Raw genomic sequence first — 227,801 nt, forward strand, 5'->3', positions numbered from 1 at the left:
CGATTCCGGCTGATGGCAAACCGATCTCGCTGGGTGTGATCCCGGCAGGCGGTAAAGGCAAGGTTGAATTGAGCGCTGCGCAGAAAGCGTTGATCGGCAAGCCGATTGCCTTGGCAGTCAGTCTTGAGCCGAAGGTTGGATCGCCGACCGGGCAGCCGACGGGGCTGGTGCTTTATCAAGGGGCGTTGGCGGCGTTGTAATTCCAATCAGTATTAAGAAAAAGCAGAACCATATTGAAGTAACATAAACAACTGTCACTTATGACAGGTGTCAAAATAACTACCGAGTCATAGCATGGGCACTTCAATTACTAAACAAGGAGCTTCCCATGCAAATTTCCAACAAAAAAACCAGCGCATTGAAAGTCATATCGCTAAGCGTCTTCACCATGTTCACAATGATGGCTGGCACTTATACACTTGCGGAGAATTGCCCCCCATTAAGCTCGGTATCATCACAGGATATTAATGGTACCTTTCACTACTCTGCTGGTGCATTCAAGGGCTCCAATGCGGATACAGGTGTGGAACCAGAGAATGTCGACTACTCAAAGAAAAGTGGAGTCAAGTTCACAACTGCGACCCTCGCACAGCGTAAAGTAGGATCAGAGGGTGAAGATCCAGCAGATAAGCCTGGCAGCATTATCAGCTATGTAAAATGTGATTACGAAGGTTCGGGGGCCGATGACCGCGTGCGTCTTTCCCAAAGAACGAAAGCATTTGCTACCGAAGGCAAAGGCACTTGGGAAAAAGACACAAATGAAAACAGTGCTAAAACTCATAACAAGAAGTGCAGTGCATCCAATGTAACCGACTGCGAGTTCAATCTTCCTTAATCACCACTAGAAATAAAAGCGGCGCCTTACCAGGCGCCGCTTTTTTAGTTTTGAGGCTTACGCCGCACTGAACAACTTGTGCGGATCAATCACAAACTTCTTCGGCACACCCGCATCGAACTCGCCGTAACCTTCCGGCGCCTGATCAAGACTGATGACCTGCACGCCCACCACTTCGGCGATGTTGATGCGGTCCCACATGATCGCCTGCATCAGTTGGCGGTTGTACTTCATTACCGGGGTTTGCCCTGTGTGGAAGCTGTGGGATTTGGCCCAGCCGAGGCCGAAGCGGATGCTCAGGCTGCCCATTTTTGCGGCAGCGTCCACGGCACCCGGATCTTCGGTCACGTACAGGCCCGGGATACCGATCTTGCCGGCGACGCGCACCACACCCATCAGTGAGTTGAGCACAGTGGCCGGGGCTTCGGATTTGACGCCGTCGTGACCATGACCACGGGCTTCGAAGCCCACGCAGTCCACTGCGCAATCCACTTCAGGCTCGCCCAGCAGCGCGGCGATCTGTTCGTGCAGCGGGGTGTCTTTCGACAGGTCGACGATTTCGAAACCCTGAGCCTTGGCGTGGGCCAGGCGGATGGTGTTGACGTCGCCGACGATCACCACCGCGGCGCCGAGCAAACGGGCGGAGGCGGCAGCTGCCAGACCGACCGGACCTGCGCCGGCAATGTACACGGTGCTGCCCGGACCGACGCCAGCGGTAACGGCGCCGTGGTAACCGGTCGGCAGGATGTCGGAGAGGCAGGTCAGGTCACGGATTTTCTCCATGGCCTTGTCGCGGTCCGGCAGTTTCAGCAGGTTGAAGTCGGCGTACGGCACCAGCACGTATTCGGCCTGGCCGCCGGTCCAGTCGCCCATGTCGACGTAACCGTAGGCTCCGCCGGCGCGAGCCGGGTTGACGGTCAGGCAGACGCCGGTGTGTTGCTCCTTGCAGGAACGGCAGCGCCCGCAAGCCACGTTGAACGGAACGGACACCAGGTCGCCGATTTTCAGGCTTTCGACGTCGCTGCCCTTCTCGATCACTTCACCGGTGATCTCGTGCCCCAGCACCAGACCGACCTGGGCGGTGGTACGGCCGCGCACCATGTGCTGGTCGGAGCCGCAAATGTTGGTTGAAACCACACGCAGGATGACACCGTGCTCGATCTTCCTACCGCGCGGATCCTGCATTTTCGGATAGTCGATTTTCTGTACTTCGACCTTGCCAGCGCCGAGATACACCACACCACGATTGCCAGACATGCTTTCACCTCGCTGTTGTTTTTATGGAACCGCGCCGCCCAGGCAGGCAGCGCGTTAAGTGCTCGGGTACAGATGCTGATTCTTGTGTTGCCTGTTATGGCCTTATCGCCAGCAGGCTGGCTCCCACGGTTGATTTCTGGTGTCACTGAGATCTGTGATCAGCACAAAACCCTGTGGGAGCGAGCCTGCTCGCGATGGCGATCTAAAGAACGACGGTGCGATTGGCGTTCAAAAACACCCTCCGCTCAATGTGATACCCGACGGCCCGGGCCAGGGTCAGGCCTTCGATATCACGGCCCTTGGCAATCAGGTCTTCGGGGTAATGACTGTGATCCACTGCCTCGACGCCCTGGGCGATGATCGGTCCCTCGTCGAGGTCGTTGTTGATGTAGTGCGCCGTCGCGCCCACCAGTTTCACGCCCTTGTTGTAGGCCTGGTGATACGGCTTGGCGCCCTTGAAGCCCGGCAGCAGCGAGTGGTGAATGTTGATCGCCTTGCCATCGAGCTTGCGGCACAGTTCCGGCGACAGCACCTGCATGTAGCGGGCGAGGATCACCAGTTCGGCACCGGCCTCCTCGATCACCTGCCACACCTGCCGCTCCTGGGCCGGTTTGTCGTTGGGGTCGAGGGGGAAATGGTAGTAGGGAATCTGGTGCCAGTCGGCCAGCGGCTTGAGGTCCGGATGGTTGGACACCACCGCCGCCACGTCCATCGACAACTGGCCGATTCGCTGGCGGTAGAGCAAGTCGTTGAGGCAGTGATCGGCCTTGGAGACCATGATCACCACTTTTGGCCGGTAGTTCGGCGCGGTCAGCTCGAAGATCATGCCGAACGCCTGACCACGCTCGGCGAGGCCGGCGCGGAAGGACTGCTCGTCAAAACCGTCGGGCTGACGGAATTCCACACGAATGAAAAAGCGGCCCGAGAGCCGGTCATCGAACGAGTGGTGCTCGGTGACGTAACAGCCCTGCTCGAACAGAAAACGCGTCACCGCGTCCACGGTGCCGAGAACGCTGGGGCAGTCGGCGGTCAGAATCCATGTGTCTGGGGCGCGGCTCATGGTGCGGTGACTCCTGTTCTTTGTGCGGAGTGTCAGGGAGTTTCCCCTCACCCTAGCCCTCTCCCGGAGGGAGAGGGGACTGACCGAAGTGTCTGCAGAGCTACATCGACCTGAAAGTTCGCGGTTGAATATAGATCGCAAGAACAACCGAGATCGGCTCCCTTTCCCCCTCTCCCCCCTGGGGGAGAGGGTTGGGGTGAGGGGGTGGCTTTTGATCTTTCAGGCCTGAACGCTAAGCCCGTACTCAGCCGAAGCATCCTGCAACCACAACCACCAGTAATCCGAGAAGCTGCGACGGATCAGCAGTTCCCAGGTGTCTTCGGCGGTGTGGCGGATCATCAGCTGCGACTTGGCGAACACCGTGCCGACGGCCTTGCCGACCGGGAAGTTGTTCGGGTGCACGTCGTAGCTGGTGGATTTCATCAGCACCTGACGCACGTTCGGGCCGCTCAGTTCGAGCACCTGCTGGCCGCCGCTGACGTTGACGATTGCGATGTGCAGATCGCCCAGCGCTTCGCGCAGTTTCTGCTCGGCGGCGAACTCTTCGCCGCTCGGCACGATCAGCAGCCACTCGTCCGGGCCCATCCATTGCAGGCTGGTTTCGCCCTTGACGATCACGCTCAGGGCACCCGGCAACTCGATGCCCAGAGCCTTGTGCACGCCGGCAGCGAACGCGGCATCGTGGCCGTCGCCACGAATGGTCAGATGGCCGAGAAGTTTCTTTTCACGCACGATCACGCCGGCGTTCTTGCGGCCCTTGCCGACCAGGCTGGCGAGGTCGGCATGATGCAGAGACGACTCGGCCTTGGCCCCGGTGGTCGGGCGTTGTTGGTAAACGTTGGCTGCGGTCATAAAACACCTTCCTGAATTCTGTTGGTTCCTGCGGTGGCTGATCTGCCGCCTTCGCGAGCAGGCTCGCTCCCACAGGGAAACGCGATCGAATGTGGGAGCGAGCCTGCTCGCGAATAGCCGCCCGACCCACAGTTCTTGAGGCCGTCAGATGTTCTGGCGATCGCCTTTCGGATCGAAGAACACCGAAGAAACGATTTCCGCCTCGATCACGCTGCCATCCGCCAGCGGCGCGAACACCCGCTCGCCCATGCGCTTGAGACCACCCTTCACCACGCCCATGGCAAACGAATAGCCAAGGGAGTTGTGCGCGTAGCTGGAGGTCACGTGGCCGACCATGGTCATCGGGATCGACTGCTTGGTGTTGAACACCAGCTGCGCACCTTCCGGCAGCCATTTGGTCGGATCGATCGGCTTCAGGCCCACCAGTTGCTTGCGCTGATCACGCACGCAGTCTTCACGGTTCATGCCGCGCTGGCCGATCCACGAGAACGGTTTGGTGCGACCGACGCACCAGCCCATGTTCAGGTCGTCCGGGGTCATCGAGCCGTCGGTGTCCTGGCCGACGATGATGAAGCCCTTCTCGGCCCGCAGCACGTGCATGGTTTCGGTGCCATATGGCGTCAGGTTGAACGCCTTCCCCGCCTCGACAATCTTCTCCAAAACACCCATCGCATAGTCGGCCTGGACGTTGACTTCGTACGACAGCTCACCGGTGAACGAGATGCGGAACACCCGCGCCGGCACACCGCCGACCAGACCTTCTTTCCAGGTCATGAACGGGAACGCTTCGTTGGCCAGATCGATGTCAGTCACGGCGCTGAGCAGCTTGCGGCTGTTCGGGCCGGACAGGGTCATGGTCGCCCAGTGGTCGGTGACGGAGGTGAAGTACACCTTCAGGTCCGGCCATTCGGTCTGGTGGTACAGCTCCAGCCACTGCAGGACGCGAGCCGCGCCGCCGGTGGTGGTGGTCATGACGAAATGGTTGTCGGCCAGACACGCCGTCACACCGTCGTCGAAGACCATGCCGTCTTCCTTGCACATCAGGCCGTAACGGGCCTTGCCCACGTCGAGCTTGGTCCAGGCGTTGGTGTACACGCGGTTGAGGAACTCGCGGGCATCCGGGCCCTGGATGTCGATCTTGCCCAGGGTCGAAGCGTCCAGCAGGCCGACGCTGTCACGCACAGCCTTGCATTCGCGTTTGACGGCGGCGTGCATGTCTTCACCGTTTTTCGGGAAGTACCACGGACGTTTCCACTGACCGACGTCTTCGAACTCGGCGCCGTTTTTCAGGTGCCATTGATGCAGTGCGGTGTAACGCACAGGTTCGAAGATGTGCCCGCAGTGGCGACCGGCTACCGCACCGAAAGTGACCGGCGTGTAGTTCGGACGGAACATCGTGGTGCCCATCTGCGGGATGGTCACGTTCAGCGAACGGGCGGCAATCGCCAGGCCGTTGACGTTGCCGAGCTTGCCCTGATCGGTGCCGAAGCCCAGCGCGGTGTAGCGTTTGACGTGCTCGACCGACTCGAAACCTTCGCGGGTCGCCAGTTCGATGGCGGCGGCGGTGACGTCGTTCTGCAGGTCGACGAATTGTTTCGGCGCCCGGGAAGTGCCCTTCTCGTGCGGCACCTGGAACAGCGCCAGCGTCGGCTCTTCGTGGCGGCTCAGGGCCTTCGGCAGCACGCCTTCAACGGTCTGGAAACCGGCTTCGGCCGCGGCGCGCACGCCGCCTTCAAAACCGTCGGCCAGGGAATCGCCGAGACCGTAGACGCCGTTGATGCCACCGACGCACACGCGTTTCTGCGGTGCTTCGCCCGGTACGAAACCGAGGATGTCTTCGCGCCAGATCGGCTTGCCGCCCAGGTGCGACGCCAGGTGCACCACCGGGCTGTAGCCGCCGGAGCTGGCGATCACATCGCATTCCAGCCACTCGCCGGGACTGGTCACGGCATGGCCTTTCACATCGATGGCGGCCACACGGGCAGCGGTCACACGCTTGCTGCCACGGGCCTCGATCACGGCGCTGCCGGTGAGGATACGAATGCCTTTGGCGCGGGCTTCTTCCACCAGTGCCCCGCGCGGATTGCTGCGAGCGTCGGCGATGGCCACCACTTGCAGGCTGGCGTCCAACCAGTCCAGCGCCACGCGGTAGGCGTGATCGTTGTTGGTCGACAGCACCAGCTTCTTGCCCGGTGCCACGCCGTAACGGCGCACGTAAGTCGAGACGGCACCGGCGAGCATGTTGCCCGGCACGTCGTTGTTGCCGTAGACCAGCGGACGCTCGTGAGCACCGGTCGCCAGCACCACACGCTTGGCGCGGACGCGGTGGATGCGCTGACGCACCTGGCCGATCGGAGCACGGTCGCCGAGGTGATCGGTGAGGCGTTCGTGAATGGTCAGGAAGTTGTGGTCGTGGTAACCGTTGACCGTGGCGCGTGGCAACAGCAACACGTCCGGGGTGTTCTTCAATTCGGCGACGACACTGGCGACCCACTCCATCGCAGGCTTGCCATCGAGGCTTTCGCGGGAATCGAGCAGGCTGCCACCGAACTCTTCCTGTTCATCGGCGATGATCACCCGGGCACCGCTGCGCGCAGCCGCCAGGGCAGCGGCCAGACCGGCCGGGCCGGCGCCGACGATCAGCACGTCGCAATGCTGGTTCATGTAGTCGTAGGTGTCCGGATCGACCTCGGTCGGCGAACGCCCCAGCCCGGCAGCCTTGCGAATGTACTTCTCGTAGGTCATCCAGAACGATTGCGGGTACATGAAGGTTTTGTAGTAGAAGCCCGGCGGCATCAGCTTGCCGCCGACCTTGCCGAGAATCCCCATCATGTCGTTGTTGACGCTCGGCCAGCCGTTGGTGCTGGTGGCGACCAGGCCTTGATACAGCGCCTGTTGCGTGGCGCGCACGTTCGGGATCTGGGTAGCTTCGGTCGCACCGATCTGCAGCACCGCGTTCGGCTCTTCGGCGCCGGCGGCGAAGATGCCGCGAGGGCGCGAATACTTGAAGCTGCGGCCGATGATGTCGACGCCGTTGGCGATCAGCGCCGACGCCAGCGAGTCACCCTCGAAGCCTTTGTAGCTCTGACCGTTGAAGGTGAAGCTCAGCACTTTGTTGCGGTCGATCCGTCCACCGTTGGACAGGCGATTGGTCTGGCTCATACCTTCTCTCCCAGCGCCGTCGTGGCTGTTTTCGCAGGGTCAGCCTTGTCGGTGAATTGCGGCTTGGTGCCGATCTTGTAGGTTTCGAGAATCTCGTAGGTCACGGTGTCGCGGGTGACGTTGAAGTACTGGCGGCAACCGGCGACGTGATCCCACAACTCGTGGTGCAGACCGCGAGGGTTGTCGCGGAAGAACATGTAGTCGCCCCACTCCTCGTCGGTGCAGTTGTTCGGATCCAGCGGACGCGGAATGTGCGCCTGGCCGGATGCGTGGAATTCCTCTTCGGAGCGCAGTTCGCCGCAGTGAGGACAGAAGATATGCAACATGGGGATTTCTCCTGTTAGTGGGCGACAGCCGCAGCGCCGTGTTCGTCGATCAACGCACCGTTGTGGAAACGGTCGATGGAGAAAGGTGCGGCCAGCGGGTGCATTTCACCCTTGGCCAGACTCGCGGCAAACACGTTGCCCGAGCCAGGTGTCGCCTTGAAGCCACCGGTGCCCCAACCGCAGTTGAAGAACATGTTCGGGACCGGGGTTTTCGAAATGATCGGGCAGGCGTCCGGCGTGGTGTCGACGATGCCGCCCCACTGACGGTTCATGCGCACCCGCGACAGCACCGGGAACATCTCGACGATGGCCTGGATGGTGTGCTCGATCACCGGGTACGAGCCGCGCTGGCCGTAGCCGTTGTAGCCGTCGATGCCGGCGCCGATCACCAGGTCGCCCTTGTCGGACTGGCTGATGTAACCGTGCACGGCGTTGGACATGATCACGCTGTCGATAATCGGTTTGATCGGCTCGGACACCAGCGCTTGCAGCGGGTGGGATTCGATCGGCAGACGGAAACCGGCAAGCTTGGCCATGTGCCCGGAGTTACCGGCGGTCACCACACCGACGCGTTTGGCGCCGATGAAGCCCTTGTTGGTTTCAACACCGATGCACACGCCGTTTTCCTTGCGGAAACCGATCACTTCGGTCTGCTGGATCAAGTCCACGCCCAGAGCGTCGGCGGCACGGGCAAAGCCCCACGCCACGGCATCGTGACGGGCCACGCCACCGCGACGCTGAACGGTTGCGCCCATCACCGGGTAGCGGGTGTTTTTCGAGCAATCGAGGTACGGAATTTCGTCAGCCACTTGTTTGGCGTTGAGCAGTTCGCCGTCGACGCCGTTGAGGCGGTTGGCGCTGACCCGACGCTCGGAATCACGGATGTCCTGCAGGGTGTGGCACAGGTTGTAGACGCCGCGCTGGGAGAACATCACGTTGTAGTTCAGGTCCTGAGACAGGCCTTCCCACAGTTTCATCGCGTGTTCGTACAGGTGCGCCGACTCGTCCCACAGGTAGTTGGAGCGAACGATGGTGGTGTTGCGCGCGGTGTTACCGCCGCCCAGCCAGCCCTTCTCGACCACGGCCACGTTGGTGATGCCATGTTCTTTGGCCAGATAGTAGGCCGTCGCCAGACCGTGTCCGCCGCCGCCGACGATGACCACGTCGTAGACCTTTTTCGGGGTCGGCGTGCGCCACATGCGCTGCCAGTTTTCGTGGTGGCTGAGGGAGTGTTTGAAGAGGCCGAAGCCCGAATAGCGTTGCATAGTCATGTACTCCAGAACGCTCAGCGATAAACCGGGAAGTCAGCGCACAGGGCCGAAACCTGCTGGGCGACGTTGGCCTCGACATCGGCATCGCCGAGGTTGTCGAGGATGTCGCAGATCCAGCCGGCCAGCGTCACGCACTGGGTCACCTTGAAGCCGCGGGTGGTCACCGCCGGGGTGCCGATGCGCAGGCCGGAAGTGACGAACGGCGACTGCGGGTCGTTCGGTACGGCGTTCTTGTTGACGGTGATGTGAGCGCGACCGAGGGCAGCATCCGCGTCCTTACCGGTGAGGCCCTGACGGATCAGGCTGACCAGGAACAGGTGGTTGTCGGTGCCGCCGGACACTACATCGTAGCCACGTTTGATAAATACGCTCGCCATCGCCTGGGCGTTGTCGATCACTTGTTGCTGATAGGCCTTGAAGCCAGGCTCCAGCGCTTCCTTGAAACACACGGCTTTACCGGCGATGACGTGCATCAGCGGGCCGCCCTGGGCGCCGGGGAATACTGCGGCGTTGAGCTTTTTCTCGATCTCTTCGTTGGCCTTGGCCAGGATCAGGCCGCCACGGGGACCGCGCAGGGTCTTGTGGGTGGTGGTGGTGACCACGTCGGCGTACGGCAGCGGGTTCGGGTACAGACCGGCAGCCACCAGACCGGCGACGTGGGCCATGTCGACGAACAGCAGCGCACCGACCTCGTCGGCGATCTGACGGAAGCGCGGGAAGTCGAGGGTTTTCGAGTAGGCCGAGAAACCGGCAACGATCATTTTCGGTTTGCACTCGACGGCCAGACGCTCGACTTCGTCGTAATCGATCAGACCGGTCTTGGTGTCGATGCCGTACTGCACGGCGTTGTACAGCTTGCCCGAGGACGAGACCTTGGCGCCGTGGGTCAAGTGACCGCCGTGGGCCAGGCTCATGCCCAGAATGGTGTCGCCCGCCTGCAGCAGCGCCAGATACACGGCGCTGTTGGCCGAGGAGCCGGAGTGCGGCTGGACGTTGGCGTAATCGGCACCGAACAGTTGCTTGGCGCGCTCGATGGCCAGGGCTTCAACCTTGTCAACGTGCTCGCAGCCACCGTAGTAGCGCTTGCCCGGATAGCCTTCGGCGTACTTGTTGGTCAGGCCGCTGCCTTGCGCTTCCATGACGCGTTTGCTGGTGTAGTTCTCCGACGCGATCAGCTCGATGTGATCTTCCTGACGTTGCTCCTCGGCATTCATCGCCGCCAGCAGTGCATCGTCGTAACCCTGGATCCGGTCTTGCTTGCTGAACATCGCGTCTCTCCCAGCGGCATCTGTGCGCCATTCGTCTCGGTAAGGCACTGGTAATGACGGCAGTGCCCTTTGATGCCGATGGTATGGCCGGCGCAGGGAGGTCAAATGCCTACGGACGCCACGCAAAGGTGCGTTTACGACATGGCGGGCGCGGTGAGATCAAACAAGGGCCTGGCGCAAGGCCAGAAGAACGAGGAAATGCGCGGGATAGAGCGCATACGCCCAGCGACGCAGGGCTGGCGCACGGAGGAAAGTGGCATGTCGCAACAGGAACATTCCGAGCAGTGGCGCAATCAGGCATGTCGCAATACCGAGGACAGCCACACGGTTGCCGAACTGCGCGGATTCGTAGAGTACCTGCCACTGATTCGCCGCCAGACACACCAGCCCCGGCAAAAGGCTGAAATACCAGGGTTTGCGAAACACCAGCAACATCGCCAGCGGCAGCAGGACGCCGAACAGACCGAACATCAGTACCTGCGCGAACAACGCGGCCACCAGCAAGGCGCTGACGCCCAACAATTGCGAAATCGCCGTTCGATTCTGCCAACCCCGCGCCACCAGCAAGCCCAGCGCCAAAGTGGGCATCACATTCAAAGTGTCGGGATCGGGAATGTACAAACGGTAGGGAATCTCGCTGAACAGACTGAACAGCAGCAACCAGCCCAGATAGCGCCATTCAGTCTTGCGCGCGCCGTCCCGCGCCAGATTCGCCGCCATCGCCAGACAGAACCAGGGGAACGCCAGCCGTCCCGGCACATACAGCCAGTCGGCGCTGATTCCGACATATTGAAGGTGATCGAGGAGCATGCTCAGCAGCGCCAGCCACTTGAGCAGATCGAGTGCGCCGTCGCGCCGGCTCAGGTGCATAATCGGCTCGCATCCTTGTAAAGTTCTGACAGCGACATCCCGTGTGCTCCCCGGATGATCTTCGGTACAGTGCGCACCATCATTGACCCCACGAAGCGCCACAAGCGCCTCGATCACGGAAGCCGGCCATGACCGACAAGAGCCAACAATTCGCCAGCGACAACTACTCCGGTATCTGCCCCGAAGCCTGGGCTGCCATGGAACAGGCCAACCACGGCCACCAGCGCGCCTATGGCGACGATGAGTGGACAGCACGCGCCTCCGATTATTTCCGCAAGCTGTTCGAGACCGACTGCGAAGTGTTCTTCGCCTTCAACGGCACCGCCGCCAACTCCCTCGCGCTGTCGTCGCTGTGCCAGAGTTACCACAGCGTGATCTGCTCGGAAACCGCCCACGTCGAAACCGACGAATGCGGCGCACCGGAGTTCTTCTCCAACGGCTCGAAACTGCTGATCGCCGGCACCGAAAACGGCAAGATCACTCCGGCCTCGATCCGCGAAGTCGCGCTCAAGCGCCAGGACATTCACTACCCGAAACCGCGCGTCGTGACCCTGACCCAGGCCACCGAAGTCGGCAGCGTCTACACCCCCGAAGAAGTCCGCGCCATCAGCGACACCTGCAAGGAACTGGGCCTGAACCTGCACATGGACGGGGCGCGCTTCTCCAACGCCTGCGCGTTCCTCGGCTGCTCGCCAGCAGACCTGACCTGGAAGGCCGGCGTCGACGTGCTGTGCTTCGGCGGCACGAAAAACGGCATGGCGGTGGGTGAAGCGATCCTGTTCTTCAACCACAAACTGGCCGAAGACTTCGATTACCGTTGCAAACAGGCCGGGCAACTGGCTTCGAAGATGCGCTTCCTGTCGGCGCCGTGGGTCGGCATCCTGGAAAACGACGCCTGGCTCAAATACGCCCGCCACGCCAACCACTGCGCACAACTGTTGGCCGAACTGGTCAGCGACATTCCGGGCGTGGAACTGATGTTCCCGGTCCAGGCCAACGGCGTGTTCCTGCAACTCTCGGAACCGGCCATCGCCGCCCTGACCGCGCGCGGCTGGCGCTTCTACACCTTCATCGGCAAGGGCGGCGCCCGCTTCATGTGCTCGTGGGACACCGAAGAAGAACGCGTACGCGAACTGGCGGCGGACATTCGGCAGGTGATGAGTTGATGTGATTTATTTTTATAACGCTGATGTTTTTCACACCTATCGAACATAAGCAGCCCCTCTGGAAATACTTCATGATCCAAACAGATCGTGAAGTATTTCAATGATTTAATACTCCCCCCGTCTCCGTTAAAAAACTCAAATTCACAATTAGAACAAAAGCACAAGCTGACAGAAATGACAGGTCCTTTCGCAAATTAAACTTGCTAGATTTAAAGGCAGCAACAAAGAAGCAGTTCTTAATTTACGAAAAAGGAAAACAGAGATGAACGATAAAGTAACAATTCTCGAAAAAAACGGCGAAATTTTATTCGAGCTATCCGTTACCGAGGCCATTGCCTATTTAAACACCGGCGACATACTCAGATTTGATGGCAAACCCCGTTCAGTAGCTTATAAAACACTTATCGTAGAAGTGGGCGAGGAACCCAGATTCACTATTACCGTAGAACCTCAATAATAATTTACAACTCTGCATTTCAAAATATCAATGCAATTAACGATGGCATGAAAATTCGCAGCACGCAGCAGTCATGCCATCTATTCCAACTAACTTTATAGTTTAACTTTCAGTAGAACGGCTCTTCCGTCATAGCAAGCAAGTACCCCTCCATAAATTCAGCTCGAATCAATCCAGCAATCCCTGCTGGGCGTTAACGGCGATCATTCGCGCCAAAGACTTGGTCTACATTGACTGGCGAGCCCTTTCGATCCGCTCGGATCACACCTATCAGGAGCGTACGCATGTCACTGCAAGGCAAAACCCTGTTCATCACTGGCGCCAGTCGTGGTATCGGGCGCGAAATTGCGCTGCGGGCGGCGCGGGACGGGGCCAATATCGTGATCGCGGCCAAGAGCGCCGAGCCGCACGCCAAGTTGCCCGGCACCATCCACAGCGTCGCCGCTGAAGTCGAAGCGGCCGGCGGCAAGGCCCTGGCGCTGCAACTGGATGTGCGTGATGAAGACGCGGTGCGTCAGGCGCTGGCCCAGGCCAATGAACATTTCGGTGGGATCGATGCATTGGTGAACAACGCCGGGGCGATCAAGTTGACCGGTGTGCAGCACATCGAGCTCAAGCGTTTCGACCTGATGCACCAGATCAATACCCGCGCGGTTTTGCTGTGCAGCCAGGCAGCCCTGCCCTACCTGAAGAAATCCTCCGGGCACATTCTCAACCTGTCACCGCCATTGAACCTCGCCAGCAAATGGTTCGCCCAGTACAGCCCCTACACCGTGACCAAGTACGGCATGAGCATGCTGACGGTCGGGATGAGCGAGGAATTCGCCCACTACGGGATCAGCGTCAATTCACTATGGCCGCAGACCATGATCGCCACGGCGGCGATCGAGTTTCAGCTGGGCAATCGCGAGTCGTTCAAGCATGCGCGTACGCCAGCGATCATGGCGGATGCGGCGCATGTGATTTTGAGCAGCAGCGGACGGCGGATTACCGGGCGGTTGTTGATTGATGAGGAGATTTTGCGCGAGAGCGGCGTGACCGGGTTTGATCATTACCGCTTTGAGCCGGGGAGCGATGCGAAGCTGATGACGGATTTGTTTGTGGATTGATCAGTGTGTCTGTGAGCCCCTCCCCTCACCCTAGCCCTCTCCCCAAAGGGAGAGGGAACTGAACGGGGGATGCTCCTAAATTACGCCGGCCTGAATGTGCTTTGCCGAATCCATAATCGCCACGCTTAATCAGGTCGATGTATAGCGCAAAACACCTCGGTCAGCTCCCTCTCCCTGGGGAGAGGGCTGGGGTGAGGGGTGAGCCTGGCGCAAGGGGCCGCCCCACCGCCGATCAATATTCGATCCGCACATCCCCCTTCGGCACACTGCAGCAGGAAAGAATGTACCCCTCCGCCTCGTCGTCCTCGGTGATCCCGCCGTTGTGATCCATCTCCACTTCGCCGCCCAGCTTGAGTACCTTGCACGTCCCGCAGATCCCCATGCCGCAGGCTTTCGGAATCATCAGGCCGACCTTGGCCGCCGCCGCATGCACGGTCTCACCCGGGGCCACGCGGATGCTCTTGTCCGAAGAGGTGAATTCCACCAGGTGCAGATCCGCCGCCGGGACTTCCGGTGCTTCCGCCGCCTGCTCGGCCTGTTCAACTGCATCGGCGCGGGCTTCCGGTGGCGTGGCGCCGAAGGACTCCTCGTGATAGCGCTTCATGTCGTAGCCTGCGTTTTCCAGCAGGCGCTTGACCGCGTTCATGTAGGGCGTCGGGCCGCAGCAGAACACTTCGCGCTCGAGGAAGTCCGGCACCATCAGTTCCAGCATCTTGTGGTTGAGGTAGCCGCGATAGCCGGCCCACGGCTCGCCCAGCCCGTGCTTCTCGCAGATCAGGTGCAGGCTGAAGTTGTCGATTCGCGACGCCATGTGTTCCAGCTCGCGGTGGTAAATGATGTCTTTCGGCGAGCGGGCGCTGTGGATGAACGTCATGTCGACGTTGCCGTTGGTGTCGTAGAACCAGCGGGCCATGGACATCACTGGGGTGATACCGACGCCACCGCTCAGGTACAGCACTTTCGGGCTCGGGAAATCAATGGCGTTGAACAGCCCGACCGGGCCGTGCACCGCCAGCTCCTGGCCTTCATGCAGGGTGTCGTGCAACCAGTTGGAGACTTTGCCCCCCGGCACGCGCTTGATGGTCACCGAAAAGCTGTACGGCACCGACGGCGAGCTGGAGATGGTGTACGAACGCATGATCGGCTGGCCTTCGATCTCCAGCTCCAGGGTGACGAACTGCCCGGGCTTGAAGAAGAACAGGATCGGCTGGTCGGCCATGAAGCAGAAGGTGCGCACGTCCCAGGTTTCCTGGATGACTTTGACGCAACGGACGATGTGTCGGCCATTGGCCCAGGTCTGGGTGGTGACCGGATTCAGGAAGCTGTTCGACATGCTGTTCTCCACGGCCGACTGTCGGCCTTCATGTGGCGATTCTGCGTATAGCGCGCACGCCCCGTTTACCTATCCGCGACATTGACATACTTATCGCGACCAGCCCCCAACCACCGGGGGTTGCGCGTCGGGAACAGATTGCACCATGTCGCCCATGGATAAGGTTCTCGCCTGCGCCGGCCCCACACTCGCCCCAACACAAACAGATTCTTTACACCTTGCGCTGCAACCCTGATCAGCCACTTTCGCGGCCACGCAGATGGCCTTGAGGAATTCATCGATGGACACCGCAAAAATCAGCCTGGGCGACCTGCTGGAACCCGCACGCAAGGCCACCGCACAAATGCTGCAGGAGCGCGAGCGCACCTATTCGCTGCCGCAACCGTTCTACAGTGACGAGCGCCTGTTCGATATCGACATGCAGGAGATCTTCCAGAAAGAGTGGTTGATCGCCGGCATGACCTGCGAGATCCCGGCCAAGGGCAACTACATGACCCTGCAGATCGGCAAGAACCCGATCATCGTGATCCGCGGCGCCGAAGGCGTGGTGCACGCGTTCCACAACGTCTGCCGTCACCGTGGCTCGCGCCTGTGCACCAGCGACAAGGGCAAGGTCGCCAAACTGGTCTGCCACTACCACCAGTGGACGTATGAGCTGGACGGCCGTCTGCTGTTCGCCGGCACCGAGATGGGCGCCGACTTCGACATGAAGCAGTACGGTCTGAAACCGGTGAACGTGAAGACTGCCGGCGGCTACATCTTCATCAGCCTGGCGGAGAACCCGCCGGCCATCGATGACTTCCTGTCGACCCTGAGCCACTACATGGAACCCTACGACATGGAAAACACCAAGGTGGCGGTGCAAACCACCTTGATGGAAAAGGCCAACTGGAAACTGGTGCTGGAAAACAACCGCGAGTGCTACCACTGCAACGGTTCGCACCCGGAACTGCTGAAAACCCTGCTGGAATGGGACGACGTCACCGACCCGCGTGCCGATCAGGCGTTCAAGGACCACGTCGCCGCCTCCGCTGCCGCGTGGGAAGCCGAAAAGATCCCTTACGCCCACGCCAGTTTCGGCCTGCGCAATCGCATCGTGCGCATGCCGCTGCTCAAGGGCACCGTGTCGATGACCATGGACGGCAAACAGGGCTGCGCCAAGCTGATGGGCCGGATCAAGAACCCGGACCTGGGCTCGATGCGCATCCTGCACCTGCCGCACTCGTGGAACCACTGCATGGGCGACCACATCATCGTGTTCACCGTGTGGCCGATCAGCGCCCAGGAAACCATGGTCACCACCAAATGGCTGGTGCACAAGGATGCGGTCGAAGGCGTGGATTACGACGTCGAACGCATGCGCCAGGTATGGGACGCGACCAACGATCAGGACCGTCGTCTGGCCGAAGAGAACCAGCGCGGGATCAACTCCACCGCCTACCAGCCGGGCCCGTACTCCAAGACTTATGAGTTCGGCGTGGTCAACTTCGTGGACTGGTACAGCGAGCGGATGCTGAGCAACCTCGGGGCCGAACCTGCGCCGTACCTCAAAGGCGTACCGGTCCAAGGCTAAAAGCAAAAGCATCGCCAGCAGGCTGGCTCCCACACGAGATATCTGTTCACCAGAGATCCAGTGTGGGAGCCAGCCTGCTGGCGATGGCGTCAGAACAATCAGCACATCACTTTGATGACCACCTCACCGATCCATCCTCCCCGATAAACTCCTCGAAAATCTCCTCCCCCACCAACCTGATCTTCGCGTAGCCATTCATCACCCGCAGCGGATAGTCCGGATCGTTCGCATCCTTGGTCTCCGAAAACAGCACCCGCGAATGCCCGTTCAGTTCGCTGGTGGTGCCGTAAGGAATCGCCCCGTGCCCGGCACAGCGCGCATGCAGTCCACCCTGCGGCGCATAGACGATGCCGTTGTGCAGATGCCCCCAGTACCAATAATCCGGCTCGCGCCCCAGTGCATCGCACACCGGCTGATACAGCGCGGTCTTGTTGTGCCCGGTGATGTCGAAGCCCTGATGATGACTGAGCACCATCAGTTTCTTGCGTTTGGGCAAGCTCTTCATCCAGGCGATTTGCGGTTCGTTCAGGGTGCCGTCCATGTACAGGTTCATGACGTCCGAGGCGTACGCGGTGTCCAGCCCGACAATCAGCCAGTCGTCGTTGATCAGGGCAAAGTAGCTGGTGCCCTGCTGCCCCGGAAAACGCGCGGCCAGTTCCTTGAAGTAACCGTGGGCGCCGCTGTACATCTCATGGTTGGAGTTGAGGGTGAACGAGCCGTGGGTGCCCATCGGCCAGCCCGCCATGTCGGTGTCCTCCTGGGAGTGAGTACCGGCGTAATAAACATCCCCCAGGTGAATGGTGAAGTCAGCGTTGGCCAGTTGCATCTGCTTGGCCACCGACACCGCCGGCGCATGGCTGTTGAACGGCCCGGTGCCCCAGTCGCCGGCAATCGCCAGGGTCACTTCGCGCTCCATGGTCACCAGCGCCGGATCGGTGCCGAAAGTCGCGTGATGGCGCAGGTTCTCGATCCACTTGAGCAGCGCCTCGCTCCACAGCAGATCCAGCAGCTCCCATTTGCGACAGCCCAGCAGCGTGCCGTCCTTGAGCACTTTGGTCTGCAGTTGATCGGGCGATTGCGGCAGCGGCGTCGCGTTGCCGATGCGCAGGATCGACAGTCCGTGGGACAACTCCCACGGCACCGCCGGTTCGTCGTCCGGCAACTCGCCGTGCTTGAGTACGTACTGCGCCTGATCGTGACCACGCTGGAGCAATTTGATGATGGCCTCGAATTCCTTGGGTTCGAGTTCACTGATGAGCTTCATCCAGGCCATTTCGATGCGCGTGAACAACCCGTGCAGGCGCACCTTGACCTTGTCGTATTCGTGTTTCAGATGACCGACCGCTGACATGGCGTAATCCTCTATCCGTAGGGGTTCACAGGGTTTTCATGAATTCGATCAGCGCACGCTTGTCGTCGTCCGACAGCGTCGTGCCGTACAGGTGACCGCTGTTGTGGTTGCCCTCAAGACGCGTGTCGTAGGTGAAATCCGCCGAGGCTTTGGCCTGTGCGCCACTGGTCACGAAGCCGACGTTGACCGGGTCGTAGACATCGGAGCCGGTGATGAATACCTGCGGACGTTTTTCCGGCGGTTGCAGCAAGTCCCACAGGGTCGGCACCGAGCCGTTGTGCAGGTACGGCGCGCGCAGCCAAATGCCGTCGGTGGGCGTGTTGCTGTAGCTCTGGGTCTTGCGGTAGGCGCCGAAATCGAACGGCGGTTTCTTGAAGGTGTGGAACGCCGCCACCAGCCCGGTGGTGAACGAGTTCAGCCGGTGGGGATCGGTGCCGAGCTGGTCGATGTGGGTGGTGACCTGCCCGGTGTCGACGCGACCGAAGTCGTGGCAACCGGCGCAATTGGTTTCCCAGATCGGTTTGCCCTGGGCGACCTTGGCCTGATCCAGTGCCCATGGCCACGCCGGCGCCTTGTGCCCGAGCAGCCAGTTGGTCACGCGGTTGAAGCTCGGTGGCAGCACCGATTGCGGCGTCGCGCCCACGGCCATCGCGGCGGCGTAGTTGCGCTCGTGGATCTTGTTGTTATTGCCGTCCCAGTGCAGGTACATCGATTCCCGGGGTTTCTGGTTCCACACCTGCGGCAGGTCGACGGTGCCGATGGTCGAGTCATCCGGGAAGCCGAACACCACCATCTTCGTCGGGTTGAACGTGTCGGTGCGGCCCGGCCCCTGTTGCGGCCGCAGTTTCTGCCAGGCGTAGGCCTGCTTCTGTTTGAGCAGCGCGGTCTTGGCCATTGGGATGATCAGGTAGCGGTTGTAGAGCTTCTCGAAAAAGCCGAGCTGGAACTTGCTGTTGATCGCCGCCATCACCGCGTCGGTGGTGAATTTCGGATCGCTGGCGCAATCGTAGGCGAACCACTGAAAGGCTTGCAGTTGCAAGGTGTTGGCCGGTGCGCTCGGCACATTCACCGCGACATCGCTGGCATTCGCCCGGTAGGAACCGGTGTGGCACAGCGCGCAGTTCGGCTCGACGGTCGGGTAGCCGATCTGCCGCCTGGCCATGCCGATCGGCAGGTCCTTGCCGTTCTCGAACAGGAAACCGAACACTTCCCAGCCGCCGGGTTTCGGCAGTTTTTCCGGACACATCTGTGGCAGCACGGAGAACAGGTAGTACGGAATCCGCGCTTCGATCCCCAGGCCAATCGCGGCGTATTTGTAATGGTCCTCGTCGGAGGCGTAATCCTGCTCCGGCACCACGCGCAGCATCTGATACCAGGTCTGGTAACCGATGAACGCCAGCAACGCCACCACGACCAGCGTGCCGACCTTGAACGCGTGACTCTGCCACTGCCGCGCCCACGCCGCCCGCCATTCGCGCCAGCCGTCACAAAGCAGCGCCAGCGGTCGGTTTTCAGGGGTGGTGCCGAGGTACAGCAGGATGCCGAGGATCAGGAAAAAGCTCAGGTCGCCCATCAGCATCGGCACGAACACCGAGCCCTGGCTGCTGGTGTTGATCAGGTAGATCCAGAACGCCACCGCGATCAGCCGCGTCAGCACACACAGCCAGGAATGCACCACGTAGCGCGGCGCGTTGAAGCCCGACGGCATGTAGAACACGCTGATGCCCACCAGCAGCATCCCGGCGTTTTCCAGCCACGGGTCGGAGAGTTGCGGCGGCAGGCCGACCACCGATGTCAGCAACCCCGGCGCGAACAGCGCCGGGATCGCGAACACCATGTTCATCGCAATGCCGAGCCAGATAAAGCGTTGAAACCAGCGGATGTAGCTGTCCATGTCATCCATTTCCTTGTGCAGACCCGAGAGATGTATTGCCTGACCTACCGCCTTCGCGAGCAAGCCCGCTCCCACATTGGACTGGGGTGTCTGCTGATTTTGTGTCTGGCACAAAACCCTGTGGGAGCAGGCTTGCCCGCGAAGCGGACGACTCGGTCTGAGATCAACCGAGGGCCGTTTTCTCCAGGTGCTCAAGGATGATCGGATACACATCGACCACCGCGTTCTTGCCGAACATGCAATCGATGTGGCCGTAACCCGGCACCACATGCCGGCTGTAGCGTTCCGGCCCATGCTTCTCGCAAACCCGCTGGTAAGTCTTGAGCGTGCTTTCCGGCAGATAACACTGGTTGTCGGCACCGCTGATGAAGCAGATCGGCATGGTCAGCCGATCAAAGTGCGGCATGTACACGTCGTGCCCTTTGAAATCCACCAGATGCCCTTTGCGCACGATCAGCGCCAGGTGCTCGAAGGTCTCGATGTTCGACTCGCCGAACAGCTCGTGCAGGTTGTCGTGCAGGGTCTCGTTGAGGGTGTCGTGGCGATACAGCGAGGCGTACATGAAGGTGATGCGGTGGCACACCGGGTTGGTGCAATAGCCCTGGGCTTCGATCCGCGCGTAGCCGTTGAGCGCCTTGTCGTAGAGTCGGTTGAACCAGTTCTCCTTGCTGTCGGCGTAGGCGGTCATCGACTTGATGCCGATCGCATCGAGCATCCCCGGCAGGTGCAGACCGGCCTTCAGCCCAGTAGCAGTCGCGACCACCGTGTCGGCGGCAATCTGCGAGCAGACCACCGAACGCACGCCCTGCAAACCGGCGAGCAACGACATGAAGAACGTGGTCGCGCCGTAGCAATGCACCACGCACTGCACGTCTTTGGCCTGGGTTTCCTGCTGGATCTGCGCAATGGCGGCCTTGAAGTCGTACTGGGCGATCTGGTCGCCGTTCCATTCCTTCTTGCTCGCCGGCAGCAGGATGCTCACGCGGAAATCCAGCAGCCACACGTCATAGTCGTGCTTGCACAGAAACTCGAGCAGGTTGGTCTGGATCGTATCGGTCGAGAAGATATTGGAGCCCACACCCAAACCATGCACCAGCATCACCGGCCCTTTGCTGCCGGCCTGATAGCGGGTCAGGCGCAACTGCACGCCGTCTTCGGTGGAGAAGAAATGCACAGCCGGCGTCGGCGCATCCAGCGGCCGTTTCAGCCGTGGCGGCGCGTCGGGGTTGAAGTATTTGTCGCCGGCGAACACCCCGCCATAACTCTCCCAGAGAATCCCGGCGAAGAACTTGCCGAACCGCGCCAGCCCTTCGATGCGCTCACGTTCGTTGCGCGCATTGAGGACTTTCATGGTGGTCATCTGCTTGGCGAAGTCGGTCGGTTTGATGTGCATCACCCCGGAGCCGATCACCTCGCCCGTCTTGTCCGGCCCGCGATACAGGGTCACGTAGAGGGTGCTGGTGTCGTGCCAGATATTCAGCACGCCGTTGTCTTCCGGCACGGTCTTGAAGGCGCTGAAGAAGTAGTCGTTGCCGTCCTCGGCGGTCAGCTTCATGTCGTACTTCATGTGGCGCGTGTCGACCTGTTGCTCGAATTGCTCGAACAAGTTGAACACACCGTTGCTCGCGGTCAGCGGTTCCGGCGACAGCGCCGGGGCAATCACCGTGCCGACGATGGTCGCGGCGTGTTCCGGCTCCTTGATCATCCGGTTGAGGTCGTTGGCGGTGATGGTCAGGGTGAAGTCGATCGGCGAGTTGTCCGCCTCGCCGCGTTTGGCGGCCGCCTCATAAACTTTCAGGTCGGTGCTTTGTGCGGCGGTGAAGGCGCGGGAGAAGTAGCCTTTCATGGTTTCGGTGAACTGCACGCCGAGGGTTGGCGGCGCGGTCTGTTTGCGCGGCGCCGACGGTAGCGTGTAGTCGATCGTCCAGCCCCGGTCGGCCGCCAGCAGGCCCATGTTGCGCTCGCTCACGGCGGAGATGGTCAGCAGCGGATTGACCGCCAGTGACGTCGGGATCACCGCGCCGTCGGTCACGTAGAGGTTGGCGTAGACATCGGTGCCGGTCGCACCACTGAACACCTGGCCCTTGTGGTTGACCACGCCTTGCGCGGCGTCTTCGCCCATCACGCAACCGCCCAGCGGATGCACCGAGACGATGCTGTGCTTGAGCAGCTTGGTCCAGATCGGATTCTCGACCCAGATCCCGCCCAGGGCCTTGGTGCTCTGGTACAGCCGTTGGTTGCCGATCTTGAAGTTTTCCTGCTCGCCGACGCCCGGCCAGTCGATGCGCAGTTGATCCTTGCTGTCGAGGACCATGCGCCCCTGGCCGCTGTCGTGGCTCATGATCAGGTAGGTCTGCATGTTGTGCAGCGCGCCGTGGTACGGGCCGCGCAGGAAGCTTTCGGCTTCGCGCTCCTTGTACTTCACTTTGCCGCTGAAGGTGTCGTCGGTGGGCTTGCCGATCATCTCGGCGAACCCGGCCATCGCCGGCACCATCGGCCGGCCGAGCGCGCCGGGGATCGAACCCTCCTCGATGACCATGCGACTGCTGCGGTCACCCTCGGTGCGCATGTCGATGATCGAGGTGATGCACGGGCCGACCGGTTGCAGTTCCTTGGCCGAATGCGCGCCGAAACCGATGCCGTTGATGGTCTGCTCGCAGTTATGGCCGAAGCCGAGGATGTCGCCGTTGCCGCTCATGTTCTCGCCGAGTTGGCCGGACATCACCAGGCCTTTGTCCCGCGAGCGCAGCAGAATTTCAGTGGAGCCGAGGGTGCCGGCAGACACCACGACGATATCGGCCTTCACGAACAAGGTCGGTGCGTCGAACTTCTCGCGGCCGCTGTCCAGGTACTGGAAGTGCACGATCCAGCCGTTGCCGTCGCGCTCCAGATGCCGCACCTGGGCCTGGCAGAAAATCTCCGCGCCGTGGTTAGTGGCGTCCGGCAGGTAGTTCATCAGCGTGGTGTTCTTGGCCTTGTTGTTACAGCCCGAAACGCAGTCGCCGCAGTGGTTGCACGGCAGTTGCTCGACGCCGACGTGGTTGAGGTTGTTGGGCAGTTTGTCGAAGGTCACGTTGATCGGCGGCTTGTAGAAGTGCGCGCCTTGCTTGAGGAAATCCGCGGATTTTTTGTTGGCATCGAGTTTCGGCAGGTTCGGCGCGGTGCTCGGGTAGGGATTGGGTTTGAGCATCTCCCGGGCCTTGGCGTAACCCGCCTTGAGCAAACCGTCGTGGTCCTCGCGCACCGCCAGTGGCCAGCGCGGATCCTGAAACACATCAACGGTCGGCTCCAGGGAAACGTTGGCATTGATCAGCGACGTGCCGCCGAGGCCGCAACCGACCACGACGTTCTGCTGCGCGTTGACGTGCAGATCGAACAGCCCGGTGCGCGAGCCGATGTGGCCGTCCGGATCGTGTACCTGCAATTCCTCGGTCGCGGCGATCATGGTGTTGGGGTATTCGCCGGGCTGGATTTCCCGACCGCGTTCCAGCAGACAGACCTTTTTACCGGCCCGGGACAGGCGCGACGCGGCGATGCCACCGCCGTACCCGGAGCCGATGACGATCACGTCGTAGTGTTCCTTGATTTCGCTGATGGGCGTTGCGATCCGTGTCATGAGGGGAGTCCTCTCTCAGGCAGATGGGGCAACTCTGCGGTTGCCTGCAATCAATGGGCGAACGGGCACCTGGCCTCCGGGAAATCCCGACGGCAGTACAACTGTTTGGGGCAGGATCAGGCGCTACAGACGGGCATGCTGATTGGCAGCACGACGCAACGTGCGCTTTCGCGGCGAAGGTGCCGGCAGCGCGCGGGGCGTGCAGGGATTGAGGGCCAGGCGGTGTGGCTGGGTATCCATCACGCGTTCTCCCTGAACCAGATGTGGATAAGTGACGGCTGTCCTTGTGCCATTGCAGTGAAGACAGGCACCGGATCGAAGTCAAGGCAGCCTCTTAGAACTGTATGAAATCTGATCAATTGCCCTTTGGACTAAGCCCGCCGGGGGTGGCAGGGTTTGGCGAACAAGTTATCCACATAGCCACCCACAGCTAATGGGGACAACTGTGGATGAAGTAGAAAAATAATCGAGGTTTTGTGAAGAAAAACCGTGACTTATTCAGAAGCCGTGTTTGCCTGAGCGATTGAGTGTTTTTTGATCAAAACCTTGCAGATCACGGATTACGTGGCTTGCAGAGGATGGCGAACACCTTATCCACAGAAGCGCCAACAGAGTTCGGGGGTAACTTGGCGGGTGCTGTGGAAAAGCGCTGGAGGCGTTGATAAATCTGGGCTTGTGTAGAGTTTGGTGGGTAAAAAGGATGAATTGAACGTTTTTTGATCAAATCCTTGTAAGCCACGGTTTATAGGGCTCTTGGCGGATAGCGAACATCTTATCCACAGAAGCGCCAACAGAGATTGGGGGCAAGTCTGGAAGTGATGCTGGGGAAAAACTCAGAAAAAACCGCGAGTTAGGCTGGTTGTTTTTTGATCTGAGGGCTGCAGGGCTTGATTGGTATGGGGTTCGGAGAGGGGCGAACATGTTATCCACAGAGTGGTTAACAGGGATTGTGTGTAATTTCCAGTGAGTGGATGACTTATGACCGCTGCCCTCACCCCAGCCCTCCCGAAACGTCGGACCGCCCGAAGGGAGAGGGCGCCTACGGTGGTGATCTCGCGAAGTACATCGACCTGAGCGCTCATCGTGACCTTAGGTTTGCTCGAACCAAGGTCAGAGAGTGGTTGATGCCTGGCAAACCAAGGTCACCGCCGGAGTCGCAGGTCGATGTAAATGGCCTATACACCCCGGTCAGTCCCCTCTCCCTCGGGGCGGTCCGACGTTTCGGGAGGGCTAGGGTGAGGGGCTTCTAGCGGACAACACCTTCTTCGATCAGCAGCTTGAGAATGGCTTCCGCACCAGCCTGCGCCGTCACGCCCTTGAGCACCTGCCCCCCACCCCCACTGGCCTTGGCCGTCGCCGCCTTCATCCGGTCAGCCCCGCTCTTGGCCTTGATCACCTTCAACCGTTTCGGTCGGGGCTTGGCCGGTTGCAGGGTCGCAACGGCCAGCAATTCGTCGTCCACCACTTCCACGTCTTTCGCCTGAAGAACGCCACGCCGCGCCGGGCCGTAAGCACTCTGCCGAGGCTTGGGCGCGGCGTTATCCACAGTCGCCAGAAACGGCAGGCGCACCTTCAGCCGGCGCCGCTGCCCACGGGGCAACGCTTGCAGCACCAGCGCAGAACCGTCGTTGATCGATTCGACTTGGGCCAAACCGACGACCAATGGCCAGCCCAGACCTTCGGCCAGCAGAAACGGCAGCATCCCCGAACCTTCGCCGGTTTCCGCCTGGCTGCCGGTCAACACCATCTGGGCACCGGCATCTCGCAGATACTCGGTCAATGCAGGCAGCGCGTCGGCGCCAGCCGGTTGTTCCAGCACGTGCATCTGCGCAAGTCCCATGCCCAGATAGGCGCGCAGCGCCGGTTCCGCGATGTCACCGGCGTGCAGCACTTGCAGGTTGTCCCCCGCCAGTTGCAGGCCGAGTTCTACCGCGCGTGCGTCCTGATCGGCGCGGCGCGGGCGGCCGGAAGTCGGGTGGGCGCCGATTGAAACCAGACTGATGATCTTTGTGCTCATAACCGTTCCTTAAGCCGCATCGCGCTTGGCTTCGTTGCGGTAAGCCTCTACCGCCGCGATCAAGGCCTGAAGAATTTCCGCGCTCTCGCCGATCACCGACAGGTCGGCACGCTTGATCATGTCGCAGCCCGGATCGAGGTTGATCGCCACCACCTTGTCGCAGGCGCCGATGCCTTGCAGATGCTGGATCGCCCCGGAAATCCCCACGGCCACGTAAACCCGCGCGGTGACCCAGGTGCCGGACGCGCCGACCTGACGGTCGCGGGCCATGAAACCGTCGTCCACCGCCACCCGCGAGGCGCCTTCGGTGGCGCCGAGAGCGGCGGCGGTCTTGTGGAAAAGCGCCCAATCCTTGACCCCGTTGCCGCCGGAGAAGATGAACTCGGCCTCGGCCATCGGGATCGCTGCCGGGTCCACCGCTACGGCGCCCAGATCCTCGATCCGCGACAGGCTGCGCGCCACAGGTGTGGATAACTCCACCGGCAACGCTTCGTGACGGGTTTCGCTGACTGGTTCGGCACATTCGGCGGACGCCAGAATCAACCGCGCCACCGGGCGGGCGAGATCCTGCAACCCCGCACCGGCGCGGCCGATGCACTCCTGATCCTTGACCTGCCACACCCGTGTCGCCGGGCGCTCGCCCAGTGCAGCGGCAAAGCGCCGACCGAGTTCGCCGCCCCCGCTGCGGCTGTCCGGCAGCAGCCAGTGACGCGGGTTGAACTGGTTATCCACAGCCCGCAGGCCCTGGATGCGTTGTTCCGGTGCATAACCGCTGAACTGTTCGCCTTCGAGCACCAGCAAGCGGTCAACGCCCGCCGTGGCGAAAGCGTTTTCCTTGTGCTCGCCGAACACCACGGCCAGCACCGCGCCGTCGCTGCCGGCCAGTTGATGAGCCAGACCAAGCAGGTCGCGGTCGTGGCTGCTCAAGCGGCCGCCCACCATGTCCGGCACCACGCTGATGTAGAACGCCGGGGCCGGCACCTGATGCAGCGGCAATTGCACTTCAACCGCTGCCGAACGTTTGACCGCCCCGCCCTGCTGGGCGCCACTGCGGTCGATGCGCTTGATGCCGTTCGGCCCGATGAAACCGATGCCGTGCAGGTTCTTGCGGATGATCCCGTTGGGGCCCATCCAGCTGTGTTGCGCCGGCTGCATGGCCGCGTGCAGCGGGTGCAGGCGGTTGCGCGCAATCCATTCGGCGCGGGGGTCGCGGCGGATAATGTCGCTCATCAGTGGGCCTCCGCAGGTTCACGTTTGGCCGGGGTGGCAGGCTTGTTCGGCGCGGCGTCTTCGAGCAGCGCGTCGGCCACCAGCTCGGCGATGTCCTTGATCAGCGGACGCGGTTCGACCACGCCTTCGAGCATCGCCGTGCACTGTGGACAACCTACCGCTACCAACTCGGCGCCGGTCTCGCGGATGTCTTCCATGCGCATGTCGGGGATCCGCTGTTTGCCCGGAATATCGGTGATCGGCGCCCCGCCACCGCCACCGCAGCAGCGCGAACGGAAGCCGGAACGTTGCATTTCCTTGATCTCGATGCCGAGGGCGCGCAGCACTTCGCGCGGCGCCTCGTACTCGCCGTTGTAGCGGCCGAGGTAGCACGGATCGTGATAGGTCACGCTGTTGCCTTTGTGCTGACCGAGGTTCAGCGCGCCAGCCTGAATGATTTCCGCCAGGTAAGTGCTGTGGTGCTGCACGAGGTAGTTGCCATCGAACGCGCCGTACTCGTTTTTCAGCACATGGAAGCTGTGCGGATCGCAGGTAACGATGCGGTTGAAGCTGTACTTGGCCAGGGTCTGGATGTTGCGCTTGGCGAGCAACTGGAAGGTCGCTTCGTCACCCAGACGTCGGGCCACGTCGCCGCTGTCGCGTTCCTCCAGCCCGAGCACCGCGAAGTCGACCTTGGCCGCCTTCAGCACTTTGACGAACGCACGCAGAGTGCGCTGGTTGCGCATGTCGAAGGCGCCATCGCCGACCCAGAACAGCACGTCGGTGGATTTCTTCTCGCTGAGCAGGTTGAGGTTCAGGTCCGCCGCCCAGTTCATCCGACCGCCAGGGGCGAAACCGCCAGGGTTGTCGGTGGCAATCAGGTTCTCCAAGACTTCGGCGCCCTTGTTCGGGGTCGCGCCTTTTTCCAGGGTGAGGTGCCGGCGCATGTCGACGATGGCATCGACGTGCTCGATCATCATCGGGCATTCCTCGACACAGGCGCGGCAGGTGGTGCACGACCACAGGGTTTCGGCATCGACCAGACCGTTGACGATCGGTTGATGCGGATTACCGCCGTGTTCGCCCACCGGTTTGCCCGGATACGGGCTGCCGGCGAACTGGGCATCGGTGCCGCCGGCGAGGCCGACGACCATGTCCTGAATCAGCTTCTTCGGGTTCAGCGGCTGACCCGCAGCGAACGCCGGGCAGGCTGCTTCGCACTTGCCGCACTGCACGCAGGCGTCGAAACCGAGCAACTGGTTCCAGGTGAAATCCTTGGGTTTCTCCACGCCCAGCGGCGCGGTCGGATCATTCAGGTCCAGCGGTTTCAAACCGGTGGAACGACCGCCGCCAAAGCGCTCGGCGCGACGGTGCCAGGCCAGGTGCAGGGCACCGGCGAAGGCGTGTTTCATCGGGCCGCCCCAGGTCATGCCGAAGAACAGCTCGGACACGCCCCACAACACGCCGATCCCGAGAATCGCTGCCAGCACCCAGCCGCCGAAGTTCTCCGGCAGGATCCCGGCCACCGGCAAGGTCACCAGGAAGAACGAGGCCGAGAACGCCAGCAGGCTTTTCGGCAGGCGCATCCACGGGCCTTTCGACAGCCGCGACGGCGGATTGAGCCGACGCCGATAAACGAAGATCGCCCCGACGAACATCACCGCCGTCATCAGCAGCAATGCGTAGCCAAGAATGCGGTTATGCAGGCCGAAACCGTGCACCAGAATCGCCAGCACGATCGACGCCACCGCTCCGCCCGCCGTGGCGACGTGGGTGTTGGCGATGTATTTGTCCCGCGCCACCACGTGGTGCAGATCGACCATGTAACGCTTGGGCATGGCGAACAGGCCGCCGATCAGATCGACCTTCGAGGCCCGGCCCCGACGCCACATGGCCACCCGCCGCAACGCCCCCAGCACCGCAAGGGCCAGGGCTGCGAACAACAGGATTGGAAGAAGGGTGTTCAACATGGTGAAGCTCCCACCAGTACAGCCTGGAGAAACACGTTCGGCGTGTTCCTGTGGGAGCGAGCTTGCTCGCGAAAGCGCCGGGTCAGTCGATGCAGCGGTGACTGACAGCATGCATTCGCGGGCAAGCCCGCTCCCACAGGGTCATGTGCAAACCTTTAGAAGTCTTTGCACAACCGCAGGGCGTCATAGATCGCAGCGTGGGTATTACGCTGCGCCACGCAGTCACCGATGCGGAACAGCAAGTAACCGTCGCCGTTACTGCTCAACGAAGGTTGCGGCTGGATCGCGAACAGCGCCTCGACATCGATCTGGCCCTTGTTGCGCGAGCCGTCCTTGAGGGCGTAGTAGATTTCTTCATCCGGGCGCACGCCGTTCTCGACGACCACCTGATCCACCACCCGCTCCTCTTTGGCGCCGGTGTATTCGTTCTCCAGCACGGCGACCAGCTTGTCGCCTTCGCGGTAGACCTTCTCCAGCATCATGTCGCCGGTCATGATCACTTCTTTCGGGTACATGCTGCGGTAGTAGGTCGGGAACGACGTACCGCCGATGGCCACGCCCGGCTTGATGTCGTCGGTGACGATCTCGACCTGGCTGCCCTTGTCGGCAAGGAAGTCCGCCACCGACATCCCGGTGAACTCGCAGATGGTGTCGTAGACCAGCACGTTCTTGCCCGGCGCGACCTTGCCGTCGAGCACGTCCCAGCTGCTGACCACCAGCCCTTCGGCGGCGCCCCAGTGTTCGTTCTGTTCCAGGTACGGGTGACCGCCGACCGCCAGCACCACGATGTCCGGACGCAGGTCCATGATGGTGTCGGCATCGGCAGCAGTGCCCAGGCGCAGGTCGACTTTCAGGCGTGCCAGCTCCAGCTGGAACCAGCGGGTGATACCGGCGATCTGGTCGCGCTGCGGCGCTTTCGAAGCCGTAGTGATCTGCCCGCCGATGAATTCTTTCTTCTCGAACAGGGTCACGTCGTGGCCACGTTCGGCCGCCACGCGAGCCGCTTCCATCCCCGCTGGGCCCGCACCGACGATCACCACCTTGCGTTTCGGCCCGGTGGATTTTTCGATGATGTGCGGCACGCCCATGTATTCGCGGGAAGTCGCGGCGTTCTGGATGCACAGCACGTCCAGCCCCTGGTACTGACGGTCGATGCAGTAGTTGGCGCCGACGCATTGTTTGATCTGGTCGATCTGGCCCATCTTGATCTTGGCGATCAGGTGCGGGTCAGCGATGTGGGCGCGGGTCATGCCGACCATGTCGACGTAACCGCCCTCCAGAATCCGCGTGGCCTGGTTCGGGTCCTTGATGTTCTGCGCGTGCAGCACCGGAACCTTGACCACTTCCTTGATCCCGGCCGCCAGGTGCAGGAACGGCTCCGGCGGGTAACTCATGTTCGGAATCACGTTGGCCAGGGTGTTGTGGGTGTCGCAACCCGAGCCGACGACGCCGATGAAATCGAGCATGCCGGTGTCGTCGTAATACTTGGCGATCTGTTTCATGTCTTCGTGGGACAGACCGTCCGGGTGGAACTCGTCACCGCAGATGCGCATGCCGACGCAGAAGTCGTCACCGACTTCGGCGCGTACGGCTTTCAGGACTTCCAGACCGAACTTCATCCGGCCTTCGAAGGTGCCGCCCCATTCGTCGGTACGCTTGTTGACGCGCGGGCTCCAGAACTGGTCGATCATGTGCTGATGCACGGCCGACAGTTCGACGCCGTCCAGACCACCGGCCTTGGCGCGGCGCGCGGCTTGCGCGTAGTTGCCGATCACCCGCCAGATTTCTTCCGGCTCGATGGTCTTGCAGGTAGCGCGGTGCACCGGTTCGCGGATGCCCGACGGCGACATCAGGGTCGGCCAGTGGAAACCGTCCCAACGGGAGCGACGGCCCATGTGGGTAATCTGGATCATGATCTTGGCGCCATGCTTGTGCATGGCGTCGGCGAGATTCTGGAAGTGCGGGATGATCCGGTCGGTGGACAGGTTCACCGAACTCCACCATTGCTGCGGGCTGTCGATCGCCACCACGGACGAACCGCCACAGATCGCCAGGCCGATGCCGCCCTTGGCTTTCTCTTCGTAATATTTGACGTACCGTTCGGTGGTCATGCCGCCGTCGGTCGCGTAGACCTCGGCGTGCGCGGTGCTGAGCACGCGGTTGCGGATGGTCAGTTTGCCAATTTGAATTGGCTGGAACATTGCTTCGAAAGCCATGGCGGGTTCCTCGACTTACAACGGCTTGACGGTGAACAGGCCGTCGTCGTGGCCTTCTTCGGAGCCACCGTAGACCTGCTCGGCCACGGTGCGGATCTTGCTGCCGCGAGCGGCGAGGATCTGATCCATGGCCCCGGCAAACCAGCCGGTGAACATGTAGTCGACCTTGCGCCCGACCTTGCCGTAGACGTAGACGAATGCGGAGTGTTCGAGCTTGACGCTGGCAGTGCCTTTGTCGAGGTCGATGTCCTGGATCTTGAACAGGCCCCAGCCGCGCTGCGACAGACGCTTCATGTAGTGTTCGAACACCGCTACGCCTTCCAGGCCATGGCACTCGGCTTCTTTTTCACACCAGTGCCAGGCGGACTTGTAGCCGGCCTTGTAGAGGATTTCGGCATAGGCGTCGGCGCCCAGCACTTCCTCGATGCCCATGTGGTTGTTGACGAAGAAATGCCGCGGCACGTACAGCATCGGCAGGGCGTCGGAGGTCCAGACACCGGTCTCGCTGTCGACTTCGATTGGCAATTGCGGGGCGATCTTGGCCATGGAAACTTAACTCCAGAAAAATTTTGGTGTTGCCCCCGGCGCGGACGGCCGGGGGAAAGTATTCAGAGAAGCGGCTTACTCGCCCCAGACGTCCTTGAGGACGTTCACCCAGTTTTCACCCATGATCTTGCGCACGACCCGTTCGGAGTGGCCACGCTTGAGCAGGGTTTCGGTCAGGTTCGGGAACTCGCCGACGGTGCGGATGCCCAGCGGGTTGATGATCTTGCCGAAGTTGGTCAGACGGCGGGCGTAGCCCTTGTCGTGGGTCAGGTATTCGAAGAAGTCCTGACCGTGCCCCTGGGTGAAGTCGGTGCCGATGCCGATGGCGTCTTCGCCGACGATGTTCATGGTGTATTCGATGGCTTCGGCGTAGTCGTCGATGGTCGAATCGATGCCCTTGGCCAGGAACGGCGCGAACATGGTCACGCCGACGAAACCGCCATGGTCAGCGATGAACTTAAGCTCTTCGTCGGACTTGTTGCGCGGGTGTTCTTTCAGCCCCGATGGCAGGCAGTGGGAATAGCAGACCGGTTTTTTCGATTCGAGGATGACTTCTTCGGAAGTCTTGGAGCCGACGTGGGACAGGTCGCACATGACGCCGACACGGTTCATCTCGGCGACGATCTCGCGACCGAAGCCCGACAGGCCGCCGTCACGTTCGTAGCAACCGGTGCCCACCAGGTTCTGGGTGTTGTAGCACATCTGCACGATGCCGACGCCGAGCTGCTTGAACACTTCGACGTAGCCGATCTGGTCTTCAAACGCGTGGGCGTTCTGGAAGCCGAAGAGGATGCCGGTCTTGCCCTGCTCCTTGGCCTTGCGGATGTCGGCAGTGGTGCGTACGGGGATCACCAGGTCACTGTTCTCGCGGATCAGTTTCTGGCTGGCGGCGATGTTGTTGACCGTGGCCTGAAAGCCCTCCCACACCGACACAGTGCAGTTGGCCGCCGTCAGACCGCCCTTGCGCATGTCTTCGAACAGCTCGCGGTTCCATTTGGCAATGATCAGACCGTCGATAACGATGCTGTCGGCGTGTAATTCGGCTGGGCTCATCAGGCGTCCCCTTATTGGCGATTCATGCGCCGAATCGTCTGCCGGCGCTTTGGGGCCAGCATATGCCTCGGTGCGCGACCAGCCGGGTGCAAAAACGACAGGGGAATTGCCGAAAGCGTCAATCCGCGACAAAGGGTCGCCAACCGGTCCGACCAGCCACCTGTTCAAGCCCGCGAGCTTGAGCCAGAATCTTGCGCATCTTGGATACACCACTGGATTAGAGCGGCGACAACCATGAAATCGATCTTCCTGGCCCTGGCACTGATTGCGACCGGCGTACACGCCGCCGAAGAGTCCGACAACAACCCGTGCGACGCGGTGGAAAACGACATCCAGACCCTGGAATGCTCGGTCTACAGCCGCACCACCGCCGAGGACCTGCTCAAGGACAACTACGCCAGCCTGAACGAGCGCATGCAGACGACCTACGGCAAGAACCCGGCGCAACTGGCCGACATCACCGCCAAAATCAAGGCCGCCCAGCAACAATGGCTGAAAACCCGCGACGCCGACTGCGCCGTCGAAGCCTTCCCGGCGACGGACGGCAGCAAGGCGTTCAAGATTGCGCAGAACGATTGCGTGGCGCGGATGAGTGACGAGCGGTCGGAGTTTTTGGAGTCGATTGGGCAGGAGTAATCGATTATTGACTGAAGAAAGCTGGAAGTATTTTTCAGCTTTCTGATGCAAAAGAACCTTTTCCCACAAAACGTTCAGATCTGCCCCACATCACCTGTCCGAAGCCGCTGTTCTAGAGGCTTTGCGCGCAACATGCCGTCAAATGTTGTTTATTGGCCACCTGAAAAATATAAGCAAAGATTCGCAAATCTTATAAAAGACTTATATTCTGCCATGAACAGCATCCACTGGACTCGAAAGGCCGTTAAGCAACTCCTGAAATTGCATTCCGCTCATCAGTGTCAGGTCAGAGATGCCATCACGGTGCTTGCTGACATGCCTGATGTGGGCAATGTGAAAGCACTGGTTGGTCATGACTACGCTTATCGGCTGCGTGTCGGTAATTACCGAGTCATGTTCGACTGGGATGGCGCGATCAAAGTGGTCAGTATTCAAGAGGTAAAAAAACGCGATGAACGCACTTACTGACATCCAAATCATCAATGATTCCGAGGGTAAACCCGCTTTCGTAGTCATTCCGTATGCGCAATATGTGGCGCAGAAAATGGAGCCTGACCTGATTCCCCATGAGGTGGTCAGTCGCATTGTCGACGGGGCAACTCCGATCAGGGCCTGGCGCGAACATCTCAACCTGACCCAGGAAGAAGTGGCGAAACGCATGGGTATTTCGCAGCCGGCTTTTGCCCAACAGGAAACCGTTGCAAAGCCGCGCAAGGCCACTCGCGAGAAGATTGCAGCGGCATTTGGCATCACCGCCAACCAGCTTGAGCTGTAAGCTGCACCTCTTCAGCCAATCAAGGGATTCACATGAACATCTGCGGTATCGAAATCAAAGGCAGTGAAGCGATCATCGCCGTGGCGTCCCTCGACGGTTCGGTGCTGAGCCATGTGGCGCTGAGCACCAAAAAAATCGCTTTGGAGGATAACGACGAGGCGGCCAACGTCAAACTGTTCGCCGCTCAGGTGGCGTCATTCGTACGCGAGAACTCCATCGATCGCATCGCGATCAAGAAGCGCAGCAAAAAGGGTGAGTTTGCCGGTGGGCCGACCACGTTCAAGATCGAGGGCGTGTTTCAGCTGCTGGACGGTTGCGAGGTGACGCTGCTGTCGCCGCAGACGATCAACGCCCAGGCCAAGAAGCACAACTTCGAACTGCCGGGCACGCTGAACAAGTATCAGCATGAAGCCTACAAGGCTGCGTGCTCGGCATTGGTGAAGAAATAACTAGCGCGCCTTGCGCGCGCTCAGCCAGTCACCGAAGGACTTGTCCTCCAGTGCGTAGCCTCCACGGCTCGACTTCCACACCAGCTCCTTGTCGCGCAGGGCATCGATGCAGGCCTGAATGGTCTGGGTGCCCGGCACCACGTCGCTGCCCATGTTCTCCAGTGCCTTGCCGACTGCCATGAGCGTGCTGTCAGTGAACGGAGCAAAAGGCTCGTTGTTCTGTGAGCGCTCCACCATCACCTCCAGCACGGCGCGCTGAGGGATGGTCAGAGCGTTCCAGGCGCTCTCGAACTCGGTCCACACGCCTGCGCGCAACAATTCGGCTCGGCTGTGCAGCAGCTGCCCCAGATTGCTGGCCTCGCCCAGCTCCAGTGCCACTTCACCAATGATGGTGCGCAACATTTCCGGGCGCCGCCCCACCAACTCGAAGGCCTCATCGATATCGGCAGCGCTGAACTGATTGGTCTCGGCCAGATGGGCGTTGAGGTGCAAGGTGTACGCTTGGGTGAACTCTTTCCCCAGCAATGGAAAGGGCGTGATGCTGGAGCCGAAGAACGGTTGGCTCTTGCCCAGCACCAGGTGCGCGAGTTTGTCGCGATTGGAACCGGTGAACACCAGGTGCAAACCGCTGCCCTCACCTTCACGTCCCTGGTTGAGCTGATCCCGCGCTGCCTTCAGGGCAAACATCGCGTTGATGCCGGCGGCGGTGGTGAGTGCGTGCTGGGCCTCATCGATTACCAGCACTACGGATTTTTCCGCGGCACTGTGGAGCAGTTCCAGCGCTTGTGTCAGGGTCGCGCCGGCCGGCAGTTGCGGCTTGGTGAAATCCCAGGACAAGGTGCGCAGAAAGCTGAGTTTTTCGATGCCGATATTCTTCGCCAGTTTGCGGATGCCCTTTTCAAAGGGGACCAACGCGCCTGCAATGGCACTGGCGATCAAGTCAGCAGGGTCTTTTTCCTTGTCGGCCCACAGGTCGACATAAACCGTCAGCCAGCCACGGGCCTGGCATTCCGGAATCAGGTCCTCGCGCAAAAAGGTACTTTTGCCCGTGCGACGCGGCGCTGCCAGAAAAAGGCCGGAGGTGAAATCCTGCAGACCTGCACCCACCAGACCATCGGCAACGCTGCGGGCCAGAGCGGGACGGCGAAAAACGAAGCCATTGTTTCTGGACATGGTTTTACACTCAATTATTCAAACGACTGTAATTTATACCTGAAAGTATAATTAACTATAATCGTCCGTCAAACGGTCTCCCGTCGCCGGTCCTCCCGTGGACACCGGGCAAACTTCGCCCGGTAGCTGCGGGTGAAATACGACGGTGATTCAAACCCGCAGGCGATGCTCACTTCGAGCACGCTCATGTCGGTCTGGCGCAACAGCTGCCGGGCTTTCTCCAGCCGCAAGCGCAGATAGAAATTGCTCGGCGTGTCGTTCAGGTGCAGGCGAAACAGGCGCTCAAGTTGCCGGCGGGTCACCTTGATCGATTCCGCCAGTTCCAGCGTGGTCAGCGGTGGTTCGCTGTGCTGCTCCATCTCGCCGATCACATGCACCAGCTTCTTGTTGCTGATGCCGTAGCGCGTGGCGACTTCCATGCGCTGGTGGTCTTTGCGCGGACGAATTCGCCCCAATACGAACTGCTCGCTGACCTGGATCGCCAGTTGCGGGCCGTGGGCCTGGGCGATCAGGTCGAGCATCAAGTCGATGGAAGCAGTGCCGCCGGCAGACGTGATGCGCCGACGGTCGATCTCGAACAGCTCCTGGGTGACGCTGAGCTGTGGATAAGATTCCTTGAAGGCGTCGATGGCCTCCCAGTGCAGAGTCAGGCGATGACCATCGAGCAGGCCCGCCTCGGCAAGGACGAAGCTGCCGGTGTCGATGGCGCCGAGGGTCACGCCTTCGTTGTCCAGCCGTCGCAGCCAGTGCTCCAGCGCCGGGGTAGCGAACTTCAGCGGTTCGAACCCGGCGATCACCAGCAGCGTCGCCCCTTTCTTCAGCGGTTCCAGCGCCGCATCGGCGTTGACCGACATTCCATTACTCGCCAGCACCGCTCCACCATCGGCGCTCAAGACGTGCCAGCGGTACAGCTCGCCGCGAAAGCGGTTGGCCACCCGCAGCGGTTCGATCGCAGAGATGAAACCGATGGCGGAAAAACCCGGCATCAACAGAAAGTAGAAATCCTGGGACATGGCGCGCACTCGGTTAGCGGGTAGCGTGCAACGTTGATACGCCAGTTGTCGGCGGCATTCAAGAGCACAGGTCGCTGCAGTGCAAGAGCTGGTCGCCGCAGTGCGTTTTTACAGGGGCATAGCTGCGTAATTTGGCATCACCGGCACGACAGATGCCGGAACCCACAATAACGACCTGCCGAGGAACCCGACATGAAACGACTGATCAGCAGCTGTGTTCTCGCACTCAGTGGTACCGCGTTTTTAAGCGCCAGTGTCATGGCGGCCGAACCTGCCTCGTGCCAGAACGTGCGCATGGGCGTCGTGAACTGGACCGACGTGATCGCCACCAGCGCCATGGCCCAGGTTCTGCTCGACGGCCTCGGCTACAGCACCAAACAGACCAGCGCCTCTCAGCAAATCGTCTTCGCCGGCATCCGCGACCAGCGTCTGGACCTGTTCCTCGGCTACTGGAACCCGCTGATGACCCAGACCATCACCCCGTTCGTCGATGCCAACCAGGTCAAGGTGCTTGAAGCACCGAGCCTCAAGGACGCCCGCGCCACCCTCGCCGTGCCGACCTATCTGGCGGACAAGGGCCTGAAAACCTTCGCCGACATCGCCAAATTCGAGAAAGAACTCGGCGGCAAGATCTACGGCATCGAGCCAGGCTCGGGCGCCAACACCCAGATCAAGGCGATGATCGCCAAGAATCAATTTGGCCTCGGCAAGTTCCAGCTCGTGGAATCCAGCGAGGCCGGCATGCTCGCCGCCGTTGATCGCGCCGTGCGCCGCAAGGAGGCCGTGGTGTTCTTCGGCTGGGCGCCGCACCCGATGAACGTCAACGTGCAGATGACCTATCTGACCGGCAGCGACGACGCCCTCGGCCCGAACGAAGGCATGGCCACCGTGTGGACCGTCACCGCGCCTAAATACGCCGAACAATGCCCGAACGTCAGCCGCCTGCTGAGCAACCTGACGTTCACCGCCGAAGACGAGAGCCGGATGATGCAGCCGCTGCTCGATCACAAGGACGCTTTCGAATCGGCCAAACAATGGCTCAAAGATCACCCGCAGGACAAACAGCGCTGGCTCGAAGGCGTGACCACCTTCGATGGCAAACCGGCGGCTGAAAACCTCCAGCTCACCAGCAAATAAACCTCGATTTAAAAGCCCCTCACCCTAGCCCTCTCCCGGAGGGAGAGGGAACTGACCGACGTTTCGCAGCCCGCCAAGGGCTGCGAACAGACCCATCACGCCTGAAGGAAAACGCACCATGAACCACGACGTCATCATCACCTGCGCACTCACCGGTGCTGGCGACACGACCGCCAAGAGCCCTCACGTGCCGGTCACCCCGAAACAGATCGCCGCTGCTGCAGTAGAAGCGGCCAAGGCCGGCGCCACGGTCGTGCACTGCCACGTCCGTGACCCGCAGACCGGCAAGTTCAGCCGCGACGTGGCGCTGTACCGCGAAGTCATGGAGCGCATCCGCGAAGCCGACGTCGACATCATCGTCAACCTCACCGCCGGCATGGGTGGCGACCTGGAAATCGGCCCGGGCGAGAACCCGATGGAGTTCGGCCCGAACACTGATCTGGTCGGCCCGCTGACCCGCCTGGCCCACGTCGAAGAACTGCTGCCGGAAATCTGCACCCTGGATTGCGGCACCCTGAACTTCGGCGACGGCGACACCATTTACGTCTCCACCCCGGCCCAACTGCGGGCTGGTGCCAAGCGCATCACCGAGCTGGGCGTGAAGGCGGAGCTGGAGATTTTCGACACCGGTCACCTGTGGTTCGCCAAACAGATGATCAAGGAAGGCCTGCTCGACAATCCGCTGTTCCAGCTGTGCCTGGGCATCCCGTGGGGCGCCCCGGCCGACACCACCACCATGAAAGCCATGGTCGACAACCTGCCCGCCGATGCGGTGTGGGCCGGGTTCGGCATCGGCCGGATGCAGATGCCGATGGCCGCGCAAGCGGTGCTGCTCGGCGGCAACGTGCGGGTCGGTCTGGAAGACAACCTGTGGCTGGACAAAGGCGTGCTGGCGACCAATGGCCAACTGGTCGAACGCGCCAGCGAAATCCTCAGCCGCCTCGGCGCCCGCGTGCTGACCCCGGCTGAAGGCCGCAAGAAGATGGGCCTGACCCAGCGCGGCTAATTCGAATTCACCTCTGATCCTGTGGGAGCGGGCTTGCTCGCGAAGAGGCTGGTACATCCGAAGCATCTTCATCAGCAGTGCCGCCGCATTCGCGAGCAAGCCCGCTCACACAGGGAATCACCGAATTTTCCTAGGAAATCACCATGAGCTTTATCACCGAAATCAAAACCTTCGCAGCACTGGGCAGCGGCGTCATCGGCAGCGGCTGGGTCGCCCGCGCCCTCGCCCATGGCCTCGACGTGGTGGCCTGGGACCCGGCGCCGGGTGCCGAAGCGGCGTTGCGCAAACGCGTGGCCAATGCCTGGGGCGCGCTGGAGAAAAACGGTCTGGCGCCGGGTGCTTCGCAAGATCGCTTGCGGTTTGTCGCGACCATTGAAGAGTGCGTGCGCGATGCGGACTTCATCCAGGAAAGCGCCCCGGAACGCCTCGAACTGAAACTGGAGCTGCACAGCAAGATCAGCGCAGCGGCCAAGCCCAATGCCCTGATCGGTTCCAGCACTTCCGGCCTGTTGCCAAGCGAGTTCTACGAGAGCTCGACCCATCCGGAACGTTGCGTGGTCGGTCACCCGTTCAACCCGGTCTACCTGCTGCCGCTGGTGGAAGTGGTCGGCGGCAAGAACACCGCGCCGGAAGCGGTTCAAGCGGCGATGAAAGTCTACGAATCCCTCGGCATGCGCCCGCTGCATGTGCGCAAGGAAGTGCCGGGCTTCATCGCCGACCGCCTGCTCGAAGCGCTGTGGCGCGAGGCGCTGCACCTGGTCAACGACGGTGTGGCGACCACCGGAGAGATCGATGATGCGATCCGCTTTGGTGCCGGTCTGCGCTGGTCGTTCATGGGCACGTTCTTGACTTACACCCTGGCCGGTGGCGATGCCGGCATGCGTCACTTCATGTCGCAGTTCGGCCCGGCGTTGCAGTTGCCGTGGACGTACCTGCCGGCACCGGAACTGACCGACAAGTTGATCGACGATGTGGTGGATGGCACCAGCGATCAACTGGGCCGACACAGTATTTCGGCGCTGGAGCGCTATCGTGATGATTGCTTGCTGGCGGTGCTTGAGGCGGTGAAGACCACCAAAGAAAAGCACGGGATGAGTTTCAGCGAGTGATGTGTCTGGCTTGAAACCGCAGCCCTCACCCTAACCCTCTCCCTGAGGGAGAGGGGACTGACCGAGTTGTGCTTTCGAGTTACGCCGACCTGAAATACCGAGCCGAACTCAGGCTTTGAAAAGCCCCCGATCTGCTCCCTTTCCCCCTCTCCCCTATGGGGAGAGGGCTGGGGTGAGGGGTGGCTTTTGATTTTGACGACCAACCTTCTGCCGGAACCCGACCATGCCCACCCTCACCACCTACCAAACCCGCATCATCCCCGACTGGGTCGATTACAACGGCCACCTGCGCGACGCCTTCTATCTGCTGATTTTCAGCTACGCCACCGACGCCCTGATGGATCGCCTCGGCATGGACAGCAACAACCGCGAAGCCAGCGGTCACTCGTTGTTCACCCTCGAACTGCACCTCAACTACCTGCACGAAGTGAAGCTCGACGCCGAAGTCGAAGTGCGCACGCAGATCATCGGTCACGACCAGAAACGCCTGCACCTCTATCACAGCCTGCACCTGGCCGGCGGCGACAAGGAGCTGGCCGGTAACGAACAGATGCTGCTGCACGTCGACCTCGCCGGGCCACGTTCCGCACCGTTCACCCCGGACACCCTGGGCCGTCTGCAAGCCATCGTCGCCGAGCAGGCCGACCTGCCCGCCCCTGCTTACATCGGCCGGGTCATCGCCCTGCCCCCAGCCCGGTAAATCCATCCATCGCAAGGAGCCGCCATGCAAACCGCCGCTGCTGTTGCCGATTTCCGTACCTTTCCGTTGATCAGCGCGCTGAACGGCGTGCAGAGCCTGGCGGATCGCGTCTTGATTGAATGGGCCGACGGGCGTGTCAGCCCGTTCCACCACGTGTGGCTACGCGACAACTGTCCGTGTCCGCACTGCGTCTACAGCGTCACCCGCGAGCAAGTGTTCGAGATCGTCGATGCGGCTCCCGACCTGTCGCCCTCCGCCGCGCATATCGACACCGATGGCTGCCTGCGTATCGACTGGCAGGACGGCCACCTCAGCCGCTTCGATGCCGGATGGCTGCGGGCCCACGCCTACGACGACGAATCCCGCGCCGAACGCCTCGCCGCCAGGCCGAAACCCTTCCTGTGGCGCAGCGATTTGCAGTTGCCGGTGTTCGACTATGCAGCCCTGATGAACGACAACGCCGCACTGCTGCAATGGTTGCTGGCGGTACGCGACATCGGCTTGACCCAGGTGCGCGGCGTACCCACCGAACCCGGCTCGCTGAAGCTGATCGCCCAGCGCATTTCGTTCATCCGCGAGAGCAACTTTGGCGTGCTGTTCAACGTGCAATCCAAGGCCGATGCCGACAGCAATGCCTACACCGCTTTCAACCTGCCATTGCACACGGATCTGCCGACCCGCGAGCTGCAACCGGGGCTGCAATTTCTGCATTGCCTGGTGAACGACGCCGAGGGTGGCGAGAGCATTTTCGTCGACGGTTTTGCGATTGCCGAAGCGTTGCGCCAGGAGGATCCCGCGTCGTTTCAGGCGCTGTGCGAGATCCCGGTGGAGTTTCGCAACAAGGACCGCCACAGCGACTACCGCTGCCTCGCGCCGATCATCGCTCTGGATGCCTTGGGCCGGGTTGCGGAAATCCGCATGGCCAATTTTCTGCGCGGCGCGTTCGACACGTCAGTGGCGCAAATGCCCCTGCTGTATCGCGCTTACCGGCGCTTCATCGCCATGACCCGCGAACCACGTTTCCGGCTGATGCAGCGGCTCAATCCGGGCGAGTTGTGGTGCTTCGACAACCGCCGCACCCTGCATGCGCGCAATGCGTTCGACCCGTCCACCGGGGCCCGGCACTTTCAAGGCTGCTACATCGATCGGGATGAATTGCTGTCGCGGATTCTGGTGTTGCAACGCTAAACCGCGTCATCGTTCATCGCCAGCAGGCTGGCTCCCACAAAGAGCGCATTTCAATGTGGGAGCCAGTCTGCTGGCGATGAATGCACCTCGATTTACCTGACACACAGGCAAAAAAAACCCCGATACAAGCCGTGACAGGATCGGGGCGAGGGTACTGTTGAGGAGCTGCCGTGCCGAGGGTGACCAAACCTTCGTGAAGCGAGCTGAGGCCAGTGTGCCCACTCCCCGGTACCACGAGTTAGCCGAAAACGACCTGTTCATAGCCGTCGCGGCCACTGCGACAAATCGCCCTTGCCGTGCCTGTGCAGGCCTACCAGAATCGAGTCACGACCTCCGTTGCCGAAGAAGGATTCGCGTCATGATGTATGCCGATTTGATCGATCAGGAAGACCTGTTGGGCCAGCTCAAGTCGTTGGGATTCGAAGTGCCGTCGGGCTCAACTGCCCTGCAGGCCTGCGAGTGCGCGGTGCGGGGTCTGGACGATGTGCGGGCCAACACGCTGCGCACCATGGTCAAGCAGATGTACACCAGCAGCGCGAGCATTCAGCCGACCGTGCGCGAAGCCATCGACAAGCAGTTGCTGCCGGCCCTGGCGCAGTATCAGCAAACCCGCGCCTGACATCTGACCGAAAAAAGATCGCAGCCTGCGACAGTGCCTTTCCTGAAGGCGCTGTCGCAGGCTGCGATCTTTCGTTTCAGAGACGTACGCTGGCGAAGGTCGACTCGTTGCGCGCCTGGCTCAGCGCCGACATCGGCCCGGACAGCGGCGACATCACGATGGCCTGCGGCAGCGGCAGCATCGCCACCTGCTGGGTGGTGTTGGAACCGACGCGCTCGTCACGCGGTGGAATGCCGAAATATTCGCGGTAGCACTTGGAGAAGTGCGGCGTCGACACGAAGCCGCAGACCGACGCCACTTCGATGATCGACATCGGCGTCTGTTTGAGCAGTTGCCGGGCACGGATCAGGCGCAGCTTGAGGTAGTAGCGCGACGGCGAGCAATGCAGGTATTTCTGGAACAGGCGCTCGAGCTGGCGACGGGACACGGCGACGTACACCGCCAGTTCGTCGAGGTCGATCGGCTCTTCCAGGTTGGCTTCCATCAGCGCGACGATTTCCTGCAGCTTCGGCTGGTTGGTGCCGAGCATGTGCTTGAGCGGCACACGCTGGTGATCCTGTTCGTTGCGGATGCGTTCGTAGACAAACATCTCGGAGATCGCGGCGGACAGTTCACGGCCGTGATCGCGGCTGATCAGGTGCAGCATCATGTCCAGCGGCGCGGTGCCCCCGGAGCTGGTGAAACGGTTGCGGTCGAGGGTGAACAGACGGGTGCTCATCGCCACGCGAGGGAAAGCTTCCTGCATCGCCGCCAGACATTCCCAGTGCACGCTGCAATCGAAGCCATCGAGCAGGCCGGCGCAGGCCAGGGCCCAACTGCCGGTGCACACGGCACCGAGGCGACGGGACTGGCGCGCCTGGCTTTGCAGCCACGAGACATGTTCACGGGTAACGGTGCGTTGAATACCGATCCCGCCGCACACGATGATGGTGTCGAGGGCCGGGGCTTTGTGCATGGAGGCGTCGGGAGTGATCTGCAGACCGTCACTGGCCCAGACCTGACCACCGTCGACGGTGAGGGTCGTCCAGCGATACAGCTCGCGACCGGACAACTGGTTGGCCATGCGCAGTGGTTCGACTGCGGAAGCCAGGGAAATCAGCGTGAAATTGTCCAGCAGCAGAAAGCCGATGGATTGAGGCGCACGGTTCTGGGGTTGAGCCCCGGAGTTGAACGACGTCATCGCGGTATCTCCTCACACAAAGCGGGTGATGGCCTCAGGCGGAGGCTCTTGTTATTGCCATCGTTCTCTTGCGTGAGACGGGCTTTGTTATGACAGAGCAATTGCCATGCCTAAAATTGAATGGCCGTTCAATAACTCCTGAAAACGACGTCGCGACGTGTCTACACAAGCGCTCCGATGAGAGCTGATTCGAAGTGCCATCAGCGGCGGTGAAAGCCCTGCCCCGGCGTGCGTGAGCAGATCGGTAGCACTTGTGGGAACAGGGCTGCGGCGGATTGTCCTACAGTGTCACCGCTGGCACAGGTGACGGACGGTAGCACCTGTGAATCAGGCGCTGTACGTGGGAAAGACTCTTATCTGATTGCGACGCGCCAAAAGGTGGCGCGTTTTATTGTCGATGCTCACTTGGTGCGCAGTTTTGACTGGTCTGGTGCTATCGGGAAATCAGCACTCCACCGCGCTGACCGCCAACCCGCCGCGCGAAGTCTCTTTATATTTGTCATGCATGTCGGCACCGGTATCTCGCATGGTACGAATCACCCGATCCAGCGAGATAAAGTGCTGGCCATCGCCGCGCAAGGCCATCTGCGCCGCGTTGATCGCCTTCACCGCCGCAATCGCGTTGCGCTCGATACACGGTACCTGGACCAGGCCACCCACCGGATCGCAGGTCAGACCGAGGTTGTGCTCCAGACCGATTTCCGCTGCGTTGCACAATTGCTCCGGGCTCGCGCCGAGGATTTCCGCCAGCCCCGCTGCTGCCATTGCGCAGGCCGAACCGACCTCCCCCTGGCAACCGACTTCGGCGCCGGAGATCGAGGCGTTCTTCTTGCACAGAATCCCCACGGCCGCCGCCCCGAGGAAATAGTCGACTACGTTGGCGTCGGTCACCGCTTCGCTGAATTTCATGAAGTAGTGCAGCACCGCCGGAATGATCCCGGCCGCGCCGTTGGTCGGCGCCGTGACCATGCGCCCGCCGGCAGCGTTTTCTTCATTTACCGCCAGGGCGAACAGGTTGACCCACTCCATGGCGCTGAGGGTCGAGCCGATCACATTGGGCTTGTTCAGTTCCTGCAGACTGCGGTGCAGTTTCGCCGCACGCCGGCGCACGTTGAGTCCGCCGGGCAGAATGCCTTCGTGCCTCAGACCCTGCTCGACGCAATCCTGCATCGCCCGCCAGAGCTTCATCAGCCCGGCGCGGATTTCCTCTTCGCTGCGCCAGACTTTCTCGTTGGCCATCATCAGCTCGGCGACGCGCAGGTTGTTCTGCTTGCACAGCTCCAGCAGTTCGACCGCGCTGGAAAAGTCATAAGGCAATTCGGTGCGATCCAGATCCACCACACCGCTGGACGCCTGTGCCTCATCGACGACAAAACCGCCGCCGACCGAATAGTAGGTGTCGCGATGAATCTCGCCGTGATCGCCTTCGGCGACCAGGGTCATGGCGTTGGGATGGAATGGCAGGTTCTCGTCGATCAGGCGCATGTCGCGGGCCCATATAAAAGGCACCGACAAACGACCATCGAGCAAAAGGGTGTGGGTTTCACGCAGGGCCTGGATCCGCGGGCCGATCTGCGACGGATCGATCGCGTCCGGCCACTCGCCCATCAGGCCCATGATCACCGCGTTGTCGCTGCCGTGACCGACACCGGTGGCCGACAGCGAACCGAACAGTTGCACTTCGACCCGGCGCACTTGCTCCAGCAGGAATTTGTCGCGCAACGACTCGACGAACAGCGCCGCGGCGCGCATCGGCCCGACGGTGTGAGAACTGGAGGGACCAATGCCGATTTTGAACAGGTCGAAAACGCTGATAGCCATTGATGCAGAGCTCCTGAGAGTGCCGGTCCGGGGCGTGAAGCGCCCGCTGGCGGAGCTGCTACGCTCTAGCTGCGATCCGCCGGAATGCCCGCATCATCAGGCTTTTCCCGGGTCGTCCGGCGTCTGACACCGACGCACTCATGCCCACGAACGCCGTGCCGGTTTTCGCCCGTGTTTTCGCCGTTTTTATGCGGTTCAGATGGCCAAACGGGGCTGAAAAAAGCTGTAAACGACGTCACCGACACTGGATGCGACCATCCCTGTACTGGATACGACGCACCCTGTAGGCGTCAGATTTTCACTGGTACATGATCGTATCGACTCGATTGCAAGGCGCCGTGACAGAGCTGTCTCCAGAACGCCATCCAACCGCAACCTATAAGTGCGGTGGTCCAGTCGGAACACTGCCAAAAAAAACACCAAGGAGTCCATCCATGAAAGGTTCCCCATCGTTGTTGTTGGCCGCCATGCTGAGTCTGCCGTTACTGGCTCAAGCCGCAGAACCGGCGCAGTGCAGTACCGTTAACTTCTCCGATGTCGGCTGGACCGACATCACCGCAACAACCGCGACCACCAGCGTGGTGCTCGACGCCCTCGGCTACAAGACCAAGACCACCATGATCTCCGTGCCCGTGACCTACAAGTCGCTGGCCGACGGCAAGAACATGGACGTGTTCCTCGGCAACTGGATGCCGACCATGGAAAACGACATCAAGGCCTACCGCGACGCCGGCACCGTGGAAGTCGTGCGCACCAACCTCAAGGGCGCCAAATACACCCTCGCCGTGCCGCAGGCGCTGTACGACAAGGGCCTGCATGACTTCGCCGACATCGCCAAATTCAAGAAAGAGCTCGACGGCAAGATCTACGGCATCGAGCCAGGCAACGACGGCAACCGCCTGATCCAGAGCATGATCGACAAGAACGCCTTCGGCCTGAAAGACGCCGGCTTCAAGGTCGTCGAATCCTCCGAGGCGGGCATGCTCTCGCAGGTCGACCGCGCGCAGAAGCGCGACACCGCCGTGGTCTTCCTCGGCTGGGCACCGCACCCGATGAACAAGCGCTTCAAGATTCAATACCTGACCGGCGGCGACGACTTCTTCGGCCCGGATTTCGGCGCCGCTACTGTCGCGACCAACACCCGCAAGGGCTACGTCGAGGAATGCAGCAACGTCGGTCAGTTGCTGAAAAATCTGGAGTTCACCGTCGACATGGAAAGCACCCTGATGGGCAACATCCTCGACGACAAGATGAAGCCTGACGCGGCCGCCAAGGCCTGGCTGAAAAAGAATCCACAGGTGCTCGATACCTGGCTCGCTGGCGTGACCACCATTGACGGTAAACCTGGCCTGGAGGCCGTGAAAGCCAAGCTCGCGCAGTAATCGCTTATGCCGGGCGGGTCAGTCCCGCCCGGGCTGTTATTTCCTTGCATGCGGACGTTCACTACCATGCTGATTGATCAGAAAATCCCTTTAGGCCAGTACATCGCGGGCTTCGTTGAATGGTTGACGCAACACGGCGCCAGCACCTTCGACGCAATCGCCGTGACCCTGGAAACGATGATCCACGGCGTGACGTTTGCGCTGACCTGGTTCAACCCGCTGGTGTTGATCGGCCTCATCGCTCTGCTCGCGCACTTCATTCAACGCAAATGGGGCCTCACCGCCTTTGTGATCGCCTCCTTTCTGCTGATCCTCAACCTGGGGTACTGGCAGGAAACCATGGAAACCCTCGCCCAGGTCATGTTCGCGACCCTGGTCTGCGTGGTCATCGGCGTGCCGCTGGGCATCGTCGCCGCGCACAAACCGATGTTCTACACTTTGATGAGGCCGGTGCTCGATCTGATGCAGACCGTACCGACCTTCGTTTACCTCATTCCTACCCTGACCCTCTTCGGGCTGGGCGTGGTTCCGGGCCTGATCTCCACGGTGGTGTTCGCCATCGCTGCGCCGATCCGCCTGACCTACCTGGGCATCCGCGATGTCCCGGAAGAACTGATGGACGCCGGCAAGGCCTTCGGCTGCTCGCGTCGCCAACTGCTTTCACGGATCGAACTGCCCCACGCCATGCCGAGCATCGCAGCCGGCATCACCCAGTGCATCATGCTGTCGCTGTCGATGGTGGTGATCGCGGCACTGGTGGGCGCCGACGGACTCGGCAAACCGGTGGTCAACGCACTGAACACTGCTGATATCGCTCTGGGCTTCGAAGCGGGCCTGGCGATCGTACTGCTGGCGATCATGCTCGACCGTATCTGCAAACAACCCGACGCCAAAGTAGGGGGTGACGCATGAGCATAATCCGCTTCGATAACGTAGACGTTATCTTCGCCAAGGATCCACGCGAGGCACTCAAGCTGCTGGATCAGGGCATGACCCGCAACGAGATCCTGAAAAAGACCGGACAGATTGTCGGCGTTGAAAAAGCCAGCCTGGACATCGAGAAAGGTGAAATCTGTGTACTGATGGGTTTGTCCGGCTCCGGCAAATCCAGCCTGCTGCGCTGCATCAACGGCCTCAACACCGTAAGCCGCGGCAAGCTGTTCGTCGAGCACGAAGGCAAGCAGATCGACATCGCTTCCTGCAGCCCGGCCGAACTGAAAATGATGCGCACCAAGCGCATCGCCATGGTGTTCCAGAAGTTCGCCCTGATGCCTTGGCTGACCGTTCGCGAGAACATCAGCTTCGGTCTGGAAATGCAGGGTCGTCCCGAAAAAGAACGCCGCAAACTGGTGGACGACAAGCTTGAGCTGGTGGGCCTGACCCAGTGGCGCAACAAGAAACCCAACGAGCTGTCCGGCGGCATGCAGCAGCGTGTGGGCCTGGCCCGCGCACTGGCGATGGACGCCGACATTCTGCTGATGGACGAACCCTTCTCGGCCCTTGATCCGCTGATCCGTCAGGGTCTGCAGGATGAACTGCTGGAGCTGCAACGCAAGCTGAGCAAGACCATCGTGTTCGTGAGCCACGACCTCGACGAGGCGCTCAAACTGGGTAGCCGCATCGCGATCATGAAAGACGGCCGGATCATCCAGTACAGCGTGCCGGAAGAGATCGTGCTCAACCCTGCGGACGACTACGTGCGCACCTTCGTTGCCCACACCAATCCGCTGAACGTACTCTGCGGTCGCAGCCTGATGCGCACCCTGGACAACTGCAAACGCATCAACGGTTCGGTGTGCCTGGACCCGGGTGGCGACTCGTGGCTGGACCTGGCCGAGGGCAACACCATCAAGGGTGCACGGCAGAACGGTTCGGTGCTGAATCTGCAGAACTGGGCACCGGGGCAAGCCGTGGAAGGGCTGGAGCGTAAACCGACGCTGGTGGACTCGAACATCGGCATGCGCGACGCGTTGCAGATCCGTTACCAGACCGGCAACAAACTGGTGCTGCACGACAACAACCATGTGGTGGGGATTCTTGGGGACAGCGAGCTGTATCACGCGCTGCTCGGGAAGAACCTGGGGTAAGGCGGGATAAAAAAAAGGGATCGCGGTGAGCGATCCCTTTTTTTTGGGTCAGGAAAAGCCCCCTCACCCTAACCCTCTCCCAGAGGGAGAGGGAACTGATTGGGGGATGCTGCAGATATACGTCGACCTGATCTTGCTTCACCGAATCCATAATCGACTCGATTTTTCAGGTCGATGTACAACGCAAGACACCTCGGTCGGCTCCCTCTCCCCCCGGGAGAGGGCGGGGGTGAGGGAGCTTTTGACTTTAGCTATACACCCGGCCAAGGAGCTGCCGATGGCTTTCAAACTGATCGAGCACATCGCGTGTGATCTGATCCTGTGTGAAGCCCATCAGGTCGTAATCCTGGCTGCCGTTGTGCAGATACACCTCGGCGCGGTAGTAACGCTGGCGCGCTTCATCGGACTGAGCCGACTCGGTCGGGGTCGCCAGATAGCCGTCCAGGCTCACTTCGTAGACGAAAGGGTTGCCCTCTTCCATCTCGACGCGCACGCCCATGCAACGCTTGGATTTACCCAGCAGCGTCTGCACTTCCAGACCCTGAATACGCAGCTGGGCAGCCGCATCGTCCAGCGCCGGGGTAACGTGTTTGTCCATGAAGCGTTGCACCACCGACTGGCTCGGTTGCAGATCCAGTTGAGTCAGACGCTCGCTGAAACCACGACGACCGCGTTCCGCCAGTTGCGCTTGCTCCTGTTCGATCTGCATGTCCTGGCGCATCGCCTTGTGCAGGCCGAACATGAAGCACACCAGCACCACCGAGAACGGCAGACCGGCCAGCACCACCATGGTCTGCATGGCTTCGAAGTTACCGGCGAACAGCAGGCCGATGGTCACCAGAGTGATTACGACCGACCAGAAGATACGCAGCCAGTGCGGCGCATCTTCGTCAACGGTGCCCCCCTTGCAGGAAAGGTTGGCCATCATCACCGCGCCGGAGTCGGCGGGGGTCAGGAACAGCACGAAACCTACGAAAATCGAAACACCGATGACGACTTTCGACGCCGGGTAGTGTTCCAGCAACTGATAGATCGCCATCGACGGCTGTTCCAGCGCCGTCTTGCCGAGTTCCACCGCACCGTGGTTCATCACCAGATCCAGTGCCGAGTTACCGAAGATCGACAGCCACGCCAGGGTGAAGCCCAGCGGAATCAGCAGCACGCCGGCCACCAGCTCACGCACGGTACGACCACGGGAAATCCGCGCGATGAACATGCCTACGAATGGGGCCCAGGAAATCCACCAGGCCCAGTAGAACAGAGTCCACAGACCCAGCCAGCGGTCGGACTTGGCACTGTCGCCTTCATAGACGTACAAGTCGAAGGTCTTCATGACCACGCCGTTGAGGTAGTCGCCGATGTTCTGTACGAAGCCGTTGAGCAGGTGCAGGGTCGGGCCAAACAGCAGCACGAAAATCAGCAGGCCGCTGAACAGAATGATGTTGAGGTTGGACAGACGACGGATGCCGTTTTCCACACCGGACACGGCGGCGATGGTCGCCACGGTGCTCATCACGATGATCACGATCAGCAGGTTGGTGTTGCTGTGCTCCATGCCGAACAGGTTTTCCAGGCCCGAGGACACTTGCAGCGAGCCAATCCCCAGGTTGGTCACCAGACCCAGCAGCGTCACGAACATGCCGAAGCCGTCCACCGCATGACCGGCAGCGCCCTTGACCCAACGCTCGCCCACCAGCGGGTACAGCGCCGAACGCAGAGCCAGCGGCTGGTTATGACGGTAAGCAAAATAGGCCACGGCCAGACCGACCAGTGCGTAGATCGCCCAGCCATGCAGGCCCCAGTGCAGGAAGGTCAGCTGAACAGCCTGACGTGCCGCCATGTTGGTAGCGGACGCGCCTTCCGGCGGATTGAAGTAGTGATCCAGCGGCTCGGAGGCGCCGAAGTACAGCAGCGAAATACCGATACCCGACGAGAACAGCATCCCCGCCCAGGCGCCGTAACTGAAATCAGGGGTGTCGTCCTTGCTGCCCAGTTTGAGTTTGCCGTAGGAGGAAAACGCCAGGCCCACCACAAATACCAGGTAAGCGGCGATCACCACCATGTAGTACCAGCCGAAGCTGCGGGACAACCAGGCCTGAGCCACTCCCAGCATTCTGCCGGCCTCTTGCGGGGCGATGATCAGAATGGCGGTCAACAACAGAATCAGCGCGGTAGAGGTGTAGAACACCCAACCGTTGACCGTCACCTTCTCGGGCGGGGTCTTTATAAGCGAGGCAGAACTCATGGCACAAATGCTCCAGGCAGTGCGAGAGAAGAACACAAGGCAACACGGAACCCGACCAATCGGTTAGTTGGCAGCCGACCGGCGGGTGATATAAAGACACCCCGAAAAAAGCCCGAACCTGCAGAGATGGCACCGCGAATCGCCGTCGTGGCCGAGGCATGGACGTTCATCCGAAACCTGGCCTTGAGCGTCTTGCCCATTCAACACGTCCATCGAACGTCGAACCGCGCCTTGCCCCGCGCAGGTTTCGAGCATTTTCGGATGTCGGTTTATCGCCACTTACTCGTAGGAAAAAGCTGTAGGCAGCGACGATTTGTCGCAGATCTTATTCTTTGTTGATTGAACGTTCAATCAAAACAAAATAGACTGGCCCTCAATCCGATAGGCGTTTGTCGTCCGTCGGAAGGCCTAAGGAGATGTGCAAGATGCCCAAGGTCGGTATGCAACCCATCCGCCGCCAACAACTGATCGAAGCCACTTTGCAGGCTGTCGATCAGGTCGGAATGGGGGACGCCAGCATTGCGCTGATCGCCCGTCTGGCCGGTGTCTCGAATGGCATCATCAGTCACTATTTTCAGGACAAGAACGGCCTGATTGCCGCCACGATGCGGTATCTGATGAGCGTCCTCAGCGAGAACGTCACCGCGCGCCGTCAGGCGCTGGCAGACAGCAGCCCCCGGGCGCATCTGCAGGTGATCATCGAAGGCAACTTCGACGCCAGCCAGGTCAATGGCCCGGCAATGAAAACCTGGCTGGCCTTCTGGGCCACCAGCATGCACCAGCCGTCTTTGCACAGGTTGCAGCGGATCAACGATCACCGTCTGTATTCCAACCTGTGCTGCGAGTTCCGCCGTGTGTTGCCGCTCGAAGATGCGCGCACCGCTGCCCGTGGACTGGCAGCTCTGATCGACGGCTTGTGGTTGCGCGGCGCCCTGTCGGGAGACGCTTTCGACACCGCGCAGGCGCAACAGATCGCTTACGAATACATGGATTTCCAATTGGCCAAGCAGGTGAGCTAGAGCACAGAGAAAACGCTCGGCCCCTGAACGCCACCGCAGCCTGATCGCGGTGGTCAACGCCAACCACTTATGCACTTGCGAGGACACTATGGCCCGTTTCGAACTGCAAAAACTCTACATCGATGGCGCGTACTCCGACGCCGGCAGCGATGCCACCTTCGAAGCCATCAACCCGGCTAACGGTGAAGTCCTCGCACAAGTGCAACGTGCGACCAAGGAAGACGTCGAGCGTGCTGTAGTCAGCGCCGAAAAGGGCCAGAAGATCTGGGCCGCGATGACCGCCATGGAGCGTTCGCGCATCCTGCGTCGCGCCGTCGACATCCTGCGCGAGCGCAACGATGAACTGGCTGCACTGGAAACCCTGGACACCGGTAAAGCCTTCTCCGAAACCAAATACGTCGACATCGTCACCGGCGCCGACGTGCTGGAATACTACGCAGGCCTGGTACCCGCCATCGAAGGCGAGCAGATCCCGCTGCGTGACACTTCCTTCGTCTACACCCGTCGCGAGCCGCTGGGCGTTGTCGCTGGTATCGGTGCGTGGAACTACCCGATCCAGATCGCGCTGTGGAAATCCGCTCCAGCCCTGGCGGCCGGTAACGCGATGATCTTCAAGCCAAGCGAAGTCACCTCGCTGACCACCCTGAAACTGGCCGAGATCTACACCGAAGCCGGCGTTCCAAACGGCGTGTTCAACGTCCTGACCGGCAGCGGCCGTGAAGTCGGCACCTGGCTGACCGAGCACCCGCGCATCGAGAAAATATCCTTCACCGGCGGCACCGACACCGGCAAGAAGGTCATGGCCAGCGCTTCGGCTTCGTCGCTCAAAGACGTGACCATGGAACTGGGCGGCAAGTCCCCGCTGATCATCTGCGACGACGCCGACCTGGATCGCGCCGCCGACACCGCCATGATGGCCAACTTCTACAGCTCCGGTCAGGTCTGCACCAACGGCACTCGCGTGTTCGTGCCAAGCCACCTGAAAGCCGCTTTCGAAGCCAAGATCGTCGAGCGCGTTGCCCGCATCCGCGTTGGCAACCCGGAAGACGAAAACACCAACTTCGGCCCGCTGGTCAGCTTCGCGCACATGGAAAACGTGCTGGGCTACATCGCCAAGGGTAAAGAAGAAGGTGCCCGCGTTCTGTGCGGCGGCGAGCGCATGACCGACGGCGAATTCGCCAAAGGCGCGTTCGTGGCACCAACCGTGTTCACCGACTGCACCGACGACATGACCATCGTTCGTGAAGAAATCTTCGGCCCGGTGATGGCGATCCTGACCTACGAAACCGAAGAAGAAGTGATCCGCCGCGCCAACGACACCGACTTCGGCCTGGCCGCCGGTATCGTCACCCGCGACCTGAACCGCGCTCACCGCGTGATTCACCAACTGGAAGCCGGTATCTGCTGGATCAACGCTTGGGGCGAGTCCGACGCAAAAATGCCGGTTGGCGGTTACAAGCAGTCGGGTGTCGGTCGTGAGAACGGCATCAGCTCGCTGAACAACTTCACTCGCATCAAATCGGTACAGGTCGAGCTGGGCGATTACGTCTCGGTGTTCTAAGACCCGAGTCTCGTATTGCCTGCGAGGGCCTCTTCGCGGGCAAGCCCGCTCCCACAGGTTTGGGGTCGTCCTTCAAATCCGTGGCAACTCCCAATCCCTGTGGGAGCTGGCTTGCCAGCGATTCGAGTGCATAGCACTCGCCGAGGCCCGATCTGACCACATCTAAAGAGGGTGCATTCAATGTCCCAGGAATTCGATTACATCATTGTGGGTGCCGGTTCTGCCGGTAACACCCTGGCGACCCGTCTGACTGAAGACGAAGGCGTCACCGTCCTGCTGCTCGAAGCGGGCGGCCCGGACTACCGTTTTGACTTCCGCACGCAGATGCCGGCCGCACTGGCCTTCCCGCTGCAAGGTCGTCGCTACAACTGGGCGTACGAAACCGATCCGGAGCCACACATGGACGGCCGTCGCATGGAGTGCGGTCGCGGCAAGGGCCTCGGCGGCTCCTCGCTGATCAACGGCATGTGCTACATCCGCGGCAACGCGATGGACTACGACGGCTGGGCAAAACTGCCAGGCCTGGAAGACTGGACTTACCTCGACTGCCTGCCGTATTTCCGTAAAGCGGAAACGCGCGACATCGGCCCGAACGACTACCACGGTGGCGACGGCCCGGTCAGCGTGACCACGCCGAAGGCAGGCAACAACCCGCTGTTCCACGCCATGGTTGAAGCCGGCGTACAGGCCGGTTACCCGCGCACCGAAGACTTGAACGGCTACCAGCAGGAAGGCTTCGGCCCGATGGACCGCACCGTGACGCCGAAAGGTCGTCGTGCTTCCACCGCCCGTGGTTACCTGGACGTGGCCAAGAAGCGTTCGACCCTGACCATCGTCACTCACGCCCTGACTGACAAGGTTCTGTTCGAAGGCAAACGTGCCATTGGCGTACGTTATCTGGTCGGTGCTGCCGAAGAGCGCGTTGAAGCCCGCGCCCGCAAAGAAGTCATCGTCTGCTCCGGCGCGATCGCTTCGCCGCAACTGCTGCAACGCTCCGGCGTCGGCCCGGCGAAACTGCTGGAAAGCCTCGACATCCCGGTCGTTCACGATCTGCCGGGCGTTGGCGAAAACCTGCAGGATCACCTTGAGCTGTACCTGCAATATGCCTGCACCCAACCGGTCTCGCTCTACCCGTCGCTGCTCTGGTACAACCAGCCGGCCATCGGTGCCGAGTGGCTGTTCAACGGCACCGGTATCGGCGCCAGCAACCAGTTCGAAGCCGGCGGTTTCATCCGTACCCGTCCGGAATTCGAGTGGCCGAACATCCAGTATCACTTCCTGCCAGTGGCGATTAACTACAACGGCAGCAACGGTGTGAAAGAGCACGGCTTCCAGGCGCACATGGGTTCCATGCGCTCGCCGAGCCGCGGTCGCATCCAGGTCAAATCCAAGGATCCGCGCCAGCACCCGAGCATTCTGTTCAACTACATGGCCACCGAGCAGGACTGGCAGGAGTTCCGCGACGGCATCCGCCTGACCCGTGAGATCATGCAACAGCCTGCACTGGACGCCTTCCGTGGCCGTGAAATCAGCCCGGGCATCGAAGTGCAAACCGATGAGCAGCTGGACAAGTTCATCCGCGAGCACGCCGAAACCGCGTTTCACCCGTCCTGCTCGTGCAAGATGGGCACCGACGAGATGGCGGTCGTGGACGGTCAGGGCCGCGTGCATGGCATGCAGGGTCTGCGCGTGGTCGATGCCTCGATCATGCCGATCATCACCACCGGCAACCTCAACGCCCCGACGATCATGATGGCCGAGAAAATCGCCGACAAGATCCGTGGCCGCCAGCCACTGCCGCGCAGCAACGCGCCGTACTATGTCGCTGGCGATGCGCCGGTGAAAGGCAAGGCGCTGCGTGATGTAACGCCTGCCGCTCACTGACAACCAACTGGCGCCGCCACAAAAAACCGCCACCTCTTTCAGAGGCTGGCGGTTTTTTTATTTAACCCTCCCTACTATTTAAAAGTGCAACTTCGACCGAACAAAACTCGCAATACTTACCAACTTTACCTCTCGATCAAACACACTAGAATGCGCGCCTCCAAAGTACGAACCAAGGAAGAACAATGCCATTCAACTACGCAAATGAGAATATGTCCGCCAGCTTCTTTCGGCATGCATTATCTAAAGAAAAAACCATCACGTTGGACTTCGGCTATTTAAGCGGCGTTATCGAGTCGTGGTGGCAAAAGAACAAGAATCAAAACCTGCACACCCTAAAAATACAACTTACAAATTTATTCATTAATTATCTCCACCCAGAAGACACCCTCTACTTTGACCAGGTCGGCACCCACAAAGGCATTGCCGCGGTGTGTATCAGAAATATTTTCAGCATTGACTGCCCTGCATTGGCCCTCACCGTCCATGAGGCGCTGGCCGACCTGTTCCACTTGACTGATATCAAGTACGAATACGAAGACCATAAAGCGTTGTACATGAAACCCTCCGCTGAAAAGTATCGGGAATGGGGTAATGGTTACGGTGACATCACTCCGCATTCAGATGACTTGTATGAAAGCCTGGACGTTGACTATCTTGCACTCACGGTGTGTCGGGACACGACTCGCACGCCGACCGCCTATTACTTTCCAGCCGACTTGCTGTTATCACTTGATGATGAAGAAATTCAAACCTTACTTGGCATGCAGGCGATTTTCATTTCAGGTAAAAACGTCAGCGGCTCGAAAGAGCGCGTTCGAAATGTCGTTGAATACAGTGAACTGTATGGCTACCGGTTTTCACTTGATTTCCGTATCGACATTCACAGCGGCGAGCGAATGCGTGCACTCAACGGCGGTCAAGAGGTGTTGGACAAGATCCGCGCAGGGCTACCCAATGCCAAGTGCAATGTCTCCACAGCGCAGACCGGCACGTTCCTGATCGTTGCCAATAACAAGATATTGCATGCTCGCCCCACTCTGAATATCAGCGCCGATGAGGTTCGCTCGCAAGCCGCAACTTCGACGTTGACCACTACGCCACGCTTGTTGTTTCGCAGCAAAGGGCCTCGCAAGCAGTATTACTCGCTGGACGAAAAGCACGCAGTCCGAGGAGCGGCTTGATGAAGGGCTGCCAGTCGTCATCCGACTCGACCTTCGCGCAGACACTAAAGGCGGGAGGTCGCGACGCTATCACCTTCGGCATCGCGTTCATTTTTCTGTATTTATCAATCGGAATGGTGGGCGCTGCTCAAGCGCTGACATTGAGTCAGACGATGGCAACGACCCTGTTGATTTTTTCGACACCGTTACAGTTTCTACTCATACAAAACTACAACGACGGATGGTTACTGCTCCCGATCATTCTGGCACTCAACGCCCGATTCGTTTTGCTTTCAGCGACGTTGGCACCGTACCTCAAGCAGACGTCGACGCGTAAGACTCTCGCGTCATTGATACTGCTGACACCCTCGATCTTCACGGCCTGCATAACGCGCTTCAAGCACAAGACGAGTTTCCCGTTCGCGTATTTTGTTGGCGTAGGCGCACCCATCTTCGCCTTGTCGATCATCTGCACGTACGTCGGCTTTATCGCCGGCGCAGATTTTGCGTCACCGACCGTTGCAGCCGCCATGACGATGCTCTTGCCACTTCAGTTCACTGCGCTGGCCGGCAAACACTGGCCGCACTACATGGAGGTCTCCAGCTACTGGCTGGGCTTCATCGGTGCCCCTTTGCTGGTGTTGCTTTTCAAGGACTACAGCTTGCTGATTACGCCCTTTGTGATCGGCGGCATGCTCGTAATGATTGAAAATATCCGTATTCGCCAAGGAACGGCTTCGCAATGACTCTCTGGATGCTGATCGGCTTTGCCGCAATCACGGCTTTTGCATTTCGTGCATTACCGTTTGCTTTCAAAAACACCACGGCGCTGGCGCGCACCGACGGTTCTTTTTACCGCTTCGTCAGCTACAGCGCCCAGGCGATGTTGGGAGTGATCATTTATGACACGGCATTTGCCAGGCTCGACGGTCCGAGCCTGGTGCAACAGTTTCAGATTCTGGACGCACTGAAACTGCTGCTCTTGGTCGGAACATTTGCCGTAGTGGCCAGAACCCGAAAAATTCTGCCGGGTTTCTTTGCCAGCCTGCTGATTTACGTACTTGCATTCGCCTATTTGAATAACTGAAGTTTTACCGCAGAACCGGCCAGGGGCCCTTGGACACACTTGCTCAAGCACGCCCCTTTTGCCTGACGGGATGACTGCCACTCACAGAATAGTTTTCCCTCCCGGGCGCCACCCTTGATACTCCCCCCCGCGCAGGCCTACTCTAGTCCTCGTCTGATTGCTTCATCCCCTCCCGCCGAATCCGCTGCGCCGCTACTCCCATAACAAGGAGGTTCCCTGATGTTCGATTTCCACCCCCAGCTCAAGCAGCGCTTCGCTGCCTTGCGCACGGGCGCCGAGTTTTTTTCCTTGCGGTATGTACGCGAGTCCGGCCAGTACCTGTCGGTGCGCAAGAATGTCGCCGAACCGCCGAGCCTGAGCCGCGACGAGGGCGCGATGCTCACCGTCCGCGTCAATGGCGTCGAAGCCTACGCCGCGACCAATGACCTGTCGCAACAAGGCCTGCAAGCCGCCCTCGAGCGCGCCGAACAGCAGGCCCGACGGATCAAGCCCCACGCCCTGCTCGACCTGAGCCGGCAGCCGGTCTCCAGCGACCGCGCCGACTACTTTTCACCCAATCTCGAACAACCCTTCCCGTCCCTGAGCGAATGCTTCGAGCTGCTCGGCGCGGAATCCGCCTCGGTGCCAAGGGATGAGCGCCTGGTGAATTGGGAAGTGAGCATCGGCATTACCCACGTCGAACAGATCTACCTGAGCAGCGCCGGGGCCCAATTGCGCCAGGCCCAGCGCTTCGTCTACCCGAGCCTGGACGTCACCGCCTACGACGGCAGCGACAGCCAGACCCGCAGCCTCGGCCGCGAGAACTTCGGCCAGCAAGGCGGCGCCGACGTGATCAGCCGCTGCGGCCTGATCGGCGCCGGCCCGCAAATCGCCGATCAGGCACTGCAATTGCTGCTCGCGCCCAATACGCCGCAAGGTCCGCGCGATCTGCTGCTGATGCCCGACCAGATGATGCTGCAGATCCACGAATCCATCGGCCACCCGCTGGAGCTCGACCGTATCCTCGGTGACGAGCGCAATTACGCCGGCACCAGTTTCGTCAAAGCCTCGGATTTCGGAAGCCTGCAATACGGCTCGAAACTGCTCAACGTGACCTTCGATCCGGACATTCCCGAAGAACTGGCGAGTTACGGCCACGATGACGACGGCACAGCGGCGAGCAAGCAATTCCTGATTCGCGAAGGTCTGCTGGTCCGTCCGTTGGGCGGTGCGCTGTCGCAGTTCCGCGCGGGCCTGGACGGCGTTGCGAACAGCCGCGCCTGCGGCTGGAACCGACCACCGATCGACCGCATGGCCAACCTCAACATCGAGCCGGGAGACCAGTCGCTGGAGCAACTGATCGGCGGCATCGAAAACGGCATCCTGATGAGCACCAACCGTTCGTGGTCGATCGACGACGCGCGGAATAAATTCCAGTTCGGCTGCGAGTGGGGCCAACTGATTGAAAACGGCGAACTCAAGGGCGTGGTCAAAAACCCCAACTACCGGGGCATTTCCGCGCACTTCTGGAAGAGCCTGCGCGCGGTCGGCAACGCCGGTACCACCAGGGTGCTGGGCACCCCGAACTGCGGCAAGGGCGAACCGAACCAGGTGATCCGCGTCGGCCACGCTTCACCGGCCTGCGTGTTCAGCAATGTTGATGTGTTTGGGGGAGACGCCTGATGAGTATTTCCAAGAGCCAGGTCGAGGCCTTCAAGGTTCTGGTCAACTGGCTGCGCGATGCCGTGCGCGAGCCGGAACAGTTCACCCTGAGTTACGACGCCGAATCGTCGGCCTTCGTACGCTTCAACCACGCCAAGGTGCGTCAGGCCGGGCAAGTGCAACAAGCCGGTATCGGTCTGAAACTGATTGACGACGGGCGACATGCCGACTTGCACATCACCCTGTCCGGCGAGCAATCGACCGACCTGCAACGTCTCGCCGAAGGCCTGCAACAACTGCGCGAAACCCTGCCGCTGCTGCCGCAGGATCCGTATCTGCTGCTCAACCACAACGGCTGGCAGAGCCAGAACGTGCAGGAACATCCGCTGCCGGACACCGAGCAGGTTGTCGCTGAAATCGCTCAGGCTGCCGAAGGTCTGGATCTGGTCGGTTTCTATGCCGCAGGTCCGATCAGTCGTGGCTTCGCCAGTTCTTCAGGGGCGTTCGGCTGGCATCAGGCCAACAGTTTCAATTTCGACTTCAGCCTGTTCCACGAGAACGGCGAAGCGGTAAAAGCCAGCTACGCCGGGCACGAGTGGAGCAGCGAAGGTTTCGCCAGACGTTTCCAGCAGGCCCGCGAGCAGCTCGAATTGCTCGGTCGACCGTTGCGCACCTTGCCACCGGGCCAATACCGAGCCTATCTGGCGCCGGCAGCGCTGGAAGAAATCATGGGCATGTTGTGCTGGGGCGGATTCTCCGCCCAGTCGATTGCCAGCAAGAGCAGCCCGTTGCAGAAACTGTATGCCGGCGATCAAGCGTTCAGTCCGCTGGTGTCCCTCGACGAAAAAATCAGCGGCTCGCTGAGCCCGGCGTTCTCCGGTGAAGGTTACCCGCGCAGTGACCTGCGGTTGATCATCGAAGGCAAGGCCGGCGAGCAACTGGTGGGTTCGCGCAGTGCTGCCGAATACGGTTTGGCGGCCAACGGTGCCGGTGGCGGCGAATCGCCGAGCGCACTGAACATGGGCGCCGGTGATCTGCCGCAGGCCGAAATCCTCAAACAATTGGGCACCGGCTTGTACATCAGCAACCTGTGGTACCTGAACTTCTCCGATCAACCGGCGGCGCGACTGACCGGCATGACCCGGTTTGCCACGTTCTGGGTCGAGAATGGCGAGATTCAGGCGCCGGTCAGCACCATGCGTTTCGACGACAGCGCCTACAGTCTGCTGGGTTCGCAGCTGGAAGCGTTGACCGCCGAGCGTGAGTTGTTGCTGTCGGCGAGCACCTACAGCCAGCGCAATACCTCCTCGGCGCTGTTGCCGGGGGCGCTGGTGAGCCGTTTGACCCTGACCCTCTGATACAAATCGTTCCCGCGCCTTGCGCGGGAACGATCACTCACTGCCCCACACCACAAGAGGTTCCATGCCCAACCGCCCGCCTCTCGACGCCATCACCGCCCGCTGGTTGCCATGGGTCGTCGCCATCGCTTTCTTCATGCAGTCCCTCGACGGGACCATCCTCAACACTGCCCTGCCAGCCATGGCTCGGGATCTGGCCGAAGACCCACTGCGAATGCAGGGTGTGGTCATCGCCTACATGCTCACCGTGGCTTTGTTGATTCCGGCATCGGGCTGGATCGCCGACCGCTTCGGCACCAAGAAGATCTTCTTCGGCGCGATCCTGCTGTTCAGCATCGGCTCGCTGCTCTGCGCCCTGTCGAGCAGCCTGACCATGCTGGTCGGCGCCCGGGTCATCCAGGGCCTCGGTGGTGCGCTGATGCTGCCGGTCGGACGCCTGGTGGTGCTGCGCGCCTACCCGCGTTCCGAACTCGTACGAATCATGGGCTTCATCACCATTCCCGGCCTGCTCGGTCCGCTGATCGGCCCGACCATGGGCGGCTGGATGGTGCAGTACCTGACATGGCACTGGATTTTTCTGATCAACCTGCCGGTCGGCGTCATCGGCTGCTATGCGGTGTGGAAGTTCATTCCCGACCTGCGCGGAAGCGAGCGCACACGCTTCGATAGCCTCGGTTTCCTGCTGTTCGGCGCGGCGATGATTCTGATCACCATCGCCATGGAAGGGCTTGGCGAATTGCACCTGCCGCAATTGCGCGTGATGTTGCTGCTGTTCGGTGGCATGGCGTGTCTGGCGGCGTACTGGTTGCGTGCCGGACGTATCGAGAATCCGCTGTTCGCACCTTCGCTGTTCAAGACACGGACGTTTGCGGTCGGAATCATCGGCAACCTGTTCGCCCGCCTGGGCAGCGGCGCGTTGCCGTTTCTGGTGCCGCTGCTGCTGCAGGTGGCGCTGGGCTATTCACCGTCGCAGGCCGGGATGAGCATGCTGCCGCTGGCGGCGGCCGCGATGTTTGCCAAGTGGATGGCGCGACCGCTGATCGAACGCCTCGGTTATCGCATCGTACTCACCGGCAACACGCTGGCGTTGGGGATCATGCTGGCGAGCATGGGCCTGGTCAGCGAGCAGACACCGTATTGGCTGTTGTTGTGCCTGCTGGCGATTCTCGGCGCGATCAACTCGCTGCAATTCACCGCGATGAACACCGTGACCCTGATCGATCTCGACGATGCCAGCGCCAGCAGCGGCAACAGTCTGCTGTCGGTGGTCGCACAGCTGTCGCTGAGTCTCGGGGTGGCCTGCGCCGGTGCCTTGCTCGGCGGCTTCACGGCGGAAATCGGTCATGATGGCGTGGAAACCGTGCTGGGCGCATTCCAGCTGACATTCGTGACGGTGGGTGTCATGGCCATGCTGGCCGCGACGATCTTCTCGCAACTCTCGAAAGAGGACGGCCGGCGCGTCAAACGTCGCGATGAACATCCGGACGAACACATCGAACATTAATCGCTGTTCGTCCAGAACTTTCGAGGAAAGTGGCACGGGGCTGCTACACTGCGCGACATTTTGTTTTGCAGGCCAGTCCCGTGACCACCATCGCCACCGCTTTTAATACTTTGCCGCTGTCCGCCGCCATGCTGGCTAACCTCGACTCCCTCGGTTATGCCCAGATGACGCCGATTCAGGCGCAGAGCTTGCCGGTGATCCTCAAGGGGATGGACCTGATCGCCCAGGCCAAGACCGGCAGCGGCAAGACTGCCGCGTTCGGCATCGGCCTGCTGAACCCGATCAATCCGCGCTACTTCGGTTGCCAGGCGCTGGTCATCTGCCCGACCCGCGAGCTGGCCGACCAGGTCGCCAAGGAAATCCGTCGCCTGGCCCGCGCCGAAGACAACATCAAGGTCCTGACCCTGTGCGGTGGCGTGTCGTTCGGCCCGCAGATCGCCTCGCTGGAGCACGGCGCGCACATCATCGTCGGCACCCCGGGGCGTATCCAGCAGCACCTGCGCAAGGGTTCGCTGGTCCTCGACGGCCTGAACACGCTGATCCTCGACGAAGCCGACCGCATGCTCGACATGGGTTTCTACGACGCCATCGAAGACATCATCGAGCAGACCCCGGCCCGTCGTCAGACCCTGCTGTTCTCGGCGACCTACCCGGTGGGCATCAAGCAACTGGCGTCGAAGTTCATGCGCGATCCGCAAACGGTGAAAGCCGAAGCGTTCCACGACGACACCCAGATCGAACAGCGCTTCTACGAAATTTCCCCGGAAGAGCGCATGAGTGCGGTGACCAAGGTCCTGCACCACTTCCGCCCGGCCTCCACCGTGGCCTTCTGCTTCACCAAGCAGCAAGTGCAGGAAACCGTCGATCACCTGACCTCCAAGGGCATTTCCGCCGTCGGCCTGCACGGCGATCTTGAACAGCGTGACCGCGACCAGGTACTGGCGATGTTCGCCAACCGCAGCACTTCGGTACTGGTTGCCACTGACGTTGCCGCACGCGGCCTGGACATCGACTCGCTGGACATGGTGATCAACGTCGAACTGGCCCGCGACTCGGAAATCCACATTCACCGCGTCGGCCGTACCGGTCGTGCCGGCGAGAAAGGCATCGCGGTCAGCCTGGTGGCGCCGTCCGAAGCGCACCGCGCCCAGGCCATCGAACAACTGCAGAAAACCCCGCTGAACTGGGATCAGGTGGACAACCTCAAGTCCCAGGGCGGTGCCCCGCTGCAACCGCCGATGAGCACGCTGTGCATCGCTGGCGGGCGCAAGGACAAGGTGCGTCCGGGCGACATTCTCGGCGCACTGACAGGCGAAGCCGGCATTCCGGGCGCCCAGGTCGGCAAGATCGCGATCTTCGACTTCCAGTCCTATGTGGCCGTTGAACGCACCGTGGTCATGCAGGCGCTGCAGCGTTTGAACAACGGCAAGATCAAGGGTCGCTCGCTGCGCGTTCGGGTCTTGTAAGAACAACGCACGCCCCTGTGGGAGCGAGCCTGCTCGCGATTGCAATCTGTCAGTTGATATCTTTGTGACTGACACACCGCCATCGCGAGCAGGCTCGCTCCCACATTGGTTTCCGGTGAATTTGAATTTTGTGTGAGGACACCGTTTTGCGCTCTACCGAAGTCGTGATCATTGGCGCTGGCGCCGCAGGGTTGATGTGTGCACTGACCGCCGCCGGGCGCGGGCGTCAGGTGATGCTGCTCGACCACGCGAACAAGGCCGGCAAGAAAATCCTGATGTCCGGCGGTGGGCGCTGCAACTTCACCAACCTGTACACCGAGCCGAGCAATTTCCTCTCGCAGAATCCGCACTTCTGCAAATCCGCACTGGCCCGCTACACCCAGTGGGATTTCATCGGCATGGTCGCCAAACACGGCGTGCCGTATCACGAGAAAAAACTCGGCCAGTTGTTCTGCGATAACAAATCCAGCGACATCCTCGGCATGCTGCTGGACGAGTGCGATCAGGTCGGCGTCAACCTGCACCTGGACACTTCGATCCAGACCATCGAAAAGGTCGAGGGCGGTTACCTGCTCGACACCACCCTCGGCCAGATCCAGTGCCAGTCGCTAGTGATCGCCACCGGCGGTCTGTCGATCCCGACGCTGGGCGCGACCGGTTTCGGTTACCAGGTCGCCAAGCAATTCGGCCACGACCTGCTGCCGACCCGCGCCGGCCTGGTGCCGTTCACCATCACCGATCAGCTCAAGGATTTATGCACCGAACTGTCGGGTACATCGGTGGACTGTCTGGTGAGCTGCAACGATCAGAGCTTTCGCGAGAACATCCTGTTCACTCACCGCGGTCTCAGCGGCCCGGCGATTCTGCAGATTTCCTCGTTCTGGGAGCCGGGCGACACGGTCGAAATCAACCTGCTGCCCGATCACGACGCCGCGAGCTGGCTGCAACAGCAAACTGCCGAGCGTCCGAACAGCGAACTGAAAACCCTGCTCGGCGAAATCTTCACCAAGAAGATGGCCAACCTGCTGGCGGACAACTGGTTCGTCTCCAAACCGATGAAGCAGTACACCCACGCCGAACTGGCAGACATCGCCGAGAAGCTCGGCAGCTGGAAAGTCGTGCCGGCCGGCACCGAAGGCTACCGCACCGCCGAAGTCACCCTTGGTGGCGTCGACACCCGCGAAGTGTCGTCCAAGACCATGGAGTCGCTGAAAAGCCCGGGCCTCTACTTCGTCGGCGAAGTGCTCGACGTCACCGGGCATCTGGGCGGTTTCAACTTCCAGTGGGCCTGGGCCTCGGGTTACGCAGCCGCGCAATACGTCTGACGAATATCAAACTGTGGGACCGAGCCTGCTCCCACATTTGTTATCGGTGAAGCTGTAGGGAACACTTTTTGCTGCCAGATGTGATCGGCGCCATTGCGTCGGCGTCATTACTGGCTCAATTTAGCGGCATCGCCTCGGAAGGCCTTCGCACTTCATGTCCTCGACCTCGTTTCGTCAGTCTTTGCGGCGCCTGTGGGCGCTGGATAAATTCAGCTACAGCGTGCGGGTGTTCATCGCCCTGACCGGCAGCATGGCGCTGTGTTGGTATCAGGATGAAATGGGGCTGCTGATTCCGCTGTTCCTCGGGATCATCGCCAGCGCCCTGGCCGAGACCGACGACAGTTGGCAGGGCCGCCTCAACGCACTGGCGGTGACGCTGGTGTGTTTCAGTGTTGCAGCGCTGTCGGTGGAATTGCTGTTCCCCTACCCCATCGTTTTCGTCATCGCCCTGGCACTGGCCAGTTTCGGGCTGACCATGCTCGGTGCGCTTGGCGAGCGTTATGGCGCGATTGCCTCGGCAACCCTGATTCTCTCCGTCTACACCATGATCGGCGTGGACCAGCGCGGTGGCGCGGTCACGGATTTCTGGCACGAACCGATGCTGCTGGTGGCCGGCGCCGCGTGGTACGGCTTGCTGTCAGTGTTGTGGCAGGCGATGTTTTCCAATCAACCGGTGCAGCAGAGCCTGGCGCGGCTGTTCCGTGAGCTGGGTTATTACCTGAAGCTCAAAGCCTCGCTGTTCGAGCCGATCCGTCAGCTGGACGTCGAAGCGCGTCGACTGGAACTGGCCCAACAAAACGGCCGCGTCGTGGCGGCACTGAACAGCGCCAAGGAAATCATTCTCCATCGGGTCGGCAACGGGCGCCCCGGCTCGAAAGTCAGCCGCTACCTGAAGCTGTACTTCCTGGCGCAAGACATCCACGAACGCGCCAGTTCTTCGCACTACCCTTACAACGCCCTGGCCGATGCGTTTTTCCACAGCGACGTGCTGTTCCGCTGCCAACGCCTGCTGCGCCAGCAAGGCAAGGCCTGCCGGGCGCTGGCCGAATCGATCCAGATGCGCCAGCCGTTCATCTACGACGCGAGTTTCGCCGAGGCCCTGAGCGACCTGCACGCCTCCCTCGAACACCTGCGCATCCAGAGCAACCCGGCCTGGCGCGGGTTGCTGCGTTCGCTGCGGGCGCTGGCGGCCAACCTCGGCACCCTCGACCGTTTGCTCAGCGATGCCAGCAACCCCGACGCATTGGCCGATGCCACCGACAGCAGCCTGCTCGACCGCTCGCCACGCAACTTCAAGGATGTCCTGACTCGTCTGCGCACCCAGCTGACGCCAACGTCATTGCTGTTTCGCCATGCCCTGCGCCTGCCGCTGGCGCTGAGCATCGGTTACGGCATGGTGCATCTGATTCACCCGTCGCAGGGTTACTGGATCATCCTCACCACGCTGTTCGTCTGCCAGCCGAACTACGGCGCCACCCGGCGCAAACTCGGCCAGCGGATTCTCGGCACCGCCATCGGCCTGACCATCGCCTGGGCGTTGTTCGATCTGTTCCCGAGCCCGCTGGTGCAGTCGTGCTTCGCCATCGCCGCCGGCGTGGTGTTCTTTACCAACCGCACCACCCGCTACACCGTAGCGACCGCCGCGATCACAATCATGGTGCTGTTCTGCTTCAACCAGGTCGGCGACGGCTACGGGCTGTTCGTGCCGCGCCTGTTCGATACCCTGCTCGGCAGCCTGATCGCAGGCCTGACGGTGATCCTGTTCCTGCCGGACTGGCAGGGTCGGCGCCTGAACAAAGTGCTGGCCAACACCCTGACCTGCAACAGCATCTACCTGCGCCAGATCATGCAGCAATACGCTGCCGGCAAGAGCGACGACCTCGCCTATCGCCTCGCCCGACGCAACGCGCACAACGCCGACGCGGCACTGTCGACCACGCTGGCGAACATGCTGATGGAGCCGGGGCATTTCCGAAAGGAAGCCGACGTCGGCTTCCGCTTCCTGGTGCTGTCGCACACGCTGCTCAGTTATCTGTCGGGCCTTGGCGCGCACCGGGAAACCCAGTTGCCGGCCGACGTGCGTGAGCACCTGATCGATGGGGCCGGGGTGAAACTGGCCAGCAGCATTGACGAGATCGCCCAGGGTCTGGCGAGCAAACAGCCGATTGCGATCCAGAGCGATGAGGAAGAAGCGCTGGCCAACGAGCTTGAGCAGATGCCGGACGAAATCGATGAAGGCCAGCGACTGGTGCAGACACAGCTGGCGCTGATCTGCCGTCAGCTCGGCCCGCTGCGCACGCTGGCGGCGCATCTGATCAAGGACACCGCCGAGGATTGAGGTGGCCGGACAGGCCTCTTCGTCGGAACGCCACCCGGAGCAAGCCCGCGAAGAGGCCAGTTCGTGCACTAAAAATCTTTCAGGCTACATCCCGTGCTGCCTGAGCAGCTTGTCATAGCTGCCATCTGCCTTCATCGATGCAATCGCCTTGTCGAACCCGGCCACGATCTGTTCGTGCTCCGGGTTCTTCAGGCTGACCAGAATGTGCAGGCTGTTTTCGCTCAGCGGCTTGGGCAGAAATTCCACCGCGTTGCGCACTTTCGGTGATTCACGGGCCAGGTAATAACGGGCGACGTATTCATCTTCCAGGGTCAGCTTGACCCGATCCGCCGCCAGCATGCGCACGGCCATGGCGAAGTTATGCACAGGGACTTTCTGCAACGCGGTGTCGGCATCGAACGACGCCGAATAGGCATAACCGCGCACCACCGCAATCGGATAGGTGTGCAGTTCCTGCAGGTTGTTGTATTCGATGGGCGTGTCTTTGCGTTTGAGAAAACGCACGCGGTTGAGCAGGTACTCGTCAGAAAACTGCCCCAGCTTCCTGCGCTCGTCGTTGTACCAGGCGTTGACCAGCACGTCGTAACGCCCCTCGCCAACCCCGAGCAGCGCCCGCGCCCACGGCACCTGTTCGTAATCGCTGGCATAGCCGGCCCGGGCCAGGGCCGTGCTGACGATGTCTGTGGCCAGCCCACCGTTGACCAGCGTGTCATCGGTAAAGGGCGGCCAGACGTCGAACACCAGACGCAGTTTCTCCGCTGCAGCACTTTGAGCCAGCAACAGCAATCCGATCAAAGCGAACGCTCGATGCAATCGCGGCATGCTTGAAAATCCTTAGCGGGCGGGCTGCCCGGCGTGTTTTCAGTCAAAACCCCAAGGCCCCTTACCGGCGAATCCCAGGCCCTAACATTAGCTCATTGAAGCCATTGCACAGCGCTTCCCAGCAGATTACACAAAGATGTCGATGCCGCCAGAAGGGAATGATGGCATTTTGGCCTTTGTCACAGATTTCTCAGCCATACAGACATATTTCGACGCTGCGCTTAGTATCGGGCGACGTAGTTCAAGGAATCGGAAGATGACAATCGAGTGGGTCTGCAAACATCACAGCGATCTGGGACTGGAGCAGTTGTACGCCATTTTGAAATTGCGCTCGGAGGTGTTCGTGGTCGAACAGCGCTGCGCGTATCTGGATCCGGACGGTCAGGATCTGGACGGCGACACCTGCCATTTGATGGGTTGGGAAGGTGATCAGTTGGTGGCGTACCTGCGCCTGCTGGACCCGGAATCCCAGGGTGGCGACGTGGTGATCGGCCGCGTACTGACAGCGCCGGCCGGGCGTGGCAAGGGGTTGGGCCATCAAATGATGGAACAGGCGCTGAAACAGGCCGAGAAGCGTTGGCCTGAAGTGCCGATCTATCTGTCGGCCCAGGCGCATTTGCAGGGGTATTACGGTCGGTACGGGTTTGTCGTGGCGGGTGAGGAGTATCTGGAGGATGACATTCCGCACATCGGGATGCGGCGTTCCTGAAGTCCCCATCGCGAGCAGGCTCGCTCCCACATTTGATTGCATTCCGACTGAAAGAATCGTGTCTTTTGTGGGAGCGAGCCTGCTCGCGATGGCGCCAGCCAAAGCACTGCAAGACTTAGGGATACTCAAGCACCGCTTTTATCTGCCGCAAATTCCGCTCGATCCACCCCCGGTCAATCGCCCCCCACTCGCGAATCCGATAGCGCCCCGCATGATTGCGTGCGCCCTCTTCCTGTTCGAACTCGCAGACAATGTCCAGATCCGCCAGCGCCGCAATGGTGTCCTGCGCCGTGCGCCGGGGCATGCCGGTGACCTCGGTCAGCGCCGGCACGCTGCTGGCCAGGCCGCTGTCGATCAGGTACGCCACGTACAAGCGCCGGTAGAAACTGCTCTTGGTCTTGCTCACGTCCATGCATGCACTCCGTTTTTTTGATTTTTTATTGCATGTCCCGCCACGTCAGGTACACCCGCAGATCGAACTCGATCTGGTGATAGCCCGGCAGCATGTGCTCACATAATTTATAGAACGCCTTGTTGTGATCCGACTCCTTGAAGTGCGCCAGTTCGTGCACGACGATCATCTTCAAAAACTCAGGCGCGGCCTCCTTGAACAGCGAGGCGATACGAATCTCTTTCTTGGCCTTGAGCTTGCCGCCCTGCACCCGCGAGACCGTGGTGTGCAGGCCGAGGGCGCGGTGGGTCAGGTCGAGGCGGTTGTCGAACAGGACCTTGTCGATGGCAGGGGCGTTGCGCAGGTATTCCTGTTTCAGGTCCAGCGCGTAGCCGTACAAGGCTTTGTCGCTCTGCACATCGTGGCGGCCCGGATAGCGTTGGCTCAGGTAATCACCGAGGCGATCCTCGGCAATCAATTGGCGCACCTGATCCTGCAATTGCGCGGGATAGGCCTGGAGGTATTTCAACGCAGTCATGGGCGGCACGGGTCATGAAAAGGCCGCCAGTGTAGCGAATTCAACCGGCCAGCGCGCTCCAGTCGAAGGGCTCGGCAAAGCGCGTGGCGTCCTCGGCGACCAACGGCCGCGCCACCAGGAATCCTTGCACGTATTCGCAACCATGGGCTTGCAGCCATTGGTATTGCTCGATGGTTTCAACGCCTTCGGCAATCACCAGCAACCCGTACTCCTTGCTCAGCGCAATGACGTTGCGTACCAGCGAAGCGTCCCGGGTCGAGTGGGGCAATCGGGCGATCAAGTGGCGATCGAGCTTGAGCGTATCCAGCTCCAGATCCCGCAAATGCGAAACCGAACAGGAGCCGGAGCCGAAATCGTCCAGCGCCACCCGCACCCCGAGATTGCGCAGCAACTTCAGCTGCTTGCGGGTCTCGTCAGGATTGACCGTCAGCGCCTCTTCGGTCACTTCCACTTCCATCTGGCGTGGCTGCAATCCATGGCGTTCCAGCACCTGACGCAATTCGGTCACCAGATTCGGCAGGCCGAACTGGGTGTTGCTCAGGCTGACGCCGATGACCAGATCCTTGGAGAATTCAGCCTCCCAGGCCTTACGTTGTCCGGCACTGCGATGATAGATCCAGCTGCCGAGCCGGCTGATCAGCGTCGCCTCTTCCAGCAACGGCAGGAACAGCCCCGGCGGCACATCGCCGACACTCGGATGCTGCCAGCGCAGCAACGCCTCGAAACCGCGAATTCTGCCGTCACCCACCGCCACCTGCGGTTGATAGACCAGATTGAAATCACGGTTCTCGATAGCGGTTCGCACACTCTCTTCCAGCATCAGCCGCGAGCGGGCGCGGCCGTTCATTTCGTGATCGTAGAAGCGATATTGCTGACGCCCGGCGCGCTTGGCTTCGTACATGGCGATGTCCGAAGCACGCATCAAGCCGTCGAGGTTGTTGCCGCAGTCCGGATACGTGGCGATGCCAATGCTCGCACCCAGAGCGATATCCAGCCCTTCAATCTGCTGACAGATCGACACCCGCTCGATGAGTTTCTCGGCAATCTTCGCCGCCTGCTCGGGAAACTCCAGATCCAGCAGCGCGGTGAACTCATCGCCGCCCATCCGGGCCAGAATATCGAACGGCCGCAGGCAGGCTTTCAATTGTTCGGAGACCCAGCGCAACACTCGGTCCCCGGCATCATGGCCGAGGGAATCGTTAACCCTTTTGAAGCCGTCGAGATCGAGGTACATCAGCACCCAACTGCTGTCCGTGCGTTCGCCGCGCAGCAGCAGGTTTTCCACGGTCTGGTAGAAACCCCGGCGGTTGAGCAACCCGGTCAGCGGATCGGTGACGGCCTGGAATTCGAGCTGTTGATGCAGATGACGCACCACCGACATGTCCAGCACCGTCACCACCATCGCGTGCTGTTCACTCGGCAGCGGCGCGCAGGACAGGGCCACAGGCACTTGCTGGCCCGGCGCGGTGCGCAGCAAGGCGTCGTGTAAACGCAGCGTCTCACCGCGTTTGTAACTGGCGTAGAACTCGGAATCGGCCCACAGCGGAATGTGCGGTTTCTGCAGGAAATCGAGAAACTCCTGCCCTTCCAGCTCCTTCACCGGCGCATTGAGCAACCGGGAAATCGCCGGGTTGGCGAAACGGATCAAACCATCCTCGGCCAGCACCAGAATGCCTTCGGCGGCGTTATCCAGCACCGACGCATTGAAGGCCCGCGCCGATTCCAGATCCTGGCTCAGGCGCTGCAACGCCCGGCGGTTGCGCTGGTGCTCCAGCAACGCCTGGACCTTGGGCTTTAGAATCTGTGGGTCGAAGGGTTTGAACAGGTAATCCACCGCACCGCTGGCATAGCCCTTGATCACGGCGTCCTGGGACTGTTCGTTGGCGGTGAGGAATATGATCGGCGTCAGCCGCGTGCGCTGGCTGCCACGCATCAGGCGTGCGACTTCGAAACCGTCCATGCCCGGCATCTGTACATCCAGCAGCACCAGATCGACGTCGTGTTCGAGCAACAGGCTGAGGGCTTCGAAGCCGGAAGCCGCGGTCATGACCTGCCAGTCCTGGCGCTGCAGCAACGCGCGCATGCTGATCAGATTTTCAGGGTAATCATCAACGATCAAAAGGACTGAGCTGCCTTCACCTGGCGTGGGTTGCGCGCATTCCATGCTGCTTCTCTTGTCGGGACATCCAATCGGGACGCGGCCGGTTCTCGTGAAAACCGTACAGTTACTGAGCCTTCACTCTAGTCCTGGATCCGAAAAAGCAGTAGCTGTCATCAGGCCATCATTTAACCAAACCGGTGAGTAGCCGACTAACGGTCATCGCTGCAGCCCCCGAAAACCGGGAAACATGGCATTTCGACAGGATGTTGACGCCAATCATCCGCCAGACGGCCGTTAACAAAAAATCCCTCTACGCTTATAAAGGCCGCCCCCAAGAGGCGCGGGCTAGAGCTTCTGGCACGCGCGTGCAAGAGAAATAGAGTGGAAGAACCGACATGATCGACCTCGCAACCTGGAACCTCAGCGTTCCCGTTGGCAGCCCGCCCTACACCGTCGAAACCTCCAAACTGGTGAACGGCTTCAAGGATCAGTACTTCCATTCCGACACCGGCACCCTGTTCTTCTGGTCCCCGGTGACCGGCTCGAAAACCGAAAACGCCATCTACCCGCGCACCGAACTGCGCGAGACCTACAGCAATGGAACGCTGCGCAACTGGTATTACCCCGACGCCGACAACCTGCTGCGCGCGACCCTTTCGGTCAACAAGGTGCCCAGCTCGGGCAAGATCGTCATCGGGCAGATTCATGCGTATGAAAGTCAGAAACCGCTGGTGAAGCTTGAGTATCAGTACAAGAGCAACCTGGACTCCGGCAACCTGGTGATCAAGGTGCGGATGCATCCGGATGATGACGAAAGCCGGGTGATTACCCTGGCGACCGGAATCAAACTCGATCGCGAGTTCAATTACCTGATTCACCTGAGCCCCGGTGGTGCACTGGGTATCAGTGCGGCGGGGTATCAGTGGGATTCGCAGATCAGCGCGACCTGGCGCAACAAGCCGCTGTATTTCAAGGCGGGCGTGTACGTGCAGGACAACACCGGGTACACCAGCGAGGGTGGGCAGGTGACGTTCTCAAAACTGGACATTGACCACGACAAATAACCTGTAGGAGCTGCGGTGCGTCGATTCGACTTGCTAGCGATGGCGCCAGTAGCAGCTCCTGCATTAAACGGTCATGTTTAAACCAGCCCGGCGTAACTTCCCGAAGCCTACAACGTCTTGCGTCGCTGCCTACCGGTACGCCAGAATCCGCCGGCTTGTGCGCCTGGAGGGCCGTCGGTAACTTGATTCGGGTCACTGATTCGCAGTGATCGGGTTTAGTAGCCTGTGGTTTCAAGCTTGGTGCATAAGCATCTGTCAGTCAGGAATTTCAATTCCTGCACTCGATGGCGACTGTGCGCAGGGCACCCTCGGGTGCGCCGGCTTGCTCGAAACCCCGGTCTACTAACCTGCGTACAGTTGCCTCCACTTTGATTAGTAGCCAGAGCGGGGGCACTCCAATCAGGTTTCGAGCAAATGACTAAATCAACGCCTCATCCGCCAGAATCCGATCTGGCCTCCCCCTACGATTCCCTCGACCCCAAAAAACTCAACGAAGCCGCCGAACGCGCCCTCGACCACTACCTCTGCCCCGGCGCCCGCATCATGGCCACGGCCAATGAACCCGACCGCATGTACTTCGCCAACCCCGCCTACAGCACCGAATCCCTGCTGGTCAACGCCAGCGAAACCCTCGGCTGCGCCAGCGAAATGCTCAACAACTTCGCCGCAATACTGCCGGCATCCCACCGCAAAACCGCGCTGGGTATCGCGCAAGTGGTGATGCTCGGGGAACTGGCGGTGAATCAGGCGCTGGATCATGTTGAGCCAAAGTAATACGTGCAAAGGGCGACTTCATTGAGTCGCCCCCTTCATAACACTCAGCCATTTCTCGTGCATCTGCGCCCTAAACTTTATCTCTTCAAAAAAATAAATCCGTCACCTTTTCCAAGTCTTGAGGAACCCGGAGACTTATTCGAATGACTCCATGTTTCTGAATATCGGCTCCGCCGACTCACGTCTCCTGAAACCTTGCGTAAATCCAAGCGGACATATCCGACATTTTTTACGCATATAACCACATCATCAAAAAACGACCTAAGCAATTCAATAAAAATATAAAAAACTGTCAAAAGTAACAGGTTGTTAATTTTTAATAGGGCGGTAGCATCTCTTCTCCGCATGAAAACCTCATTTCTCTGGAGAATAAAATGAGCAGCAATGTACTCTTAAAAAAATACTATTTTGAAGGTGATCCTATAGCGTTCATGAAAGGCAAAATGACTGCCGAAGGCAGAATCAAGGCAATTAAAAGCTATACATTCATATTTCAGGAAGCATCCGGCGGCGAGGAGGAGATCGGTATCAGTTCACTCATTGAAATTGTTGATACATCCCCCAGCCTTAGTCGATTCGAACGTAATGGAAAACAGTATTATGTGAGGGAATTCCAGCCACTGCTGGGAGGAGAAGCCATTATTAAGCCTGCATTACAAAAATGGCCCGTTCAACGATCCGAAATCATTCCGCAAGCAAGATTTAAATGTGACTGTATCGTCCACTACCAAAGGCCAGACCCAAACTCGTTTCCGCCTATGAGCGATCCAAATTGTGTATTCCCCTCTGAACGCCCGAACTATTCACGACCAGCGATAGTTCTTGATCTATTAGCTCGTCCTATGTACGAGGATGAATTTTTTGATTTAAAACTATCCAAGGTCAGCTACATACCTGTAAGCTAGACCATAAAATGAAAGGGGACAGATTTATTTATCTGCTGATCGATTAAATTAATCTGCCCCGTTTTACTTTAGTTTCAACTCAACCGATAAACATCAACTACCGGCGGTGCCGACTGGCTTTCGCTTCATTCCTGAGCCGACGGAGTCATTCAGCGCCACTACCCGCCCCGTATGGAAAAAGGGGACAGATTTATTTCCCGCAGAAATAAAAAAATAAATCTGTCACCTTTTTTGCATTTCTCCGACGGATCTCCTGCAAACCCAAGAATCCATAATCCTGGGGTTCCACTTCTACCGCTCTCGCTCACTCAGGTGATCACATAAGTATTGAGGAAACTCACGGCAGTATTTCGAGTTGGAAGCGTTGTAATCTGTGGAGACGGAGAAGGTGGCGTTGGAATTGCTCCACCATATTGAACGGCCTCTAGATCGTACGTCCCCGGTGTGATACCGCGAGCGGTCAGTACGTTCACACTTATTTCACCTCTAATGAATACTCCTTGCTGCTTTCGTAAAGCCCAGAAAATAGAGTAATCATCGAGTGTATACGTCAATACAAGGACAGGAAAAGGAATGTTGACATCCACCAAATAGAACTCCAGCACATCACCAACCCTCGTGCAGTCTGGCAACAGATATTGAATTTGAAAGTACTGCTGACCAACAGGCCCCGCATTCTGAGTTATTTTAGGCGCGACACTTCTCATCCTTGGAAAGGGGTAAGCATTAAAGTCAAAAGCGACCATCATTAATACGCCAGGAGGCGACAATGGTGTATTCAAGAAAAAAGGGGACAGATTTATTTATCTGCTGTTCGATTAATTTAATCTGCCCCTCTAATTTGAAGGGGGCGGATTTATTTATTGATTAACAGGAGGATGTCTTCGTTGCAGCTTACCCATCGGGTCCAACCAGTCCGCCAAGGATTTGATATCTATCAAAACATATAAATCCGTCCCCATTTTTGAAAAAAGTGGCAGCTGCGCAGACGATGAAAATGTCACCCATATCGGGCTTATCGCCAAGCGAATCTTCATTTTGTCCGTTATAGGTGACATTTCACCCAGCAGAAATATGAGTTCGCCATAAAAATTCAGGCAAAAAAAAACCGCCTCACGGCGGGTTTCTTTCAAATCAGCTCAACACCCAGTCTCAATTGACCTTGGCGTTCAACTCACCCTTCAGATAACGCTGATACATGCTTTCCAGCGAGATCGGCTTGATCTTCGAAGCGTTGCCGGCAGTACCGAAAGCTTCGTAGCGAGCGATACATACATCGCGCATCGCCTTGACGGTTTCGCCGAAGAATTTACGTGGGTCGAATTCGCTCGGATTGGTGGCCATCAGACGACGCATGGCGCCAGTGGATGCCAGACGCAGGTCGGTGTCGATGTTGACCTTGCGCACGCCGTGCTTGATGCCTTCGACGATTTCTTCAACCGGTACGCCGTAGGTTTCTTTGATGTCGCCGCCGTACTGGTTAATGATCGCCAGCCACTCTTGTGGCACCGACGAGGAACCGTGCATCACCAGGTGGGTGTTCGGGAATTTGAATTGCCTTGATGCGATCATTGCCACACGTCTGCGGTAGGCCTACGAAACACCACCTTCCACAATGTTGTGCTAACGTAACATTCATATATTTATGTTCCGGTAGCAGCACATGGATTATTTTTTGTTGATCGCTCGCCTTGGCGACCAGTTGCGCGAAAAGCGTATTCGCCGAGGCCTGACCCAAGCTCAGCTTGCCGACCTCGCAGGGCTGACACGATACAAGGTCATCGCCGTAGAAAAAGGCACCCTTTCTGTCGGCATGATCGCCTATGCGCGTGTCCTCGGTGCACTGGATTGCGAACTCGCTGTCGTCCCAGCCGCAATGCCAACCCTTGAGGAGCTTGGGGATTTATTCGAATGAAAATGACCTCTCTCAAAGTCAGTACGCCTGAGGGGCATAGTGGCAGGCTTTTCAGCGATGGCGAGGACTTCACGTTCCGTTATCACGACGATGCATTGCCAGATGTGGCTATCAGCCTGTCGATGCCTGTGCGGCATGACGAGTTTCGCCGACGCGAGCTCCACCCTGTTTTTCAGATGAACCTGCCGGAAGGCTACGTGCTGGAGCAACTGCGTAATCGCCTGGCCAAGACCGTGAATGTCGACCCGATGCTGTTGCTGGCGCTCTCCGGTAGCACCTCTCCCATTGGCAGGGTTCAAGTGCGCTCTGAAACGGTTGATGCCTTGCTGGAAGAACAACAATTTCCAGGAGAAAAACTTGAGGAGATTCTGACGTGGGACGGCACGGAAGATATTTTCGCCGGCCTGATGGATCGCTACATTCTGCGAGCAGGCATTTCGGGTGTTCAGCCAAAATTGCTGGTTCCGGAACAACAGGAAGCCGCGTTACCCCGCGTGACCTCGAAAACCTCGGACTTGATTATCAAAAGTGGCCGAGACGAATTTCCCGGTCTGGCAGTCAACGAATTCCTTTGTATGTCCATGGCGAAAGAAGCGGGTATTCCCGTTCCGCCGTTTTACATTTCCGATAATGCCAAGCTGTTCGTCATGCGCCGCTTTGACCGCAACGATCAGCTCAACCCGATCGGTTTTGAAGACATGGCGGTGTTGATGGGGTTGTCGGCCAGCCAGAAGTACAGCAAAAGCTATGCGGCAATTGCCAAGGCCATCCGTGTGTACTGCCCGGCCGAGCATGTACGCGCATCACTTGATCAACTTTTCGATAGCGTTGCCTTGAGCTGCATTGTCGGGAATGGCGACGCTCATTTGAAAAACTTTGGATTGCTTTACTCCGAACCCACTCAGCGCGACGCGCGCCTGGCGCCGGCTTATGACATCGTCAACACCACGGCTTATATTCCGGAGGATGTGCTGGCTCTGGATCTGGCGGGCAACAAGTCGATGTTTGCCTCGCGACAGGGATTGCTGGAGTTTGCCCACACCTGTGAGATCGAGCAGCCGAGGGCGCGCATTCAGCGATTGCTTGCCTCGGTTGAAGCGGTACTTGCGCGCTATCCACAATATCGGGAACAGGCGCCTCATGTGGTCAGTGCCATTGAGCGAGCAGCAGCGCCGTTTACTCTGACTTTTGGATAGCCTCATGACCCGAGGATATCGTCGCTCATAAAAAATCCGCCTCTCGGCGGATTTTTATTCAGTCAGCTAAATACCCAGTCTCAATTGACCTTGGCGTTCAACTCACCCTTCAGATAACGCTGATACATGCTTTCCAGCGAGATCGGCTTGATCTTCGAAGCGTTGCCGGCAGTACCGAAAGCTTCGTAGCGAGCGATACATACATCGCGCATGGCCTTGACGGTTTCGCCGAAGAACTTACGAGGGTCGAATTCGCTCGGGTTGGTGGCCATCAGGCGACGCATGGCGCCGGTGGATGCCAGGCGCAGGTCGGTGTCGATGTTGACCTTGCGCACGCCGTGCTTGATGCCTTCGACGATTTCTTCAACCGGTACGCCGTAGGTTTCTTTGATGTCGCCGCCGTACTGGTTGATGATCGCCAGCCACTCTTGTGGTACCGACGAGGAACCGTGCATCACCAGGTGGGTGTTCGGGATGCGTTTGTGGATTTCCTTGATGCGGTCGATGGCCAGCACGTCGCCGGTAGGCGGCTTGGTGAACTTGTAGGCGCCGTGGCTGGTGCCGATGGCGATGGCCAGGGCGTCGACCTGAGTCTTCTTGACGAAGTCAGCGGCTTCTTCCGGGTCGGTCAGCATCTGGCTGTGGTCCAGAACGCCTTCGGCGCCGATGCCGTCTTCTTCACCGGCCATGCCGGTTTCCAGCGAACCCAGGCAGCCCAGCTCGCCTTCTACCGAAACGCCGCAGGCGTGAGCCATGGCGACGGTTTGTTGGGTCACGCGGACGTTGTATTCGTAGTCGGTCGGGGTCTTGCCGTCTTCGCCGAGGGAGCCGTCCATCATCACCGAGCTGAAGCCCAGTTGGATCGAGCGCTGGCAGACGTCAGGGCTGGTGCCGTGGTCCTGGTGCATGCACACCGGGATGTGCGGGAACTCTTCGATCGCCGCCAGGATCAGGTGACGCAGGAACGGGGCGCCGGCGTATTTGCGGGCACCGGCCGAAGCCTGAACGATCACCGGGGAGTCAGTCTTGTCAGCGGCTTCCATGATGGCGCGCATCTGCTCAAGGTTGTTGACGTTGAAGGCTGGAACGCCGTAGCCGAACTCGGCTGCGTGGTCCAGCATCTGGCGCATGCTGATAAGTGCCATTGTGTGTGTCTCTCCCGGTTTGGGTCGTTAATCGTGCCAGCCTGCCGGAGCGGCGGCGGCTATTCAAGTGATTGCAGATCGGGGGTTGAGGCCCGGCCTGGTGATTCGATAAAGCAGATTCTGTTTTATTCGGCTTTGCAGCCCCGGCCGATCAGATCATTGGTAGCGACCCAGTAGACCAGGCCTTCATTACCTTTGATGTGAAACGCCAGCATGTCGTCGCTGTACAACGCGCCCGAGGCACCCGGCTCTTCTTTCAGGTGATAGACCTGATCGCCACCGCCCAGTCGCACATCGACTTCCTTCTGGCCGGCGTCGGTGAAGCGCCACAGCACCTTGGCCTGGCTGTCGCAGGTCCAGGTAGTCCAGTTATCCACAGGGGCGGACGACTGGAACGGGTTCCACTGCGCGCAACCACCCAACAATCCCAGTGCCGCAACGGCGATCAGGCCTTTCATCCGTGTTCCTCGACCGGCAGCGCACGCCGCCGGACTTGAGTAAAGAGTCAGACCGGTCAAGGACAACCATGTTCCTTGGCCGGGGTTTGCGTCTCGTACTTGTCCAGGCCTTCCGGCCCCGAGCGCTTGTTCAGCACCGGGTTGGTTTCGGCCTGCCAGTCGGCCTGGTAGCAGCCTTTCTGTGCCTCGCCCGGTGCCGGTGTCGCCTCGGCCTTCGGGTTACTCCCGCAGGCCGCCAACGTACCGGTCAGCAACAACAGCGCTAACGACTTGACCATCTGAACACTCCTTTGCCTGGCCAATCGGGCGGCCTCAGGCCTTGGCCCGGCTTTCCAGGACTTCAACGGCCGGCAGCACCTTGCCTTCGACGAATTCGAGGAACGCGCCACCGCCGGTGGAAATGTAGGAGATCTTTTCAGCCACGCCATATTTATCGATGGCCGCCAGGGTGTCGCCACCGCCGGCAATCGAGAACGCCGCGCTTTCGGCGATGGCTTCGGCCAGCACTTTGGTGCCGTTGCCGAACTGGTCGAATTCGAACACGCCGACCGGACCGTTCCACAGGATGGTTTTCGACGACTTCAGCAGTTCAGCGAAGTTGGCCGCGGTTTGCGGGCCGATGTCGAGGATCATGTCGTCGGCAGCAACGTCAGCGATCAGCTTCACGGTCGCTTCGGCGCTTTCAGCGAATTCCTTGGCAACTACCACGTCCACCGGCAGCGGCACGCTGACCTTGGCGGCGATGGCGCGCGCGGTGTCCAGCAGATCCGGCTCGTAGAGGGACTTGCCGACCGGGTGACCGGCCGCCGCGAGGAAGGTGTTGGCGATGCCGCCGCCGACGATCAGTTGATCGCAGATCTGGCTGAGGCTGTTCAGGACGTCGAGTTTGGTCGAGACCTTGGAACCGGCAACGATGGCCGCCATCGGCTTGGCCGGTGCGCCCAGGGCTTTGCCCAGTGCTTCGAGCTCAGCAGCCAGCAGCGGGCCGGCAGCGGCGACTTTGGCGAACTTCGCAACGCCGTGGGTCGAACCTTCAGCACGGTGAGCGGTGCCGAAAGCGTCCATCACGAACACGTCGCACAGGGCGGCGTATTGCTGGGCCAGTTCGTCGGCGTTCTTTTTCTCGCCCTTGTTGAAGCGCACGTTTTCGAACAGCACGATGTCGCCGGCCTTGACGTCAACGCCGCCCAGGTAGTCGGCCACCAGCGGCACTTCGCGGCCCAGGGCCTTGCTCAGGTAGTCGGCGACTGGCTTGAGGCTGTTCTCGGCGGAGAACTCGCCTTCGGTCGGACGCCCCAGGTGCGAGCAGACCATCACGGCCGCGCCTTTTTCCAGGGCCAGCTTGATGGTCGGCAGCGAAGCCAGGATACGCGCATCGCTGGTGACAACACCGTCCTTGACTGGGACGTTGAGGTCTTCGCGGATCAATACGCGCTTACCTTGCAGATCGAGGTCGGACATCTTCAACACGGTCATGGGTCGCACTTCCTACGGTTTTTTTGAAGTCGCTGTCTGCAGATAATGCTCTGCAACATCCAGCATTCGGTTGGCAAAACCCCATTCGTTGTCGAACCAGGCCAGGATGTTCACCAGCCGAGGGCCGGAAACGCGGGTCTGACTGGCATCGACGATGGCCGAATGTGGGTCATGATTAAAATCACAGCTAGCATGGGGAAGCTCGGTGTAGGCCAGCAGACCTTTGAGCGGGCCGCTGGTGGCGGCGTCGCGCAGGATCCGGTTGACCTCGCCGGCGTCGGTGTCGCTGGCGGTCTGCATCGTGATGTCGAGGCAGGACACGTTGACCGTCGGCACGCGTACGGCTTTGGCCTGAATTCGCCCGGCAAGTTCCGGCAGCAGGCGCTCGATACCACGCGCCAGACCAGTGGACACCGGGATCACCGACTGAAACGCCGAACGGGTGCGGCGCAGGTCTTCGTGGTGATAGGCGTCGATCACCGGCTGATCGTTCATCGCCGAGTGGATCGTGGTGATCGACACGAATTCCAGGCCGATCGCCTTGTCCAGCAGACGCAACAGCGGCACGCCGCAGTTGGTGGTGCAGGAAGCGTTGGACACCAGCAGTTCGTCGCCGGTCAGGCAATCCTGATTGACGCCGTAGACGATGGTGGCGTCGACATCCGCCTCGCTGGCCATCGGCTGCGAAAACAGCACACGCGGCGCGCCGGCGTCGAGGAAACGCTGGCCGTCTGCGCGGGTGTGCCAGGCGCCGGAGCATTCGAGCACCAGATCGACGCCCAGCGACGCCCAATCGATGCCTTCGGGAGTGGCACTGCGCAGGACCTTCACGCAATTGCCATTGATATGCAGACAATCGCCGTCGACCTTCACTTCGCCGGGGAACCGGCCGTGAGTGGAGTCGAAGCGTGTCAGGTATTCGATGCTGGCCATGTCGGCCAGGTCGTTGATCGCGACAATTTCAAACCCTGCCGCCGAGCCTCGCTCGAACAACGCACGCAAGACGCAACGACCAATCCGGCCGTAGCCGTTGAGTGCAACTTTGTAGAGACGCGGTTGAGGCATGGGGTTCTCGATTACCGTGGTGAATCAGGCAGTGCGATGTTGCCCGAACCACCGCTTTCGCGGGCAAGCCCGCTCCCACAGGTTCTTTGGTGTACACAAAATGTGTGGTCAACCTAAATCACTGTGGGAGCGGGCTTGCCCGCGAAGGCGTCAGTCCAGGCGACACATTTTCTGGATCAGTCTTCCAGCAGCTCTTCAGCCTGACCCAGGATGTTTTCCAGGGTGAAGCCGAACTCTTCGAACAGTGCCGAAGCCGGAGCCGATTCGCCGTAGGTGGTCATGCCGATCACGCGACCTTCCAGACCCACGTACTTGAACCAGAAGTCGGCGTGGGCCGCTTCGATCGCGATACGCGCGCCAACCTGCAACGGCAGGACCGATTGCTTGTAGCTGGCGTCCTGAGCGTCGAACGCGCTGGTGCACGGCATGGAAACCACGCGCACCTTGCGGCCCTGCTCGGTCAGCTTGTCGTAGGCCTGAACGGCCAGACCGACTTCCGAACCGGTGGCGATCAGGATCAGCTCAGGCTCGCCTGCGCAGTCCTTCAACACATAGCCACCACGGCGGATGTCGGCGATCTGGCCGGCATCGCGGGTTTGGTGCTGCAGGTTCTGACGCGAGAAGATCAGCGCCGACGGGCCGTCCTTGCGCTCCAGAGCGTTTTTCCAGGCCACGGCCGATTCAACGGCATCGGCTGGACGCCAGGTGTCGAGGTTCGGCGTGCTGCGCAGGCTGGTCAGTTGCTCGATCGGCTGGTGCGTCGGGCCGTCTTCACCCAGACCGATGGAGTCGTGGGTGTAGACGTGAATCACACGCTGCTTCATCAGCGCGGACATGCGCACTGCGTTGCGGGCGTATTCCATGAACATCAGGAAGGTCGCGCCGTAAGGGACCAGACCGCCGTGCAGGGCAACGCCGTTCATGATGGCGGTCATGCCGAATTCGCGCACGCCGTAGTACATGTAGTTGCCGCTGGCGTCTTCGGCGCTGACGCCTTTGCAGCCTTTCCACAGGGTCAGGTTGGAACCGGCCAGGTCAGCCGAACCGCCCAGCACTTCCGGCAGCAGCGGGCCGAACGCATTCAGGGCGTTCTGGCTGGCTTTACGGCTGGCGATGGTTTCGCCTTTGGCCGCAACTTCGGCGATGTAGGCGTCAGCCTTCTCGGAGAAGTCGGCCGGCAGCTCGCCGCTCAGGCGACGGATCAGCTCGTTGGCTTCGGTCGGGAAAGCGGCGGAGTAGGCAGCGAAACGCTGGTCCCACTCGGCTTCTACAGCGCGGCCTTTTTCCTTCGCATCCCATTCGGCATAGATGTCGGCCGGGATTTCGAACGGGCCGTGGTTCCAGTTCAGCGCCTGACGGGTCAGGGCGATTTCCGCGTCACCCAGCGGGGCGCCGTGGCAATCTTCCTTGCCTTGCTTGTTCGGCGAACCGAAACCGATGGTGGTCTTGCAGCAGATCAGGGTCGGCAGCGGGCTCTTGCGCGCGGTCTCGATGGCGGTCTTGATCTCTTCCGGATCGTGACCGTCGACGTTGCGGATCACTTGCCAGTTGTAGGACTCGAAACGCTTCGGCGTGTCGTCGGTGAACCAGCCTTCGACTTCGCCGTCGATGGAGATGCCGTTGTCATCGTAGAAGGCGATCAGCTTGCCCAGGCCCAGGGTACCGGCCAGGGAAGCGACTTCGTGGGAAATGCCTTCCATCATGCAGCCATCACCCAGGAACACGTAGGTGTGGTGGTCGACGATGTTGTGGCCGGGACGGTTGAACTGCGCCCCCAGTACCTTTTCAGCCAGGGCGAAGCCCACGGCGTTGGCCAGACCCTGACCCAGCGGGCCGGTGGTGGTCTCGACGCCCGGGGTGTAACCGAATTCCGGGTGGCCTGGAGTGCGGCTGTGCAGTTGACGGAATTGTTTCAGGTCGTCGATCGACAGGTCGTAACCGGTCAGGTGCAGCAGCGAGTAGATCAACATCGAACCGTGACCGTTGGACAGCACGAAGCGGTCACGGTCGGCGAACGATGGATTGCTCGGGTTGTGCTTGAGGTAGTCGCGCCAAAGCACTTCGGCGATATCTGCCATACCCATGGGGGCACCGGGATGGCCGCTGTTGGCTTTTTGCACGGCATCCATGCTGAGGGCACGAATGGCGTTGGCACGCTCACGACGGCTAGGCATCGCTGATCTCCTGGGTGTGAATAGATTGAAACGGAAAAAAGGAGGGCATTTTCCCTCACCCGAGCGCCTCGGGGCAATGACAGATAGTCATCCGGAGGCGTTTTTCCCATGGATAACATCGGATTCGGTTGGTGAAACCTTTCCGCTGTTCGTTTGTAGAGTTGGCGGGTTGTCGAGAAGTGCCATCTATCGAGCAATATCAAAACTTTTTGATATTGCTCTTGCGGTGTTTTTCGGCCGTCACTAGACTGCGGCCCTATGAATTTACGTGTGCCTTCCATTCGCCATGACGATTGCGACGAGCTGGCGGCCCTGTGCAAGGCCGGCGGCGATCCGCTGCGGCTGAATGTATTGCGTGCCCTGGCCAACGATTCGTTCGGCGTATTGGAACTGGCGCAGATTTTCGGTATCGGTCAGTCCGGCATGAGCCACCACCTCAAAGTGCTGGCACAGGCGGATCTGGTGGCGACCCGCCGCGAAGGCAACGCGATTTTCTATCGCCGCGCCCTGCCCCATACCGAACTTCCGGGCGGCAAGTTGCACAGCGCTTTGTTAGAAGAAGTCGACAATCTGGACCTGCCGGACGATGTGCAGGCACGCATTGGCCAGGTCCACGGACAGCGGGCCGCTGCCAGCCAGGACTTTTTCGCCCGGGTCGCGGAAAAATTCCGTGCCCAGCAAGACTTGATTGCCGGCCTGCCGCAGTACCGTGACAGCGTGCTGGCCCTGCTCGACAAACTGAATTTCGATGGGGCAGCCTCGGCCATCGAAGTCGGCCCCGGCGATGGAGCATTCCTCCCGGAACTGGCACGCCGCTTCGGCACCGTAACCGCTCTGGACAACAGTGCGGCGATGCTCGAACTGGCGCGTCAGGTATGCGTTCGTGAACGGCTGGCTAACGTCAGCCTGCAATTGGCCGATGCATTGAATGGCACAAGCCTTCAGGCCGATTGCGTGGTATTGAACATGGTGTTGCACCATTTCGCCGCGCCGGCCGAAGCGCTCAAGCACATGGCCAGCCTGCTGCAACCGGGCGGTAGCCTGCTCGTGACAGAGTTATGTAGCCACAACCAGAGTTGGGCCAGGGAGGCCTGCGGTGATCTGTGGTTGGGGTTTGAACAGGACGATCTGGCCCGTTGGGCCACCGCTGCGGGACTCGTTCCCGGGGAAAGCCTCTATGTAGGCTTACGTAATGGTTTCCAGATCCAGGTCCGCCACTTTCAGCGGCCGGCTGGCGACACTCACCATCGGTAAATTCAGGAAAACATCGAGATGAGCGAATACTCCCTCTTCACCTCCGAGTCCGTGTCTGAAGGACATCCGGACAAAATCGCCGACCAGATTTCCGATGCAGTGCTGGACGCCATCATCGCCCAGGACAAGCACGCACGCGTTGCGGTGGAAACCCTGGTCAAGACTGGCGTGGCCATCGTTGCCGGTGAAGTGACCACCAGCGCCTGGGTCGACCTGGAGCAGATCGTTCGTGACGTGATCTGCGACATCGGCTACACCAGCTCCGAAGTCGGCTTCGACGGTGCCACCTGCGGCGTGATGAACATCATCGGCAAGCAGTCCCCTGACATCAACCAGGGTGTCGACCGCGCCAAGCCTGAAGATCAGGGCGCCGGCGACCAGGGCCTGATGTTCGGCTACGCCAGCAACGAAACCGACGTGCTGATGCCGGCACCGATCACCTTCTCGCACCAACTGGTGCAGCGTCAGGCCGAAGCCCGTAAATCGGGTCTGCTGCCTTGGCTGCGTCCGGATGCCAAGTCGCAAGTGACCTGCCGTTACGAAGGCGGCAAGGTTGTGGGTATCGACGCCGTGGTTCTGTCGACCCAGCACAACCCTGAAGTGTCGTACAAAGACCTGCGCGAAGGCGTGATGGAGCTGATCGTCAAGCACGTGCTGCCTGCCGAACTGCTGAGCAAGGACACCCAGTTCCACATCAACCCGACCGGCCAGTTCATCATTGGCGGCCCGGTGGGCGACTGCGGTCTGACCGGTCGCAAGATCATCGTCGACAGCTACGGCGGCATGGCCCGTCACGGCGGTGGCGCGTTCTCCGGCAAGGATCCATCGAAGGTTGACCGTTCGGCTGCCTACGCTGGCCGTTACGTTGCCAAGAACATCGTGGCTGCCGGCCTGGCCGAGCGTTGCGAGATCCAGGTTTCCTACGCGATCGGTGTTGCCCAGCCTACCTCGATCTCGCTGAACACCTTCGGCACCGGCAAGATCAGCGATGACAAGATCATCAAACTGGTCCGCGAAGTGTTCGACCTGCGTCCATACGCGATCACCACCATGCTCGACCTGCTGCACCCGATGTACCAGGAAACCGCAGCCTACGGCCACTTCGGCCGTGCTCCGCAGACCAAGACTGTTGGCGAAGACACCTTCTCCACCTTCACCTGGGAAAAAACCGACCGCGCCGACGCCCTGCGCTCCGCTGCCGGTCTGTAAAACTTCCCTGGCAATACAGGAAGCCCCGCACGGTTCACCGTGCGGGGCTTTTTCATGGCCGCGAAACACCCGGAAAAACAGCCGAACGGTCCGCTGGAAAATCCCGTCTAGCCTTCAGGTATCTCCCTGAGCAAGGACGCTCACGATGCTTGCCACACTGCGCCTGTTTTTCCTTTTCCTGCTGTTTTCCATCCACCTCGGCACCTTCGCCGGCGATTGCCCGGACTGGGCTGCCGACCGGGCCCGAACCCAGATCACCACCCTGCAACAACAGATCGATCAGTGGGACGACGCCTATCACCGCAAAGGCCGGTCGATCATTGCCGACGAACTTTATGACCAGTCCCGTATCCGGCTCGGCGAATGGCGCGAGTGTTTCAAGCTTCCATCACCGTCCAAGCCGTTACGGACCGCATCGGGGCCGGTCGCGCATCCGATCGCCCATACCGGTCTCGACAAACTTCACGATGCAGCGGACATCGAAGCCTGGTTGCGCGACCGCAAAGAGGTCTGGGTACAACCCAAGGTCGACGGCGTGGCCGTCACGCTGATCTATCGCTCCGGGCGGTTGCAGCAGGCGATCAGTCGCGGCGACGGCATTCGCGGACAGGACTGGACCGCATCGGCACAGAAAATCAGCGCCATTCCCCAGCAACTGACACAACCTCTGGACCTGTCAGTGCAGGGCGAACTGTATTGGCGACTGAACGACCATATCCAGTCCCGCATCGGTAGCGCCAACGCCCGCGCGACAGTCGCCGGCCTGATGGGACGCAAGGACTTGAGTGCCGAACAGGCAGCGGGCATCGGGCTTTTTGTCTGGGACTGGCCGTTGGGGCCGAGCAGCCTGAGAGATCGCATCGCGGGATTGGCCGCATTGGGTTTCGTAACCACGGAATCTTACAGCCACCCCGTCAGCGGTCTTGCCGATGCGCAGCAGTGGCGCGATCACTGGTATCGCTCGCCACTGCCTTTCGCCAGCGACGGTGTCGTATTGCGTCAGAGTCAGCGTCCCCCTGCCGAACGCTGGCAGGCGCGCTCGCCTTACTGGGCCGTGGCCTGGAAGTATCCGTTCGCCCAGGCACTGGCCGATGTGCGCAAGGTCAATTTCAAGATCGGCCGAACCGGGCGCATCACCCCCGTGCTGGAGCTGGCGCCGGTCAGGCTCGATGACCGCCAGATCAAACGAGTCAGCGTCAGCTCACTCAAACGCTGGCAGGAACTGGATATTCGCCCCGGCGACCAAGTCGCGATCAGTCTGGCCGGGCTGACAATTCCGCGACTGGACAGCGTTGTGCTGCGCAGCACGGAGCGCGTCGAGTTGAACGTTCCTCTCGCCAGCGACTTTCACCCCCTGAGCTGCTGGCAACCGACGCCCGGATGCGAGAGCCAGTTCCTCGCGCGTCTGACCTGGCTTGGTGGCAAACAGGGGCTGGCACTGCCCCATGTCGGACGCGGCACGTGGGAGAAACTTCTGGATACAGGCCGACTGAACAGCCTGCTGGATTGGTTGACCCTCGAGGAGCCAGAGCTTGCTAAGATTGCCGGCCTCGGCGAGCGCAGCAGCGCCCGCCTGCTCCACAGTTTTCACAGCGCTCGCCAGCGGCCGTTCACCCAATGGCTCAAAGCCCTGGGGTTGCCGCCGACCGGCCAGGCCTCTTTGGCTGATTCATGGCAAGCGCTGGCACAACGGAATACCGAACAATGGCAGGCAGAACCCGGAATCGGCCCGGGTCGCGCAGCGCAATTGAGCGCTTTTTTCCGCGACCCGCAGGTGCTGGCCCTGAGTGAAACCTTACGCGCCGCCGGAATCGACGGCTTCTGAACATGCATCCCGGCAAGCCGGGAACCCAACGGTCGCCGAAGCGCTCCAACAGCGCAGTGCCTTCCCGACCCGATTGCCTTCGCACATGGAGCTTTTATGAAATTTCTCGCACCGCTCGCCATGCTGACTCTTTGCGGCGTAATGGCCGCACCCGCGATGGCTGGCGAAGACGCCCCGGGCCTGACCGGTTGTGCTGCCAAGAAGCAAGGCATCATCAATCAGATCGAACAGGCCAAATCCCGCGGCAACGCCGACCAGCAGGCCGGTCTCGAAACCGCCCTGCGCGAAGTCACCGAACACTGCACCGACGCCGGCCTGAAAAAGGAGCGTGAAAACAAGGTGCTCGACGCCAAGCACGAAGTGAGCAAGCGTCAGGCCGATCTCGACAAGGCCATGAAGAAAGGCGACCCGGAGAAAATCGACAAGCGCAAGAACAAGCTCGCCGAGTCGCGCAAGGAATTGCAGGACGCGCTGGACGAACTGGACAAGTAAGAAAGCCAGGGATCACAGCCAAAGACTGTGATCCCTTGAACATCAGTGGTCGCGAAACTCTTTATGACAGGCACTGCAGGCATCTTCGACCTTCTGCACCGCCGGCCCCAGGTTGCTGGCCTTGTACGGCTGGACCTTGCTGGCGATCACCAGTTCACCGGTGGCGGTCTCAAGGGTGCGGGCCATTTCCTGGAAACGTGCCTGCCTCTTCCAGACATCGTCCTTGGCACTGGTGTGATCTTCTTCGCGCACCGAAGGGAAATGCTTCCACGGTTCATGGGACAGTGCATCGAGCTTGATCGCGCCTTCCGTGAATTTCGGTCCGTCGAAGGCAATGCGCCCGCGCAGCATGCCGCCCAGGTCTTCGCCGGTCTTGAGCATCTGCTTGAAGATCGCCTTGCGCTGGCCCAGCGGAGAATTGGGGTCGACACCACCGCAGGCGGACAAGGTCAGACAGGCCAGCAATACAACGGAAAGTCTTTTAAGAGTCATGGTGGCTTCAGGTCACGGAATTCGGCGGCCAGTATCCTCGCGTCACCGCCAAACACCAATAGCCCTATTAATAATACGGGTTGCAGGCGCGCATGGAGCACGCCTGCAACCGACACAGGAAATTCTCCATGAACAGCCGTTCCAAGGCCTGGCGTCACCCACTCATCGCAACCCTGCCGCTGCTGGCCATCCTCGCCGGCTGCACCGGGGGCGACAGTGCCAAGCCGAAAACCCACGCACTGGCCACTTACTCCAGCGCCACCTGGGAAGCCCTGCCTGCGGTTTCCGACAACGATCTGGTGGCCGGTTTCGGTTCGTGGCGCAGTGCCTGCACCCGGCTCAAGGCTGACCCGATCTGGGGCGCTACCTGCGCAGCGGCGGCCAACGTGCCGCAAAGCGCCGGCGACATCCGCAGCTTCCTCAAGCAACACCTCGACGTCTTCGGTCTGCGCGCCGAGCACGACAATCCCAACGGCCTGATCACCGGTTACTACGAACCGGTCTACCCCGGCAGCCTGACGCAAACCGCAACCGCCAATGTGCCGGTGTATGGCGTGCCTGAAGACATGATCATCGTCTCTCTGGACAGCATTTACCCGGAGTTGAAAGGCAAGCGCCTGCGCGGACGCCTCGAAGGTCGTGTACTCAAACCTTACGACGACGCCGCGACCATCGAGAGCAAAGGGGTCAAGGCGCCAGTGGTGGCGTGGCTGACCGATCCGATGAACCTGCAATTCCTGCAGATCCAGGGTTCAGGGAGGATTCAGACCGAGGACGGCCGGCAACTGCGCATCGCCTACGCCGACCAGAACGGTCATCCGTACCGACCGATCGGCCGCTGGCTGGTGGAGCAGGGCGAGCTGAAGAAAGAAGACGTGACCATGGGCGCGATCAGCAACTGGGCCAAGGCCAACCCGTCGCGCATTCCGGAGTTGCTGGGCAGTAACCCGAGCTACGTGTTCTTCACCCGAAATCCGGACAGTAACGAAGGCCCGCGCGGCTCGTTGAATGTGCCGCTGACCGCCGGTTACAGCGCGGCGGTCGATCGCAAGGTGATCCCGCTGGGCAGCCTGTTATGGCTGTCGACCACCCGCCCTGACGGCACGCCACTGGTACGCCCCGTCGCTGCGCAGGACACCGGCGGCGCCATTGCCGGCGAGGTTCGTGCGGATCTGTTCTGGGGTACCGGTGATGCCGCCGGACAACTGGCCGGTGACATGAAGCAGCAAGGGCAGATCTGGATGCTCTGGCCAAAAGGCGCGGCATTGCCGCAAGTGCCGCAGGTGGCCGACAAGCAGTAAGCGAAACGCAAAAGATCGCAGGCCTCATCAGCCTGCGATCTTTTCAGTTTCAGACCGAAACGAAGAAGAAACTGGCGATCAGCCCCATTCCGATAAACCACACCAGCGACCGCAGAATCGCCCAGTCCGCCAGATAGCAGATGATGTACAGCAAGCGACTGGTGATGAACAACACCGCCAGCACATTCACTGTTACCAACTCTGCCGTGCCCACCAGATGCGCAACGATCACCGCCGCCGCAAAGGCTGGCGTTACTTCAAAACTGTTCAGTTGCGCCGCATGGGCCCGCCGCGCTACGCCATTCAGGCTTTCGAGAAAATCCCGGGGATCGTGATTGTCGCTCAGCCGATAACCACCGACAGCCTTGGCCACGCCCGTGCACACATAGGGCAGAAAGATCGCAATGAAAACGCACCACAAAGCCACCGTCATAACGCCGTCCTTCTTCAGTTTTTAGAGTGTTGGCGGGTCAGAACTTCATCACCAGCATGCCGATCAGCACCAGCCCACAGGCTAAGAGCCGTGGCCGGCCGAAAGGTTCTTTCAGGTAGCGCATGCCGAACAGCACCACCAGAATCACGCTGATTTCACGCAATGCCGCCGCTTCGGCAATTGATCCCAGTTGCATCGCCCACAGCACCAGAGCGTAGCTGAACAACACGCAGAACCCGACCGCCAGTCCCAGTTTCCATTGTTCACGCCAGAACAACAGGAACGCCGGCCGCCTGGCGACCCATGCCAGCATCGGGAACGGCCAGGCACTGAGCAGCGTGACCCAGACCAGGTAATCCAGTGGATGCGACCAGCGCCGCAAAGCCTGGCCATCGATGTAGGTGTAGCAGCCGATGCACAACCCGATCAGCGCCACCACCGGCAGCATCGACCATGGCAAATGTTTCCCGCCGCCACCCTGCCAGAGCAGGCAGGCCATGCCCAGCGGGATCAGCATGATTCCGAAGATCTGCTGCGTGGTCAGCACTTCGCCGGCGAAGATCAGGGTCAGCGCCAGCACCACCAGCGGTGACAGTCCGCGCATCAACGGATAGACCAATCCCAGGTCGCCGACCCGATAGGCTTGAATCAACAGATAGCGATAAAGCAGTTCGAACGCTGCCGACGCCAGAATCCACGGCCAGATTTCCGGCGGCGGCAGGCTGATGAAAGGAAACGCCAGCGCCACGAACAGCAGCGCCACGGTGTCCATGCAGGCCACCACCAGCAACCGCTCGGCGCTGAACTTGATCAAGGTATTCCACGCGGCGTGCAACAGTGCCGCCACCAACACCAGAGCTGTCGCCAGCACGTGTCACTCCTTCATTCTTGTTTTTGAACCCGAGCCATTTGTTCAGGTCTTTGATTCGCGATGTGTCAGGCGCTGCTTATACGTCAAGCGACCTCGCCACACCCGGTTGCGCACAGACAAATGCCATAAAAATCCTGCCCGGGACACACAATTGTGCCCCCACCCGGGGTCTACCCATCCAACCCTTGCACCCATGAACAGGTGCGCTGTCTTTTCACTCCCCATCCAAAGGACCCCGGATGCTTGAACTTGTCGCCGCTTTCATCTGCCTCACCACCCTCCTCACCTTCGTGAATTTCCGCTTCATCGGCTTGCCGCCCACCATCGGCGTGATGGTCACCGCGCTGATGTTTTCCCTGTTGCTGCAAGGCCTGAGCCTGCTCGGTTATCCCGGTCTCGAAGAACGCGTGCAGCAACTGATCGGCCAGATCGACTTCGGCGATCTGCTGATGAACTGGATGTTGTCGTTCCTGCTGTTCGCCGGCGCCCTGCACGTCAACCTGAATGACTTGCGCAGCTATCGCTGGCCCATCGGCCTGCTGGCGACCTTCGGCGTGCTGATCGCCACCGCCGTGATCGGCAGCCTCGCCTACTACATCTTCGCCCTGTTCGGCTGGCACGTGAGCTTCCTCTACTGCCTGTTGTTCGGCGCACTGATTTCCCCGACCGACCCGATTGCGGTGCTCGGCGTGCTGCGTACCGCCAACGCCTCGAAGCCGTTGAAAACCACTATTGTCGGCGAGTCGCTGTTCAACGACGGTACTGCCGTGGTGGTGTTCACCGTGTTGCTGGGTATCGCGCAACTGGGTGAGACCCCGACCGTCGGCGCCACCGCCATGCTGTTTGCCCATGAAGCCATCGGCGGCGTGCTGTTCGGCGGGTTGATCGGTTATCTGGTGTACCTGATGATCAAGAGCATCGAGCAGCACCAGATCGAAGTCATGCTGACCCTGGCGCTGGTCATCGGCGGCTCGGCGATGGCCACCGAGCTGCACGTTTCGGCGCCCATTGCGATGGTGGTCGCCGGTCTGATCATCGGTAACCTGGGGCGTAACCTGGCGATGAACGACATGACGCGCAAATACCTGGACGGTTTCTGGGAGTTGCTTGACGACATGCTCAACGCCCTGCTGTTCGCGTTGATCGGCATGGAACTGTTGCTGCTGCCGTTCAATTGGCTGCACGTGGCGGCGGCGAGCCTGTTGGCGCTGGCGATTCTGCTATCGCGCCTGCTCACCGTGGCCCCGGCGATTGTTCTGTTGCGCCGCTGGCGCACGGTGCCGCGTGGCACCATCCGGATCCTGACCTGGGGCGGTTTGCGCGGCGGGGTCTCGGTGGCATTGGCCCTGGCCCTGCCGCTGGGTCCGGAGCGCGACCTGCTGCTGAGCATCACCTACATCGTGGTGCTGTCGTCGATCCTGTTGCAGGGCCTGACCATCGGCAAACTGGTCAAGCACGCCACCCGTGATGAACCGGTAACCACTGCCGAACCTGCGCACCACTGATCATTGCTTGATCCGCTGCGGATCGGGCTTTTCAGCCTGATCCGCAGACGCTTTCGGTTTTCCGCTTTCGCTGCGAATCTGCGCGTGACTGATCAGGGCGAAGATGAAACTGCCGCCGATGATATTCCCCGCCAACGTCGGCCCGGCAAACACCATCCAGAAATCACTCCACGGCAACTCGCCGGCAAACACCAGATACGACACTTCAGCCGAACCCACCACGATGTGGGTGAAATCGCCGAGCGCCATGAGATAAGTGATGAGAATGATGATCCACATCTTCGCGCTCTCCATGGACGGAATCATCCAGACCATGGTGGCGATCATCCAGCCGGAAACGATGCCTTTTGCGAACATCTGGCTCGCATGGTTCTCCATGACCTTGCGGCCGATCTCGAGGAAGGCGATGTCGGTCTTGCTGTCAAAGATCGGCAGTTCCAGCATCACGTAGGCCACCAGAATCGTGCCGCAAAGGTTGCCGAACAGCACGACCGTCCAGAGCCGGATCAGGCGGCCGAAATTGGCCAGGGTCGGTTTAGTCATCACCGGCAGCACGGCGGTCAGGGTGTTTTCGGTGAACAGTTGCTGGCGGGCGAGAATCACCGCAAGAAAGCCTGCGCAGTAGCCGAAACTGGCGATCACCTTGAACTCGTCGCCCTCGGGCAATCGCGAATTCAGCAGGCCCATGCCCATCAGCGACAGGCCCATGGTCAGCCCGGCTGCAAGCGCCGACCACCAGAGCGCGGCAATACTGCGCTCCAGCTCCTGGTCGCCCTGGGTGCGGATGATTTCATGCAGAACCGCCGCCCGGGGCGGCTGGCTTTTCTCGACTTCGTGCTGCTCTTTGGCCGAGAGGTCGGGGGTCTTGCCGTCGGTTGGCGTGGTCATGGCGTGGGAACCGTAGAGGGGCTTTTAGCTACGACCCCGACGGCTCAAGGCTGTTCAGTAGGCAAGTAAATCATTCGGTGAATGAAAAATCGCTATCGCGAGCAGGCTCGCTCCCACAGTTAAACCGCATTCCAATGTGGGAGCGAGCCTGCTCGCGATGGGGGCACCGCCGATATCATTCGGTAACGGGCACGTCATCCTTGAACTGGTCTTTGACGTACTTGATCTCGGTCCGCCCGTGCGGCGCCGGCAAGCCGTCTTCGCCAAGGTTGACGAAGACCATCTTCTCGACCGTCAGGATGCTCTTGCGGGTGATCTTGTTGCGCACTTCGCACGTCAGGGTGATCGAGGTGCGGCCGAACTCGGTGGCAGTGATGCCCAGTTCGATGATGTCGCCCTGGCGCGAGGCGCTGACGAAGTTGATCTCGGAAATGTACTTGGTCACCACGCGCTGGTTGCCAAGTTGCACGATGGCGTAGATCGCCGCTTCTTCGTCGATCCAGCGCAGCAGGCTGCCGCCGAACAGGGTGCCATTGGGGTTGAGGTCTTCGGGTTTTACCCACTTGCGGGTGTGGAAATTCATCTTCACTCCTGAGCGTCTTGCCGAATGATGGGCACATCTTGGCAGACTGAGCGGTCATGCTCCATGAGGCTTCTACTATGGTCGCGATTGGCGATCTTCATCTGGCCGACAGAAACCCTTTGGAAGATCAGTCCAGACGGCTATAATCGCCCCCGTTTCAAAACGGTAACCTTCACTTGATACCGTTTTCCCGCCACCTGTCCGAGGGGCGCTGCAGCAGGTTCAACCTGTCAGGCTCGGATGGGGCGTTGACTGGCTCAGGCCGGACACTAAACGCACAACGGCGCCCATTCGCATACATTACGAATGGAGACTCTTCATGAGCGCTGTTATCACGCCTGCCGATTTTAACGATTACAAAGTCGCCGACATGTCCCTGGCTGCCTGGGGCCGTCGCGAAACCATCATCGCCGAATCGGAAATGCCGGCCCTGATGGGTCTGCGCCGCAAGTACGCTTCCGAGCAGCCGCTCAAGGGCGCGAAAATCCTCGGCTGCATCCACATGACCATTCAGACCGCCGTGCTGATCGAAACCCTGGTTGCCCTGGGTGCCGAAGTGCGCTGGTCGTCCTGCAACATCTTCTCGACTCAGGACCAGGCCGCCGCTTCCATCGCTGCTGCCGGCATCCCGGTTTTCGCCTGGAAAGGCGAGACTGAAGAAGAGTACGAGTGGTGCCTGGAGCAGACCATCCTGAAGGATGGCCAGCCATGGGACGCCAACATGATCCTCGACGACGGCGGCGACCTGACCGAGCTGCTGCACAAGAAATACCCACAGGTTCTGGACCGCGTTCACGGCGTGACTGAAGAAACCACTACCGGCGTACACCGTCTGCTGGACATGCTGGCCAAGGGCGAACTGCGCATCCCGGCCATCAACGTCAACGACTCGGTGACCAAGTCCAAGAACGACAACAAGTACGGCTGCCGTCACAGCCTGAACGACGCCATCAAGCGCGGCACCGACCACCTGCTGTCCGGCAAGCAAGCGCTGGTCATCGGCTACGGTGACGTGGGCAAGGGTTCGGCCCAGTCCCTGCGTCAGGAAGGCATGATCGTTAAGGTCTCCGAAGTTGACCCGATCTGCGCCATGCAAGGCTGCATGGACGGTTTCGAACTGGTTTCGCCGTTCATCGACGGTATCAACGACGGCACCGAAGCGAGCATCGACAAAGCGCTGCTGGGCAAGATCGACCTGATCGTGACCACCACCGGCAACGTCAATGTTTGCGACGCCAACATGCTCAAAGCCCTGAAGAAGCGCGCCGTTGTCTGCAACATCGGTCACTTCGACAACGAAATCGACACCGCTTTCATGCGCAAGAACTGGGCATGGGAAGAAGTGAAGCCACAGGTACACAAGATCCACCGTACCGGTGCTGGCTCGTTCGACCCACAGAACGACGACTACCTGATCCTGCTGGCCGAAGGCCGCCTGGTGAACCTGGGCAACGCCACCGGTCACCCGAGCCGCATCATGGACGGTTCGTTCGCCAACCAGGTTCTGGCCCAGATCTTCCTGTTCGGCCAGAAGTACGCCGACCTGTCGCCAGCCCAGAAAGCCGAGCGCCTGACCGTTGAAGTACTGCCAAAGAAACTCGACGAAGAAGTGGCCCTGGAAATGGTTCGCGGCTTCGGCGGCGTGGTCACTCAACTGACCAAGCAACAGGCTGACTACATCGGCGTGACCGTCGAAGGCCCGTTCAAGCCGCACGCTTACCGCTACTGATTGACGCGGCGGCCTGCTCTCCCTGTGGGAGCGGGCTTGCTCGCGAAAGCGGAATGTCATTCAACATTGATGTTGCCTGACCCACTGCTTTCGCGAGCAAGCCCGCTCCCACATCGGCGGTGCAAGCCTCACAGGCTTCGTGTTTCCAAGGGTATTTCCCATGTCCCAAGAACGTCGCTACAGCTTCGAGTTCTTCCCGACCAAGACCGATGCTGGGCATGAAAAACTGCTCGCCACTGCTCGTCAGCTGGCCACCTACAACCCTGACTTCTTTTCCTGCACCTACGGCGCGGGCGGTTCGACCCGTGACCGCACGCTGAACACCGTGCTGCAGCTGGAGAGCGAAGTCAAAGTACCCGCGGCCCCGCACCTGTCGTGCGTCGGCGACAGCAAGGACGACCTGCGCGGCCTGTTGAACGAGTACAAGGCTGCCGGCATCAAGCGCATCGTTGCCCTGCGTGGCGACCTGCCGTCCGGCATGGGCATGACCAGCGGTGAGCTGCGTCACGCCAATGAGCTGGTTGAATTCATTCGTGAAGAGACCGGCAATCATTTCCACATCGAAGTCGCCGCCTACCCGGAGATGCATCCGCAAGCGCGCAACTACGAAGACGATCTCGCCAACTTCGTGCGCAAGGCCCGTGCCGGCGCCGACAGCGCGATCACCCAGTACTTCTTCAACGCCGACAGCTACTTCTACTTCGTCGACCGTTTGCAGGCGCTGGGCGTGGACATTCCGGTTGTGCCGGGGATCATGCCGATCACCAACTACAGCAAACTCGCGCGTTTCTCCGATGCCTGCGGTGCGGAAATCCCGCGCTGGATCCGCAAGCAGCTGGAAGCCTACGGCGATGACAGCCAAAGCATTCAGCGCTTTGGCGAACAGGTCGTCACCGAAATGTGCGAACGCCTGCTGCAAGGCGGTGCGCCTGGCCTGCACTTCTATTCCATGAACCAGGCCGAACCGAGCCTGGCGATCTGGAACAACCTGAAGCTGCCGCGCTGATACCGCTGTACGTCTCAAGCTGAACGCTTCATGCAACAACAGAAGATCGCAAGTTTCGACAGCTCCTGCGCAATTGTCGTCACTGCGATCTTTTGCTTCCAAGGCCCGAAACAGAGCTTCTGCAGCCGGTTTCTGGCTCTTTGGCGTTTCTCGTCGTAATCTCAAGTCATGCCTTTGATCACGCAGTTATTCGCCGTGCTGGTTTTTGCTTGCCTGAGCTTTGCGGCTCGAGGTGAGAAGCTGCGTATCGTCACCGAACCCTGGGCGCCGTACGTGTACGAAGCCGACGGCAAGAAGCTTGGCCTGGACTTCGAAACCACTGCCATTGTGTTCAAGCGTCTGGGCATCGACGTCGAGTGGCAGTTCCTGCCCTGGAAACGCTGCCTGTCAATGCTCGAAACCGGTCAGGCGGACGGTGCGCTGGACATCTTTCACAGCGACGAACGCGATGCCACTCTGCTCTATCCCAGCGAACCCCTGTCGGACGTGGAGTTCGTGATGTTCTACGCCAACGAGCGGCCGCATCCGTTCCGCACCCTGGAGGACCTCAAGGGTCTGACCGTCGGCACCTCGCCGGGTTATCTGTACAGTCCGGACTTCAGCGAATCGCCTCTGTTCAACCGGGAACCGGCACCGACCCATGAAGCCAACTTCGGCAAACTGGTGCGCGGGCGCATCGATCTGTTGATCACCGACCGCCGTGTGGGGCAGCACTTGCTCGACGAATTGAACATCCGCAACCAGATCACCGAGAACCCCACGGTCATCAGTCGCCAGAGTCAGTTTCTGGCCGTGCGGCGCAATGCCGGGATGGATTTGCTGGTGCAGCGCTTCGGCGCCGAACTCAAGCGTTTCAAGCGCGAACCGGCCTACGCCGAACTGAGCGCGCGCTATGGCGCGGCGCCGGTTTCGGGCAAACCCTTGAGCAGCGCTACCGCCAGCGGCAAAACCGTTGAGCAGCAGGAAAGCGGCGCGCAGTGATTGCTCTGTTATACTCCGGCGTTCCCGCCAGGCTCACGCCCGGACGCCCGGAACCGTTACAGGCCTCCCGACCCGCTACAGCGCAGCTTTTCAGCCCGCGCGAGCGCTCCGGACGTGCCTTCGGTACCGCAGCAGGACCGGACGGGATTGCGTCCTCTTAAACGCCATTCGCGCCAGGCAAGACTCCCATTGGGCCAAGCCCTAACTAAAACAGGATTACTCATGTCCTTTGCTTCCCTCGGTCTCTCCGAGGCTTTGGTCCGCGCTATCGAAGACGCGGGCTATACCGAGCCTACTCCGGTGCAACAGCGGGCCATTCCCGCCGTGTTGCAAGGTCGCGACCTGATGGTTGCGGCACAGACAGGTACCGGTAAAACCGGCGGTTTCGCCCTTCCGATCCTGGAGCGGCTGTTCCCCAACGGTCACCCGGACAAATCCCAGCGCCACGGCCCGCGCCAGCCGCGCGTACTGGTCCTGACCCCGACCCGCGAACTCGCGGCCCAGGTACACGACAGCTTCAAGATCTACGCCCGTGACCTGAAATTCGTCAGCGCCTGCATCTTCGGCGGCGTCGGCATGAACCCGCAGGTTCAGGCCATGTCCCGTGGGGTGGACGTTCTGGTTGCCTGCCCGGGTCGTCTGCTCGACCTGTGCGGCCAGGGCAGCGTCGATCTGTCCCACGTCGAAATCCTCGTGCTGGACGAAGCCGACCGCATGCTCGACATGGGCTTCGTCCATGACGTGAAGAAAGTCCTCGCGCGTCTGCCGGCCAAGCGCCAGAACCTGCTGTTCTCGGCGACCTTCTCCAAAGACATCACCGACCTCGCCGGCAAGCTGCTGCACAACCCGGAACGCATCGAAGTGACGCCGCCGAACACCACGGTCGAGCGCATCGAACAACGCGTCTTCCGTCTGCCGGCCAGCCACAAGCGTGCGCTGCTGGCTCACCTGATCACCGCCGGCGCGTGGGAACAGGTGCTGGTGTTCACCCGCACCAAGCACGGCGCCAACCGTCTGGCCGAGTACCTGGACAAACACGGCCTGCCGGCTGTGGCGATCCACGGCAACAAGAGCCAGAACGCCCGCACCAAAGCCCTGGCCGACTTCAAGGCCGGTGAAGTGCGCATTCTGGTAGCGACCGACATCGCGGCTCGCGGCCTGGACATCGACCAGTTGCCACACGTGGTCAACTTCGAACTGCCGAACGTCGATGAAGACTACGTGCACCGTATCGGCCGTACCGGCCGTGCCGGTCGCTCGGGTGAGGCGATCTCGCTGGTGGCGCCGGACGAAGAAAAACTGCTGAAAAGCATCGAACGCATGACCAAGCAGAAAATCGCCGACGGCGACCTGATGGGCTTCGATGCCAGCACCATCGAGGCCGAGAAGCCTGAAGTGCGCGAGCGTCCGGACATGCGCAACCCGCGTAACGGTCGTGGCCCGCGTGGCGACGGCCCGAATGGTGGTGGCGGTGGTGGCGGTCGCAAGGACAAAGGGAAGGACAAGGGCAAGGAAAAACCGGCCGGTGAGCGTGGCGAGCGTCCAGCCCGTCAGCAGAAACCACGCGAAGGCACCCCCGCCCGCGAACAGCGCCAGCCGAGCCAGCCGCCACGCGCCGCTGCTGCTGACCGTGCTCCGGACGAGTTCCTCGACGACGATATCGATAACTTCGGTAACCGCGTTGACTACGTGCCGAAGCAGGCACCTGCCGGCGGTCGTGGCCGTCGCCCTGGCGCTCCGGCGCAAGGCGCAGGGTCCGGCGCTCCACGCGGCGGTCAGTCGCAAGGTCGTCAGAACGGCCCGCGCAACAGCAACGGTTCGAGCACCGGCACCCCGCCGGGCAAGCGCAACGGCCCGCGCAACGGAGCCCCGCGTGACGGTCAGGGTCGTCGCGACGAAAACTCGCGCAACCGCCGCCCGGCCCGTGACGATCAGCAACGCGCCGAGCCTGCCGTGCAGAACCCTCGCAGCAGTGGCCCGAAGATCATGCACAAGGAATCGAAAGCCGACCGCTTCCCGACGCCTGAGCAGCTGGATCAACTGCCAAGCCGCCCACGCGGTGAGAAACCGGCCTTGCTGACCCGCAATCGCTGAGTTTCAACAAGGCAATAAAAAACGCCCCCGGTCGCAAGACCGGGGGCGTTTTTGTAGGGCTGGCGAAAATTACTTCGCTTTCACACCTTCAAACGAGATGTACAGGTCGACTTTGTCAGACTGTGGACCCAGGTCCATCATCTTGCCGAAATCAGAACGCTTGATGCTGGTAGTGCCTTCGAAGCCGGCACGGTAGCCGCCCCATGGATCCTTGCCTTCACCCAGGAAAGTGGCCTTGACCACGATCGGCTTGGTCACGCCGTGCAGGGTCAGGTCACCGGTCACGTCGGCAGTGTCTTTGCCATCGGCGTTCTTGCCGGTGGACTTGACGCTGGTGGAGACGAACTTGGCGTCAGCGTATTTGCCCACGTCCAGGAAGTCTTTGCTGGAGATGTGCTTGTCACGCTCGGCGTGGTTGGTGAACACGCTGGCGGTCTTCACGTCGAACTCGATCTTGCTGTCTTCAGGCTTGGCAGCATCGAAGCTGAACTTGCCGCTGATGTCCTTGAAGGTACCGGTGATGTAGCTGTAGCCCAGGTGGCTGATCTTGAAATCGACGAAGGCGTGCTGGCCTTCCTTGTCGACGGTGTAGTCAGCAGCCATTACGTTGGCGGACAGCACGGCAGAACCGATTGCCAGAGCGGCCAGAGTCTTTTTCAACATGCTTTCTTTTCCTTTGAGTCGAGGTTGAGCTTCAGGCTTTGCGACCGAGCATTCGAGTGAGGGTCGCATCACGATCGATAAAGTGGTGCTTCAATGCTGCCAACGCATGGAGGCCGGAAAAAATTACCAGCGCCCACGCCAGGTACAAATGAATCACACCGGCGGTATCTGCCTGATCCGGTAGTCCGGAAACCAGTGCAGGAACTTCAAACAGGCCAAACACCGGAATCCCGACACCGTCTGCGGTGGAAATCAGGTAACCGGCAATCATCACGGCGAACAGCGCGAGGTACAGAAACCCGTGGCCAAACTTTGCGCCGATGCGGGTCATGCGGCTGTAGCTCTGCAGCGTTGGCGGCGGTGGGCTGACAAAACGCCACAGCACCCGCAACACCATCACAGCCAGCAGCACCAGACCGATGCTCTTGTGCAGATCCGGCGCCTCTTTACGCCAGGTGCTGTAGTAATCCAGCCCCACCATCCACAGACCGAGCGCGAACAGTCCGAAGACCGCCAACGCCACACCCCAGTGCATGAAGATACTGACCCAACCGTAGCGCGAAGAAGAATTACGTAGCTGCATTGCCCAAATCCTGTGAGAACTGCGAACCAAGACTAGCGAGTTATCTATCGAATTAAAGCGGAAAATTTCGCTTTGAAATATCGAGAAATACGATCAAGAGTCTTGGACAGGGGAGTTAAGGAAAGATTAAAGGTGAAAAGTGTGACGGGAGATTAGCTGGCGAACGAGCAAACACAGGATGCTTGCTGTTTCACAGGCAATAAAAAAGCGCGGCATGAAAGCCGCGCTTTTTTCATTCACCGCAAAGCCTTACTGCGCTTTGGTATCGGTGCTTGCCGCCGGAGTCGCCGCCGGTTTGGCCGCTGGCTTCTTCGCCGGTTCAGTCTTTTTCGTTGCAGGTTTGGCCGGGGCTTTTTTCGCCTCGGTCTTGGCCGCAGGTTTCTTCGCTGCTGGCTTGGCTGGCGCTTTCTTGGCTGGCTCGGCTTTCACCGGAGTCGCTGGCTTCGGCGCTTCAACCGGGGCTGGCGCAGGTGCCGGAGTCGGTGCAGGCGCTGGAGCGGCTGGAGCAGGTGCCGGTTCGGGGGCTTTCACAGGCGCTGGTTTCTTCTCGTCATCCGAACCACCGAACAGGTTGGTGAAGAAGTTACCTTTCTTCGCCGCCGTGGCCGCACCCGCTGCGCCTGCCGCCGCTGCTGCAGTGGCCGCCGCCGGGCCGACCTTGATCGGTTCGAAGGATTTGCCCGCCGCCAGGTCTTCAACCTGACTGGCCGCGCGCTGACCGGTGCGCAGCGCGCCTTCCAGGGTGCCCGGATACAGGGTGTCGGTGTGCTCGCCAGCAAACGCTACGCGCTGCAGCGGACGCTCCCACAGGCGCCAGTACTTGCTGATCTGGCCAGGACCGAAGGCCAGGTACGAACCACCAGTCGATGGATCGGTGCTGTAGCGACGGATTTCATAACCGGTGAACGCACCACGGGCCTGTGGATAAAACGCGTGCAGACGGATCAGCACCTGATCGACCATCTGCTTGTCGCCGAACGCCTGCATCACCCGGGCATTGTCGCCGGACAGGTTGATCACCACGTTCGCGCCGCCCTTCAGGGCCGGCTCGATCCACAGCATGCCCAGACCGGTGTTGCTGTAGATCTCGCCGGACATCCGCGCCTTGCTTTCCCACACTGGCGTCTTGAACTTCAGCATGATCTGGTCACGCCAGCCGTAGTTGGTGCCTTTGATCGCGGCCAGATGCTGTGCATCCAGGGCCGGGGTCAGCTGAATCTTGTCGAGGGCACGCAATGGCACCGCCAGTACGACGTAGTCTGCCTGATAGCCCACGCTGCCGACCTTGACGGTCACGCCGTCCTTGTCCTGGACAATCGCGGACACCGGCGAACTGGTCTTGATGGTTTTCAGTTGCTTGACGAAGGCCTGGGCCAGCACCGGGCTGCCACCCACCAGACGCGAAGCGCGCATGTCACGGTCGGACACGCCGCGATAAACACGGCTCTGCTGTGCGTAGTACAGCAGCGACAGACGCGAAGGTTCGTCGTAATGGGTGCGGATATCCTGGTTGATCAGCTGACGCGCAGTGGCAGGCAGGTTCTGCTTGTCGAGCCAGCTCGACACGTTGATCTGGTCCAGCGCGTGCAACGTGTTGGTCGCCGCCGGGTTCTGCGGATCGTCGATCGAGCGCGCCAGATCGTCACGGGTTTTCTCGAAGGTTTTCAACGCCTGCGCGGTAGCCGGTTGCTTGGTGGCCAGATCGGCGGCAGAGAAATACTCGCCATCGATCAGATAACCCGGGGTACGCACGAATTCAGGGGCCGGCGTAGTGCTCAGCTTGAAAGTCGAGACGTACTTGTTCAGCACCGGCTGCGCCTTGTCGTTGCCGATCCACTCGCTGGTGGCCATGCCCGAGCGACCGCCCAGGCTCGGCTTGGCTTCCAGCAACGTGACCTGCCAGCCCTTGTTCTGCAGTTCGTAAGCCGCGGTCAGGCCCGACAGGCCGCCGCCGATCACGATCGCGGTTTTTTCCTTGGCCAGCGCCGTAACGCTGAAAAGCCCCAACACCACAAGCGCACAGGCGCGCAGCCAACCGACAGACATTCAGCGAACTCCGGAAAAACACGTAGGAAAAAGCAGTTTTGCGGGTCAGTCGACCCAAAGAACCGCGAAGAATACGTCAGCCATCAAAACGCCGCCAGCGACGTCTATCGGCCCATACAAAGTAGCTCAATCAACGCAATGGGTTGTCCCGGCGCGACGCATTGCATAGGCTTGCGCGATTGTTAGCCCGCGCCTGACGCGAGCCGCCTCGAGGAGACTGAACATGGGCCTGAACAACCAGTGGATGCAACGCGATCTCGCGGTGCTGTGGCATCCCTGCACCCAGATGAAAGACCACGAACAGCTGCCGCTGATCCCGATCAAGCGCGGTGAAGGCGTCTGGCTGGAAGACTTCGAAGGCAAGCGTTATCTGGATGCGGTCAGCTCCTGGTGGGTCAACGTGTTCGGCCACGCCAACCCGCGCATCAACCAGCGCATCAAGGATCAGGTCGATCAGCTGGAACACGTGATTCTGGCCGGTTTCAGCCATCAGCCGGTGATCGAACTGTCCGAGCGGCTGGTGAAGATGACGCCGGAAGGCTTGAACCGGGTGTTCTACGCCGATAACGGTTCGTCCTGCATCGAAGTCGCGCTGAAAATGAGCTTTCACTACTGGCTCAACCGCGGCCAGCCGAACAAGAAGCGCTTCGTCACCCTGACCAACAGCTACCACGGCGAAACCATGGCGGCGATGGCGGTCGGTGATGTGCCGTTGTTCACCGAAACCTACAAAGCGCTGCTGATGGACACCATCAAGGTGCCGAGCCCGGATTGCTACCTGCGCCCGCAGGGCATGAGCTGGGAAGAGCATTCGCGCAATATGTTCGCGGCCATGGAGCAGACGCTGGCGGAAAATCATGACAGCGTCGCCGCGGTGATCGTCGAGCCGCTGATTCAGGGCGCGGGTGGCATGCGCATGTATCACCCGGTGTACCTCAAGCTGTTGCGCGAAGCCTGCGACCGTTACGGCGTGCACCTGATCCACGACGAAATCGCCGTCGGTTTCGGCCGCACCGGGACGATGTTCGCCTGCGAACAGGCCGGCATCCGTCCGGACTTCCTGTGCCTGTCGAAAGCCCTGACCGGCGGTTATCTGCCATTGGCCGCGTGCCTGACCACCGACGAGGTGTACAGCGCGTTCTACGACGATTACCCGACCCTGCGCGCCTTCCTGCATTCGCACAGCTACACCGGCAACCCGTTGGCCTGTGCAGCAGCCCTGGCGACCCTGGATATCTTCGAGCAGGACAACGTGATCGAAAACAACCGGGTGCTGGCTCAACGCATGGCGTCGGCGACGGCGCATCTGGTGGATCATCCGAATGTTTCGGAAGTCCGTCAGACCGGCATGGTGCTGGCGATCGAGATGGTCAAGGACAAGGCCACGAAAGAGGCTTATCCGTGGCAGGAACGTCGCGGCCTGAAAGTGTTCCAGCATGCCCTTGAGCGTGGCGCGTTGCTGCGTCCGCTGGGCAGCGTGGTGTATTTCCTGCCGCCCTACGTGATCACCCCGGAGCAGATCGACTTCCTCGCCGAAGTCGCCAGCGAAGGCATCGACATCGCCACCCGAGACAGCGTCAGCGTGGCAGTGCCGAAGGATTTTCATCCGGGTTTTCGCGATCCGGGCTGATCCAGATTATTCAAGATCTGTGGTGCCTGGACTTCCGCTTTCGCGAGCAAGCCCGCTCCCACATTTGGAATGCATTTCCCTGTGGAAGCGGGCTTGCTCGCGAATGAAGTCGACACCGTTTTAACTGATTCACATCTTTCCAGAGACTCCGAATGAGACTGTCCCGCTTCTTTATCGACGCCCCGCTGAGCACCGGCGAACACGAATTGCCGGAAGCCCAGGCGCATTACATCAGCCGCGTGCTGCGCATGGCCGAGGGCGATGCGGTGCAGTTGTTCGACGGCTCCGGCCATGAGTTTCGCGGTTCCCTGGTGGAAGTCGGCAAGAAACGCGTGGTGGTGCAGATCGACGAGCAGTTCGCAGGTCAAGTCGAATCACCGCTGCGCATCCACCTCGGCCAAGGCCTGTCCCGGGGCGAGCGGATGGACTGGGCGATCCAGAAAGCCACCGAACTGGGCGTGACTGAAATCACCCCGATCTTCAGCGAACGCTGCGAAGTCCGCCTCAAGGACGAACGCGCCGACAAACGCCTGCTGCACTGGCGTCAGGTGGCGATCAGCGCTTGCGAGCAATGCGGTCGCTCGCGGGTGCCGGTGATTCATCCACCGGTGTTGCTGGCCGACTGGCTGAAACAGACCGAAGCCGAACTGAAACTGGTCCTGCACCCGGTGGCCGAGCCCTTGGTCAGCCACGCCAAACCATCGACCCTGGCCTTCTTGATCGGCCCTGAAGGCGGCTTGTCCGACGCCGAAGTCGAGCAGGCCAGGGGCAACGGCTACCACGCCGCCCGCCTCGGCCCGCGCGTGCTGCGCACCGAGACTGCGCCGGTTGTGGCGCTGGCAGTCGCGCAGCAACTGTGGGGTGATTTCTAACCTGTCACTGCACCGGATCACTGATCGGTCTGGCGATGATTGCCTTGAGTTCGCTGGTCATCGGGAACTCAAGGTTCAGGCCCTTCGGCGGGATCGGCTGTTCGAACCACTTGCGGTAGATCCCGTTGATCTCCCCCGAGCTGTACAGGTCAGCCAGCACACCGTTGACCAGCGCGAGGAACTGCGGATCATCCTTGCGCACCATGCAGCTGTAGATTTCCCGGGATTGCTCCTCCCCCACCACGACCCAGTTGTGCGGATCACGCGCCTTGGCCCGCTCGCCGTAAAGCAGCGCATCGTCCATGTAGAACGCTGCCGCACGGCCTGATTGCAGCATCTGGAACGCCTCGCCGTGATCCTTGGCACTGATCACGAACATGTTCAGTTTGTGGTCGAGGTTGTAGCTCTTCAGATAACGCTCGTTGGTGGTGCCGGCGGTCGTCACCACGTTCTTGCCGCGCAGATCGTCGAAGCGGTTGATGCCGCTGTCCTTGGCGGTCAGCAGCTGACCTTTGACGTAGATGAAACCGTAGGAGAACGCGACCTGCTTCTGCCGCTCGGCCGTCACCCCGGTGGAGCCGCATTCGAGGTCGACCGTGCCGTTCTGCACCAGCGGAATCCGCGTCTGCGAGGTCACCAGGTTGTACTTCACCTTCAGCTCCGGCAACGCCAGTTGCTGCCTGATGCGCTCGACGATCTTGTCCGCCAGCTCCACTGAATAGCCCATCGGCTGCCCGGTGTGATCGCCCACATACGAGAACGGCACCGACGCATCGCGATACCCCAGGGTGATGCTGTTGGCGCTGGCGATCTTGCCGAGCGTACCGGTCAGCGGCACTTCACTGGCCTGGGCCTGAGCACCGAAAACCAGCGCCAGAGTGCAGCCGAGCAACGTGATTTTTTGCATTGTTATTCTCCGTTGTGGGTGGGGTGTTTTAGCAGAAACCGTCACGCCGCACGGGGATTGAACCCATGCAGATCAATGGATGTGCGCTGCTGGCCGATCAGTTCACTGAGCAACTGCCCGCTGCCGCAGGCCAGGGTGAAACCGAGCGCGCCGTGGCCGAGGTTGAGCCACAGATTGCGATACGCCGTGGCGCCCAGCAGCGGAACGCCGGTGGGGGTGGCCGGGCGCATGCCGGCCCACTCCACGGCCGCGTCGTAGTCGCCGGCGTCGGGAAAGGTGTCGCGGGCCTGACGCTTGATCAGCGCCAGCCGCTCGGGGTCGACCGCCGGGTCAAAACCGACGATGTCGACCATCGCCGCCACCCGCAGTTGTTCGCCGATACGGGCGTAGACGATCTTGCGGTCGTAGTCGGTGATGCTCACGTCCGGCGCTCGATGCTCGTTGCCGATCGGTACGGTCAGGCTGTAGCCCTTCAGGGGATACAGTGGCAGGCGCAGGCCGGGCAGCGCCAGCAACGGGCTGCGATGGCCGGCGGCGATTACCAGTTGTTCGACCGGCAGGGTTTCTTCGCCAAGTTCAATGGCCGTGACGGCGCCGTGACTGTGGCGAATGCCGGTGACTGCCTGACCGAGGCGAAACTCGCAGCGACCGGACGCCTTCAATCGCGCCGCCAGCTGCAGGCAAAAACCGTGACAGTCGCCGACTTCTTCATCCGGCGTGTAGATCGCGCCCACGAACGGCGCATCGGTCAGTGCCGGTTCCAGTTGCGCACATTCGGCGGCGGACAACACCTGCTGTTGCTGCGGATCGACGAGTCCCTTGCGCGCATGGTCGAAGCTGGCGGCGTTGCGAAAGGTCACCAGTTTGCCGTTGCGCCGCCAGTTGAAGCCGGCGAGTCCGTCGTCCTCGCGCCAGCGTTTCAGCGTGCGCTGGCTGAACAGCGCCAGACGCAACAGATGCGCGGCGTTTTCACGGTTGACCGAAGTGCGGCACGCAGCGAGAAACGAGGCCATCCAGCGCCACTGCGCCGGGTCCAGGCGCGGGCGAAGTTTCAGCGGTGAGTCGCCGCGCAGCATCCAGCCGATTGCCTGCAATGGCACGCCGGCGTCGGCCAGCGGCGCAACGTAGCGATAGGACAACTGGCCGCCGTTGGCGAAACTGGTTTCGCTGCCCGGCGACTGCCGCGCCTCGACCACCGTCACCTCGAAGCCGTCGCGCACCAGCGCCCAGGCCGTTGCCAACCCGATCACGCCGCCGCCGATGATGCACACACGCTGAGCCATGTCCGTCCTTAATCGTTCTTGAAGACGAGGCCGAGGTTAGGGTGAGGTGACAGGCGCCGAACAATGAATAAAGATGCCAAACCTATAAACAAAGGTTATGGGATCGTCATGCGCCTTCGTCATATCGAGATTTTCCAGGCCATTCGCCAGACCGGCTCGATCAGCGCCGCTGCGCAGTTGCTGCACGTCTCGCAACCGGCGGTGACCAAGGTGTTGCAGCACGCCGAGCAGCAGCTGGGTTTCCCTCTGTTTTTGCGGGTGCGCGGCAAGTTGCAGGCAACTCCCGAAGCGCTGGAGCTGGAGCGCGAAGTCGACAAGGTCACGGAAAGCCTGCAAGGCGTGCGGCGCCTGGCCCAGAGCCTGCGCCGCGAGCCCGGCCACAGCCTGCGGATCGGCGCGACTCCGGCGCTGGCGCTGTCGTTGCTGCCGCCGGCGATCCGGCAATGGACGGCGCAATTCCCGGACATCGCCTGCGAACTGTCGAGCGCCCACAGCCGCGAGCTGATGCAGAACCTGCTGATGCGCGAAGTGGACGTGGCCCTGACGTTGCAGTTGCCGGACCATCCGGGGCTGAAGGCCGAAGCGCTGGCCTCGGGGGTTCTGGTGGCGCTGGCGCCGAAGGGTTATTGGCCGGAGGAAGATGCCGGCCAGCCGTTGCCACTGATGGCACTGGCCGGGGCGCCGCTGATCGGGCTGTCCAGCGCCGATCCGCTGGCCGCGCGGCTCGACAGTTATCTGGAGGCGGTCGAGCCGCCACCCCGGGTGCGGATTGCGGTACAGACCTATTCGCTGGCGCGTGCGATGGTGGAGTCCGGCGCCGGGGTGGCGGTGATCGATCCGTTCACCGCGCTGGGGGCTTCGCCGACCAGCACCGTAATCCGCCCGTTGGCGCCGCCCTTGCCGATCACGCTGTACGCCGTGACCCGCGCCACCGAACCATCACCCCATACGCTGAATGATTTGCTGGAGATTTTCAGTCAGCGCGCCGGCGAACAACTCGGCCGCCTGATGGGCATTTAAAGGACGTAAAACAGAATCGCCACAAAGTGCAGCAGGCTCCCGGCGATCACAAACAGATGCCAGATCCCGTGGGCATGCCGCAACCGGTGATCAAGGGCAAAAAAGATGATCCCCACGGTGTACAGCACGCCACCCGACGCCAGCCAGGCAAACCCCGCCGTCCCCAGCGCGGCGATCAGCGGCTTGACCGCCACCAGCACGATCCAGCCCATCACCGCGTAGATCACGATCGACAGGATCCGCGCCTCCGAGCGCGGCTTGATTTCTTGCAGGATACCGATCAGCGCCAGGCCCCAGACAATCCCGAACAGCGTCCAGCCCCACGGCCCACGCAGGGTCACCAGGCAGAACGGCGTGTAACTGCCGGCGATCAACAGGTAGATCGAAAAGTGATCGACCTTCTTCATGATCGCCTTTTTACGCCCGCGCACGCTGTGGTACACGGTGGATGCGCTGTAGAGCACCAGCAAGGTAAAGGCATAAATCGCCACGCTGACGATCTTCCACGGGCTGCCGTCGAGGCTGGCAATCACCAGCATCCACACGCCCCCGACAAACGCCGCTACCGCCCCGACCAGATGCGTCCAGGCGTTCAGTTTTTCTCCGTGATACATGTGTCACACACCTCGATTTCATTACCGCAGCGCGCAAGGCTCGGGCCTTGAGCGTAAAAGCGCAATGTTTCCGTTCAACGCGGGCCTGTACCTGTCCTGATATTTGGGCACAATCGAGCGATACCAAGAAGAGTCCGCGCCATGCTGATCGACGAAGAATTGACCCTGAAGAAACTCGAGGTGTTCCTCGCCTTCATGCGCACCGGCAACCTCGCCCGCGCCGCCGCCGAGTTGCAGACCAGCAACGTCAGCGTGCACCGTGCGATCCATTCGCTGGAAAGCGCCCTGCGCTGCCCGCTGTTCAAGCACGAAGGCCGCAACCTGACACCGCTGGAAAGCGCTTATGTGCTCGAAGAGCGAGCGCAGAAGCTGATTCAGGACGTGGTCGAAAGCGTGCGCCTGACCCGCGAAGCCGCCGGATTCTCCGCCGAGCGCTTCAAGCTCGGCTCGCTGTATTCGCTCACGGTGAAGACCGTGCCACAGCTGATCATGGGCCTGAAGATCCGCCGCAGCGAACTCAACATCGACCTGATCCTCGGCTCGAACATCGACCTGCTCTACAAGCTGAAGAACATGGAAGTCGACGCGATCCTGGTGTCACTGGACGACACTGTCAACGACCCGGACTGCGAGCAGATCCCGCTGTTTTCCGACGACATCTTCCTCGCCACCCCGGCCGATTCGCGCTTCGCCCAACGCAGCGAAGTGGATCTGGCCGAGGTGCGCGACGAAACCTTCATTACCCTCACCCAAGGCTTCGCCACCCATCAGGACGGCATCCGGGTGTTCAGACAGGCAGGGTTCGAGCCGAAGGTGGCGATGCAGGTCAACGACATCTTCACCCTGCTGAGCATGGTCAGCTCCGGGGTCGGTTATGCGTTGCTGCCGGGGAGGATTGCGGCGGTGTACGAGAACCGGGTGAAGCTGATTCCGTTGCAGGAGAAGTACCGGTTGCAGCAGCACATCGGGGTGGTGTTTTTGAAGGCCAAGGAGCGGGATCCGAATTTGCTGGCGTTGCTGGCGGAATGTCGGATGTATGCGAATCGCCAGTCGGCGGTGTGATTAAAAGCAGATCAAAAGCTACCCCCTCATCGGAACGCCGCCCGCCCAGCCCTCTCCCCCAAGGGGGCGAGGGGGAAAGGGAGCAGATCGGGGGCTTTTCAAGACCTGAGTTCGAAATAAGAATTTCAGGTCGATGTATAGCGCATAAACAACTCGGTCAGTCCCCTCTCCCTCCGGGAGAGGGTTAGGCGGGCGGCGTTCCGATGAGGGCGCTTTTGACGTTCAGCCCACAATCCCGCGAACAATGAAGAACAGCAGCGAAGGCCCAAGCAGGCAGCCAAGCCCAGTGTGGAAGGTCGCGGTCAACGCCCCATAAGGCACCAACCGCCGATCCGTCGCCGCCAGCCCCGCCGTCACGCCGCTCACGGTCCCGGCCAGCCCGCCAAACACCATCGCCGAGCGCGGGTTATCCAGACCCATCCAGCGCGCCGCCACCGGGGTGCCGACCATCACCAGAATCGCCTTGATCAACCCGGTGGCAATCGACAGCGCCATCACATCCGAAGTCGCGCCAATCGCTGCGCCGGTCACCGGCCCGACGATGTAAGTCACCGCCCCCGCGCCGATGGTGGTCATGCTCACCGCATCGCGATAACCGAACGCGTAAGCCATGCACGCGCCGACAATGAACGGCAGGATCGTGCCCAGCAGCAGCGCAATCACCCCGATCATCCCGGCTTTCTTCGCCTCGGTTGCCTGCACTTCAAACGCCGTGGCAACGATGGCGAAATCCCGCAGCATCGCGCCGCCCATCAGGCCGATGCCGGAGAACAGCGTCAGGTCCGCCAGGCCCTTCTGCCCGCCCGTCATCGTCCCGCCGACCCAGGCCAGCACCAGACCGATGACAATGGCAATGGCCGAGCCGTGAATCCGCCCGAACGTCAAGCGTTTGGAGAGGATCACCGAAACCCACATGATCACGCCGACGAAGGCGAAGGCGGTGATCAGACCGTTGTGTTCCAGACCTTTTTCAATGAGATCCCACATGTCAGCGACCTCCTACCGGTGTGCCGACCGGGGAAATTTCCGCCGGCTCGTCGGGCAAGGGCTCGCCCTTGTGGGTGCGGCTGATCAGGGCAATCGTGCAGCCACAGACCACCACCGAACCAATCGCCGCCAACACCGCCACCGGGCCGCCGTGCAGGGCGGTGACGACGTTCTGCTGCGCGGCCATCGCCACCACCACCGGAATGTACATGGCGCCCCAGAAGCCGACGCCCATCTCGCAATCCTTGGTCATGCCGCCGCGTTTCTGCATCCACAACCGCGCGCAGATCAACAGGATCATGGCGATGCCGACCCCGCCGACGTTGGATTTGACCCCCAGCAGCACGCCGAGCAGGTCACCCATGATCACCCCTGCCAGCGTACAGATCGCCAGCAGCGCCACACCGTAAATAATCATTGTTGTAGTCCTCAAAGTGCATCGTCGAATTGTTTTTGTTGTTCGAAGCCTGAGTCGCGGCGGTCTAGAGTCGGCGGCTACCCTCCTCACGCAACAGCGCCTGCAAGGTGTCGAGCCGGGCACTGTCGAAGGCAGTGACGGTCCCCTGTTCGAACACCCGGCGCGCCAGCCCGGTCAGCACCGCACCGGGCGGCAGTTCGATCTGTAGACGTACGCCGCGCTCGTAAGCGCTTTGCACGGTGCCACGCCAGTCCACCACGCGGCACATGTTGAAGGCGAGATCGTCGCGCAGCGCCTCTACCTGGGTCACAGGCCTTGCGCGACTGCCGCTCAGGTAAGCGATTTTCGGTGTTTTCAGCTCTACCTTGGCGAAAGCTTCGGCGAGGGTTTGCGCAGGCTCATCCAGCAACGGGCAGTGCGACGGCACGCTGACCGCCAGCCGTTTTGCCAGACCGGCGCCACGAGCGCGTGCCAGCTCGGCGACCGCTTGCATCGCCTTGTCACTGCCGGCAATCACCACCTGGTTATCGGCATTGATATTGGCCAGGTACACCGGTGTTTCTGCGCCGTGCACCTGCGCCAGCAGCGTTTCGACGGTGGATAATTGCAGGCCGATGATCGCGGTCATGCCGAAGCCCTGTGGATAAGCCTGCTGCATCAACTCGCCGCGCAGGCTGACCAGATGCAGCGCATCGCTGAAGCTCAACGCCCCGGCGACCACCGCTGCCGGGTAGGCACCGATGGACAGACCGGCGACGTAATCTGCGGTGAGTCCGTCCTGCAACAACTGCCGCGAGGCCGCGACTCCGGCGATCAGCAGGCAGAGCTGAACCGCCCGAGTGCTGCGCAAGGCTTCGCTGGAATCCAGCCGCAAGACATCTTCAGCGAGGCTATCGCTGGCCTCGATCAGCGTTTCCCGAGGCAAACGCTGGAGCATGCCGGGCTGCTGCGCGCCCTGGCCGGGAAACACCAGCAGACTGCTCACGCTGCCTGCTCCTGCGGGTTCCATGGGTCGCTGACCAGACAGGCTTCATGGGCGTTTTTCAGCAGCACCCGCGAAGCGTTCCCGGCCCACTCGCGCAGGGCCACCGCGCCGAACGGTGTCTGCAATTGCAGGTCGACCCGGCAGATCGCCTGATCGAAAACCGCGACCAGTTTGCGTGCCTGATTGCGGGTGATGAGTTGCGGTGTACGCAGGATCAGATCGAGATCACTGGCCTGGTGCATGGCTGCAAAACCACTCGCCAGTTCAAACCCGACACTGCCACTGACGCCCCAGATCCAACCGCAATCATCGAGCACCGGCCGCAGCTGCCGCAGCGCCTGCATGACCGGCAGATCGCGCTCGCTCTCAACATCACAAAGCGCTTCAGGACTGACCCGACAGGCAATCGAGTCGATCGCCATGAACGCCGCCAACCGCTGCTCGCGCAACACTCCGCGCACGCCCACCGCCACGAATCCGTCTTCACTCAACGCCCGCCGCACCACCACCGGTTGCCCGGCAGCCAGCGAATCAATCGCCCACGGCGGCGCATCCGCTGGCAACTGTGCCGGCGTCATGCCCCACAGCAGGTCGTGGGCCAGAGGCGTGTTCACCACTGCGCCCTCAGCAGTTCACGTACACGACTGGAGGCTTCGCGATTTTTCGCGCCGAGACGATTGCTCAAATCCGTCGCGCCAATATCACCGATGGCCTGCTTCAGACATTCGCCGACCCGCGCCAGATCCTCCGCCGTCGGCTGTTCGATCTGCTGCACCGACAGGGTTTCCCAAAGCAATCCAAGGCTGGCGTAGCTGTCGATGTCATAGGCCATCGGCGGCACGCTGGAAGCCAGGGCTTCCAGCTCTTCAACGCTGCGCAAGGTCACCCGCGCTGCCGACGCCTTGCCCATCGCGTGCACCATCACCCCCGGATCACGCAGGGCGATCAAGCGGTTGGCCTGATAACCGTGGGCCAGAAACGCCCCGGACATGGCCTTGCCCACCAGCAACGCAATCACCGGATGCCCGGCCAGACGCGCGCGGGCATAAGCATCCGCCGCACCGGCCAGGGCCTGGTGAATGCCGAGGGCTTCTTCGCGGCGACCGTAAGCCTGGCTCGGCACATCGACGATGGCGATCAAGGCACGTTTTTGCGTCTTGTCGCGGTCGGCGGTGATCGCGTCATCCACCGCCTTGGCCAGCCCCCAGCCTTCGAGCAAACCGACTTCGCCGTTGCGAGCGCGTGGGAAACGGTTTTGCGGATCGGCGACCACCGCAATAAAGCGCCCAAGTGGGCCGTCAGCGACCTTCAGCGATGGCGGCAAACCTTCAACGGCATCCGCACCAGCGCTCAAGGCGTTGAACCAGTTCAAACCGCGCACGGAATAACCACTCATGAGCGCTCTCCTTGATACAGATCGCGAACCACCGAAGGCTCGATTTGCTTGTCAGTGTCCAGGCTCGTCAGGCGTTGCAGGAACCACTCGGCCCGTTGACTGCGCGGTTGCCTCGGCAGGCCTTGTTGCAGCAACTCGCCGACCTGCTGGCGAATCTGCGCCACGTCATCGGCGACATAACGATCCACCAGACCACTGGCAAACCGTTGCTCGCCACCGGTCAGGCTCCAGATGAAGGGCCGGTCGCGGGAGTCGTATTCCTCGATCCCGGCTTCCTGCTCGATCACCTGCGGGCCGTTCAGGCCGAGGCGTGCTTCCTGGGTCACCAGCAAGTAGCTGCACAGGGCGGCGGCAATCGACATCCCGCCAAAACAACCGACGCTGCCAGCCACCACGCCGACCACCGGTTGGTATTGCTGCAGATCGACAATCGCCGCGTGAATGTCGGCAATCGCCGCCAGCCCGAGGTTGGCTTCCTGCAAGCGCACGCCACCGGTTTCCAGCAGCAGGATGGCGCGGGTCGGGATGCCTTTGCGGTTGTCTTCGGCGGCCAGTTCCAGCGCGCCGGCTATTTTGGCGCCACCGACTTCACCGAGGCTGCCGCCCTGAAACGCGCCTTCGATGGCAGCGATCACCACCGGTAAACCGTCGAGGCTGCCCTTGGCGATCACCACACCGTCATCGGCCTGGGGCACCACGCCCTGACGTTCGAGCCATGGCGACATGACGCGTTGAAACGGATCGAGCAGTTCGCGGAAAGTGCCGGCGTCGAGCAAGGCTTTTGCCCGCTGCCGCGCGCCGAGTTCGACGAAGCTGTGTTTGTGCAGAAGTGCCGAGGTGTCAGTCATGGCCGATCTCCTCGAAGCCTTGTTCCAGGCGCAGGCGCACCACGCCCGGGGTCGCGCCGAAGTCGTGGATATCGATGGCCATCGCCGGTGGCGTGGTGCCGTCGAACATCCGCGCAAACAGATGCTGCCAGCGCAGCTGCGCGCCGTTGACCGAAGTCTGGACGTTGATCGTCAGCTTGCCGGCCAGGCCCGGTTCGATAAGCACTTCCAGATCGCCCGAGCCGACACAACCGACCAGCGCCCGACCGCGTGGCGGCTGCCCGGCGGGGAATTCAAAGGATAAGGTTTCCATCAAAACGCTCCCTGAAGGATGCCGTCGCGCTCGACCCGGTCGAGCAGCAGCGTGGCGGCGAGCAAGTCGGCGGCGCCACCGGGCGAGGCATTCAATGCGATGAGTTGTTGATCCAGTTCGTGCAGGCGGCGGCGACCGGTGAGGCTGGCGCTGCCCCCGGCGTCGAGCACTGCCTGGGCGCCGTGTTGCATGGCGTGCAAACCCTGTTCACCGGCGCGATACAGCACGCAGGTGTCGGCGAGGTCGGTCATGATCGCCAGCAAGCCATCGAGCCGGGCGTTCTGTTCGCCATGGCCGGCGGCGCGGCTGCGTTTAAGCTGCGGCAGGCCACGCTGCACCACGGACGGGAAGCCGAGCTGCGCTTCTTCCCGGGCACCGCGAGCGCCGTAGCGCTGGGCGACTTGAGCGCCATGGCTCAGCGGACGCGGCGCATAACGATCATCGAGCAACGCCAGACGCGCAGCGCGCAGAGTGACGGCGCCGGCGCTGGTGGACTTCGTCTCCAGCGCAGCAGCCGTGACCAGCAGGCCCAACGCCCAGATCGCCCCGCGATGGGTGTTCACGCCGTGGGTGGTGGCGAGCATCGCTTGCTCGCCTTCCCGTCCGATGCGGCCAATGGCTTCGCGCAACGGCAAGCCGATCTCGCCGAACTCGAGCGCGGCCTCGGCCATTTCCTTGAACGCCGGCCACAACGCCAGCGCCGAGGCGTGCATCAATCCCAGGTGCAGATCGGTGTGCGCGCCATTGCCGCGACGGTCGACCAGCGCCGGTTTCGGCGACAGATCGGCTTCGTCGATCAGCGCGTCCACGGCCAGATCCGCCAGCCGTTCCGCGAGGGTGATGGTTTTCGGTTGCAGGTTGAGTGCGTGCATTACCAGCTCCTGAACTTGGCGGGCGGGTTGTAGAGGCCGCCGGACCACTCGACCAGATCGGCCACGCTCTTCGCCGCGAGCAGTTCGCGAGTGGCGTCGGTGCGGCGGATACCGAGGTCTTCGGGCAAGGCGATCAAACCTTCGCGGCGCATGCGTTCGGTGTCTTTCGGGTTGTGGCGCAGGCCGATGGCAGTGACGCCGGCGACTGCGGCGATCATCGCCTGGCGCTCTTCCAGCGAGCGCGCCTTGTACAGGTAGGCGATGCCTTCTTCGGTGAGCAGGTGAGTGACGTCGTCGCCGTAAATCATGATCGGCGCCAGCGGCATGCCGCTTTTCTTTGCCACCTCAACCGCATCGAGGGTTTCGACGAAGGTCGGTTTGCCGCCCTCCTGGAAGGTCTCGACCATCTGCACCACGAGTTTCTTGCCGCGTTCGAGCATCGGTTGCTGCGAGTCGTCATGGCGCATGTCAAGCCAGGCCGGAGTACCGTGACGACGGCCGCGCGGGTCGTGGCCCATGTTTGGTGCGCCGCCGAAACCGGCGAGACGGCCACGGGTGACGGTGGAGGAATGGCCATCGCCATCGACTTGCAGGGTTGCGCCGATGAACAGGTCCACCGCGTATTGCCCGGCCAGTTGGCAGAACATCCGGTTGGAACGCAGCGAGCCGTCGCGCCCGGTGAAGAACACATCGGGCCGGGCGGCGATGTAGTTTTCCATGCCCAGTTCGGTGCCGAAGCAATGCACGCTTTCGACCCAGCCGCTTTCAATCGCCGGGATCAGGGTCGGGTGCGGATTGAGCGTCCAGTTGCGGCAGATCTTGCCTTTGAGGCCGAGTGATTCGCCGTAGGTCGGCAGGATCAGTTCGATGGCGGCGGTGTTGAAACCGATGCCGTGGTTCAGCGACTGCACGTTGTGTTTTTCGTAGATCCCGCGGATTGCCATCATCGCCATCAGCACGTGCACAGGCTTGATGTGGCGAGGGTCGCGAGTGAACAGCGGCTCGATGTAGAACGGCTTGTCCGCCACCACCACGAAATCGACCCACGATGCGGGAATATCCACCCGGGGCAGTTCGCTGACGTCGTCCACCAGTTGATTGACCTGGACGATGACGATGCCGTCGCTGAAGGCGGCCGGTTCGATCAGTGCCGGGGTGTCTTCGGTGCTGGGGCCGGTGTAGATGTTGCCGGCGCGGTCGGCCATGAAACCGGCCGAGAGCACGACGTTGGGGATCAGGTCCACCACCAGCCGGGCGTAGAGTTCGATGTAGGTGTGGATCGCGCCGATTTCCAGCAGTCCGTCTTCGAGCAACTGGCTGATGCGCAGGCTCTGGGTGCCGGCGAAGGAGAAATCGAGCTTGCGGGCGATGCCGCGTTCGAACAGGTCCAGATGCTCGGAGCGACCGACGCTGGGCATGATCATGTGCAGATCGTGGAGTTTTTCAGGATCGGCCTTGGCCAGCGCACGAGAAAGGAAATCCGCCTGCTTCTGGTTGTTGCCCTCCAGCACCACACGGTCGCCCGGATGAATCAGCGCTTCCAGTGCCGCGACAATTTTGTCGGTGGGCAACACCGCACCGTCGGCCAGCCCGCGCACCTTGTCGAGGCGCCGCTGCTTCTCGTCGCGCCGCCGCGTCCAGCGCGAGTCGGGGGAAATTGTTGTTGTCATGCTCACTCCACGGGGTTCGCTGTCGTGGAGCTACCTTAGGAGTGTCGGGTGGGGGCATCAATCAAGCGCGATGTTGAATCATTACGGTCAGCGTAATGATCAAGAGCTGCCCCTCACCCTAGCCCTCTCCCGGAGGGAGAGGGGACCGATTGGGGGATGTTCGATAGATTCACCGACCTGAACGTGTTGCAGTGAATCCATAATCGACTGGTTATTTCAGGTCGATGGATAGCGCCAGACACCTCGGTCGGCCCCCTCTCCCTCCGGGAGAGGGCTGGGGTGAGGGGGAAACCGGGCAACCCAAAATTCAAGCGAACTCAAACCAGCCCCGCATCCAACAACAACTTCTCCAGTGCCAACAAATCCGGCACCTTCGCCACCTGTTCCCCGACCTGCACCGCCGCCTGCTCCAGCGCACACAGAGGCACGTCGACATAGCTCAACTGGCTGTCGAGCTTGTACGAGCGCGGAATCCCCTGCACCAGCAAGGCGATGAAGCGCAGCGTCGGCAATCCGCCCAGAGCGTTGAGGATGACGATCCGTGCCCGTTCGCCGATGACGATCTTGTTGCCGCACGCCGACTCGAAACTCAGCAGCGGAATCTGCCGCTCGCGCCAGGTCACCCGGCCCAGATACCACGGCGGGGTATCGAGGTCGAAGGCGCTGGACTGGTAGTCGATCAGCTCGGCGACGGCGACGTTGGGCAGGATCAGGTTGCGATCGGCCAGCGGCAACAACAGCCCGGTGAGCTGACTGCTGCGTTGATTGTGGCGCCGCTCATGCATGTTTTTTGCTCCACAGGGCAATGCTTTCGAGCAGCACCGATTCCTGGTACGGCTTGCCGAGGTAGTCGTTGACGCCGATGGCCATCGCCCGGTCGCGGTGTTTCTGCCCGGTACGCGAGGTGATCATGATGATCGGCAAGTGTCGCAGGCGCTCGTCGTGGCGCACCTGGGTCGCCACTTCAAAGCCGTCCATGCGCGGCATTTCGATGTCGAGCAGCATCAGGTCCGGCATGTGTTCTTCCAGCAGCAGCATCGCATCGACCCCGTCCTTGGCGGTCAGCACGTTCATGCCGTGGCGTTCGAGCAGACGGCTGGTGACCTTGCGCACGGTGACCGAATCGTCGACCACCATCACCAGCAGCGGCTTCTGCGGCTCGCTATCGATCTCGTGACTGGCCGGACGCTGCGGCAATCGCGCCTGCATGGCGCGGATCGGCGCCAGCAGATCGAGGATCAGCACCACCCGGCCATCGCCCAGGATCGTCGCCCCGGACACGCCCTGCACCGATGCGAACTGCGGGCCGAGGCTTTTGACCACGATCTCCCGGGTGCCGGCCATGGCATCGACCTGCACCGCAATGTGCCGCTCGTTGCACTGCACCAGCAGCACCGGCAGCGGCAGGCTCTGGCCAATGAGTTTCGGGCGCGGCGCGGTTTTCAGCAGCTCGCCCAGATAACACAGTTCATATCGCTGGCCACCGTACTCGTAGCGCGGCGGATCGTGACGGAAATGCCCGTCCAGTTCGTTCGGCAGCACGCGGACGATGCCGTCGATGGTGTTCAGCGGAATCGCGTATTGATCCTCACCGCACTGCACCATCAGCGCACGGTTGACCGATACGGTGAACGGCAGGCGAATCCGGAAATGCACGCCCTGCCCCGGCACCGAGTCGATGCTCATGGTACCGCCCAGTTGCCGCACTTCTTCGTGAACCACGTCCATGCCCACGCCACGACCGGAAATCTGGGTGATTTTCTCGGCGGTGGAGAAGCCCGGCTGAAGGATGAACTGCAACACTTCGCGGTCGCTGATTTCCGCGTTCGGCGCCAGCAGGCCGCGCTTGATCGCCTTGCGTCGAACGGCATCCAGCGGCACGCCAGCGCCGTCATCGCGGATGTCGAAAACGATGTCGCTGCCCTCGCGGGACAGGTCGAGGCTGATCTGGCCCTGGGCGGGTTTGCCCGCTGCCAGTCGCACGTCGGCCGGTTCCAGGCCATGGTCGACGGCATTGCGCAGCATGTGTTCCAGCGGCGCGGCCATGCGTTCGAGGACATTGCGATCCATCTCCCCTTCGGCGTTGCCGACGGTGAACGCCACGTCCTTGCCCAGCTCTTCGGCGACCTGCCGGACGATGCGTTTCAAACGCGGCAACATGCGTTCGAACGGCACCATGCGCGTGCGCATCAGGCCTTCCTGCAACTCGGTGTTGATTCGGCCCTGCTGCTGCAACAGGTTCTCGGCGTCATGGGTGCGTCGGTCGAGGGTTTCCTTCAGGTCCAGCAAGTCGGAAGCGGACTCGAACAGCGCCCGTGACAGTTGCTGCAACTGCGAGTGACGGTCCATTTCCAGCGGGTCGAAATCTTCGTAACCGAGGCGTTCGGCATCCACTTGCTGACGGCTGAGAATCCGCCCCTGGGTTTCGGTATCGAGCCGGCGCAACTGATCGCGCATACGCTCGATGGTGGTTTCCATCTCGTTCAGGGCGGTCTGTGCATCGCTGACCTGCTGCTCGATACGGCCACGGAAAATCGACGTTTCGCCCGCGAGGTTGACCAGGTCATCGAGCAGTTCGGCGGAGACCTTGACCATGTCCGCGCCGGCCTCGGCAGCGGTCGCGGCGGGCTCGGCCTTCACCGGTGCCGGCAGCATCGGCGCAGGGGCTTCCACCGTCACCGGATGGCTGAAATTCTGGATCGCACTGATCAGCCGATCCGCTGGCGGGCACGGCTGGCCGGCGCGCACCGCATCGAGCATCTGCGCCAACCGGTCATGGCCGCGCTGCAACAGGGCAAACAGTTCGGCGCTGCCCTGCAGGGTGCCGGAGGACAGGCTTTCGTAAAGGTATTCCAACTCATGGGCGAGGTCGCCGATCGGGCCGATCTCCACCATCCGCGCGCCGCCCTTGAGGGTGTGCAGGTCGCGCAGCAGGGTTTCCACTTCCTGGCGGTTGCCGGGTTCGGCCTGCCAGCGCAGCAACGCGGCACCGGAGTTTTCGATGATGTCGAAACCTTCTTCGAGGAAGATCTCCAACAGCTCCGGATCGTGTCCGGTGCCGTCATGGCTGGCGACGGCGGGCGGTGTTGCGGGGCTGCCGGCCTGGCCCTGACGGAACTGGCGGATCGCGTCGATCAGGTCCTGCGCCGGTTTCAGTGGCTGAGGGTCATGCAGCTCGTCGAGGAACAACGCCAGGCGGTCATGGCATTGCAGCAACAGTCGACCCAAGGCGTCGCTGTGGTTGTAGCGGCGATCCACCAGGCCTTCGTAAAGGCTCTCCAGCTCCTGGGCCAGGTCGCCAACGGCCTCGACCTCGGCCATTCGTGCCCCCCCCTTGAGGGTGTGCAGATCCCGTTGCAGCGACGACAGCGGCGCAGCGTTTTCCGGGTCGTTCAACCAGCGCTGCAAGGCTTGTCCGGCGCTGTCGAGAATGTCCACCGCCTCTTCGAGGAAGATCTCGACGATCTCCTCATCCGGGGCGATCCCGGTGGTGCTTTTTTGCAGTTCGGCGGTGGCGCTGCCCAGCTCTGAAATACTCAGGGTACGACTGCCATCGCTGCGAATCAGGCCCATGGCCGATGGGTCGAGGCCTTCGTCGAGCAGTTCGTGCAGTGCACGGATGCGCTGCGGTTGCGGGGTGATTTCCTGGCCGGCGGCCAGTTCGTCGAGCATGTTGATCAACGCTTCGTGGGCCTGCTGCGCCTCATGGAAAAACCGTTCGCTGACCGCCAGGCTGCTTTCTTCCACCGCGCCATACAAATCGAGCAAGGCTTCGCACAACACATCCACCGGCAGCAGGTCTGCCAGGTGCGCGCCCTCGCCGAGGGTCGTCAGTTCATCCAGCAACGCGCTGAGTTCCTGGCGTTCTCCGGGGTGCTGCTGCCAGCGCTGCAGGAGGTTTTCGGCGTCGAGCAGGATGTCCATGCCCTGGGCCAGGAAGTTGTTGATCAGCTGTGGATCACGCTTGACCCGCAAGCTGCTGCTCGGCGTGTTGAGGATGGATTCCAGCCGCTCACTCAGCAGGGTTTCGGTGCGTTTGATCAGCGACTGCGCACCGACAATCGGCGCCAGCGGATCGTGCTTGAGCTGGCGCAGACCGACGCGGAACAAGCCTTCGGCTTCCAGCAACAACTCCACTTCGTCCAGGTCCAGCGCCAGTTGATGGGCCTTGAACTCCCGGGCCAGTTTGTCCAGCGGCGCCGCCAGTTCGGCAATCGGTAATACGCCGGCCATCGACGCACTGCCCTTGAGGGTGTGCAACGCTCGCTGCAACTCGTCGCTGGCCTGCAACGGCACATGCTCGGCGGCCTGATCGAGAAAACGATTGAGGCTGGCGAGGTGAGTTTCGGCTTCGTTGCGGAAAATTTCCAGCAACAGCGGATCGAGCGCCGCGACGTCTTCCACGTCTTCGGCCGGTAGCGGTGTATCACCCTTGGCCAATGCGTGAGCGCGAGCCGCCAGTTGATCGACATCCTGACGCTGGCGCTGGTGGTTGATGGCGAATTCGGCAATCAGGTCCGGCAGCAACAGCAACGTATCGGCCAGCAATTGCTGCACCGCCGGCCCAGGTTCAATGCTGTGCTCCAGCACGCGGTTGAGCAGGTTTTCCACGGCCCAGGCCAGTTCGCCGAGAACCAGTGCACGGACCATTCGCCCGCTGCCTTTCAAGGTGTGAAAGGCCCGGCGCAGTTCACTCAGGGCTGCGCTGTCCTGCGGATCGGCGTTCCAGCGCGGCAGGTAGTCGCGCAGTACATCGAGCACTTCCTCGGTCTCTTCGAGGAACACTTCACGCAACTCATCGTCCACCGGTTCTTCATCGGCCGGTGGCGGCAGCAGACTGCCGGGTGTGGTCAGCGCGGGCGGGTTGACCGCCGACACCGGGCTGGCCAGCACATCGGCCAGCGACTGGGCGATTTGCGGGTCATCCAGCGCTTGCAAGTCCTGCATCACCAGCGCTTCGCCGGGGCTGAGAACGTCGTCGAGCAGTGGCACATGCTGTTCGCTGGGCGGTTCGTCAGGAAAGTAGCCGAGGCTGGCCAGGCTTTTCTGCGCGACATCCAGCAGTTGCTCGCTCGGTGCCTGTGGGTCATCGGTCAGACGTTCGAGGTAATACTCGATACTGGTGATGACATCCGCGAGGTGGTCCAGTTGCTGCCAGCCCGGCTCGTGCGGGTCGAGCAGCAGATGCTCGCGGATAAAACCGTTGCAGGCTTCCAGCAGGCTCGCCGCACGCGTCAGCGGAATCATTGCCAGCGCACCTCGCACCTGGGTCAGCAGCGCCGGCAATGGTTGCAGTTGCTGGCGATCCCAGTCGGCGTCGATGTAGTCGACGATCATGTCCTTGGCCTGTTGCAGGCAGATGCGTGCTTCCTTGATCACGATTTGATGGATCTGCGTCAGGTCGGTGGTTGGCAGCCGCGAGTCTTCCGGGCTCTCCGGTTCCACCGTGCCGACCATCCCGGCCAGGGTCGCTTCGACGTAAAGCAAGGCGCCGGCGACGTCCATCAGCGTGGCGTCATTCGGTTCGCGCTGGCCCTGAACGAGGCTGAGCACCACCGCCAATTGATCGATGATGACTTTGCGCGGCTGGCCGAAACCAAGCACCGCCAGGGTGTCGGCGATCTGCCGCAGCGGCGCCAGCAGGCTGTCCAGATCCGAGGTGTGCTGGCGGTCGCTGCGCACGAACAGATCGAGGCGTTCCTTGACCCGCACCAGCTCTTCGCACAGCGCCGCGAGCACCGAGCGCATGGCATCGCGGTCGGGGCCGGCCAGGCGCGCGCGTTCTTCGTCGACCATCGCGCTGTCGGGCAACGCGTCGTCCAGGGAGTAGCGATCTTTCATGGTCAGCATCTGCCCGGTGGGATGTTCGGCTTTGGCAATGTAGAACAGCAGGCTTTTGAACAGCTCGGGTGGCGGTGGCTGGTTGAGGCCGGCCATGCCTTGTTCGAGCAGGCGCTTGAGCTCCTTGTCGGCGTCCTTGAACAGGCTGCGCAGGGCCGGGCTGTTGGCGATCCGGCCTTCACGCATGCCCTCGACCAGCGCCGAGGCGACTTGCCACAACGGACTCAAGGGTGCATCGCCGCTCAGGGCTTCGAGGCGGGTGAAGACTTTGCTCAGGTAACCGAGGTGCGTCTGGTCGTCCTGTTCGCGGAGCAAGCCCACCAGCGCCATCTGCAACATTTGCCGCAACTTGCGCAGCACATTGGGCAGATCCGCCGGTTCCAGCAGGGCCAGCGCTTGCGGGCTCAAGGGCGGCAGTTCGGGCAATTGCGGGCTGAACAGGCTGGTCTCCGACAACAGGCTTTCGCCCCGGGCGCTGCGCAGATCGTTGATCAGCGGCAGCACCACCAGCGGCAAATCACGGCGGGCGCCTTGTACGCGATCAAGGTAAGTCGGCAATTGACCAAAGGCCTGCAACAGCAGGTGCAAGGCTTCGTCGCGGTGACTGACGCGGTCGTTCAGCAAGGCTTCGACCAGATGCTCCATTTCTTCGGCGAGCAGTGCCGCGCCGTAAAACTCGACCATCTGCAGACTTCCGTGCACCTGATGGATGCATGTCAGGCACTCATCGAGGCCGGGCACCGACTGCGGATCGTCGAGCACGGCTTCGATGGCCTGATGCGCCTGCCTCAGCGTTTCGGCAATTTCACCCTTGACCCATTCGAGGGCCACGTAGTCGTGCCGGTCACTCATAACCACTCCGCTCGACATGAACTCGCCCGCAGGCCTCACGCCTTGTCCGTGGCGGGCGCTGGCGCCGCCGGCAAGGTGAACCCGGACACCGAACGCCGCAACTGGCTGGCCATTTTCGCCAGGTTGCCGATGCTTTCAGCGGTAGCCGTGGAGCCGGACGAGGTCTGCGAGGTGATCTGCTGGATCACGTTCATCGTCAGGGAAATCTGCCCGGCCGAAGACGTCTGCTGCTGCGCCGCGTTGGAAATGCTCTGGATCAGCGCTGCGAGGGTCTTGGACACGCCTTCGATTTCTTCCAGGGCCACTCCGGCATCCTGCGCCAGCCGCGCGCCGCGCACCACTTCGGTGGTGGTCTGCTCCATGGAGATCACGGCTTCGTTGGTGTCGGTCTGGATCGCCCGCACCAGCGTCTCGATCTGCCGGGTCGCGGCGGACGAACGTTCTGCGAGCCGCTGTACTTCGTCGGCAACCACCGCGAAACCGCGCCCGGCGTCACCGGCCATCGAGGCCTGAATGGCCGCGTTGAGGGCGAGGATGTTGGTCTGGTCGGCAATATCGTCGATCAGGCTGACGATGTCGCCGATCTCCTGGGACGACTCGCCCAGGCGTTTGATGCGTTTGGCGGTGTCCTGGATCTGTTCACGAATGTTGTCCATGCCATGGATGGTGTTGTGCACCACCTCGTTGCCCTTGTTGGCGATCTCCACCGAGCGCTCGGCCACCGCCGAGGATTCGGCGGCGTTGGCCGACACCTGATCGATGGACTGGGCCATGTCGTTGATCGCAGTCGAGGCCTCGGAAATCTGCTGGGCCTGATGCTCCGAAGCCTGGGCCAGGTGCATGGCGGTGGCCTGGGTTTCCTGTACCGCTGCGGCGACCTGGCCGGCGGTGAGGTTGATGGTCGCCACCAGGTCGCGCAACTGGTCGACGGAATAGTTGATCGAGTCGGCGATGGTCCCGGTGAAGTCTTCGGTCACCGACGCAGTCACGGTCAGGTCGCCGTCGGCGAGGTCTTCGATTTCGTCGAGCAGGCGCATGATCGCGTTCTGATTGCGTTCATTCTTCTCGGCGGTCTCGCGCAACTGACGGTTGGTTTCCCGAACCATGACCATACCGATCAGGATGATCGATGCCAGCGCCAGCAGGCCCAGCACGTAGCCGCCGATGGTGTCGGTGCTGCGCCCCCCGGCGAGGTTCTCGAAACCGCTGGCCAGGTGCGAGGCTTCGTCGAGCAGGGTCTGCGACAGGCTGAAGATATTGGTGGCCGATTCACGGACCTTGAACAATTCCGGCGAGGTTTCGAGGATTTCATCCACCGAACCCGAGACGAACTGGAACAGCTCGGAAATCTCGCTCAAACGCGCACGGGCGTCGCGGTCTTCGACCTGGCTGACTTTCAGCGTCGGGTTGCCTTGCAGCATGCCGTTGAGCACCTGACCGAAACGCGCGGCATCACGACCGAAGGCATCGGCCGCCTGTTGCGAGTTTTCGTCGCCGGAAAGCACAGTGTTGACCGCGCCGAGGATCCGCTCGGCCAGCAGCGACTGCCGCTGGGCCATGGCGACCTGCGCCGCCGGAGCGCCGCGCTGCAGCAGGATCTCGACGACTTTTTCGTATTCGATCTGCAACTGCGGCACGGTTTCGGCCAGGGTCGCGGCGACCTGATGCAGGGACAGTACGGTCTGTTCGCTGGACAGGATGGCATCCGTGTTTTTCAGCAGGCGTTCCCAGTCCAGCTGCACGGCGCGCATTTCCGGGCGCACGGTGGACGGCGCCGGCGGCAGGCCGGTGGCAGGGTCGCCTTTCTTCAGGTAGCCCCAGCGCTGGGCGAAATCGTTGCGCGCATCGCTGAGCAGCTTGAACGCGGCAGCCTTTCCGGCCGCCGCCTCGGTGGCGTTCTTGGCGATCCGCTGTGACAGCACCCGCAACTCGCCGGCGTGGCCGATGTACTGCTTGTCGTAATTGGCCTGGGTGTTGAGGTAAGCGAAGTTGGCGAACAGCAGCATGATGAACACGATCAGCGCGATGAACAGCACGATGATCTGCGAGCGGCTGCGCGAGCCTTCTGCGGGCTTGCTGGTTTTTGCTTTGATCATCGGTCCTCGCCTGTTAAACCGCGACGTGCATGAAACTCGGTGACTGCGCCAGTGCAAACAGGCTGAACACTCGCCAGTTCTGCTCGCGCCGGAAATACCCTTTGACGAACTCGCCCTTGGAGCCTTGCCGTTTACGGATCGACACGGGTTCGAAGCTGTCCTGCTCGAAGTGCTGCAGACCGAAGACCTCATCGACCAGCACACCGGCAAAAACGTCCTGATGCTCCACTACCAATACCCGCCGCTGCTTGCGCATGGGTGACAGTTCATGGCCGAAAAATCCGCACAGGTCCATGATCGGCAACAACCGCCCGCGCAGATTGGCCACGCCCTTGACCCAGGGTTTAACCCCCGGCAATTGGGTGAACCGCGGCTCGGGCAGCACTTCGCTGACCTCGCCCATCGGCGCGACGTACCAGTGCTCGCCGAGGCGAAAGCCAATGCCGCTCCAGCGATCCTGGCGCGCCGGTTGCGACGGCAGGTCCGCCGCCAGCAGGCGACAGCGTTGGTCGATCTGCCACAACAGTTCGAACGCGGTCAGCGACTCGCTCATGACGGCGCGATCAACCGGCCAGCACGTTGTTCAGGGTCTTGATCAGCGTGTCTTCGTCGACCGGTTTGGTCAGGTAATCCCTGGCGCCCTGGCGAGTGCCCCAGACCTTGTCGGTTTCCTGATCCTTGGTGGTGATGATGATGACCGGGATGTGGCTGGTTTCAGCGTCCTTGGTCAGCTGACGGGTGGCCTGAAAACCGTTGAGGCCGGGCATGACAATGTCCATCAGCACGGCATCGGGCTTTTCCTGACGGGCCAGGGCCACGCCGTCGGCGCCGTTTTCAGCTTTCAACACTTCGTGGCCGTGCTTTTCCAGCATGCCGGTGAGTTTGTACATTTCGGTCGGCGAATCATCGACGATCAGAATACGTGCCATGGTTTTCCCCATTTTTCTTGTCGACACCGGGCCCGCTGGCCGAGCGTCACGGTGCGTGTCTTACTGCGGCAAATCAGCGGCAAAGCCCGGAACGTGGGCCGCAATCGCGTCGAGCAGTTCTTCCTTGCTGAAAGGCTTGGTCAAAAATTGATCGGAACCGACAATCCGCCCCTTGGCCTTGTCGAACAGCCCGTCGCGGGACGACAGCATGATCACCGGCGTTGCCTTGAAAGCACTGTTGTTCTTGATTAAAGCGCAGGTCTGATAACCATCCAGACGCGGCATCATGATGTCGACAAAAATGATCCCGGGGTGGTGGTCGGCGATCTTCGCCAGGGCGTCGAAACCGTCGATTGCGGTGATGACTTCGCACCCTGCATTTTTCAACAGGGTCTCGGCGGTGCGACGAATCGTTTTCGAGTCATCGATCACCATGACCTTCAAGGCGCTGGACTGCTGTTCCATAAGGGGGCTCTACCGTCGCCTTTGCGAATCAATTTGTCCGTTTTGCGATGACTGATGGCTGGAAACCCTTGATGTTCAAGGGCCAACACGGCTGGGAGCCTTTTTAGCACAGTCTCCTGACGCAATCTATCGACGGGTTTTTCCTTGACCGAAAACCCGCCCGGCGCCACTCTGGCGGCACTTTTTTCATACCGATCCGGTAGCCAATTTTCGAGGAAAACCCAATGAGCGTTCGCGTCGGGATTGTCATGGACCCTATCGCCAGCATTTCCTATAAAAAGGATAGCTCGCTGGCCATGCTGCTGGCGGCGCAGAAGCGCGGCTGGGAACTGTTCTACATGGAACAGAAAGACCTTTATCAGGCCGAAGGTCAGGCACGGGCGCGGATGAAGCCGCTGAAAGTCTTCGCCAACCCGGAAAAATGGTTCGAACTGGGCGCCGAACAGGATTCCCTGCTCAGCGACCTGAACGTGATCCTGATGCGCAAGGATCCGCCGTTCGACATGGAATTCGTCTACTCCACCTACCTGCTCGAACAGGCCGAAACGGCTGGCGTACTGGTGGTCAACAAGCCGCAGAGCCTGCGCGACTGCAACGAGAAATTGTTCGCCACGCTGTTCCCGCAGTGCACGCCGCCGACCATCGTCAGCCGTCGCCCGGACGTGTTGCGCGAATTCGCCGACCATCACGGTGACGTGATCCTCAAGCCGCTGGACGGCATGGGCGGCTCGTCGATTTTCCGTCACACCGCCGGTCATCCGAACCTGTCGGTGATTCTGGAAACCCTGACCTTGCACGGCAAGCAGCAGATCATGATCCAGGGTTACCTGCCGGCCATCGTCGATGGCGACAAGCGCATCCTGATGATCGACGGCGAGCCGGTGGATTACTGCCTGGCGCGGATTCCGGCCCAGGGCGAAACCCGTGGCAACCTCGCGGCCGGCGGCCGTGGCGAAGCCCGTCCGTTGACCGACAAGGATCGCTGGATCGCCGCCCAGGTCGGCCCGACCTTGCGCGAGAAAGGCCTGCTGTTCGTCGGCCTGGACGTGATCGGCGAGCACCTGACCGAAATCAACGTCACCAGCCCGACCTGCATCCGCGAGATCGACAATGCCTTTGGCACCGACATCGGCGGGATGCTGATGGATGCGATCGAGAAAAAGCTGCAAGCTTGATGTGTGTCACATGCAGCCTGTCGCTTGATGCTTGAAGCCCAAGGCGTGAAACCAACATTGCGTTATCATGCGCGGCCTGTGAAAAACGCGATGTTGGTTTTCTTGTCATGACACTTCCGTCCGATCTGCCCGCTGAACTCGCCCATAAAGGCGTGCGCCCGGTCGATCGCCTCGGATTTACCCTGTTTCTCGCGGCCCTGATCCATTTGGCGCTGCTGCTCGGCGTGGGTTTCACCATGGTCGAGCCCAAGCAGATCAGCAAAACCCTGGAAATCACCCTCGCCACCTTCAAGAGCGAAAAGAAGCCGGCGAAGGCCGACTTCCTCGCCCAGGAAAACCAGGAAGGCAGCGGCACCCTCGACAAGAAGGCGATTCCCAAGACCACCGAGGTCGCGCCGTTCCAGGACAACCAGGTCAAGAAGGTCACTCCGCCACCGGCCGCCAAGCCGCAGGTGCAGGAAGCCGCGCCCAAGGCGGCGGTGACCACCGTCGCGCCGAAACCGAAAAAGGCGCCGACCAAGAAAGAAGAAGCGAAGACCGAGACCAAACCAACGGTCGACGCCCCGACTTTCGACAGTTCGCAGCTCTCCAGCGACATCGCCAGCCTCGAAGCCGAACTGGCCAACGAACAACAGTTGTACGCCAAGCGCCCGCGCATCCACCGCCTGAGCGCGGCCTCGACCATGCGCGACAAGGGGGCCTGGTACAAGGACGAGTGGCGCAGGAAGGTCGAGCGCATCGGCAACCTCAATTACCCGGAAGAGGCCCGGCGCCAGCAGATTTACGGCAATTTGCGTCTGATGGTGTCGATCAACCGCGACGGCTCGCTGTATGAAGTGCTGGTGCTGGAATCATCCGGCCAGCCGCTGCTGGATCAGGCGGCGCAGCGCATCGTGCGACTGGCAGCCCCGTTTGCACCGTTTACCGGGGACCTGTCGGACATCGACCGGCTGGAAATCATCCGCACCTGGAAATTCGCCCGGGGCGACCGGTTGTCCAGTAACTGAGTCGATCTTTTGCCCGCTCCAGCTTGTCAGTTCGCCCCCCGAACGCCACACTAGCGCACATGAAAAACGTCAGCCCCAGCTACCTCAAGCATCACTTCCTGATCGCCATGCCACACATGGCCGACCCGAACTTTGCCCATACCTTGACCTACATCGTCGAGCACACGGCCAATGGCGCCATGGGGCTGGTGGTCAACCGACCGCAAGAGCTGAATCTGGCCGACATCCTCGAACAACTGCGCCCCGACATCGATCCGCCAGCACTGTGCCAGCATGTGCCGATTTTCATCGGCGGCCCGGTGCAGACCGATCGCGGTTTTGTCCTGCACCCGGCGGGCCAGACCTTCCAGGCCACCGTCGAGCTGGAGGGCGATCTGGCCCTGTCCACCTCGCAGGACGTGCTGTTCGCCATCGCCGACGGCGTGGGCCCGGCCAAGAGCGTCATCACTCTCGGTTACGCCGGTTGGGAAGCCGGGCAACTGGAGGCTGAGCTGGCCGACAACGCCTGGCTGACCTGCCCGTACGACGCCGACATCCTGTTCAACACCAGCAGTGAACTGCGCCTGGAAGCGGCGGCCAAGCACCTGGGGATCAACCTCAGCCTGCTGACCAGCCAGGCAGGACACGCCTGATGGCCCTGCGCCTGATCCTCGGCTTCGACTACGGCACCAAACAGATCGGCGTGGCGGTCGGCCAGGTGATTACCGGCCAGGCTCGCGAACTGTGCACCTTGAAGGCGCAAAACGGTGTACCGGACTGGAATCAGGTCGAAGCCCTGATAAAGGAATGGAAACCCGACGCCGTGGTGGTCGGCCTGCCGCTGAACATGGACGGTACGCCCAGCGAAATGTGCGCCCGCGCCGAGAAATTCGCCCGCCGCCTCAATGGCCGCTTCAACCTGCCTTTCTATACCCACGACGAACGCCTGACGACCTTCGAAGCCAAGGGCGAACGACTGGTGCGCGGCGGACAGAAAGGCAGTTACCGCGACAACCCGGTGGACGCCATCGCCGCCGCCCTGCTGTTGCAGGGCTGGCTCGACGAAAACACCGCACTGTTTGAATCCTGACAAGCGCTACGGCGCTTTTCTTTTGGTTACAACCCGAGCCCCGGTTCGCGAGAACCGGCTCGACCCCGAGAAGGAGCAACCATGAGCCTGCCCAATCCCGCCGATCTGATCAGCCAGATGGCGACCCGCCTCAAGGCGCACCTTGCCCAGCGCAATATCAGCGAACCGCGTTACATCGGCATCCGCACCGGCGGCGTCTGGGTCGCCCAGGCCCTGCTCAAAGAACTGGGCAGCGACGCGCCATTGGGCACGCTGGATGTTTCCTTCTACCGCGACGACTTCAGCCAGAACGGCCTGCACCCGCAAGTGCGTCCGTCCGCCCTGCCCTTCGAAATCGAAGGCCAGCATCTGGTGCTGATCGACGACGTATTGATGAGCGGCCGGACCATCCGCGCCGCCATGAACGAACTGTTCGACTACGGCCGCCCGGCCAGCGTGACGCTGGTCTGCCTGCTGGACCTGGACGCCGGCGAACTGCCGATCCGCCCGAACGTGGTCGGCGCGACGCTGTCGCTGGCCGCCCATGAGCGGGTCAAGCTGTCCGGGCCGGAGCTGGCCCTCGAACTGCAAGACCTTGCCCTTTAATCCGCCCTATTGAGAGTCCCCTTCGCGATGACGCCTCTAGATACCAAGCGCCCGCTGCAGCTCAATGATCAGGGCCAGCTGCGCCACTTCCTCTCCCTCGACGGCCTGCGCCGCGAGTTGCTGACGGAAATCCTCGACACCGCCGACTCGTTCCTCGAAGTCGGCGCCCGGGCCGTGAAGAAAGTCCCGTTGCTGCGCGGCAAAACCGTGTGCAACGTGTTCTTCGAAAACTCCACCCGCACCCGCACCACCTTCGAACTGGCGGCCCAGCGGCTGTCGGCGGACGTGATCACCCTGAACGTGTCGACCTCGTCGGCCAGCAAGGGCGAAACCCTGCTCGACACCCTGCGCAACCTGGAAGCCATGGCCGCCGACATGTTCGTCGTGCGCCACGGTGACTCGGGCGCTGCGCACTTCATCGCCGAACATGTCTGCCCGCAGGTGGCGATCATCAACGGCGGCGACGGCCGACACGCGCACCCGACCCAGGGCATGCTCGACATGCTGACCATCCGCCGTCACAAGGGCGGTTTCGAGAACCTCTCGGTGGCCATCGTCGGCGACATCCTGCACTCGCGGGTGGCGCGTTCGAACATGCTGGCCCTGAAGACCCTCGGTTGCCAGGACATCCGCGTGATCGCGCCCAAAACCCTGCTGCCGATCGGCATTGAGCAGTACGGCGTGAAGGTCTACACCGACATGACCGAAGGTCTGAAAGACGTCGACGTGGTAATCATGCTGCGCCTGCAGCGCGAGCGCATGACCGGCGGCCTGCTGCCGAGCGAAGGCGAGTTCTACCGCCTGTTCGGTCTGACCACCGCGCGCCTGGCCGGCGCCAAGCCCGATTGCATCGTCATGCACCCGGGGCCGATCAACCGCGGCGTGGAGATCGAGTCGGCGGTGGCCGACGGCCCGCACTCGGTGATCCTCAATCAAGTCACCTACGGCATCGCGATCCGTATGGCCGTGCTGTCGATGGCCATGAGCGGACAAACAGCGCAGCGTCAATTCGAGCAGGAGAACGCCCAGTGAAGCTCAGCATTCTCGGCGCCCGCGTCATCGATCCAAGCAGCGGCCTGGATCAAATCACCGATATTCACGTTGAAGCCTGCAAGATCGTCGCCCTCGGCGCCGCACCGGCCGGTTTCACCGCCGTCGAAACCATCGACGCCAAAGGCCTCGTCGCCGCTCCGGGGCTGGTCGACCTGAACGTCGCCCTGCGCGAGCCGGGCTACAGCCGCAAAGGCACCATCGCCAGCGAAACCCGCGCTGCGGCGGCCGGTGGCGTGACCAGCCTGTGCTGCCCGCCGAAGACCAAACCGGTGCTCGACACTTCCGCCGTGGCCGAACTGATCCTCGACCGCGCCCGCGAAGCCGGCAACACCAAGGTGTTCCCGATCGGCGCCCTGAGCAAAGGTCTGGATGGCGAACAGCTGGCAGAACTCGTTGCCCTGCGCGACGCCGGATGCGTGGCCTTCGGCAACGGTCTGGAAAGCTTCCGCAACACCCGCACCCTGTGCCGGGCGCTGGATTACGCAGCGACCTTCGACCTGACGGTGATTTTCAACTCGCAGGATCACGACCTCGCCGACGGCGGCCTGGCCCACGAAGGGGCCACCGCCAGCTTCCTCGGCCTGCCGGGCATCCCGGAAACCGCTGAAACCGTGGCTTTGGCCCGGGATCTGCTGCTGGTGGAGCAGACTGGCGTGCGCGCGCACTTCAGCCAGCTCACCAGCGCTCGCGGCGTGGCCCTGATCGCTCAGGCCCAGGCCCGTGGTTTGAAAGTCACGGCAGATGTTGCCCTGTATCAGCTGATCCTGACGGACGAAGCGCTGATCGACTTCAGCAGCCTGTATCACGTGCAACCGCCGCTACGCACCCGCGCCGACCGCGATGGTCTGCGTGACGCGGTGAAGTCCGGGGTGATTTCGGCGATTTCCAGCCATCACCAGCCCCATGAGCGCGATGCGAAACTGGCACCGTTCGGCGCGACCGAGCCGGGCATCAGCAGCGTCGAACTGCTACTGCCGCTGGCGATGACGCTGGTCGAAGACGGTCTGCTTGATCTGCCGACCCTGCTGGCGCGCCTGAGCGCCGGCCCGGCCGAGGCCCTGCGCCTGCCGGCGGGCAAACTGGCGGTGGGTGGTGCAGCGGATATCGTGCTGTTCGATCCGAAGGCTTCGACAGTAGCCGGCGAAAGCTGGCTGTCGAAGGGCGAGAACTGCCCGTTCCTCGGCCACAGCCTGCCGGGTGTGGTGCGTTACACCCTGGTGGATGGCCGGATCAGCCATCAGGCATGAAGACAAGAGATAGCAGGCTGTAATGGCCTGCTATCTCCTGAATTCTATTTAATAGCGACAAACATCCTTGCTGGTGAAGTCACGCTCAAAGTCATTTCTCGCAACACCATCGCGTCCTCTCCGCTGTTAGATCTACACCGATTGTCGTAGGAAAGCGGCCGCCCGCCATAAAGAAATATCCGACGCTTTACAATCTCGTAAAAACAGCCTCGACACAATCAGAAACAGCTTACAAAGTTCTAATAGGCGACACTTACGCGCAGCCATTAATATAAAACCGTCAAAAGGATAACCAACACCCACAAGGATGAGTATATGAAAAATGGACTTACACTCCCCCCTATTGTTACCAGAGGAACAACAGGAAACTCTGGCGGATTTACAGTCGACTCCGGCTTCAGATGGGGAACCTACGCAACAGCAGACTGGCAGGGTGCAGGAGAGGCTGTTATCACCAATGATGGTCAAACCTATTCATTACCACTGAGTAGTGGCCCTGTAATAACCTCAGCAGAAATGGACATGTTCCATGCCTGGCTTGAAATGAAATCCGGAATTAAAGCTTTCACCTATGAACTGCAAATGGTGAACAAGGCAATTAACAATGACGCCCTGGGTGGAATTCGCGACCTCTGGAGAATTACCGAAAGCGACAATTATTTACTCAGCAACTCCACCATCATCAGCCATGGTTATTTCAAGAATAAAGTCATCAATTTCAGCTTGGCTGATGCATTTGCGGCGCAGCAAAAATTAAGCCCCATAGAAGCTTTGATCAAAGTCTCCGCCACTGCTCCGTACAATCTGAATTACGAAACACTCACAACCGAGCTATCTGGTGGCACCTTCAGCCCGATCAAAGCCTTTGCTCATTACCTCTGGGGAAATGGTGAGAGGATGAAGGTCAACATCAACAATATTGACCTGAATGTCAGAGCCAACGAACTGCCATTACTGGCAAGCTCTATCGCGAGCACCCGAGAACCCGGCACTTATTACTTATCTGACCCGAAAATCCCTTACGCCACCATTAATGACAGCACTATCACCGGGGCTTATTTGGGAAGAATAACGTTAAAGATGGAAGGAAACTTTTCACGCGATAAAGCAGGAACCTGGGTTTTCGATGGCGTTATCAGAGCCTATACTGACACTTACGACTTCGACGCAAGCAACAGATCAACTGCCCTTGAATTATTAACAACAGCAGGCAGAGTATTTTCTGGAACACATTACGAGATCGACATTTTCGGCGAGCATAAAATAAGGCTGAGCGGAGCTGGATTTCACCCTACCCCGTGAGCATCAATAATTTACAGACACCTGCATAACGGAAAGCGAATGAGCAGAACTTACAAACTATTGAGTTATTTGTACCCAACCGCTCTCGCACTTACATCCGGCGCAGGAGCACTTACATTAATAAAAAATCTCAAAGCAGGGACATATGACATAAATCAGGATTCAATCGGCCTGCCCATTGGCGTAACGCTGATTATTTTCCTGACACTTGCACTAATGCACCTACTGCAGATTCTCTTATTACGCTGGGCACGCGCCAATTCGTGTGCAGGTCTGCTACTGAAAATATCAGCCTACCTGATTGCAACAATATCCTTGGTGATTTTGGTGGACAGGATTGTGTATTGGTCGATACCCCATCACGCCATCATTGCAATACTTTATGGTGTGACTGGCATTACTTTTGCCGTTTTCCAAATACACACCGTGGTGCGATTGAAATAACGCGCAAGACCCAGTGTCGAGGGGGGGGCCTGCCAGCGCACGAACGGCACCGGCGGTCCTCCCCCTCGACATCACTTACTGAAAGGCGCCCCGCCCTTCGGCGTTACGCATCGATACCTGATCGTTCAGCGTCCAGAAGTCATACAGCACGCCAATAAAGAACAACCCACCCGTCAGCAGGTACAGCAGGCCGCTGATCCACTTGCCCTGATACATTCGGTGCACACCGAACACCCCGAGGAATGTCAGCAGAATCCACGCCACGTTGTATTCGATCGGTCCCGCCGCAAAGCGCAGGTCCGCTTCCCGGTCCATCGCCGGGATCAGGAACACGTCGATCAGCCAGCCGATCCCCAGCAACCCGAAGGTGAAAAACCAGATCGTGCCGGTCACCGGCTTGCCGTAATAGAAGCGGTGAGAACCTGTGAAACCGAATATCCACAACAGGTAACCGATCACCTTGCTATGGGTGTCTTTTTCCTTCACACGGGGCAGCTGATAGCCGTTCATTAAGACCTCGATACACGCGATAGATAAATATTCTTTAATTCTTTGTGACTTTTTTACAGGTAGCCGACGTACGGCAAATGCTACCTTGTGGTCCGTCAAAGCCTTATAGCACCGGACTTCTGTCCGACAATTGCGTTTTTTTGCCGCTTGTTTGGTTCCGTTGGCACCTGATTGAATCGACCAACGGCCTCGGAAGGGACAAAAAAGCTGTTATAAAGTTGCGCGCTAACACACAAGAGCCCTGCCTAATGCGTCCATTTTTCAAGACATGGCTAACTATTTGCCTATTAATGCCACTGGCCGCCCACGCCACCAATCGTGAGCAACGTCTTCCCAACGTTAACGGTTTCACTCCCAAATCCCATGCCTCTGCTCCTACGAACAAAGGCAAGCAAACGAAACACACCACGCTCGCCAGCAAGAGTCACGGCAAGCTGGTTCCACCGATGGCGAACAAGGAAAGCAGTAACGTCCTCAGTCGTGCGGTGAACGTCCTCGGTACACCTTACCGTTGGGGCGGCAGCAGCCCGAGCAAAGGCTTCGACTGCAGCGGTCTGGTCAAATACGCGTTCAACGACGCCACGTTCGACCTGCCGCGTACCTCGAATGCCATGGCCAGTGGTCACGGCGAGAAAGTCGAGCGCAAGGACCTCAAGCCTGGCGACCTGATTTTCTTCAATATCAAAAGCCGTCGGGTCAATCACGTTGCCATCTACCTGGGCAACGACCGCTTCATCCACGCACCACGCCGTGGCAAAGCGGTGAGTATCGATACGCTGAACAAACCGTATTGGGAACAGCATTACGTGGTTGCCAAGCGCGTGCTGCCGAAAGAACCAGGTGGCAAGCAGATGCGCGTGGTTCAGCGCTGATCTGTACAGATCATAAAAAACGCAGCCTTCGGGCTGCGTTTTTTTTCGTCCCTAGAAATTATCCGGTGTCCGCGCCTTCTCCCGCGCATGTTCACGACTGATCAGGCCCTTGGTCACCAGATCCTTCAGGCACATGTCGAGCGTCTGCATCCCCAGCGACCCGCCGGTCTGGATCGCCGAATACATCTGCGCCACCTTGTCCTCGCGGATCAAGTTACGGATCGCCGACGTCCCCAGCATGATCTCGTGTGCCGCCACCCGGCCGCCGCCGATCTTCTTGATCAATGTCTGCGACACCACGGCCAGCAATGACTCGGACAACATCGAGCGCACCATGGACTTCTCATCCCCCGGAAACACATCCACCACCCGGTCGATAGTCTTGGCCGCCGACGTGGTGTGCAGCGTGCCGAACACCAAGTGCCCGGTCTCGGCCGCCGTCAGCGCCAGGCGGATGGTTTCCAGATCACGCATCTCGCCGACCAGGATCACGTCCGGGTCTTCGCGCAGCGCTGAACGCAATGCCGTGGCGAAACTGCGGGTATCGCGGTGGACTTCACGCTGATTGATCAGGCATTTACGCGATTCGTGGACGAATTCGATGGGGTCTTCGATGGTCAGGATGTGGTGATGACGGTGGGTATTGAGGTAATCGATCATCGCCGCAAGCGTCGTGGACTTGCCGGAGCCGGTTGGTCCGGTGACCAGCACGAGCCCCCGCGGAGCATCGGTGATTTTGCGAAAGACGTCGCCCATGGCGAGGTCTTCCATGCTCAGCACTTTCGACGGGATGGTACGGAACACAGCGCCGGCGCCACGGTTCTGGTTGAAGGCATTGACCCGAAACCGCGCCACACCGGGCACTTCGAAGGAAAAGTCGGTTTCCAGATGTTTCTCGAACTCCACTCGCTGGGTGTCGTTCATGATGTCGTAGATCAGCTCGTGCACCTGCTTGTGATCCAGCGCCGGCAGATTGATCCGTCGCACATCGCCATCCACGCGGATCATCGGTGGCAGACCGGCCGACAGGTGCAGGTCGGAAGCGCCCTGTTTGGCGCTGAAGGCCAGCAGTTCAGTGATATCCATAGCGTCCCTCAATTCCAGTAGAATGCCGCGAACCTTCAGACCGCTGGCGCCTCTTGATGTCCACGATAGCAGACAACATTCTCCAGGTTAGTTCGCGTATTCATGCCGCCACCGCTGCCGCCGGACGCGATGAAAACAGCGTCCAGCTACTGGCCGTGAGCAAGACCAAACCGTCCGAAGCCCTGCGTGAAGCGTATGCCGCCGGCCTGCGCGACTTTGGCGAGAACTACCTGCAGGAAGCCCTGGCCAAACAGCTCGAACTGGCCGACCTGCCCTTGATCTGGCACTTCATCGGCCCCATTCAGTCGAACAAGACCCGCTCGATTGCCGAGCATTTCGCCTGGGTGCACTCCGTGGATCGTCTGAAAATCGCCCAACGCCTGTCCGAACAACGCCCGGCGGAGCTGCCGCCGCTGAACATCTGCATTCAGGTCAACGTCAGTGGTGAAGCCAGCAAGTCCGGCTGCACCCCGGCCGACCTGCCGGCCCTGGCCCAGGCCATCAGCGTGCTGCCGCGCCTGAAGCTGCGCGGCTTGATGGCAATCCCCGAGCCAACCGAAGATCGCGCCGAACAAGACGCTGCATTCGCCGCCGTTCAGAAGTTGCAAGCCGACCTCGACCTGCCGCTCGACACGCTTTCCATGGGCATGAGCCACGACCTCGAGTCGGCCATTGCCCAAGGCGCGACCTGGGTCCGTATCGGTACGGCCCTGTTTGGCGCCCGCGACTATTCCCCATCTTGATGATTTCCAGATAAGGACCTGACATGAGCAACACACGTATTGCCTTTATCGGTGCCGGCAACATGGCCGCCAGCCTGATCGGCGGCCTGCGGGCCAAGGGTCTGGAAGCCGCACACATCCGCGCCAGTGATCCGGGTGAAGAGACCCGCAACCGGGTCAGCGCCGAACACGGCATCGAAACCTTCGCCGACAATGCCCAGGCCATCGACGGCGCTGACGTGGTGGTACTGGCGGTCAAGCCACAGGCCATGAAAGCCGTGTGCGAAGCGATCCGCCCGAGCCTGAAGCCGAATCAACTGGTGGTGTCCATCGCCGCCGGCATTACTTGCGCCAGCATGACTGCGTGGCTCGGTGAACAGCCAATCGTGCGCTGCATGCCCAACACCCCGGCGCTGCTGCGTCAGGGCGTGAGCGGTCTGTACGCCACCGGCGAAGTCAGCGCCGAACAGCGCCAGCAGGCCGAAGAGCTGCTGTCTGCCGTGGGCATCGCCCTGTGGCTGAACGAAGAGCAGCAACTGGACGCGGTCACCGCCGTCTCCGGTTCCGGCCCCGCGTATTTTTTCCTGCTGATCGAAGCCATGACCGCCGCTGGCGTCAAACTCGGCCTGCCGAAGGAAACCGCCGAACAACTGACCCTGCAAACCGCGCTGGGCGCGGCGCACATGGCCGTGTCCAGCGACGTCGACGCCGCCGAACTGCGCCGCCGCGTGACCTCGCCGGCCGGCACCACGGAAGCTGCAATCAAATCGTTCCAGGCCGGTGGCTTCGAAGCCCTGGTGGAAAAAGCACTCGGCGCCGCCGCGCACCGCTCGGCCGAAATGGCCGAACAACTGGGCAAATAAGGAGCCTTACATGATTGGATTGAACACCGCAGCGGTCTACGTGCTGCAAACCCTCGGCAGCCTGTACCTGCTGATCGTGCTGCTGCGCTTCGTCCTGCAACTGGTGCGGGCGAACTTCTACAACCCGCTGTGCCAGTTCGTGGTCAAGGCTACCCAGCCGCTGCTCAAGCCACTGCGCCGGATCATCCCGAGCCTGTTCGGCCTGGACATGTCGTCGCTGGTGCTGGCGATCCTTGTGCAACTGGCTCTGATGGCGCTGACCCTGCTGCTGACCTACGGCACCACCGGCAACCCGCTGCAACTGTTCATCTGGTCGATCATCGGCGTGACCGCGCTGTTCCTGAAGATCTTCTTCTTCGCCCTGATCATCAGCGTGATCCTGTCCTGGGTCGCTCCGGGCAGCCACAACCCGGGCGCCGAGCTGGTCAACCAGATCTGTGAACCGGCCCTGGCGCCGTTCCGCCGCTTCCTGCCGAGCATGGGCGGCCTGGACCTGTCGCCGATCTTCGCCTTCCTCGCGCTGAAGCTGATCGACATGCTGGTGATCAACAACCTCGCGGCGATGACGATGATGCCGGAAATCCTGCGCCTGTTGATGTGAGCTGGTTTCGTTGGGACGGTGACGACCTGATCCTCGAGTGTCACCTGCAACCGGCAGCCCGCAGCGATGACTTCGCCGGGCTGCACGGCGACCGCCTGAAGATCCGCCTGACCGCGCCGCCGGTAGAGGGCAAGGCCAATGCGTACCTGATGGGGTTTCTGGCCAAGGCTTTCGGGGTTTCCAAGAGCCAGGTCAGTTTGCTCAGCGGTGAGTTGAACCGGCAGAAGCGCGTGAAGATCTGCTCGCCGAAGAAGCTGCCGGATTTGCCGGGGCTCTGCCGCCCCTGATCGTTGCTTGCCGCTAACCCCACCGGTCTTTAGACTTACGCCTCATTTCAACGAGAGCAGGGTCGATGCCAGCTGCCTTTCCCCCCGATTCTGTTGGTCTGGTGACGCCACAAACGGCGCACTTCAGCGAACCGCTGGCCCTGGCCTGCGGCCGTTCGCTGGCCGCTTATGACCTGATCTACGAAACCTACGGCACGCTCAACGCGCAGGCGAGCAACGCCGTGTTGATCTGCCACGCCTTGTCCGGCCACCACCACGCCGCCGGCTACCACAGCGTCGACGACCGCAAGCCCGGCTGGTGGGACAGCTGCATCGGCCCCGGCAAACCGATCGACACCAACAAGTTCTTCGTGGTCAGCCTGAACAACCTCGGCGGCTGCAACGGTTCTACCGGCCCGAGCAGCCTCAATCCGGAAACCGGCAAGCCGTTCGGCGCCGACTTCCCGGTGCTGACCGTGGAAGACTGGGTGCACAGCCAGGCACGCCTGGCCGACCGGCTCGGCATCGGCCAGTGGGCGGCAGTGATCGGCGGCAGCCTCGGCGGCATGCAGGCGCTGCAATGGACCATCACGTATCCGGACCGCGTACGCCACTGTCTGGCCATCGCCTCGGCCCCCAAGCTGTCGGCGCAGAACATCGCCTTCAACGAAGTGGCGCGCCAGGCGATCCTCACCGACCCGGAATTCCACGGCGGCTCATTCCAGGAACACGGCGTGATCCCCAAACGCGGGCTGATGCTGGCGCGGATGGTGGGGCACATCACCTACCTGTCCGACGACTCCATGGGCGAAAAATTCGGCCGCGGCCTGAAGAGCGAAAAGCTCAACTACGACTTCCACAGCGTCGAGTTCCAGGTCGAAAGCTACCTGCGTTATCAGGGCGAAGAGTTCTCCGGGCGCTTCGACGCCAACACCTATCTGTTGATGACCAAGGCGCTGGACTACTTCGATCCGGCGGCCAACTTCGACGATAACCTGGCGAAAACCTTCGAAGGTGCGAAAGCCAAATTCTGCGTGATGTCGTTCACCACCGATTGGCGCTTCTCCCCGGCCCGCTCGCGGGAACTGGTGGACGCGCTGATGGCCGCGCGCAAGGACGTCAGCTACCTGGAGATCGACGCGCCGCAGGGCCACGACGCCTTCCTGATTCCGATCCCGCGTTATTTGCAGGCGTTCGGCAATTACATGAACCGCATTACGTTGTGAGAAAGCCATGAGAGCTGATCTGGAAATCATCCAGGAATGGATCCCCGCCGGCAGCCGCGTACTCGACCTCGGTTGCGGTGACGGCGAGTTGCTGACCTGGCTGCGCGACCACAAGCAGGTCACCGGTTATGGCCTGGAAAACGACCCGGACAACATCGCCGAGTGCGTGGCCAAGGGCATCAACGTCATCGAGCAGGACCTGGACAAGGGCCTGGGCAACTTCGCCAGCAACAGCTTCGACGTGGTGGTGATGACCCAGGCCCTGCAAGCCGTGCATTACCCGGACAAGATCCTCGACGAAATGCTGCGGGTCGGCCGCCAGTGCATCATCACCTTCCCCAACTTCGGTCACTGGCGCTGCCGCTGGTATCTGGCGAGCAAGGGCCGGATGCCGGTATCCGAATTCCTGCCGTACACCTGGTACAACACGCCGAACATTCACTTCTGCACCTTCGAAGACTTTGAAGAACTTTGTCGCGAACGTGAGGCGAAGGTCATTGATCGGCTTGCCGTGGATCAACAGCACCGCCACGGGTGGGCCAGTAAGCTATGGCCTAATCTGTTAGGTGAGATCGGTATCTACCGCGTCAGCAGCCCGGGGCTGCAGGATCACAGAATCGCGGTCTGAACCACGACATTGCGAGGAGAACGAACATGGGACGCCTGATTACCGCGTTATTGGCCGCCTGCCTGAGCCTGTCGGCCGTGGCCGCCGATGCCATCAAGAGCGAGCGCCAGGAAACCTTCGGCGACGTGACGGTGCACTACAACACCTTCAACTCGACCTACCTGCAACCGGACATCGCCAAGGCTGCCGAGCTGATCCGCAGCAAGAACCAGGGCGTGATCAATGTCTCGGTGATCAAGGATGGCAAGCCGTTGATCGCCAACGTCACGGGCACGGTGAAAGATCTGACCAGCCAGAGCGTGACCCTGAATTTCCGTCAGGTCACCGAACAGGGCGCGATCTATTACATCGCCCAGTACCCGGTGGAACAGCAGGAAACCCGCACCTTCGAAATCAAGGTGCAGACCGGCGACAAGATCAACACCATCAATTTCAACCAAGAGCTTTTCCCTGGCCAATGATCAATCTCAAGCAACTCGTACTGGCCAGCCATAACGCCGGCAAACTCAAGGAACTCCAGGCCATGCTCGGCGAATCGGTGCACCTGCGCTCGATCGGCGAATTCAGCAGCGTGGAACCGGAAGAAACCGGTCTGTCGTTCGTCGAGAACGCAATCCTCAAGGCCCGCAACGCGGCGCGTATTTCCGGACTGCCGGCGCTGGCTGACGATTCGGGTCTGGCGGTGGATTTCCTCGGCGGTGCGCCGGGCATCTACTCGGCGCGCTACGCCGACGGCAAGGGCGATGCGGCGAACAACGCCAAGCTGCTCGACGCCTTGAAGGATGTGCCTGAAGCCGAACGCGGCGCACAGTTCGTCTGCGTGCTGGCGCTGGTGCGTCACGCTGACGATCCGCTGCCGATCCTGTGCGAAGGCCTGTGGCACGGACGCATCCTGACCGCCGCCAGCGGCGAGCACGGTTTTGGTTACGATCCGCTGTTCTGGGTGCCGGAGCGTAACGTGTCCAGCGCCGAGCTGAGCCCGAGCGACAAGAACCAGATCAGCCACCGCGCCCGTGCAATGGATCTGCTGCGCCAGCGTCTGGGCTTGAAATGACCGATAGCTCCTGCGCGTCGTCGCTGATTATCGGCGGCGCCGCCTCCTCGCCTCGGGCACCGTTGCCGACGCTGCCGCCCCTGGCGCTGTACATCCACATTCCGTGGTGTGTGCGCAAATGCCCGTATTGCGACTTCAACTCCCACACCGCCAGCCCCGTGCTGCCGGAGCAAGAGTACGTCGACGCGATGCTGGCCGACCTCGACCAGGATCTGCACGCGGTGTATGGCCGTGAGTTGAGTTCGATCTTCTTTGGCGGCGGTACACCGAGTCTGTTCAGCGCACAAGCCCTTGGTCGCTTGCTGGAAGGCGTCAAACAGCGCATCCCATTTGCCGATGACATCGAAATCACCCTGGAAGCCAACCCCGGGACCTTCGAACAGGAGAAGTTCGTCGCCTACCGCAAACTGGGGATCAATCGCCTGTCGATCGGTATCCAGAGCTTCCAGCAGGAAAAACTCAAGGCCCTCGGCCGCATCCACAACGGCGATGAAGCGGTACGCGCCGCCGGCATGGCGCGCCAGGCCGGGTTCGATAACTTCAACCTCGACTTGATGCACGGCTTGCCGGACCAGTCGCTGGACGATGCCTTGAGCGACCTGCGTCAGGCCATCGCACTGAAGCCGACGCACATTTCCTGGTATCAGCTGACGCTGGAGCCGAACACCGTGTTCTGGAACCAGCCGCCAGTGCTGCCGGAAGACGATACGTTGTGGGACATTCAAGAGGCCGGACAGGCGCTGCTGGCCGAGCACGGTTACGCGCAGTACGAAGTTTCCGCCTATGCGCAACCGGGTCGACCGGCGCGGCATAACCTCAATTACTGGAGCTTCGGCGACTTCATCGGCATCGGCGCCGGCGCCCACGGCAAGCTCAGTCACCCGGACGGGCGCATCGTGCGCACCTGGAAGACGCGCCTGCCAAAGGACTACCTCAACCCGGCCAAAAGCTTCCAGGCCGGCGAGAAAGCCCTGACCAACGACGAGATGCCGTTCGAGTTCCTGATGAACGCCCTGCGCCTGACTGCCGGCGTGGAATCACGCCTGTATCCCGAGCGCACCGGCCTGCCGCTGGAGAGCCTCGACGAACACCGCCGCGAGGCCGAACAAAGCGGCCTGTTGCAGGTCGAACCGTCACGTCTGGCGGCCACCGAGCGCGGACAACTCTTTCTCAATGACTTGCTGCAAAAATTTCTGAGCTGATTAGCTCCCGGGGAAACCGCATGGATTTGATACTCGACCTGCTCGCCACCGTGTCCCGCTGGAGCCGCAGCAACCTCTCGGAAATCGCCCTGGCCCTGGTGGGCTGCCTGCTGGTGCTGTTCGGTGCCGACTTCAAAGGCTGGGTCGAGCAACGCCTGGGCAGCATCGCCGGCGCCCTGCGTGTGCCGCTGATGGCCCTGCTGTGCATGATCGGCAGCGGCGCCGCGCTGATCTACGCCACGCCTTGGGTGGTGAAGGGGCTGAGCCAGTTCAACAACTACAGCCTGGCGCCGGTGTTGTTGGTGGTGCTGGTGCTGATTGGCGTGGTCGCTGACCGCCGCTGATTTTCAGCACACACAAAATAACTGTGGGAGCGAGCCTGCTCGCGATAGCGACTTAACATTCAACATCATCGTTGACTGTCAGACCGTTATCGCGAGCAAGCTCGCTCCCACATGGGGTTCTGCGTAAGGCTTAAGCGAGTTTCTCGAACTTCAGATCCCACACGCCATGCCCAAGACGCTCGCCGCGGCGTTCGAACTTGGTGATCGGGCGCTCGGCCGGGCGTGGTACGCACTTGCCGTCTTCGGCGAGGTTGCGATAGCCCGGGGCGACGTTCATCACTTCCAGCATGTATTCGGCGTACGGCTCCCAGTCGGTGGCCATGTGCAGAATGCCGCCAACCTTCAGCTTGCTGCGCACCAGTTCAGCGAAGGACGCCTGAACGATGCGGCGCTTGTGGTGGCGGCTCTTGTGCCACGGATCCGGGAAGAACAGCATCAGGCGATCGAGGCTGTTGTCGGCGATGCAGCGATTGAGCACTTCGATCGCGTCGCAATCGTAGACCCGCAGGTTGTTCAGGCCTTGAGTCAGCACGCCGTTGAGCAGCGCGCCGACACCCGGACGGTGAACCTCGACACCGATGAAATCCTGTTCCGGCGCAGCGGCGGCCATTTCCAGCAGCGAGTGGCCCATGCCGAAACCGATTTCCAGCGAACGCGGCGCGGAGCGGCCGAACACCTGGTCGTAATCCACCGGCGCATCGGCCAGCGGCAGGACGAACTTCGGCGCGCCCTGATCCAGGCCGCGCTGCTGGCCTTCGGTCATGCGCCCGGCGCGCATCACGAAACTCTTGATGCGGCGGTGTTGGCGCTCGTCGCCTTCTTCCGTCTGGATTGGCGTGTCGTTCGATTCAGTCATCAATAGCTCTTACTTGATCAGACCATCCAGCGGCGAAGAGGCGCTGGCATAGAGTTTTTTCGGCATGCGGCCGGCGAGGTAGGCCAGACGGCCCGCGACGATCGCGTGTTTCATGGCTTCGGCCATCATGATCGGCTGCTGGGCGTGGGCGATGGCCGAGTTCATCAGCACCGCGTCACAGCCCAGCTCCATCGAGATGGTGGCGTCGGAAGCGGTGCCGACACCGGCATCCACCAGCACCGGGATCTTGGCTTCTTCGAGGATGATCTGCAGGTTGTAAGGGTTGCAGATCCCCAGGCCCGAACCGATCAGACCGGCCAGCGGCATCACCGCGATGCAGCCGATTTCCGCCAGTTGCCGGGCGATGATCGGATCATCACTGGTGTAGACCATCACGTCAAAACCTTCCTTGACCAGCACTTCGGCGGCCTTGAGGGTTTCGATCACGTTGGGGAACAGGGTTTTCTGGTCGGCCAGCACTTCCAGCTTCACCAGGTTGTGGCCGTCGAGCAGCTCACGGGCCAGGCGGCAGGTGCGCACGGCTTCGACCGCGTCGTAGCAGCCGGCGGTGTTCGGCAGGAAGGTGTAGCGATCCGGCGACAGCACTTCGAGCAGGTTCGGCTCGCCTTCGATCTGGCCCAGGTTGGTGCGGCGCACCGCGAAGGTGACGATCTCGGCACCCGAGGCTTCGATGGCCAAGCGGGTTTCTTCCATGTCACGGTACTTGCCGGTACCGACCAGCAAACGCGACTGGTAAGTACGACCGGCCAGAACGAAAGGCTTGTCGCTACGAACGATGCTCATGGGGAATCCTCTGTTGGGGTGAGGGTCTTGCAGAATTCTCGGCCCGTGCAGGCCTGGCGACTAGCCGCCGCCGATGGCGTGCACCACTTCGACGTTGTCGCCGTCGTTCAAAGTGGTGTCGGCATGCTGGCTGCGCGGGACGATATCCAGATTGAGTTCGACCGCGACGCGGCGTCCGGTCAGATCCAGACGGGTCAGCAGGGCCGCAACGGTTTCACCGTCGGGCAGTTCAAAGGATTCACCGTTCAACTGAATGCGCATGCGCAACGCCGCCATCACTTTTTAGGGGGTGGCATTCTAGCCCGATCATGACCTAAAGGTCAGCACCAAGCGTCAAGCGGTTGGCTGCAGGCGCCAGGCGGCGAGTCCGAGGCACAGCCAGCCGATCAGGAATGCCAGGCCACCGAACGGGGTGATGATGCCGAGCTTGCCGATGCCGAGGGTGGTCAGCAGGTACAGGCTGCCGGAGAACAGCAGGATGCCGACGGTGAACGAGATGCCGGCCCAGGCGACCAGCCGCCCCTGAAGCTGGGTGGCCAGCAGCGCCACGCCGAACAGCGCCAGCGCGTGCACCAGTTGATAGGTGACGCCGGTGTGGAAGATCGCCAGGTACTCCGGGGTCAGACGGTTTTTCAGGCCGTGGGCGGCGAATGCGCCGAGGCCGACACCGGTGAAACCAAAGAAGGCAGCCAGCATCAGAAAGCTACGCAGCATGTAGAACTCCAGTCAGACTCGATCGGCAGGGTCTGTATAATGGCCCGCTCAACCGGTTCGGCCAAGCCATCTCTATGCTGCGTTTATTTCTCCGTCGTTTCACGAAGGCCCTGCTCTGGTTCGCGGGCGGCAGCGTATTGCTGGTGTTGGTGTTTCGCTTTGTGCCGCCACCGTTCACGGCGCTGATGGTCGAGCGCAAGATCGAATCCTGGGTCGACGGCGAGCCGATCGATCTGCAACGCACCTGGAAGCCATGGGACGAGATTTCCGATGACCTGAAGGTCGCGGTGATTGCCGGCGAAGACCAGAAATTCCCCGAGCACTGGGGTTTTGACCTGAGTGCAATCAAGGCCGCACTGGCCCACAACGAACTCGGCGGCTCGATCCGCGGTGCCAGCACCTTGAGCCAACAAGTGTCGAAGAACCTGTTTTTGTGGTCGGGCCGCAGTTATCTGCGCAAAGGCCTGGAAGCATGGTTTACCGCGCTGATCGAAGTGTTCTGGCCCAAGCAGCGGATTCTCGAGGTGTACCTGAACAGTGTCGAATGGGATGACGGCGTGTTTGGTGCCGAAGCAGCGGCAAGGCATCACTTTGGCGTAGGTGCCAGGTCGCTGTCCCGACAGCAGGCGAGTTACCTGGCGGCGGTGCTGCCGAATCCCCGAGTCTGGAGCGCCAGCCATCCGACCGCTTACGTGTCGCGCCGAGCCGGCTGGATTCGCCAGCAGATGAGCCAGCTGGGTGGCGACAGCTATCTGCTGACACTCAATGATTCTCGCCGAGCCCCTTGGGCACAATGACTTTGTGACAGGCAAACAAAAACGCCCCGATCATCACTGATCGGGGCGTTTTTTATTGCCGGACTACCGGTTATGCGGCAATCGACAACTTGAGCTTGTTCATCGCGCTCTTCTCGAGCTGACGGATCCGCTCGGCCGACACGTTGTACTTCTGCGCCAGGTCGTGCAGCGTGGCTTTCTCTTCTGCCAGCCAGCGCTGGTAGAGGATGTCGCGGCTGCGTTCGTCCAGCACTTCCAGCGCTTCGTGCAGGTTGTGATTGGAGTTGTCGCTCCAGTCGGCATCTTCCAGTTGACGCGCCGGGTCGTACCGGTGGTCTTCCAGGTAATTGGCCGGCGACTGGAAAGCACTGTCGTCGTCGGCTTCGGCAGCCGGGTCGAAGGCCATGTCATGGCCGGTCAGGCGACTTTCCATCTCACGCACTTCACGCGGCTCGACACCGAGGCTTTCCGCCACACGGTGGACTTCCTCGTTGTTCAGCCAGGCCAGACGCTTCTTCTGGCTGCGCAGATTGAAGAACAGCTTGCGCTGGGCCTTGGTGGTCGCGACTTTCACGATCCGCCAGTTGCGCAGGATGAACTCGTGAATCTCGGCCTTGATCCAGTGCACCGCGAAGGACACCAGACGCACGCCCATTTCCGGGTTGAAACGCTTCACGGCCTTCATCAGACCGACGTTGCCTTCCTGGATCAGGTCAGCCTGAGCCAGACCGTAGCCGGAATAGCTACGGGCGATGTGTACGACAAACCGCAGGTGGGCGAGCACCATCTGCCGAGCCGCCCCCAAATCCTGCTCATAGTAGAGACTCTCGGCCAGTTCACGCTCCTGCTCCGGCGTCAGCAATGGAATGCTGTTGACGGTGTGTACATAAGCTTCCAGGTTTGCGCCCGGAACCAATGCATACGCAGGTTGCAAAGAATTGGTCATACGAAAAAACCTCCGACTTACATACTCGCGCCTTTCGGCACTGCGAAAAATTGACCGGGAACTCAAGTACAAGTTCCCAAAAAACCGCAAGGCCAATCACGCGCAAAAAAGATTCTACTTCGGCGCCAGCTCCCTGAGATGACGTGCGACTGCAATCCATGCACCGATATAACCCAACAGCACCGCGCCAAGCAAGAGCGACAGACCGTCGGCAACTGGCACTCCGGCCAGTGCGAAATCACTGCCGTACAAGCCGGCCAGCCCAACCACCGCGTCGTTCAGCCAGTTCAAGCCGAACGCCAGCACACCCCAGGACAGCAGCCCTGCACCGAAGCCATACAACGCGCCCATATAAAGGAAGGGACGACGCACATAGCTGTCGGTGCCGCCGACGAGTTTAATCACTTCTATCTCTGTGCGGCGGTTTTCAATATGAAGACGAATGGTATTGCCTATCACCAAAAGTAATGCGGAAACCAGCAACACCGTCAGACCGAAGACAAAGCGGTCGCCGAGCTTGAGGATGGCGGCCAGACGCTCGACCCAGACTAGATCAAGTTGCGCCTGTTGTACCTTGGGCAACTCGGAAAGTTTTTGTCTTAATGCTTCCAGGGTCGACTTGTCGACCTCCTTCGGCGTCACCAGCACCACGCCCGGCAGCGGGTTTTCCGGCAGCTCGCGCAGGGCTTCGCCCAATCCGGACTGCTGCTGGAACTCTTCCAGCGCCTGGTCGCGGCCGACATATTCAGCATCAGCTACGCCGGGCATGCCTTTGATCTGATCACGCAATGCTTCGCCCTGGGCCGGGCTGGCCTCAAGCTCCAGGTACAGCGAGATCTGCGCCGCGCGCTGCCATGAACCACCCAGACGCTCGACATTGTTCAGCAACAGTGACAGGCCCATCGGCAGACTCAGCGCAACCGCCATCACCATGCAGGTGAAGAAGCTGCCGATCGGCTGCTTGCCGAGACGGCGCAGGCTGTCGATCCAGCTGGCGCGGTGACTTTCGATCCAGGCACGGAACAACGTGGCAAAGTCTGGCCCGTCGTCATCGTCGTGCTTTTTCTTCTTTGGCGGTTGCGGATCGGCGGCCTTCGGAGCCACGCGCTCGGAAACCTTCGGACTGCGTGTCGCACTCATACGCCGGCCTCCCCGTCGCCGATCAATCGGCCGCGTTGCAGGGTCAGCATGCGATGGCGCATGCGCGCAATCAGCGCCAGGTCGTGACTGGCGATCAGCACGCTGGTGCCCAGACGGTTGATGTCTTCGAACACGCCCATGATCTCGGCCGCCAGACGCGGGTCGAGGTTACCGGTCGGTTCGTCCGCCAGCAGCAAGGCCGGACGGTGAACGATGGCGCGGGCAATGCCGACGCGCTGTTGCTGACCGGTGGACAGGTCGCCGGGATACAAATCGGCCTTGTCCGACAGCGCCACCCGCTCCAGCGCCGAATCGACGCGCTTGGCGATCTCGACCTTGGACAGCCCGAGAATCTGCAACGGCAGCGCGACGTTGTTGAACACCGTGCGATCAAACAACAGTTGATGGTTCTGGAACACCACACCGATCTGCCGACGCAGGAACGGAATCTGCGCATTGCTGATGGTGCTCAGGTCTTGCCCGGCCAGCAACAGTTTGCCACTGGTCGGACGTTCCATCGCCAGCAGCAGGCGCAACAACGTGGATTTACCGGCACCGGAGTGGCCGGTGACAAACAGGAACTCGCCGCGACGGACTCGAAAGCTCAGCTCATGCAAGCCGACGTGACCGTTCGGGTAGCGCTTACCGACCTGTTCGAAACGAATCATGAACGCTCCCGCTCGGCAAACAGTGCCTGGACAAAGGGTTCGGCTTCAAAGGTACGCAGATCGTCGATGCCTTCACCGACGCCGATGTAGCGGATCGGCAGGCCAAACTGCTTGGCCAGGGCAAAAATCACCCCGCCCTTGGCCGTGCCGTCGAGCTTGGTCAGCGCCAGGCCGGTCAGTTCGACAGTCTGGTTGAATTGCTTGGCCTGATTGATGGCGTTCTGGCCGGTACCGGCGTCGAGCACCAGCAGCACTTCGTGCGGCGCATCGGCGTCGAGCTTGCCGATTACCCGGCGAACCTTTTTCAGTTCTTCCATCAGGTTGTCTTTGGTGTGCAGACGACCGGCGGTGTCGGCGATCAGCACGTCGATGCCACGGGCCTTGGCGGCCTGGACGGCGTCGAAGATCACCGAGGCCGAGTCCGCGCCAGTGTGCTGGGCGATCACCGGGATCTTGTTGCGCTCACCCCAGACCTGTAACTGCTCGACAGCCGCAGCACGGAACGTGTCACCCGCGGCGAGCATGACCTTCTTGCCCTCCAGTTGCAGCTTCTTCGCCAGTTTGCCGATGGTGGTGGTCTTGCCGGCGCCGTTGACACCGACCACAAGGATCACGAACGGCTTGTTCTGCGAAACGATCTTCAGCGGCTGCTCGACCGGTTTGAGCATCGCGGCCAGCTCGGCCTGCAGGGATTTGTACAGGGCGTCGGAATCGGCCAGTTCCTTGCGGGCGACCTTCTGGGTCAGGCGCTGGATGATGACCGACGTCGCCTCGACGCCAACGTCGGCGGTCAGCAGACGGGTTTCAAGATCGTCGAGCAGATCGTCATCGATGGCTTTCTTGCCGAGGAACAGGCTGGCCATGCCCTCGCCGATGCTGGCGCTGGTCTTGGACAGGCCTTGCTTGAGCCGGGCGAAGAAGCCGGCCTTGGTTTCCTCGGTGCGCGGGGCCTGGACCGGGGTTTCGACGACAGCGACAGGCGCAGCGACGATCGGTGCAGGTGCAGGTGCAGGTGCAGGTGCAGGTGCAGGTGCAGGTGCAGGTGCAGGCTCGGGTGCAGCGACTATCGGCGCAACCGGGGCAGCGACCACAGGCTCGGGAATGACAGGAGCAGGTTCGACCACCGACGGCTGAACAAGCTCAGGAGTGAATGCAACCGGTGCCGGAATCGGCGGCGTAATGTGCGGCGCAGCCTCTTCAACCAGTGCCACCGGCTCTTCGGCCACCGGCAAGGTCAGCCACGGCTGGGCGGCCGGGGTCAGGGGCAGTTCAGCGGCGGTCGGCGCTACAGGCTCGGCCCCGGCCACCGGTTGCAGCACCGGCTCGGCAATCGGCAGCACAACCGGTGCCGGCACTTCTTCTATGACAGGTGCTGGCGCCGGGGCTGGCTCAGGAATGGCAGTCGGCTGTTCGACGACGGGTTCCTGCGGCTTTTTGCGCAGCCATCCGAACAGGCTTTTTTTCTCGCCAGCCGCAGCTGGGGTCTTCTTGTCGTCGTTGGAACCAAACATGGAGGACGGCTATCTCACGGTAGCGACGCGCCACAGGGGCGCCCCGGCAAATAAATATTCGATGCAGAACAGACTGTGTTTCATCCAGCTTGTTCACGCGCAACATTTTGTCGAGGTGCAAGCGGCACCTCAAAAGATTGATCAACACGAAGGACTGGTAGGCCATCGTCGGGGAAAAAGCAGAGTCTAGCGGACAAAATCCAGATTAAATCCGCAAATAGCATCACCTGCCTGCCGATCAAAGGCCTTATAGGCGTGGCCCCCAGTAAAACGGATCAGTATCCTAGCACCCTCTCGCCCGCCGACGCTAAGACCAAGCGGGCAGCCCAACAGGTTTAAAAACGAATGAATGCTCTAGCCCGCCGCGCCGCAGGCCTGTTGCTCAGCACAGTCTGCCTGCCCCTTTCGGCCCTGGCGGCCGACCCGCAACCGACTCACGAATTCACCCTCGACAACGGCTTGAAGATCGTCGTGCGCGAAGACCATCGCGCACCGGTGGTGGTGTCGCAGGTCTGGTACAAGGTCGGTTCCAGCTACGAAACCCCGGGCCAGACCGGTCTGTCCCACGCCCTCGAACACATGATGTTCAAGGGCAGCGAAAAAGTCGGCCCCGGCGAAGCCTCGCTGATCCTGCGCGACCTCGGCGCCGAAGAGAATGCCTTCACCAGCGACGACTTCACCGCTTATTACCAAGTGCTGGCCCGCGACCGTCTGGGCGTGGCCTTCGAACTGGAAGCCGACCGCATGGCCAACCTGCGCCTGCCGGCCGACGAGTTCGCCAAGGAAATCGAAGTCATCAAGGAAGAGCGCCGCCTGCGCACCGACGACAAGCCGATGTCCAAGGCCTACGAGCGCTACAAGGCCATGGCCTACCCGGCCAGCGGCTATCACACGCCGACCATCGGCTGGATGGCTGACCTGGAGCGGATGAAGGTCGAAGAGCTGCGTCACTGGTATCAGTCCTGGTACGTGCCGAACAACGCCACGCTGGTGGTGGTCGGCGACGTGACCCCGGACGAGGTGATGACCCTTGCTCAGCGCTACTTCGGGCCGATCCCGAAGCGTGACGTACCGCCAGCGAAAAAACCGCTGGAACTGGCCGAGCCCGGCGAGCGCCAGATCACCCTGCACGTGCAGACCCAGCTGCCGAGCCTGATGCTCGGCTTCAACGTCCCGAGCATTGCCACCGCCGAAGACAAACGTTCGGTCAACGCCTTGCGCCTGATTTCGGCATTGCTGGACGGCGGCTACAGCGGCCGCATCCCGACCCAACTGGAGCGCGGCGAAGAGTTGGTGTCCGGCGGTTCATCGAGCTACGACGCCTACACCCGCGGTGACAGCCTGTTCACCCTGTCGGCCACGCCGAACACCCAGAAGAAAAAGACCATGGCCCAGGCTGAAGCCGGCCTGTGGAAACTGCTGGAACAGCTGAAAACCACCGCGCCGTCCGCCGAAGAGCTGGAACGTGTGCGTGCCCAGGTCATCGCCGGCCTGGTCTTCGAGCGCGATTCGATCACCAGCCAGGCCACCGCCATCGGCCAGCTGGAGACCGTGGGTCTGTCGTGGAAGCTGATGGACACCGAACTGGCGGATCTGGAGAGCGTCACCCCGCAAGACATCCAGAACGCCGCCAAGCTGTATTTCACCCGCGAACGTCTCAGCGTCGCCCATGTCCTGCCACTGGAGACGACTCATGAGTGAGCGCAAAACCCCACGCCTGCTGCTCGGCCTGATCGCCGTGGCCATCATCGGCTCCGCCGCGCTCTATCTGGCGCCGAGCGACGACAGCAAGGCCAGCGAAGCGCTGGATAACGCCAAGTCCAGCCAGAAGCTGCAATCGCTGGCCGAACTCGACGGCAAGGCCCCGGCCAGCCGCAAGCTCGACGTACAGACCTGGAACACCGCCGAAGGCGCCAAGGTGCTGTTCGTCGAGGCTCGCGAACTGCCGATGTTCGACATGCGCCTGATCTTTTCCGCCGGCAGCAGCCAGGACGGCAACGCACCGGGCCTGGCCCTGTTGACCAACGCCATGCTCAACGAAGGTGTGGCGGGCAAGGACGTCGGCGCCATCGCTCAAGGCTTCGAAGGCCTGGGCGCGGATTTCGGCAACGGCGCCTACAAGGACATGGCCATCGCGTCGCTGCGCAGTCTGAGTGCCGCCGACAAACGCGAGCCGGCGCTGAAGCTGTTCTCGGAAGTGGTGGGCAAACCGACCTTCCCGGCCGACTCCTTCGCGCGCATCAAGAACCAGATGCTCGCCGGCTTCGAGTACCAGAAACAGAACCCCGGCAAACTCGCCAGCCTGGAACTGATGAAGCGTCTGTACGGCGATCATCCGTATGCCCATTCCAGCGACGGCAATGCGCAAAGCGTGCCGAAGATCACGCTGGCGCAACTGCGTGAGTTCCACGCCAGGGCCTATGCGGCCGGCAACGTGGTGATTGCGCTGGTGGGCGATCTGTCCCGCAGCGAAGCCGAGGCGATTGCCAACCAGGTGTCCGCTGCGCTGCCAAAAGGCCCGGCGCTGGCGAAAGTCGAGCAACCGACCGAGCCGAAAGCCGGCATCGGCCACATCGAGTTTCCGTCGAAGCAGACCAACCTGATGCTCGCGCAACTGGGCATCGACCGTGATGACCCGGACTATGCCGCACTGTCGATGGGCAACCAGATCCTCGGGGGCGGTGGCTTCGGCACCCGTTTGATGAGCGAAGTCCGCGAGAAACGCGGCCTGGCCTACGGCGTGTATTCGGCGTTCAGCCCGATGCAGGCGCGCGGCCCGTTCATGATCAATCTGCAGACCCGCGCGGAAATGAGCGAAGGCACCCTGAAACTGGTGCAGGACGTGCTCGCCGACTACCTGAAGACCGGCCCGACCCAGAAAGAACTCGATGACGCCAAGCGCGAACTGGCCGGCAGCTTCCCGCTGTCCACCGCGAGCAACGCCGATATCGTCGGCCAGCTCGGCGCCATGGGTTTCTACAACCTGCCGCTGAATTATCTGGACGACTTCATGCGTCAGTCCCAGAGCCTGACGGTCGAGCAGGTTCGCGACGTCCTGAACAAACACTTGAGCACGGATAAACTGGTCATCGTCAGCGCTGGCCCGACCGTGCCGCAAAAGCCGTTACCGGCCCCATCTGATAAACCTGCCGAGCAGCCGCTCGGGGTTCCGGAGCATTAATGGCCAGTCCAAAGAAACCTGTACAAAAACTGCACAACGGTGTGAACCAGTTGCGCATCATCGGCGGCGAATGGCGCAGCCGCAAACTGAGCTTCCCGGATGCGCCGGGCCTGCGTCCGACGCCGGACCGGGTACGCGAAACCCTGTTCAACTGGCTCGCGCCATACGTTGCCGGGGCCAAGGTGCTCGATCCGTTCGCCGGCAGCGGCGCGCTGTTTCTGGAAGCGCTGTCCCGTGGCGCGTCCATGGGCCAGGCACTGGATGCCAGCCATGTCGCGGTCTCCAGCCTGAAAGAACACCTCGGCACGCTGCGCTGCACCAACGGCCACGTGCAGACCGCCGACGCCCTGCGCTATCTGGAAACCCAGACCGCGACCGCGTTCGACCTGGTGTTCCTCGACCCGCCCTTCAACCAGAACCTGTTGCCTGCCGTGTGCACGCTGCTGGAAGAACGCCAATGGCTGGCGGATGATTCGTGGATCTACACTGAAAGTGAAACCGCGCCATCGACCCTCGGCCTGCCAGGCAACTGGCGCCTGCACCGCGAACAGAAGTCCGGGCGGGTGTACTACGCGTTGTGGCAACGCAGCGTGCCCTCTCCTGACGCCTGATGAACGCAGTATTCGGCGTGCGGTAGATAACTACCGCACGCCGCCCGCGCAAAATCTCCACAGTGGATTACGCATTTCAGTAATCCATTGAGGACGAATCATTTATGGACACTTTGTGCAGCAGGATGCTGCCTTGTCTGGCCTTTGCCCCGCTGCTGGCGCTGGCCGACCCACTACCGACTACCCACGAGTTTCTGCTGGACAACGGCTTGAAGGTCATCGTCCGCGAAGATCACCGGGCCCCGCTGGTCACCTCCCAGCTGTGGTTCAACGTCGGATCGGCCGACGAAGCGCCAGGCCAGACAGGGCTGTCGCATGCACTGGAACACATGCTTTACAAGGGCAGCAGCAAGACTTGCCCGGGCGAGGCGTCCGCGATCCTGGAGTCGTTGGGGGCATCGGAAAATGCCTTTACCAGCAAAGACGTCACTGCCTACCATCAGACGCTGCCCAAGCCTTATCTGGGGGTTGCGTTCGAATTGATGGCCGACATGATGTCGACTGCTCACCTCAAACCCGAAGACTTCGCCTCCGAGATCAGTGTCATTCAAGAAGAGCGCCGCTTGAATGTGGAAGACAGTTCTCTGGACACCGCCATGGAACGTCTGGAAACCCTGGCCTACCCATCCAGCAGCTACCGAACGCCCGTCATCGGCTGGATGAATGACCTGCACGGCTTGAACACCACTCAGTTGCGGGACTGGTATGAGTCACGCTATGCCCCCGGCAATGCCACGCTGGTAGTCGTCGGTGACGTCACGCTCGATTACGTTCAGCCCCTGGCTCAGCGCTACTTCGGCGGCCTCGCCAGTCGCCCTTTTCCCCAAGCCGTGAAACCGCGAGAACTGTCGGAACCGGGAGAGCGCCGAATCACACTGAACCAACCGGTTCCTGCCCCCGAACTGATCATGGCATTCAACGTTCCCAGCCTGGCTACTGCAGAGACATATCAGACCGCGCATGCATTGCGCCTGATCGAAATGTTGCTGGCAGGCTCCCAGAGCGCACGTCTGCAAAAACGCCTGCTGCACCATGAACATATGCTCAGTCACGTCGACGCCAGCTATGACCTTTACAGTCGTGGCGACACCCTCCTGATATTGCGCACCCGACTCGACAACTCGCACTCGGCCAGTCCTGACGAGGCGCAATCAAGAGTCTGGGATCTGCTCGAGGAGCTGCGTACCACGCCTCCTCCCATCGACGAACTGGAACGCGCGCGAACCCAATTGATCGCCCGAAGTTTTTTTGCACGAGATTCGATCGATAGCACTGCCCAACATCTGGCCGCACTCGAGAGCATTGGCCTGTCGTGGCAATTGCTCGATCAGGAGATTGCCGAGTTAAAGAGCGTGACGCCTGAGGACATCCGTCAGACCGCTGAAAAATATCTGATCCGCGAACGCCTCAGTACCGCCCATGTGCTCATGGAGAAAAAACATGGATAAATCTGCGCACATCTTTGGGCCTGCCCTGGCCTGTTTCGCATTCATCGGTTGGCTGTCAGCCAGCCCGGCTGCTGCCCTTACCGCGCCAGTCGCCTTTCCCGAGTCCCGATTGCAATCATTGTCGGAAACAGACACGACCCGACAGAGCCCACGCCCATTGACCATCCAGGGCTGGAAAACCACGACAGGCATCAAAACGTTATTCATCCGCACGACGGAGCTGCCGATGTTCGATGTTCACGTCAGCTTCGCCTCCGGCAGCGCACACGATGGCGACACCCCCGGCCTGGCAGCGGTGACCTTCAGCCTGTTCAACGAAGGTGTGAGCGGCAAGCGTGATCATGCAGCGATCGCCGAAGTCTTTGACGGGCTGGGTGCGAAGCTCGGCATGGATCTGGATCAGGAGCGTGCTACCTTCACTTTGCGCAGCCTCAGCGATCCAGACAAAAGCAGCCCGGCCCTGCAATTGTTCACGCAAATGCTGGGGCAGCCTTCTCTTACCGAAGAAGCTCTGCTCAGGGTCAAGAGCGAGCTTCGCGGGTTGCAGCTGGCACAACAGCAACAACCTGCGGAAATTGCTGCGCAACGCCTTCAGGAGCTGCTGGCCCCGGACACGCCATACGCCCGTCCGCTCTACGGAACCGATGCCGGCCTGACCTCGATCACACGCCAGGCCGTACAAGCGTTCCACCGCCAAACCCACTCGGCAAGCCAAACACAAATTACGTTGGTGGGAGATCTTTCCGTCGAACAGGCGCAGGCCATCAGCCTGCAAATCACCAACGCACTCCCCGCGCCCCTCGTCGCACTCCCCGCAGTCGAACCGCCCAAATCGTTCGGCATTGAAATGCATCGCCATGTCGAGCGTGCACAGGAACAGACTCACGTATTGCTTGGGCAACCGAGCCTGTCGCGCCAACACGACGACTTCGTCGCGCTGTATGCCGCGACGCAGATTTTCGGCAGGGGTGCGAACTCCCGTCTGATGACCGAACTGCGGCACAAACGCGGTCTCGTGTACGACGCCAGCATTCGCACCAAAGACTGGGCGGGCAGCGGACTGACATCAATCGCTCTGCAGACCAGCCCCCAATTCGCGAATGAAACGGTGGCACTGGTGAAATCGATGCTCAGCAATTTCCAGCGTGAAGGCCCCTCGCAGGAGGAACTCGATCACTTCAAGCGCGGACTGGCCAACACCAATATCATTGGCAGCGCCAGCAACGAGCAGATTCTCGGGCGCCTGGCCGAGATCAACCGTCATCACTTGCCACTGGACCTGGATTTCTTCGCGCAACAGGTGCAGCGCCTGACGCTTGAGCAGATCAGAATGGCAGTGGACAAACATTTGTCAGACGATCAGTGGCGGGTAGTGACCATAGGTCCCACGGTCCAGCAACTGCCGCTCCCGCAACCGGCCATTGTCCCGACCGTCGAGCCGTCAGGGCATTCGTGTCGCGCTGATGCAGGCTTTGTGGCAAGTTAGACCTCCATTGAAGTGACAGCGCTTTGCATGACTGTCACTTCATGCATGACACCGTCGAGATTTACCGTGCGCGCACTTCTTTCTCCTTCCGAACCCGGATTTCGTTTCACGCCCGCCTTCGGCCTCGGCAATCCGCACCTGCAAACCTTGTGGGGGCCGCTGTGGCGCAAAACCGTACACCTTGATCGCCAGCGCGAACGGCTGTGGCTGGAGGACGGTGACTTCCTCGACCTCGACTGGCATGGCCCACACAGCGCCGACGCGCCACTGGTGCTGGTATTGCACGGGCTGACCGGTTCTTCCAACTCGCCTTACGTCGCCGGGATCCAGGCAGCGCTCGCAGCACAGGGCTGGGCCAGTGTCGCGCTGAACTGGCGTGGCTGCTCGGGCGAGCCGAATCTGTTGCCGCGAAGCTACCATTCCGGCGCCAGCGAAGACCTCGCCGAAGCCATCCGTCATCTGAAAGCCAAGCGACCACTGGCGCCGCTGTATGCGGTCGGCTACTCCCTCGGCGGCAACGTGTTGCTCAAGCATCTGGGGGAAACCGGCAGCGCCAGCGGCGTGCTCGGCGCAGTGGCGGTGTCGGTGCCGTTTCGACTGGATCAATGCGCCGACCGTATCGGCCAGGGCTTTTCGAAGGTCTATCAAGCGCACTTCATGCGCGAAATGGTCGCCTACATCAAGAACAAGCAGCGCCAGTTCCAGCACGACGGACGCGAGGACGGTCTGGCCGCACTGGCAGCCCTCGGCTCGCTGGAAAACATGCGCACCTTCTGGGATTTCGACGGCCGGGTGACCGCGCCGCTGCACGGTTTTGTCGATGCCGAGGATTACTATCGCCGTGCGTCGAGCCGCTACTTTCTTGGGGAAATCCGCACGCCGACCCTGATCATTCAAGCGGCGGATGATCCGTTCGTGTTTCCCCACAGCCTGCCGCAGGCCAGCGAGCTGTCGACCTCGACGCAGTTCGAATTGCAGAGCAAGGGTGGCCATGTCGGTTTCGTCGACGGCTCATTCCGCCAACCGGGTTATTACCTGGAACGGCGCATTCCCCAATGGCTGGCCGAATCGGGGCGCGGGTGAGGTCATGAGCGATCAGGGCGAGTCGATCCGTTTCTGGCAAACCGCGCCATTGGCCGGCGTCGAACTGCTCTCGGCGCGCTACATCGAGCATCGTTTCGCCCCGCATGTCCATGACGGCTACGTGATCGGCATGATCATGGCCGGCGCCCAGCGCTACCGCTATCGCGGCGCCGAACACCTGGCGGGCAGTGGCACGCTGGTGCTGATCAATCCGGACGAATTGCACACCGGCCACAAAGGCACCGAGGACGGCTGGCTGTACCGTGCGTTCTATCCGGACACCGGCAAAATTGTCTCGTTGCTCGAAGAACTGGAACTGCCGACCACGCCAATGCCAGCCTTTGGCGCGACGCTGTACCGCGATCCGGATCTGGTCAACGGCTTCAGCCAGTTGCACCGTTTACTGGAAAGCCCCGCCACCGCGCTGCAACAACAGACGGTATGGCGCGAAATGATGATGCGGCTGTTGCAACGCCACGCGGCGGTGCAGATCAACGGCAAGCCCGGCAAAGAGCACCGCGCAGTGGCGATGGCCAAGGAGTTGCTGCACGCGCAACTGGCGGCGCCGCCCTCGCTGGAAGAACTGGCGGCGGCGGTGAACCTGTCGCCCTTCCACTTCGCCCGGGTGTTCCGCCGCGCCACCGGCATGCCGCCCCACAGCTGGCTGATGCAGCAGCGGATCGCCTGCGCCCGGGGCTTGTTGCAGAGCGGCTGCCTGCCGGTGGAAGTCGCCACCCGGCTGGGCTTTGCCGACCAGAGCCATCTGAGCCGGCAGTTCAAACAGGTTTACGGCGTGGGGCCGGCGGCCTATCGCAGCGCGCGGCTGGATCGCTGAACGCGTTTACTCGCCCGTAGCGATACCGCGCGAAGGCTCGTTGATCCATTCGCTCCACGATCCGGCATACAGCGCACCCAACGGATAACCCGCCAGACACAGGGCGAACAGGTTATGACACGCCGTCACCCCGGAGCCGCAATACGCCACCAGATCGTTCGGCGAACGCTCGCCGAGTTTCGCGGCGAAACGCTGCTTGAGCTGATCGGCCGGCAGGAAACGCCCGTCGCTGCCCAGGTTGTCGGTGAACGCCGCGCATTGCGCGCCGGGAATGTGCCCCGCTATTGGATCAATCGGCTCCACTTCGCCTTTGAACCGCGGCAAGGCGCGGGCATCGAGCAGGGTCAGGGCCGGCTGGCCCAGGCGCTGCTGCAATTGCTCGGCGCTGAGCAGCAGGCTCATGTCCGGCTGGCCGCTGAAGTTGCCCCGGGCCGCTGACGGTGGATCAAGACTCAACGGCAGCCCCGCCGCATGCCAGGCCTTGAGCCCGCCATCGAGAATGAACACGCCGTCACGCTTGCCCAGCCACGCCAGCAACCACCAGGCCCGCGCCGCATAGGCGCCCGGGCCGTCGTCATACAGAACCACATCGCTGTCGTTGTCGATGCCGAACGCTTGCAGGCGTTCGATCAGCGCCGCCGGCTCCGGCAGTGGATGGCGACCGGTCACACCCTTGGTCACCGGGCCGCTGAGGTCGCGCTCAAGATCGGCGAAGTGTGCCCCGGCAATATGCCCCTCGGCGTAGCTGCGCTGGCCGTAATCCGGGTCTTCGAGGGCAAAACGGCAATCGAGAATCACCAGCCCCGGCCGCGCCTTGCGGGCATCCAGTGCGGTCGGGCTGATCAGTTGCGCAATCGGCATAGCGAACGACTCCAGTGAGGAAGTGGGCTTACGGTCTTTCTTCGAGGGCCTGGGCCAGCGGCACGTAGAACTCTTCGAACAAGGCGTTGACCTCATCGCGGGCCTGCTCGGTGACGAACCCTGCTTCCAGCACCAGCACCTGATACACGCCGCGTTTAATGGCCTGCTCGCTGAGGTGGTTGGAGTTTTCCCGGGTGGTGCACAGGAAGCGCACCCAAGAGGTGAGGATGATCCACGCGTTGAGGGTCAGGGATTCGATCTGCACCCGGTCCATTTTCAGGATGCCGGCGGCGACGAAACCTTCATAGATGGCCGCGCCCTGAATCACGCAGCGCTGGGAAAAGCGCCGGTAACGCCCGGCCAGATCCGGATCGCTGTCGAGCAGATGCTCGAGATCGCGATGCAGGAAACGGTAGCGCCACATCGCCGACAGCAGTTCCTTGAGGTAGAAACGCTTGTCTTCGACCGTCGCCGGCCGCCCCTGAGGCGGGCGCAGGAAGCTGTCGACCAGGCTTTCGTACTCACTGAACAGCACAGCGATGATCGCCTGCTTGTTGGGGAAGTGGTAGTACAGATTGCCCGGAGAAATCTCCATGTGGGCGGCGATGTGATTGGTGCTGATGCTGCGCTCGCCCTGCTGATTGAACAGCTCAAGGCTGTTCTGCACGATGCGCTCGCTGGTTTTGATCCGTGGGGCCATGGCTTGAGCTTTAATTCAGAGTGCGTTGGGGGGCATCTTACGACCTAACCGGAATTGGATAAAACCGTGACGCACCAGGAAGTCATTTGACTTTCTAGAGCATAGACTCTAGAAAGTTCCTCACGACAACAAATCCGGAGCCGACAATGACCGCCGATATTGCCTACCTGCAATCGTTGAAACAGCCGTTGGAGGCGCTCAACCGGTTATTCGAAGCCCAGCGCGCCGCCTACGCCGCCAACCCGATGCCGCCTGCCGCCCAGCGCCAGCAATGGCTCAAGGCCCTGCGCGATCTGCTGAGCAGCGAACGTCAGGCGCTGGTCGAGGCGATCAGTTCTGACTTCAGCCATCGCAGCGCCGATGAAACCCTGCTCGCCGAGCTGATGCCGAGCCTGCACGGCATTCATTACGCCAGCCGGCATATCAGCCAATGGATGAAGCCTTCTCGGCGCAAGGTCGGCGTCGCCTTCCAGCCGGCATCGGCAAAAGTCGTGTATCAGCCGCTGGGCGTAGTGGGCGTTATCGTGCCGTGGAACTACCCGCTGTTCCTGGCCATGGGCCCGTTGACCGGCGCGCTCGCGGCAGGCAACCGGGTGATGCTCAAACTCAGCGAATCGACCCCGGCCACCGGACTGCTGCTCAAGGAATTGCTGGCGCGGATCTTCCCCGAAGATCTGGTGTGCGTGGTGCTCGGCGAGGCCGATGTCGGTGTAGCGTTTTCGAAACTGCGCTTCGATCACCTGCTGTTCACCGGCGCCACCAGTATCGGCAAGCACGTGATGCGCGCGGCGGCGGAAAACCTCACGCCAGTGACTCTGGAGCTGGGCGGCAAGTCGCCGGCCATCGTTTCCCACGACGTGCCGCTCAAGGACGCCGCCGAACGCATCGCCTTCGGCAAGACCCTCAACGCCGGCCAGACCTGCGTGGCCCCGGACTACGTGCTGGTGCCGGAAGAGCGCGTCGGCGGTTTCGTCGAAGCCTATCGCCAGGCCGTGCGCGGGTTTTATCCGACACTCGCCGACAACCCGGACTACACCGCCATCATCAATGAACGCCAACTGGCGCGTCTCAACGGCTACCTCAGCGACGCCACCAGCAAGGGTGCGCTGCTGATTCCGTTGTTCGACCAGGGCCAGGGCCGACGCATGCCTCACAGCCTGCTGCTGAATGTCAGCGACGAAATGACAGTGATGCAGGACGAAATCTTCGGCCCGCTGCTGCCGATCGTGCCGTACCAGAATCTGGATCAGGCATTTGCTTACATCAATCAGCGACCACGTCCTCTGGCTCTTTACTACTTCGGCTACGACAAACGCGAACAGAACCGCGTGCTCCATGAAACCCATTCCGGAGGAGTTTGCCTGAACGACACCTTGTTGCATGTGGCCCAGGACGACATGCCGTTCGGCGGTATCGGACCGTCGGGGATGGGCCATTACCACGGGCACGAAGGTTTTCTGACCTTCAGCAAGGCCAAGGGCGTGCTGGTCAAACAGCGCTTCAACGCGGCGAAGCTGATCTACCCGCCGTACGGCAAAACCATTCAGAAACTGATCCAGAAACTGTTCATTCGCTAACGTCACCGCCGGGTAATAACAACAATGCACCCAAGCCTGACCGAAACACCCGCCCTCTCGCGCCGTGGCCTGCTGAAATTCAGCCTGGGCGCCACGGCTTTCCTCGCCACCGCCGGCCTTGGTGCCAGCCTCAGCGGCTGTTCGTCGAGCGTATCGGTCAACGGATTCGCCACGTTGCGCAGCGGTGATCTGCTGTTTCTGCGCGCACTGATTCCAGTAATGCTGGATGGCGCCGTTGCTATGGAAAAGATGCCCGCCGCTGTCGATGGAACCCTGAAGTCCCTGGACTACAGCCTCGATCACCTGTCACCGGAAATGCTCAAGCTCACCCGGCAACTGTTCGATGTACTGGGCATGGCGGTGACGCGCGGGCCATTGACCGGAATCTGGGGCAGTTGGGAAAACGCCAGCCCCGAGGCGATCCGCCACTTCCTCGAACGCTGGGAAAACAGCTCGCTGAGCCTGCTGCGCATGGGCCACAGCTCCCTGCAGCAAATGGTGATGATGGCCTGGTACACCCGCGCCGAATCCTGGGCCCATTGCGGTTACCCCGGCCCGCCCGCCGTTTGAGCCTGGCGACCCACGCAAAAAAATAATAAGAGAACCTGATCGATGCCCGTACCCGACCCGTTTCGCGAAGGCCTTGCCCGTGGCTGGAAAACCTACAACGGCGCACAACTGAACGATGACCTGACCCTGGAAGCCGACGTGGCGATCATCGGCAGCGGCGCCGGCGGCGGCACCACGGCGGAAATCCTCAGCGCCGCCGGCTACAAGGTGCTGCTGATCGAAGAAGGCCCGCTCAAGACCAGCAGCGACTTCAAAATGCTGGAAGACAAGGCCTACAGCAGCCTCTATCAGGAAGGCATCGGCCGCATGAGCAAGGACGGCGCGATCACCATCCTTCAGGGCCGCGCGGTCGGTGGCACCACCCTGATCAACTGGACTTCGAGCTTTCGCACCCCCGAGCCGACCCTCGAACACTGGGCCAAGGAACACAACGTCAAAGGCCACAGCCCCGCCGACATGGCGCCGTGGTTCGAAAAAATGGAGCAGCGTCTCGGCGTCGCCCCTTGGAGGGTGCCGCCCAACGCCAACAACGACGTGATCCGCAAAGGCTGCGAACAGCTCGGCTACAGCTGGCACGTGATCCCGCGCAACGTGCGCGGCTGCTGGAACCTCGGCTATTGCGGCATGGGCTGCCCGACCAACGCCAAGCAATCGATGATGGTCACCACCATTCCGGCGACCCTGGAAAAGGGTGGCGAGCTGCTCTATCTGGCCCGCGCCGAAAAACTGCTGATCAACGGCGACAAGGTGACCGGGCTGCGATGCGTGGCGATGGACGAACGCTGCGTCGAACCGACCGGACGCCAGATCACGGTCAAGGCCCGCCATTACGTGCTGGCCGGTGGCGGGATCAACAGCCCAGCCCTGCTGCTGCGCTCGGACGCGCCGGATCCGCATCGACGCCTCGGAAAACGCACCTTTCTGCACCCGGTGAACATGTCCGCCGGGCGCTTCGACGAGGTCATCAACCCGTTTTACGGGGCGCCACAATCGATCTACTCCGACCATTTCCAGTGGAAGGACGGCATCACCGGGCCGATGGCCTTCAAACTCGAAGTGCCGCCGCTGCACCCGGCGCTGGCGGCCACCCTGCTCGGCGGCTTCGGCCAGGAAAACGCCCGGCACATGGCGGATCTTCCGCACACCCACGCCATGCTGGCATTGCTGCGTGACGGCTTTCATCAGGACAGCCAGGGCGGCAGTGTCGAATTGCGTGGCGACGGTTCGCCAGTGCTGGATTATCAGGTGTCGTCCTACGCCTGGGACGGTTTGCGCCGGGCCTTCCACGTCATGGCCGAGATCCAGTTCGCCGGTGGTGCCAAAGCGGTGATGCCGATGCACGCCGATGCGCGTTATGTGAACAGCCTGGCCGAGGCGCGCACGATGATCGACGGCTTGAGCCTTGAGCTGTACCGCACTCGCCTGGGCAGCGCCCACGTCATGGGCGGTTGTGCGATGGGCGAAGACCCGAAGACCGCGGTTACCGACAGCCTTGGCCGCCATCATCAGTTGAGCAATCTGTCGATTCATGACGGCTCGCTGTTCCCCACCAGCATCGGCGCCAACCCGCAGCTGTCGGTGTATGGTCTGACAGCACAACTGGCGACATCCCTCGGCAAACGGTTGAGAAACCCGTGAAAAAGCCGAAGATTCGTACCGCCTATAGTGCTTTCTTACCCAAAAGGCGACTTGGCCGACCGGGACGGCTGCGATACCATCCGACTCCCCAACGGATTCCCGCCAGGACGACGCGATGAACCGAGTGTTGTACCCAGGTACCTTCGACCCTATTACCAAGGGCCATGGCGATCTGGTCGAACGCGCCTCGCGCCTGTTCGATCACGTAATCATCGCCGTTGCCGCCAGCCCCAAGAAAAATCCGCTGTTCCCGCTGGAACAACGGGTCGAGCTGGCCCGCGAAGTCACCAAGCACCTGCCCAACGTGGAAGTGGTCGGCTTCTCGACGCTGCTGGCGCATTTCGCCAAAGAGCAGAACGCCAACGTGTTCCTGCGTGGCCTGCGCGCGGTCTCGGACTTCGAATACGAATTTCAGCTGGCCAACATGAACCGCCAGTTGGCGCCGGATGTGGAGAGCCTGTTTCTCACCCCTTCCGAGCGTTATTCGTTCATTTCCTCGACACTGGTGCGGGAAATTGCAGCCCTGGGCGGCGATATCAGCAAGTTCGTCCACCCGGCAGTGGCTGATGCCCTGACCCTGCGCTTCAAGAAGTAACGACCGTTCAAACGGTGCCCGCGTGCACTGCGGGCGCCAATGCGGCACAATTGCGCGCATTGATTTATTGCGCCCGGGCCCGCCGCCCCGGCTGGAGTTAGCATGTCCCTGATCATCACCGACGATTGCATCAACTGCGACGTCTGCGAACCTGAGTGCCCGAACGCCGCCATTTCCCAAGGCGAAGAGATCTACGTGATCGACCCGAACCTGTGCACCCAGTGCGTCGGCCACTACGACGAACCGCAGTGCCAACAGGTCTGCCCGGTGGATTGCATTCCGCTGGACGAAGCCCATCCGGAGACTGAAGAACAGTTGATGGAGAAGTACCGCAAGATTACCGGCAAGGCTTGAGTCTCTGACCGCGATCGCAGCGCAAGGCTGCGATCGCGTCATTCACGCTGCTCGAATCCTTCCCCGGTACATCCCAGACAGCGCACAAACGCCGCTTTCGCCGGTGCCACCACCAGCGCCTCCCCCGCATCGCCGACGCCGCCACCCAGCGCGGTAAACGGCAACGACACCACGAACACCCCCGCACCGATCACCGTGGCCGCCACCAGCAAGGGGCGGGCAATCAGCAGATCGCCGATCATGGCGTAAGCCGGTGGATTCTGGATGGCGTAACGCGGGTCACCGCTGCCGCCTTCCGTGGCCTGAACGGTCAGGCTGGAACACAGCAGCAGTGCGAGGAAAAGGGCTAGCGAGGATTTCATGGCACGATCCTTCGGGCTGAACAGTGAGACAACTCACTATAGACCGTAGGACTTTTTCAGCTTTTCGTCAGGTCTGGCAGCGCGGGCAGAAAACGCTGGCCCGCTGGCCCAGCTTCACGTCCCGCAGGCCTGTGCCGCAGACCTTGCAGTGCTCGCCACCGCGACCGTAAACAAACAGTTCCTGCTGGAAATACCCCGGCTGCCCGTCACCACCGATGAAATCGCGCAACGTGGTACCGCCACGCTCGATGGCTGCGGCGAGGATGCGTTTGATCTCGATCGCCAGCTTCAGATAGCGCGCCCGGGAAATACCTTTGGCTTCGCGGCGCGGATCGATCCCGGCGGCGAACAGCGCCTCGGTCGCGTAAATGTTGCCGACGCCCACCACCACCGCGTTGTCCATGATGAACGGCTTGACCGCCATCGACCGTCCGCGTGACAGCTGAAACAACCGCTCGCCATCGAACAGATCAGTCAACGGCTCCGGCCCCAGGCGAATCAGCAACTCGTGATTGAGCGGGTCAGTGCTCCAGAGCATCGCCCCGAAACGCCGCGGATCGGTGTAGCGCAGGGCCAGGCCCGAATCCAGTTCGATGTCGACATGCTCATGCCTGGCCGCCGGCATCCCGACCTCAACCAGCCGCAAATTGCCCGACATGCCCAGGTGACTGATCAGCGTGCCGACTTCGGCATTGATCAGCAGATACTTGGCGCGCCGCTCGACCAGCACGATGCGCTGCCCGGACAGGCGCACATCGAGGTCCTCGGGAATCGGCCAGCGCAGCCGCCGGTCACGTACGATCACGCGGCTGACGCGCTGGCCTTCCAGGTGCGGGGCGATGCCGCGGCGGGTGGTTTCGACTTCCGGCAATTCAGGCATGAGCGTCTCGAATCAGGAGCGGTTTGATCAGTGTGCGCCGAGTTCGCGGATCGTCTGCTTCAGGGTTTCGAAGTCGTAATCCGAGAGACCGATGTATTCGAGCACCAGCGGCCCGACAGCCTGCCACTCGAAGTCTTCGCTCTGGTTGCCCAGCACCCGGTACGACGCGCAGATATGCTCGGCCATTTTCAGGATCGCCAGCAGGTTTTTCATCTGACTGTTGCGCGAAGTCTCGTCGCTGAAGATCGCCATGGCGTTGTGGTGATTGGCGATGGCCGCGCTGACATGCTCCGGCAGGCGCCAGGACTTGGCCGTGTAGTAACCCACCACCGAATGGTTGGTGTTGTAGACGCGGTTTTCGGTGTCCACCACCCGGCATTCGGCACTGGCGTTGGCGTAAGCCTCTTCGAGCGTCTTCATATAGTCCGGGAAGCGCTGAAGCATCAACGGCACGCCGCAGTCATGGAACAAGCCCAAGGCGTAGGCCTCGTCGCTCGCCTCGGTACCGACGCGCTTGGCCAGGGTCAGGCAGGTCATGGCCACGTCCTGGGCAGTGTCCCAGAACCGGTTGAGGGTGACGATGGTGTCGTCGTTCATCTCGCCCTTGATCGACATCGCGTTGATCAGATTGATTATCGAACGGCTGCCCAACAGGTTCACCGCGCGCTTGATCGAGGTGATCTTGTTGCTCAGGCCGTAATAGGGCGAATTGACGATTTTCAGCAGTGAGCCGGACAGGCCGGGATCCTGGGAGATCAGCTTGGCGATCGTCTCCAGATCCGGATCGGGCATGTACTGCTCCATTTGCAGATCCACCATGATCTGCGGCTGCGCGGGCACACTGATGCCTTGCAGGGACTGTTGAATCTGTTCGGTGGTCAGCTCTTGGGACATAAGTACACACTCTGGGACAGGCGGCGATTCTAACCCCTAAAAACCGACGGACGACACATCGCGGGGCAGATCGGCGGAAACTTTCATTCAAGACCATCGAGCGAATTCTGCCTTCGTCCGTTTGCGCGCCAGGCCGGGGCGCCACATGTCCAGCATCGAACCTGCATGCATCGCAACACGGTATACTCCCGCTCTTTTTTCCGGAGCGACGTCATGTCCCTGCCTAGCTTGCGCCTCAAAGCCAACGCCGACCGTCGCCTGCGCGCCGGCCACCTGTGGGTCTACAGCAACGAAATCGACGTGGCCGCCACCCCGTTGCACGGCTTCAAGGCCGGCGACCAGGCGATCCTCGAAGCCGCCGGCGGCAAGCCGATGGGCATCGTGGCCATGAGCCCGAACAACCTGATCTGCGCCCGCCTGCTGTCGCGCGACATCAAGCTGGCGCTGGACAAGTCGCTGCTGGTGCATCGCCTGAACGTAGCGCTTTCCCTGCGTCAGCGCCTGTTCGACAAACCGTTCTATCGCCTGGTCTACGGCGACTCTGACCTGCTGCCGGGTCTGGTGGTCGACCGTTTCGGCGACATCCTCGTGGTGCAGATCGCCTCCGCCACCATGGAAGCCCATAAAGATGACGTGATCGCGGCACTGACCCAAGTGCTCAAGCCGAGCGGCATCCTGTTCAAGAACGACTCCGCCGCCCGTGACGCCGAAGGTCTGGAGCGCTACACCGAAACCGTATTCGGCCTGGTACCGGAGTGGGTGCCTCTGGAAGAGAACGGCGTGAAATTCGAAGCCCCGGTGATCCAGGGCCAGAAGACCGGCTGGTTCTACGACCACCGCATGAACCGCGCACGCCTGGCGCCTTACGCCAAAGGCAAACGCGTGCTGGACCTGTACAGCTACATCGGTGGCTGGGGTGTGCAGGCTGCCGCGTTCGGCGCCAGCGAAGTGTTCTGCGTCGATGCATCGGGCTTCGCCCTCGACGGCGTCGAGCGCAATGCCGCGCTGAACGGCTTTGCCGACAAGATGACCTGCATCGAAGGCGACGTCTTTGAAGCCCTGAAGGAACTCAAGGCCAGCGAAGAACGCTTCGACGTGATCGTGGCCGACCCGCCTGCGTTCATCAAGCGCAAAAAGGACATGAAAAACGGTGAAGGCGCCTACCGCCGCCTGAACGAGCAGGCCATGCGTCTGCTCAACAAGGACGGCATCCTGGTCAGCGCTTCGTGCTCGATGCACCTGCCGGAAGATGATCTGCAGAACATCCTGCTGACCAGCGCCCGCCACCTGGACCGCAATATCCAGCTGCTGGAGCGCGGCGGTCAGGGCCCGGATCACCCGGTACACCCGGCCATTGCTGAAACCCGCTACATCAAGAGCATCACCTGCCGCCTGCTGCCCAACAGCTGACAGGCGCACGGCATTGATGCTGTTGAAAGGGGAGCCTGCGGGCTCCCCTTCTTTTTGTCTTGCACTGTGCTTTCCTACATTTAACGTCCTGCCGTCGTGCAGGATATTTCCTTAAATACTTTATTTTCCGAAATTTAACTTACACATTCACTCCCAGCCAAAGATCACTCCGACAAAATTACTGGATAATTCCTACTTAATATTTGCTTGCGATTAATCCATTACAAACTATTATTAAGTCGTCACCACGGAGGTGACACCAACTAACCACGAAGCAACAATGAACAAGGAGTTCAATCATGAAAGCAATTACTCTGGAATCCCGCACCCTCGCAAACCTGGCTTTTCTGGTCGCACCTAAAGCCCGCTAAGTAAGGTGGGCGCTGGGTATGCCGGCTACTCAGCGCCTCTGACAACGCACCTATCCAGAGCAGCGTGCCCCAACATGCATATAAATCCTTATTTATTCATACTGCCACGAACGCCCGGCCAGATAGTCTGGAACTACAAAGACCATACTCAGCACGAACTTGATCTCGAATACTCTTCTCGACTGACACAACTTATCCACGATCCGGATTTATATGACAGCAACAACATAATAGACACGCAACTTCTAAAAGCCGGAATATTGACTTCTTTAAAAGTCACAGCGCCGGTCTGGGGCTGGGATGAACTGTCAAGGATCTACCATATCGGCACGCGGAATATTCCCTGCGAACACACTCCCCGAAATATTCAGGAATGGTCCAGGCAATACCTCGAACACTGCGAGACAGTGCTTGCCACTTCACCTCCGGCGGACGCCTCTGCAGACAACGGTCCAAATGCACTCATCGCCCTGCCAGCACCAATGGCACTGAATGACGATACCCTGTCGAGTTCACTCACCCGGCGCAAGACCTGCCGGTCCTTCACCGGCGCCCCCCTGTCGCTGGACGATGTCGGCACCTTGCTATACCTGTCTCTCGGTTACCTGCGAGAACGCGAGGCCGACTGTGACGACAGCATCGCCGAAGGGCTTGGCGCGCGGCGCAGCAGCCCTTCCGGGGGCGGGCTCAACGCCTGCGAAGGTTACTTGCTGATCCAGAACGCCGAAGGCCTGGCACCCGGCGTATATGCCTATCACCCGGCGGAACACGCCTTGAGCCTGATCAATCTGCCACCCGACACAGCACTGGGTAATCTCCTGGGAGGGCAGCACTTCATCAATAACCTGCCAATGGGCCTGTTCATCACCGCCCGCTTCGACAGACTCTGGTGGAAGTATCCCCACTCGCGCGCCTATCGAATGGCATTCGTCGAAGCCGGACACCTCTCACAGACGTTTCAACTGGTGGCCACTGCCCTGGGCATGAACACCTGGCTGACAGGTGCGTTTTCCGACGACCAGGTCGAGCGCTTGCTGAAACTCGAGAACAGTGCGGAACAACCCTTGTTCTTCGTCGGCTGCGGGGAAAGCGACGGTCAGGCGATGTGCCAGGAAATGCGTGACCTGTTGCGCGAGACGCAAGCATGAGCCTTCTCTCCCACGCCCCGACCTTCGAGTTTTCACTGGGCGACTGGAACACTCGCGCTTCGGTGCGCACCAGTGCCCACGATTACCGCTTGCCGGCTGATATAGCGCAGCAACTGGAAACCCGTCATTGGTTCCCGCCGGCATTTCTCCCCTATCTCGCGCACCCTGCCATCAAGGCGTCGGGCCGTTCGATGCTGCACCGACTCACGGCCAATCATCTGGTGCACTTTCTTGACTACACAACCCTGCTGGAGCACCGCATCGTCAATCGCGCCGTGGAAGTCATCGTTCACGGCGAACTGCCGATCGATGTTCCGCCGCTCATGAAAACTGCCGCGCTGCAGCTCTACACCGACGAGGGTTACCACGCCCTGTTCTCTCATCAGGTCGCGGAGCAGATCGCCGGGCTCTACGCCATCAACGCGCGCCCGGTGACGCCCAGGCGGATCATTCGCATGAACAGGCTGATCGCCAAAACCCTTCCAGAGCAACAACCGCTGACATGGTTCCTGCTCGGCTTCGTCTCGGAAACCATCATTGCCCGGGAACTGCTCGACGTCTGCCGGGACAGCCTGGTGTCCGGGGTCAGTGACATGCTGCGCGATCACCTCACCGACGAGGCGCGCCACAGTCGCTACTTCACTGAAGTGTTCCACTACCTCTGGCTGCATCTGGACTCGCACCAGCGAACTTTCGCGGCCGCCACCCTGCTCGAGATCATCGTGATCTTCTTCGAAGCCGATGACCGGTGGCTGCGACGAAGCCTGCGCGACGCCGGGATTGCCGACAGCGCGGTGCGGGAGATAGTCGACAGGTTGGTAACGGCGCAAGCCACCCGATTGCGCGCACGGACAGGCAGCATCGCCACATTGAATGCACTGAAGAAAGCCGGATTTTTTGCTGAATCTCAAAACCAGACACTTTTCGCCAGGGCGGGACTGATCGATGGATAACAGAAAATCCGGGATGACGACCCGACAGCGTCGCGGGGCCGTCAGCCTGTTGCTCGCATTGGTACTGCTGGGTGTATTTCCACTGGACGTCCTGCTGCCTTCGTTCCCGGCGCTGGCCGAACACTTTCGCAGCACCCCGGCGGACATCGCGCTGTCCATCAGCCTGTTCGCCGTCGGCATCGCCTTCGCCCAGCTGCTGATCGGGCCGCTGTCGGATGTGATCGGGCGCAAGGGTTTGCTGCTCGCCGGCATGAGCGTTTCAATGCTAGGCGCCCTCGGCTGTGTCATGACCACTGATTATTCGCTGTTCCTGATGTTCCGGGTCGTGCAGGCGCTGGGCTGCGGTTGCTTCGTACTGTCCCAGGCACTGGTCCAGGATCTGTTCGAAGGTCAGGAACGTGATCGCCTGCGAATCCTGATGGTCACCGCCGGCGGGATTTTCATCTCGCTATCGCCTCTTGCCGGTACGTTCTTGCAGGCAACACTGGGATGGCGTGGCAGCTTCTGGGTGTTCATCGCGTTATCAGCGGCCGTGCTGCTCAAGGCCTGTCTGTTTCTGGAGAACACCCGACCGACCACCCGTGGAACACGTACAAACTTCCTCACGGCTTACCGACAGGTTCTGGGGGATTTCGACTTCGTCGGCTACTGGCTGATTTCGGCATTTGCGTTCGCCTGCCACTTTTCATTCATCGTGATCTCGCCGCTGATCTTCATGGACCGGCTGCAATTGTCCGCTTACGAGTTCTCGTTGATCCTGCTGATCTACGGTGCGGCGTATGTCGCCGGTGGCATCCTCGCCAGCGTGCTGAGCAGGCGCATCACCAGTGGTCAGCAGATCGTTGTCGGCCTGAGCCTGATCCTGTTCGCCGGCGTGACCATGCTGTACCTGTCGTCGAGTTTTACCCTGGCTGCGGCGACAGTGCTGATCCCGATGCTGATCTGCACCGCCGGCACCACCATTGCCCGACCAGCGGCCACGTCCAGGGCCATGAGCCTGTTTCCGGACAACGCCGGCACGTCGGCGTCGGCCGGCAGCACCATCATTTTCATCTGCGGCGGCCTCATCAGTGCCTTGATCAGCCTGAGCCCGACCAATCTGCAATCCACACTGGGTTACGCTTTTGTCTTGCTCAGTGGCGTGGCACTCACATTGAACAGCCGGATCAGCCGTCGCGCCAGAATCCTCCAAGCCGACGCCATTGCACAACCGAACGGTGATTAACCCTGCCGGTCGTCATTCCGCACGCAGCGTCAGCACTGGAACAACGTTTTGCGCCATTCCCTCCTGACGCCAGCGGTGTAGAATCGCGAGATTCATCGCCATTCATCCCCGGCGGGTTTATGAGCTCAGGCTGAGACCAGCGGCGATCCCGCAACGTCATCGGCAACTTCAGGACACACGGCCATTTCTGAGTGTTCCAGACGTCAATAGAAGCTCACTCCCTTTTGATACCTGATTTAGCCGCCCGGAGTGCTCCATGCCAGATTACCGCTCGAAAACATCCACCCACGGCCGCAACATGGCCGGCGCCCGCGCACTGTGGCGCGCCACCGGGATGAAAGATGACGACTTCAAGAAGCCGATCATCGCCATTGCCAACTCCTTCACCCAGTTCGTACCGGGCCACGTCCACCTGAAGGACCTGGGCCAGCTGGTTGCCCGTGAGATCGAACGCGCCGGTGGCGTGGCAAAAGAATTCAACACCATCGCCGTGGACGACGGCATCGCCATGGGCCACGACGGCATGCTCTATTCGCTGCCGAGCCGCGAGATCATTGCCGACTCCGTCGAGTACATGGTCAACGCCCACTGCGCCGACGCCATCGTCTGCATCTCCAACTGCGACAAGATCACCCCGGGCATGCTGATGGCCGCCCTGCGCCTGAACATTCCGGTGATCTTCGTTTCCGGCGGCCCGATGGAAGCCGGCAAGACCAAACTGGCCAGCCACGGTCTCGACCTCGTCGACGCCATGGTCATCGCCGCCGACTCCAGCGCTTCTGACGAGAAGGTTGCCGAGTACGAGCGCAGCGCCTGCCCGACCTGCGGTTCGTGCTCCGGCATGTTCACCGCCAACTCGATGAACTGCCTGACCGAAGCCCTTGGCCTTGCATTGCCGGGCAACGGTTCGACCCTGGCCACCCACAGCGACCGCGAACAGCTGTTCCTGCAGGCCGGCCGCACCATCGTCGAACTCTGCAAGCGCTACTACGGCGAGAACGACGAGTCGGTCCTGCCGCGCAACATCGCCAACTTCAAGGCGTTCGAGAACGCGATGATGCTCGATATCGCCATGGGCGGTTCGACCAACACCATCCTGCACTTGCTGGCCGCCGCCCAGGAAGCCGAGATCGACTTCGACCTGCGCGACATTGATCGTCTGTCGCGCAAGGTGCCGCAACTGTGCAAGGTCGCGCCGAACATCCAGAAGTACCACATGGAAGACGTGCACCGCGCCGGCGGCATCTTCAGCATTCTCGGTTCGCTGGCCCGTGGCGGCCTGCTGCACACCGACCTGCCGACCGTGCACAGCCGCAGCATGGAAGAAGCCATCGCCAAGTGGGACATCACCCAGACCAACGATGAAGCCGTGCATCACTTCTTCAAGGCAGGTCCTGCCGGTATCCCGACCCAGACCGCGTTCAGCCAGTCGACCCGCTGGGAAACCCTGGACGACGACCGTGAAAACGGTTGCATCCGCAGCTTCGAACACGCCTATTCGAAAGAAGGCGGCCTGGCCGTGCTGTACGGCAACATCGCCCTGGACGGCTGCGTGGTGAAAACCGCCGGCGTCGACGAATCGATCCACGTGTTCGAAGGCAACGCGAAGATTTTCGAAAGCCAGGACAGCGCCGTGCGCGGCATCCTCGCCGACGAAGTGAAGGAAGGCGACATCGTCATCATTCGCTACGAAGGCCCGAAAGGCGGCCCGGGCATGCAGGAAATGCTCTACCCGACCTCGTACCTGAAATCCAAGGGCCTGGGCAAAGCCTGCGCCCTGCTGACCGATGGCCGTTTCTCCGGCGGCACCTCCGGCCTGTCCATCGGCCACGCTTCGCCAGAGGCTGCAGCCGGCGGCGCGATCGGTCTGGTGCAAGACGGTGACAAGGTACTGATCGACATCCCGAACCGCTCGATCAACCTGCTGATCAGCGACGAAGAACTGGCGGCTCGCCGGGTCGAGCAGGACAAGAAAGGCTGGAAACCGGTCGAACAGCGTCCACGCAAAGTGACCACCGCCCTCAAGGCCTACGCCCTGCTGGCGACCAGCGCCGACAAGGGTGCCGTGCGCAACAAGGCGATGCTCGACGGGCTGTAAGCGTCAACTCGCAGAAACAAAAATGCCCCGCCAAGTGCGGGGCATTTTTTTGCCTGACCGAAATCCCAATGTCACTGCAGATCAAAACTGTGGGAGCAAGCCCGCTCCCACATTGGATCTATGCAGGTTTACTGGATTTCTTCAGGTTTGACGATCACCCAGTTCTTGTCCGCCGTCACCGGCAAACCTTCTTTTGCCTGGGCCGCGGCATGCTTGGCCATCATGCCGTTGAGCTGGGTCATATACTTGTCCTTGCGGTTGACCCACAGGTGAATCCCACCCTTGGCCACGTCCACATCGTGGAACAGCATGTAGCCGTCGCTGGTCGGCGTGTCGCCACCCACCAGCACCGGTTTTTTCCATTCGTCGATGTAGGTCAGGATCGCCGCGTGCTTGCCGGCCATCCAGGTCGCCGGGGTCCAGAGGTATGGCGTCAGTTCCAGGCCGAGGTTGGCCTTCTCGTCATACTTGCCGGCGGTGATCTGCTTGCGTGCAGTGGTCAGTTCACCGGTCTCGCGGTTCTTCAGCAAGGTGGTCACACCGATAACGTTCTGCGGTTTGACGTTGTAGCCGTACTTCGGATCGGCCGCGACCATCCGCACCAGTTCTTCGGAGGCGGCGGTCATCACGTAGACCTCGATGCCGTTCTCCATCAGTTTGTTGTACAGCTCAGCCTGACCGGTGAAGACTTTCGGCGGCTGCACGTCGATGTTCTTCACTACATCGCCTTCGTAATAGGTCGCCGGCACCGGCTTGCCCGACGCCATCAGTTCGTCGACGTAGCCTTTGAGTTCCTTGAGGGTGAAGCCGGAGAACACCTGCGCCACCCATGGGTAGCAGACCATGTCGTCGACTTCGCAGAGGCGGTAGTAGTAGCTGAACAGGCTTTCCTTGTGGTCGGCGGTGTCCTTGAACGGCATCAGTTTCAGCGACGGGTCGAGCTTGTCACGGGTGATCAGGCCCTTGTTTTCCATGAACGGCAGCAGCGACTCTTCCAGGTCGTAGCGGTAACTGGTGTTGTCCATGTCGAACACCGCGTAGTTACCCTTGTTGGCGTTGGCGGCGATCATCGCGTCCAGCGCCTTGGCCTGATCGGCCGGCCAGTGCTTGAGGTCAGTGGCGAACGCTTGGCCAACAAGGCCGAAGCAGAGTGCGGCAGCCAGCAATTTAGGTGCGAACTTCATTCTGCGTTTCTCCCCGATTGAAAGAGATCGACGCTAACAAATCAGTGTGACAGTTACCGTCTGTCAGCGACTGTCCACGTCCCTTTTGCGCCAACTGCATCCCCGAGAACGACACCCGCTTATTCCAAAAACGACGGACGACCTTTGATTTCGGTATTAAATCATTGGAAATCAAGCTGTTAGGCTTGCCGGTTCGCAACAGCCCCGGAAGGTTGTTGGCACAGTCTTTTCTGGAGTCCTCATGAATCTGCCCCTGATTCTCAACTTGCTGGTGTTCCTTGCCTTGCTCTTCGGTCTGGCGCAAACCCGTCACACCACGTGGAGCCTGGCGAAAAAAGTTCTGCTCGCGCTGGTGCTGGGCGTGGCATTCGGTGTCGCGCTGCACACGATTTACGGCGCGGGCAACCCGGTGCTGAAAGCCTCGATCGGCTGGTTTGATCTGGTCGGCAACGGTTATGTGCAACTGCTGCAAATGATCGTGATTCCGCTGGTATTCGCCTCGATCCTCAGCGCCGTGGCCCGTCTGCACAACGCTTCGTCGCTGGGCAAGATCAGCTTCCTGACCATCGGCACGCTGCTGTTCACCACGGCGATTGCGGCACTGATCGGCATCGGCCTGACCAACCTGTTCGGCCTGACCGCCGAAGGCCTGGTCGCCGGCACCCAGGAAATGGCCCGTCTGCAAACCATCCAGACCGACTACGCCGGCAAGGTCGCCGACCTGAATGTGCCGCAGCTGCTGCTGTCGTTCATCCCGCAGAACCCGTTCGCCGACCTGGCGCGGGCCAAGCCGACCTCGATCATCAGCGTGGTGATCTTCGCTGCGTTCATGGGGGTTGCCGCGCTGCAACTGCTCAAGGATGACGCCGAGAAAGGTCAGAAAGTGATCAACGCCATCGACACCCTGCAAGCCTGGGTGATGCGTCTGGTACGTCTGGTGATGAAGCTGACGCCTTACGGCGTGCTGGCACTGATGACCAAAGTGGTGGCCGGTTCCAACCTGCAGGACATCATCAAGCTCGGCAGCTTCGTGGTGGTGTCGTACCTCGGTCTGGGCCTGATGTTCGTGGTACACGGTCTGCTGGTCTCGGCGGCCGGGATCAACCCGCTGCGTTTCTTCCGCAAGATCTGGCCGGTGCTGACCTTCGCGTTCACCAGCCGCTCCAGCGCCGCGAGCATTCCGCTGAGCATCGAAGCGCAGACCCGGCGTCTGGGCATTCCACAATCGGTTGCAAGCTTCGCCGCTTCGTTCGGCGCGACCATCGGCCAGAACGGCTGCGCCGGTCTGTACCCGGCAATGCTGGCGGTGATGGTTGCGCCCACCGTGGGCATCAACCCGCTGGATCCGCTGTGGATTGCGACGCTGGTGGCGATTGTGACCTTGAGTTCCGCCGGTGTGGCGGGCGTGGGCGGCGGCGCGACCTTCGCCGCGCTGATCGTTCTGCCGGCCATGGGCTTGCCGGTTTCGCTGGTGGCGTTGCTGATTTCGGTCGAGCCGCTGATCGACATGGGTCGTACGGCGCTGAACGTGAGTGGTTCGATCACCGCTGGCGCGATTACCAGCCAGGCGATGCAGCAGACCGACAAGGCACTGCTGGAAGCGGATGAGCATGCGGAGCTTGCTCAGGCTTAAACTCTTTAGCGCCTAGGCGGGCCTCTTCGCGGGCAAGCCCGCTCCCACAGGGATCCTCGGTGTTAACACAATGTGTTTTTCGCCTCAGATGCTGTGGGAGCGGGCTTGCCCGCGATGCTCTTAGGCTCGAGTGTAAACTTCAAAACGGTATGAAGGCTTGTCGCCTTCAGCAGCATTTGATTCGAACGACGTCCGCTCCCAATCGTACGGGGTGAACTCTGGGAACAACGCATCCCCTACAGGGCTTAAATTTACCCGAGTCAAGTACAGGCGATCCGCATGCGGCAGTGCCTGTGCGTATAACTGCGCACCGCCAATCAGCATCAACTCATCTGCACCTTTCTCTAGCGCCCACTCTTCTGCGCGGGCTACAGCCGCTTCAAGCGAGGGGAAAACCTCCGCCCCATCGAGTTGCAGATCCGATTGCCGACTTACGACAATGTTCAAACGACCCGGAAGTGGACGCCCCAAAGAGTCCCAAGTCTTGCGCCCCATAATGATTGGCTTGCCAAGGGTTTTTTCTTTGAAGTACCTGAAATCCCCAGGCAAATGCCAGGGCATGCTGTTATTTACGCCGATGACTTGGTTTTCACCAAGAGCAGCGATCAGACATAGAGGAAGAGTATTGTTCATTCGGGTGAGGATACCAGAGGTTCCGCATCCCGCAACTTGCCCCGACCAGCGCCACAGCGGTTATGCTCACGGCTCAATCAAGCAACGGGATGCCGCGTGACTGAACTGACTTCACTGCAAAACCTCTGGCTCACCGAAACCGTGCGCCTGCGCGAAGAACACGCAGGCCCGCTGGACGATCAGGAAGCCAATCGCCTGGCCCGCGCGGCCGGCGGCGATCTGCCGGGACGCATTCAACGCCGCGCCCTGTGGCTGGCCGAGCGTGACGGCCTGACCTCTGCGCTCAAGCACTGGCTGCAAGGCGCGCGTCTGGCGCTGGTGTTGCTGGCGATCTTCGCGGTTCTGAGCGGCGCCGGCCTGGCCTTCGCCGCACTGGGCCAGACGCCGGTCAATGTGTTCTGGGCCCTGGGCAGTCTGCTCGGGCTGAATCTGATCTTGCTGTTGAGCTGGGCGCTGGGGCTGATCTTCGCCGGAGAGCACGGCGCCACACTCGGCCGCTTGTGGCTGTGGCTCAGTGAAAGACTCGCCCGCGACGCCAAGGCTGCGCAACTGGCGCCGGCCCTGTTGTTGATGCTGCAACGCCAGAAACTCAATCGCTGGGCGCTCGGCTCGCTGGTCAACGGTTTGTGGTTGCTGGCGATGGTCAGCGCGCTGATTTTGCTGCTGACGCTGATGGCGACCCGGCGCTACGGCTTCGTCTGGGAAACCACGATTCTCAGTGCCGACACGTTCATCAACATGACCCAGGCCCTCGGCGCCTTGCCGGCGCTGCTGGGCTTCAACGTGCCGACCGTGGACATGATCCGCGCCAGCGGCGACACCGCGCTGAACATCGAAAGCGCCCGTCAGGCCTGGGCGACCTGGCTGGCCGGCGTGCTGGTGGTGTATGGCGTGCTGCCGCGCCTGCTGCTGGCGCTGTTCTGCTTCTGGCGCTGGAACAGCGGCAAGGCTGAGTTGCGTCTGGACCTGAACCTGCCCGGTTACGCCCAGTTGCGCGAACGCCTGATGCCGACCAGCGAACGCCTCGGCATCACCGACCCCGAGCCTGCGCAATTGCACCGCGTCGAAAGCACCGTCGGCGAACACGCCAGCGATGGCGCGCTGCTGGTGGCCATCGAACTGGACGATCAACACCCATGGCCACCGGCGTTGCCGAAAAACGTCAGCAACGCCGGCATCCTCGACAGCCGTGAATCGCGCAACAAACTGCTCGAACAACTCAGCCGCTTCCCCCCGGCGCGCCTCGCGATTGCCTGTGACCCACGACGTTCGCCGGATCGCGGCAGCCTGGCGCTGATCGCCGAGCTGGCACGCAATGCCGCCGCGACCCGGGTCTGGCTGTTGCAGGCGCCGCCAGGACAAGCGCTGGACGCCGAACGCCTCGGTGACTGGCACGTCGCATTGCAACAGCTGCAACTGCCGTTCGCCGATTGCGCCCCGTTGAACTGGCTGGAGCATGGACATGACTGATGCCTGGAAAGCACCGCTGAAACTGGCGGTGGTCGGCCACACCAACGTCGGCAAGACTTCGCTGTTGCGTACCCTGACCCGCGACGTCGGCTTCGGTGAAGTCTCCCATCGACCGAGCACCACCCGGCATGTCGAAGGCGCGCGGTTGTCGGTGGATGGCGAGCCGTTGCTCGACCTCTACGACACGCCCGGTCTGGAAGACGCCATCGCCCTGCTGGATTTTCTCGAACGACTGGAACGCCCCGGCGAACGCCTCGACGGCCCGGCACGGTTGGCGCGGTTTCTCGACGGCAGCGAAGCGCGCCAGCGTTTCGAACAGGAAGCCAAGGTGCTGCGGCAACTGCTCGATTCCGATGCCGGCCTGTACGTGATCGACGCCCGCGAACCGGTGCTGGCCAAGTACCGCGATGAACTGGAAGTGTTGGCCAGTTGCGGAAAACCGTTGCTGCCGGTGCTGAATTTCGTCAGCAGCGCCAACCATCGCGAGCCGGACTGGCGTGAAGCCCTGGCGCGCCTCGGCCTGCACGCGCTGGTGCGTTTCGACAGCGTCGCCCCGCCCGAAGACGGGGAGCGTCGGTTGTATGAAAGCCTCGCACTGTTGCTGGAAAACGCCCGCCCACAACTTGAACGCCTGATCGCCGATCAACAGGCCCAACGCCTCGCCCGCGAGCAAAGCGCCGCACGCCTGATTGCCGAATTGCTGATCGACTGCGCCGCATGCCGACGCAGTGTGGCGAGTAACGCCGAGCAGGAACAACAGGCCATCAGCGAACTGCGCAAAGCCGTGCGCCAGCGCGAACAACGCTGCGTCGAAGCGCTGCTCAAGCTCTACGCCTTCCGCCCGCAGGACGCCGCCGCCAGCGATCTGCCGCTGCTCGACGGACGCTGGGGCGATGACCTGTTCAACCCGGAAACCCTCAAGCAGCTCGGCGTGCGGGTCGGCGGTGGAATCGCTGCCGGCGCGGCCGCCGGTGCGGGTGTGGATCTGCTGGTCGGCGGCATCACCCTCGGCGCCGCCGCACTGGCCGGTGCCATTGCCGGCGGCGCCCTGCAAACCGCCCGCAGCTATGGCAACCGCCTGCTGGACAAGATCAAAGGGCAGCGGGAACTGACGGTCGACGACAACGTGCTGCGCCTGTTGGCATTGCGTCAGCGGCAATTGTTGCAAGCGCTGAATGTTCGTGGTCATGCGGCGATGGACGCCGTTCAGGTGGCGACGCCGCAGGACAAGACATGGCGTGAGGGCAAGTTGCCGGAAGCGCTGAACATCGCCCGGGCCCATCCGCAATGGTCGTCGCTCAACCCGCATCCGAAGCTGAATCAGGCCCAGCGTCAGGAACAGATCGATGAGCTGGTGAGCAAGGTCCTCGAGCTCTAGAACCAGCCGAGCTTGAGGAACTGTTTGACCAGCGCCGTCACCCGGCTGCGATCGGTGCGATTGGCGCGCCCGTCGTTGTCGACGTCCGAACACAGGACAACCTCGAAGCGACCATCGTTATCCAGGTCGTGGACGGCAGCCTTGTAAGCAATGGTTTCGCCCTGGTGAAAGTGCAGCCTCACTGATTCCGGCGTTCCATCGCTGCCGGGGTTCAGAGCGAAGATCCGCAGATGTCGCGCATCCTCGTCGGCCGCGTTGAACCAGGCACATTTCAGATAGGTTCTGGTGAAGCTGCGTAGTTGCGCCACCTCGCGAGCAGAGGCTTCGCGCCAGTCCTGTTCACTGTCATGAAAGCGCAGCTGGACACTGTCCCCTGCGCCGCTGCCCGATCGATCCCGGGCAATCACTTTCAAAAAACGCATCCGTGCGCTCCTTCGACAAAGAGCCAGTCTGGGCCGAAGGGGCAACACGCGCCATGCACCGTTTCCCGGTTTGGCGTAAGAAGGTTCAGCGCGCTTCGCGAGACAACACGGTAAAAGCCTTGTGCTTCAACAGCGCAAGATCCATCACCGGAACAGCCATTTCTTTGGCCAACTCATCCCACTGGCGCATTCGCAGGCTGACAGCACACAACGGATCCTGCTCGAACGCATCCGCTTCAGCCTCGGTCATCACCCCGCCCTGATAGTCCAGGGTGCGGCGGCTGGCTTCGCTCAAGCGCTCGTAGTAGCCCGCCTCCCTGAGCGTCAGATAGCGCTTGGCCTGGACGTGATATTCCACCAGCCGCGCCAGGCGTTCGCTGAAGCCGGCCTCACGCAAATAATCCGCGCCGAGGCGCTCGTGGCTGACCACGCCATAACCGCCCATGTTCTCCGCGCCTTCGGCACACAAGTGACCGATGTCATGGAAGAACGCGGCGAGCACCACTTCATCGTCGAAGCCTTCGGCGATGGCCAGTTGCGCCGCCTGGGACATGTGCTCGATCTGCGACACCGGTTCGCCGATGTAGTCGCTGGCGCCGAAACGCTCATAGAGGCCGAACACCCGCTCGATGATTTGTTCGTGGCTCAACATCCGTTCTCTCCAAAAAGCTGTGCCACATTGCGCTCGGCCATGGCCGGGCCGACGCTCATGCCAACGCCGCTGTGCATCAGCGCCACACTCAACCCCGACGCCGGCCGCAAAAACGAAAACGGCCCCGGCCCCCGGGAACCATAGACACCCTGCCAGCGCTCGACTACTTGCACCTTGCAGCCGAGGGTCTGTTCGGCCAGTTCGAGCATCCAGTTGTCGACCTGCTCGGCGTTGAACGGCGACGGATCACTGCCGTAATGGTGCGAATCGCCAATGATCAGTTCGCCATACGGCGTCGGGCTGATCAGCAGGTGAATGCCGTTTTCCTGCAAGTGCGGTTGCTCGCGCAGGATTTGCGCCTGCACTGCAGCCGCTTCCGGCAGATCGGCGAAGGCGCCGTAGTGCACGCAACTGAGGCCGGTGAGCAAGGCGTGTTGCAGGTTCAGGTCGATCTGCGGCCGAGCGCGAAGCATTTGCAGGCGGCAGATTTGCGGGTCGAGGGTGGCAATCGGCTCGGCCAGCAGGGTCTGATAATCGTGACCGGAACAGACGATGATCTGCTCGGCGGTGAAGATCCCGGCGGTACTGTGCAAGCGCTCCGGTTCGACGTCGCGCACCAGCGTCGAGAAGTGAAACTCGACGTTGAGTTCGCGACGCAAGTAGTCGATCAGCGCCCGAATCGCCTCCCGGGAATACAGCTGTTGATCATCAATCCCGTGCAGCGCGGCGCGGTGATGGCTGAACTGGCCGCCGTACAGATCGCGCAACGCGGCACCACGCAGCAGCTCGACGCGGTAGTCGTGCTCGACGGCGCGCCCGGCGCAGAAGGCTTCCAGCAAATGTTCTTCCGCCTCGGTGCGGGCGAACAGGTACGAGCCGTTGCGCTTGAGTTGCAGGCCGGCGAGCTGCGCCCACTGGCCCCAGATCTCGCGGCTGGCCTTGGCCAGTTCGAGCATCGGGCCCGGTGGCTGGCCGGTGACCAGGGCCTGGCCGAAGTTACGAACCGACGCGCCGAGTGGCGTGGCAGTGCGTTCGAAAACTGTAACCTTGAGACCGCGCCGGGCGGCCGCGTAGGCGTGGGACAGGCCCAGGATGCCGGCGCCGACGATCAACAAGTCTTTGTGTTGTGTCATCTAGAGGTGCTCTGAATGAGGACCGCCATCGCCGGCAAGCCCGCTCCCACAGGTGGATCAGGTGTGCACAGAATTTGTGTTCACTGGATATCCAATGTGGGAGCGGGCTTGCTCGCGAAGAGGCCCTGTCAGTCGATGAAGATCTTACTTAGCCGCGACTTTCTCGGACTTGCCGTCATAGCGCTTGCGCCATTCGGTCAGGATCTCGTCGCGGTTCTTCGAGGCCCAGGCGAAGTCGTTCTTGATCAGGCGTTGCTCGTAGTCGGCCGGCAGTTCGGTCTGCGGCTTGGCGATACCCGGCTGGGCGAGAACGGCGAAGTTTTCCTTGTACAGGTCCATCGCCGGGGCGCTGGCGGAGAAGTCGGCCAGTTTCTTCGCGGCCTCTTCGTGCGGCGTGCCTTTGATCACGGCAGTCGCCTCGATCTCCCAGCCCAGGCCTTCCTTCGGCAGGATGATGTCCAGCGGCGCGCCCTGGCGCTTGAGCTGAACAGCCGGGTATTCGAAGGAAATCCCGATCGGGAATTCGCCCGCCGCCGCCAGTTTGCAAGGCTTGGAACCGGAGTGAACGTACTGGCCGATGTTCTGGTGCAGGCCGTCCATATAGGCCCAGCCCTGCTTCTCGCCGAAGGTTTGCAGCCAGGCGCTGACGTCGAGGAAACCGGTGCCGGACGAAGCCGGATTCGGCATCACGATCTTGCCTTTGTACTCAGGCTTGGTCAGGTCCTGCCAGCTCACCGGTTTGGTCAGGCCCTGCTTTTCGGCCTCGACGGTGTTGAAGCAAATGGTCGCGGCCCAGACGTCCATGCCGACCCAGGCTGGCGGGTTGGCGGCGTCGCGGTAGTTCGCGCCGATCTTGCCCAGATCCTTCGGCGCATAGCTTTGCAGCATGCCTTGCTGATCGAGGATCGCCAGGCTCGACGCCGCCAGGCCCCACACTGCGTCAGCCTGCGGGCGATCCTTTTCGGCCAGCAGTTTGGCGGTGATGATCCCGGTGGAATCGCGCACCCACTTGATCTCGACGTCCGGGTTGGCCTTTTCGAAGGCCTCTTTGTAGGACTTCAACTGTTCGGCTTCGAGGGCGGTGTACACCGTCAACTCGGTTTTTGCCGCGAAGGCATTCAGGCTGAAAGTAGCGAGCACAGCAGCGGCCAGGGCCATAGGCTTGAACATGATCGTTTTCCTGTCGGTGAGTTGAGGCTTTAGGGATTAGTCGTGGATCAGTGGCCGGGCGCCGTTTGCCGCCAGGCCTGGGAACGGCGCAGCAGGCCGCGCGAAGCCCACGCCAGCAGCAAGGACACGCCCGCCGAGGTGAACAGAATCAGGGTCGACATCGCCGCCGCGCCGCCGACGTTGCCGGCGTCATCCATGTTCAGCACCGCCACCGCCGCGAGGATGGTGTCGGGGCTGTAGAGGAAAATAGCGGCGGACACGGTGGTCATGGCCGAGACGAACAGGTAGCGCACGATGTCCAGCAGCGCCGGCAGGCAGATTGGCACGGTGACCCGCAGGTAATGCCGGTACAGCGGCGCTTTCAGCGACAGCGCGGCGGCTTCGAACTCGGCATCGAGCTGACGCAGCGCGGTGGTGGCGGTCATCTGCGCGGTGGTCAGATAGTGAGCAATGGTGCAGACGATCAGCAGGGTCATGGTCCCGTACAGCACGTGCAGCGGGTTGCCGGTGAGGTTGAAGAAGAAGACGTAACCCAGACCGAGCACCAGCCCAGGCACCGCCATCGGTACGAAACTGAGCATGCGCAACGTCAGATTCAGCCCGCGCTGGCTGCGGGTCTTTTCCATCAGGTAGGCGCCGGTAAAGATCAGCACGCTTCCGATCAACGCGGTTCCCAGCGCCATCTTCAAACTGTTGCCGTAGGCCAGCCAACCACCGCCGGCAGTTTCGTTGAACTGATAGTGGTTGAGTGACAGCGACAGGTTGTACGGCCAGAACTTCACCAGCGACGAGAACACCGCCATGCCGAATACCAGCAGCAACGCGGCGCTGATCAACAGAACAACGCTGAGATAAAAGGCATCGCGCTTCTTCGACGGTGCCGGTTTGAACACCTGGGCGCGGCCACTCATGGCGTCGCCGTGACGCCGACGCAACCAGGCATCGACGCCGAAGCTGAACAGCGCCGGCAGCAGCAGAACCATGCCGATCAACGCGCCGCGACCGAACTGCTGCTGGCCGACCACCGCTTTGTAGGCTTCCAGCGCCAGCACCTGATAGTCGCCACCGACCACCACCGGCACACCGAAATCGGTGATGGTCAGGGTGAACACCAGGCAGAACGCGGCGAAGACGGCCTGACGGGTCGCCGGCCAGGTGATACTGCGAAAAGCTTTCGCAGGGCTGGCGCCCATACTCGACGCGGCGTCGAACAGTCGCGCATCCGCCAGCGACAGGGCTGACAGCAAAATCATCAAGGCGTGTGGGAAGGTGTAGATCACCTCACCCAGAACAATCCCCCAAAAACCGTAGATGTTGTCCGACAACAGCCCCCGCAGCATGCCCTGATTGCCGAACAGATAGACCAGCGCAATCCCCGGCAGCATCGAAGGTGCCATCAGCGGCAGCAGGGAGATCCCGCGCCAGATGCCTTTGGCCGGAATCAACGTGCGCTGCAAGGCGTAGGCAAACAGGTAGGCCAGCGGTACGACGATCGCTGCGACGCTGAGGGAAACTTTCAGGCTGTTGCCGAGCAACCAGTGGAAATTGTCGCTGGTCACCAGCGCCTTTGCGGCGAGCCAGCCACCGCCCTGCCCGGCTTCGCTGCTGAAACCGCGCCAGAAGATCGCCAGCAATGGCAACAGCACCGCCACACCGAGCAGCACCAGCAGCAGGAGTTTGCCGCCGAGGACGAAGATCCGGTCGCCGACCTCGGCCCCGGACACCTGCCGCGCCTGCTTGTGCGGTAGCGGCAGTGCAAGGTTGCTGTTCATCAGGCAAACACCTGCAGGCTGCGCGGCGGCAAGGCGACCATGATCTGCTGGGCGCCGAGGCGCGGCATGGCTTCCGGCGCCAGTTCGGCGAGCAAGGCGTGACCGGGCAATTGATCGAGTTCGAAGCTCATGCGGCAGCGGTTGCCGAGGAAGGTGATCTCGCGGACCTTGGCCGGGAACAGGTTTTCCTCATGCACCAACGGATTGACGTTGATCGCTTCCGGGCGGCAGAACAGCCGGCCCGACGGGCTGTGGACGCTGCCGTCGGCCAGGCGCAGGTTCATCCCGCCGACCTTGGCGTGGCTGTCGCTGCTGCGCTGGAACGGCAGCCAGTTGCCCTGGCCGACAAACTCGGCCACGAACGGCGTAGCCGGGCGGTTGTAGATTTCCTGCGGAGTGGCGTATTGCTCGACCTTGCCGTTGTTCATCACAGCGATGCGGTCGGCCATCAGCATGGCTTCGTCCTGATTGTGGGTGACCATCAGGGTGGTGATGCCGAGGTTGCGTTGCAGTTGGCGCAGCTCGGTGCACAGATGCTCGCGGACCCGAGCGTCGAGGGCCGACATCGGTTCGTCGAGCAGCAACAGCGACGGCGCGGGGGCCAGGGCTCGGGCCAGTGCCACACGTTGCTGCTGGCCACCGGACAACTGGCCCGGGTACTTTTTCTCACTGCCGGTGAGGCCGACCAGTTCCAGCATCTGACCGACGCGACGGCGCACTTCATCGCGACCGCTGCCGGCGAGGCCGTAGGCAATGTTCGCTTCGACGGTCAGATTGGGGAACAGCGCGTAGGACTGGAACAGAATGCCGTAGTCCCGAGCCTGCGGCGCGAGGTGGGAAACGTCGCGCTCGCCGAGGTACAACTCGCCGCTGTCCTGCTTTTCCAGACCGGCGATGCAACGCAACAAAGTGGTCTTGCCGCAACCCGACGGGCCGAGCAGGCACACCAGCTCACCGGCTGCAACATCAAGGGAGACGTTATCCAGCGCAGTGAAGGCGCCGAAGCGCTTCTGCACGCCACGCACTTTCATCGGTGCGCCGGGGTTGGTCAGGGCAGTTGCGATTGCAGGGTTCATGGACAGACCTCATCAAGCAGATGAGACGAATCCTAGAGTTGTAATGCGTCGGTCATATGGCAGTGAGGCAAAAACGACCGATAGTGGTATTCAGGGATTTTGGTTCAGGTTTCAAGTCCTGTGCTGCCTAGTCCGACGCCTTCGCGAGCAAGCCCGCTCCCACAGGAGATAGTGTTCACAACACAGATCCAATGTGGGAGCTAGCCTGCTAGCGATGAGGCCGGCACAGGCACTGAAGATCTCAGGCCGGGGACATTTCCTGCGCCAGCCCGAGAAACGCCGCCGGCAACCGGGCGTTCTTGCGTTCCTTGAGGCAGTAGAGGTATTCGGGAATCTGCGGCGCATTTTCGAGCGTCAGCACCCGCAACTGCGGATCGTGCGGCACTTCCTGACGGGCAATGATGCTGATGCCGATGTTGCGCAGCACCGCCTCGCGGATCGACTCGCGGCTGCCGATTTCCAGCAACGGGCCGAAACTGACACCGGCACTGGCCAGCAATTCTTCGGTGAGACGCCGGGTGGTCGAGCCGGATTCACGCATCAGCAAGGTATGCCCGGCCAGCGCGCTCAGCGTGACATGGTCGTGCACCGCCAGCGGATGATTGCGATGCACCGCCAGCACCAGCGGATCGCTGCCGAGCACCCGACGGATCAGCCGTGCATCGTCGAGCAATTGCGACGACGCCGCGACATCCACCCGGTAATCCTCCAGCGCTTCGAGCACTTGTTGCGAGTTGCCGATTTCCACTGACACTTCCACCTGCGGCAGGCGCTCGCGGAAGGTCTTCACCAGATCGAGGATGTAATACGGCGCGGTGGCGGCGATGCGCAGCGTGCCCTGCACCTGGCCGCTGTTGCGCAGGAAAAACTCGATATCGGCTTCCTGCTGCAACAACGCCTTGACCATCGGCAACAGCCGCGCGCCTTCCTCGCTGACACTCAGACGCCGGCCGCCACGGTAGAACAGCTCCACCGAATACTGACTTTCCAGATTGCGGATCTGGGTGGTCACGGTCGGTTGGCTGAGGCCGAGTTTTTTCGCCGCCAGCGTGATGCTGCCCAGCCGGGCCACCATGTAAAACGCTTTCAGCTCGGCACTCAGCACAACCGTCCCTCTTCCTCTATTTGCGCAACAGGCGCAAACCGTTGAACACCACCAGCAGGCTCACGCCCATGTCGGCAAACACCGCCATCCACATGGTGGCGAGTCCGGCGAAGGTTACCCCAAGAAAGATGGCCTTGATCACCAATGCCAACGCAATGTTCTGTTTCAGGATACTGGCCGTGTTGCGGGACAGGCTGATGAAGGCCGGAATCTTGCGCAGATCGTCGTCCATCAGGGCGACATCGGCGGTTTCAATCGCCGTATCGGTTCCAGCCGCCGCCATCGCAAAACCGATCTCGGCCCGAGCCAGTGCCGGCGCGTCGTTGATACCGTCGCCGACCATGCCGACCCGACGGCCCTGCGCATACAGGTCTTCGATGGCTTGCAATTTGTCGGTCGGCAGCAAGTCGCCCTTGGCTTGATCGATTCCGACCTGCGCCGCAATCGCCTGCGCGGTGTGGACGTTGTCGCCGGTGAGCATCATGGTTTTCACGCCCAGTTCGTGCAGTTGGCGAATCGCCTCGCGGCTGGTTTCCTTGACCGTGTCGGCCACGGCGAACAGCGCCAGCGGGCCGGAACGATCGAGCAGCAGCACCACGGACTTTCCCTGCTTCTCCAGCGCGAACAGTGTTTCTTCCAATTGCGGCGAGCACAGGCCCAGTTCTTCCACCAGACGGTGGTTGCCCAAATGGTAGACCTGACCGTTGACCTCGCCTTTTACGCCACGGCCGGCCAGCGCTTCGAAGTTATCCACAACCAGCGCCGCGAAACCTTTATCCACAGCCGCATTGGCGACGGCCAGCGACACCGGGTGATCGGAGCGCCCGGCCAGTGCCGCGGCAATGGCCGGGGCCGTGGCGTCGGCGGTCGGATCGAGGGACAGGTAGTCGGTCTGCACCGGTTTGCCGTGGGTGATGGTGCCGGTCTTGTCGAGGGCCAGATAGTCGAGCTTGAAACCGCCCTCAAGGTACACGCCGCCCTTGACCAGAATGCCTTTGCGCGCCGCGGCAGCGAGGCCGCTGACGATGGTCACCGGCGTGGAAATCACCAATGCACACGGACACGCGACCACCAGCAGCACCAGTGCGCGGTAGATCCAGTCGAACCACGCGGCACCCATGAACAGCGGCGGGATGATCGCCACGGCCAGGGCCAGGACGAAGACCACCGGGGTGTAGATTTTCGAGAATTGATCGACGAAACGCTGGGTCGGCGCACGCGCGCCTTGCGCCTGCTCCACGGCGTGGATGATTCGCGCCAGGGTGGAATGGTTGGCCGCAGCGGTCACCGTGTATTCCAGCGAGCCGGCCTGGTTGATGGTGCCGGCGAACACCTTGTCGCCAACGGTTTTCTCCACCGGCAGGCTCTCACCGGTGATCGGCGCCTGATCGATGGTCGAGCTGCCGCTGACGACTTCACCGTCCAGCGCAATACGCTCGCCAGGTTTTACCCGCACGCGGGCGCCGAGATCGATACTTTTGACGTCCAGTTCGACCCAGTTGCCGTCAGCCTGCAACACCGTCGCCTGCTCCGGTGTCATCTGCATCAGGCCGCTGATGGCGTTGCGTGCGCGATCCAGCGAGCGCGCTTCGATCAGCTCGGCCACCGTGAACAGGAACATCACCATCGCCGCTTCCGGCCATTGGCCGATCAACACGGCGCCGGTCACGGCGATGCTCATCAGCGCGTTGATGTTGAGGTTGCGGTTCTTCAGGGCGATCCAGCCCTTCTTGTAGGTGGTGAGGCCGCCACTGAGGATCGAGATCAGCGCGATGATCGCCACCACCCAGGTCGGGGCAGCGCTGGTGAAGTGGATCACTTCGGCAGCGAGTGCGCCGACGCCAGACAGCGCCAGCGGCCACCAGTGTTTTTTCACCGGCGCAGGCATTGGCGCTTCGACACCTGCTTCCAGCGGCTCGGCCTGCATGCCGAGGGACTTGATCGCGTCGATGATCGGCGCGGTGTCCGGCAGATTGTGGGTCACGCCGAGCACGCGGTTGATCAGGTTGAATTCCAGTTGCTGGATCCCGGCCAGTTTGCCGAGCTTGTTCTGGATCAGCGTCTGCTCCGTCGGGCAATCCATCGCCTCGATGCGGAAACTGCTCAGCCGGGCGTCGGCGCTTTTCGCCTCGCTCAGTTGAATCAGCGACGGTGCCGCGGCTTTTGACGCACAGCAGGAATCAGCGCCGTGGTCGTGTTTATGCACAGGCTGCAATTTGTGGCTGTGGTCGTGTCCCGCGTGGGATTTGTGGGTGTGCTGGGAATCGCTCATTGGTCGCGTCCATGAAGGTGCCTGTTGCCAAGTAAAGACCCTGTAGCCACTATAGGGTCAAGCACCCTTTTGGAGATTGCCGTCATGAAAATCGGAGAACTGGCGAAACAGACCGATTGCGCCGTGGAAACCATCCGCTACTACGAACGCGAAAACCTGCTGCCGGAGCCGGCCCGCAGTGACGGCAACTACCGCGTCTACACCCAGGCCCACGCCGAACGCCTGACCTTCATCCGCAACTGCCGCACCCTCGACATGACCCTCGAAGAAATCCGCAGCCTGCTCGCCTTGCGCGACAGCCCGCAGGATCAGTGCGAAAGCGTGAATGCGCTGATTGACGAGCACATCCAGCACGTCAAGGCGCGGATCGACGGGTTACTGGCATTGCAGACGCAACTGCTCGACCTGCGCCAGCGCTGTGGCGAAGGGCCGGAGGCGGATCAGTGCGGGATCCTGCAGCGGCTGGAAGTCAGTGGCGGGGTTGTGGCGGCGGAGGTCGAGCATTCGCATGTAGGCCGTAGCCACGGTCATTAAGAACGGCAGAAACAATTGAGGGAGCCATTTGGCTCCCTCAATATTTGGTCACTCGTGCTTCAGACCGCCATCGGCGCGGTCATCGGCGCATGGTGCTCGTAGCCTTCCAGCGAGAAGTCGCTCGGCTCCACCAACTCCAGCCATTCCGGCTGGTACACGCCCGTCTTGGCAAACTCCGGCACGCGGTCCGAAATCTTCAGCTTCGGCATGGCGAACGGCTCGCGCTTGAGCTGTTCGTTGAGCATGTCGAGGTGGTTTTCGTAGACGTGGGCATCACCGATGAAATAGGTGAACCAGCGCGGCGTGTAGCCGGTCAGGCGACCGATCAGGCTCAGCAGCGCAGCGCCTTCGGTGAGGTTGAACGGCGTGCCCAGGCCCAGGTCGTTGGAGCGGATGTAGAGGGTCAGGGAAATTTCCTTGGTCTCGACATTCGGGTGGAACTGGTACAGCAGATGGCACGGCGGCAGGGCCATTTCATCGAGCTGGGCGCAGTTCCAGCCGTGGAACAGGATGCGGCGGCTGCCCGGGTCCTTGATGATCGTGTCGACGCACTGGCGCACCTGATCGATGGCTTTGTACAGCACCACATAGGCCTGGCCGTCTTCTTCGCCCTGGGCAATCTGCTTGTAGCCGTTGTTCAGGGTTTGCTCGATGGCGGCGGTGTTGCTCAACGGGATCTGCTTGTACGCCGGCCATTTGCGCCATTGCACGCCGTAGATCTCGCCGAGGTCGTCTTCGCCCTGGCGGAACGGGTTGGCCAGCCACTGGGCGTTTTCGTTGGCGTTCTGATCCCAGACCTTGCAGCCCAGCGCACGGAATTCGGCGGCGTTGTTCACGCCCCGCAGAAAGCCGCACATCTCGCCGATGGCCGATTTGAAGGCCATCTTGCGGGTGGTGATCGCCGGGAAACCTTCCTGCAGATCGAAGCGCAGCATGGCGCCCGGAAAGCTGATGGTGTTCACGCCGGTACGGTTGGCCTGTTTGGTGCCGTTGTTGATGACGTGCGACACCAGATCGAGATATTGCTTCATGAGTTACCTGTGTCCTTGCCCCCGGCCAACCGCGCCGGGGGTCGAATATTTAAGCTGTCGGGGCAACCGGCGCCGACGGGGCACGGCGATAGGCCAGCCAGATCAGGAACAGCCCGCCGATGATCATCGGTACGCAGAGTACCTGACCCATGGTCAGCCAGTTCCAGGCCAGGTAGCCCAGTTGCGCGTCCGGCACGCGGACGAATTCGACGATGAAACGGAAGATGCCATAGAACAGCGCGAACATGCCCGAGACCGCCATGGTCGGCCGCGGCTTGCGCGAGAACAGCCAGAGGATCAGGAACAGCGCGACACCTTCGAGCGCGAACTGATACAGCTGCGACGGATGACGCGGCAGTTGCGCCGGGTCGCTGAACGGCGGGAACACCATGGCCCACGGCACGTCGGTGGCCTTGCCCCACAGCTCGGCGTTGATGAAGTTGCCGATACGCCCGGCGCCCAGGCCGATCGGCACCATCGGCGCCACGAAGTCCATCAGCTGGAAGAACGACTTGCCATTACGCTTGCCGAACCACAACGCCGCCAGCATCACGCCGATGAAGCCACCGTGGAACGACATGCCGCCCTTCCACACCTCGAAAATCAGCGTCGGGTTGGCGATGTAGGCGCTCAGATCGTAGAACAGTACATAGCCCAGTCGCCCACCGACAATCACCCCCATCGACAGCCAGAACACCAGGTCGGAGAGTTTCTCCTTGGTCCAGGTCGGGTCGAAACGGTTAAGCCGGCGCGACGCCAGCAGCCACGCACCGCCGATGCCGACCAGATACATCAGGCCGTACCAATGGATTTTCAGCGGACCGATGGCCAGAGCCACCGGGTCGATCTGCGGGTAAGGCAGCATTGCGACTCCTCGTTAGCGTTCAAATCTTCAAAATTCCCGGGCGACGCTGCCACCTCAGGATTAAGCCAGGATTGTGGCCTGCTCAGAACAAAAAGCTCAGCCCCACGCAGAACAGCAAAGCGGCGAACAGCCGTTTCAGCAACTTCGGCGACAATTTGTGCGCCAGCCGCGCGCCGAGACGGGCGAATACCATGCTGGTCAGCGCAATGCCCAGCAACGCCGGCAGATACACAAACCCGAGACTATGGGCCGGCAGCAACGGATCATGCCAGCCAAGAATCATGAAACTTATTGCACTGGCCACGGCGATCGGCAGACCACAGGCCGACGAGGTCGCCACGGCCTGCTGCATCGGTACGCTGCGCCAGGTCAGGAACGGCACGGTCAGCGAGCCGCCGCCAATGCCGAAAATCGCCGAGGCCCAGCCGATCACACTGCCGGCCATGGTCAGACCAAGCTTGCCGGGCACCGTTCGGCTGGCCTTGGGTTTGACGTCCAGCGCCAGTTGCGCCGCGATCACCAGGGCGAACACGCCGATGATCTTCTGCAGGTTGGGCCCGGAAATCGCTTCGGCGGTCAGCGCGCCGAAACCGGCGCCTAGCAGGATGCCGACGGTCATCCACTTGAATATCGGCCAGCGCACCGCACCGCGTCGATGGTGTTCACGCACGGCATTGACCGACGTGAAGATGATCGTCGCCAGGGACGTGCCGACCGCCAGATGGGTCAGGATCGACGGATCGAAGCCCTGCAAGGTGAAACTGAACACCAGCACCGGGACGATGATAATCCCGCCGCCCACCCCGAACAGCCCGGCCAGTACGCCCGCACAGGCGCCCAGCGCCAGATAGAGCAGAAATTCCATGACCGCCTCCCAAGGCACGTCCCCAAAACCGGAGCGGCATGGTAACGGATGGATACCCTTCGGCTCCACTGGCGATGGATGCACGGACGATGTCTGCGTAGAGTGGACAAAAAACACACAAGGACCACCTTATGTGCCTGATCGTTTTCGCCTGGCGGCCGGGGCATGCCCAGCCGCTGATCGTCGCGGCCAACCGTGACGAGTTCTACGCCCGCCCCAGCCTGCCGCTGGCCCAGTGGCCCGAGTCGCCGAACGTCCATGCAGGCCGGGACCTGGAGGCCGGCGGCACCTGGCTCGGCCTCGGCGCCAACGGCCGTTTTGCCGCGCTGACCAACATCCGCGATCCTCATCAACCACCTGCAAGGCGCTCGCGGGGTGAACTGGTGGCGGGGTTTCTGACCGCAAACCTGTCGATTGACGACTACTTATCCGACGTTGTCGCCCGTTCCCCGGAATATGCCGGGTTCAATCTGCTGCTGGGCAATGCCAACGAGCTGTGGCATTTCAACGCCCGGTCTTCGGAACCGGTGATGTTGCAACCGGGCCTCTACGGGCTTTCAAACGCGGGGCTGGATACGCCGTGGCCGAAACTGCTCAAGGCCAAGGCAGCATTGAGTGCGGTGCTGGATGATCCGCAGCCCGACCGGTTGTTGGCGTTGTTGGGAGATGCGCAGACGGCACCGTTTGCCGAGCTGCCGGATACCGGCGTGGGGCTGGCGACCGAGTCGTTGCTGTCGAGTGTGTTTATTGCCAGCCAGAGCTACGGGACGCGGGCGAGTACGGCGCTGATCGTGCAGGCGGACGGGACGCGGCGGATGGTCGAGCGCAGTTTCGGGCCGTATGGCGGGCACTTGGGGGAAGTGGAAATCAACCTCTGAAGATCGCAGCCCGAAGGCTGCGATCCTGTGCTCAGAGAGGTTTGGCCGCCGCTGGACTGACCATCTTCGCCAACCCGAGGTTCTTCAGCGCCAGTTGCAGCGAGCTGTGGATAACTTGCGGATTGTCGATGGTCATCAGTTCCGCCAGCAGATCCTTGGCCTTGCTCAGGTTGATCTGGCGCAACATCCATTTCACCTTCGGCAGGTTGGTGGCGTTCATCGACAGGCTGTCGAAGCCCATCGCCATCAACAGCACCGCAGCCGCCGGATCACCGGCCATCTCGCCACAGATACTCACCGGCTTGCCTTCGGCATGGGCGTCGCGCACCACGGTCTGCAGGGCTTGCAGGACTGCCGGGTGCAGGTAGTCGTAGAGATCGGCCACCCGCGGGTTGTTGCGGTCCACCGCCAGCAGGTACTGGGTCAGGTCGTTAGAGCCGACCGACAGGAAGTCCACCATCCGCGCCAGTTCCTTGGTCTGGTAGACCGCCGCAGGAATTTCGATCATCACGCCCACCGGCGGCATCGGCACGTCGGTGCCTTCGTCGCGCACTTCGCCCCAGGCCCGGTGAATCAGGTGCAGCGCCTCTTCGAGCTCGTGGATGCCGGAAATCATCGGCAGCAGGATCCGCAGGTTGTTCAGGCCTTCGCTGGCCTTGAGCATCGCGCGGGTCTGCACCAGGAAGATTTCCGGGTGGTCGAGGGTGACGCGGATCCCGCGCCAGCCGAGGAACGGGTTGTCTTCCTTGATCGGGAAGTACGACAGCGACTTGTCGCCGCCGATGTCCAGGCTGCGCATGGTCACCGGTTGCGGGTGGAACGCGGCGAGCTGCTCGCGGTAGATCGCCAGTTGCTCCTTCTCGCTCGGGAAGCGCTGGTTGATCATGAACGGCACTTCGGTGCGGTACAGGCCAACGCCTTCGGCGCCACGCTTCTGCGCCCGCGCCACGTCCGCCAGCAGGCCGGTATTGACCCACAGCGGCATGCGGTGGCCATCGAGGGTCACGCATGGCAGGTCACGCAGGGTATCGAGCCCCAGCGCCAGTTGTTTCTCTTCCTCCACCACCTCGGTGAATTGTTTGCGCAGCACTTCGCTGGGGTTGGTGTAGACCTCACCCTTGGTGCCATCGACGATCATTTCGATGTTGTCGACCTTGGCGTACGGGAGGTCGACCAGGCCCATCACCGTCGGGATGCCCATGGCCCGGGCCAGGATCGCGACGTGGGAGTTACCCGAACCGAGCACCGACACCAGACCGACCAGCGTGCCTTCCGGCACCTCGCCGAGCATCGCCGGCGTCAGTTCTTCGCTGACCAGAATGGTCTTTTCCGGGTAGACCAGGTTTTGCTGGCGCTCCTCCTGCAAATAGGCGAGCAGCCGGCGGCCGAGGTCCTTGACGTCCGACGCCCGCTCACGCAGGTATTCGTCGTCCATCAAATCGAAACGGTTGACGTGATCGGTCACGACCTGACGCAGCGCGCCCTGGGCCCATTGGCCGGTCTTGATCACGTTGGTGATTTCACTGCCCAGCGAGGCATCGTCGAGCATCATCAGGTAGACGTCGAACAGCGCGCGCTCTTCCGGACGCAGCTGGGTCGCCAGCTTGGCCGACAACGCGCGCATGTCGGCGCGCACGCCTTCGATGGCGGTCTTGAACAGCGCCAGTTCCGCGTCGATGTCGGTGATGGTCTTGTCCGGCACCACGTCCAGGTCCGCCGGCGGCAGCATGACCACTGCGGTACCGACCGCCGCACCCGGCGAGCCCGGCACACCGACGAACTTGGCTTCCTGGATGCCCTTGCCCTGCCGGCCCAGACCACGGATCGACCCGGTGGCCTCGGCGTGAGCGATCACGCCGGCGAGCTGCGCGCTCATGGTCACGAGGAAGGCTTCTTCACCTTCATCGAACTGGCGGCGTTCCTTTTGCTGGATGACCAACACCCCGACGACACGACGGTGGTGAATGATCGGGGCTCCGAGGAACGAGGCGTAGCGCTCCTCGCCGGTCTCGGCGAAGTAGCGGTAACGCGGGTGATCCGCGGCGTTTTCGAGGTTCAGGGGTTCTTCACGCGTGCCGACCAGGCCGACCAGACCTTCGTTGGGTGCCATGCTGACCTTGCCGATCGAGCGCTTGTTCAAGCCCTCGGTGGCCATCAGGACGAAGCGGTTGGTCTCGGGATCAAGCAAGTAGACCGAGCAGACCTGGCTGCCCATGGCCTCTTTGACGCGCAACACAATAATCCCCAACGCCGCCTTGAGATCCTTGGCGGAGTTAACTTCCTGGACGATCTTGCGCAGCGTATTGAGCATGGCTCGGGGTCGAACTCCGTCGTCAGTCGCGCGCTAAAAGGCGCGGGGCAAGCTCTTTGAGAGCGCGGCGATACACTTCGCGCTTGAATGTCACCACCTGGCCCAACGGATACCAATAGCTGACCCAGCGCCAGCCATCGAACTCCGGTTTACCGGTCAAATCCATCCGCACCCGCTGCTCGTTGGAGATCAGGCGCAGGAGAAACCACTTCTGCTTCTGGCCGATGCACAGCGGTTGGCTGTGGGTTCGCACCAGACGTTGCGGCAAACGATAGCGCAACCAGCCCCGGGTACAGGCGAGAATTTCAACATCTTCGCGTTCCAGGCCCACTTCTTCGTTCAACTCGCGGTACAAGGCGTCTTCCGGCGTCTCCTCGGGATTGATTCCCCCTTGCGGAAACTGCCAGGCATCTTGATTGATACGGCGAGCCCATAGCACCTGGCCGGCGTCATTCGTCAGAATGATCCCGACATTAGGACGGAAACCATCGGGGTCGATCACGGCAACAACCTCGCAAACGCATGTCGCCGCATTGTTCCACAAAGCTTGTGAAGGCGGCAACGAAGGTTCCGAGCTTATGTGCACTCTTGTGAAAAGACCGTATTCTTGTGGCCTTTTTACTGACTTTTCAGCGGGTAACTGCAATGCGCCTGGCTTTATTCGATTTGGACAACACCCTTCTGGGCGGCGACAGCGATCACGCCTGGGGCGACTATCTGTGTGAACGCGGCTTCCTCGACCCGATCGCCTACAAGGCGCGCAACGACGAGTTCTACCAGGATTACCTGGCGGGCAAACTGGATAACGCGGCGTACCTGAACTTCTGCCTGGAAATCCTCGGCCGCACCGAGATGGCCGTGCTTGAGCAATGGCACAACGATTACATGCGCGACTGCATCGAGCCGATCGTTCTGCCGAAGGCGCTTGAGCTGCTGAAAAAGCACCGCGACGCCGGCGACAAACTGGTGATCATCACTGCCACCAACCGCTTCGTCACCGCACCGATTGCCGTGCGCCTGGGCGTTGAAACCCTGATCGCCACCGAGTGCGAGATGCAGGATGGCCGCTACACCGGCCGCAGCACCGACGTGCCGTGCTTTCGCGAAGGCAAGGTGACGCGCCTGAACCGCTGGCTGGAAGAAACCGGGCATTCGCTGGAAGACAGCTACTTCTACAGCGACTCGATGAATGATCTGCCGCTGCTGGAGCAGGTGGTGAATCCGGTGGCCGTTGATCCGGACCCGAACCTGCGGGCCGAAGCCGAGAAGCGTGGCTGGTCGGTCATCTCGCTGCGCGATTGATGCCGAGACCGGGCGCCGGGCCTCAAACCGGTTTGGCGCCCATCAATCCGGCAATCGCGACAAAGCAGACAAAACTGAACAGCGCCAGGGCAAAGCTGAACCGGCCGACGCCACCCGGCGTCTTGCGCAAGCGGCTCAAGCGCACCAGCAGCCAGAACCACGCCAGCGCCGACACGGTGTACAGCACGCTGGAGGCCAGAATCCAGGTCTGCCCCAACGGCCAGCCCACCAGATGCACCATCCACCAGCCGGTAAACGGCATGCTCAGCAGCGCCAGCCCCATCAGCAGCCAGACAAACACCCGCGGCCGCTGCAACGTGCGGCTGCCCGCCGTCGCATCCCCCTTGCGCCGGGCCAGGAAAACCCAGACGCCCAGCCCCAACGCACTCGCCAGCAAAACCACGGTGGCGACCATGTGCGCCGTTTTCAGGGCAGTTAATGTTTCCATTGTCGAATTTCCTTATGGCCTGCCCATCAGCGTAGCCGCTCAGCCAAGAAACAGCTGATAGGCCGGGTTGTCGCTTTCGTCCCAGTACGGGTAGCCGATTTGCGCCAGCGCTGCGGGAACCAGGTGACGCTCCTCGTGAGGCACCTGCAGACCGGCGACCACACGACCGTCCGCCGCGCCGTGGTTGCGGTAGTGGAACATCGAGATGTTCCAGCGCCCGCCGAGCTTGTTGAGGAAGTTGAACAGCGCCCCCGGACGCTCCGGGAACTCGAAGCGCAGCACCACTTCATCGACCACCTGCGCCGCGCGCCCGCCGACCATGTGGCGGATGTGCAGCTTGGCCAGTTCGTTGTCGGTCAGGTCCAGTACCGGGAAACCCTGTTCGGTCAGGCTCGCCAGCAGTGCACTGCGCGGGTCGTTGTCCGGGTGGGTCTGCACCCCGACGAAGATGTGCGCTTCGCTGCCATTGTTGTAGCGATAGTTGAATTCGGTGATCTGGCGCTTGCCGATGGCTTCGCAGAACGCCTTGAAGCTGCCGGCCTTCTCCGGGATGGTCACGGCGATGATCGCTTCACGGCCTTCACCCAACTCGGCGCGCTCGGCGACGTGGCGCAAACGATCGAAGTTGACGTTGGCCCCGGAGTCGATGGCGACGAAGGTCTTGCCGCTGACGCCGCGCTGCTCGACATACTTCTTGATCCCGGCCACGCCCAGTGCACCGGCAGGCTCGGTGATCGAACGGGTATCGTCGTAGATGTCCTTGATCGCCGCGCAGATTTCGTCGGTGCTGACGGTGATCACTTCATCGACGTAATCCTTGCAGATATCGAACGTGTGCTGGCCGATCTGCGCCACCGCCACGCCGTCGGCGAAAATGCCCACGGTCGGCAGCACGACGCGCTCGCCCGCCGCCATCGCCGCTTGCAGGCAATTGGAGTCGTCGGGCTCAACGCCGATGACCTTGATGTCCGGACGCAGGTATTTCACGTAGGCCGCGATACCGGCGATCAGGCCGCCGCCGCCCACCGGGACGAAAATCGCGTCCAGTGGCTGCGGGTGCTGGCGCAGGATTTCCATCGCCACGGTGCCCTGCCCGGCAATGGTGTGCGGATCGTCGTACGGGTGGATGTAGACGTAGCCTTTTTCATCGACCAGTTTCAGCGAATAGGCCAGTGCTTCCGGGAAAGAATCGCCGTGCAGCACCACTTTGCCGCCACGGGAACGCACGCCTTCGACCTTGATCTCCGGGGTGGTCTTGGGCATCACGATAGTCGCCTTCACGCCCAGCACTTTCGCCGCCAGGGCCAGACCCTGCGCATGGTTGCCCGCCGACGCGGTGACCACGCCGCGAGCGCGTTCTGCGTCGCTCAACTGGGTCAGCTTGTTGTAGGCGCCGCGAATCTTGAACGAGAACACCGGCTGCAAGTCTTCGCGCTTGAGCCAGATGTCGTTGCCCAGCCGCTCGGAGAGCTGGCGAGCGTTCTGCAGCGGGGTTTCTACGGCAACGTCATAAACGCGCGAGGTGAGGATCTTCTTGACGTACTGTTCGAGCATCGGAAAGCATCACTGAGCGGGTTGGGCAGGGCCAACGAGTCTAACCCGGCTTTCGGGCGCACGACCACACGAATCCAGAGGTTTTAGCCCGGCTTGAGGCTATAATGCCGGCCTTTCCGTTCTTACCTTGCCCGCTTCCGGAGCCCGCATGACCCAGGATCAACTCAAACAGGCCGTGGCCCAGGCCGCCGTCGACTTCATCCTTCCGAAACTCGACGACAAGAGCATCGTCGGGGTCGGCACCGGCTCCACCGCCAACTGTTTCATTGACGCCCTGGCCCAGCACAAGGGCGCGTTCGATGGCGCCGTCGCCAGTTCCGAAGCCACCGCTGCGCGCCTCAAGGGCCACGGCATTCCGGTGTATGAGCTGAACACGGTCAGCGACCTGGAGTTCTACATCGACGGCGCCGACGAAAGCGACGCGCACCTGAACCTGATCAAGGGCGGCGGCGCAGCCCTGACCCGCGAGAAGATCGTCGCGGCCGTGGCCAAGACCTTCATCTGCATCGCCGACGGCAGCAAACTGGTGCCGGTGCTCGGCGCGTTCCCGCTGCCGGTGGAAGTGATCCCGATGGCCCGCAGCCACGTGGCCCGCCAACTGGTGAAACTGGGCGGCGACCCGGTCTACCGCGAAGGCGTGCTGACCGACAACGGCAACATCATCCTCGACGTGCACAACCTGCAGATCACCAACCCGGTGGAGCTGGAAGCACAGATCAATGCGATCGTCGGCGTGGTCACCAACGGCTTGTTCGCGGCGCGCCCGGCGGATCTGCTGTTGCTGGGTACCAGCGAAGGCGTGAAAACCCTGAAGGCCGAGTAAGCCTGAAGATCCTGTGGGAGCCTGCCCGCTCCCACAGGGGTTCAAAGAAGAATGTCAGTTCTGCTCTGGCTTTCTGAAGACATAAAACAGATTCGGCTCGCTCACCAGATACAACGCTCCGTCGTCATCCATCGCGATACCTTCCGCCTGCGGCACGGTTTTCTTCAGTCCTTGCCGGCCACCGCGCAACGACATCGTGCTCAACGGGCGCCCGTCCACATCCAGCTCCAGAATCAGCCGTGACTCGTCCGACAGTGCCAGCAGATGACCGCTGCGCTCGTCGTATTGCAGGCTCGACAGGTCGCGCACGAACATTCCGGCATCGCGCTTGGGATTGTTGATCACGTGTACCGCGTAGGACTTTTCCGGATTGAAGTGCGGAAAACCGTGCACCTCGTAGATCAGCATCGGATCGCGCTCCTTGGCCACGAACAGGCGCTTGCCCACTGAGTCGTAAGCCAGACCTTCGAAACCCTTGTTACCGCTCATGTGCACGCCGAGCGTCATCTGCTCGGCGTCCGCCGCATCGAGGAACGTGGTGTCGTGCTCCAGATGAATCTTGATCAGACGCTGCTGGCGCTCGTCGGTGATCACGTAAGTGTCGGCACTGATGAACTCGACCGCCTCCGCATCGCCGAAACCGATCAGCGCGACACGGCGCAGTATCCGCCCCTCAAGCGACAGCTCGATCAGCTCGGCATTCTTGTTGGTGACGGTGAACAGGCTCTTGCGCACCGGATCGTAGGTCAGCGCGGAGACGTCATCGTTCAGCCCCTCGATGACCCGAGCCTCGATGCCCACTCGATACTGATCCAGATTGATCGCTTCAATGCTGTGGGGCTGCCAGTGACTTTGCAGGTTGAACCAGGCGCGCTCGAACAGACGCAGGTATTGGCCGATCGCAATCAATACGATCAGGGCAATCACCGAAAGGATGATCAGAAGAGGCTTGGGACGGGCAAGTCGACGCATGCGGGTTGTGCTCGGGATCAAAACAGGCGGATGAAATATCACGCCTGTCTGAATCGAAGCTTAAAGGCCACTTGCCCCGCACCACAACCTTGCGGCGGCAGGCCGGTTATTTCTGCTTTTCGAAGCGATAGAACAGGTTCGGCTCACTGACCATGTACAGCGTGCCCTGCTCGTCCATGGTCACGCCCTCGGCGCGGGGAATGGTTTTCTTCAGGCCGTTGAAACCGCCGAGCAGGGTCATGAAGCTGACTTGTTCGCCCTTCTCGTCCAGCTCCAGCAGCAGGTGTGAATCAGCGGACAGCACCAGGGTATGGCCGGTACGCGGATCGACCGCCAGCGCCGAGAGGTTGCGGATGTCCAGCTCGTCGTTCGCCAGCTTCTGCTTGTCGCCGGAGAGGGTCTGGCTGCCGTCGCTCTTCCAGATGAACAACGCCGGGGGACGCTCTTCGCCCAGCAACAACTGGTGATTGCGCGGGTCCCAGGCAATCGCTTCGAAGGCCTTGTTCTGGTCCTTTGACGGGCCGAGGTCGTATTTCGGGAAATCGTCGCGCTTCAATTCGCGGGTCGCGGCGTCGACCTTGACGATGGACAGAATGTGCTCGCGCTCATCGACGATAGCCAGCAGGCCGTTACCCAGCACGGTCACGCCTTCCGGATTGCTCCAGCCCACCAGCGGCATCTTGCGCAACACGTCGCCCTGCAAAGTCAGTTCGACCAGGAACGGGTTCTTGCCCATCACCGAAAACAGGGTCTTGCTCTGCGAGTCGTAGGAGACGTCCGAGGCCTCGTCCTTTTCCATGCCCGGCAACAGCTTGGCATCAATCACCACGCGATAGTCGGGCAGCCAGATACTCGCCGTGCGTTCGGCCGGCGTTTCGAAGCGCTCGCGCACCCACAGCAGGCCCCGGTCATCCCAATGCATGGCATGCGCCAGACCGTAAGCGGCAGCGACCACCAGCAACAGCCAGTAATACCAGCGCAGGGCGAAACGTGAACGACGGGCAGGGGTGAGCGGAGTTTGAGATGACATCAGAGGACGCGTTCCGAAAATTCAGGCTATGGGTAATAGCACAAGGAGGCCGGCTCAGACGCCAGGATGACCGGAATTATCCGGACAAAATGTGAAAAAAACGGCAAATGGCGGGATTGCCTTATGCCTTTGAGAGCCGCAACACAAAACAACTGTGGGAGCGAGCCTGCTCCCACAGTTTTTTCAAGTGTTGCAGTCAGCGCACGCTGCTGGTGAATCGGCTTGCGCCCGGCAGTTCCAGCACAATGTCATCGCCGACGTTCAGCGGCCCCACGCCCACCGGCGTGCCGGTCAGGATCACGTCACCGGCCTGCAGCGAGAAGCAGCCGGCCATGTGCTGGATCATCGGCACGATCGGGTTGAGCATCGCGCTGCTGTTGCCGTCCTGGCGCACTTCGCCATTGATGGTCAGGCGGATGCCGATGTCGGTCAGGTCAGGGAATGTGCTGCCAACCACGAACGGTGCAATGACCGCCGCGCCGTCGAACGACTTGGCGACTTCCCACGGCAGGCCCTTGGACTTGAGTTCGGCCTGCTTGTCGCGCAGGGTCAGGTCCAGTGCCGGAGCAAAACCGGAGATGGCGTCCAGCACTTCTTCACGACTCGGTTTGGTCGACAGGGGCTTGCCGATCAATACAGCGATTTCCGCTTCGTAATGCACGGAGCCACGCTCGGTGGGAATGCTGAAACCGCCTTCCAGCGGCACCACGCAACTGCCCGGCTTGATGAACAGCAGCGGCTCGGTAGGGACCGGGTTGTCCAGTTCCTTGGCGTGTTCGGCGTAGTTACGGCCGATGCACACCACTTTCCCCAGCGGAAAATGAATCCGCGTACCGTCGACATACTGGTGCTGATAGCTCATTACCGACTCCTGCCTTCATTGATTCATCAGGGATTGCCAATCAAACCGCGAAGATCTTGCCCGGGTTCATGATGCCGTTCGGATCGAACACCGCCTTGACCGCTTTCATGTATTCGATTTCGACCGGCGAGCGGCTGTAGGTCAAGTAGTCGCGCTTGGTCATGCCCACGCCGTGTTCAGCGGAAATCGAACCGTTGTACTTCTCGACGGTTTCGAACACCCACTTGTTGACGGTGGCGCACTTGGCGAAAAACTCGTCCTTGCTCAGGTTGTCCGGTTTGAGGATGTTCAGGTGCAGGTTGCCGTCGCCGATGTGACCGAACCAAACGATTTCGAAGTCCGGATAGTGTTCGCCGACGATCGCGTCGATTTCCCGCAGGAATGCCGGAACTTTCGAGACGGTCACCGAGATATCGTTCTTGTACGGCGTCCAGTGGGAGATGGTTTCGGAGATGTACTCGCGCAACTTCCACAGGTTCTGCAACTGGGTTTCGCTCTGGCTCATCACGCCGTCCAGTACCCAACCCTGTTCCACGCAATGCTCGAAGGTTTCCAGGGCGCTGTTGGCCACTTCTTCGGTGGTCGCCTCGAATTCCAGCAAGGCGTAGAACGGGCAATCGGTCTCGAACGGGGCCGGGACATCGCCACGGCCCATGACCTTGGCCAGGGCCTTGTCGGAGAAGAATTCGAACGCGGTCAGGTCGAGTTTGCCCTGGAAGGCGTGCAGCACCGGCATGATCGAATCGAAATCGGCGGTGCCGAGGACCATTGCGGTCAGGTTTTTCGGCGCACGATCCAGGCGCATGGTGGCTTCGACCACGAAACCGAGGGTGCCTTCGGCGCCGATGAACAGCTGTCGCAGGTCATAACCGGTGGCGTTCTTGATCAGGTCTTTGTTGAGCTCCAGCACATCGCCCTTGCCCGTCACCACTTTCATGCCTGCGACCCAATTGCGGGTCATGCCGTAGCGAATGACCTTGATCCCGCCGGCATTGGTGCCGATATTGCCGCCAATCTGACTCGAACCAGCCGAAGCGAAGTCGACCGGGTAGTACAGGTCATGTTCTTCGGCAGCATTCTGCAGTTGCTCGGTGACCACGCCCGGCTGGCACACAGCGGTACGGTCGGTGAGGTTGATGTCGAGAATCTGGTTCATGTAGTCGAACGACACCACCACTTCGCCATTGGCGGCCACGGCCGCGGCGGAAAGCCCGGTGCGCCCGCCCGACGGCACCAGCGCCACTTTATGTTCGTTGGCCCAGCGGACGACGACCTGCACCTGTTCGATGGTCTTGGGGAACACGATGGCGCTGGGCGCCGGGGCGAAGTGTTTGGTCCAGTCCTTGCCGTAAGCGTTCAGGGAGTCGGCATCGGTCAGGACCTTGCCAGGCTCGACCAGGGTCTTCAGTTCATCAATCAGGACAGGATTGGTCATCGACGGAACTCTCGAACAATTCATGGTCATCCTGAGAACGCTTCACGTCGCAGGAATGAGTGTTTAGCGGGGCGGCTATGCTAGCATACCGACCCCGCAGGCCAGTGCCCAAGGCCGGTTCTGCGGTGACGGCTTTCTTGTCGTCCAGGTCAATGTCTGTTGACCATTTCCTGCCATTTTTCTCCGGGATACAGGTTTACGCAGATGAGCAAGACTTCTCTCGATAAGAGCAAGATCAAGTTCCTTCTTCTCGAAGGCGTCCACCAATCGGCTGTCGACGTCCTCAAGGCGGCGGGCTACACCAGCATCGAATACCTGACTGGCTCCCTGCCGGAAGACCAGCTCAAGGAAAAGATCGCTGACGCTCACTTCATCGGCATTCGCTCGCGCACCCAACTGACCGAAGAAATCTTCGATCACGCGAAGAAGCTGGTGGCAGTCGGCTGTTTCTGCATCGGCACCAACCAGGTTGACCTGAGTGCCGCCCGCGAGCGCGGTATCGCCGTGTTCAACGCGCCGTACTCCAACACCCGTTCCGTAGCGGAACTGGTGCTGGCCGAAGCCATCCTGCTGCTGCGCGGCATCCCTGAGAAAAACGCTTCCTGCCACCGTGGCGGCTGGATCAAGTCCGCCGCCAACTCCTTCGAGATCCGTGGCAAGAAACTGGGCATCGTCGGCTATGGCTCGATCGGTACTCAGCTGTCGGTCCTGGCCGAAGGTCTGGGCATGCAGGTGTTCTTCTACGACACCGTGACCAAGCTGCCCCTGGGCAACGCGACCCAGGTCGGCAACCTGCACGAGCTGCTGGGCATGTCGGACATCGTCACCCTGCACGTCCCGGAAACCGCTGCGACCCAGTGGATGATCGGCGAGAAGGAAATCCGCGCCATCAAGAAGGGCGGCATCCTGATCAACGCTGCACGCGGCACCGTGGTCGAGCTGGATCACCTGGCCGCTGCGATCAAGGACAAGCACCTGATCGGCGCCGCCATCGACGTGTTCCCGGTCGAGCCGCGCTCCAACGATGAAGAATTCGAAAGCCCGCTGCGTGGCCTGGACAACGTGATCCTGACCCCGCACATCGGCGGTTCCACCGCTGAAGCCCAGGCCAACATCGGTCTGGAAGTGGCAGAGAAACTGGTCAAGTACAGCGACAACGGTACGTCGGTATCGTCCGTGAACTTCCCGGAAGTGGCCCTGCCGGCTCACCCTGGCAAGCACCGCCTGCTGCACATCCACGAGAACATCCCGGGTGTGATGAGCGAGATCAACAAGGTCTTCGCCGAAAACGGCATCAACATCTCCGGTCAGTTCCTGCAGACCAACGAGAAGGTCGGTTACGTGGTGATCGACGTCGACGCCGAGTACTCGGAGCTGGCGCAAGAGAAGCTGCAACACGTCAACGGCACCATCCGTAGCCGCGTGCTGTTCTGATCAAGCGTTGAGCGACAAAAAAGGGAGCCCCTCGGGGCTCCCTTTTTCATGCACGCGGAAACGTCATTTGACGTTGACGGTGATTTTCTTCGACACGATCGGCGGATCGAAGGCCATGTGGCCGCTGTCACCCAGCTCCAGTTGCAAGGTGTGCTCGCCCGGTGCGAGTTTGATCTCGGCCTGGGTCTGCGCCTTGCCGAAGTGCATGTGGTTGGCGTCGGTCGGCACGACGGAACCGGCCGGCACGATTTCCTTGGCATCGATCAGCAGATGGTGATGACCAGTATTCTTGGTGACGTCACCGGCCGGTGCCAGCGCGATGTCCTTTACACCGAACTTGACCGTGAAGGTCTGCGGAACCGTGGCTCCGTCCTCGGGAGAAACGATGAACACTTCGGCGCCCTTCGGTGCCGGTGTGGCCGCACTGGCCAGTACCGAAACACCCATCAGCACACCGGCCAACGCTGCACGTGACATAAAGCTTTTCATTTTCTTCTCCAGTTTTTCCGTAAAATCGGCACGGTCATGACAACTTCATGACCATTCGTTGTCGAAGGCACTCGACAACCATAGCAAAGCGAGCCTGGAAAACAGGCCGCGACAATGATTTCAAAGGAGTGACCATGCGTTTTCTGCCTGGCCTGATCTGCCTGCTACCCCTTCTGAGCCCTCTGGCTCACGCCGAACTGATTGATGACGTCAACGACCGTGGCGAGTTGCGCATAGCCCTGGAGGCTAATACACCGCCCTTCAATTTCAAGGATGGTGACACACTCACGGGGTTCGAGGTCGAGCTTGGGCAACTGCTGGCCAACGAGCTGGATGTACGCGCCGACTTCATCGTCACGGACGAAGCCGATCTGCTCCAGGGCGTTGAAAGCGGCAAGTACGACGTCGCGCTCAACCACATAGCACTGACCCCGGAACTCAAGGATCGTTTCGACGTGAGCGAGCCTTACACGCAGGTCAATTCGCAATTGCTGGCGAAAAAGGACGAGCAGCCTCGGCCACTGGTGCTGGTGCAGGCGCTGACGGAAGAAAAGCCGAAAGTCGGCCCGCCGGTGGATCTGGCGATTCCGTTTCAGAAGGGCAACCCGGCGTTTCACGCGAGCCTGGAGAATGCCTTGCAGCGGATCAAGGCGGATGGGCGATTGGAGGCGTTGTCGAAGAAGTGGTTGAGTGTGCCGGCTGCGGAAAACTGAAGTGATCGTGACTAGTCGAGCAAGCTGAGGGCCTGTGCGGCTTCGGGCAGTTCCAGTTCGCTGAAGACCTGCACGCCATGACGCTTGAGCAACGCGGCGGTGACGCCCTCACCGCTGACCTTCACCCCACTGAACGTCCCGTCATAGGTCAGCAGATTGCCGCACGACGGACTGTTGGCCTTGAGCACCGCCACCCGAATCCCGTGCTTTTGCACCAGCGCCAGCGCCTGCCGCGCACCGTCGAGAAACTGCGCACTGACGTCTTCGCCCTCGGTGGTGATCACCGAGGCGAGCCCGTCCAGCACTTCGCTGCCCTGCCCGCCCGGAATTTCTGCCGCCGCCCGTGGCGTCGGCAAACCACCGGCGACTTCCGGGCACAGCGGCACTACGCGCCCTTCGGCAATCCACTGTTCCAGCAGATCGAACGGCCCGCTGGCCCCACCGTCGTAACGCACGCGATGGCCCAGCAGGCAGCGACTGACCAGAATCCTGTGCATCTCAGAACGGCTCGTTGCCACGGCGGCGGAACCAGCCTGTCAGCGACAGCCGCTCACGGTTGGCTGGCAACACTTCGTGAGGGACTTCGCCGGAGAGAAACACCACCAGACAACCGCCCGTTGGTTGCACGTCATGGACGCGATCATTCTCCAGATACATGCGCAACTGCCCGCCGTCTTCCGGCAGCCAGCCGTCATTGAGGTAGATCACCGCCGAGACCATGCGCCGGTCATCGTCGCGAAAACGGTCGACATGCTTGCGATAGAACGCACCCGGCGGGTACAGGGCGAAATGGCATTCGAAGTCTTCCAGCCCCAGGAACAGTCCGCGATTGAGCGCCTCGCGCAGGCTGTCCATCAGGTTCAGATAACGGTCGCTGGCCTCGGCCTGACCGGGATCGATCCATTGGATATGGTCGCCGCGAATGCCCTCGCGGACCTCCGAAAACGGCCCGCGTCCGACGCCCGCCGGTGCCAGTTCACCTTCGGCCTCACGTTTACGGCACTCGGCGGCCAGCGCGCGGGTCAGATCCGCAGGCAGGAATATGTTCTGCTGCGACCAGCCACGCTCGGCCAGGTCGTCGACGATACGTAACAGCAGCGGGTGTTCAGAGGATATTTGCATGGCGCGCATAGTATGCCTGCGGCAAGAATTCCGACAGAGCCACGCGGCGGCTTGATACGAATTCTCGACAAGTACTGGCACCGCACGGAGAATAGTCCGCTGCCGACAGGAGTCCCTATGCGCCGTTTGCTTTTTTCACTGTTGATGTTCTGCGTTTTGCCCGCCTGGGCAGACGGCCACGACCAGTTGTACAAGGTCGCCGGCTGGCCGGAACAACGCGCGCATTTCAATGACGCCCTGACTGCCGCGCAACAGCGTTACCAGAGCAGCCTGCCGCCGGCGGTGTTTCAGGCGTTGGTGAACAACAGCAATCAGCGCTTCGCGCCCCAGGCCGTGGACCGGCGCGCCGAAGCGCAACTGCGCAAGAACCTCGCCGATCCGCAGCCGGCCCTGTCGTTCTTTCAGTCACCGCTGGGCAAGAAGATCGTCGCCGCCGAACTGTTGGCGACCCGTCGCGATCAATTGGCGAAAAACGCCAAGGGCCTGCCGAAGATGCCGGCCAGCGACAGCCGCCTGCTGATCATCGGCCACCTCGCCCAGGCCCTGCCCGCCCGTGAAGCCGGTGCCGAAGTCAGCCTGGCGATTGCCGGCGTGGCGGCGGACAGTTTGAGCTCGATGATTCCCGGCCTGCTCGGTGGCGGTCAGGCCCAGGGCATGTTGAACGGTCAACGTCAGCGCCTGATGGATCAGATCGGTGCCGATCTGAACAACACGCTGCTGTACGTCTATCGCGACCTGTCGGATGAAGAGCTGGAAGAGTTCGCGACCTTTGCCGAATCCACCGAAGGCAAGGCCTACTATCAGGCCGCGCTGGCAGCGATCCGCGCCGGGCTGGCCGTGGGGCAAAGCACCTCGAACCTCAGCCAGTAAACTTTACGGCCTGACAGACCGCCTTCGCGAGCAAGCCCGCTCCCACATTCGACCGAGTTGATGCTGGATGAATACGGTTAAATGTGGGAGCGGGCTTGCTCGCGAAAGGGCCATCAGGATCACTAGGGGTTGCGGCCCTTGATCCGCTTGCTCAAGAACTCGAAATACTCCTCGCGCATTTCCGCCGTCTCATTGGCCAGGTGATGCCGCGCCTCGGCCAGCAGCAGAATCTGCGGCCGGTCGAATTTCCACTTCAATACTTGCAGGTTGTGCTGCCAGTCCACGGTCATGTCTGCCTGGCCCTGAACGATCAGCGGCCGGCGCGGGCTCTTCTTCGCGTATTCCACCCGTTTGATCCAGCGCGACAACGCCCCGACCCACGCGGTCGGCAAGCGTTTTGGCTGCAACGGATCGGCCTGCAGGAACGGCAGGAAGTCCGGGTCGTTGGAGTTCGCGCTGAAACGCCGGGCGATGCCCCTGACGAAGGGGCGCAACAGGTAATAACTGAACTGCGACCAACCCCAGGCACGCGGACGCACCAACGGCGCCAACAGAATCAGCTGCCCCTGGGCCGGGCTGTTTTCACCATGATTGAGCACGTGATCGACAATGATCGCCCCACCGGTGCTTTGCCCGCACAAGTGCCACGGCTGCGGCAACGCAATCGAGCGCGCCTCGGCGAACAGGCCTTGCAGCGCATCCTGATATTCCGAGAAATCGCGGATGCTCGCACGCGGCCCGCTCGACAGACCATGCCCCGGCAAATCGCAGGCAATCACCGCAAATCCCATATCCAGCGCCCATTCGATCACATGCCGGTAAAGACCGGTGTGGTCATAAAACCCGTGCACCAGAAACAGCGTGGCCCTGGCCGTTTGCGCCGGCCACCAGCAATGGCTTACGAGCTCATAGCCATCGATGTCGAACCGGCCCATGCCGCGCCAGACATCGCGCTCCGGAAAGTCGGTCTTGTAGAACCGCTGATACGCCTTCGCCTCCTCGGACAACGGCTGCCACTCGGCCAGAGGCTTGAGGCTCGCACGCAGATGATCGGGATCGAAGGCAGCAGACATGGGCAATTCCAATACGTTAAACGGACTTTATCGGCCTGCGATATTCATCTGTAGGAGCAAGCATGGCAAGCTAGCGCGCTCTTGAGGATCCAAAGCCATGCGTTCGCCCTACCGCACCGCACTGTTTGCCAGCCTGCTCGCCATCGTGTGTGCCGGCGTGCTGTGGGCCGCGTACGACTGGTTTCAGGGCCGCTATCTGCGGGCCTTCAGCGAACATACCGCGGTGTTTTCCGGCGATCCGCTGCGTCTGCCCGACGACCTCGCCGGCCCCGGCAATATCCGCCTGGTGCACTTCTGGGACCCGGCCTGCCCGTGCAACGTCGGCAATCAGCAGCACCTGACCGAGATGGTCGAACAGTTCGGCCCCAAGGGCGTCGAGTTCTTCGCGGTGCAGAAGGCCGGCAGCCACGGCCAGTTGCCCGCCACCCTCAGCAACCTCAAGACCATCGCGGTGCTGCCCGGCTCCGAACAGATTCCCGCGAGCCCGGCCGTGGCGATCTGGGATCGCAGCGGCCGACTGGCGTACTTCGGCCCCTACAGCGAAGGCCTGACGTGCAACTCCAGCAACAGCTTTATCGAACCGATCCTGCAAGCGTTGAGTGATGATCGTCCGGTCAATGCGACCCATACGCTGGCGGTCGGTTGCTACTGTCCGTGGCCGACGCACACGAAGTAAGGCATTCCGGACATTTCAAGGACGGCGATGCGCAGCACACGAGGCGTGTGCTAATTGTTTGCAGCCCGCACGGGCGGCAACCCCGAATGCACAAGGAGTCACCATGAAACGCGTCTTCACCGTTCTTGCCTTGCTCATCGTTGCACTGCTCGCCGCCGCCGGCTGGTACGTATACAGCAAGCAACCGACGCGTCAGGGCCAGGTGGAGTTGCGCAACCTGCAAGGCTCGGTGACCGTGCGTTACGACGAACGCGGCGTGCCGCACATCCGTGCCGAAAACGAAACCGACCTCTATCGCGCACTCGGTTATGTGCACGCCCAGGATCGGCTGTTCCAGATGGAATCCATGCGCCGTCTGGCCCGGGGCGAACTGGCCGAAGTGCTCGGACCGAAACTGCTCGACACCGACAAACTGTTTCGCAGCCTGCGCATTCGTGAACGCGCCGCCAGTTACGTGGCCGGCCTCGACAAACAGTCACCGGCGTGGAAGGCCCTGCAAGCCTATCTGGACGGGATCAATCAATATCAGGACTCGCACGCCGCCCCGGTCGAGTTCGACGTGCTGGGCATCCCCAAGCGGCCGTTCACCGCCGAAGACAGCATCAGTGTCGCCGGCTACATGGCCTACAGCTTTGCCGCCGCGTTTCGCACCGAACCGCTGCTGACCTATGTGCGCGATCAACTGGGGGCCGATTACCTCAATGTGTTTGATCTCGACTGGCAACCCAAGGGTGCGCTCGCCAAGGGCCACGCCAGCACCACACCGCCACTGGCTGCCGAAGACTGGAAGGATTTGAACGCCCTCGCCCGCCTCAGTGAACAAGCGCTGATCGACAACGGCCTGCCGCAGTTCGAAGGCAGCAACGCCTGGGTGATCGCCGGCAGTCGCAGCAAGGGCGGCAAGGCATTGTTGGCCGGTGACCCGCACATCCGTTTTTCGGTGCCGTCGGTGTGGTACGAAGCGCAGTTGTCGGCGCCGGGTTTTGAGCTTTACGGTCATCATCAGGCGCTGGTGCCGTTTGCGTTTCTGGGGCACAACCTGGATTTCGGCTGGAGCCTGACCATGTTCCAGAACGATGACCTGGACCTGATCGCCGAGAAGGTCAATCCGGACAATCCGAATCAGGTCTGGTACCACGGCCAGTGGACCGACATGGTCAGCACCGAGCAGCAGATCGCCGTGAAAGGCCAGGCGCCGGTGACCCTCACCCTGCGCCGGTCGCCCCACGGGCCGATCGTCAACGATGCCCTCGGTACAGCCGCCGGAAAAACCCCGATTGCCATGTGGTGGGCGTTCCTCGAAACGCCGAACCCGATCCTTGAAGGTTTCTACCAGCTCAACCGCGCCGACACCCTGGCCAAGGCCCGCGCCGCAGCGGCCAAGGTGCAGGCACCGGGATTGAACATCGTCTACGCCAATGCCAAGGGCGATATCGCCTGGTGGGCCTCGGCGCTGCTGCCCAAGCGCCCGGCCGGGGTCAAACCCGAGTTCATCCTCGATGGCAGCGGCAATCAGGCGGACAAGGACGGCTACTTCCCGTTCAGTGCCAACCCACAGGAGGAGAACCCGACGCGGGGTTATATCGTCTCGGCCAACTTCCAGCCCGTGTCGCCGACCGGCATGGAGATTCCCGGTTACTACAACCTCGCCGACCGTGGCCAGCAACTCAACCGCCAGCTCGCCGACAAGAATGTGAAGTGGGACAACGACGCCAACCAGAAGCTGCAACTGGGCACCACCACCGGTTATGGCCCGCGCGTGCTGGCGCCGTTGCTGTCGGTGTTGCGTGAAGTGGTGACCGATCCGGCGCAGCTGAAACTGGTCGAGCAACTGGCGCAGTGGCAAGGCGACTATCCGCTGGACTCGGTCAGTGCGACGGTGTTCAACCAGTTCCTCTACGACCTGGCCGACGCGGCGATGCGCGATGAGCTGGGCAACGACATGTTCGAGACCCTGCTGTCGACCCGCGTGCTCGATGCAGCGTTGCCGCGACTGGCAGCCAACGCCGACTCACCGTGGTGGGACAACCGCAACACCCCAGGCAAAGAGACCCGTGCCGACACCGTGCGCACCGCGTGGCAGGCGAGCATGGCGCACCTGAAGCAGACCCTCGGCGACGATGCTTCCGGCTGGCAATGGGGCAAGGCCCACACCCTGACCCATGGTCATCCGCTGGGCCAGCAGAAACCGCTGGATCGCATTTTCAACGTCGGTCCGTTCGCCGCACCGGGCTCCCATGAAGTGCCGAACAACCTCTCGGCGAAGATCGGCCCGGCGCCATGGCCGGTGACCTACGGGCCGTCGACGCGGCGGCTGGTGGACTTCGCAGATCCCGCTCACAGCCTGACCATCAACCCGGTCGGCCAGAGCGGCGTGCCGTTCGACAGCCACTACGACGATCAGGCGGAAGCCTATGTGGACGGGCTGTATGTGCAGGCGCATTTCAGTGATGAAGAGGTGACGGCGAATACGCGCAGTACCTTGAAGCTGTTGCCGGCGCGAGCGGCGCCATAAGCGCCGCTCAAACCATCGCCGCAAAATTCAGCCGAAACTGCTGCGCCGTCACCCCCAACCGCCGGCTGAACACGCTGCGCATATGTTGCGCATCGCGAAACCCGCATTGATACGCGACGGTCTTCAGCGGCGCCGTGGTGCTTTCGAGCATCACCCGCGCCGCATCCACTCGCGCCCGTTCGACGAATTCCGCCGGGGTGACTTTCGCTTCGCGAGCAAACACCCGGGAGAAATTCCGCGCACTCATATTCGCCGCCTTCGCCAGGTCGGCGATGGTCAGGTCGCCGGTGAGATTGGCCAGCACATACAGCTGCACCATCGCCACCGCCGACGTCGGTTCGGCGTGGGGCGTGAGGAACGGACTGAACTGCGACTGCCCGCCCGAGCGCTGGGTGAACACCACCAGCCGCTTGGCCACACTCAGCGCCACCTCGGCCCCGTAATCACGCGCCAGCAGGTACAACGACAGATCGATCCCCGCCGTCACCCCCGCCGAGGTGTAGAGCTGGCCATCCTCGACGTACAGCCGATCGGCCTCGACCCGGCTCGACGGGCACAGCTGCGCCAGCGCCTCGGCGTCATTCCAGTGAGTGGTGACCGTGCGCCCCTCCAGCAACCCGGCACGGGCGAGCATGAACGCACCGTTGCAGATCGAGCCGAACCGCCGCGCCCGTCCACAGGCCTCGCGCAGCCAGACATCGAACGCCTCGCCGAAATCCAGGAACGGTAACTGCGGCCCGCCCGCCACCAGCAGCAAGTCATAAGCCTGCGACGCTTCGCTGTAATGCCGATGCGCACTCAGGGTCAGCCCGTTGGAACACGGCATCGGCCCGCGCTCGACGCCGATCACTTCGAGCCGGTAATGATCCTCCGGCGCCAGGAAGCGGTTGGCCTCGGCGAACACGTCCATCGGCCCGCTGACGTCCAGCGCCTGCACGCCGGGGAACACCACGATGGCGACGGTTTTGTTCATGGCAATGAAGGCTCCGGGGGAATGGCGGATCAGCGCCAACCCTAGCCAATCCGCGCAGCAGAAGCGAGCTGGCACGATTTGCAGGTGCAATGGCAAGGATCGCAGCCATGGATCGATTGTCCGGTTTTACCTCCGGGAACAGACTTTCCCCCATCAGCGCCGTGACGGCGTTTTCGACGAGGAAGCTCAACATGACCACGACCATCGCCGGTATCCGGATCCCCGACAGCGCCCTTGCCCGGGCCACAACCGAGTACATTCGCGACATCGAATCCGACCTGCTTTACCACCACTCGCGCCGTGTGTTTCTGTTCGGTGCCTTGAGCGGCGAGCGCCGTCAACTGGCCTACGATCCGGAGCTGCTGTACGTCGGCGCGATGTTCCACGATCTGGGTCTGGTCGAGGGTCACCGCAGCGATGACGAGCGTTTCGAAGTCGATGGCGCCAACGCCGCGGCGGCGTTTCTCAAACCTTACGGGCTGAGCGATGACGACATCGAACAAGTCTGGCTGTCGATCGCCCTGCACACCACGCCGGGCGTACCGAAGCATCTGCGTCCGACCGTGGCGCTGGTGACGGCGGGTGTCGAGATGGATGTGCTGGGCATGGACTACGCGGCGTTCACCACGGTGCAGCGTGAGGCGGTGGTGCATGCGCATCCACGGGGCGAAGGCTTCAAGGAGTGCATCATCTGCGCGTTCGCCGATGGCTTGCGCCATCGTCCGCAGACCACGTTCGGCAATGTAAAAACCGATGTGCTGAAAGATCAGGCGCCGGGGTTCAAGCCGATGAACTTCGTCGAGGTCATCCGCAGTTCTCCGTGGACTTCCTGATCACCACAAAACACTGTGGGAATGGGGCTGATCACACAGTTGTGATCAACCCCGCTGGCTTAAGCCACTTCCGGCGTCGGCGCCCGGCGCACGTCCGGTTGCTTCCACGAATCGGCAGCGCTTTCTTCGATGGCTTGCTGGATTGCCTTGCGGCGCGCTTCTTCGGCACGGCGGCTGAAGAACCAGACCATGAAGGTCACCAGCGACACCGCCAGCAGAATCAGGCTGGCCACGGCATTGATCTCGGGCTTCACGCCCAGACGCACCGCCGAGAACACTTCCATCGGCAGGGTCGTCGAACCCGGGCCGGAGACGAAGCTGGCCAGCACTAGGTCGTCCAGCGACAGGGCGAACGACATCATGCCGCCCGCCGCCAGCGACGGCGCGATCATCGGGATGGTGATCAGGAAGAACACCTTCCACGGCCGCGCACCCAGATCCATCGCCGCTTCTTCGATCGACAGGTCCAGCTCACGCAGACGCGCCGACACCACCACCGCCACATACGCCGCACAGAACGTCGTGTGGGCGATCCAGATGGTGACGATGCCACGCTCCTGCGGCCAGCCGATCATCTGCGCCATCGCCACAAACAGCAGCAACAGCGACAGACCGGTAATCACCTCGGGCATCACCAGCGGCGCGGTGACCAGGCCACCGAACAGCGTGCGGCCCTTGAACCGGGTGATGCGGGTCAGGACGAACGCCGCCAGCGTACCCAGCGCCACCGCCGCGACGGCGGTGTAGCAGGCGATTTCCAGCGAACGCACCACCGAGCCCATCAGTTGGGTGTTGTCGAGCAGGCCGACGTACCACTTGATCGACCAGCCGCCCCACACCGTCACCAGTTTCGAGGCGTTGAACGAGTAGATCACCAGGATCAGCATCGGCAGGTAGATGAACAACAGGCCGAGCACCAGCATCAGGCTGGAGAAACGGAAGCGCTTCATTCTTTACCCTCCATTTCCTTGGCCTGACTGCGGTTGAACAGGATGATCGGCACGATCAGGATCGCCAGCATCACCACCGCCAGGGCGGACGCCACCGGCCAGTCACGGTTGTTGAAGAACTCTTGCCAGAGCACTTTACCGATCATCAGGGTTTCCGGACCGCCGAGCAGTTCCGGAATCACGAACTCGCCCACCACCGGGATGAACACCAGCATGCAGCCGGCGATGATGCCGTTCTTGGACAGCGGAACAGTGATTTTCCAGAAGCTGTTGAAGGTGCTCGAACCCAGGTCGGACGCGGCCTCCAGCAGGCTGGTGTCGTGCTTCACCAGGTTGGCGTACAGCGGCAGGATCATGAACGGCAGGTACGAATAGACGACGCCGATGTACACCGCCAGGTTGGTGTTGAGGATCTGCAGCGGTTCGTCGATCAAGCCCATGCTCATCAGGAAACCGTTGAGCAGGCCGTTGTTGCTGAGGATGCCCATCCACGCATAGACGCGGATCAGGATCGCGGTCCAGGTCGGCATCATGATCAGCAGCACCAGCACCGTCTGCACTTCCTTGCGGGCACTGGCGATGGCGTAGGCCATCGGGTAGCCGATCAGCAGGCACAGCAGCGTGCTGAAGAACGCCATTTTCAGCGAACCGAGGTACGCCGAAATGTACAGTTCGTCGTCGCCGAGCATCGCGTAGTTGCCCAGGTTCAGCAGCAGTTGCAGCTTCTGCTCGGCGTAGGTGTAGATCTCGGTGTACGGCGGGATGGCCACGTCCGCTTCGGCGAAGCTGATCTTCAGGACGATGAAGAACGGCAGCATGAAGAACAGGAACAGCCAGATGAACGGAACCCCGATGACCAGCTGACGGCCACCGGGAATTATTCGATTGAGCCGGCGTTTGAATTTGCGCATGTTCATGAGCGAAGTACCACGCCGCTGTCGTCTTCCCACCACACGTAGACCTGATCGCCCCAGGTCGGACGTGCGCCACGGCGTTCGGCGTTGGCCACGAAGGACTGCACCAGTTTGCCGCTCGGCAGTTCGACGTAGAACACCGAGTGCCCGCCGAGGTAAGCGATGTCGTGCACCTTGCCGCTCGACCAGTTGTATTCGCAGGTCGGCATTTCGGCGGTGACCAGCAGTTTTTCCGGACGGATCGCGTAGGTCACGGACTTGTCCTGCACCGAGGTGCTGATGCCGTGGCCGACGTAGATCTGCCGGTCGAGGTCCTTGCAGGTGATGGTCGCGTGGCCTTCGGCGTCGTCGATCACTTCGCCTTCGAAGATGTTCACGTTGCCGATGAATTCGCAGACCAGACGGCTGGTCGGGGTTTCGTAGATGTCGATCGGGCTGCCGATCTGGGCGATCCAGCCCAGATGCATGATCGCGATGCGCTCGGCCATCGTCATGGCCTCTTCCTGGTCGTGGGTCACCATCACGCAGGTCACGCCGACGCGCTCGATGATTTCCACCAGCTCCAGCTGCATCTGCGAACGCAGTTTCTTGTCCAGTGCGCCCATCGGCTCGTCGAGCAGCAGCAGCTTCGGACGCTTGGCCAGGGAACGGGCGAGTGCCACACGCTGACGCTGACCGCCGGACAACTGGTGCGGCTTGCGCTTGGCGTACTGGCTCATCTGTACCAGTTTGAGCATCTCGGCCACACGGGCGTCGATCTCGGCTGCCGGGATCTTGTCCTGCTTGAGGCCGAACGCGATGTTCTGCGCCACGGTCATGTGCGGGAACAGGGCATACGACTGGAACATCATGTTGATCGGTCGCTCGTACGGCGGCATGTCGGTGATGTCGACGCCGTCGAGGAAAATGCGCCCCTCCGTGGGCCGTTCGAACCCTGCCAGCATCCGCAGCAGAGTGGATTTGCCCGATCCCGAACCGCCGAGCAGGGCGAAGATCTCGCCCTTCTTGATTTCCAGGGACACATCGTCCACGGCAACCGTCTCGTCGAACTTCTTCGTGACCCGGTCGATTTTAACCAGCACCTGTTTCGGTGTCTGGTCGCCCTCGAGGGCTTTCTTATAGGCGCCGGAGGCAACTGCCATTTACGAAACTCCCAGAAAAAAGAGTGCAGTTCGCCCACGCAAGACGAACCCAGGATGATTTGCGCGTTATTTACCCGACTTGACCTTGGTCCAGCTACGGGTCATCAAACGCTGAATATTCGGTGGCAACTCGATGGACACATAGGTCTTGTCGAGGACGGCCTGCGGTGGATAAACCGCTTCGTCGGTGCGAATGGACTGCTCCATCAGCTTGTCCGAACCCGGGTTGGGGTTGGCGTAACCGACGTAATCACTGACCTGGGCAATCACCTCAGGTTTCAGCAAATAGTTGATGAAGGCGTGGGCCTCTTTGACGTTGGCCGAATCCTTCGGAATCGCCAGCATGTCGAACCAGAGCGCGCCGCCCTCTTTCGGGATGGCGTAGGCGATGTTGACGCCTTTCCTGGCTTCTTCGGCACGGTGCTTGGCCTGGAAGATATCGCCGGAGAACCCGATGGCCACACAGATGTCGCCGTTGGCCAGATCACCGATGTATTTCGAGGAGTGGAAGTAGGTCACGTACGGACGCACCGCCAGTAATTTGGCCGTGGCTTTCTCGTAATCCTTGGGATTGGTGCTGTTGGCGTTCAAGCCCATGTAGTTAAGCACGGTCGGCATCATTTCATCGGCCGAATCGAGGAACGCCACGCCGCAGCTGTGCAGCTTCTTGATGTTCTCGGGTTCGAACAGCACGCTCCAGGAGTCGATCTTGTCGACACCGAGCACGGCTTTCACTTTATCGACGTTGTAGCCGATGCCGTTGGTGCCCCACAGGTACGGAACGGCGTACTGGTTGCCCGGGTCGTTCTGTTCCAGGCGCTTGAGCAGCACCGGGTCGAGATTGGCGTAGTTCGTCAGCTGCGCCTTGTCGAGCTTCTGGAACGCGCCCGCCTTGATCTGCTTGCCGAGGAAGTGGTTCGACGGCACGACCACATCGTAACCGGTACGCCCGGCAAGCAGTTTGCCTTCCAGGGTTTCGTTGGAATCGAACACGTCGTAGACCGGTTTGATCCCGGTTTCTTTCTGGAAATCGGCCAGGGTGGTCTCGCCGATGTAATCCGACCAGTTATAAATATGCACAGTACCGGCAGCTTGGGCACCGACAACGAACGTCAGGCCGGCAGCGGCCAGCAGGGCATTGCGCAAAGAAGAAAAAATAGGCAAGTGGAGGTCCTCTGATTGAGTTGGGCCCAAGTTGCCCCGCGCTGCATGACAGTCACGGTTGCCCGGCAACAAAACCGGCGCGCAACTTACCTTCGAAAAACCGTTCCAGCAAAACTTTCTGTCATTTAATTGCACCGCTGGCCGCCCTGGTGAAGGCGACGGCCAGCGGTTGCGGCTTCAAACCGGCTTATTTGCCGGATTTGATCTTGGTCCAGCTGCGCGTCATTTCACGCTGGGTCGCCGCCGGCAGATCGGCGATGGCATACAGCTTGGCCTGCACGTCGGCTGGCGGGTAGATGCCTGGATCACTGGTGATGTCTTTCTCTACCAGCGCTGTTGCAGCAGCGTTACCGTTCGGGAAACGTACGGCGTTGGTGATGCTGGCCATGACTTCAGGCTTCTGCAGGAAGGTCATGAACTTGTAGGCGCCTTCAACGTTTTCGGCATCCTTGGGGATGGCGACCATGTCGAAGAAGCTGCCAGCGCCTTCCTTCGGAATGGCGTAGCTGACTTTCACCTTGTCACCGGCCTCGGCGGCACGGGACTTGGCCTGCTGCACGTCACCCGAGTAGCCGACCGCTACGCAGATGTTGCCGTTGGCCAGGTCCGAGATGTACTTGGACGAGTGGAAGTAGGTGATCGAAGGACGAATCTTGAGGAACAGATCCTCGGCTTTCTTGATGTCTTCTTTCTTCTGGGAGTCGGTTGGCAGGCCCAGGTAGTGCAGCGCGACCGGGAGCATTTCGGTCGGCGAATCGAGGAAGCTCACGCCGCAGCCCTTGAGCTTGGCGATGTTTTCCGGCTTCAGCAGTACGTCCCAGGAATCGATCTTGTCGACGCCCAGCGCAGCCTTGACCTTCTCCGGGTTGTAGCCGATGCCGATCGAACCCCACATGTACGGGAAGGCGTGCTTGTTGTCCGGGTCGCTGACCGATACGGCCTTGAGCAGGTCCTGGTTGAGGTTCTTCCAGTTAGGCAGCTTGGAGCGATCCAGTTCCTGGTACACACCGGCCTTGATCTGCTTGGCCAGGAAGTTGTTGGACGGCACGACCACGTCGTAGCCGGACTTGCCCGCCAGCAGCTTGGCTTCCAGGGTTTCGTTGGAGTCGAATACGTCGTAGACCACCTTGATCCCCGACTCTTTCTCGAAGTTCGCGATGGTGTCCGGAGCGATGTAGTCAGACCAGTTGTAGACGTGCAGCACTTTGTCGTCCGCGTGAACCGCGCCCGCCATCATGCCCGCGACGGACAGGGCCAGAAGAGTCTTGCCAGCAAGCTTTTTACCTAATGCCTTCATGCGTCATGCTCCAAATTTTTCTTTTTTGAACCACTTTGTTCAGCGGCCGAACCCGGACAACTGGAACCGCGGCTAGTCTGGCAAGATACGAGGCGGTCTTTCAAGAAAAGACCAGCCTTTGCAACTGCTCCGAGCGACAGCGCAACAGCTCCATCGCTCAGAGCCTAGCACTTAGCCCTGCAATGCACTGAGGGTCAGGTCCAGGCATTTGCGTGCCTTGGTCACCAGTTCATCGATCTCCGCCTTGCTGATCACCAGCGGCGGCGCAATGATCATGGTGTCGCCCACGGCGCGCATGATCAGTCCGTTGTCGAAGCAGAACTGGCGGCAGATCATGCCCACACCCTTGCCTTCGTAACGCTTGCGAGTGGCCTTGTCCTGCACCAGCTCGATGGCCCCCAGCAGACCGACTCCGCGCACTTCCCCCACCAACGGGTGATCGTTCAGCTCGCGCAGACGTTTCTGCAAATACGGTGCCGTTTCTTCGTGGACGCGCTCGATGATTTTCTCTTCGCGCAGAATCCGGATGTTTTCCAGACCCACCGCCGCTGCCACCGGGTGACCGGAGTAGGTGAAACCGTGGTTGAAATCGCCGCCCTCGTTGAGCACCGCCACCACTTCGTCACGCACGATCAGGCCACCCATCGGGATGTAACCGGACGTCAGGCCTTTGGCGATGGTCATCATGTGCGGCTTGAGGTCGTAGAAATCGCTGCCGAACCATTCGCCGGTACGGCCGAAACCGCAGATCACTTCATCGGCCACGAACAGGATGTCGTACTTGGCGAGGATTTCCTTGATGCGCGGCCAGTAGGTGTCTGGCGGAATGATCACGCCGCCGGCGCCCTGGATCGGCTCGGCAATGAAGGCCCCGACGTTGTCCACGCCGACTTCCAGAATCTTCTCTTCCAGTTGATTGGCCGCCCAGATCCCGAATTCTTCCGGGGTCATGTCGCCGCCTTCGGCGAACCAGTACGGCTGGGCGATGTGGACGATGCCCGGAATCGGCAGGTCGCCCTGTTCGTGCATATAAGTCATGCCGCCGAGGCTCGCACCGGCCACGGTGGAACCGTGGTAGCCGTTCTTGCGGCTGATGATGACCTTCTTGTTCGGCTGGCCCTTGATCGCCCAGTAGTGGCGAACCATGCGCAGCATGGTGTCGTTGCCTTCGGAGCCGGAACCGGTGAAGAACACGTGGTTCATGCCTTCCGGCGCCACGTCGGCGATGGCCTTGGCCAGTTCCAGCGCCGGCGGGTGGGCGGTCTGGAAGAACAGGTTGTAATAAGGCAGTTCGCGCATTTGCTTGGCGGCCGCATCGGCCAGCTCATCGCGCCCATAACCGATCGCCACACACCACAGACCCGCCATGCCATCGAGGATCTTGTTGCCCTCGCTGTCCCACAGGTACACGCCCTTGGCGTTGGTGATGATCCGTGGACCCTTTTCTTTCAGCTGCTTGAAGTCGCTGAACGGGGCCAGGTGGTGCTCGCTGCTGAGGGCTTGCCACTCACGGGTTTGCGGGTTGTTGCTGGTCATGCCAATTCTCCTTGTTATCGGTGAAGGCGCGGCGGCTGGCCACCGCGCCCGGCGTATCAGACGGCGAAGAGCAGGTACTCACGCTCCCAGGAACTGATCACGCGCTTGAAGTTTTCATGCTCGGCCCGCTTGACCGCGACGTAGCCGGTGATGAAGGTCTTGCCCAGGTATTTCTCGATGGTTGCGCTGTTTTCCATACGCTCCAGCGCGTCTTCGATGGTCAGCGGCAGGCGCAGGTTGCGGCGCTCGTAGCCACGGCCCACCACCGGCGCGCTCGGGTTGATCCCCTCGACCATGCCGATGTAGCCGCAGAGCAGGCTCGCGGCAATCGCCAGGTACGGGTTGGCGTCGGCGCCCGGCAGGCGGTTTTCCACGCGGCGGTTCTGCGGTCCGGCATCCGGTACGCGCAGACCCACGGTGCGGTTCTCTTCGCCCCACTCCACGTTCACCGGTGCCGAGGTGTCCGGCAGGAAGCGGCGGAACGAGTTGACGTTCGGCGCGAACAGCGGCAGCAGTTCCGGGATCAGTTTCTGCAGGCCACCGATGTGGTGCAGGAACAACTGACTCATGGTGCCATCGTCATTGGAGAACACGTTCTTGCCGGTCTCGATGTCGATGATGCTCTGGTGCAGGTGCATCGCGCTGCCCGGCTCGCCGGTCATTGGCTTGGCCATGAAGGTCGCGGCGACGTTGTGCTTGAGGGCGGCCTCACGCATGGTGCGCTTGAACACCAGAATCTGGTCGGCCAGGGACAGGGCGTCGCCGTGACGGAAGTTGATTTCCATCTGCGCAGTGCCGTCCTCGTGGATCAGCGTGTCGAGGTCCAGCTCCTGCAATTCGCACCAGTCGTAGACGTCTTCGAACAGCGGGTCGAACTCGTTCGCCGCTTCGATGGAGAATGACTGGCGACCGATTTCCGGGCGCCCGGAACGGCCGACTGGTGGCTGCAATGGATAGTCGGGGTCGTCGCTGCGCTTGGTCAGGTAGAACTCCATTTCCGGCGCCACGATCGGCTGCCAGCCCTTGTCGGCATAGAGTTTCAGGACTTTCTTGAGCACGTTGCGCGGCGACAGCTCGATCGGGTTCCCTTGCTTGTCGTAGGTGTCGTGGATCACCTGGGCAGTCGGTTCGACGGCCCAAGGCACCAGGTACACGGCGTTCTGGTCGGGGCGGCAGATCATGTCGATGTCGGCCGGGTCGAGCAGTTCGTAATAGATGTCGTCTTCGACGTAGTCGCCGGTCACGGTCTGCAACAGAACGCTCTCTGGCAGGCGCATGCCTTTTTCGGCGATGAACTTGTTGGTCGGCGAAATCTTGCCCCGGGTGATGCCGGTC

The 227,801-nt window shown here is 61.2% G+C and carries 210 protein-coding genes, 2 pseudogenes and 1 riboswitch (2 of these 213 cut by a window edge); of the genes and pseudogenes, 102 read left to right on the forward strand and 110 right to left on the reverse strand.

The features are described from left to right. A pseudogene (locus J5M72_RS00520) lies at nt 1–200 on the forward strand (anti-sigma factor); its annotated part reaches 400 nt to the left of the window's first position; the annotation flags it as partial. Nucleotides 201–328: 128 nt separating this feature from the next. Continuing rightward, nucleotides 329–835: a DUF3757 domain-containing protein gene (locus J5M72_RS00525; RefSeq protein WP_207863739.1), complete on the forward strand. Its 507-nt coding sequence runs from the start codon at nt 329–331 to the stop codon at nt 833–835. A 57-nt stretch (nt 836–892) separates the two neighbouring features. Here J5M72_RS00525 and fdhA read toward each other — a convergent pair whose 3' ends face one another. The 8 genes from fdhA to J5M72_RS00565 form a co-directional block, all read right to left on the reverse strand. Continuing rightward, complete coding sequence (gene fdhA, locus J5M72_RS00530) at nt 893–2,092, reverse strand: formaldehyde dehydrogenase, glutathione-independent (protein ID WP_011336270.1); 1,200 nt, start codon at nt 2,090–2,092, stop codon at nt 893–895. Between the two features lie 202 nt (nt 2,093–2,294). Further along, a complete protein-coding gene (gene purU / locus J5M72_RS00535) occupies nt 2,295–3,152 on the reverse strand; it encodes a formyltetrahydrofolate deformylase (RefSeq protein ID WP_007959808.1) in 858 nt (285 codons plus the stop codon). A 219-nt stretch (nt 3,153–3,371) separates the two neighbouring features. Next, nucleotides 3,372–4,004 (reverse strand): sarcosine oxidase subunit gamma family protein, encoded by a 633-nt coding sequence (gene soxG / locus J5M72_RS00540; RefSeq protein WP_207863740.1) that lies wholly within the window; start codon nt 4,002–4,004, stop codon nt 3,372–3,374. A gap of 144 nt (nt 4,005–4,148) precedes the next feature. Next, a complete protein-coding gene (locus J5M72_RS00545; RefSeq protein WP_207863741.1) occupies nt 4,149–7,166 on the reverse strand; it encodes a sarcosine oxidase subunit alpha in 3,018 nt (1,005 codons plus the stop codon). After that, the gene (locus J5M72_RS00550) at nt 7,163–7,492 is read right to left on the reverse strand and encodes a sarcosine oxidase subunit delta (protein ID WP_207863742.1); all 330 of its coding nucleotides are present in this window, start codon (nt 7,490–7,492) and stop codon (nt 7,163–7,165) included. Before J5M72_RS00550 ends, J5M72_RS00545 begins: the two co-directional genes overlap by 4 nt. Nucleotides 7,493–7,506: 14 nt before the next feature. Next, entirely contained in the window at nt 7,507–8,757 is a 1,251-nt protein-coding gene (locus tag J5M72_RS00555; protein WP_003206307.1) for a sarcosine oxidase subunit beta, read from the reverse strand. 20 nt (nt 8,758–8,777) lie between these two features. Next, nucleotides 8,778–10,031, reverse strand: coding sequence for a serine hydroxymethyltransferase (glyA, locus tag J5M72_RS00560; protein ID WP_207863743.1), 1,254 nt, complete (start codon nt 10,029–10,031; stop codon nt 8,778–8,780). 159 nt (nt 10,032–10,190) lie between these two features. Next, nucleotides 10,191–10,901 carry a TraX family protein gene (locus J5M72_RS00565; RefSeq protein ID WP_207863744.1) on the reverse strand — a complete coding sequence of 237 codons (711 nt, stop codon included), beginning with the start codon at nt 10,899–10,901 and terminating at the stop codon, nt 10,191–10,193. 128 nt (nt 10,902–11,029) lie between these two features. Here J5M72_RS00565 and J5M72_RS00570 point away from each other — a divergent pair, with 128 nt between their 5' ends. The 3 genes from J5M72_RS00570 (at nt 11,030) to J5M72_RS00580 (ending at nt 13,633) form a co-directional block, all read left to right on the forward strand. Continuing rightward, complete coding sequence (locus tag J5M72_RS00570) at nt 11,030–12,067, forward strand: low specificity L-threonine aldolase (protein ID WP_169432218.1); 1,038 nt, start codon at nt 11,030–11,032, stop codon at nt 12,065–12,067. Between the two features lie 262 nt (nt 12,068–12,329). Further along, a complete protein-coding gene (locus J5M72_RS00575) occupies nt 12,330–12,524 on the forward strand; it encodes a hypothetical protein (protein ID WP_207863745.1) in 195 nt (64 codons plus the stop codon). A 284-nt stretch (nt 12,525–12,808) separates the two neighbouring features. Next, a complete protein-coding gene (locus J5M72_RS00580; RefSeq protein WP_169432220.1) occupies nt 12,809–13,633 on the forward strand; it encodes an NAD(P)-dependent oxidoreductase in 825 nt (274 codons plus the stop codon). 232 nt (nt 13,634–13,865) lie between these two features. Here J5M72_RS00580 and gbcB read toward each other — a convergent pair whose 3' ends face one another. Beyond that, nucleotides 13,866–14,966, reverse strand: a complete 1,101-nt coding sequence (gene gbcB / locus J5M72_RS00585; RefSeq protein WP_169432221.1) for a glycine-betaine demethylase subunit GbcB — start codon at nt 14,964–14,966, stop codon at nt 13,866–13,868. Nucleotides 14,967–15,246: 280 nt separating this feature from the next. Between gbcB and gbcA the strand changes: the two genes are divergently transcribed. Next, the gene (gene gbcA, locus J5M72_RS00590; RefSeq protein WP_207863746.1) at nt 15,247–16,539 is read left to right on the forward strand and encodes a glycine-betaine demethylase subunit GbcA; all 1,293 of its coding nucleotides are present in this window, start codon (nt 15,247–15,249) and stop codon (nt 16,537–16,539) included. A gap of 106 nt (nt 16,540–16,645) precedes the next feature. Here the strand turns inward: gbcA and J5M72_RS00595 are convergent, their stop codons facing one another. From J5M72_RS00595 to J5M72_RS00635, 9 genes are all read right to left on the reverse strand, one after another. After that, on the reverse strand, nt 16,646–17,890 hold the full coding sequence (locus tag J5M72_RS00595; RefSeq protein WP_207863747.1) for a metallophosphoesterase: 1,245 nt from the start codon (nt 17,888–17,890) through the stop codon (nt 16,646–16,648). A gap of 25 nt (nt 17,891–17,915) precedes the next feature. Continuing rightward, complete coding sequence (locus J5M72_RS00600) at nt 17,916–19,784, reverse strand: hypothetical protein (protein ID WP_207863748.1); 1,869 nt, start codon at nt 19,782–19,784, stop codon at nt 17,916–17,918. A 163-nt stretch (nt 19,785–19,947) separates the two neighbouring features. Then, entirely contained in the window at nt 19,948–23,400 is a 3,453-nt protein-coding gene (locus J5M72_RS00605) for a GMC oxidoreductase (protein ID WP_207863749.1), read from the reverse strand. A gap of 1,246 nt (nt 23,401–24,646) precedes the next feature. Beyond that, nucleotides 24,647–25,417, reverse strand: a complete 771-nt coding sequence (locus J5M72_RS00610) for an electron transfer flavoprotein subunit beta (RefSeq protein ID WP_169432226.1) — start codon at nt 25,415–25,417, stop codon at nt 24,647–24,649. A gap of 9 nt (nt 25,418–25,426) precedes the next feature. After that, entirely contained in the window at nt 25,427–26,647 is a 1,221-nt protein-coding gene (locus tag J5M72_RS00615) for an electron transfer flavoprotein subunit alpha/FixB family protein (RefSeq protein WP_207863750.1), read from the reverse strand. Next, nucleotides 26,647–28,596, reverse strand: a complete 1,950-nt coding sequence (gene dgcB / locus J5M72_RS00620) for a dimethylglycine demethylation protein DgcB (protein WP_207863751.1) — start codon at nt 28,594–28,596, stop codon at nt 26,647–26,649. The genes J5M72_RS00615 and dgcB overlap by 1 nt, the downstream gene beginning before the upstream one ends. 155 nt (nt 28,597–28,751) lie before the next feature. Next, the gene (gene dgcA, locus J5M72_RS00625) at nt 28,752–30,812 is read right to left on the reverse strand and encodes a dimethylglycine demethylation protein DgcA (RefSeq protein WP_007959780.1); all 2,061 of its coding nucleotides are present in this window, start codon (nt 30,810–30,812) and stop codon (nt 28,752–28,754) included. Nucleotides 30,813–30,827: 15 nt separating this feature from the next. Beyond that, nucleotides 30,828–31,358 carry a DUF5943 domain-containing protein gene (locus J5M72_RS00630; protein WP_007926354.1) on the reverse strand — a complete coding sequence of 177 codons (531 nt, stop codon included), beginning with the start codon at nt 31,356–31,358 and terminating at the stop codon, nt 30,828–30,830. A gap of 75 nt (nt 31,359–31,433) precedes the next feature. Next, nucleotides 31,434–32,411 (reverse strand): dipeptidase, encoded by a 978-nt coding sequence (locus tag J5M72_RS00635; RefSeq protein WP_007959776.1) that lies wholly within the window; start codon nt 32,409–32,411, stop codon nt 31,434–31,436. Between the two features lie 234 nt (nt 32,412–32,645). On the opposite strand from J5M72_RS00635, the gene J5M72_RS00640 reads away from it, so the two are divergent. The 4 genes from J5M72_RS00640 to J5M72_RS00655 all read left to right on the forward strand — a co-directional run bounded on the left by J5M72_RS00640 (nt 32,646) and on the right by J5M72_RS00655 (nt 34,271). Next, complete coding sequence (locus tag J5M72_RS00640; RefSeq protein ID WP_207863752.1) at nt 32,646–33,047, forward strand: lysozyme inhibitor LprI family protein; 402 nt, start codon at nt 32,646–32,648, stop codon at nt 33,045–33,047. A gap of 213 nt (nt 33,048–33,260) precedes the next feature. Next, entirely contained in the window at nt 33,261–33,515 is a 255-nt protein-coding gene (locus tag J5M72_RS00645; protein ID WP_169432231.1) for a type II toxin-antitoxin system RelE/ParE family toxin, read from the forward strand. Continuing rightward, on the forward strand, nt 33,499–33,822 hold the full coding sequence (locus tag J5M72_RS00650) for a helix-turn-helix transcriptional regulator (protein ID WP_169432232.1): 324 nt from the start codon (nt 33,499–33,501) through the stop codon (nt 33,820–33,822). Before J5M72_RS00645 ends, J5M72_RS00650 begins: the two co-directional genes overlap by 17 nt. Nucleotides 33,823–33,854: 32 nt before the next feature. Continuing rightward, on the forward strand, nt 33,855–34,271 hold the full coding sequence (locus J5M72_RS00655) for a DUF3010 family protein (protein ID WP_207863753.1): 417 nt from the start codon (nt 33,855–33,857) through the stop codon (nt 34,269–34,271). Here the strand turns inward: J5M72_RS00655 and J5M72_RS00660 are convergent, their stop codons facing one another. Further along, nucleotides 34,272–35,444, reverse strand: coding sequence for a hypothetical protein (locus J5M72_RS00660; RefSeq protein ID WP_169432234.1), 1,173 nt, complete (start codon nt 35,442–35,444; stop codon nt 34,272–34,274). 68 nt (nt 35,445–35,512) lie between these two features. After that, on the reverse strand, nt 35,513–36,457 hold the full coding sequence (locus J5M72_RS00665) for a GlxA family transcriptional regulator (RefSeq protein WP_169432235.1): 945 nt from the start codon (nt 36,455–36,457) through the stop codon (nt 35,513–35,515). A gap of 192 nt (nt 36,458–36,649) precedes the next feature. Between J5M72_RS00665 and J5M72_RS00670 the strand changes: the two genes are divergently transcribed. The 6 genes from J5M72_RS00670 (at nt 36,650) to J5M72_RS00695 (ending at nt 42,216) form a co-directional block, all read left to right on the forward strand. Further along, nucleotides 36,650–37,594 (forward strand): choline ABC transporter substrate-binding protein, encoded by a 945-nt coding sequence (locus J5M72_RS00670; protein ID WP_207863754.1) that lies wholly within the window; start codon nt 36,650–36,652, stop codon nt 37,592–37,594. Between the two features lie 118 nt (nt 37,595–37,712). Then, a complete protein-coding gene (locus J5M72_RS00675; protein WP_011336296.1) occupies nt 37,713–38,600 on the forward strand; it encodes a 3-keto-5-aminohexanoate cleavage protein in 888 nt (295 codons plus the stop codon). Between the two features lie 143 nt (nt 38,601–38,743). Beyond that, entirely contained in the window at nt 38,744–39,709 is a 966-nt protein-coding gene (locus J5M72_RS00680) for an L-carnitine dehydrogenase (protein WP_007959763.1), read from the forward strand. Nucleotides 39,710–39,932: 223 nt separating this feature from the next. Continuing rightward, complete coding sequence (locus J5M72_RS00685; RefSeq protein WP_064380221.1) at nt 39,933–40,409, forward strand: thioesterase family protein; 477 nt, start codon at nt 39,933–39,935, stop codon at nt 40,407–40,409. Between the two features lie 24 nt (nt 40,410–40,433). After that, entirely contained in the window at nt 40,434–41,597 is a 1,164-nt protein-coding gene (locus tag J5M72_RS00690; RefSeq protein WP_207863755.1) for a gamma-butyrobetaine dioxygenase, read from the forward strand. A 358-nt stretch (nt 41,598–41,955) separates the two neighbouring features. Next, complete coding sequence (locus J5M72_RS00695; protein ID WP_169432239.1) at nt 41,956–42,216, forward strand: hypothetical protein; 261 nt, start codon at nt 41,956–41,958, stop codon at nt 42,214–42,216. A gap of 76 nt (nt 42,217–42,292) precedes the next feature. Here the strand turns inward: J5M72_RS00695 and J5M72_RS00700 are convergent, their stop codons facing one another. Then, nucleotides 42,293–43,396 carry a GlxA family transcriptional regulator gene (locus J5M72_RS00700; protein ID WP_065260190.1) on the reverse strand — a complete coding sequence of 368 codons (1,104 nt, stop codon included), beginning with the start codon at nt 43,394–43,396 and terminating at the stop codon, nt 42,293–42,295. 444 nt (nt 43,397–43,840) lie between these two features. Continuing rightward, complete coding sequence (locus tag J5M72_RS00705) at nt 43,841–45,217, reverse strand: L-serine ammonia-lyase (RefSeq protein WP_169432240.1); 1,377 nt, start codon at nt 45,215–45,217, stop codon at nt 43,841–43,843. A gap of 434 nt (nt 45,218–45,651) precedes the next feature. Between J5M72_RS00705 and J5M72_RS00710 the strand changes: the two genes are divergently transcribed. From J5M72_RS00710 to choV, 3 genes are all read left to right on the forward strand, one after another. Then, nucleotides 45,652–46,599 carry a choline ABC transporter substrate-binding protein gene (locus tag J5M72_RS00710; protein ID WP_169432241.1) on the forward strand — a complete coding sequence of 316 codons (948 nt, stop codon included), beginning with the start codon at nt 45,652–45,654 and terminating at the stop codon, nt 46,597–46,599. Between the two features lie 66 nt (nt 46,600–46,665). Then, nucleotides 46,666–47,511 (forward strand): choline ABC transporter permease subunit, encoded by an 846-nt coding sequence (gene choW, locus J5M72_RS00715; protein WP_085709139.1) that lies wholly within the window; start codon nt 46,666–46,668, stop codon nt 47,509–47,511. Beyond that, a complete protein-coding gene (choV, locus tag J5M72_RS00720) occupies nt 47,508–48,686 on the forward strand; it encodes a choline ABC transporter ATP-binding protein (protein ID WP_207863756.1) in 1,179 nt (392 codons plus the stop codon). The genes choW and choV overlap by 4 nt, the downstream gene beginning before the upstream one ends. Before the next feature lie 247 nt (nt 48,687–48,933). On the opposite strand, the gene betT is transcribed toward choV, so the two are convergent. After that, entirely contained in the window at nt 48,934–50,931 is a 1,998-nt protein-coding gene (gene betT / locus J5M72_RS00725) for a choline BCCT transporter BetT (protein ID WP_169432242.1), read from the reverse strand. 425 nt (nt 50,932–51,356) lie between these two features. On the opposite strand from betT, the gene betI reads away from it, so the two are divergent. The 12 genes from betI to yccS all read left to right on the forward strand — a co-directional run bounded on the left by betI (nt 51,357) and on the right by yccS (nt 67,277). After that, nucleotides 51,357–51,950: a transcriptional regulator BetI gene (betI, locus tag J5M72_RS00730; RefSeq protein WP_011336305.1), complete on the forward strand. Its 594-nt coding sequence runs from the start codon at nt 51,357–51,359 to the stop codon at nt 51,948–51,950. Between the two features lie 88 nt (nt 51,951–52,038). Beyond that, complete coding sequence (betB, locus tag J5M72_RS00735) at nt 52,039–53,511, forward strand: betaine-aldehyde dehydrogenase (RefSeq protein WP_085688619.1); 1,473 nt, start codon at nt 52,039–52,041, stop codon at nt 53,509–53,511. 180 nt (nt 53,512–53,691) lie between these two features. Then, nucleotides 53,692–55,395, forward strand: a complete 1,704-nt coding sequence (gene betA, locus J5M72_RS00740; protein ID WP_169432243.1) for a choline dehydrogenase — start codon at nt 53,692–53,694, stop codon at nt 55,393–55,395. A 185-nt stretch (nt 55,396–55,580) separates the two neighbouring features. Beyond that, nucleotides 55,581–56,579, forward strand: coding sequence for a hypothetical protein (locus J5M72_RS00745; protein ID WP_207863757.1), 999 nt, complete (start codon nt 55,581–55,583; stop codon nt 56,577–56,579). After that, entirely contained in the window at nt 56,579–57,304 is a 726-nt protein-coding gene (locus tag J5M72_RS00750; RefSeq protein WP_108184044.1) for an AzlC family ABC transporter permease, read from the forward strand. Before J5M72_RS00745 ends, J5M72_RS00750 begins: the two co-directional genes overlap by 1 nt. Next, nucleotides 57,301–57,645 (forward strand): AzlD domain-containing protein, encoded by a 345-nt coding sequence (locus tag J5M72_RS00755; RefSeq protein ID WP_108184045.1) that lies wholly within the window; start codon nt 57,301–57,303, stop codon nt 57,643–57,645. The genes J5M72_RS00750 and J5M72_RS00755 overlap by 4 nt, the downstream gene beginning before the upstream one ends. Before the next feature lie 219 nt (nt 57,646–57,864). Then, complete coding sequence (locus J5M72_RS00760) at nt 57,865–59,307, forward strand: TldD/PmbA family protein (protein WP_169432246.1); 1,443 nt, start codon at nt 57,865–57,867, stop codon at nt 59,305–59,307. Further along, on the forward strand, nt 59,307–60,644 hold the full coding sequence (locus J5M72_RS00765) for a TldD/PmbA family protein (RefSeq protein ID WP_207863758.1): 1,338 nt from the start codon (nt 59,307–59,309) through the stop codon (nt 60,642–60,644). Before J5M72_RS00760 ends, J5M72_RS00765 begins: the two co-directional genes overlap by 1 nt. Before the next feature lie 64 nt (nt 60,645–60,708). Continuing rightward, nucleotides 60,709–62,148, forward strand: coding sequence for a multidrug transporter subunit MdtD (mdtD, locus tag J5M72_RS00770; protein WP_207863759.1), 1,440 nt, complete (start codon nt 60,709–60,711; stop codon nt 62,146–62,148). Nucleotides 62,149–62,228: 80 nt separating this feature from the next. Further along, nucleotides 62,229–63,614, forward strand: coding sequence for an ATP-dependent RNA helicase DbpA (gene dbpA / locus J5M72_RS00775; RefSeq protein WP_085688634.1), 1,386 nt, complete (start codon nt 62,229–62,231; stop codon nt 63,612–63,614). A 146-nt stretch (nt 63,615–63,760) separates the two neighbouring features. Next, nucleotides 63,761–64,939, forward strand: coding sequence for an NAD(P)/FAD-dependent oxidoreductase (locus tag J5M72_RS00780; protein WP_169432249.1), 1,179 nt, complete (start codon nt 63,761–63,763; stop codon nt 64,937–64,939). 154 nt (nt 64,940–65,093) lie between these two features. Next, nucleotides 65,094–67,277: a YccS family putative transporter gene (yccS, locus tag J5M72_RS00785; protein ID WP_207863760.1), complete on the forward strand. Its 2,184-nt coding sequence runs from the start codon at nt 65,094–65,096 to the stop codon at nt 67,275–67,277. 84 nt (nt 67,278–67,361) lie between these two features. Here yccS and J5M72_RS00790 read toward each other — a convergent pair whose 3' ends face one another. Further along, the gene (locus tag J5M72_RS00790) at nt 67,362–68,099 is read right to left on the reverse strand and encodes a transporter substrate-binding domain-containing protein (RefSeq protein ID WP_207863761.1); all 738 of its coding nucleotides are present in this window, start codon (nt 68,097–68,099) and stop codon (nt 67,362–67,364) included. A 256-nt stretch (nt 68,100–68,355) separates the two neighbouring features. Here J5M72_RS00790 and J5M72_RS00795 point away from each other — a divergent pair, with 256 nt between their 5' ends. Beyond that, nucleotides 68,356–68,808: a GNAT family N-acetyltransferase gene (locus J5M72_RS00795; RefSeq protein ID WP_169432252.1), complete on the forward strand. Its 453-nt coding sequence runs from the start codon at nt 68,356–68,358 to the stop codon at nt 68,806–68,808. A 115-nt stretch (nt 68,809–68,923) separates the two neighbouring features. On the opposite strand, the gene J5M72_RS00800 is transcribed toward J5M72_RS00795, so the two are convergent. From J5M72_RS00800 to J5M72_RS00810, 3 genes are read right to left on the reverse strand one after another with little or no spacing between them, the layout of a single operon-like run. Next, entirely contained in the window at nt 68,924–69,220 is a 297-nt protein-coding gene (locus J5M72_RS00800) for a winged helix-turn-helix domain-containing protein (RefSeq protein WP_007894945.1), read from the reverse strand. A gap of 25 nt (nt 69,221–69,245) precedes the next feature. Next, entirely contained in the window at nt 69,246–69,737 is a 492-nt protein-coding gene (locus tag J5M72_RS00805) for a M48 family metallopeptidase (RefSeq protein ID WP_114886018.1), read from the reverse strand. Nucleotides 69,738–69,777: 40 nt separating this feature from the next. After that, nucleotides 69,778–71,901, reverse strand: coding sequence for an EAL domain-containing protein (locus tag J5M72_RS00810; protein ID WP_169432253.1), 2,124 nt, complete (start codon nt 71,899–71,901; stop codon nt 69,778–69,780). A 332-nt stretch (nt 71,902–72,233) separates the two neighbouring features. Here J5M72_RS00810 and J5M72_RS00815 point away from each other — a divergent pair, with 332 nt between their 5' ends. The 3 genes from J5M72_RS00815 (at nt 72,234) to J5M72_RS00825 (ending at nt 74,581) form a co-directional block, all read left to right on the forward strand. Further along, nucleotides 72,234–72,902, forward strand: coding sequence for a polysaccharide lyase family 7 protein (locus tag J5M72_RS00815; protein ID WP_207863762.1), 669 nt, complete (start codon nt 72,234–72,236; stop codon nt 72,900–72,902). 414 nt (nt 72,903–73,316) lie between these two features. After that, on the forward strand, nt 73,317–73,676 hold the full coding sequence (locus J5M72_RS00820; RefSeq protein ID WP_207863763.1) for a hypothetical protein: 360 nt from the start codon (nt 73,317–73,319) through the stop codon (nt 73,674–73,676). A 374-nt stretch (nt 73,677–74,050) separates the two neighbouring features. Beyond that, nucleotides 74,051–74,581 carry a hypothetical protein gene (locus J5M72_RS00825; RefSeq protein ID WP_207863764.1) on the forward strand — a complete coding sequence of 177 codons (531 nt, stop codon included), beginning with the start codon at nt 74,051–74,053 and terminating at the stop codon, nt 74,579–74,581. A gap of 308 nt (nt 74,582–74,889) precedes the next feature. On the opposite strand, the gene J5M72_RS00830 is transcribed toward J5M72_RS00825, so the two are convergent. The 3 genes and pseudogenes from J5M72_RS00830 to J5M72_RS00840 form a co-directional block, all read right to left on the reverse strand. Then, nucleotides 74,890–75,330: a hypothetical protein gene (locus tag J5M72_RS00830; RefSeq protein ID WP_207863765.1), complete on the reverse strand. Its 441-nt coding sequence runs from the start codon at nt 75,328–75,330 to the stop codon at nt 74,890–74,892. A gap of 111 nt (nt 75,331–75,441) precedes the next feature. Beyond that, nucleotides 75,442–75,714: a hypothetical protein gene (locus J5M72_RS00835; protein ID WP_207863766.1), complete on the reverse strand. Its 273-nt coding sequence runs from the start codon at nt 75,712–75,714 to the stop codon at nt 75,442–75,444. 19 nt (nt 75,715–75,733) lie between these two features. Beyond that, nucleotides 75,734–76,126 (reverse strand): annotated as a pseudogene (locus tag J5M72_RS00840) (class II fructose-bisphosphate aldolase); the annotation flags it as partial. 118 nt (nt 76,127–76,244) lie between these two features. On the opposite strand from J5M72_RS00840, the gene J5M72_RS00845 reads away from it, so the two are divergent. Beyond that, nucleotides 76,245–76,496: a helix-turn-helix domain-containing protein gene (locus tag J5M72_RS00845; RefSeq protein WP_039767977.1), complete on the forward strand. Its 252-nt coding sequence runs from the start codon at nt 76,245–76,247 to the stop codon at nt 76,494–76,496. Then, nucleotides 76,493–77,692, forward strand: a complete 1,200-nt coding sequence (locus J5M72_RS00850) for a type II toxin-antitoxin system HipA family toxin (RefSeq protein ID WP_207863767.1) — start codon at nt 76,493–76,495, stop codon at nt 77,690–77,692. Before J5M72_RS00845 ends, J5M72_RS00850 begins: the two co-directional genes overlap by 4 nt. An 80-nt stretch (nt 77,693–77,772) precedes the next feature. Here the strand turns inward: J5M72_RS00850 and fba are convergent, their stop codons facing one another. The 6 genes from fba to tkt form a co-directional block, all read right to left on the reverse strand. After that, on the reverse strand, nt 77,773–78,837 hold the full coding sequence (gene fba, locus J5M72_RS00855) for a class II fructose-bisphosphate aldolase (RefSeq protein WP_007959708.1): 1,065 nt from the start codon (nt 78,835–78,837) through the stop codon (nt 77,773–77,775). Between the two features lie 125 nt (nt 78,838–78,962). Continuing rightward, nucleotides 78,963–79,295, reverse strand: coding sequence for an MliC family protein (locus J5M72_RS00860; protein WP_207863768.1), 333 nt, complete (start codon nt 79,293–79,295; stop codon nt 78,963–78,965). A 56-nt stretch (nt 79,296–79,351) separates the two neighbouring features. Beyond that, nucleotides 79,352–79,573, reverse strand: coding sequence for a hypothetical protein (locus J5M72_RS00865; RefSeq protein ID WP_169432262.1), 222 nt, complete (start codon nt 79,571–79,573; stop codon nt 79,352–79,354). A gap of 34 nt (nt 79,574–79,607) precedes the next feature. Continuing rightward, on the reverse strand, nt 79,608–80,771 hold the full coding sequence (locus J5M72_RS00870; RefSeq protein WP_169432263.1) for a phosphoglycerate kinase: 1,164 nt from the start codon (nt 80,769–80,771) through the stop codon (nt 79,608–79,610). Nucleotides 80,772–80,783: 12 nt separating this feature from the next. Next, nucleotides 80,784–81,836 (reverse strand): erythrose-4-phosphate dehydrogenase, encoded by a 1,053-nt coding sequence (gene epd, locus J5M72_RS00875; protein WP_207863769.1) that lies wholly within the window; start codon nt 81,834–81,836, stop codon nt 80,784–80,786. Nucleotides 81,837–82,012: 176 nt separating this feature from the next. Then, complete coding sequence (tkt, locus tag J5M72_RS00880) at nt 82,013–84,010, reverse strand: transketolase (protein ID WP_169432265.1); 1,998 nt, start codon at nt 84,008–84,010, stop codon at nt 82,013–82,015. A 258-nt stretch (nt 84,011–84,268) separates the two neighbouring features. On the opposite strand from tkt, the gene J5M72_RS00885 reads away from it, so the two are divergent. From J5M72_RS00885 to J5M72_RS00900, 4 genes are all read left to right on the forward strand, one after another. Next, on the forward strand, nt 84,269–85,264 hold the full coding sequence (locus J5M72_RS00885) for a metalloregulator ArsR/SmtB family transcription factor (protein WP_207863770.1): 996 nt from the start codon (nt 84,269–84,271) through the stop codon (nt 85,262–85,264). Between the two features lie 18 nt (nt 85,265–85,282). Then, on the forward strand, nt 85,283–86,473 hold the full coding sequence (gene metK / locus J5M72_RS00890) for a methionine adenosyltransferase (protein WP_027610621.1): 1,191 nt from the start codon (nt 85,283–85,285) through the stop codon (nt 86,471–86,473). A 145-nt stretch (nt 86,474–86,618) separates the two neighbouring features. After that, nucleotides 86,619–88,298: an NAD-dependent DNA ligase LigB gene (ligB, locus tag J5M72_RS00895; protein ID WP_207863771.1), complete on the forward strand. Its 1,680-nt coding sequence runs from the start codon at nt 86,619–86,621 to the stop codon at nt 88,296–88,298. Between the two features lie 96 nt (nt 88,299–88,394). Continuing rightward, entirely contained in the window at nt 88,395–88,790 is a 396-nt protein-coding gene (locus tag J5M72_RS00900; protein ID WP_085731609.1) for a DUF1090 domain-containing protein, read from the forward strand. 42 nt (nt 88,791–88,832) lie between these two features. Here J5M72_RS00900 and J5M72_RS00905 read toward each other — a convergent pair whose 3' ends face one another. Then, nucleotides 88,833–89,282: a cytochrome c gene (locus J5M72_RS00905; RefSeq protein ID WP_169432268.1), complete on the reverse strand. Its 450-nt coding sequence runs from the start codon at nt 89,280–89,282 to the stop codon at nt 88,833–88,835. 128 nt (nt 89,283–89,410) lie between these two features. Between J5M72_RS00905 and J5M72_RS00910 the strand changes: the two genes are divergently transcribed. After that, a complete protein-coding gene (locus J5M72_RS00910; RefSeq protein ID WP_169432269.1) occupies nt 89,411–90,583 on the forward strand; it encodes a murein transglycosylase A in 1,173 nt (390 codons plus the stop codon). A gap of 49 nt (nt 90,584–90,632) precedes the next feature. On the opposite strand, the gene J5M72_RS00915 is transcribed toward J5M72_RS00910, so the two are convergent. After that, nucleotides 90,633–91,016 (reverse strand): MAPEG family protein, encoded by a 384-nt coding sequence (locus tag J5M72_RS00915; protein ID WP_207863772.1) that lies wholly within the window; start codon nt 91,014–91,016, stop codon nt 90,633–90,635. Nucleotides 91,017–91,053: 37 nt separating this feature from the next. Then, the gene (locus J5M72_RS00920) at nt 91,054–91,887 is read right to left on the reverse strand and encodes an EamA family transporter (RefSeq protein ID WP_169432270.1); all 834 of its coding nucleotides are present in this window, start codon (nt 91,885–91,887) and stop codon (nt 91,054–91,056) included. Nucleotides 91,888–92,126: 239 nt separating this feature from the next. Between J5M72_RS00920 and J5M72_RS00925 the strand changes: the two genes are divergently transcribed. Continuing rightward, nucleotides 92,127–93,392 carry a sodium:proton antiporter gene (locus J5M72_RS00925; RefSeq protein ID WP_207863773.1) on the forward strand — a complete coding sequence of 422 codons (1,266 nt, stop codon included), beginning with the start codon at nt 92,127–92,129 and terminating at the stop codon, nt 93,390–93,392. Here the strand turns inward: J5M72_RS00925 and J5M72_RS00930 are convergent, their stop codons facing one another. After that, entirely contained in the window at nt 93,393–94,280 is an 888-nt protein-coding gene (locus J5M72_RS00930; protein WP_169432272.1) for a formate/nitrite transporter family protein, read from the reverse strand. Between the two features lie 175 nt (nt 94,281–94,455). Then, nucleotides 94,456–94,863 carry a hotdog domain-containing protein gene (locus J5M72_RS00935; RefSeq protein WP_134334142.1) on the reverse strand — a complete coding sequence of 136 codons (408 nt, stop codon included), beginning with the start codon at nt 94,861–94,863 and terminating at the stop codon, nt 94,456–94,458. Between the two features lie 197 nt (nt 94,864–95,060). Continuing rightward, nucleotides 95,061–95,159: riboswitch (S-adenosyl-L-homocysteine riboswitch) on the forward strand. A 23-nt stretch (nt 95,160–95,182) separates the two neighbouring features. Between J5M72_RS00935 and ahcY the strand changes: the two genes are divergently transcribed. The 4 genes from ahcY (at nt 95,183) to J5M72_RS00955 (ending at nt 100,673) form a co-directional block, all read left to right on the forward strand. Continuing rightward, nucleotides 95,183–96,592, forward strand: coding sequence for an adenosylhomocysteinase (gene ahcY, locus J5M72_RS00940; protein ID WP_207863774.1), 1,410 nt, complete (start codon nt 95,183–95,185; stop codon nt 96,590–96,592). 160 nt (nt 96,593–96,752) lie between these two features. Next, nucleotides 96,753–97,598 (forward strand): methylenetetrahydrofolate reductase [NAD(P)H], encoded by an 846-nt coding sequence (gene metF, locus J5M72_RS00945; RefSeq protein ID WP_085731601.1) that lies wholly within the window; start codon nt 96,753–96,755, stop codon nt 97,596–97,598. A 168-nt stretch (nt 97,599–97,766) separates the two neighbouring features. After that, nucleotides 97,767–98,579 carry a transporter substrate-binding domain-containing protein gene (locus tag J5M72_RS00950; protein ID WP_207863775.1) on the forward strand — a complete coding sequence of 271 codons (813 nt, stop codon included), beginning with the start codon at nt 97,767–97,769 and terminating at the stop codon, nt 98,577–98,579. Between the two features lie 222 nt (nt 98,580–98,801). After that, on the forward strand, nt 98,802–100,673 hold the full coding sequence (locus tag J5M72_RS00955) for a DEAD/DEAH box helicase (RefSeq protein ID WP_207863776.1): 1,872 nt from the start codon (nt 98,802–98,804) through the stop codon (nt 100,671–100,673). A gap of 69 nt (nt 100,674–100,742) precedes the next feature. On the opposite strand, the gene J5M72_RS00960 is transcribed toward J5M72_RS00955, so the two are convergent. The 3 genes from J5M72_RS00960 to J5M72_RS00970 form a co-directional block, all read right to left on the reverse strand. After that, a complete protein-coding gene (locus J5M72_RS00960; RefSeq protein WP_169432275.1) occupies nt 100,743–101,336 on the reverse strand; it encodes a YceI family protein in 594 nt (197 codons plus the stop codon). A gap of 31 nt (nt 101,337–101,367) precedes the next feature. Continuing rightward, a complete protein-coding gene (locus J5M72_RS00965) occupies nt 101,368–101,919 on the reverse strand; it encodes a cytochrome b (RefSeq protein ID WP_169432276.1) in 552 nt (183 codons plus the stop codon). 249 nt (nt 101,920–102,168) lie between these two features. Further along, nucleotides 102,169–103,965 carry a flavin monoamine oxidase family protein gene (locus J5M72_RS00970; RefSeq protein ID WP_207863777.1) on the reverse strand — a complete coding sequence of 599 codons (1,797 nt, stop codon included), beginning with the start codon at nt 103,963–103,965 and terminating at the stop codon, nt 102,169–102,171. 223 nt (nt 103,966–104,188) lie between these two features. Between J5M72_RS00970 and J5M72_RS00975 the strand changes: the two genes are divergently transcribed. Then, nucleotides 104,189–105,595, forward strand: coding sequence for an adenosylmethionine--8-amino-7-oxononanoate transaminase (locus tag J5M72_RS00975; protein ID WP_207863778.1), 1,407 nt, complete (start codon nt 104,189–104,191; stop codon nt 105,593–105,595). Between the two features lie 152 nt (nt 105,596–105,747). Beyond that, complete coding sequence (locus J5M72_RS00980) at nt 105,748–106,467, forward strand: 16S rRNA (uracil(1498)-N(3))-methyltransferase (protein WP_207863779.1); 720 nt, start codon at nt 105,748–105,750, stop codon at nt 106,465–106,467. A 4-nt stretch (nt 106,468–106,471) separates the two neighbouring features. On the opposite strand, the gene J5M72_RS00985 is transcribed toward J5M72_RS00980, so the two are convergent. Together J5M72_RS00985 and J5M72_RS00990 are read right to left on the reverse strand one after the other, a co-directional pair. Further along, complete coding sequence (locus J5M72_RS00985) at nt 106,472–107,374, reverse strand: transporter substrate-binding domain-containing protein (protein ID WP_169432279.1); 903 nt, start codon at nt 107,372–107,374, stop codon at nt 106,472–106,474. A 41-nt stretch (nt 107,375–107,415) separates the two neighbouring features. Next, nucleotides 107,416–108,657 carry a D-amino acid dehydrogenase gene (locus tag J5M72_RS00990; RefSeq protein ID WP_207863780.1) on the reverse strand — a complete coding sequence of 414 codons (1,242 nt, stop codon included), beginning with the start codon at nt 108,655–108,657 and terminating at the stop codon, nt 107,416–107,418. Between the two features lie 108 nt (nt 108,658–108,765). On the opposite strand from J5M72_RS00990, the gene J5M72_RS00995 reads away from it, so the two are divergent. Next, nucleotides 108,766–109,677, forward strand: a complete 912-nt coding sequence (locus tag J5M72_RS00995; protein ID WP_169432281.1) for a LysR family transcriptional regulator — start codon at nt 108,766–108,768, stop codon at nt 109,675–109,677. Here the strand turns inward: J5M72_RS00995 and J5M72_RS01000 are convergent. Further along, nucleotides 109,674–110,291 (reverse strand): hemolysin III family protein, encoded by a 618-nt coding sequence (locus tag J5M72_RS01000; protein ID WP_011336351.1) that lies wholly within the window; start codon nt 110,289–110,291, stop codon nt 109,674–109,676. The genes J5M72_RS00995 and J5M72_RS01000 overlap by 4 nt on opposite strands. Before the next feature lie 141 nt (nt 110,292–110,432). On the opposite strand from J5M72_RS01000, the gene J5M72_RS01005 reads away from it, so the two are divergent. Then, nucleotides 110,433–111,353 (forward strand): LysR substrate-binding domain-containing protein, encoded by a 921-nt coding sequence (locus J5M72_RS01005; protein ID WP_115079492.1) that lies wholly within the window; start codon nt 110,433–110,435, stop codon nt 111,351–111,353. A 222-nt stretch (nt 111,354–111,575) separates the two neighbouring features. Here J5M72_RS01005 and madM read toward each other — a convergent pair whose 3' ends face one another. The 15 genes from madM to pilG form a co-directional block, all read right to left on the reverse strand. Next, nucleotides 111,576–112,340: a malonate transporter subunit MadM gene (gene madM / locus J5M72_RS01010; protein WP_007953314.1), complete on the reverse strand. Its 765-nt coding sequence runs from the start codon at nt 112,338–112,340 to the stop codon at nt 111,576–111,578. A 1-nt stretch (nt 112,341) separates the two neighbouring features. Beyond that, on the reverse strand, nt 112,342–112,758 hold the full coding sequence (gene madL, locus J5M72_RS01015; protein WP_007953315.1) for a malonate transporter subunit MadL: 417 nt from the start codon (nt 112,756–112,758) through the stop codon (nt 112,342–112,344). A gap of 64 nt (nt 112,759–112,822) precedes the next feature. Then, nucleotides 112,823–113,743 carry a malonate decarboxylase subunit epsilon gene (gene mdcH, locus J5M72_RS01020; RefSeq protein WP_207863781.1) on the reverse strand — a complete coding sequence of 307 codons (921 nt, stop codon included), beginning with the start codon at nt 113,741–113,743 and terminating at the stop codon, nt 112,823–112,825. Further along, nucleotides 113,740–114,360 (reverse strand): malonate decarboxylase holo-ACP synthase, encoded by a 621-nt coding sequence (locus J5M72_RS01025; protein ID WP_169432285.1) that lies wholly within the window; start codon nt 114,358–114,360, stop codon nt 113,740–113,742. The genes mdcH and J5M72_RS01025 overlap by 4 nt, the downstream gene beginning before the upstream one ends. Continuing rightward, the gene (gene mdcE, locus J5M72_RS01030) at nt 114,354–115,139 is read right to left on the reverse strand and encodes a biotin-independent malonate decarboxylase subunit gamma (RefSeq protein ID WP_207863782.1); all 786 of its coding nucleotides are present in this window, start codon (nt 115,137–115,139) and stop codon (nt 114,354–114,356) included. Before mdcE ends, J5M72_RS01025 begins: the two co-directional genes overlap by 7 nt. Beyond that, nucleotides 115,136–115,987, reverse strand: coding sequence for a biotin-independent malonate decarboxylase subunit beta (locus tag J5M72_RS01035; protein ID WP_207863783.1), 852 nt, complete (start codon nt 115,985–115,987; stop codon nt 115,136–115,138). Before J5M72_RS01035 ends, mdcE begins: the two co-directional genes overlap by 4 nt. Continuing rightward, entirely contained in the window at nt 115,980–116,279 is a 300-nt protein-coding gene (locus J5M72_RS01040; protein WP_007913697.1) for a malonate decarboxylase subunit delta, read from the reverse strand. The genes J5M72_RS01035 and J5M72_RS01040 overlap by 8 nt, the downstream gene beginning before the upstream one ends. Continuing rightward, nucleotides 116,279–117,151: a triphosphoribosyl-dephospho-CoA synthase gene (locus J5M72_RS01045; protein ID WP_207863784.1), complete on the reverse strand. Its 873-nt coding sequence runs from the start codon at nt 117,149–117,151 to the stop codon at nt 116,279–116,281. The genes J5M72_RS01040 and J5M72_RS01045 overlap by 1 nt, the downstream gene beginning before the upstream one ends. Then, complete coding sequence (gene mdcA, locus J5M72_RS01050; RefSeq protein WP_011336360.1) at nt 117,151–118,821, reverse strand: malonate decarboxylase subunit alpha; 1,671 nt, start codon at nt 118,819–118,821, stop codon at nt 117,151–117,153. The genes J5M72_RS01045 and mdcA overlap by 1 nt, the downstream gene beginning before the upstream one ends. A 317-nt stretch (nt 118,822–119,138) precedes the next feature. Beyond that, nucleotides 119,139–119,606: a chemotaxis protein CheW gene (locus J5M72_RS01055; protein WP_207863785.1), complete on the reverse strand. Its 468-nt coding sequence runs from the start codon at nt 119,604–119,606 to the stop codon at nt 119,139–119,141. After that, a complete protein-coding gene (locus tag J5M72_RS01060) occupies nt 119,599–125,514 on the reverse strand; it encodes an Hpt domain-containing protein (RefSeq protein ID WP_207863786.1) in 5,916 nt (1,971 codons plus the stop codon). The genes J5M72_RS01055 and J5M72_RS01060 overlap by 8 nt, the downstream gene beginning before the upstream one ends. Before the next feature lie 35 nt (nt 125,515–125,549). Next, on the reverse strand, nt 125,550–127,610 hold the full coding sequence (locus tag J5M72_RS01065) for a methyl-accepting chemotaxis protein (RefSeq protein WP_207863787.1): 2,061 nt from the start codon (nt 127,608–127,610) through the stop codon (nt 125,550–125,552). A 13-nt stretch (nt 127,611–127,623) separates the two neighbouring features. Continuing rightward, on the reverse strand, nt 127,624–128,163 hold the full coding sequence (locus J5M72_RS01070) for a chemotaxis protein CheW (protein WP_085731577.1): 540 nt from the start codon (nt 128,161–128,163) through the stop codon (nt 127,624–127,626). A gap of 10 nt (nt 128,164–128,173) precedes the next feature. Further along, a complete protein-coding gene (gene pilH, locus J5M72_RS01075; RefSeq protein WP_011336365.1) occupies nt 128,174–128,539 on the reverse strand; it encodes a twitching motility response regulator PilH in 366 nt (121 codons plus the stop codon). Between the two features lie 60 nt (nt 128,540–128,599). Continuing rightward, entirely contained in the window at nt 128,600–129,004 is a 405-nt protein-coding gene (gene pilG, locus J5M72_RS01080) for a twitching motility response regulator PilG (protein WP_065258976.1), read from the reverse strand. A gap of 224 nt (nt 129,005–129,228) precedes the next feature. On the opposite strand from pilG, the gene gshB reads away from it, so the two are divergent. The 9 genes from gshB to J5M72_RS01125 all read left to right on the forward strand — a co-directional run bounded on the left by gshB (nt 129,229) and on the right by J5M72_RS01125 (nt 136,886). Then, entirely contained in the window at nt 129,229–130,179 is a 951-nt protein-coding gene (gene gshB / locus J5M72_RS01085) for a glutathione synthase (RefSeq protein WP_169432292.1), read from the forward strand. Nucleotides 130,180–130,286: 107 nt separating this feature from the next. After that, nucleotides 130,287–131,186 carry an energy transducer TonB gene (locus J5M72_RS01090; protein WP_169432293.1) on the forward strand — a complete coding sequence of 300 codons (900 nt, stop codon included), beginning with the start codon at nt 130,287–130,289 and terminating at the stop codon, nt 131,184–131,186. A 59-nt stretch (nt 131,187–131,245) separates the two neighbouring features. Next, nucleotides 131,246–131,818 (forward strand): YqgE/AlgH family protein, encoded by a 573-nt coding sequence (locus J5M72_RS01095; protein ID WP_207863788.1) that lies wholly within the window; start codon nt 131,246–131,248, stop codon nt 131,816–131,818. Then, the gene (gene ruvX / locus J5M72_RS01100) at nt 131,818–132,255 is read left to right on the forward strand and encodes a Holliday junction resolvase RuvX (protein ID WP_007953334.1); all 438 of its coding nucleotides are present in this window, start codon (nt 131,818–131,820) and stop codon (nt 132,253–132,255) included. The genes J5M72_RS01095 and ruvX overlap by 1 nt, the downstream gene beginning before the upstream one ends. 81 nt (nt 132,256–132,336) lie before the next feature. Further along, nucleotides 132,337–132,840: a bifunctional pyr operon transcriptional regulator/uracil phosphoribosyltransferase PyrR gene (pyrR, locus tag J5M72_RS01105; protein WP_207863789.1), complete on the forward strand. Its 504-nt coding sequence runs from the start codon at nt 132,337–132,339 to the stop codon at nt 132,838–132,840. Between the two features lie 27 nt (nt 132,841–132,867). Then, nucleotides 132,868–133,872 (forward strand): aspartate carbamoyltransferase catalytic subunit, encoded by a 1,005-nt coding sequence (locus tag J5M72_RS01110; protein WP_108591854.1) that lies wholly within the window; start codon nt 132,868–132,870, stop codon nt 133,870–133,872. Continuing rightward, nucleotides 133,869–135,140, forward strand: coding sequence for a dihydroorotase (locus tag J5M72_RS01115; protein ID WP_207863790.1), 1,272 nt, complete (start codon nt 133,869–133,871; stop codon nt 135,138–135,140). The genes J5M72_RS01110 and J5M72_RS01115 overlap by 4 nt, the downstream gene beginning before the upstream one ends. Before the next feature lie 315 nt (nt 135,141–135,455). After that, nucleotides 135,456–136,442: a lipid II-degrading bacteriocin gene (locus tag J5M72_RS01120; protein WP_207863791.1), complete on the forward strand. Its 987-nt coding sequence runs from the start codon at nt 135,456–135,458 to the stop codon at nt 136,440–136,442. A gap of 39 nt (nt 136,443–136,481) precedes the next feature. Next, nucleotides 136,482–136,886, forward strand: coding sequence for a hypothetical protein (locus J5M72_RS01125; protein WP_207863792.1), 405 nt, complete (start codon nt 136,482–136,484; stop codon nt 136,884–136,886). Nucleotides 136,887–136,961: 75 nt separating this feature from the next. Here J5M72_RS01125 and J5M72_RS01130 read toward each other — a convergent pair whose 3' ends face one another. After that, entirely contained in the window at nt 136,962–137,396 is a 435-nt protein-coding gene (locus tag J5M72_RS01130; RefSeq protein WP_207863793.1) for a TM2 domain-containing protein, read from the reverse strand. A 248-nt stretch (nt 137,397–137,644) separates the two neighbouring features. Here J5M72_RS01130 and J5M72_RS01135 point away from each other — a divergent pair, with 248 nt between their 5' ends. Then, nucleotides 137,645–138,268, forward strand: a complete 624-nt coding sequence (locus tag J5M72_RS01135; RefSeq protein ID WP_169432298.1) for a C40 family peptidase — start codon at nt 137,645–137,647, stop codon at nt 138,266–138,268. A gap of 51 nt (nt 138,269–138,319) precedes the next feature. On the opposite strand, the gene J5M72_RS01140 is transcribed toward J5M72_RS01135, so the two are convergent. Then, nucleotides 138,320–139,354, reverse strand: coding sequence for a type IV pilus twitching motility protein PilT (locus J5M72_RS01140; RefSeq protein ID WP_114886090.1), 1,035 nt, complete (start codon nt 139,352–139,354; stop codon nt 138,320–138,322). Nucleotides 139,355–139,410: 56 nt separating this feature from the next. Between J5M72_RS01140 and J5M72_RS01145 the strand changes: the two genes are divergently transcribed. The 10 genes from J5M72_RS01145 (at nt 139,411) to J5M72_RS01190 (ending at nt 146,260) form a co-directional block, all read left to right on the forward strand. Next, the gene (locus J5M72_RS01145) at nt 139,411–140,097 is read left to right on the forward strand and encodes a YggS family pyridoxal phosphate-dependent enzyme (RefSeq protein ID WP_207863794.1); all 687 of its coding nucleotides are present in this window, start codon (nt 139,411–139,413) and stop codon (nt 140,095–140,097) included. Between the two features lie 23 nt (nt 140,098–140,120). Beyond that, complete coding sequence (proC, locus tag J5M72_RS01150) at nt 140,121–140,939, forward strand: pyrroline-5-carboxylate reductase (RefSeq protein WP_085731569.1); 819 nt, start codon at nt 140,121–140,123, stop codon at nt 140,937–140,939. Nucleotides 140,940–140,949: 10 nt separating this feature from the next. Continuing rightward, entirely contained in the window at nt 140,950–141,540 is a 591-nt protein-coding gene (locus J5M72_RS01155) for a YggT family protein (RefSeq protein WP_085709070.1), read from the forward strand. Continuing rightward, nucleotides 141,537–141,827 (forward strand): DUF167 domain-containing protein, encoded by a 291-nt coding sequence (locus J5M72_RS01160; protein ID WP_169432301.1) that lies wholly within the window; start codon nt 141,537–141,539, stop codon nt 141,825–141,827. Before J5M72_RS01155 ends, J5M72_RS01160 begins: the two co-directional genes overlap by 4 nt. A 65-nt stretch (nt 141,828–141,892) precedes the next feature. After that, nucleotides 141,893–143,032: a homoserine O-acetyltransferase gene (locus J5M72_RS01165; RefSeq protein WP_169432302.1), complete on the forward strand. Its 1,140-nt coding sequence runs from the start codon at nt 141,893–141,895 to the stop codon at nt 143,030–143,032. Nucleotides 143,033–143,039: 7 nt separating this feature from the next. Next, a complete protein-coding gene (gene metW, locus J5M72_RS01170; protein ID WP_096817600.1) occupies nt 143,040–143,660 on the forward strand; it encodes a methionine biosynthesis protein MetW in 621 nt (206 codons plus the stop codon). Between the two features lie 26 nt (nt 143,661–143,686). Next, nucleotides 143,687–144,121, forward strand: a complete 435-nt coding sequence (locus J5M72_RS01175) for a DUF4426 domain-containing protein (protein WP_169432303.1) — start codon at nt 143,687–143,689, stop codon at nt 144,119–144,121. Then, nucleotides 144,118–144,714: an RdgB/HAM1 family non-canonical purine NTP pyrophosphatase gene (gene rdgB, locus J5M72_RS01180; RefSeq protein WP_169432304.1), complete on the forward strand. Its 597-nt coding sequence runs from the start codon at nt 144,118–144,120 to the stop codon at nt 144,712–144,714. The genes J5M72_RS01175 and rdgB overlap by 4 nt, the downstream gene beginning before the upstream one ends. Next, nucleotides 144,711–145,916 (forward strand): radical SAM family heme chaperone HemW, encoded by a 1,206-nt coding sequence (gene hemW / locus J5M72_RS01185; RefSeq protein ID WP_243433154.1) that lies wholly within the window; start codon nt 144,711–144,713, stop codon nt 145,914–145,916. Before rdgB ends, hemW begins: the two co-directional genes overlap by 4 nt. A 20-nt stretch (nt 145,917–145,936) precedes the next feature. Then, the gene (locus tag J5M72_RS01190; protein ID WP_011336381.1) at nt 145,937–146,260 is read left to right on the forward strand and encodes a DUF3392 domain-containing protein; all 324 of its coding nucleotides are present in this window, start codon (nt 145,937–145,939) and stop codon (nt 146,258–146,260) included. A gap of 130 nt (nt 146,261–146,390) precedes the next feature. On the opposite strand, the gene trmB is transcribed toward J5M72_RS01190, so the two are convergent. The 4 genes from trmB to J5M72_RS01210 all read right to left on the reverse strand — a co-directional run bounded on the left by trmB (nt 146,391) and on the right by J5M72_RS01210 (nt 148,634). Continuing rightward, the gene (gene trmB / locus J5M72_RS01195; protein WP_207863795.1) at nt 146,391–147,116 is read right to left on the reverse strand and encodes a tRNA (guanosine(46)-N7)-methyltransferase TrmB; all 726 of its coding nucleotides are present in this window, start codon (nt 147,114–147,116) and stop codon (nt 146,391–146,393) included. A gap of 9 nt (nt 147,117–147,125) precedes the next feature. After that, complete coding sequence (locus tag J5M72_RS01200) at nt 147,126–147,920, reverse strand: thiazole synthase (protein ID WP_007953385.1); 795 nt, start codon at nt 147,918–147,920, stop codon at nt 147,126–147,128. A 60-nt stretch (nt 147,921–147,980) separates the two neighbouring features. Continuing rightward, nucleotides 147,981–148,181: a sulfur carrier protein ThiS gene (thiS, locus tag J5M72_RS01205; protein ID WP_007953386.1), complete on the reverse strand. Its 201-nt coding sequence runs from the start codon at nt 148,179–148,181 to the stop codon at nt 147,981–147,983. Nucleotides 148,182–148,253: 72 nt separating this feature from the next. Next, a complete protein-coding gene (locus J5M72_RS01210) occupies nt 148,254–148,634 on the reverse strand; it encodes a DUF423 domain-containing protein (protein ID WP_169432306.1) in 381 nt (126 codons plus the stop codon). 74 nt (nt 148,635–148,708) lie between these two features. On the opposite strand from J5M72_RS01210, the gene mtgA reads away from it, so the two are divergent. Next, complete coding sequence (gene mtgA, locus J5M72_RS01215) at nt 148,709–149,431, forward strand: monofunctional biosynthetic peptidoglycan transglycosylase (RefSeq protein ID WP_085611980.1); 723 nt, start codon at nt 148,709–148,711, stop codon at nt 149,429–149,431. Nucleotides 149,432–149,501: 70 nt separating this feature from the next. Here mtgA and rpoH read toward each other — a convergent pair whose 3' ends face one another. From rpoH to ftsY, 4 genes are all read right to left on the reverse strand, one after another. Beyond that, nucleotides 149,502–150,356 carry an RNA polymerase sigma factor RpoH gene (gene rpoH, locus J5M72_RS01220; protein WP_003229146.1) on the reverse strand — a complete coding sequence of 285 codons (855 nt, stop codon included), beginning with the start codon at nt 150,354–150,356 and terminating at the stop codon, nt 149,502–149,504. Nucleotides 150,357–150,470: 114 nt separating this feature from the next. After that, a complete protein-coding gene (gene ftsX, locus J5M72_RS01225; RefSeq protein ID WP_169432307.1) occupies nt 150,471–151,496 on the reverse strand; it encodes a permease-like cell division protein FtsX in 1,026 nt (341 codons plus the stop codon). Then, nucleotides 151,493–152,164 (reverse strand): cell division ATP-binding protein FtsE, encoded by a 672-nt coding sequence (gene ftsE, locus J5M72_RS01230; RefSeq protein ID WP_064380087.1) that lies wholly within the window; start codon nt 152,162–152,164, stop codon nt 151,493–151,495. Before ftsE ends, ftsX begins: the two co-directional genes overlap by 4 nt. After that, on the reverse strand, nt 152,161–153,675 hold the full coding sequence (gene ftsY / locus J5M72_RS01235; protein ID WP_207863796.1) for a signal recognition particle-docking protein FtsY: 1,515 nt from the start codon (nt 153,673–153,675) through the stop codon (nt 152,161–152,163). The genes ftsE and ftsY overlap by 4 nt, the downstream gene beginning before the upstream one ends. Nucleotides 153,676–154,020: 345 nt before the next feature. Here ftsY and J5M72_RS01240 point away from each other — a divergent pair, with 345 nt between their 5' ends. The 7 genes from J5M72_RS01240 to J5M72_RS01270 all read left to right on the forward strand — a co-directional run bounded on the left by J5M72_RS01240 (nt 154,021) and on the right by J5M72_RS01270 (nt 162,319). Beyond that, a complete protein-coding gene (locus J5M72_RS01240; protein WP_207863797.1) occupies nt 154,021–155,376 on the forward strand; it encodes a pitrilysin family protein in 1,356 nt (451 codons plus the stop codon). Then, nucleotides 155,369–156,856, forward strand: a complete 1,488-nt coding sequence (locus J5M72_RS01245) for a pitrilysin family protein (RefSeq protein ID WP_207863798.1) — start codon at nt 155,369–155,371, stop codon at nt 156,854–156,856. The genes J5M72_RS01240 and J5M72_RS01245 overlap by 8 nt, the downstream gene beginning before the upstream one ends. Further along, nucleotides 156,856–157,467 carry a 16S rRNA (guanine(966)-N(2))-methyltransferase RsmD gene (gene rsmD / locus J5M72_RS01250; protein WP_207863799.1) on the forward strand — a complete coding sequence of 204 codons (612 nt, stop codon included), beginning with the start codon at nt 156,856–156,858 and terminating at the stop codon, nt 157,465–157,467. The genes J5M72_RS01245 and rsmD overlap by 1 nt, the downstream gene beginning before the upstream one ends. Nucleotides 157,468–157,571: 104 nt before the next feature. Further along, nucleotides 157,572–158,915 carry a pitrilysin family protein gene (locus J5M72_RS01255; RefSeq protein ID WP_169432312.1) on the forward strand — a complete coding sequence of 448 codons (1,344 nt, stop codon included), beginning with the start codon at nt 157,572–157,574 and terminating at the stop codon, nt 158,913–158,915. Then, complete coding sequence (locus J5M72_RS01260) at nt 158,908–160,401, forward strand: pitrilysin family protein (RefSeq protein WP_207863800.1); 1,494 nt, start codon at nt 158,908–158,910, stop codon at nt 160,399–160,401. The genes J5M72_RS01255 and J5M72_RS01260 overlap by 8 nt, the downstream gene beginning before the upstream one ends. A 66-nt stretch (nt 160,402–160,467) precedes the next feature. Beyond that, a complete protein-coding gene (locus J5M72_RS01265) occupies nt 160,468–161,484 on the forward strand; it encodes a hydrolase (RefSeq protein WP_249314349.1) in 1,017 nt (338 codons plus the stop codon). Between the two features lie 4 nt (nt 161,485–161,488). Beyond that, nucleotides 161,489–162,319, forward strand: a complete 831-nt coding sequence (locus J5M72_RS01270; RefSeq protein WP_169432314.1) for an AraC family transcriptional regulator — start codon at nt 161,489–161,491, stop codon at nt 162,317–162,319. 6 nt (nt 162,320–162,325) lie between these two features. Here the strand turns inward: J5M72_RS01270 and J5M72_RS01275 are convergent, their stop codons facing one another. Together J5M72_RS01275 and J5M72_RS01280 are read right to left on the reverse strand one after the other, a co-directional pair. Beyond that, complete coding sequence (locus tag J5M72_RS01275) at nt 162,326–163,180, reverse strand: sulfurtransferase (protein ID WP_207863801.1); 855 nt, start codon at nt 163,178–163,180, stop codon at nt 162,326–162,328. Nucleotides 163,181–163,208: 28 nt separating this feature from the next. After that, nucleotides 163,209–163,880: a TetR/AcrR family transcriptional regulator gene (locus tag J5M72_RS01280; protein WP_169432316.1), complete on the reverse strand. Its 672-nt coding sequence runs from the start codon at nt 163,878–163,880 to the stop codon at nt 163,209–163,211. A 146-nt stretch (nt 163,881–164,026) separates the two neighbouring features. Here J5M72_RS01280 and J5M72_RS01285 point away from each other — a divergent pair, with 146 nt between their 5' ends. The 5 genes from J5M72_RS01285 (at nt 164,027) to J5M72_RS01305 (ending at nt 168,614) form a co-directional block, all read left to right on the forward strand. Next, nucleotides 164,027–165,457, forward strand: a complete 1,431-nt coding sequence (locus J5M72_RS01285; RefSeq protein WP_169432317.1) for a coniferyl aldehyde dehydrogenase — start codon at nt 164,027–164,029, stop codon at nt 165,455–165,457. A gap of 24 nt (nt 165,458–165,481) precedes the next feature. Continuing rightward, nucleotides 165,482–166,027, forward strand: a complete 546-nt coding sequence (locus tag J5M72_RS01290; RefSeq protein ID WP_207863802.1) for a twin-arginine translocation pathway signal protein — start codon at nt 165,482–165,484, stop codon at nt 166,025–166,027. A 42-nt stretch (nt 166,028–166,069) separates the two neighbouring features. Next, nucleotides 166,070–167,665, forward strand: a complete 1,596-nt coding sequence (locus J5M72_RS01295; protein ID WP_207863803.1) for a GMC family oxidoreductase — start codon at nt 166,070–166,072, stop codon at nt 167,663–167,665. A 115-nt stretch (nt 167,666–167,780) separates the two neighbouring features. Continuing rightward, entirely contained in the window at nt 167,781–168,260 is a 480-nt protein-coding gene (coaD, locus tag J5M72_RS01300) for a pantetheine-phosphate adenylyltransferase (protein ID WP_003229157.1), read from the forward strand. 102 nt (nt 168,261–168,362) lie between these two features. Further along, nucleotides 168,363–168,614, forward strand: a complete 252-nt coding sequence (locus tag J5M72_RS01305) for a YfhL family 4Fe-4S dicluster ferredoxin (RefSeq protein WP_003195146.1) — start codon at nt 168,363–168,365, stop codon at nt 168,612–168,614. Between the two features lie 38 nt (nt 168,615–168,652). Here J5M72_RS01305 and J5M72_RS01310 read toward each other — a convergent pair whose 3' ends face one another. From J5M72_RS01310 to J5M72_RS01320, 3 genes are all read right to left on the reverse strand, one after another. Next, nucleotides 168,653–168,976 (reverse strand): multidrug transporter, encoded by a 324-nt coding sequence (locus J5M72_RS01310; protein ID WP_169432320.1) that lies wholly within the window; start codon nt 168,974–168,976, stop codon nt 168,653–168,655. Nucleotides 168,977–169,043: 67 nt separating this feature from the next. Beyond that, nucleotides 169,044–169,856, reverse strand: a complete 813-nt coding sequence (mutM, locus tag J5M72_RS01315) for a bifunctional DNA-formamidopyrimidine glycosylase/DNA-(apurinic or apyrimidinic site) lyase (protein ID WP_207863804.1) — start codon at nt 169,854–169,856, stop codon at nt 169,044–169,046. Between the two features lie 27 nt (nt 169,857–169,883). Continuing rightward, nucleotides 169,884–170,696 (reverse strand): HDOD domain-containing protein, encoded by an 813-nt coding sequence (locus J5M72_RS01320; RefSeq protein WP_169432715.1) that lies wholly within the window; start codon nt 170,694–170,696, stop codon nt 169,884–169,886. Between the two features lie 267 nt (nt 170,697–170,963). Here J5M72_RS01320 and J5M72_RS01325 point away from each other — a divergent pair, with 267 nt between their 5' ends. From J5M72_RS01325 to ilvD, 5 genes are all read left to right on the forward strand, one after another. Beyond that, nucleotides 170,964–172,160: a class I SAM-dependent rRNA methyltransferase gene (locus J5M72_RS01325; protein WP_169432322.1), complete on the forward strand. Its 1,197-nt coding sequence runs from the start codon at nt 170,964–170,966 to the stop codon at nt 172,158–172,160. Nucleotides 172,161–172,605: 445 nt separating this feature from the next. Beyond that, nucleotides 172,606–173,679, forward strand: coding sequence for a SagB family peptide dehydrogenase (locus J5M72_RS01330; protein ID WP_207863805.1), 1,074 nt, complete (start codon nt 172,606–172,608; stop codon nt 173,677–173,679). Further along, nucleotides 173,676–174,632 carry a diiron oxygenase gene (locus J5M72_RS01335; RefSeq protein ID WP_207863806.1) on the forward strand — a complete coding sequence of 319 codons (957 nt, stop codon included), beginning with the start codon at nt 173,676–173,678 and terminating at the stop codon, nt 174,630–174,632. Before J5M72_RS01330 ends, J5M72_RS01335 begins: the two co-directional genes overlap by 4 nt. After that, on the forward strand, nt 174,625–175,857 hold the full coding sequence (locus J5M72_RS01340; protein WP_207863807.1) for an MFS transporter: 1,233 nt from the start codon (nt 174,625–174,627) through the stop codon (nt 175,855–175,857). The genes J5M72_RS01335 and J5M72_RS01340 overlap by 8 nt, the downstream gene beginning before the upstream one ends. Before the next feature lie 256 nt (nt 175,858–176,113). Then, on the forward strand, nt 176,114–177,955 hold the full coding sequence (gene ilvD, locus J5M72_RS01345; RefSeq protein ID WP_207863808.1) for a dihydroxy-acid dehydratase: 1,842 nt from the start codon (nt 176,114–176,116) through the stop codon (nt 177,953–177,955). Nucleotides 177,956–178,083: 128 nt separating this feature from the next. Here the strand turns inward: ilvD and J5M72_RS01350 are convergent, their stop codons facing one another. Next, a complete protein-coding gene (locus J5M72_RS01350) occupies nt 178,084–179,139 on the reverse strand; it encodes a haloacid dehalogenase-like hydrolase (RefSeq protein WP_207863809.1) in 1,056 nt (351 codons plus the stop codon). A gap of 241 nt (nt 179,140–179,380) precedes the next feature. Here J5M72_RS01350 and J5M72_RS01355 point away from each other — a divergent pair, with 241 nt between their 5' ends. Further along, the gene (locus tag J5M72_RS01355; protein ID WP_169432328.1) at nt 179,381–180,772 is read left to right on the forward strand and encodes an L-cystine transporter; all 1,392 of its coding nucleotides are present in this window, start codon (nt 179,381–179,383) and stop codon (nt 180,770–180,772) included. A 120-nt stretch (nt 180,773–180,892) separates the two neighbouring features. Here the strand turns inward: J5M72_RS01355 and J5M72_RS01360 are convergent, their stop codons facing one another. Then, nucleotides 180,893–181,405 carry a dihydrofolate reductase gene (locus J5M72_RS01360; protein WP_207863810.1) on the reverse strand — a complete coding sequence of 171 codons (513 nt, stop codon included), beginning with the start codon at nt 181,403–181,405 and terminating at the stop codon, nt 180,893–180,895. Between the two features lie 96 nt (nt 181,406–181,501). On the opposite strand from J5M72_RS01360, the gene J5M72_RS01365 reads away from it, so the two are divergent. Then, entirely contained in the window at nt 181,502–182,875 is a 1,374-nt protein-coding gene (locus J5M72_RS01365; RefSeq protein ID WP_207863811.1) for a DUF2868 domain-containing protein, read from the forward strand. Then, nucleotides 182,868–184,253, forward strand: a complete 1,386-nt coding sequence (locus tag J5M72_RS01370) for a GTPase/DUF3482 domain-containing protein (protein ID WP_207863812.1) — start codon at nt 182,868–182,870, stop codon at nt 184,251–184,253. The genes J5M72_RS01365 and J5M72_RS01370 overlap by 8 nt, the downstream gene beginning before the upstream one ends. On the opposite strand, the gene J5M72_RS01375 is transcribed toward J5M72_RS01370, so the two are convergent. The 8 genes from J5M72_RS01375 to J5M72_RS01410 all read right to left on the reverse strand — a co-directional run bounded on the left by J5M72_RS01375 (nt 184,250) and on the right by J5M72_RS01410 (nt 193,855). After that, nucleotides 184,250–184,675, reverse strand: coding sequence for a hypothetical protein (locus J5M72_RS01375; protein WP_207863813.1), 426 nt, complete (start codon nt 184,673–184,675; stop codon nt 184,250–184,252). The two genes, J5M72_RS01370 and J5M72_RS01375, sit on opposite strands and share 4 nt — an antisense overlap. Nucleotides 184,676–184,760: 85 nt before the next feature. Next, nucleotides 184,761–185,327: a phosphonate degradation HD-domain oxygenase gene (locus tag J5M72_RS01380; RefSeq protein WP_207863814.1), complete on the reverse strand. Its 567-nt coding sequence runs from the start codon at nt 185,325–185,327 to the stop codon at nt 184,761–184,763. Beyond that, nucleotides 185,321–186,460 (reverse strand): TIGR03364 family FAD-dependent oxidoreductase, encoded by a 1,140-nt coding sequence (locus J5M72_RS01385; RefSeq protein WP_207863815.1) that lies wholly within the window; start codon nt 186,458–186,460, stop codon nt 185,321–185,323. Before J5M72_RS01385 ends, J5M72_RS01380 begins: the two co-directional genes overlap by 7 nt. Nucleotides 186,461–186,604: 144 nt before the next feature. Further along, nucleotides 186,605–187,630, reverse strand: coding sequence for a putative 2-aminoethylphosphonate ABC transporter substrate-binding protein (locus tag J5M72_RS01390; RefSeq protein WP_064600170.1), 1,026 nt, complete (start codon nt 187,628–187,630; stop codon nt 186,605–186,607). A gap of 47 nt (nt 187,631–187,677) precedes the next feature. Then, nucleotides 187,678–189,402, reverse strand: coding sequence for a putative 2-aminoethylphosphonate ABC transporter permease subunit (locus J5M72_RS01395; protein WP_169432336.1), 1,725 nt, complete (start codon nt 189,400–189,402; stop codon nt 187,678–187,680). After that, entirely contained in the window at nt 189,402–190,478 is a 1,077-nt protein-coding gene (locus J5M72_RS01400) for a putative 2-aminoethylphosphonate ABC transporter ATP-binding protein (protein ID WP_007953451.1), read from the reverse strand. Before J5M72_RS01400 ends, J5M72_RS01395 begins: the two co-directional genes overlap by 1 nt. A 241-nt stretch (nt 190,479–190,719) precedes the next feature. Beyond that, nucleotides 190,720–191,583: a LysR family transcriptional regulator gene (locus tag J5M72_RS01405; RefSeq protein WP_207863816.1), complete on the reverse strand. Its 864-nt coding sequence runs from the start codon at nt 191,581–191,583 to the stop codon at nt 190,720–190,722. A gap of 16 nt (nt 191,584–191,599) precedes the next feature. Continuing rightward, nucleotides 191,600–193,855 carry a heavy metal translocating P-type ATPase gene (locus tag J5M72_RS01410; RefSeq protein ID WP_207863817.1) on the reverse strand — a complete coding sequence of 752 codons (2,256 nt, stop codon included), beginning with the start codon at nt 193,853–193,855 and terminating at the stop codon, nt 191,600–191,602. A gap of 84 nt (nt 193,856–193,939) precedes the next feature. Between J5M72_RS01410 and cadR the strand changes: the two genes are divergently transcribed. Then, the gene (cadR, locus tag J5M72_RS01415) at nt 193,940–194,389 is read left to right on the forward strand and encodes a Cd(II)/Pb(II)-responsive transcriptional regulator (RefSeq protein ID WP_007953454.1); all 450 of its coding nucleotides are present in this window, start codon (nt 193,940–193,942) and stop codon (nt 194,387–194,389) included. Nucleotides 194,390–194,448: 59 nt separating this feature from the next. Here the strand turns inward: cadR and J5M72_RS01420 are convergent, their stop codons facing one another. The 3 genes from J5M72_RS01420 to J5M72_RS01430 form a co-directional block, all read right to left on the reverse strand. Next, complete coding sequence (locus J5M72_RS01420; RefSeq protein WP_169432339.1) at nt 194,449–195,420, reverse strand: thymidylate synthase; 972 nt, start codon at nt 195,418–195,420, stop codon at nt 194,449–194,451. Between the two features lie 49 nt (nt 195,421–195,469). Then, the gene (gene lgt, locus J5M72_RS01425) at nt 195,470–196,285 is read right to left on the reverse strand and encodes a prolipoprotein diacylglyceryl transferase (protein ID WP_169432340.1); all 816 of its coding nucleotides are present in this window, start codon (nt 196,283–196,285) and stop codon (nt 195,470–195,472) included. An 82-nt stretch (nt 196,286–196,367) separates the two neighbouring features. Next, complete coding sequence (locus tag J5M72_RS01430; RefSeq protein WP_096817504.1) at nt 196,368–197,150, reverse strand: sulfite exporter TauE/SafE family protein; 783 nt, start codon at nt 197,148–197,150, stop codon at nt 196,368–196,370. Nucleotides 197,151–197,281: 131 nt separating this feature from the next. On the opposite strand from J5M72_RS01430, the gene J5M72_RS01435 reads away from it, so the two are divergent. Continuing rightward, a complete protein-coding gene (locus tag J5M72_RS01435; RefSeq protein ID WP_169432341.1) occupies nt 197,282–198,028 on the forward strand; it encodes an NRDE family protein in 747 nt (248 codons plus the stop codon). Nucleotides 198,029–198,059: 31 nt separating this feature from the next. On the opposite strand, the gene ptsP is transcribed toward J5M72_RS01435, so the two are convergent. After that, nucleotides 198,060–200,339: a phosphoenolpyruvate--protein phosphotransferase gene (ptsP, locus tag J5M72_RS01440; protein WP_207863818.1), complete on the reverse strand. Its 2,280-nt coding sequence runs from the start codon at nt 200,337–200,339 to the stop codon at nt 198,060–198,062. A 22-nt stretch (nt 200,340–200,361) separates the two neighbouring features. Beyond that, nucleotides 200,362–200,841 (reverse strand): RNA pyrophosphohydrolase, encoded by a 480-nt coding sequence (locus tag J5M72_RS01445; RefSeq protein ID WP_003229203.1) that lies wholly within the window; start codon nt 200,839–200,841, stop codon nt 200,362–200,364. Nucleotides 200,842–200,984: 143 nt separating this feature from the next. Between J5M72_RS01445 and J5M72_RS01450 the strand changes: the two genes are divergently transcribed. Continuing rightward, a complete protein-coding gene (locus J5M72_RS01450) occupies nt 200,985–201,641 on the forward strand; it encodes an HAD family hydrolase (protein WP_207863819.1) in 657 nt (218 codons plus the stop codon). 22 nt (nt 201,642–201,663) lie between these two features. Here the strand turns inward: J5M72_RS01450 and J5M72_RS01455 are convergent, their stop codons facing one another. Both J5M72_RS01455 and ilvA read right to left on the reverse strand, forming a co-directional pair. Next, a complete protein-coding gene (locus tag J5M72_RS01455; RefSeq protein ID WP_207863820.1) occupies nt 201,664–202,089 on the reverse strand; it encodes a DUF2269 domain-containing protein in 426 nt (141 codons plus the stop codon). Nucleotides 202,090–202,128: 39 nt separating this feature from the next. After that, nucleotides 202,129–203,643, reverse strand: coding sequence for a threonine ammonia-lyase, biosynthetic (ilvA, locus tag J5M72_RS01460; RefSeq protein ID WP_169432345.1), 1,515 nt, complete (start codon nt 203,641–203,643; stop codon nt 202,129–202,131). 148 nt (nt 203,644–203,791) lie between these two features. On the opposite strand from ilvA, the gene rpiA reads away from it, so the two are divergent. Then, entirely contained in the window at nt 203,792–204,466 is a 675-nt protein-coding gene (rpiA, locus tag J5M72_RS01465; protein ID WP_169432346.1) for a ribose-5-phosphate isomerase RpiA, read from the forward strand. 54 nt (nt 204,467–204,520) lie between these two features. Here the strand turns inward: rpiA and J5M72_RS01470 are convergent, their stop codons facing one another. The 4 genes from J5M72_RS01470 to J5M72_RS01485 all read right to left on the reverse strand — a co-directional run bounded on the left by J5M72_RS01470 (nt 204,521) and on the right by J5M72_RS01485 (nt 208,765). Next, nucleotides 204,521–205,438, reverse strand: coding sequence for an SdiA-regulated domain-containing protein (locus J5M72_RS01470; RefSeq protein WP_207863821.1), 918 nt, complete (start codon nt 205,436–205,438; stop codon nt 204,521–204,523). A 106-nt stretch (nt 205,439–205,544) separates the two neighbouring features. Then, on the reverse strand, nt 205,545–206,468 hold the full coding sequence (locus J5M72_RS01475; protein ID WP_207863822.1) for an SdiA-regulated domain-containing protein: 924 nt from the start codon (nt 206,466–206,468) through the stop codon (nt 205,545–205,547). A gap of 196 nt (nt 206,469–206,664) precedes the next feature. After that, nucleotides 206,665–207,330: a fumarylacetoacetate hydrolase family protein gene (locus tag J5M72_RS01480; protein WP_207863823.1), complete on the reverse strand. Its 666-nt coding sequence runs from the start codon at nt 207,328–207,330 to the stop codon at nt 206,665–206,667. A 40-nt stretch (nt 207,331–207,370) separates the two neighbouring features. Continuing rightward, a complete protein-coding gene (locus tag J5M72_RS01485) occupies nt 207,371–208,765 on the reverse strand; it encodes an FAD-binding oxidoreductase (protein WP_207863824.1) in 1,395 nt (464 codons plus the stop codon). 204 nt (nt 208,766–208,969) lie between these two features. Between J5M72_RS01485 and serA the strand changes: the two genes are divergently transcribed. Then, nucleotides 208,970–210,199 carry a phosphoglycerate dehydrogenase gene (serA, locus tag J5M72_RS01490; RefSeq protein WP_169432351.1) on the forward strand — a complete coding sequence of 410 codons (1,230 nt, stop codon included), beginning with the start codon at nt 208,970–208,972 and terminating at the stop codon, nt 210,197–210,199. A 63-nt stretch (nt 210,200–210,262) separates the two neighbouring features. On the opposite strand, the gene J5M72_RS01495 is transcribed toward serA, so the two are convergent. After that, nucleotides 210,263–210,688 (reverse strand): DUF4399 domain-containing protein, encoded by a 426-nt coding sequence (locus J5M72_RS01495; RefSeq protein ID WP_207863825.1) that lies wholly within the window; start codon nt 210,686–210,688, stop codon nt 210,263–210,265. 134 nt (nt 210,689–210,822) lie between these two features. Between J5M72_RS01495 and J5M72_RS01500 the strand changes: the two genes are divergently transcribed. Then, complete coding sequence (locus J5M72_RS01500; protein WP_207863826.1) at nt 210,823–211,401, forward strand: transporter substrate-binding domain-containing protein; 579 nt, start codon at nt 210,823–210,825, stop codon at nt 211,399–211,401. A gap of 11 nt (nt 211,402–211,412) precedes the next feature. Here the strand turns inward: J5M72_RS01500 and J5M72_RS01505 are convergent, their stop codons facing one another. Further along, nucleotides 211,413–211,898 carry a DUF523 domain-containing protein gene (locus J5M72_RS01505; protein ID WP_207863827.1) on the reverse strand — a complete coding sequence of 162 codons (486 nt, stop codon included), beginning with the start codon at nt 211,896–211,898 and terminating at the stop codon, nt 211,413–211,415. A gap of 1 nt (nt 211,899) precedes the next feature. Beyond that, nucleotides 211,900–212,532 (reverse strand): 2OG-Fe(II) oxygenase, encoded by a 633-nt coding sequence (locus J5M72_RS01510; RefSeq protein WP_169432355.1) that lies wholly within the window; start codon nt 212,530–212,532, stop codon nt 211,900–211,902. Nucleotides 212,533–212,640: 108 nt separating this feature from the next. Between J5M72_RS01510 and J5M72_RS01515 the strand changes: the two genes are divergently transcribed. Then, complete coding sequence (locus tag J5M72_RS01515) at nt 212,641–213,393, forward strand: DUF2059 domain-containing protein (RefSeq protein WP_207863828.1); 753 nt, start codon at nt 212,641–212,643, stop codon at nt 213,391–213,393. A 122-nt stretch (nt 213,394–213,515) separates the two neighbouring features. Here J5M72_RS01515 and J5M72_RS01520 read toward each other — a convergent pair whose 3' ends face one another. Beyond that, a complete protein-coding gene (locus J5M72_RS01520) occupies nt 213,516–214,466 on the reverse strand; it encodes an alpha/beta hydrolase (RefSeq protein WP_207863829.1) in 951 nt (316 codons plus the stop codon). Between the two features lie 97 nt (nt 214,467–214,563). Here J5M72_RS01520 and J5M72_RS01525 point away from each other — a divergent pair, with 97 nt between their 5' ends. Beyond that, complete coding sequence (locus J5M72_RS01525; protein ID WP_207863830.1) at nt 214,564–215,142, forward strand: DUF6436 domain-containing protein; 579 nt, start codon at nt 214,564–214,566, stop codon at nt 215,140–215,142. Nucleotides 215,143–215,245: 103 nt separating this feature from the next. Beyond that, nucleotides 215,246–217,657, forward strand: a complete 2,412-nt coding sequence (locus J5M72_RS01530; protein WP_207863831.1) for a penicillin acylase family protein — start codon at nt 215,246–215,248, stop codon at nt 217,655–217,657. 7 nt (nt 217,658–217,664) lie between these two features. Here J5M72_RS01530 and J5M72_RS01535 read toward each other — a convergent pair whose 3' ends face one another. Beyond that, nucleotides 217,665–218,630 carry a GlxA family transcriptional regulator gene (locus J5M72_RS01535; RefSeq protein ID WP_207863832.1) on the reverse strand — a complete coding sequence of 322 codons (966 nt, stop codon included), beginning with the start codon at nt 218,628–218,630 and terminating at the stop codon, nt 217,665–217,667. Nucleotides 218,631–218,821: 191 nt separating this feature from the next. Here J5M72_RS01535 and J5M72_RS01540 point away from each other — a divergent pair, with 191 nt between their 5' ends. Continuing rightward, nucleotides 218,822–219,463 carry an HD domain-containing protein gene (locus J5M72_RS01540; RefSeq protein ID WP_207863833.1) on the forward strand — a complete coding sequence of 214 codons (642 nt, stop codon included), beginning with the start codon at nt 218,822–218,824 and terminating at the stop codon, nt 219,461–219,463. A 59-nt stretch (nt 219,464–219,522) separates the two neighbouring features. Here J5M72_RS01540 and J5M72_RS01545 read toward each other — a convergent pair whose 3' ends face one another. The 7 genes from J5M72_RS01545 to J5M72_RS01575 form a co-directional block, all read right to left on the reverse strand. Next, nucleotides 219,523–220,413 carry an ABC transporter permease subunit gene (locus J5M72_RS01545; RefSeq protein WP_207863834.1) on the reverse strand — a complete coding sequence of 297 codons (891 nt, stop codon included), beginning with the start codon at nt 220,411–220,413 and terminating at the stop codon, nt 219,523–219,525. Then, the gene (locus J5M72_RS01550; protein WP_170931574.1) at nt 220,410–221,291 is read right to left on the reverse strand and encodes an ABC transporter permease subunit; all 882 of its coding nucleotides are present in this window, start codon (nt 221,289–221,291) and stop codon (nt 220,410–220,412) included. The genes J5M72_RS01545 and J5M72_RS01550 overlap by 4 nt, the downstream gene beginning before the upstream one ends. Nucleotides 221,292–221,326: 35 nt before the next feature. After that, nucleotides 221,327–222,469: a polyamine ABC transporter ATP-binding protein gene (gene potA / locus J5M72_RS01555; protein WP_169432363.1), complete on the reverse strand. Its 1,143-nt coding sequence runs from the start codon at nt 222,467–222,469 to the stop codon at nt 221,327–221,329. Nucleotides 222,470–222,535: 66 nt separating this feature from the next. After that, the gene (locus tag J5M72_RS01560; RefSeq protein ID WP_207863835.1) at nt 222,536–223,633 is read right to left on the reverse strand and encodes a polyamine ABC transporter substrate-binding protein; all 1,098 of its coding nucleotides are present in this window, start codon (nt 223,631–223,633) and stop codon (nt 222,536–222,538) included. Between the two features lie 187 nt (nt 223,634–223,820). Beyond that, complete coding sequence (locus tag J5M72_RS01565; protein ID WP_169432365.1) at nt 223,821–224,930, reverse strand: polyamine ABC transporter substrate-binding protein; 1,110 nt, start codon at nt 224,928–224,930, stop codon at nt 223,821–223,823. Between the two features lie 171 nt (nt 224,931–225,101). Next, complete coding sequence (locus J5M72_RS01570) at nt 225,102–226,466, reverse strand: aspartate aminotransferase family protein (RefSeq protein ID WP_207863836.1); 1,365 nt, start codon at nt 226,464–226,466, stop codon at nt 225,102–225,104. A 56-nt stretch (nt 226,467–226,522) separates the two neighbouring features. Beyond that, nucleotides 226,523–227,801, reverse strand: partial view of a glutamine synthetase family protein gene (locus tag J5M72_RS01575; RefSeq protein ID WP_169432367.1) — the 3' portion only. Its footprint extends 80 nt past the window's final position; the window shows 1,279 of its 1,359 coding nt (coding positions 81–1,359); the start codon falls outside the window, past its right edge; it ends in the stop codon at nt 226,523–226,525.

The organism is Pseudomonas sp. 58(2021) (assembly GCF_017491585.1).
Classification (GTDB): Bacteria; Pseudomonadota; Gammaproteobacteria; order Pseudomonadales; family Pseudomonadaceae; genus Aquipseudomonas; species Aquipseudomonas fluorescens_BT.

What these genes read in the sequence shown, in the direction of transcription:
- mdcA (WP_011336360.1), bottom strand. Translation starts at nt 118,821, where the DNA reads ATGACAACAACAATTTCCCCCGACTCGCGCTGGACGCGGCGGCGCGAC.
- J5M72_RS01360 (WP_207863810.1), bottom strand. Translation starts at nt 181,405, where the DNA reads ATGAACAATACTCTTCCTCTATGTCTGATCGCTGCTCTTGGTGAAAAC.
- J5M72_RS01155 (WP_085709070.1), top strand. Translation starts at nt 140,950, where the DNA reads ATGATTGGATTGAACACCGCAGCGGTCTACGTGCTGCAAACCCTCGGC.
- J5M72_RS01310 (WP_169432320.1), bottom strand. Translation starts at nt 168,976, where the DNA reads ATGAAATCCTCGCTAGCCCTTTTCCTCGCACTGCTGCTGTGTTCCAGC.
- J5M72_RS00570 (WP_169432218.1), top strand. Translation starts at nt 11,030, where the DNA reads ATGACCGACAAGAGCCAACAATTCGCCAGCGACAACTACTCCGGTATC.
- J5M72_RS00695 (WP_169432239.1), top strand. Translation starts at nt 41,956, where the DNA reads ATGATGTATGCCGATTTGATCGATCAGGAAGACCTGTTGGGCCAGCTC.
- rdgB (WP_169432304.1), top strand. Translation starts at nt 144,118, where the DNA reads ATGATCAATCTCAAGCAACTCGTACTGGCCAGCCATAACGCCGGCAAA.
- J5M72_RS00665 (WP_169432235.1), bottom strand. Translation starts at nt 36,457, where the DNA reads ATGTCCCAGGATTTCTACTTTCTGTTGATGCCGGGTTTTTCCGCCATC.
- J5M72_RS00990 (WP_207863780.1), bottom strand. Translation starts at nt 108,657, where the DNA reads ATGGCTCAGCGTGTGTGCATCATCGGCGGCGGCGTGATCGGGTTGGCA.
- rpiA (WP_169432346.1), top strand. Translation starts at nt 203,792, where the DNA reads ATGACCCAGGATCAACTCAAACAGGCCGTGGCCCAGGCCGCCGTCGAC.
- J5M72_RS00965 (WP_169432276.1), bottom strand. Translation starts at nt 101,919, where the DNA reads ATGCAGCTACGTAATTCTTCTTCGCGCTACGGTTGGGTCAGTATCTTC.
- J5M72_RS01285 (WP_169432317.1), top strand. Translation starts at nt 164,027, where the DNA reads ATGACCGCCGATATTGCCTACCTGCAATCGTTGAAACAGCCGTTGGAG.
- J5M72_RS01395 (WP_169432336.1), bottom strand. Translation starts at nt 189,402, where the DNA reads ATGAACAGCAACCTTGCACTGCCGCTACCGCACAAGCAGGCGCGGCAG.
- J5M72_RS00650 (WP_169432232.1), top strand. Translation starts at nt 33,499, where the DNA reads ATGAACGCACTTACTGACATCCAAATCATCAATGATTCCGAGGGTAAA.
- J5M72_RS00700 (WP_065260190.1), bottom strand. Translation starts at nt 43,396, where the DNA reads ATGACGTCGTTCAACTCCGGGGCTCAACCCCAGAACCGTGCGCCTCAA.
- J5M72_RS00690 (WP_207863755.1), top strand. Translation starts at nt 40,434, where the DNA reads ATGCAAACCGCCGCTGCTGTTGCCGATTTCCGTACCTTTCCGTTGATC.
- J5M72_RS00860 (WP_207863768.1), bottom strand. Translation starts at nt 79,295, where the DNA reads ATGAAAGGCCTGATCGCCGTTGCGGCACTGGGATTGTTGGGTGGTTGC.
- J5M72_RS01400 (WP_007953451.1), bottom strand. Translation starts at nt 190,478, where the DNA reads ATGAACCCTGCAATCGCAACTGCCCTGACCAACCCCGGCGCACCGATG.
- hemW (WP_243433154.1), top strand. Translation starts at nt 144,711, where the DNA reads ATGACCGATAGCTCCTGCGCGTCGTCGCTGATTATCGGCGGCGCCGCC.
- J5M72_RS01485 (WP_207863824.1), bottom strand. Translation starts at nt 208,765, where the DNA reads ATGACCAATCCTGTCCTGATTGATGAACTGAAGACCCTGGTCGAGCCT.
- J5M72_RS01350 (WP_207863809.1), bottom strand. Translation starts at nt 179,139, where the DNA reads ATGAAGTTCGCACCTAAATTGCTGGCTGCCGCACTCTGCTTCGGCCTT.
- J5M72_RS01435 (WP_169432341.1), top strand. Translation starts at nt 197,282, where the DNA reads ATGTGCCTGATCGTTTTCGCCTGGCGGCCGGGGCATGCCCAGCCGCTG.
- lgt (WP_169432340.1), bottom strand. Translation starts at nt 196,285, where the DNA reads ATGCTGCCTTACCCGCAGATCGACCCGGTGGCTCTGGCCATCGGTCCG.
- J5M72_RS00865 (WP_169432262.1), bottom strand. Translation starts at nt 79,573, where the DNA reads ATGGTCAAGTCGTTAGCGCTGTTGTTGCTGACCGGTACGTTGGCGGCC.
- J5M72_RS01120 (WP_207863791.1), top strand. Translation starts at nt 135,456, where the DNA reads ATGAAAAATGGACTTACACTCCCCCCTATTGTTACCAGAGGAACAACA.
- J5M72_RS01430 (WP_096817504.1), bottom strand. Translation starts at nt 197,150, where the DNA reads ATGGAATTTCTGCTCTATCTGGCGCTGGGCGCCTGTGCGGGCGTACTG.
- J5M72_RS00960 (WP_169432275.1), bottom strand. Translation starts at nt 101,336, where the DNA reads ATGTTGAAAAAGACTCTGGCCGCTCTGGCAATCGGTTCTGCCGTGCTG.
- J5M72_RS01390 (WP_064600170.1), bottom strand. Translation starts at nt 187,630, where the DNA reads ATGTTCAAGCCTATGGCCCTGGCCGCTGCTGTGCTCGCTACTTTCAGC.
- J5M72_RS01410 (WP_207863817.1), bottom strand. Translation starts at nt 193,855, where the DNA reads ATGAGCGATTCCCAGCACACCCACAAATCCCACGCGGGACACGACCAC.
- J5M72_RS00930 (WP_169432272.1), bottom strand. Translation starts at nt 94,280, where the DNA reads ATGACCACGCCAACCGACGGCAAGACCCCCGACCTCTCGGCCAAAGAG.
- J5M72_RS00910 (WP_169432269.1), top strand. Translation starts at nt 89,411, where the DNA reads ATGAACAGCCGTTCCAAGGCCTGGCGTCACCCACTCATCGCAACCCTG.
- J5M72_RS00655 (WP_207863753.1), top strand. Translation starts at nt 33,855, where the DNA reads ATGAACATCTGCGGTATCGAAATCAAAGGCAGTGAAGCGATCATCGCC.
- J5M72_RS00605 (WP_207863749.1), bottom strand. Translation starts at nt 23,400, where the DNA reads ATGACACGGATCGCAACGCCCATCAGCGAAATCAAGGAACACTACGAC.
- J5M72_RS00955 (WP_207863776.1), top strand. Translation starts at nt 98,802, where the DNA reads ATGTCCTTTGCTTCCCTCGGTCTCTCCGAGGCTTTGGTCCGCGCTATC.
- J5M72_RS00545 (WP_207863741.1), bottom strand. Translation starts at nt 7,166, where the DNA reads ATGAGCCAGACCAATCGCCTGTCCAACGGTGGACGGATCGACCGCAAC.
- J5M72_RS00660 (WP_169432234.1), bottom strand. Translation starts at nt 35,444, where the DNA reads ATGTCCAGAAACAATGGCTTCGTTTTTCGCCGTCCCGCTCTGGCCCGC.
- J5M72_RS00805 (WP_114886018.1), bottom strand. Translation starts at nt 69,737, where the DNA reads ATGACTGCGTTGAAATACCTCCAGGCCTATCCCGCGCAATTGCAGGAT.
- fba (WP_007959708.1), bottom strand. Translation starts at nt 78,837, where the DNA reads ATGGCACTTATCAGCATGCGCCAGATGCTGGACCACGCAGCCGAGTTC.
- J5M72_RS01540 (WP_207863833.1), top strand. Translation starts at nt 218,822, where the DNA reads ATGACCACGACCATCGCCGGTATCCGGATCCCCGACAGCGCCCTTGCC.
- tkt (WP_169432265.1), bottom strand. Translation starts at nt 84,010, where the DNA reads ATGCCTAGCCGTCGTGAGCGTGCCAACGCCATTCGTGCCCTCAGCATG.
- betB (WP_085688619.1), top strand. Translation starts at nt 52,039, where the DNA reads ATGGCCCGTTTCGAACTGCAAAAACTCTACATCGATGGCGCGTACTCC.
- J5M72_RS00670 (WP_207863754.1), top strand. Translation starts at nt 36,650, where the DNA reads ATGAAACGACTGATCAGCAGCTGTGTTCTCGCACTCAGTGGTACCGCG.
- J5M72_RS01355 (WP_169432328.1), top strand. Translation starts at nt 179,381, where the DNA reads ATGAATCTGCCCCTGATTCTCAACTTGCTGGTGTTCCTTGCCTTGCTC.
- J5M72_RS01535 (WP_207863832.1), bottom strand. Translation starts at nt 218,630, where the DNA reads ATGAACAAAACCGTCGCCATCGTGGTGTTCCCCGGCGTGCAGGCGCTG.
- ftsX (WP_169432307.1), bottom strand. Translation starts at nt 151,496, where the DNA reads ATGAGTGCGACACGCAGTCCGAAGGTTTCCGAGCGCGTGGCTCCGAAG.
- epd (WP_207863769.1), bottom strand. Translation starts at nt 81,836, where the DNA reads ATGCCTCAACCGCGTCTCTACAAAGTTGCACTCAACGGCTACGGCCGG.
- J5M72_RS00825 (WP_207863764.1), top strand. Translation starts at nt 74,051, where the DNA reads ATGAGCAGCAATGTACTCTTAAAAAAATACTATTTTGAAGGTGATCCT.
- J5M72_RS00580 (WP_169432220.1), top strand. Translation starts at nt 12,809, where the DNA reads ATGTCACTGCAAGGCAAAACCCTGTTCATCACTGGCGCCAGTCGTGGT.
- J5M72_RS00710 (WP_169432241.1), top strand. Translation starts at nt 45,652, where the DNA reads ATGAAAGGTTCCCCATCGTTGTTGTTGGCCGCCATGCTGAGTCTGCCG.
- J5M72_RS01275 (WP_207863801.1), bottom strand. Translation starts at nt 163,180, where the DNA reads ATGCCGATTGCGCAACTGATCAGCCCGACCGCACTGGATGCCCGCAAG.
- mdcE (WP_207863782.1), bottom strand. Translation starts at nt 115,139, where the DNA reads ATGAGTGGTTATTCCGTGCGCGGTTTGAACTGGTTCAACGCCTTGAGC.
- proC (WP_085731569.1), top strand. Translation starts at nt 140,121, where the DNA reads ATGAGCAACACACGTATTGCCTTTATCGGTGCCGGCAACATGGCCGCC.
- J5M72_RS00830 (WP_207863765.1), bottom strand. Translation starts at nt 75,330, where the DNA reads ATGATGGTCGCTTTTGACTTTAATGCTTACCCCTTTCCAAGGATGAGA.
- J5M72_RS01565 (WP_169432365.1), bottom strand. Translation starts at nt 224,930, where the DNA reads ATGAAGGCATTAGGTAAAAAGCTTGCTGGCAAGACTCTTCTGGCCCTG.
- J5M72_RS01000 (WP_011336351.1), bottom strand. Translation starts at nt 110,291, where the DNA reads ATGTATCACGGAGAAAAACTGAACGCCTGGACGCATCTGGTCGGGGCG.
- J5M72_RS01260 (WP_207863800.1), top strand. Translation starts at nt 158,908, where the DNA reads ATGGATAAATCTGCGCACATCTTTGGGCCTGCCCTGGCCTGTTTCGCA.
- J5M72_RS01165 (WP_169432302.1), top strand. Translation starts at nt 141,893, where the DNA reads ATGCCAGCTGCCTTTCCCCCCGATTCTGTTGGTCTGGTGACGCCACAA.
- J5M72_RS00615 (WP_207863750.1), bottom strand. Translation starts at nt 26,647, where the DNA reads ATGAGCGACATTATCCGCCGCGACCCCCGCGCCGAATGGATTGCGCGC.
- J5M72_RS01270 (WP_169432314.1), top strand. Translation starts at nt 161,489, where the DNA reads ATGAGCGATCAGGGCGAGTCGATCCGTTTCTGGCAAACCGCGCCATTG.
- J5M72_RS00985 (WP_169432279.1), bottom strand. Translation starts at nt 107,374, where the DNA reads ATGCAAAAAATCACGTTGCTCGGCTGCACTCTGGCGCTGGTTTTCGGT.
- betA (WP_169432243.1), top strand. Translation starts at nt 53,692, where the DNA reads ATGTCCCAGGAATTCGATTACATCATTGTGGGTGCCGGTTCTGCCGGT.
- mtgA (WP_085611980.1), top strand. Translation starts at nt 148,709, where the DNA reads ATGCTGCGTTTATTTCTCCGTCGTTTCACGAAGGCCCTGCTCTGGTTC.
- J5M72_RS01090 (WP_169432293.1), top strand. Translation starts at nt 130,287, where the DNA reads ATGACACTTCCGTCCGATCTGCCCGCTGAACTCGCCCATAAAGGCGTG.
- dgcB (WP_207863751.1), bottom strand. Translation starts at nt 28,596, where the DNA reads ATGTTGAACACCCTTCTTCCAATCCTGTTGTTCGCAGCCCTGGCCCTT.
- J5M72_RS01065 (WP_207863787.1), bottom strand. Translation starts at nt 127,610, where the DNA reads ATGATCAAAGCAAAAACCAGCAAGCCCGCAGAAGGCTCGCGCAGCCGC.
- J5M72_RS01385 (WP_207863815.1), bottom strand. Translation starts at nt 186,460, where the DNA reads ATGACACAACACAAAGACTTGTTGATCGTCGGCGCCGGCATCCTGGGC.
- J5M72_RS00885 (WP_207863770.1), top strand. Translation starts at nt 84,269, where the DNA reads ATGAATTTACGTGTGCCTTCCATTCGCCATGACGATTGCGACGAGCTG.
- madL (WP_007953315.1), bottom strand. Translation starts at nt 112,758, where the DNA reads ATGATTATTTACGGTGTGGCGCTGCTGGCGATCTGTACGCTGGCAGGG.
- J5M72_RS01130 (WP_207863793.1), bottom strand. Translation starts at nt 137,396, where the DNA reads ATGAACGGCTATCAGCTGCCCCGTGTGAAGGAAAAAGACACCCATAGC.
- J5M72_RS01290 (WP_207863802.1), top strand. Translation starts at nt 165,482, where the DNA reads ATGCACCCAAGCCTGACCGAAACACCCGCCCTCTCGCGCCGTGGCCTG.
- choW (WP_085709139.1), top strand. Translation starts at nt 46,666, where the DNA reads ATGCTGATTGATCAGAAAATCCCTTTAGGCCAGTACATCGCGGGCTTC.
- madM (WP_007953314.1), bottom strand. Translation starts at nt 112,340, where the DNA reads ATGTGGGATCTCATTGAAAAAGGTCTGGAACACAACGGTCTGATCACC.
- ilvA (WP_169432345.1), bottom strand. Translation starts at nt 203,643, where the DNA reads ATGCTCGAACAGTACGTCAAGAAGATCCTCACCTCGCGCGTTTATGAC.
- J5M72_RS00565 (WP_207863744.1), bottom strand. Translation starts at nt 10,901, where the DNA reads ATGCACCTGAGCCGGCGCGACGGCGCACTCGATCTGCTCAAGTGGCTG.
- coaD (WP_003229157.1), top strand. Translation starts at nt 167,781, where the DNA reads ATGAACCGAGTGTTGTACCCAGGTACCTTCGACCCTATTACCAAGGGC.
- J5M72_RS01380 (WP_207863814.1), bottom strand. Translation starts at nt 185,327, where the DNA reads ATGTTGAGCCACGAACAAATCATCGAGCGGGTGTTCGGCCTCTATGAG.
- J5M72_RS00550 (WP_207863742.1), bottom strand. Translation starts at nt 7,492, where the DNA reads ATGTTGCATATCTTCTGTCCTCACTGCGGCGAACTGCGCTCCGAAGAG.
- J5M72_RS00685 (WP_064380221.1), top strand. Translation starts at nt 39,933, where the DNA reads ATGCCCACCCTCACCACCTACCAAACCCGCATCATCCCCGACTGGGTC.
- J5M72_RS01060 (WP_207863786.1), bottom strand. Translation starts at nt 125,514, where the DNA reads ATGAGTGACCGGCACGACTACGTGGCCCTCGAATGGGTCAAGGGTGAA.
- J5M72_RS01515 (WP_207863828.1), top strand. Translation starts at nt 212,641, where the DNA reads ATGCGCCGTTTGCTTTTTTCACTGTTGATGTTCTGCGTTTTGCCCGCC.
- J5M72_RS01330 (WP_207863805.1), top strand. Translation starts at nt 172,606, where the DNA reads ATGCATATAAATCCTTATTTATTCATACTGCCACGAACGCCCGGCCAG.
- J5M72_RS01095 (WP_207863788.1), top strand. Translation starts at nt 131,246, where the DNA reads ATGAAAAACGTCAGCCCCAGCTACCTCAAGCATCACTTCCTGATCGCC.
- rpoH (WP_003229146.1), bottom strand. Translation starts at nt 150,356, where the DNA reads ATGACCAATTCTTTGCAACCTGCGTATGCATTGGTTCCGGGCGCAAAC.
- J5M72_RS00790 (WP_207863761.1), bottom strand. Translation starts at nt 68,099, where the DNA reads ATGCCGCGATTGCATCGAGCGTTCGCTTTGATCGGATTGCTGTTGCTG.
- J5M72_RS01420 (WP_169432339.1), bottom strand. Translation starts at nt 195,420, where the DNA reads ATGAAGCAATATCTCGATCTGGTGTCGCACGTCATCAACAACGGCACC.
- ftsY (WP_207863796.1), bottom strand. Translation starts at nt 153,675, where the DNA reads ATGTTTGGTTCCAACGACGACAAGAAGACCCCAGCTGCGGCTGGCGAG.
- J5M72_RS00925 (WP_207863773.1), top strand. Translation starts at nt 92,127, where the DNA reads ATGCTTGAACTTGTCGCCGCTTTCATCTGCCTCACCACCCTCCTCACC.
- J5M72_RS00900 (WP_085731609.1), top strand. Translation starts at nt 88,395, where the DNA reads ATGAAATTTCTCGCACCGCTCGCCATGCTGACTCTTTGCGGCGTAATG.
- J5M72_RS00640 (WP_207863752.1), top strand. Translation starts at nt 32,646, where the DNA reads ATGAAATCGATCTTCCTGGCCCTGGCACTGATTGCGACCGGCGTACAC.
- J5M72_RS00675 (WP_011336296.1), top strand. Translation starts at nt 37,713, where the DNA reads ATGAACCACGACGTCATCATCACCTGCGCACTCACCGGTGCTGGCGAC.
- ptsP (WP_207863818.1), bottom strand. Translation starts at nt 200,339, where the DNA reads ATGCTCAATACGCTGCGCAAGATCGTCCAGGAAGTTAACTCCGCCAAG.
- J5M72_RS01295 (WP_207863803.1), top strand. Translation starts at nt 166,070, where the DNA reads ATGCCCGTACCCGACCCGTTTCGCGAAGGCCTTGCCCGTGGCTGGAAA.
- J5M72_RS01375 (WP_207863813.1), bottom strand. Translation starts at nt 184,675, where the DNA reads ATGCGTTTTTTGAAAGTGATTGCCCGGGATCGATCGGGCAGCGGCGCA.
- J5M72_RS01255 (WP_169432312.1), top strand. Translation starts at nt 157,572, where the DNA reads ATGGACACTTTGTGCAGCAGGATGCTGCCTTGTCTGGCCTTTGCCCCG.
- J5M72_RS01210 (WP_169432306.1), bottom strand. Translation starts at nt 148,634, where the DNA reads ATGCTGCGTAGCTTTCTGATGCTGGCTGCCTTCTTTGGTTTCACCGGT.
- J5M72_RS01470 (WP_207863821.1), bottom strand. Translation starts at nt 205,438, where the DNA reads ATGCGTCGACTTGCCCGTCCCAAGCCTCTTCTGATCATCCTTTCGGTG.
- J5M72_RS00820 (WP_207863763.1), top strand. Translation starts at nt 73,317, where the DNA reads ATGACTAAATCAACGCCTCATCCGCCAGAATCCGATCTGGCCTCCCCC.
- J5M72_RS00975 (WP_207863778.1), top strand. Translation starts at nt 104,189, where the DNA reads ATGGGCCTGAACAACCAGTGGATGCAACGCGATCTCGCGGTGCTGTGG.
- J5M72_RS01280 (WP_169432316.1), bottom strand. Translation starts at nt 163,880, where the DNA reads ATGGCCCCACGGATCAAAACCAGCGAGCGCATCGTGCAGAACAGCCTT.
- J5M72_RS01200 (WP_007953385.1), bottom strand. Translation starts at nt 147,920, where the DNA reads ATGAGCATCGTTCGTAGCGACAAGCCTTTCGTTCTGGCCGGTCGTACT.
- glyA (WP_207863743.1), bottom strand. Translation starts at nt 10,031, where the DNA reads ATGTTCAGCAAGCAAGACCGGATCCAGGGTTACGACGATGCACTGCTG.
- J5M72_RS00795 (WP_169432252.1), top strand. Translation starts at nt 68,356, where the DNA reads ATGACAATCGAGTGGGTCTGCAAACATCACAGCGATCTGGGACTGGAG.
- trmB (WP_207863795.1), bottom strand. Translation starts at nt 147,116, where the DNA reads ATGACTGAATCGAACGACACGCCAATCCAGACGGAAGAAGGCGACGAG.
- J5M72_RS00995 (WP_169432281.1), top strand. Translation starts at nt 108,766, where the DNA reads ATGCGCCTTCGTCATATCGAGATTTTCCAGGCCATTCGCCAGACCGGC.
- J5M72_RS00600 (WP_207863748.1), bottom strand. Translation starts at nt 19,784, where the DNA reads ATGGACAGCTACATCCGCTGGTTTCAACGCTTTATCTGGCTCGGCATT.
- cadR (WP_007953454.1), top strand. Translation starts at nt 193,940, where the DNA reads ATGAAAATCGGAGAACTGGCGAAACAGACCGATTGCGCCGTGGAAACC.
- J5M72_RS01240 (WP_207863797.1), top strand. Translation starts at nt 154,021, where the DNA reads ATGAATGCTCTAGCCCGCCGCGCCGCAGGCCTGTTGCTCAGCACAGTC.
- thiS (WP_007953386.1), bottom strand. Translation starts at nt 148,181, where the DNA reads ATGCGCATTCAGTTGAACGGTGAATCCTTTGAACTGCCCGACGGTGAA.
- gbcB (WP_169432221.1), bottom strand. Translation starts at nt 14,966, where the DNA reads ATGTCGAACAGCTTCCTGAATCCGGTCACCACCCAGACCTGGGCCAAT.
- choV (WP_207863756.1), top strand. Translation starts at nt 47,508, where the DNA reads ATGAGCATAATCCGCTTCGATAACGTAGACGTTATCTTCGCCAAGGAT.
- J5M72_RS00800 (WP_007894945.1), bottom strand. Translation starts at nt 69,220, where the DNA reads ATGGACGTGAGCAAGACCAAGAGCAGTTTCTACCGGCGCTTGTACGTG.
- J5M72_RS01070 (WP_085731577.1), bottom strand. Translation starts at nt 128,163, where the DNA reads ATGAGCGAGTCGCTGACCGCGTTCGAACTGTTGTGGCAGATCGACCAA.
- J5M72_RS00745 (WP_207863757.1), top strand. Translation starts at nt 55,581, where the DNA reads ATGCCATTCAACTACGCAAATGAGAATATGTCCGCCAGCTTCTTTCGG.
- J5M72_RS01040 (WP_007913697.1), bottom strand. Translation starts at nt 116,279, where the DNA reads ATGGAAACCTTATCCTTTGAATTCCCCGCCGGGCAGCCGCCACGCGGT.
- J5M72_RS00915 (WP_207863772.1), bottom strand. Translation starts at nt 91,016, where the DNA reads ATGACGGTGGCTTTGTGGTGCGTTTTCATTGCGATCTTTCTGCCCTAT.
- J5M72_RS00595 (WP_207863747.1), bottom strand. Translation starts at nt 17,890, where the DNA reads ATGTCAGCGGTCGGTCATCTGAAACACGAATACGACAAGGTCAAGGTG.
- J5M72_RS00555 (WP_003206307.1), bottom strand. Translation starts at nt 8,757, where the DNA reads ATGCAACGCTATTCGGGCTTCGGCCTCTTCAAACACTCCCTCAGCCAC.
- J5M72_RS01545 (WP_207863834.1), bottom strand. Translation starts at nt 220,413, where the DNA reads ATGAAGCGCTTCCGTTTCTCCAGCCTGATGCTGGTGCTCGGCCTGTTG.
- J5M72_RS01475 (WP_207863822.1), bottom strand. Translation starts at nt 206,468, where the DNA reads ATGTCATCTCAAACTCCGCTCACCCCTGCCCGTCGTTCACGTTTCGCC.
- mdtD (WP_207863759.1), top strand. Translation starts at nt 60,709, where the DNA reads ATGCCCAACCGCCCGCCTCTCGACGCCATCACCGCCCGCTGGTTGCCA.
- pyrR (WP_207863789.1), top strand. Translation starts at nt 132,337, where the DNA reads ATGAGCCTGCCCAATCCCGCCGATCTGATCAGCCAGATGGCGACCCGC.
- pilG (WP_065258976.1), bottom strand. Translation starts at nt 129,004, where the DNA reads ATGGAACAGCAGTCCAGCGCCTTGAAGGTCATGGTGATCGATGACTCG.
- J5M72_RS01305 (WP_003195146.1), top strand. Translation starts at nt 168,363, where the DNA reads ATGTCCCTGATCATCACCGACGATTGCATCAACTGCGACGTCTGCGAA.
- fdhA (WP_011336270.1), bottom strand. Translation starts at nt 2,092, where the DNA reads ATGTCTGGCAATCGTGGTGTGGTGTATCTCGGCGCTGGCAAGGTCGAA.
- J5M72_RS00935 (WP_134334142.1), bottom strand. Translation starts at nt 94,863, where the DNA reads ATGAATTTCCACACCCGCAAGTGGGTAAAACCCGAAGACCTCAACCCC.
- J5M72_RS00750 (WP_108184044.1), top strand. Translation starts at nt 56,579, where the DNA reads ATGAAGGGCTGCCAGTCGTCATCCGACTCGACCTTCGCGCAGACACTA.
- J5M72_RS01335 (WP_207863806.1), top strand. Translation starts at nt 173,676, where the DNA reads ATGAGCCTTCTCTCCCACGCCCCGACCTTCGAGTTTTCACTGGGCGAC.
- J5M72_RS01495 (WP_207863825.1), bottom strand. Translation starts at nt 210,688, where the DNA reads ATGAAAAGCTTTATGTCACGTGCAGCGTTGGCCGGTGTGCTGATGGGT.
- J5M72_RS01245 (WP_207863798.1), top strand. Translation starts at nt 155,369, where the DNA reads ATGAGTGAGCGCAAAACCCCACGCCTGCTGCTCGGCCTGATCGCCGTG.
- J5M72_RS01340 (WP_207863807.1), top strand. Translation starts at nt 174,625, where the DNA reads ATGGATAACAGAAAATCCGGGATGACGACCCGACAGCGTCGCGGGGCC.
- J5M72_RS01135 (WP_169432298.1), top strand. Translation starts at nt 137,645, where the DNA reads ATGCGTCCATTTTTCAAGACATGGCTAACTATTTGCCTATTAATGCCA.
- pilH (WP_011336365.1), bottom strand. Translation starts at nt 128,539, where the DNA reads ATGGCACGTATTCTGATCGTCGATGATTCGCCGACCGAAATGTACAAA.
- J5M72_RS00575 (WP_207863745.1), top strand. Translation starts at nt 12,330, where the DNA reads ATGAACGATAAAGTAACAATTCTCGAAAAAAACGGCGAAATTTTATTC.
- betI (WP_011336305.1), top strand. Translation starts at nt 51,357, where the DNA reads ATGCCCAAGGTCGGTATGCAACCCATCCGCCGCCAACAACTGATCGAA.
- J5M72_RS00645 (WP_169432231.1), top strand. Translation starts at nt 33,261, where the DNA reads ATGAACAGCATCCACTGGACTCGAAAGGCCGTTAAGCAACTCCTGAAA.
- dgcA (WP_007959780.1), bottom strand. Translation starts at nt 30,812, where the DNA reads ATGGCTTTCGAAGCAATGTTCCAGCCAATTCAAATTGGCAAACTGACC.
- J5M72_RS01145 (WP_207863794.1), top strand. Translation starts at nt 139,411, where the DNA reads ATGTCCACGATAGCAGACAACATTCTCCAGGTTAGTTCGCGTATTCAT.
- ahcY (WP_207863774.1), top strand. Translation starts at nt 95,183, where the DNA reads ATGAGCGCTGTTATCACGCCTGCCGATTTTAACGATTACAAAGTCGCC.
- J5M72_RS00850 (WP_207863767.1), top strand. Translation starts at nt 76,493, where the DNA reads ATGAAAATGACCTCTCTCAAAGTCAGTACGCCTGAGGGGCATAGTGGC.
- J5M72_RS00705 (WP_169432240.1), bottom strand. Translation starts at nt 45,217, where the DNA reads ATGGCTATCAGCGTTTTCGACCTGTTCAAAATCGGCATTGGTCCCTCC.
- J5M72_RS01125 (WP_207863792.1), top strand. Translation starts at nt 136,482, where the DNA reads ATGAGCAGAACTTACAAACTATTGAGTTATTTGTACCCAACCGCTCTC.
- J5M72_RS00870 (WP_169432263.1), bottom strand. Translation starts at nt 80,771, where the DNA reads ATGACCGTGTTGAAGATGTCCGACCTCGATCTGCAAGGTAAGCGCGTA.
- J5M72_RS00815 (WP_207863762.1), top strand. Translation starts at nt 72,234, where the DNA reads ATGATCGACCTCGCAACCTGGAACCTCAGCGTTCCCGTTGGCAGCCCG.
- J5M72_RS00970 (WP_207863777.1), bottom strand. Translation starts at nt 103,965, where the DNA reads ATGTCTGTCGGTTGGCTGCGCGCCTGTGCGCTTGTGGTGTTGGGGCTT.
- rsmD (WP_207863799.1), top strand. Translation starts at nt 156,856, where the DNA reads ATGGCCAGTCCAAAGAAACCTGTACAAAAACTGCACAACGGTGTGAAC.
- J5M72_RS00630 (WP_007926354.1), bottom strand. Translation starts at nt 31,358, where the DNA reads ATGGCCAAGATCGCCCCGCAATTGCCAATCGAAGTCGACAGCGAGACC.
- J5M72_RS00610 (WP_169432226.1), bottom strand. Translation starts at nt 25,417, where the DNA reads ATGAGCACAAAGATCATCAGTCTGGTTTCAATCGGCGCCCACCCGACT.
- J5M72_RS00755 (WP_108184045.1), top strand. Translation starts at nt 57,301, where the DNA reads ATGACTCTCTGGATGCTGATCGGCTTTGCCGCAATCACGGCTTTTGCA.
- J5M72_RS00680 (WP_007959763.1), top strand. Translation starts at nt 38,744, where the DNA reads ATGAGCTTTATCACCGAAATCAAAACCTTCGCAGCACTGGGCAGCGGC.
- J5M72_RS01035 (WP_207863783.1), bottom strand. Translation starts at nt 115,987, where the DNA reads ATGACTGACACCTCGGCACTTCTGCACAAACACAGCTTCGTCGAACTC.
- serA (WP_169432351.1), top strand. Translation starts at nt 208,970, where the DNA reads ATGAGCAAGACTTCTCTCGATAAGAGCAAGATCAAGTTCCTTCTTCTC.
- J5M72_RS01450 (WP_207863819.1), top strand. Translation starts at nt 200,985, where the DNA reads ATGCGCCTGGCTTTATTCGATTTGGACAACACCCTTCTGGGCGGCGAC.
- J5M72_RS01055 (WP_207863785.1), bottom strand. Translation starts at nt 119,606, where the DNA reads ATGCATGAGCGGCGCCACAATCAACGCAGCAGTCAGCTCACCGGGCTG.
- J5M72_RS01110 (WP_108591854.1), top strand. Translation starts at nt 132,868, where the DNA reads ATGACGCCTCTAGATACCAAGCGCCCGCTGCAGCTCAATGATCAGGGC.
- ilvD (WP_207863808.1), top strand. Translation starts at nt 176,114, where the DNA reads ATGCCAGATTACCGCTCGAAAACATCCACCCACGGCCGCAACATGGCC.
- ftsE (WP_064380087.1), bottom strand. Translation starts at nt 152,164, where the DNA reads ATGATTCGTTTCGAACAGGTCGGTAAGCGCTACCCGAACGGTCACGTC.
- J5M72_RS00905 (WP_169432268.1), bottom strand. Translation starts at nt 89,282, where the DNA reads ATGACTCTTAAAAGACTTTCCGTTGTATTGCTGGCCTGTCTGACCTTG.
- J5M72_RS01505 (WP_207863827.1), bottom strand. Translation starts at nt 211,898, where the DNA reads ATGCACAGGATTCTGGTCAGTCGCTGCCTGCTGGGCCATCGCGTGCGT.
- J5M72_RS00980 (WP_207863779.1), top strand. Translation starts at nt 105,748, where the DNA reads ATGAGACTGTCCCGCTTCTTTATCGACGCCCCGCTGAGCACCGGCGAA.
- J5M72_RS01045 (WP_207863784.1), bottom strand. Translation starts at nt 117,151, where the DNA reads ATGCACGCACTCAACCTGCAACCGAAAACCATCACCCTCGCGGAACGG.
- J5M72_RS01520 (WP_207863829.1), bottom strand. Translation starts at nt 214,466, where the DNA reads ATGTCTGCTGCCTTCGATCCCGATCATCTGCGTGCGAGCCTCAAGCCT.
- J5M72_RS01325 (WP_169432322.1), top strand. Translation starts at nt 170,964, where the DNA reads ATGTCCCTGCCTAGCTTGCGCCTCAAAGCCAACGCCGACCGTCGCCTG.
- J5M72_RS01005 (WP_115079492.1), top strand. Translation starts at nt 110,433, where the DNA reads ATGCTGATCGACGAAGAATTGACCCTGAAGAAACTCGAGGTGTTCCTC.
- ruvX (WP_007953334.1), top strand. Translation starts at nt 131,818, where the DNA reads ATGGCCCTGCGCCTGATCCTCGGCTTCGACTACGGCACCAAACAGATC.
- potA (WP_169432363.1), bottom strand. Translation starts at nt 222,469, where the DNA reads ATGGCAGTTGCCTCCGGCGCCTATAAGAAAGCCCTCGAGGGCGACCAG.
- J5M72_RS00635 (WP_007959776.1), bottom strand. Translation starts at nt 32,411, where the DNA reads ATGAGCCCAGCCGAATTACACGCCGACAGCATCGTTATCGACGGTCTG.
- gbcA (WP_207863746.1), top strand. Translation starts at nt 15,247, where the DNA reads ATGGACACCGCAAAAATCAGCCTGGGCGACCTGCTGGAACCCGCACGC.
- soxG (WP_207863740.1), bottom strand. Translation starts at nt 4,004, where the DNA reads ATGACCGCAGCCAACGTTTACCAACAACGCCCGACCACCGGGGCCAAG.
- purU (WP_007959808.1), bottom strand. Translation starts at nt 3,152, where the DNA reads ATGAGCCGCGCCCCAGACACATGGATTCTGACCGCCGACTGCCCCAGC.
- J5M72_RS00525 (WP_207863739.1), top strand. Translation starts at nt 329, where the DNA reads ATGCAAATTTCCAACAAAAAAACCAGCGCATTGAAAGTCATATCGCTA.
- mutM (WP_207863804.1), bottom strand. Translation starts at nt 169,856, where the DNA reads ATGCCTGAATTGCCGGAAGTCGAAACCACCCGCCGCGGCATCGCCCCG.
- metK (WP_027610621.1), top strand. Translation starts at nt 85,283, where the DNA reads ATGAGCGAATACTCCCTCTTCACCTCCGAGTCCGTGTCTGAAGGACAT.
- J5M72_RS01500 (WP_207863826.1), top strand. Translation starts at nt 210,823, where the DNA reads ATGCGTTTTCTGCCTGGCCTGATCTGCCTGCTACCCCTTCTGAGCCCT.
- yccS (WP_207863760.1), top strand. Translation starts at nt 65,094, where the DNA reads ATGTCCTCGACCTCGTTTCGTCAGTCTTTGCGGCGCCTGTGGGCGCTG.
- J5M72_RS01370 (WP_207863812.1), top strand. Translation starts at nt 182,868, where the DNA reads ATGACTGATGCCTGGAAAGCACCGCTGAAACTGGCGGTGGTCGGCCAC.
- ligB (WP_207863771.1), top strand. Translation starts at nt 86,619, where the DNA reads ATGCTTGCCACACTGCGCCTGTTTTTCCTTTTCCTGCTGTTTTCCATC.
- metF (WP_085731601.1), top strand. Translation starts at nt 96,753, where the DNA reads ATGTCCCAAGAACGTCGCTACAGCTTCGAGTTCTTCCCGACCAAGACC.
- J5M72_RS00765 (WP_207863758.1), top strand. Translation starts at nt 59,307, where the DNA reads ATGAGTATTTCCAAGAGCCAGGTCGAGGCCTTCAAGGTTCTGGTCAAC.
- metW (WP_096817600.1), top strand. Translation starts at nt 143,040, where the DNA reads ATGAGAGCTGATCTGGAAATCATCCAGGAATGGATCCCCGCCGGCAGC.
- J5M72_RS01510 (WP_169432355.1), bottom strand. Translation starts at nt 212,532, where the DNA reads ATGCGCGCCATGCAAATATCCTCTGAACACCCGCTGCTGTTACGTATC.
- J5M72_RS01190 (WP_011336381.1), top strand. Translation starts at nt 145,937, where the DNA reads ATGGATTTGATACTCGACCTGCTCGCCACCGTGTCCCGCTGGAGCCGC.
- gshB (WP_169432292.1), top strand. Translation starts at nt 129,229, where the DNA reads ATGAGCGTTCGCGTCGGGATTGTCATGGACCCTATCGCCAGCATTTCC.
- J5M72_RS01480 (WP_207863823.1), bottom strand. Translation starts at nt 207,330, where the DNA reads ATGAGCTATCAGCACCAGTATGTCGACGGTACGCGGATTCATTTTCCG.
- betT (WP_169432242.1), bottom strand. Translation starts at nt 50,931, where the DNA reads ATGAGTTCTGCCTCGCTTATAAAGACCCCGCCCGAGAAGGTGACGGTC.
- J5M72_RS01455 (WP_207863820.1), bottom strand. Translation starts at nt 202,089, where the DNA reads ATGGAAACATTAACTGCCCTGAAAACGGCGCACATGGTCGCCACCGTG.
- J5M72_RS00950 (WP_207863775.1), top strand. Translation starts at nt 97,767, where the DNA reads ATGCCTTTGATCACGCAGTTATTCGCCGTGCTGGTTTTTGCTTGCCTG.
- J5M72_RS00845 (WP_039767977.1), top strand. Translation starts at nt 76,245, where the DNA reads ATGGATTATTTTTTGTTGATCGCTCGCCTTGGCGACCAGTTGCGCGAA.
- J5M72_RS01525 (WP_207863830.1), top strand. Translation starts at nt 214,564, where the DNA reads ATGCGTTCGCCCTACCGCACCGCACTGTTTGCCAGCCTGCTCGCCATC.
- J5M72_RS01175 (WP_169432303.1), top strand. Translation starts at nt 143,687, where the DNA reads ATGGGACGCCTGATTACCGCGTTATTGGCCGCCTGCCTGAGCCTGTCG.
- J5M72_RS01530 (WP_207863831.1), top strand. Translation starts at nt 215,246, where the DNA reads ATGAAACGCGTCTTCACCGTTCTTGCCTTGCTCATCGTTGCACTGCTC.
- J5M72_RS01570 (WP_207863836.1), bottom strand. Translation starts at nt 226,466, where the DNA reads ATGACCAGCAACAACCCGCAAACCCGTGAGTGGCAAGCCCTCAGCAGC.
- J5M72_RS00810 (WP_169432253.1), bottom strand. Translation starts at nt 71,901, where the DNA reads ATGGAATGCGCGCAACCCACGCCAGGTGAAGGCAGCTCAGTCCTTTTG.
- J5M72_RS01140 (WP_114886090.1), bottom strand. Translation starts at nt 139,354, where the DNA reads ATGGATATCACTGAACTGCTGGCCTTCAGCGCCAAACAGGGCGCTTCC.
- J5M72_RS00760 (WP_169432246.1), top strand. Translation starts at nt 57,865, where the DNA reads ATGTTCGATTTCCACCCCCAGCTCAAGCAGCGCTTCGCTGCCTTGCGC.